The sequence below is a fragment of the Vibrio fluvialis genome, from assembly GCF_900460245.1.
Lineage (GTDB): Bacteria > Pseudomonadota > Gammaproteobacteria > Enterobacterales > Vibrionaceae > Vibrio > Vibrio fluvialis.
In genome coordinates this window covers 1,900,262-2,130,947 of the sequence record NZ_UHIP01000001.1, presented here as the reverse complement: position 1 = coordinate 2,130,947, position 230,686 = coordinate 1,900,262, and the positions used below count along the sequence as shown (strand labels likewise).

At 49.1% G+C, this 230,686-nt stretch carries 201 protein-coding genes, 2 tRNA genes, 5 pseudogenes and 1 riboswitch (2 of these 209 cut by a window edge); of the genes and pseudogenes, 117 read left to right on the top strand and 91 right to left on the bottom strand.

Annotated elements, in window-relative coordinates:
* Positions 1 to 794, top strand: partial view of a DUF2057 domain-containing protein gene (locus tag DYA43_RS10020; RefSeq protein WP_061056746.1) — the 3' portion only. It extends 13 nt beyond the left edge of the window; only the last 794 of its 807 coding nucleotides appear in the window; its start codon lies beyond the left edge, outside the window; its stop codon occupies positions 792 to 794.
* 67 nt (positions 795 to 861) lie between these two features.
* Positions 862 to 1,266 (top strand): Cu(I)-responsive transcriptional regulator, encoded by a 405-nt coding sequence (gene cueR, locus DYA43_RS10015; RefSeq protein ID WP_020431870.1) that lies wholly within the window; start codon positions 862 to 864, stop codon positions 1,264 to 1,266.
* 37 nt (positions 1,267 to 1,303) lie between these two features.
* Here cueR and DYA43_RS10010 read toward each other — a convergent pair whose 3' ends face one another.
* The 5 genes from DYA43_RS10010 to DYA43_RS09985 all read right to left on the bottom strand — a co-directional run bounded on the left by DYA43_RS10010 (position 1,304) and on the right by DYA43_RS09985 (position 5,778).
* Complete coding sequence (locus tag DYA43_RS10010; RefSeq protein ID WP_020327982.1) at positions 1,304 to 1,762, bottom strand: NfeD family protein; 459 nt, start codon at positions 1,760 to 1,762, stop codon at positions 1,304 to 1,306.
* Entirely contained in the window at positions 1,759 to 2,688 is a 930-nt protein-coding gene (locus DYA43_RS10005; protein WP_020327981.1) for an SPFH domain-containing protein, read from the bottom strand. Before DYA43_RS10005 ends, DYA43_RS10010 begins: the two co-directional genes overlap by 4 nt.
* Before the next feature lie 148 nt (positions 2,689 to 2,836).
* Positions 2,837 to 3,691, bottom strand: a complete 855-nt coding sequence (locus DYA43_RS10000) for a co-chaperone YbbN (protein WP_020327980.1) — start codon at positions 3,689 to 3,691, stop codon at positions 2,837 to 2,839.
* 321 nt (positions 3,692 to 4,012) lie between these two features.
* Positions 4,013 to 4,840 carry an SDR family oxidoreductase gene (locus DYA43_RS09990; protein WP_061056745.1) on the bottom strand — a complete coding sequence of 276 codons (828 nt, stop codon included), beginning with the start codon at positions 4,838 to 4,840 and terminating at the stop codon, positions 4,013 to 4,015.
* A gap of 23 nt (positions 4,841 to 4,863) precedes the next feature.
* The gene (locus DYA43_RS09985) at positions 4,864 to 5,778 is read right to left on the bottom strand and encodes a TIGR01777 family oxidoreductase (protein WP_055452569.1); all 915 of its coding nucleotides are present in this window, start codon (positions 5,776 to 5,778) and stop codon (positions 4,864 to 4,866) included.
* A 186-nt stretch (positions 5,779 to 5,964) separates the two neighbouring features.
* On the opposite strand from DYA43_RS09985, the gene DYA43_RS09980 reads away from it, so the two are divergent.
* The 5 genes from DYA43_RS09980 to yfcE are packed head-to-tail and all read left to right on the top strand — an operon-like array spanning position 5,965 to position 8,831.
* On the top strand, positions 5,965 to 6,699 hold the full coding sequence (locus DYA43_RS09980; RefSeq protein ID WP_020327977.1) for a DUF1538 domain-containing protein: 735 nt from the start codon (positions 5,965 to 5,967) through the stop codon (positions 6,697 to 6,699).
* Entirely contained in the window at positions 6,696 to 7,490 is a 795-nt protein-coding gene (locus tag DYA43_RS09975) for a DUF1538 domain-containing protein (protein WP_032081787.1), read from the top strand. The genes DYA43_RS09980 and DYA43_RS09975 overlap by 4 nt, the downstream gene beginning before the upstream one ends.
* Positions 7,480 to 7,830 carry a P-II family nitrogen regulator gene (locus DYA43_RS09970; protein WP_020327975.1) on the top strand — a complete coding sequence of 117 codons (351 nt, stop codon included), beginning with the start codon at positions 7,480 to 7,482 and terminating at the stop codon, positions 7,828 to 7,830. The genes DYA43_RS09975 and DYA43_RS09970 overlap by 11 nt, the downstream gene beginning before the upstream one ends.
* Entirely contained in the window at positions 7,827 to 8,234 is a 408-nt protein-coding gene (locus DYA43_RS09965; RefSeq protein ID WP_020327974.1) for a CBS domain-containing protein, read from the top strand. The genes DYA43_RS09970 and DYA43_RS09965 overlap by 4 nt, the downstream gene beginning before the upstream one ends.
* Positions 8,235 to 8,279: 45 nt before the next feature.
* A complete protein-coding gene (gene yfcE, locus DYA43_RS09960) occupies positions 8,280 to 8,831 on the top strand; it encodes a phosphodiesterase (protein ID WP_020327973.1) in 552 nt (183 codons plus the stop codon).
* A 44-nt stretch (positions 8,832 to 8,875) separates the two neighbouring features.
* On the opposite strand, the gene DYA43_RS09955 is transcribed toward yfcE, so the two are convergent.
* The 3 genes from DYA43_RS09955 to DYA43_RS09945 form a co-directional block, all read right to left on the bottom strand.
* On the bottom strand, positions 8,876 to 9,154 hold the full coding sequence (locus DYA43_RS09955; RefSeq protein ID WP_020327972.1) for an Rdx family protein: 279 nt from the start codon (positions 9,152 to 9,154) through the stop codon (positions 8,876 to 8,878).
* A 70-nt stretch (positions 9,155 to 9,224) separates the two neighbouring features.
* Positions 9,225 to 9,746, bottom strand: a complete 522-nt coding sequence (locus DYA43_RS09950) for a regulatory protein ToxS (RefSeq protein ID WP_020327971.1) — start codon at positions 9,744 to 9,746, stop codon at positions 9,225 to 9,227.
* An 11-nt stretch (positions 9,747 to 9,757) separates the two neighbouring features.
* Positions 9,758 to 10,621: a transcriptional regulator gene (locus DYA43_RS09945; RefSeq protein ID WP_061056744.1), complete on the bottom strand. Its 864-nt coding sequence runs from the start codon at positions 10,619 to 10,621 to the stop codon at positions 9,758 to 9,760.
* Positions 10,622 to 10,901: 280 nt separating this feature from the next.
* On the opposite strand from DYA43_RS09945, the gene htpG reads away from it, so the two are divergent.
* The 3 genes from htpG to hemH all read left to right on the top strand — a co-directional run bounded on the left by htpG (position 10,902) and on the right by hemH (position 14,909).
* Positions 10,902 to 12,809, top strand: a complete 1,908-nt coding sequence (gene htpG / locus DYA43_RS09940; protein ID WP_032080347.1) for a molecular chaperone HtpG — start codon at positions 10,902 to 10,904, stop codon at positions 12,807 to 12,809.
* Between the two features lie 309 nt (positions 12,810 to 13,118).
* Positions 13,119 to 13,763, top strand: a complete 645-nt coding sequence (gene adk / locus DYA43_RS09935) for an adenylate kinase (protein ID WP_020327968.1) — start codon at positions 13,119 to 13,121, stop codon at positions 13,761 to 13,763.
* A 183-nt stretch (positions 13,764 to 13,946) separates the two neighbouring features.
* Complete coding sequence (hemH, locus tag DYA43_RS09930; RefSeq protein ID WP_061056743.1) at positions 13,947 to 14,909, top strand: ferrochelatase; 963 nt, start codon at positions 13,947 to 13,949, stop codon at positions 14,907 to 14,909.
* A 102-nt stretch (positions 14,910 to 15,011) separates the two neighbouring features.
* On the opposite strand, the gene dtpA is transcribed toward hemH, so the two are convergent.
* A complete protein-coding gene (gene dtpA, locus DYA43_RS09925; protein WP_020327966.1) occupies positions 15,012 to 16,496 on the bottom strand; it encodes a dipeptide/tripeptide permease DtpA in 1,485 nt (494 codons plus the stop codon).
* Between the two features lie 398 nt (positions 16,497 to 16,894).
* Here dtpA and rfaH point away from each other — a divergent pair, with 398 nt between their 5' ends.
* Positions 16,895 to 17,398 carry a transcription/translation regulatory transformer protein RfaH gene (gene rfaH / locus DYA43_RS09920; RefSeq protein ID WP_020431798.1) on the top strand — a complete coding sequence of 168 codons (504 nt, stop codon included), beginning with the start codon at positions 16,895 to 16,897 and terminating at the stop codon, positions 17,396 to 17,398.
* Between the two features lie 64 nt (positions 17,399 to 17,462).
* On the opposite strand, the gene asnB is transcribed toward rfaH, so the two are convergent.
* From asnB to nagA, 4 genes are all read right to left on the bottom strand, one after another.
* A complete protein-coding gene (gene asnB, locus DYA43_RS09915; RefSeq protein WP_020431796.1) occupies positions 17,463 to 19,127 on the bottom strand; it encodes an asparagine synthase B in 1,665 nt (554 codons plus the stop codon).
* A 218-nt stretch (positions 19,128 to 19,345) separates the two neighbouring features.
* Positions 19,346 to 20,932 carry a cation:proton antiporter domain-containing protein gene (locus tag DYA43_RS09910; RefSeq protein ID WP_032079938.1) on the bottom strand — a complete coding sequence of 529 codons (1,587 nt, stop codon included), beginning with the start codon at positions 20,930 to 20,932 and terminating at the stop codon, positions 19,346 to 19,348.
* 79 nt (positions 20,933 to 21,011) lie between these two features.
* Positions 21,012 to 22,226: a DNA-binding transcriptional regulator NagC gene (gene nagC / locus DYA43_RS09905; protein WP_020431792.1), complete on the bottom strand. Its 1,215-nt coding sequence runs from the start codon at positions 22,224 to 22,226 to the stop codon at positions 21,012 to 21,014.
* 2 nt (positions 22,227 to 22,228) lie between these two features.
* Positions 22,229 to 23,365 (bottom strand): N-acetylglucosamine-6-phosphate deacetylase, encoded by a 1,137-nt coding sequence (nagA, locus tag DYA43_RS09900; protein ID WP_061056742.1) that lies wholly within the window; start codon positions 23,363 to 23,365, stop codon positions 22,229 to 22,231.
* A gap of 481 nt (positions 23,366 to 23,846) precedes the next feature.
* Here nagA and nagE point away from each other — a divergent pair, with 481 nt between their 5' ends.
* The 9 genes from nagE to purF all read left to right on the top strand — a co-directional run bounded on the left by nagE (position 23,847) and on the right by purF (position 37,934).
* A complete protein-coding gene (nagE, locus tag DYA43_RS09895) occupies positions 23,847 to 25,337 on the top strand; it encodes an N-acetylglucosamine-specific PTS transporter subunit IIBC (RefSeq protein ID WP_061056741.1) in 1,491 nt (496 codons plus the stop codon).
* A 244-nt stretch (positions 25,338 to 25,581) separates the two neighbouring features.
* Positions 25,582 to 27,252: a glutamine--tRNA ligase gene (gene glnS / locus DYA43_RS09890; RefSeq protein WP_061056740.1), complete on the top strand. Its 1,671-nt coding sequence runs from the start codon at positions 25,582 to 25,584 to the stop codon at positions 27,250 to 27,252.
* A gap of 237 nt (positions 27,253 to 27,489) precedes the next feature.
* A complete protein-coding gene (locus tag DYA43_RS09885; protein ID WP_061056739.1) occupies positions 27,490 to 31,917 on the top strand; it encodes a FimV/HubP family polar landmark protein in 4,428 nt (1,475 codons plus the stop codon).
* Between the two features lie 127 nt (positions 31,918 to 32,044).
* Positions 32,045 to 32,839 (top strand): tRNA pseudouridine(38-40) synthase TruA, encoded by a 795-nt coding sequence (gene truA / locus DYA43_RS09880; RefSeq protein WP_020431785.1) that lies wholly within the window; start codon positions 32,045 to 32,047, stop codon positions 32,837 to 32,839.
* Positions 32,840 to 33,015: 176 nt separating this feature from the next.
* Positions 33,016 to 33,942 carry an acetyl-CoA carboxylase, carboxyltransferase subunit beta gene (gene accD / locus DYA43_RS09875; protein ID WP_020327956.1) on the top strand — a complete coding sequence of 309 codons (927 nt, stop codon included), beginning with the start codon at positions 33,016 to 33,018 and terminating at the stop codon, positions 33,940 to 33,942.
* A 44-nt stretch (positions 33,943 to 33,986) separates the two neighbouring features.
* The gene (gene folC / locus DYA43_RS09870; protein ID WP_061056738.1) at positions 33,987 to 35,255 is read left to right on the top strand and encodes a bifunctional tetrahydrofolate synthase/dihydrofolate synthase; all 1,269 of its coding nucleotides are present in this window, start codon (positions 33,987 to 33,989) and stop codon (positions 35,253 to 35,255) included.
* A gap of 15 nt (positions 35,256 to 35,270) precedes the next feature.
* On the top strand, positions 35,271 to 35,831 hold the full coding sequence (locus DYA43_RS09865; protein ID WP_020431781.1) for an SPOR domain-containing protein: 561 nt from the start codon (positions 35,271 to 35,273) through the stop codon (positions 35,829 to 35,831).
* A 62-nt stretch (positions 35,832 to 35,893) separates the two neighbouring features.
* Complete coding sequence (locus tag DYA43_RS09860; RefSeq protein ID WP_020327953.1) at positions 35,894 to 36,385, top strand: CvpA family protein; 492 nt, start codon at positions 35,894 to 35,896, stop codon at positions 36,383 to 36,385.
* A 34-nt stretch (positions 36,386 to 36,419) separates the two neighbouring features.
* The gene (purF, locus tag DYA43_RS09855) at positions 36,420 to 37,934 is read left to right on the top strand and encodes an amidophosphoribosyltransferase (protein WP_020327952.1); all 1,515 of its coding nucleotides are present in this window, start codon (positions 36,420 to 36,422) and stop codon (positions 37,932 to 37,934) included.
* A 66-nt stretch (positions 37,935 to 38,000) separates the two neighbouring features.
* Here purF and DYA43_RS09850 read toward each other — a convergent pair whose 3' ends face one another.
* A complete protein-coding gene (locus DYA43_RS09850) occupies positions 38,001 to 39,326 on the bottom strand; it encodes a Na+/H+ antiporter family protein (protein ID WP_061056737.1) in 1,326 nt (441 codons plus the stop codon).
* Between the two features lie 21 nt (positions 39,327 to 39,347).
* Positions 39,348 to 40,007, bottom strand: a complete 660-nt coding sequence (rnt, locus tag DYA43_RS09845) for a ribonuclease T (RefSeq protein ID WP_061056736.1) — start codon at positions 40,005 to 40,007, stop codon at positions 39,348 to 39,350.
* Between the two features lie 355 nt (positions 40,008 to 40,362).
* Here rnt and motY point away from each other — a divergent pair, with 355 nt between their 5' ends.
* Entirely contained in the window at positions 40,363 to 41,247 is an 885-nt protein-coding gene (motY, locus tag DYA43_RS09840; RefSeq protein WP_020327949.1) for a flagellar protein MotY, read from the top strand.
* A 27-nt stretch (positions 41,248 to 41,274) separates the two neighbouring features.
* Here motY and DYA43_RS09835 read toward each other — a convergent pair whose 3' ends face one another.
* The 11 genes and pseudogenes from DYA43_RS09835 to DYA43_RS09785 all read right to left on the bottom strand — a co-directional run.
* Positions 41,275 to 41,712, bottom strand: a complete 438-nt coding sequence (locus DYA43_RS09835; RefSeq protein ID WP_020327948.1) for a DUF2753 domain-containing protein — start codon at positions 41,710 to 41,712, stop codon at positions 41,275 to 41,277.
* Between the two features lie 126 nt (positions 41,713 to 41,838).
* Positions 41,839 to 42,255, bottom strand: a complete 417-nt coding sequence (gene gloA, locus DYA43_RS09830) for a lactoylglutathione lyase (protein ID WP_024373956.1) — start codon at positions 42,253 to 42,255, stop codon at positions 41,839 to 41,841.
* A 9-nt stretch (positions 42,256 to 42,264) separates the two neighbouring features.
* Positions 42,265 to 42,906, bottom strand: a complete 642-nt coding sequence (gene nth, locus DYA43_RS09825; protein ID WP_061056735.1) for an endonuclease III — start codon at positions 42,904 to 42,906, stop codon at positions 42,265 to 42,267.
* A 62-nt stretch (positions 42,907 to 42,968) separates the two neighbouring features.
* Positions 42,969 to 43,661 (bottom strand): electron transport complex subunit E, encoded by a 693-nt coding sequence (locus DYA43_RS09820; RefSeq protein ID WP_020431771.1) that lies wholly within the window; start codon positions 43,659 to 43,661, stop codon positions 42,969 to 42,971.
* On the bottom strand, positions 43,654 to 44,292 hold the full coding sequence (gene rsxG, locus DYA43_RS09815; RefSeq protein ID WP_032079934.1) for an electron transport complex subunit RsxG: 639 nt from the start codon (positions 44,290 to 44,292) through the stop codon (positions 43,654 to 43,656). The genes DYA43_RS09820 and rsxG overlap by 8 nt, the downstream gene beginning before the upstream one ends.
* A gap of 8 nt (positions 44,293 to 44,300) precedes the next feature.
* A complete protein-coding gene (rsxD, locus tag DYA43_RS09810; protein WP_061056734.1) occupies positions 44,301 to 45,347 on the bottom strand; it encodes an electron transport complex subunit RsxD in 1,047 nt (348 codons plus the stop codon).
* On the bottom strand, positions 45,347 to 48,031 hold the full coding sequence (rsxC, locus tag DYA43_RS09805; protein ID WP_061056733.1) for an electron transport complex subunit RsxC: 2,685 nt from the start codon (positions 48,029 to 48,031) through the stop codon (positions 45,347 to 45,349). Before rsxC ends, rsxD begins: the two co-directional genes overlap by 1 nt.
* An 8-nt stretch (positions 48,032 to 48,039) precedes the next feature.
* Entirely contained in the window at positions 48,040 to 48,639 is a 600-nt protein-coding gene (gene rsxB / locus DYA43_RS09800; protein ID WP_020327943.1) for an electron transport complex subunit RsxB, read from the bottom strand.
* Complete coding sequence (rsxA, locus tag DYA43_RS09795) at positions 48,639 to 49,220, bottom strand: electron transport complex subunit RsxA (RefSeq protein WP_004726646.1); 582 nt, start codon at positions 49,218 to 49,220, stop codon at positions 48,639 to 48,641. Before rsxA ends, rsxB begins: the two co-directional genes overlap by 1 nt.
* Before the next feature lie 464 nt (positions 49,221 to 49,684).
* Complete coding sequence (locus DYA43_RS09790) at positions 49,685 to 49,939, bottom strand: hypothetical protein (protein WP_061056732.1); 255 nt, start codon at positions 49,937 to 49,939, stop codon at positions 49,685 to 49,687.
* Positions 49,939 to 50,161: pseudogene (locus DYA43_RS09785) on the bottom strand (transposase); the annotation flags it as partial. The gene DYA43_RS09790 and the pseudogene DYA43_RS09785, both read right to left, overlap by 1 nt.
* A 473-nt stretch (positions 50,162 to 50,634) precedes the next feature.
* On the opposite strand from DYA43_RS09785, the gene DYA43_RS09780 reads away from it, so the two are divergent.
* The gene (locus tag DYA43_RS09780; protein WP_061056731.1) at positions 50,635 to 52,935 is read left to right on the top strand and encodes a starch-binding protein; all 2,301 of its coding nucleotides are present in this window, start codon (positions 50,635 to 50,637) and stop codon (positions 52,933 to 52,935) included.
* Between the two features lie 213 nt (positions 52,936 to 53,148).
* Here DYA43_RS09780 and DYA43_RS09775 read toward each other — a convergent pair.
* Together DYA43_RS09775 and DYA43_RS09770 are read right to left on the bottom strand one after the other, a co-directional pair.
* Positions 53,149 to 53,499 (bottom strand): annotated as a pseudogene (locus tag DYA43_RS09775) (transposase); the annotation flags it as partial.
* 57 nt (positions 53,500 to 53,556) lie between these two features.
* A pseudogene (locus tag DYA43_RS09770) lies at positions 53,557 to 54,680 on the bottom strand (IS3 family transposase).
* 88 nt (positions 54,681 to 54,768) lie between these two features.
* Here DYA43_RS09770 and DYA43_RS23250 point away from each other — a divergent pair.
* Positions 54,769 to 55,068, top strand: a pseudogene (locus tag DYA43_RS23250) (GGDEF domain-containing protein); the annotation flags it as partial.
* A 22-nt stretch (positions 55,069 to 55,090) separates the two neighbouring features.
* On the opposite strand, the gene DYA43_RS09760 reads toward DYA43_RS23250, so the two are convergent.
* Entirely contained in the window at positions 55,091 to 55,771 is a 681-nt protein-coding gene (locus DYA43_RS09760) for a LuxR C-terminal-related transcriptional regulator (protein ID WP_218016636.1), read from the bottom strand.
* A 587-nt stretch (positions 55,772 to 56,358) separates the two neighbouring features.
* Between DYA43_RS09760 and DYA43_RS09750 the strand changes: the two genes are divergently transcribed.
* Positions 56,359 to 56,940, top strand: a complete 582-nt coding sequence (locus DYA43_RS09750; RefSeq protein WP_055466255.1) for a DUF2913 family protein — start codon at positions 56,359 to 56,361, stop codon at positions 56,938 to 56,940.
* A 27-nt stretch (positions 56,941 to 56,967) separates the two neighbouring features.
* Here the strand turns inward: DYA43_RS09750 and DYA43_RS09745 are convergent, their stop codons facing one another.
* Positions 56,968 to 57,231, bottom strand: coding sequence for a hypothetical protein (locus DYA43_RS09745; RefSeq protein ID WP_020328513.1), 264 nt, complete (start codon positions 57,229 to 57,231; stop codon positions 56,968 to 56,970).
* A gap of 766 nt (positions 57,232 to 57,997) precedes the next feature.
* On the opposite strand from DYA43_RS09745, the gene DYA43_RS09740 reads away from it, so the two are divergent.
* From DYA43_RS09740 to DYA43_RS09725, 3 genes are all read left to right on the top strand, one after another.
* Positions 57,998 to 58,210 carry a hypothetical protein gene (locus DYA43_RS09740; protein WP_055453625.1) on the top strand — a complete coding sequence of 71 codons (213 nt, stop codon included), beginning with the start codon at positions 57,998 to 58,000 and terminating at the stop codon, positions 58,208 to 58,210.
* A gap of 22 nt (positions 58,211 to 58,232) precedes the next feature.
* Positions 58,233 to 59,978 carry an EAL domain-containing protein gene (locus tag DYA43_RS09735; RefSeq protein WP_061056727.1) on the top strand — a complete coding sequence of 582 codons (1,746 nt, stop codon included), beginning with the start codon at positions 58,233 to 58,235 and terminating at the stop codon, positions 59,976 to 59,978.
* Positions 59,979 to 60,372: 394 nt separating this feature from the next.
* Positions 60,373 to 60,660, top strand: coding sequence for a hypothetical protein (locus DYA43_RS09725; RefSeq protein ID WP_055466259.1), 288 nt, complete (start codon positions 60,373 to 60,375; stop codon positions 60,658 to 60,660).
* 767 nt (positions 60,661 to 61,427) lie between these two features.
* On the opposite strand, the gene DYA43_RS09715 is transcribed toward DYA43_RS09725, so the two are convergent.
* The 3 genes from DYA43_RS09715 to DYA43_RS09705 all read right to left on the bottom strand — a co-directional run bounded on the left by DYA43_RS09715 (position 61,428) and on the right by DYA43_RS09705 (position 64,672).
* On the bottom strand, positions 61,428 to 62,723 hold the full coding sequence (locus DYA43_RS09715; RefSeq protein ID WP_225869416.1) for a hypothetical protein: 1,296 nt from the start codon (positions 62,721 to 62,723) through the stop codon (positions 61,428 to 61,430).
* Between the two features lie 478 nt (positions 62,724 to 63,201).
* Positions 63,202 to 64,431, bottom strand: coding sequence for an integrase domain-containing protein (locus tag DYA43_RS09710; protein ID WP_061056725.1), 1,230 nt, complete (start codon positions 64,429 to 64,431; stop codon positions 63,202 to 63,204).
* A 165-nt stretch (positions 64,432 to 64,596) separates the two neighbouring features.
* A tRNA-Asn gene (locus tag DYA43_RS09705) sits at positions 64,597 to 64,672 on the bottom strand.
* A 600-nt stretch (positions 64,673 to 65,272) separates the two neighbouring features.
* Here DYA43_RS09705 and uvrB point away from each other — a divergent pair.
* The 3 genes from uvrB to luxU all read left to right on the top strand — a co-directional run bounded on the left by uvrB (position 65,273) and on the right by luxU (position 69,296).
* Complete coding sequence (gene uvrB, locus DYA43_RS09700) at positions 65,273 to 67,303, top strand: excinuclease ABC subunit UvrB (protein ID WP_061056724.1); 2,031 nt, start codon at positions 65,273 to 65,275, stop codon at positions 67,301 to 67,303.
* A 244-nt stretch (positions 67,304 to 67,547) separates the two neighbouring features.
* Positions 67,548 to 68,951 carry a quorum-sensing sigma-54 dependent transcriptional regulator LuxO gene (gene luxO, locus DYA43_RS09695; protein WP_032079932.1) on the top strand — a complete coding sequence of 468 codons (1,404 nt, stop codon included), beginning with the start codon at positions 67,548 to 67,550 and terminating at the stop codon, positions 68,949 to 68,951.
* A 6-nt stretch (positions 68,952 to 68,957) separates the two neighbouring features.
* Complete coding sequence (luxU, locus tag DYA43_RS09690) at positions 68,958 to 69,296, top strand: quorum-sensing phosphorelay protein LuxU (protein ID WP_020327928.1); 339 nt, start codon at positions 68,958 to 68,960, stop codon at positions 69,294 to 69,296.
* Here luxU and DYA43_RS09685 read toward each other — a convergent pair.
* The gene (locus DYA43_RS09685; protein WP_061056722.1) at positions 69,285 to 70,175 is read right to left on the bottom strand and encodes a YvcK family protein; all 891 of its coding nucleotides are present in this window, start codon (positions 70,173 to 70,175) and stop codon (positions 69,285 to 69,287) included. The genes luxU and DYA43_RS09685 overlap by 12 nt on opposite strands.
* 182 nt (positions 70,176 to 70,357) lie before the next feature.
* A riboswitch (molybdenum cofactor riboswitch) is annotated at positions 70,358 to 70,497 on the top strand.
* On the opposite strand from DYA43_RS09685, the gene moaA reads away from it, so the two are divergent.
* The 5 genes from moaA to moaE all read left to right on the top strand — a co-directional run bounded on the left by moaA (position 70,486) and on the right by moaE (position 73,247).
* Positions 70,486 to 71,475, top strand: coding sequence for a GTP 3',8-cyclase MoaA (gene moaA, locus DYA43_RS09680; protein ID WP_038127045.1), 990 nt, complete (start codon positions 70,486 to 70,488; stop codon positions 71,473 to 71,475). It overlaps the preceding riboswitch by 12 nt.
* A 71-nt stretch (positions 71,476 to 71,546) precedes the next feature.
* Positions 71,547 to 72,059, top strand: a complete 513-nt coding sequence (gene moaB / locus DYA43_RS09675; RefSeq protein ID WP_020327925.1) for a molybdenum cofactor biosynthesis protein B — start codon at positions 71,547 to 71,549, stop codon at positions 72,057 to 72,059.
* A gap of 9 nt (positions 72,060 to 72,068) precedes the next feature.
* Positions 72,069 to 72,548 (top strand): cyclic pyranopterin monophosphate synthase MoaC, encoded by a 480-nt coding sequence (gene moaC / locus DYA43_RS09670; protein WP_020327924.1) that lies wholly within the window; start codon positions 72,069 to 72,071, stop codon positions 72,546 to 72,548.
* On the top strand, positions 72,545 to 72,790 hold the full coding sequence (gene moaD / locus DYA43_RS09665; RefSeq protein WP_061056721.1) for a molybdopterin synthase sulfur carrier subunit: 246 nt from the start codon (positions 72,545 to 72,547) through the stop codon (positions 72,788 to 72,790). Before moaC ends, moaD begins: the two co-directional genes overlap by 4 nt.
* A 1-nt stretch (position 72,791) precedes the next feature.
* The gene (gene moaE, locus DYA43_RS09660) at positions 72,792 to 73,247 is read left to right on the top strand and encodes a molybdopterin synthase catalytic subunit MoaE (protein WP_061056720.1); all 456 of its coding nucleotides are present in this window, start codon (positions 72,792 to 72,794) and stop codon (positions 73,245 to 73,247) included.
* Between the two features lie 68 nt (positions 73,248 to 73,315).
* On the opposite strand, the gene DYA43_RS09655 is transcribed toward moaE, so the two are convergent.
* A complete protein-coding gene (locus DYA43_RS09655) occupies positions 73,316 to 74,269 on the bottom strand; it encodes a sensor domain-containing diguanylate cyclase (RefSeq protein ID WP_032079927.1) in 954 nt (317 codons plus the stop codon).
* A 262-nt stretch (positions 74,270 to 74,531) separates the two neighbouring features.
* Here DYA43_RS09655 and DYA43_RS09650 point away from each other — a divergent pair, with 262 nt between their 5' ends.
* The 3 genes from DYA43_RS09650 (at position 74,532) to udp (ending at position 78,390) form a co-directional block, all read left to right on the top strand.
* Entirely contained in the window at positions 74,532 to 74,948 is a 417-nt protein-coding gene (locus DYA43_RS09650) for a CBS domain-containing protein (protein WP_020431733.1), read from the top strand.
* Positions 74,949 to 75,078: 130 nt separating this feature from the next.
* Positions 75,079 to 77,370, top strand: coding sequence for a zinc/cadmium/mercury/lead-transporting ATPase (locus DYA43_RS09645; RefSeq protein ID WP_061056719.1), 2,292 nt, complete (start codon positions 75,079 to 75,081; stop codon positions 77,368 to 77,370).
* Positions 77,371 to 77,628: 258 nt separating this feature from the next.
* Positions 77,629 to 78,390, top strand: a complete 762-nt coding sequence (udp, locus tag DYA43_RS09640) for a uridine phosphorylase (protein ID WP_061056718.1) — start codon at positions 77,629 to 77,631, stop codon at positions 78,388 to 78,390.
* 55 nt (positions 78,391 to 78,445) lie between these two features.
* Here udp and DYA43_RS09635 read toward each other — a convergent pair whose 3' ends face one another.
* Both DYA43_RS09635 and metG read right to left on the bottom strand, forming a co-directional pair.
* On the bottom strand, positions 78,446 to 79,252 hold the full coding sequence (locus DYA43_RS09635) for a hypothetical protein (RefSeq protein ID WP_061056717.1): 807 nt from the start codon (positions 79,250 to 79,252) through the stop codon (positions 78,446 to 78,448).
* 221 nt (positions 79,253 to 79,473) lie between these two features.
* A complete protein-coding gene (gene metG, locus DYA43_RS09630; protein ID WP_061056716.1) occupies positions 79,474 to 81,525 on the bottom strand; it encodes a methionine--tRNA ligase in 2,052 nt (683 codons plus the stop codon).
* Positions 81,526 to 81,683: 158 nt separating this feature from the next.
* Here metG and apbC point away from each other — a divergent pair, with 158 nt between their 5' ends.
* The 3 genes from apbC (at position 81,684) to DYA43_RS09615 (ending at position 85,783) form a co-directional block, all read left to right on the top strand.
* Complete coding sequence (gene apbC, locus DYA43_RS09625) at positions 81,684 to 82,760, top strand: iron-sulfur cluster carrier protein ApbC (RefSeq protein ID WP_020431729.1); 1,077 nt, start codon at positions 81,684 to 81,686, stop codon at positions 82,758 to 82,760.
* Between the two features lie 175 nt (positions 82,761 to 82,935).
* Complete coding sequence (gene udk / locus DYA43_RS09620; RefSeq protein WP_020327915.1) at positions 82,936 to 83,577, top strand: uridine kinase; 642 nt, start codon at positions 82,936 to 82,938, stop codon at positions 83,575 to 83,577.
* Positions 83,578 to 83,674: 97 nt separating this feature from the next.
* Positions 83,675 to 85,783, top strand: a complete 2,109-nt coding sequence (locus DYA43_RS09615) for an AsmA family protein (protein WP_061056715.1) — start codon at positions 83,675 to 83,677, stop codon at positions 85,781 to 85,783.
* A 74-nt stretch (positions 85,784 to 85,857) separates the two neighbouring features.
* Here DYA43_RS09615 and cobO read toward each other — a convergent pair whose 3' ends face one another.
* Positions 85,858 to 86,463: a cob(I)yrinic acid a,c-diamide adenosyltransferase gene (cobO, locus tag DYA43_RS09610; RefSeq protein ID WP_020431725.1), complete on the bottom strand. Its 606-nt coding sequence runs from the start codon at positions 86,461 to 86,463 to the stop codon at positions 85,858 to 85,860.
* A gap of 157 nt (positions 86,464 to 86,620) precedes the next feature.
* Positions 86,621 to 87,919 carry a methyl-accepting chemotaxis protein gene (locus DYA43_RS23320; RefSeq protein WP_032081503.1) on the bottom strand — a complete coding sequence of 433 codons (1,299 nt, stop codon included), beginning with the start codon at positions 87,917 to 87,919 and terminating at the stop codon, positions 86,621 to 86,623.
* Between the two features lie 625 nt (positions 87,920 to 88,544).
* Here DYA43_RS23320 and DYA43_RS09600 point away from each other — a divergent pair.
* Together DYA43_RS09600 and DYA43_RS09595 are read left to right on the top strand one after the other, a co-directional pair.
* Entirely contained in the window at positions 88,545 to 89,036 is a 492-nt protein-coding gene (locus tag DYA43_RS09600) for a hypothetical protein (protein ID WP_104408489.1), read from the top strand.
* A 5-nt stretch (positions 89,037 to 89,041) separates the two neighbouring features.
* Positions 89,042 to 89,515, top strand: coding sequence for a low molecular weight protein-tyrosine-phosphatase (locus DYA43_RS09595; RefSeq protein ID WP_104408512.1), 474 nt, complete (start codon positions 89,042 to 89,044; stop codon positions 89,513 to 89,515).
* 31 nt (positions 89,516 to 89,546) lie between these two features.
* Here the strand turns inward: DYA43_RS09595 and DYA43_RS09590 are convergent, their stop codons facing one another.
* The 4 genes from DYA43_RS09590 to DYA43_RS09575 all read right to left on the bottom strand — a co-directional run bounded on the left by DYA43_RS09590 (position 89,547) and on the right by DYA43_RS09575 (position 93,890).
* Positions 89,547 to 90,836: an outer membrane protein transport protein gene (locus DYA43_RS09590; protein WP_061056713.1), complete on the bottom strand. Its 1,290-nt coding sequence runs from the start codon at positions 90,834 to 90,836 to the stop codon at positions 89,547 to 89,549.
* Positions 90,837 to 91,137: 301 nt separating this feature from the next.
* Entirely contained in the window at positions 91,138 to 92,433 is a 1,296-nt protein-coding gene (locus tag DYA43_RS09585) for an outer membrane protein transport protein (RefSeq protein WP_061056712.1), read from the bottom strand.
* 232 nt (positions 92,434 to 92,665) lie between these two features.
* Positions 92,666 to 93,391, bottom strand: coding sequence for a DUF3379 domain-containing protein (locus tag DYA43_RS09580; RefSeq protein ID WP_061056711.1), 726 nt, complete (start codon positions 93,389 to 93,391; stop codon positions 92,666 to 92,668).
* Positions 93,384 to 93,890, bottom strand: coding sequence for a sigma-70 family RNA polymerase sigma factor (locus tag DYA43_RS09575; RefSeq protein WP_206384205.1), 507 nt, complete (start codon positions 93,888 to 93,890; stop codon positions 93,384 to 93,386). The genes DYA43_RS09580 and DYA43_RS09575 overlap by 8 nt, the downstream gene beginning before the upstream one ends.
* 624 nt (positions 93,891 to 94,514) lie before the next feature.
* Between DYA43_RS09575 and fadI the strand changes: the two genes are divergently transcribed.
* From fadI to DYA43_RS09560, 3 genes are all read left to right on the top strand, one after another.
* Positions 94,515 to 95,822 carry an acetyl-CoA C-acyltransferase FadI gene (fadI, locus tag DYA43_RS09570; protein WP_061056710.1) on the top strand — a complete coding sequence of 436 codons (1,308 nt, stop codon included), beginning with the start codon at positions 94,515 to 94,517 and terminating at the stop codon, positions 95,820 to 95,822.
* Complete coding sequence (gene fadJ, locus DYA43_RS09565) at positions 95,822 to 97,948, top strand: fatty acid oxidation complex subunit alpha FadJ (protein ID WP_061056709.1); 2,127 nt, start codon at positions 95,822 to 95,824, stop codon at positions 97,946 to 97,948. Before fadI ends, fadJ begins: the two co-directional genes overlap by 1 nt.
* Positions 97,949 to 98,085: 137 nt before the next feature.
* On the top strand, positions 98,086 to 98,634 hold the full coding sequence (locus DYA43_RS09560) for an NAD(P)H nitroreductase (RefSeq protein ID WP_061056708.1): 549 nt from the start codon (positions 98,086 to 98,088) through the stop codon (positions 98,632 to 98,634).
* 60 nt (positions 98,635 to 98,694) lie between these two features.
* On the opposite strand, the gene DYA43_RS09555 is transcribed toward DYA43_RS09560, so the two are convergent.
* On the bottom strand, positions 98,695 to 99,570 hold the full coding sequence (locus DYA43_RS09555) for a LysR family transcriptional regulator (protein WP_024373883.1): 876 nt from the start codon (positions 99,568 to 99,570) through the stop codon (positions 98,695 to 98,697).
* A 240-nt stretch (positions 99,571 to 99,810) separates the two neighbouring features.
* Here DYA43_RS09555 and DYA43_RS09550 point away from each other — a divergent pair, with 240 nt between their 5' ends.
* From DYA43_RS09550 to recR, 7 genes are all read left to right on the top strand, one after another.
* Positions 99,811 to 100,914 carry a response regulator gene (locus DYA43_RS09550; protein ID WP_020327899.1) on the top strand — a complete coding sequence of 368 codons (1,104 nt, stop codon included), beginning with the start codon at positions 99,811 to 99,813 and terminating at the stop codon, positions 100,912 to 100,914.
* A gap of 188 nt (positions 100,915 to 101,102) precedes the next feature.
* A complete protein-coding gene (locus tag DYA43_RS23075) occupies positions 101,103 to 101,234 on the top strand; it encodes a hypothetical protein (protein WP_020327898.1) in 132 nt (43 codons plus the stop codon).
* A gap of 91 nt (positions 101,235 to 101,325) precedes the next feature.
* Positions 101,326 to 101,691, top strand: coding sequence for a YbaN family protein (locus tag DYA43_RS09540; protein ID WP_038127197.1), 366 nt, complete (start codon positions 101,326 to 101,328; stop codon positions 101,689 to 101,691).
* Between the two features lie 130 nt (positions 101,692 to 101,821).
* Positions 101,822 to 102,367 carry an adenine phosphoribosyltransferase gene (apt, locus tag DYA43_RS09535; protein WP_020327897.1) on the top strand — a complete coding sequence of 182 codons (546 nt, stop codon included), beginning with the start codon at positions 101,822 to 101,824 and terminating at the stop codon, positions 102,365 to 102,367.
* Between the two features lie 21 nt (positions 102,368 to 102,388).
* Positions 102,389 to 104,458, top strand: a complete 2,070-nt coding sequence (gene dnaX, locus DYA43_RS09530) for a DNA polymerase III subunit gamma/tau (protein ID WP_061056706.1) — start codon at positions 102,389 to 102,391, stop codon at positions 104,456 to 104,458.
* A gap of 78 nt (positions 104,459 to 104,536) precedes the next feature.
* Positions 104,537 to 104,866 carry a YbaB/EbfC family nucleoid-associated protein gene (locus tag DYA43_RS09525; protein WP_004726608.1) on the top strand — a complete coding sequence of 110 codons (330 nt, stop codon included), beginning with the start codon at positions 104,537 to 104,539 and terminating at the stop codon, positions 104,864 to 104,866.
* A gap of 15 nt (positions 104,867 to 104,881) precedes the next feature.
* Positions 104,882 to 105,481 (top strand): recombination mediator RecR, encoded by a 600-nt coding sequence (recR, locus tag DYA43_RS09520; protein ID WP_004726607.1) that lies wholly within the window; start codon positions 104,882 to 104,884, stop codon positions 105,479 to 105,481.
* 53 nt (positions 105,482 to 105,534) lie between these two features.
* Here recR and aqpZ read toward each other — a convergent pair whose 3' ends face one another.
* Positions 105,535 to 106,233 carry an aquaporin Z gene (gene aqpZ, locus DYA43_RS09515; protein WP_061056705.1) on the bottom strand — a complete coding sequence of 233 codons (699 nt, stop codon included), beginning with the start codon at positions 106,231 to 106,233 and terminating at the stop codon, positions 105,535 to 105,537.
* 132 nt (positions 106,234 to 106,365) lie between these two features.
* Positions 106,366 to 106,614, bottom strand: a complete 249-nt coding sequence (locus DYA43_RS09510; protein WP_020327893.1) for a YkgJ family cysteine cluster protein — start codon at positions 106,612 to 106,614, stop codon at positions 106,366 to 106,368.
* A 155-nt stretch (positions 106,615 to 106,769) separates the two neighbouring features.
* Between DYA43_RS09510 and DYA43_RS09505 the strand changes: the two genes are divergently transcribed.
* Positions 106,770 to 107,210 (top strand): YcgN family cysteine cluster protein, encoded by a 441-nt coding sequence (locus DYA43_RS09505; protein WP_061056704.1) that lies wholly within the window; start codon positions 106,770 to 106,772, stop codon positions 107,208 to 107,210.
* A gap of 305 nt (positions 107,211 to 107,515) precedes the next feature.
* Positions 107,516 to 108,280 carry a DUF4344 domain-containing metallopeptidase gene (locus DYA43_RS09500; RefSeq protein ID WP_061057231.1) on the top strand — a complete coding sequence of 255 codons (765 nt, stop codon included), beginning with the start codon at positions 107,516 to 107,518 and terminating at the stop codon, positions 108,278 to 108,280.
* Positions 108,281 to 108,416: 136 nt separating this feature from the next.
* On the opposite strand, the gene DYA43_RS09495 is transcribed toward DYA43_RS09500, so the two are convergent.
* The 5 genes from DYA43_RS09495 to gap form a co-directional block, all read right to left on the bottom strand.
* The gene (locus tag DYA43_RS09495) at positions 108,417 to 108,770 is read right to left on the bottom strand and encodes a hypothetical protein (protein ID WP_020327890.1); all 354 of its coding nucleotides are present in this window, start codon (positions 108,768 to 108,770) and stop codon (positions 108,417 to 108,419) included.
* A gap of 137 nt (positions 108,771 to 108,907) precedes the next feature.
* Complete coding sequence (locus tag DYA43_RS09490; protein WP_061056703.1) at positions 108,908 to 109,840, bottom strand: ChaN family lipoprotein; 933 nt, start codon at positions 109,838 to 109,840, stop codon at positions 108,908 to 108,910.
* Between the two features lie 77 nt (positions 109,841 to 109,917).
* A complete protein-coding gene (gene rlmA / locus DYA43_RS09485) occupies positions 109,918 to 110,748 on the bottom strand; it encodes a 23S rRNA (guanine(745)-N(1))-methyltransferase (RefSeq protein WP_020327888.1) in 831 nt (276 codons plus the stop codon).
* A gap of 82 nt (positions 110,749 to 110,830) precedes the next feature.
* Positions 110,831 to 111,715, bottom strand: a complete 885-nt coding sequence (locus DYA43_RS09480) for a D-hexose-6-phosphate mutarotase (protein ID WP_061056702.1) — start codon at positions 111,713 to 111,715, stop codon at positions 110,831 to 110,833.
* 249 nt (positions 111,716 to 111,964) lie between these two features.
* Positions 111,965 to 112,960: a type I glyceraldehyde-3-phosphate dehydrogenase gene (gap, locus tag DYA43_RS09475; RefSeq protein ID WP_020327886.1), complete on the bottom strand. Its 996-nt coding sequence runs from the start codon at positions 112,958 to 112,960 to the stop codon at positions 111,965 to 111,967.
* A gap of 338 nt (positions 112,961 to 113,298) precedes the next feature.
* Here gap and msrB point away from each other — a divergent pair, with 338 nt between their 5' ends.
* A complete protein-coding gene (msrB, locus tag DYA43_RS09470) occupies positions 113,299 to 113,703 on the top strand; it encodes a peptide-methionine (R)-S-oxide reductase MsrB (RefSeq protein WP_061056701.1) in 405 nt (134 codons plus the stop codon).
* 42 nt (positions 113,704 to 113,745) lie between these two features.
* Here msrB and DYA43_RS09465 read toward each other — a convergent pair whose 3' ends face one another.
* Positions 113,746 to 114,567, bottom strand: coding sequence for a DUF2989 domain-containing protein (locus DYA43_RS09465; protein ID WP_061056700.1), 822 nt, complete (start codon positions 114,565 to 114,567; stop codon positions 113,746 to 113,748).
* A 114-nt stretch (positions 114,568 to 114,681) separates the two neighbouring features.
* Here DYA43_RS09465 and DYA43_RS09460 point away from each other — a divergent pair, with 114 nt between their 5' ends.
* Positions 114,682 to 114,966, top strand: coding sequence for a YeaC family protein (locus tag DYA43_RS09460; RefSeq protein ID WP_020327882.1), 285 nt, complete (start codon positions 114,682 to 114,684; stop codon positions 114,964 to 114,966).
* 80 nt (positions 114,967 to 115,046) lie between these two features.
* Here DYA43_RS09460 and ansA read toward each other — a convergent pair whose 3' ends face one another.
* Positions 115,047 to 116,060 (bottom strand): asparaginase, encoded by a 1,014-nt coding sequence (gene ansA / locus DYA43_RS09455; protein ID WP_020327881.1) that lies wholly within the window; start codon positions 116,058 to 116,060, stop codon positions 115,047 to 115,049.
* Between the two features lie 133 nt (positions 116,061 to 116,193).
* A complete protein-coding gene (sppA, locus tag DYA43_RS09450) occupies positions 116,194 to 118,044 on the bottom strand; it encodes a signal peptide peptidase SppA (RefSeq protein ID WP_047462776.1) in 1,851 nt (616 codons plus the stop codon).
* A gap of 211 nt (positions 118,045 to 118,255) precedes the next feature.
* On the opposite strand from sppA, the gene DYA43_RS09445 reads away from it, so the two are divergent.
* Positions 118,256 to 120,259 carry an NADPH-dependent 2,4-dienoyl-CoA reductase gene (locus DYA43_RS09445; protein ID WP_047462773.1) on the top strand — a complete coding sequence of 668 codons (2,004 nt, stop codon included), beginning with the start codon at positions 118,256 to 118,258 and terminating at the stop codon, positions 120,257 to 120,259.
* Positions 120,260 to 120,328: 69 nt separating this feature from the next.
* Here DYA43_RS09445 and purU read toward each other — a convergent pair whose 3' ends face one another.
* Positions 120,329 to 121,162 (bottom strand): formyltetrahydrofolate deformylase, encoded by an 834-nt coding sequence (purU, locus tag DYA43_RS09440; RefSeq protein ID WP_024373156.1) that lies wholly within the window; start codon positions 121,160 to 121,162, stop codon positions 120,329 to 120,331.
* Positions 121,163 to 121,457: 295 nt separating this feature from the next.
* On the opposite strand from purU, the gene DYA43_RS09435 reads away from it, so the two are divergent.
* From DYA43_RS09435 to DYA43_RS09395, 9 genes are all read left to right on the top strand, one after another.
* Positions 121,458 to 121,658 (top strand): hypothetical protein, encoded by a 201-nt coding sequence (locus tag DYA43_RS09435; RefSeq protein ID WP_020327876.1) that lies wholly within the window; start codon positions 121,458 to 121,460, stop codon positions 121,656 to 121,658.
* Positions 121,659 to 121,775: 117 nt separating this feature from the next.
* Complete coding sequence (yoaA, locus tag DYA43_RS09430; RefSeq protein ID WP_061056699.1) at positions 121,776 to 123,704, top strand: DNA repair helicase YoaA; 1,929 nt, start codon at positions 121,776 to 121,778, stop codon at positions 123,702 to 123,704.
* A gap of 8 nt (positions 123,705 to 123,712) precedes the next feature.
* Positions 123,713 to 124,414, top strand: coding sequence for a tRNA (adenosine(37)-N6)-threonylcarbamoyltransferase complex dimerization subunit type 1 TsaB (gene tsaB / locus DYA43_RS09425; protein WP_032081518.1), 702 nt, complete (start codon positions 123,713 to 123,715; stop codon positions 124,412 to 124,414).
* Between the two features lie 61 nt (positions 124,415 to 124,475).
* On the top strand, positions 124,476 to 124,775 hold the full coding sequence (locus tag DYA43_RS09420) for a hypothetical protein (RefSeq protein WP_024373154.1): 300 nt from the start codon (positions 124,476 to 124,478) through the stop codon (positions 124,773 to 124,775).
* A gap of 18 nt (positions 124,776 to 124,793) precedes the next feature.
* Positions 124,794 to 125,351, top strand: coding sequence for a Slp family lipoprotein (locus DYA43_RS09415; RefSeq protein ID WP_020429932.1), 558 nt, complete (start codon positions 124,794 to 124,796; stop codon positions 125,349 to 125,351).
* Positions 125,351 to 126,208 (top strand): alpha/beta hydrolase, encoded by an 858-nt coding sequence (locus DYA43_RS09410; RefSeq protein WP_047462766.1) that lies wholly within the window; start codon positions 125,351 to 125,353, stop codon positions 126,206 to 126,208. Before DYA43_RS09415 ends, DYA43_RS09410 begins: the two co-directional genes overlap by 1 nt.
* Positions 126,209 to 126,313: 105 nt before the next feature.
* Positions 126,314 to 128,011, top strand: coding sequence for a long-chain-fatty-acid--CoA ligase FadD (gene fadD, locus DYA43_RS09405; RefSeq protein ID WP_020327870.1), 1,698 nt, complete (start codon positions 126,314 to 126,316; stop codon positions 128,009 to 128,011).
* A 104-nt stretch (positions 128,012 to 128,115) separates the two neighbouring features.
* The gene (rnd, locus tag DYA43_RS09400; protein ID WP_061056698.1) at positions 128,116 to 129,231 is read left to right on the top strand and encodes a ribonuclease D; all 1,116 of its coding nucleotides are present in this window, start codon (positions 128,116 to 128,118) and stop codon (positions 129,229 to 129,231) included.
* A gap of 168 nt (positions 129,232 to 129,399) precedes the next feature.
* Complete coding sequence (locus DYA43_RS09395; protein ID WP_061056697.1) at positions 129,400 to 131,247, top strand: M3 family metallopeptidase; 1,848 nt, start codon at positions 129,400 to 129,402, stop codon at positions 131,245 to 131,247.
* Between the two features lie 53 nt (positions 131,248 to 131,300).
* On the opposite strand, the gene minE is transcribed toward DYA43_RS09395, so the two are convergent.
* Genes minE through minC form a run of 3 tightly spaced genes read right to left on the bottom strand, consistent with a single transcriptional unit; the run spans position 131,301 to position 133,067 of the window.
* Entirely contained in the window at positions 131,301 to 131,564 is a 264-nt protein-coding gene (gene minE, locus DYA43_RS09390; protein ID WP_004726580.1) for a cell division topological specificity factor MinE, read from the bottom strand.
* 6 nt (positions 131,565 to 131,570) lie between these two features.
* The gene (minD, locus tag DYA43_RS09385; RefSeq protein ID WP_020327867.1) at positions 131,571 to 132,383 is read right to left on the bottom strand and encodes a septum site-determining protein MinD; all 813 of its coding nucleotides are present in this window, start codon (positions 132,381 to 132,383) and stop codon (positions 131,571 to 131,573) included.
* A 21-nt stretch (positions 132,384 to 132,404) separates the two neighbouring features.
* On the bottom strand, positions 132,405 to 133,067 hold the full coding sequence (gene minC / locus DYA43_RS09380; protein WP_020327865.1) for a septum site-determining protein MinC: 663 nt from the start codon (positions 133,065 to 133,067) through the stop codon (positions 132,405 to 132,407).
* Positions 133,068 to 133,268: 201 nt separating this feature from the next.
* Between minC and DYA43_RS09370 the strand changes: the two genes are divergently transcribed.
* The 4 genes from DYA43_RS09370 to DYA43_RS09355 all read left to right on the top strand — a co-directional run bounded on the left by DYA43_RS09370 (position 133,269) and on the right by DYA43_RS09355 (position 136,996).
* A complete protein-coding gene (locus DYA43_RS09370; RefSeq protein WP_020327863.1) occupies positions 133,269 to 133,547 on the top strand; it encodes a YcgL domain-containing protein in 279 nt (92 codons plus the stop codon).
* A 24-nt stretch (positions 133,548 to 133,571) separates the two neighbouring features.
* Entirely contained in the window at positions 133,572 to 134,543 is a 972-nt protein-coding gene (locus DYA43_RS09365; protein WP_024373147.1) for a lytic murein transglycosylase, read from the top strand.
* Positions 134,544 to 134,633: 90 nt separating this feature from the next.
* Positions 134,634 to 135,581 (top strand): LysR family transcriptional regulator, encoded by a 948-nt coding sequence (locus DYA43_RS09360; protein WP_024373148.1) that lies wholly within the window; start codon positions 134,634 to 134,636, stop codon positions 135,579 to 135,581.
* 209 nt (positions 135,582 to 135,790) lie between these two features.
* Positions 135,791 to 136,996, top strand: a complete 1,206-nt coding sequence (locus DYA43_RS09355; RefSeq protein ID WP_061056696.1) for a NupC/NupG family nucleoside CNT transporter — start codon at positions 135,791 to 135,793, stop codon at positions 136,994 to 136,996.
* Positions 136,997 to 137,066: 70 nt separating this feature from the next.
* Here DYA43_RS09355 and folD read toward each other — a convergent pair whose 3' ends face one another.
* On the bottom strand, positions 137,067 to 137,927 hold the full coding sequence (gene folD / locus DYA43_RS09350) for a bifunctional methylenetetrahydrofolate dehydrogenase/methenyltetrahydrofolate cyclohydrolase FolD (RefSeq protein WP_020327859.1): 861 nt from the start codon (positions 137,925 to 137,927) through the stop codon (positions 137,067 to 137,069).
* A 201-nt stretch (positions 137,928 to 138,128) separates the two neighbouring features.
* Here folD and DYA43_RS09345 point away from each other — a divergent pair.
* Positions 138,129 to 138,205 (top strand) — tRNA-Arg (locus tag DYA43_RS09345).
* Between the two features lie 258 nt (positions 138,206 to 138,463).
* Here the strand turns inward: DYA43_RS09345 and fbpC are convergent.
* From fbpC to DYA43_RS09310, 6 genes are all read right to left on the bottom strand, one after another.
* The gene (gene fbpC / locus DYA43_RS09335; protein WP_061056695.1) at positions 138,464 to 139,522 is read right to left on the bottom strand and encodes a ferric ABC transporter ATP-binding protein; all 1,059 of its coding nucleotides are present in this window, start codon (positions 139,520 to 139,522) and stop codon (positions 138,464 to 138,466) included.
* A gap of 11 nt (positions 139,523 to 139,533) precedes the next feature.
* Positions 139,534 to 141,630 (bottom strand): ABC transporter permease, encoded by a 2,097-nt coding sequence (locus DYA43_RS09330; protein WP_061056694.1) that lies wholly within the window; start codon positions 141,628 to 141,630, stop codon positions 139,534 to 139,536.
* Between the two features lie 104 nt (positions 141,631 to 141,734).
* Positions 141,735 to 142,769: an ABC transporter substrate-binding protein gene (locus DYA43_RS09325; RefSeq protein WP_020327856.1), complete on the bottom strand. Its 1,035-nt coding sequence runs from the start codon at positions 142,767 to 142,769 to the stop codon at positions 141,735 to 141,737.
* A gap of 106 nt (positions 142,770 to 142,875) precedes the next feature.
* A complete protein-coding gene (uhpC, locus tag DYA43_RS09320; protein WP_014205433.1) occupies positions 142,876 to 144,195 on the bottom strand; it encodes an MFS transporter family glucose-6-phosphate receptor UhpC in 1,320 nt (439 codons plus the stop codon).
* Between the two features lie 92 nt (positions 144,196 to 144,287).
* Positions 144,288 to 145,853 (bottom strand): signal transduction histidine-protein kinase/phosphatase UhpB, encoded by a 1,566-nt coding sequence (gene uhpB, locus DYA43_RS09315; protein ID WP_061056693.1) that lies wholly within the window; start codon positions 145,851 to 145,853, stop codon positions 144,288 to 144,290.
* A 2-nt stretch (positions 145,854 to 145,855) separates the two neighbouring features.
* Positions 145,856 to 146,482 (bottom strand): response regulator transcription factor, encoded by a 627-nt coding sequence (locus DYA43_RS09310; protein ID WP_061056692.1) that lies wholly within the window; start codon positions 146,480 to 146,482, stop codon positions 145,856 to 145,858.
* 280 nt (positions 146,483 to 146,762) lie between these two features.
* Between DYA43_RS09310 and DYA43_RS09305 the strand changes: the two genes are divergently transcribed.
* Positions 146,763 to 149,027 carry a penicillin acylase family protein gene (locus tag DYA43_RS09305; protein ID WP_061056691.1) on the top strand — a complete coding sequence of 755 codons (2,265 nt, stop codon included), beginning with the start codon at positions 146,763 to 146,765 and terminating at the stop codon, positions 149,025 to 149,027.
* An 81-nt stretch (positions 149,028 to 149,108) separates the two neighbouring features.
* Here the strand turns inward: DYA43_RS09305 and DYA43_RS09300 are convergent, their stop codons facing one another.
* The 3 genes from DYA43_RS09300 to DYA43_RS09285 form a co-directional block, all read right to left on the bottom strand.
* Positions 149,109 to 149,831, bottom strand: a complete 723-nt coding sequence (locus DYA43_RS09300; RefSeq protein WP_061056690.1) for a recombinase family protein — start codon at positions 149,829 to 149,831, stop codon at positions 149,109 to 149,111.
* A 224-nt stretch (positions 149,832 to 150,055) separates the two neighbouring features.
* Positions 150,056 to 150,676, bottom strand: coding sequence for a LysE family translocator (locus DYA43_RS09295; RefSeq protein WP_020327850.1), 621 nt, complete (start codon positions 150,674 to 150,676; stop codon positions 150,056 to 150,058).
* Positions 150,677 to 150,995: 319 nt separating this feature from the next.
* Positions 150,996 to 151,430 carry an acyl-CoA thioesterase gene (locus DYA43_RS09285; protein WP_020327848.1) on the bottom strand — a complete coding sequence of 145 codons (435 nt, stop codon included), beginning with the start codon at positions 151,428 to 151,430 and terminating at the stop codon, positions 150,996 to 150,998.
* Between the two features lie 174 nt (positions 151,431 to 151,604).
* Here DYA43_RS09285 and DYA43_RS09280 point away from each other — a divergent pair, with 174 nt between their 5' ends.
* Positions 151,605 to 152,363 carry a ferredoxin--NADP reductase gene (locus tag DYA43_RS09280; RefSeq protein WP_061056689.1) on the top strand — a complete coding sequence of 253 codons (759 nt, stop codon included), beginning with the start codon at positions 151,605 to 151,607 and terminating at the stop codon, positions 152,361 to 152,363.
* Between the two features lie 26 nt (positions 152,364 to 152,389).
* Here DYA43_RS09280 and DYA43_RS09275 read toward each other — a convergent pair whose 3' ends face one another.
* From DYA43_RS09275 to DYA43_RS09250, 6 genes are all read right to left on the bottom strand, one after another.
* Positions 152,390 to 153,058 (bottom strand): lysophospholipid acyltransferase family protein, encoded by a 669-nt coding sequence (locus tag DYA43_RS09275; protein WP_061056688.1) that lies wholly within the window; start codon positions 153,056 to 153,058, stop codon positions 152,390 to 152,392.
* A gap of 7 nt (positions 153,059 to 153,065) precedes the next feature.
* Positions 153,066 to 153,998, bottom strand: a complete 933-nt coding sequence (locus tag DYA43_RS09270) for a phosphatidate cytidylyltransferase (RefSeq protein WP_020327845.1) — start codon at positions 153,996 to 153,998, stop codon at positions 153,066 to 153,068.
* Positions 153,991 to 154,689: a CDP-alcohol phosphatidyltransferase family protein gene (locus tag DYA43_RS09265; protein WP_061056687.1), complete on the bottom strand. Its 699-nt coding sequence runs from the start codon at positions 154,687 to 154,689 to the stop codon at positions 153,991 to 153,993. The genes DYA43_RS09270 and DYA43_RS09265 overlap by 8 nt, the downstream gene beginning before the upstream one ends.
* Before the next feature lie 155 nt (positions 154,690 to 154,844).
* Positions 154,845 to 156,665 carry a putative bifunctional diguanylate cyclase/phosphodiesterase gene (locus DYA43_RS09260; RefSeq protein ID WP_172465296.1) on the bottom strand — a complete coding sequence of 607 codons (1,821 nt, stop codon included), beginning with the start codon at positions 156,663 to 156,665 and terminating at the stop codon, positions 154,845 to 154,847.
* Positions 156,666 to 156,784: 119 nt separating this feature from the next.
* Entirely contained in the window at positions 156,785 to 157,264 is a 480-nt protein-coding gene (locus tag DYA43_RS09255) for a putative pterin-binding protein (RefSeq protein WP_061056685.1), read from the bottom strand.
* A 330-nt stretch (positions 157,265 to 157,594) separates the two neighbouring features.
* The gene (locus DYA43_RS09250) at positions 157,595 to 159,124 is read right to left on the bottom strand and encodes a bifunctional GNAT family N-acetyltransferase/carbon-nitrogen hydrolase family protein (protein WP_061056684.1); all 1,530 of its coding nucleotides are present in this window, start codon (positions 159,122 to 159,124) and stop codon (positions 157,595 to 157,597) included.
* A 286-nt stretch (positions 159,125 to 159,410) separates the two neighbouring features.
* On the opposite strand from DYA43_RS09250, the gene DYA43_RS09245 reads away from it, so the two are divergent.
* Positions 159,411 to 160,124 carry a hypothetical protein gene (locus DYA43_RS09245; RefSeq protein ID WP_052193091.1) on the top strand — a complete coding sequence of 238 codons (714 nt, stop codon included), beginning with the start codon at positions 159,411 to 159,413 and terminating at the stop codon, positions 160,122 to 160,124.
* A 37-nt stretch (positions 160,125 to 160,161) separates the two neighbouring features.
* Here the strand turns inward: DYA43_RS09245 and DYA43_RS09240 are convergent, their stop codons facing one another.
* Complete coding sequence (locus DYA43_RS09240; protein ID WP_020327839.1) at positions 160,162 to 161,529, bottom strand: L-serine ammonia-lyase; 1,368 nt, start codon at positions 161,527 to 161,529, stop codon at positions 160,162 to 160,164.
* A 408-nt stretch (positions 161,530 to 161,937) separates the two neighbouring features.
* Between DYA43_RS09240 and DYA43_RS09235 the strand changes: the two genes are divergently transcribed.
* The 8 genes from DYA43_RS09235 to DYA43_RS09200 all read left to right on the top strand — a co-directional run bounded on the left by DYA43_RS09235 (position 161,938) and on the right by DYA43_RS09200 (position 171,941).
* Positions 161,938 to 163,407: a protein adenylyltransferase SelO gene (locus DYA43_RS09235; RefSeq protein WP_061056683.1), complete on the top strand. Its 1,470-nt coding sequence runs from the start codon at positions 161,938 to 161,940 to the stop codon at positions 163,405 to 163,407.
* Between the two features lie 115 nt (positions 163,408 to 163,522).
* On the top strand, positions 163,523 to 164,248 hold the full coding sequence (locus tag DYA43_RS09230) for a response regulator (RefSeq protein ID WP_020327837.1): 726 nt from the start codon (positions 163,523 to 163,525) through the stop codon (positions 164,246 to 164,248).
* 1 nt (position 164,249) lies between these two features.
* Positions 164,250 to 165,704: an ATP-binding protein gene (locus tag DYA43_RS09225; RefSeq protein ID WP_020327836.1), complete on the top strand. Its 1,455-nt coding sequence runs from the start codon at positions 164,250 to 164,252 to the stop codon at positions 165,702 to 165,704.
* Positions 165,705 to 165,780: 76 nt separating this feature from the next.
* Positions 165,781 to 167,028, top strand: a complete 1,248-nt coding sequence (locus tag DYA43_RS09220; protein ID WP_061056682.1) for an ABC transporter substrate-binding protein — start codon at positions 165,781 to 165,783, stop codon at positions 167,026 to 167,028.
* A gap of 365 nt (positions 167,029 to 167,393) precedes the next feature.
* Positions 167,394 to 168,584 (top strand): S8 family serine peptidase, encoded by a 1,191-nt coding sequence (locus tag DYA43_RS09215; RefSeq protein WP_061056681.1) that lies wholly within the window; start codon positions 167,394 to 167,396, stop codon positions 168,582 to 168,584.
* Between the two features lie 239 nt (positions 168,585 to 168,823).
* Entirely contained in the window at positions 168,824 to 169,825 is a 1,002-nt protein-coding gene (locus DYA43_RS09210; protein ID WP_032081811.1) for a TRAP transporter substrate-binding protein, read from the top strand.
* A 76-nt stretch (positions 169,826 to 169,901) separates the two neighbouring features.
* The gene (locus tag DYA43_RS09205; protein ID WP_020327832.1) at positions 169,902 to 170,576 is read left to right on the top strand and encodes a TRAP transporter small permease; all 675 of its coding nucleotides are present in this window, start codon (positions 169,902 to 169,904) and stop codon (positions 170,574 to 170,576) included.
* 3 nt (positions 170,577 to 170,579) lie between these two features.
* Positions 170,580 to 171,941 (top strand): TRAP transporter large permease, encoded by a 1,362-nt coding sequence (locus tag DYA43_RS09200; RefSeq protein WP_020429982.1) that lies wholly within the window; start codon positions 170,580 to 170,582, stop codon positions 171,939 to 171,941.
* A gap of 284 nt (positions 171,942 to 172,225) precedes the next feature.
* Here the strand turns inward: DYA43_RS09200 and DYA43_RS09195 are convergent, their stop codons facing one another.
* Positions 172,226 to 173,560 (bottom strand): sigma-54-dependent transcriptional regulator, encoded by a 1,335-nt coding sequence (locus DYA43_RS09195; RefSeq protein WP_061056680.1) that lies wholly within the window; start codon positions 173,558 to 173,560, stop codon positions 172,226 to 172,228.
* 1 nt (position 173,561) lies between these two features.
* Positions 173,562 to 175,370 carry a sensor histidine kinase gene (locus DYA43_RS09190; protein ID WP_061056679.1) on the bottom strand — a complete coding sequence of 603 codons (1,809 nt, stop codon included), beginning with the start codon at positions 175,368 to 175,370 and terminating at the stop codon, positions 173,562 to 173,564.
* Positions 175,371 to 175,449: 79 nt separating this feature from the next.
* On the opposite strand from DYA43_RS09190, the pseudogene DYA43_RS23245 reads away from it, so the two are divergent.
* From DYA43_RS23245 to pyrF, 14 genes and pseudogenes are all read left to right on the top strand, one after another.
* Positions 175,450 to 175,584, top strand: a pseudogene (locus DYA43_RS23245) (TolB protein); the annotation flags it as partial.
* A gap of 308 nt (positions 175,585 to 175,892) precedes the next feature.
* Positions 175,893 to 177,197: a trigger factor gene (gene tig, locus DYA43_RS09180; RefSeq protein ID WP_020429988.1), complete on the top strand. Its 1,305-nt coding sequence runs from the start codon at positions 175,893 to 175,895 to the stop codon at positions 177,195 to 177,197.
* A 107-nt stretch (positions 177,198 to 177,304) separates the two neighbouring features.
* On the top strand, positions 177,305 to 177,931 hold the full coding sequence (gene clpP, locus DYA43_RS09175; protein ID WP_020327827.1) for an ATP-dependent Clp endopeptidase proteolytic subunit ClpP: 627 nt from the start codon (positions 177,305 to 177,307) through the stop codon (positions 177,929 to 177,931).
* An 82-nt stretch (positions 177,932 to 178,013) separates the two neighbouring features.
* The gene (gene clpX / locus DYA43_RS09170) at positions 178,014 to 179,294 is read left to right on the top strand and encodes an ATP-dependent protease ATP-binding subunit ClpX (RefSeq protein WP_020429992.1); all 1,281 of its coding nucleotides are present in this window, start codon (positions 178,014 to 178,016) and stop codon (positions 179,292 to 179,294) included.
* Between the two features lie 120 nt (positions 179,295 to 179,414).
* The gene (lon, locus tag DYA43_RS09165) at positions 179,415 to 181,766 is read left to right on the top strand and encodes an endopeptidase La (protein WP_020327825.1); all 2,352 of its coding nucleotides are present in this window, start codon (positions 179,415 to 179,417) and stop codon (positions 181,764 to 181,766) included.
* Positions 181,767 to 181,960: 194 nt separating this feature from the next.
* Entirely contained in the window at positions 181,961 to 182,233 is a 273-nt protein-coding gene (gene hbs, locus DYA43_RS09160; protein ID WP_004726502.1) for a non-specific DNA-binding protein Hbs, read from the top strand.
* 155 nt (positions 182,234 to 182,388) lie between these two features.
* Positions 182,389 to 184,248, top strand: coding sequence for a peptidylprolyl isomerase (gene ppiD / locus DYA43_RS09155; protein WP_061056678.1), 1,860 nt, complete (start codon positions 182,389 to 182,391; stop codon positions 184,246 to 184,248).
* Positions 184,249 to 184,386: 138 nt separating this feature from the next.
* A complete protein-coding gene (locus DYA43_RS09150) occupies positions 184,387 to 184,683 on the top strand; it encodes a ComEA family DNA-binding protein (protein ID WP_061056677.1) in 297 nt (98 codons plus the stop codon).
* Positions 184,684 to 184,862: 179 nt separating this feature from the next.
* On the top strand, positions 184,863 to 185,543 hold the full coding sequence (gene cmk / locus DYA43_RS09145; protein ID WP_024374736.1) for a (d)CMP kinase: 681 nt from the start codon (positions 184,863 to 184,865) through the stop codon (positions 185,541 to 185,543).
* Positions 185,544 to 185,647: 104 nt separating this feature from the next.
* A complete protein-coding gene (gene rpsA, locus DYA43_RS09140; protein ID WP_020327821.1) occupies positions 185,648 to 187,318 on the top strand; it encodes a 30S ribosomal protein S1 in 1,671 nt (556 codons plus the stop codon).
* A gap of 230 nt (positions 187,319 to 187,548) precedes the next feature.
* Positions 187,549 to 187,833 carry an integration host factor subunit beta gene (ihfB, locus tag DYA43_RS09135; RefSeq protein WP_020430001.1) on the top strand — a complete coding sequence of 95 codons (285 nt, stop codon included), beginning with the start codon at positions 187,549 to 187,551 and terminating at the stop codon, positions 187,831 to 187,833.
* Positions 187,834 to 187,972: 139 nt separating this feature from the next.
* The gene (locus DYA43_RS09130; protein ID WP_020327818.1) at positions 187,973 to 188,257 is read left to right on the top strand and encodes a LapA family protein; all 285 of its coding nucleotides are present in this window, start codon (positions 187,973 to 187,975) and stop codon (positions 188,255 to 188,257) included.
* Between the two features lie 12 nt (positions 188,258 to 188,269).
* Entirely contained in the window at positions 188,270 to 189,439 is a 1,170-nt protein-coding gene (gene lapB / locus DYA43_RS09125) for a lipopolysaccharide assembly protein LapB (RefSeq protein WP_024374735.1), read from the top strand.
* Positions 189,440 to 189,529: 90 nt separating this feature from the next.
* Complete coding sequence (pyrF, locus tag DYA43_RS09120; protein WP_020327816.1) at positions 189,530 to 190,225, top strand: orotidine-5'-phosphate decarboxylase; 696 nt, start codon at positions 189,530 to 189,532, stop codon at positions 190,223 to 190,225.
* A 42-nt stretch (positions 190,226 to 190,267) separates the two neighbouring features.
* On the opposite strand, the gene miaE is transcribed toward pyrF, so the two are convergent.
* Positions 190,268 to 191,047 (bottom strand): tRNA isopentenyl-2-thiomethyl-A-37 hydroxylase MiaE, encoded by a 780-nt coding sequence (miaE, locus tag DYA43_RS09115; protein ID WP_061056676.1) that lies wholly within the window; start codon positions 191,045 to 191,047, stop codon positions 190,268 to 190,270.
* A gap of 71 nt (positions 191,048 to 191,118) precedes the next feature.
* Positions 191,119 to 191,883 (bottom strand): hypothetical protein, encoded by a 765-nt coding sequence (locus DYA43_RS09110; protein WP_020327814.1) that lies wholly within the window; start codon positions 191,881 to 191,883, stop codon positions 191,119 to 191,121.
* 295 nt (positions 191,884 to 192,178) lie between these two features.
* Between DYA43_RS09110 and cysB the strand changes: the two genes are divergently transcribed.
* Positions 192,179 to 193,153: an HTH-type transcriptional regulator CysB gene (cysB, locus tag DYA43_RS09105; protein WP_061056675.1), complete on the top strand. Its 975-nt coding sequence runs from the start codon at positions 192,179 to 192,181 to the stop codon at positions 193,151 to 193,153.
* A gap of 60 nt (positions 193,154 to 193,213) precedes the next feature.
* Entirely contained in the window at positions 193,214 to 194,404 is a 1,191-nt protein-coding gene (locus DYA43_RS09100) for a methyltransferase (protein ID WP_061056674.1), read from the top strand.
* A gap of 38 nt (positions 194,405 to 194,442) precedes the next feature.
* On the opposite strand, the gene ald is transcribed toward DYA43_RS09100, so the two are convergent.
* Positions 194,443 to 195,567 (bottom strand): alanine dehydrogenase, encoded by a 1,125-nt coding sequence (gene ald, locus DYA43_RS09095; protein ID WP_061056673.1) that lies wholly within the window; start codon positions 195,565 to 195,567, stop codon positions 194,443 to 194,445.
* Between the two features lie 155 nt (positions 195,568 to 195,722).
* Here ald and lrp point away from each other — a divergent pair, with 155 nt between their 5' ends.
* Together lrp and DYA43_RS09085 are read left to right on the top strand one after the other, a co-directional pair.
* Positions 195,723 to 196,217 (top strand): leucine-responsive transcriptional regulator Lrp, encoded by a 495-nt coding sequence (gene lrp / locus DYA43_RS09090; protein WP_004726475.1) that lies wholly within the window; start codon positions 195,723 to 195,725, stop codon positions 196,215 to 196,217.
* 183 nt (positions 196,218 to 196,400) lie between these two features.
* Entirely contained in the window at positions 196,401 to 199,295 is a 2,895-nt protein-coding gene (locus DYA43_RS09085; RefSeq protein ID WP_061056672.1) for a DNA translocase FtsK, read from the top strand.
* A 50-nt stretch (positions 199,296 to 199,345) separates the two neighbouring features.
* Here the strand turns inward: DYA43_RS09085 and dsbB are convergent, their stop codons facing one another.
* Both dsbB and nhaB read right to left on the bottom strand, forming a co-directional pair.
* Entirely contained in the window at positions 199,346 to 199,867 is a 522-nt protein-coding gene (gene dsbB, locus DYA43_RS09080) for a disulfide bond formation protein DsbB (protein WP_024373539.1), read from the bottom strand.
* Between the two features lie 85 nt (positions 199,868 to 199,952).
* Entirely contained in the window at positions 199,953 to 201,545 is a 1,593-nt protein-coding gene (nhaB, locus tag DYA43_RS09075) for a Na(+)/H(+) antiporter NhaB (protein WP_020327807.1), read from the bottom strand.
* A gap of 668 nt (positions 201,546 to 202,213) precedes the next feature.
* On the opposite strand from nhaB, the gene fadR reads away from it, so the two are divergent.
* Complete coding sequence (gene fadR / locus DYA43_RS09070) at positions 202,214 to 203,053, top strand: fatty acid metabolism transcriptional regulator FadR (protein ID WP_020327806.1); 840 nt, start codon at positions 202,214 to 202,216, stop codon at positions 203,051 to 203,053.
* Between the two features lie 54 nt (positions 203,054 to 203,107).
* Here fadR and DYA43_RS09065 read toward each other — a convergent pair whose 3' ends face one another.
* Together DYA43_RS09065 and DYA43_RS09060 are read right to left on the bottom strand one after the other, a co-directional pair.
* Positions 203,108 to 204,268 (bottom strand): DUF1887 family protein, encoded by a 1,161-nt coding sequence (locus tag DYA43_RS09065; RefSeq protein ID WP_024373538.1) that lies wholly within the window; start codon positions 204,266 to 204,268, stop codon positions 203,108 to 203,110.
* A gap of 176 nt (positions 204,269 to 204,444) precedes the next feature.
* Positions 204,445 to 206,436, bottom strand: coding sequence for a methyl-accepting chemotaxis protein (locus DYA43_RS09060; RefSeq protein WP_024373537.1), 1,992 nt, complete (start codon positions 206,434 to 206,436; stop codon positions 204,445 to 204,447).
* A gap of 255 nt (positions 206,437 to 206,691) precedes the next feature.
* On the opposite strand from DYA43_RS09060, the gene hinT reads away from it, so the two are divergent.
* The 7 genes from hinT (at position 206,692) to DYA43_RS09025 (ending at position 212,661) form a co-directional block, all read left to right on the top strand.
* Positions 206,692 to 207,042, top strand: a complete 351-nt coding sequence (hinT, locus tag DYA43_RS09055; protein WP_020327803.1) for a purine nucleoside phosphoramidase — start codon at positions 206,692 to 206,694, stop codon at positions 207,040 to 207,042.
* Between the two features lie 64 nt (positions 207,043 to 207,106).
* On the top strand, positions 207,107 to 208,498 hold the full coding sequence (locus DYA43_RS09050; protein ID WP_061057230.1) for a COG3014 family protein: 1,392 nt from the start codon (positions 207,107 to 207,109) through the stop codon (positions 208,496 to 208,498).
* A complete protein-coding gene (locus tag DYA43_RS09045; RefSeq protein WP_020327801.1) occupies positions 208,498 to 208,887 on the top strand; it encodes a YcfL family putative periplasmic lipoprotein in 390 nt (129 codons plus the stop codon). Before DYA43_RS09050 ends, DYA43_RS09045 begins: the two co-directional genes overlap by 1 nt.
* Before the next feature lie 29 nt (positions 208,888 to 208,916).
* Complete coding sequence (gene lpoB / locus DYA43_RS09040; protein WP_020327800.1) at positions 208,917 to 209,507, top strand: penicillin-binding protein activator LpoB; 591 nt, start codon at positions 208,917 to 208,919, stop codon at positions 209,505 to 209,507.
* A gap of 23 nt (positions 209,508 to 209,530) precedes the next feature.
* Positions 209,531 to 210,385, top strand: coding sequence for a phosphotransferase (locus DYA43_RS09035; protein ID WP_020327799.1), 855 nt, complete (start codon positions 209,531 to 209,533; stop codon positions 210,383 to 210,385).
* Positions 210,386 to 210,485: 100 nt separating this feature from the next.
* Positions 210,486 to 211,025 carry an alpha/beta hydrolase YcfP gene (gene ycfP / locus DYA43_RS09030; protein WP_020327798.1) on the top strand — a complete coding sequence of 180 codons (540 nt, stop codon included), beginning with the start codon at positions 210,486 to 210,488 and terminating at the stop codon, positions 211,023 to 211,025.
* 346 nt (positions 211,026 to 211,371) lie between these two features.
* The gene (locus DYA43_RS09025) at positions 211,372 to 212,661 is read left to right on the top strand and encodes an NAD(P)/FAD-dependent oxidoreductase (RefSeq protein ID WP_020327797.1); all 1,290 of its coding nucleotides are present in this window, start codon (positions 211,372 to 211,374) and stop codon (positions 212,659 to 212,661) included.
* 39 nt (positions 212,662 to 212,700) lie between these two features.
* On the opposite strand, the gene DYA43_RS09020 is transcribed toward DYA43_RS09025, so the two are convergent.
* The 4 genes from DYA43_RS09020 to DYA43_RS09005 form a co-directional block, all read right to left on the bottom strand.
* Positions 212,701 to 213,240 carry a GNAT family N-acetyltransferase gene (locus DYA43_RS09020; protein WP_024373533.1) on the bottom strand — a complete coding sequence of 180 codons (540 nt, stop codon included), beginning with the start codon at positions 213,238 to 213,240 and terminating at the stop codon, positions 212,701 to 212,703.
* A gap of 67 nt (positions 213,241 to 213,307) precedes the next feature.
* On the bottom strand, positions 213,308 to 214,084 hold the full coding sequence (locus tag DYA43_RS09015; RefSeq protein ID WP_061056671.1) for a peptidoglycan binding protein CsiV: 777 nt from the start codon (positions 214,082 to 214,084) through the stop codon (positions 213,308 to 213,310).
* A gap of 103 nt (positions 214,085 to 214,187) precedes the next feature.
* Positions 214,188 to 217,649, bottom strand: coding sequence for a transcription-repair coupling factor (gene mfd, locus DYA43_RS09010; RefSeq protein ID WP_061056670.1), 3,462 nt, complete (start codon positions 217,647 to 217,649; stop codon positions 214,188 to 214,190).
* A gap of 8 nt (positions 217,650 to 217,657) precedes the next feature.
* Positions 217,658 to 218,227 (bottom strand): hypothetical protein, encoded by a 570-nt coding sequence (locus DYA43_RS09005; RefSeq protein ID WP_024373531.1) that lies wholly within the window; start codon positions 218,225 to 218,227, stop codon positions 217,658 to 217,660.
* 175 nt (positions 218,228 to 218,402) lie between these two features.
* On the opposite strand from DYA43_RS09005, the gene lolC reads away from it, so the two are divergent.
* The 3 genes from lolC to lolE are packed head-to-tail and all read left to right on the top strand — an operon-like array spanning position 218,403 to position 221,535.
* Positions 218,403 to 219,611: a lipoprotein-releasing ABC transporter permease subunit LolC gene (lolC, locus tag DYA43_RS09000; protein WP_055453396.1), complete on the top strand. Its 1,209-nt coding sequence runs from the start codon at positions 218,403 to 218,405 to the stop codon at positions 219,609 to 219,611.
* A complete protein-coding gene (lolD, locus tag DYA43_RS08995; protein WP_061056669.1) occupies positions 219,604 to 220,290 on the top strand; it encodes a lipoprotein-releasing ABC transporter ATP-binding protein LolD in 687 nt (228 codons plus the stop codon). The genes lolC and lolD overlap by 8 nt, the downstream gene beginning before the upstream one ends.
* Positions 220,291 to 221,535: a lipoprotein-releasing ABC transporter permease subunit LolE gene (gene lolE / locus DYA43_RS08990; RefSeq protein WP_020327789.1), complete on the top strand. Its 1,245-nt coding sequence runs from the start codon at positions 220,291 to 220,293 to the stop codon at positions 221,533 to 221,535. It begins immediately after the preceding gene.
* A 132-nt stretch (positions 221,536 to 221,667) separates the two neighbouring features.
* Here the strand turns inward: lolE and DYA43_RS08985 are convergent, their stop codons facing one another.
* Positions 221,668 to 222,198 (bottom strand): DUF2062 domain-containing protein, encoded by a 531-nt coding sequence (locus DYA43_RS08985; RefSeq protein ID WP_020327788.1) that lies wholly within the window; start codon positions 222,196 to 222,198, stop codon positions 221,668 to 221,670.
* 8 nt (positions 222,199 to 222,206) lie between these two features.
* Between DYA43_RS08985 and DYA43_RS08980 the strand changes: the two genes are divergently transcribed.
* The 5 genes from DYA43_RS08980 to kdsB are packed head-to-tail and all read left to right on the top strand — an operon-like array spanning position 222,207 to position 228,139.
* Entirely contained in the window at positions 222,207 to 224,444 is a 2,238-nt protein-coding gene (locus tag DYA43_RS08980; RefSeq protein WP_081094775.1) for a DNA internalization-related competence protein ComEC/Rec2, read from the top strand.
* Between the two features lie 32 nt (positions 224,445 to 224,476).
* Positions 224,477 to 226,225, top strand: a complete 1,749-nt coding sequence (msbA, locus tag DYA43_RS08975) for a lipid A ABC transporter ATP-binding protein/permease MsbA (protein ID WP_020327786.1) — start codon at positions 224,477 to 224,479, stop codon at positions 226,223 to 226,225.
* Between the two features lie 3 nt (positions 226,226 to 226,228).
* Complete coding sequence (gene lpxK / locus DYA43_RS08970; protein WP_061056668.1) at positions 226,229 to 227,236, top strand: tetraacyldisaccharide 4'-kinase; 1,008 nt, start codon at positions 226,229 to 226,231, stop codon at positions 227,234 to 227,236.
* Positions 227,217 to 227,396 (top strand): Trm112 family protein, encoded by a 180-nt coding sequence (locus DYA43_RS08965; protein ID WP_020327784.1) that lies wholly within the window; start codon positions 227,217 to 227,219, stop codon positions 227,394 to 227,396. Before lpxK ends, DYA43_RS08965 begins: the two co-directional genes overlap by 20 nt.
* On the top strand, positions 227,396 to 228,139 hold the full coding sequence (gene kdsB, locus DYA43_RS08960; RefSeq protein WP_020327783.1) for a 3-deoxy-manno-octulosonate cytidylyltransferase: 744 nt from the start codon (positions 227,396 to 227,398) through the stop codon (positions 228,137 to 228,139). The genes DYA43_RS08965 and kdsB overlap by 1 nt, the downstream gene beginning before the upstream one ends.
* Before the next feature lie 84 nt (positions 228,140 to 228,223).
* Here the strand turns inward: kdsB and DYA43_RS08955 are convergent, their stop codons facing one another.
* Both DYA43_RS08955 and DYA43_RS08950 read right to left on the bottom strand, forming a co-directional pair.
* Positions 228,224 to 229,771, bottom strand: a complete 1,548-nt coding sequence (locus DYA43_RS08955) for a SpoVR family protein (RefSeq protein ID WP_047456905.1) — start codon at positions 229,769 to 229,771, stop codon at positions 228,224 to 228,226.
* Positions 229,772 to 229,782: 11 nt separating this feature from the next.
* Positions 229,783 to 230,686, bottom strand: the 3' portion of a protein-coding gene (locus DYA43_RS08950; protein WP_020327781.1) for a YeaH/YhbH family protein. The gene runs 365 nt beyond the window's last position; 904 of the gene's 1,269 nt are visible here — the last part of the coding sequence; its start codon lies off the right edge, out of view — the gene reads right to left on this strand; the stop codon is at positions 229,783 to 229,785.

The following is a 230,686-nucleotide window of genomic DNA, read 5'->3' as shown; positions in this document are numbered from 1 at the left end:
GAACTACCTTGGTATTTTCCACAGTCATGCTGATGGTTGGATGCAGTAGTCTTGACAGTTCTAGTTCATTTGATGATGTGGCAAAGTCGGTGAAGGAAAGACATAACTATGTACAAGTTATTACTAAAGACATCACGCCTGATGCCAAAGCGATAACGGGTGCTGATATTGTAAAATCTAATTTGTACTATGTGGGTAATTTTCCGAAAACAGCTGAGACTAAAGTTAGCGAATCCTACATTGATATGAATGTTACCTATTTTAAAAACTATGATCAGTTTGATAGTGTCACCCTAGGCGGCAAGAAGTATACACTGAATAACTACCGACCATTAGCAGAAACCTGCACTGAACACTGCACTGTTACACAGTGGTTCCAGTTCCCGTTAAATTCTGTTTATTTGTCTCAGTTAGACAGTGACAACGTAGAATTTTCGTTGTCCTCTAAAACCAACAAAAACCAAATTCAATTCTGGGTACCGAAAGCCTATTTTGACGCTGCCGAGCAGGAAGCACAGTTTGTACTCAATAATAAGCAGCCAGTTATCGCGGCTCCTCAGATCCTCAATGAGGCACCAGCCAGTAAGTCTGAGGAAATGGTGCAATATTGGTTTAACGAAGGCACCGCCGCGGATCAGAAGCAGTTTGCTGATTGGGCATTCAGTAACCGCTCTGAAGTTAAACAGGCGATGACAACCGACAGTAAACCTTTGGAAATGATGGCTTACTGGTATGAGAAAGCTGATAAGACGCAAAAGGCGGCCATTTTATCTTGGTTGATCAGCCAAGAATAATTGCCAACTAAGATAAGAAGAGGCATGGTGTTGACCATGCCTTTTTTGTTGTTGAGAGAATGCAATGATGAACATTAGTGAAGTGGCGAAGAAAACAGGATTGACAGCAAAATCAGTCCGTCTGTATGAGGAAAAAGGTCTCATTCAGCCACCACTGCGCTCAGAGAATGGGTACCGAAACTACGGGCAGCGCCATGTGGATGATCTGTTATTGATTGCACGCTGTAAACGTGTTGGTTTTACCCTCGATGAGTGCAAAGCGATGCTGGCACTGGCGAATGACCCAGAACGGACAAGCTCAGCGGTCAAAGAACGGGCTCAAGTTAAACTCAAACAAGTCACACAAAAGCTTCAGGAGTTAACCTTAATTAAAGATCAGCTGGAAGAGTGGATTCGTGAATGTCCTGGCGATGAAAACAGCGACTGTCCCATCATTGATGACCTTAAAGGACACTGTTGTCAGCATAAATAAAAAAGGCCTTAAGGCCTTTTTTATTCTCAAGCAGCAATCAGCTGATTTTCTTGGGCTCGACTTTCAGTATCGTTCCGTCGACATCAACGACAGTCACTCGCTGACCTGCATGCAACGGTTCTTGGCACTCTGCGAGCCAAGTGGTATCGCCCAGCGCTAGACGAAATTGGCCCGCATCGACATCGTCTCTGACAACGGCGGTTTGTCCGATTAGCTGTTTTTGCTTCTGGTTAAGTGTTCGTCCTGCGTCGCTGCGTTTGTCATTGCTCAGTTGGCGGCGCCACCATAACCAGGTGGTAATCAGAGAGAAGGCCGCAAACGAGGACCATTGTAACTGCCAGCTGACAGGAACAACCAGCAGGATGGCGCTGACGAGCAGAGCCGACACGCCCAGCCATAAGCAGTACCCGGCTGTTCCTAGCAGTTCGGCTGCCAGCAATGCAAGCCCTAATGCCAGCCAGTGCCAGTGGTTGAGTTCGAGTAGCCAGTCAATCAAAGGTCCACCTTCTTCGTACCAGATTGTTTAAACATTTCAGCGATTCCCGCAACAGAGCCCATTAAGCCAGTGGCTTCGAGTGGCAACATGATGATCTTTCCGTTTTCTGCCTGGCCGATCGATTTTAACGCTTCAGTATAGCCTTGAGCGATAAAGTAGTTGACGGCCTGCATATCGCCTTTTGCGATCGCGTTGGACACCATTTCGGTTGCTTTTGCTTCGGCCTCAGCTGCACGTTCACGCGCTTCGGCTTGCAGAATTGCAGCTTGCTTTTCACCTTCGGCACGCAGGATCTCAGACTGTTTCTGACCTTCAGCTCGCAGAATTTCTGCCTGACGAACCCCTTCTGCAGCCAGAATGGATGCCCGCTTTTCACGTTCTGCTTTCATCTGCGCATTCATTGCAGAGGTCAAATCAGCTGGTGGCTGTACATCTTTGATTTCTATACGGGTGACTTTCACGCCCCAAGGATTGGTCGCTTGGTCGACAATCGATAACAGTTTAGTGTTGATCATGTCACGCTGACTGAGCATCTCGTCGAGTTCCATCGAACCCAACACCGTACGCATATTGGTCAACGTCAGGTTACGGATCGCATTCTCCAGATCATTGACTTCATAAGCGGCTTTCGCGGCGTCGATGACTTGAACAAAACACACGGCATCAATCACTACATTCGCGTTGTCTTTACTGATCACTTCCTGCGCGGGTATATCGAGAACTCGCTCCATCATGTTGATCTTGCGTCCGATACTGTCGATAAACGGAATGATGATGTTTAGGCCAGGTTTCAGAGAGTGGGTATAGCGCCCAAAGCGTTCAACGGTCCAGTTATTACCTTGGGGTACGGTTTTCACTGCCGATGCGATAAATGAAATCACAACGAAGACGAATACACCAATTGCGACTAATGAATCTATTGCCATGACGTTTCCTTAGATGGTTTTTATTAATGGCTAAAGTGTGAATGATAACCGCTGGAGTCACAACGTAATGTGACCGAATCTTCGTGTTGATCCAAAAAATAAGGCAGGAATAACCTGCCTTAACTGTATGATGTAACGAATAATTTTATTAATAAAGCAACGAATAAAGCTGTCTGCGATAGCGGCTGGCTGTGCTATTACTCTGGCCAAGCGCGTTAAGGATGTCCATAAAGATCTTCTTCATATCGCCATCAAGTGTATTCAGATCGCGCTTGAGGAACGACCACAGTAGCTCAAGAGCTTCCTCGTCACGTTGCACCTGATGATATTGAGTGGCTAATTCAATCGCTACTTTTGCGTTGGAATTGTCTTGTGCAAATGTACTTTCCAGCGCCTGAATTTCCGGGCTGTCAGCCGCTTGCTCATGCAGTTCCAGGCGGGCCACCAAACTCTTGTAGTAGCCGTCCTGGTATTCCAGTGGTATGGCGGCGAGCTCAGCTTTAGCCGCTTCGAATTGCTGGGTTGCAAGGAAGCAGTCGGCTAATGCCAGCTTCGCATCACCTTTACGTTTCCATTCATCACTCAAGGACAGAAGCAGTGGCAGCGCCTGAGCCTGCTGCTGGTTTTGAACCAGAGTCAGCGCCTGTTGCAAGGTTCGTTCGTCTTGGCTTGGTAAATGGCGGTCAAGCATCTCTTGAATGGCGGCAATCGGCTGCGGGCCACCCAAACCATCGACCGGCTGGCCGTTAATGAACAGCGCGATCGTAGGCAACGCCTGAATGCCAAATTGTGCTGCGATGGCTTGCTCTTCCTGACAGTTCAATTGTGCCAGTTGGAAAGCACCGTCATATTGCTGAGTAAGCTGTTGTAGCGCTGGAATAAGTTGAGCGCTTTCGTCACTCATCGGTGCCCAGAAATAGAACAGGATGGGCGTGGAGGCCGAACGTTCTATCACTTCGCGAAAGTTGTGTTGGGTTACGTCAGTAATATGAGGTGATTGCATGATGATTCCTTGTACGCTTGCGCTTTTCTAGATAAATGGGGGCGTGATTTGAAAACACAAGGTTTGGCGGAATAAGCTGCAAACACAAAAGCCGCACGACGGCGGCTTTTGTATGCTCCGTAGAGCCAGCAAGCAAAGATGTTCTATAAAATCATGAAGAGTGTCAGTGCCACACCAACACTGAGCCAATTCCATTGGTTTAATGTCATAAATCTCTTATCCAATGCAACGCTAAAGAATCAGTTAAGGTGAAGTGAAATTGTTCACTTCGAGCTTCATCATGGCATCGAAATGTTACGCATTAATGACAAAATTATAATTTTACGCTGCTTTGTTCAGCAGTTTGTCCAAAGTTCGTCCGGGAAGAAGACGTTTTAACACCGCAAAGATTTTTGTTGGTGTTGTCACGCGGTAACGCAGGCGCGGACGCGGGGATTCCAGAGCATGCAGGAGTGGCGCTAGGCAAGCTTCAGCGGGAAGAACAAACGCATTGTTGGATTTGTCATTGCCTAATCTGGCCAGCTGGGCGTGATATTGCTGAGCGTGTACAGAGTTGTCGACGGGTATCCAACGCTTGAACGCCACCAGAGCATTGGCGCGAAATTGGGTTTCAATCGGGCCGGGTTCGATTGAGCTGATGTGAATGCCGCTCTCTCGCAATTCCAGCCGAAGGGTATCTGTCCAGCCTTCAAGGGCAAACTTGGATGCGTTGTACGCGCCGCGGTATTTCATCGCGGCAAAGCCCAGAATTGAGCTGTTCTGCACTATCCGTCCGTGACCTTGCTGACGAAAGTGGGGGAGCAAAGCCGTGGTCAGGGTATGCCAGCCAAAGAAGTTGGTTTCAAACTGAGCGCGCAGAGCTTCCGTTGGTAAATCTTCTAATGCTCCCGGTTGGCCGTAAGCACCATTGTTAAACACCGCATCCAGTTTATTCGCCGAGAATGTGAGAGCTTGTTCTACGCCTGCGCGAATACTTTCCTCATCACTGAGGTCGAGTTGAATGCAGGTGAGGCCTTCAGCCTTGAGACGTTCGACGTCCTTAAGATGGCGGCAGGAAGCAATCACCTGATAGCCGCGTTGGTGGAGTTGTGTGGCGGCCATGTAGCCAATGCCGGAAGAACAGCCGGTGATTAATATTGAACGAGTCATGAAATATCCAAGTCAGAATGCGATCAAGCCTGATGCTGAAGTAAATGCTTCAGGGCGGGGTCGATTCGAGAGTAAGTGAACTGAAACCCCAGTTCCGTTAGTTTTTTGGGTTTGGCGCGAATGCTGTCAAAAAGCAATTCACTGGCTTCTCCCATCAACAGGCGAATGGCCCATTGAGGGGTAGTGAGCACGTGTGGCTTTTTGAGCGTGGCAGCTAAGCTGCGGCTGAAGATCAAATTGCTGACCGGATGTGGCGCGCACAGATTAAAGGCGCCCTGAGCATGTTCCGTTTCCAGCAGAAACACGATACCCCGCACCATGTCGCACATGTGTATCCAAGGCATATACTGTTGGCCATTGCCAATTGGGCCACCAAGACCTAATCGATAGGGCGGTAACATTTTTTTCAACGCGCCACCTTCGGGGGCCAGTACAACTCCGGTGCGAAGCAGGCATACGCGGGTGCGGTCCGACTGCGCATGGAGGGCAATCTCTTCCCAGGTTTCACACACATGATGGGAAAAGCGGCTCGATTTGACCTGCAGACTTTCGTCAAACGGATGATCTTGCTGATCGCCGTAATAGCCGACGGCCGAACCGCTGATTAATACTTGAGGTGGCTTTGCACTGGCATGAATCAATTCCACCAGTTTTTCGGTCAGCTTCCATCGGCTGTCACAAATTCGCTGTTTTTGCGCACTGGTCCAACGTTTATCGGCAATGGGTTCACCGGCGAGATTGATGACCGCATCGAACGTATTGAGATCGTGCAGCTCTTCTAAGCTTTCCAGAAAATCGAGCCTCTCATTCTGGATATGGGCCAACTTTGCTTTGGCCTGAGCGGCATTGCGGGTTAAGACGACCAAATCATGGGTCATGAGTAGTTTTATCAGCTCTCGGCCGATAAAGCCTGTACCACCAGTGATCAATATTTTCATGTCGCCTCCTTGCTTCGCTTAAGTATAGCTGCCGCTGCCTGAGGATCAGCTTAAGGGAATCTTTGCTAAGTGCCAACATTCTGTTTTTTAACCTTTGATGACTTTTTACCCACCCCGTAAAGCGTGTCACATCACGTGGATTTATCCTTTGCCATTATAAGTGTAAGGAATTGTATCGGAGCGACTATGGCTGGGGCGTTAGCATTACTCAAAGCGATGTTGGGCAGTTTGCGCGACTTGATGCCGATTGTGCTGGTGATTGCTTTTTTCCAGCTGTTTGTGTTGCAGGAGCCGCTACCGCATTTGCTGAGCGTGCTGAGTGGATTGGTGCTGGTGGTGCTCGGGCTCACTTTTTTCATCTTTGGCCTGGAAATGGGGCTGTTTCCGATCGGAGAGTCCATGGCTCAGGCTTTTGCCCGCAAAGGTAGCTTATTCTGGTTGTTAGTCTTTGCTTTCTGTCTCGGATTCGGAACCACCATTGCGGAACCCGCGCTGACCGCGGTGGCAGAAGAAGCGGCAAAGGTTGCCTCACAAGGCGGAATGATTGCAGACACCCCTCTGGCTCGGCACGATTATGCACAAGGGTTGAGGGTGACTGTGGCGGTATCGGTGGGCCTTGCGATTGTGATTGGCGTACTGAGGATCCTGAGAGGATGGCCGATTCACTACATGATTGCGTTTGGCTATGTCGGCGTGGTGATCCTGACTGCGTTTGCGCCCGAATCGATCATCGGTATTGCCTACGATTCGGGTGGTGTCACGACATCAACCATTACCGTGCCGCTGGTGACGGCATTGGGTGTCGGGTTAGCGTCATCGATTAAAGAGCGGAATCCTATGTTGGATGGCTTTGGCTTGATCGCGTTTGCATCGCTGCTGCCGATGATGTTCGTCATGGTATTTGGCATGGTGGTGACATGATCGACGGACAAGATTTTTTCGACACGTTACTTTCCACCATTCTGGATATTGTCCCCATCGCGGTGATTATTTTCGGCTTTCAGTTTGCGGTGCTGAGAAAACCGCTGACTAATCCCGTAAAAGTGTTGATTGGTTTTGGTTACGTGATTCTTGGCTTGTCGCTGTTTTTACTTGGTCTGGAACTGGCGCTGTTTCCGCTGGGTAAAACGATGGCGCGCCAGCTGACTGACCCTGAGTTTCTTGAAGAGTTCCGACTCAGTGTCGGACAGACGTTGCAGTGGGGGGATTATTACTGGGTTTATCTGTTCGCCTTTCTGATTGGTTTCAGTACCACGATAGCCGAACCCTCTTTGATAGCGGTTGCTATCAAAGCCAATCAGGTATCCGGTGGTGCGATTCAAGTGAATGGTTTACGGATAGCGGTTGCACTGGGAGTCGCGTGTGGTATTGCTCTCGGCAGTTATCGGATTGTGGTCGGTGACCCCATTCAGTACTACATCATCGCGGGCTATATCGTGGTGGTCATTCAAACGTTTTACTCGCCGAAGCTGATTGTACCGCTGGCGTACGATTCTGGTGGCGTCACCACATCGACGGTCACCGTACCGATAGTGGCAGCGTTGGGGCTGGGACTGGCGTCGACGGTTCCGGGACGTAATCCGATGATTGATGGCTTTGGCCTCATCGCCTTTGCCAGTCTATTCCCGATGATGTCGGTGATGGGATATGCACAAATCACTCAATGGCTTAATCAAAAAGCGAATCTAAAGGAGCAAGATGATGAGGTTTAAACTGATACTCGCCTTTGTTGAAGACAGCAAAACTGATGTCGTGCTCGACGCCGCGCGTAATGCCGGGGCGACTGGTGCAACTGTTATCAATAACGCTCGCGGAGAGGGACTGAATAAAAAACGCACCTTCTTTGGTTTGACGTTGGAGGTGCAGAAAGACGTGGTGCTGCTGATGGTGGAAGAGCATTTGTCGCGTCACATTCTGGAGACAATTTGTGAAGTGGGCGAGTTTGATCAGGAATCCGGGCAGGGCATCGCTATTCAAATCGACATTGAGGATGCCGTGGGAGTGGCGCATCAGGTGGCAACATTAACCAAAGTAGTCGAGGACAACCTATGAATCGTGAAGACAAAATCCATGTGCGCGACGTGATGGCAAATACCTACGTGATGGTGGACGGTTTAACCACGGTTCATGAAGGGATCTGTCTGGCGAAAAAGTACGAGGTAAAAGCCTTGATCGTCAACAAACGTCACGAAGATGACGAATTTGGCATTGTGTTGATGAACGATATCGCCAAGAAAGTGTTGGCCAAAAACCGCTCACCAAAGCGTACCAACATTTACGAAATCATGACCAAGCCAGCGCTGACGGTTTCGCCGGATATGAACGTCAAATATTGCGCGCGGCTGTTTGAACGATTTGGGATCAGCCGGGCGCCAGTCATTGAACATGGTAAAGTGATTGGCATGGTCAGTTACAACAATATCGTGATCAACGGCATGGCGAGAGATGACGAATAACACCATAAACCGTACAATCTCAGGGTTTAATTCGAGAGGTGTGCAATGGAATTATTTTTTGCTTCAGATCTACACGGTTCACTGCCAGCCACCGAACGCGTCTTGCTAGCGTATCAGCAATCGGGTGCCGATACGCTGGTTTTACTGGGTGATATTCTTAATCATGGGCCGAGAAACCCCATTCCAGAAGGTTACAATCCGCCAGCTGTCGCTGAGCGGCTCAATGCATTTGCTGATCGCATTATTGCGGTGCGGGGAAATTGTGACAGTGAAGTCGACCAGATGTTACTGACGTTTCCGATGATGGCGGACTACGCCTGGGTCATTCTGGAGTCTGGGCAGCGTTTGTTTCTCACTCACGGACATCTGTACAACCAGAATAAGCTACCACCCCTTAAAGAGGGGGATGTACTGGTGCACGGACACACCCATGTGCCGGTAGCGGAAAAACAACCACATAACTACCTGTTTAATCCGGGATCCGTGACTTTTCCCCGTAATGGTTTTGCCGCCAGTTTTGGCCGTTTTCGTCACGGTATCATTGAGGTGTGCAGCTTTGATGGCGATGTCATTGCTCAAACCGATACTCGCGCGTAAAGACAATTAAGGGCACCGATGGGTGCCCTTAAAATATTCATTGCTTACTTTCGGTCTGAGTGACCAAGGTCGCGTTCGGGATCAATCAAATCGCGCACGCGTTGTTTGAGCTCTTTAGCCTCTGGAAAGCCACCGTCCTGTTTTCGTTCCCAGATTTGCACGCCGTTGCAGAAGATTTCGAATCGACCGCCAGTATCGGGATGCAAACTCACGGTTTCAATTTCTTCACTGAAAGTGTGCAGCAATTCCTGCGTGAGCCAGGTTGAACGCAACATCCAGTTGCATTGGCGGCAGTAGTAGATATCAATCTTAGCTTTATCCATGATGTCCTTCTCGTCAGTTTGCGAGCGAAAAATTCAAGTTGCATTGCTCGCAAACATCATTTCTTTGCGGTTAACCGTTACTAAACAGCACCGTCGAACCGTGATTCAGGCTGGTGAGTAGCAGCGTTTTCTCGTTCACAATGTCAATGCGACGGCTCTGTTCTGAATCCATCTTAAACAGTTGGGTGATCAGGTCGAGTTGTTGTGGCGTAAAGTCTTTGCTCTGTGTTGATGAAACGTCTTTAAATTCAGTGGGTGATACCAGCAGATAATTGTCACTGACGTCCCAGTCGCCCGATTCGGAAATATTGATCACGTCCTCCGGCACCGTTTTATCAACCGCATACAGCTTGACGATCGATACTCGCACGTAAGTGCCGTTCGGCAAGTATTTGACGTTGGAAGTCATGTCCACGCGGCGTAGAGGGCCGACCGAATCGTTCTGCTGCTTATTGCCAATCAGGGTGACCATTTTGGATTGCCACTCTCGGGAGGTCAGAACCTGTTCGATTTTAAGATCGCTGCCCCAGTAGAACCAAGCACTGAACGCAGCAGAGATAAACAGCAGGAAAGAGGCGAATTTACGGTTCATGGTATGACTCTTCATTGGCAAATCTTACTCACATCTTCTTGGTTAGCGAAGATTCTCAAGGTGATGTTTTCGCCTGAGAACTGAGGCGTGTGAATGTAATTCAACACCAGTTGGTTACTGTGTCCGCCCGTTGCAATGACTTCTTTGGGGGCCAGTTCGCCGGTGTGCATTTCACCATATTTTCTTACGCAGCTTTCAATCAGCGGCAGCCACGACGTGAGATCCGGGTGATTGATTGGCGTGCTGACAATCACATCGTTGAACACTGCCAAGCGTCGAAATTTAGACTGCGAAGGCGTCGTAAACAAAATGACACAAATAGGCAGTATGACGGCAACCAACAGAATCAATTTAGTGAACAGATCCATTCGTGGTTTTGGTGCCGCAGGTGTCGAGTCTACAGAAGGCGACGTCTGAGTAATAACTGCTTCAGAAACAGCAGCTTGACTGACAAGTTCTGAAGAGGATACGGCACTTGAGTAAGACTCATCTGACTGCTCGATGGCATCAGGATCTTTACTTGCATCGAGCTGAACGCTTTCGACGGTCGCGATCAACTGATAACCACGTTTTGGAACCGTTTTCACAAACTGAGGCGACTTGGTCGAGTCTTTCAGCATTTTACGTAGGGTTGAGATGGCTTGAGTCAGGCTGGAGTCGTCGACTTCAAAACCTTGTTCACGCCACACGAAATCGTGAAGTTCGTTGCGGGTGATCACTTCATTAGGGCGTTGAGAAAGCATTAACAGAATACGGCTTTCATTACTTCCAAGACGAACATTCTCGTTATCAGCGTCTTTGTCTACTAGCGAATTGCTCGTTGGGTCGAAAGTAAATCTATCAGCAAGAATGAACTTTGTGCCTGTGTTACTCATCGATATCTTCTTTTTAATTAGTATTAGAGCTTGGACTATCAACTACCCAGATTGTCTTCCTTGTTAACAAATTAAAATACGACTTTTGAACTGACGGGCTTTTATCTTCCTTGATAAAAATACGGATAGAGGATAATCAAAAAAAACACAAAAAACAGTGTTTTTATGGTTTTTGACCTTGAATTTACATTCGTAATCCACATGTTAATACCAAATCGATGTTCCTCATACCCCTTTTGTTCTCTGACATGGGGAACCGAAATGATGCTATGGAGTTAATATGAGCGAAACTGCAATGACAAACAAAGAAACTCGTGGTTTTCAATCTGAAGTTAAGCAACTACTTCATCTGATGATTCACTCTTTGTATTCCAACAAAGAGATCTTCCTGCGAGAGCTGATTTCCAACGCTTCCGACGCGGCAGATAAGTTACGTTTTCAAGCCCTGTCAAAACCGGAACTGTATGACGGCGACGCAGACTTGGGTGTAAAGCTGTCGTTTGATACGGACGCCAATACCATCACTATCTCTGATAACGGTATTGGTATGAGTCGTGAAGACGTCATTGAACATTTGGGCACCATTGCCAAGTCAGGTACGGCTGAATTTTTCTCAAAATTATCTGAAGAACAGTCAAAAGATTCGCAGCTGATTGGTCAGTTTGGTGTAGGTTTCTACTCCGCATTCATCGTGGCCGACGCGGTCACTGTCCGCACACGTGCCGCTGGTTTAACGGCTGATGAAGGCGTGCAATGGTACTCCAAAGGTGAAGGTGAGTACACCGTTGAGACGATTACCAAGGCCAATCGTGGTACCGATATCATTCTTCATCTGCGTGATGAAGGAAAAGAGTTTCTGTCCGAATGGCGTCTGCGCGATGTGATTTCTAAGTACTCTGACCACATTGGGATTCCGGTTTATATTCAGTCAAACGTACTGGATGAAGACGGCAAAGAGAGTGGCGAGACCAAGTGGGAACAGATCAACAAAGCGCAAGCGCTGTGGACTCGTTCCAAATCAGAAATCAGTGACGAAGAGTACCAAGAGTTCTACAAACACGTCTCTCACGACTTTGCTGAACCGCTGGCTTGGAGCCACAACAAGGTTGAAGGTAAAAACGATTACACCAGCTTGCTGTACATTCCGGCGAAAGCGCCGTGGGATATGTACAACCGTGATCATAAACATGGCTTGAAACTTTACGTGCAGCGCGTATTCATCATGGATGACGCTGAGCAGTTCATGCCTTCTTACCTGCGTTTCGTACGTGGCCTGATTGACTCGAACGATTTACCGCTCAACGTGTCGCGTGAGATCCTGCAAGACAACAAAATCACGCAATCGCTGCGCAACGCTTGTACCAAACGTGTTCTGACCATGCTGGAGCGTATGGCCTCGAACGATGAAGAGAAATACCTCAGCTTCTGGAAAGAGTTCGGTCTGGTACTGAAAGAGGGCCCGGCGGAAGACTTCGCCAACCGCGAGAAAGTGGCTGGCCTGTTGCGCTTTGCATCGACACACAGCGATGCGGCTGAACAAAATGTCGGCCTGAATGCCTATGTCGAGCGCATGAAAGAAGGCCAGGACAAGATTTACTATCTGACTGCCGACAGTTATGCCGCCGCGAAAAACAGCCCTCACTTAGAGCAGTTTAAAGCCAAAGGCATTGAAGTGATCCTGATGTACGATCGCATCGATGAGTGGCTGATGAACTACTTGACCGAGTTTGATGGCAAACAGTTCCAGTCCATTACCAAAGCGGGCTTGGATCTGAGCAAGTTTGAAGACGAAGCGGAAAAAGAGAAACACAAAGAAACCGAACAGGAATTTAAATCCGTTGTTGAACGCGTGAAAGAGTATCTCGGCGAGCGGGTTAAAGACGTGCGTACCACGTTCAAGTTGGCATCGACACCTGCGGTTGTGGTCACTGATGACTTTGAGATGGGGACTCAGATGGCCAAACTGTTGGCAGCAGCTGGTCAGGCGGTTCCGGAAGTGAAATACATTCTGGAGATCAACCCAGAACATGCGATGGTGAAACGCATGGCTGATGAACCAGACCAGCAAGCCTTTGGCCGTTGGGTTGAGGTCCTACTGGGGCAAGCAATGCTGGCTGAACGAGGCTCAATGGAAGACCCGTCGCAGTTTGTTACCGCGATCAACCAGCTTTTGACTAAGGTGGAATAATTCCATGAAAAAGCTCGCCTTGTGCGAGCTTTTTTCTTGAAGCATGAACGGCGTGGTGTGAAGTTGCGCGCCCTTTCATGCAAACGCAGAGAAATTTCACTCAGGTTGGCATTCTTTAGTCTTAGACTCGTCAGACAATCGTTTTTCTGTGATAGAATCGCAAACTTGAATGTCACTACCAACACGTGTATTTTGCACGCCAGTTTGCTTGAGCAGACTGTATTGGTCTCCTTATACCGAAACTTACCGTCTCGAAACAGAGGGAACTGTGAGCTTCGGTATAAATATCATTTCTTAAGAGGATTAAACATGCGCATCATTCTTCTAGGTGCTCCAGGTGCAGGTAAAGGCACACAAGCTCAATTCATCATGGAGAAATACGGTATTCCACAAATCTCTACTGGTGACATGCTGCGTGCGGCGATCAAAGCGGGTACAGAGCTTGGCAAACAAGCAAAAGCTGTTATCGACGCAGGTCAGCTAGTTTCTGATGAAATCATTCTGGGCCTGATCAAAGAGCGTATTGCTGAAGAAGATTGCAAACAGGGTTTCCTACTGGATGGCTTCCCACGCACGATCCCACAAGCAGACGGCCTGAAAGAGATGGGCGTAAACGTGGATTACGTGATTGAATTCGACGTTGCTGATGATGTGATCGTTGAGCGTATGGCGGGTCGTCGTGCTCACCTGGCTTCTGGTCGTACTTACCACGTTGTTTACAACCCACCAAAAGTGGAAGGTAAAGACGACGTAACGGGTGAAGATCTGGTTGTTCGTGATGACGACAAAGAAGAAACCGTTCGTGCACGTCTGGACGTATACCACACTCAAACAGCGCCACTGATCGAATACTACGGTAAAGAAGCGGCGGCGGGTAACACGACTTACCTGAAGTTTGACGGCACCAAGCAGGTTGCTGAAGTGAGTGCTGATATCGAGAAGGCATTAGCATAATAGATAATACCTATTATCAAATTTTTTAAGAATTTTGTTATAGTTAAGCGACCGTAAGGTCGCTTTTTTTATGAACTTTTTCCGCGGATTTCGCGTACAACGACCGTGTTTTGCCTTGGTGGCAGACAATGTCTTACGCTCTGCGAGCTCAAGCCGCAGCTAAAAACAACTCGACAGGAAGCTATGCAAAAAAACAAAAAATACGGTGTCTTGTTAGCTAATCTTGGCACCCCGGAAGCGCCGACTGCGCCTGCTGTTAAACGGTTTCTCGGTGAATTTCTCCATGATCATCGCGTGGTAGATATGAGTCGTTGGCTGTGGTGCCCGATTTTGCACGGTATCATTCTGCCTATTCGCTCGCCTAAAGTTGCCAAGCTTTATCAAAGCATCTGGATGGAGGAGGGATCGCCGCTGATGGTCTACTCCAAGCGCCAGCAAGCGGGTCTGAAACAACTGCTAAACGTGCCCGTCGAACTGGGTATGACTTACGGTGCACCAAGCTTGCAAAGTGGGGTAGAACGTCTGCAACAACAAGGGGTGGAATCCATCATTGTGTTGCCGCTCTATCCACAATATTCCGGTACCACCACAGCTGCCGTGTTTGATGGTCTGGCGAAGGCAATGAAGAAGGTCTCGTTGGTACCAGAGCTGCATTTTGTGCGTGACTATCATGATCATCCGCTATACATCCGGGCATTGGCAGAAAAGGTGCGCCAGTCGTGGGAGGAAAATGGTCAGGGCGACCTGTTGGTTTGTTCTTATCACGGTATTCCGAAACGTTATGCGGACAATGGTGACATTTATCCGCTGCACTGTGCTGCAACCACCCGATTGTTGGCAACAGAGTTAGGGCTGGCGGATGATAAAGTTATGATGACTTACCAGTCTCAGTTCGGGAAAGAAGAGTGGTTACAACCTTACACGGATAAAACGATGGAAGACTTACCCGCCAAGGGGATCAAAAAACTGGATATTCTCTGCCCAGCATTTTCGGTGGATTGTCTGGAAACTCTCGAAGAAATCTCTGAACAAAATCAGGAGATTTTCCTGCATGCGGGTGGGGAAGCCTTCCACTACATCGAGTGTCTTAACGCTTCAGCCAGCCATATTCAGATGATGGCTAAGCTGGTGGAAGAAATGCTCTAGAGCGCTAACTTCAAGTAAAACCCGTCGTGAAAATCGATACGAATAAAAAAGCCTCAGCAGTTGCTGAGGCTTTTTAGCAAGATAAGAGGCTTATCAGCGAGATTACGCTTGCGCTGTTTCCAGAGCAGTTTCGTTTTCACCGCGGCAGATTTTCGCCAGCTTTGGTGCAATCAGGAAAGTAATCACAGTGATTGCAGCCGTTGCGTAACCAATCTTACCGAACACGTCGCCATAAATAGCCAAAGACTCAGTTGATGACGCAATGTGCGAAGGTACTGATGTCAGACTTGCTACCCAACCCGCGATCACAGCAGCGGTTGCTGAGGTCAGGAACCACATGCCCATCGCAAACCCCATCATACGTTGTGGGACCAATTGAGCGACCATCGCCAGACCTAAACCGGAAACCAGTAGTTCGCCAATAGATTGGAATGCGTAGCACAGGATCAACCAGTTCGAACTGATGATGCCATCTGTATTGGCAAAGTTAGCTCCCCAAGACAGGATTAGGAATGACAGCGCACACAAGCCCATACCGATAGCGAATTTGAATGGCATTGCCAGACGGTCACCCAGTTTGCCGTATATCATCGCCAGTACCGGGCTGGCCAGCATGATCCAGAATGGGTTCAGTGCCTGGAATTGCTCTGGTTCAACGTTAAAGCCGAGAATATCGTGGCTTACGTTGTGAATCGCAAAGAAGTTCAGTGATGTTGGCATCTGGAAGTAGAGTACGAAAAACACAATACCTTGCAGCATCAATACAAATGCAACCAGCATTTTCTGGCGTTCTAGACCTGTGATAGAGAACGCTTCCTTAAAGTAGAAGCTAACGATGGTCAGGCCAGCAATAACCAGGATGCCGTGTGCCAGCGATAGGTTTTGTAGGAGGTAACTACATACAAAGCTTGCGATGATTGAGCCGATGATTACTGCCAGCAAGTAGCTTTTGTTCACTGGTTTCAGGTCAGCCGGAGAGCCGACACTTTTCAGCATACCTTGGCAAATGATGAAGTTGACGGCTGTGATTGCCAGACCAATGGCACTCACACCAAATGCCAGGCCGTAACCTGCACGTTCTGCCACGATTGGAGTGATGATCATCGAGAAGAATGAACCCAAGTTGATCGCCATGTAATACATGGTGAAGGCGCCATCGAGACGAGGGTCGTTTTCAGGATAAACTTTGGCCAGCAGACTTGAAGGGTTCGCTTTGAACAGGCCGTTACCAACAGTGATAAAGCCCATTGCGATGTAAATCAGAGTTTCGCCGCCGAAGTGGTCTTTGGTGGTCGACATACCCAGTAAGACGTAACCGATCATCAGGATAATGGCACCCAGCGTGATTGCTCGTTTGGTACCAATCACTTTGTCGCCGATCCAGCCACCCGCCGCGACGAAACCATAAACTAAAGCGGAAAATGCACCGAACAGGACAAATGATGATGACTCATTCATACCCAGAATTTTTACTAGGTAAACGGTCAGGATGGCTTGCATCCCGTAAAAACCGAAACGTTCCCAGAATTCGATAGAAAAAATCAGATAGAATGATTTAGGTTGCTTGAATATATTCAAGTCAGACATAAAGAGCTTCCTGTAATCAACCTTATCTTGGCGACTCCCCGCGTCTTCAGTTCGAGATAAACAAGGAGTGCCTATTAAGATAGAGGTGTATGTTATAAATTCTCGTTAAGAGTATTATTTTGGTTAATGTAATGCATTGAAGTTTTTTATTTGGCAGGTACGTATACATCCAAGATGATAAGGCTGCAATAGCGTTATTTGGTTGTTTTATGAACTGTTTTGTCTAACTAATTGAAATGCAAAGTGTTACGCGTAGATGATGAAGTTAACTTTTTGTGAAAACTAAAATTTCATATTTGGTTACACTTTGCCTTTACGATGTTACAAATTCATATATTGGTATTAAGTAGTGATTTTCGGCTAAAAATCGCGACCAATTGGAAAAGAGTTGATAAGAAATGAAACGTTGGTATTTGCTGTACTGTAAACGAGGTGAACAATTAAGAGCAAAAATGCACCTTGAAAATCAGGGAGTAGAGTGTTTTTACCCAGAGATCGAAGTAGAGAAGATTCGTCGTGGCAAGCGTCAGACGGTTAAAGAGCCGCTGTTTCCATCTTATATGTTTGTGCGGTTTGACTTTAATGTCGGACCGAGTTTTACAACTGTCCGCTCAACTCGCGGTGTCTCCGACTTCATTCGTTTCGGCTCTGAACCCAAAGAGCTGCAAGGCGATCTGATTTATGACCTTAAGCAGTTAGAGTCTTCGGCGAAGAGTGAAACACCGAGTGTTGAGCTGCCAAAGCCAGGTCAAGAAATCGAAGTGAAAGGTGGGCAATTCTGTGGCTTGAAGGCAATTTATCAGGAACCGGATGGTGAAACCCGTTCTATCATGCTGGTCAAAATGATCAGCCAGCCTGTCGCTTTGAGTATCGATAACAAACATCTCGATTTTAAAAAGTAGCGGACAGTCTTGGTATTTGATAAATGATTGAACGAAAAAAGGCGCTCAAGGCGCCTTTTTTTTCTTAGTATGCTTCGTTGTGAACGGCTTTCACTGCTCGACCTGATGGGTCGATACAGTTTTTGAATGATTCATCCCACTCGATTGCTTTTGCCGATGAACACGCGACTGAAGGGCCTCCTGGTACACAGCGCGCCGCTGATTCCAGTGGGAACAATTCTTCAAAAATTTCGCGGTACACGTAACCTTCTTTGGTGGTTGGCGTGTTGTAAGGGAAGCGGAATTTCGCCGTTTCCATCTGTTGATCGGTCACTTTCGCTTCTGCCGTGGCTTTCAGAGTATCAATCCAGTTGTAGCCTACGCCATCAGAGAACTGCTCTTTCTGACGCCACGCGATTGAATCTGGTAGATAGTGTTGGAAGCATTCACGCAGAATGTGTTTCTCCATTTTGCCGTTGCCACACATTTTGTCTGCTGGGTTTAGGCGCATTGCAACGTCGATGAACTCTTTGTCCAGGAATGGTACACGACCTTCCACCCCCCAGGCAGCCAGAGATTTGTTTGCACGGGCGCAGTCAAACATATTCAGAGCCAGCAGTTTACGCACCGTCTCTTCGTGGAACTCTTTCGCGTTTGGTGCTTTGTGGAAGTATAGGTAACCACCGAAGATTTCGTCTGCACCTTCACCGGAGAGTACCATTTTGATACCCATAGCTTTGATCTTACGGCCCATCAGGAACATTGGCGTAGACGCACGGATTGTCGTTACATCATAGGTTTCGATGTGGTAGATCACGTCACGAATCGCATCCAGACCTTCCTGAACGGTGTACGTCATTTCATGGTGAACCGTGCCTAGTTTGTCTGCGACTTCACGCGCGGCCTTCAGGTCAGGCGCGCCTTCAAGACCGATAGCAAACGAGTGCAATTGTGGCCACCATGCTGCGGATTTCTCATCATCTTCGATACGCATTGCCGCAAAACGTTTTGCGATTGCTGATGTGATCGATGAATCTAGGCCACCAGATAACAATACGCCGTAAGGTACGTCGGTCATCAGCTGACGTTTAACCGCATCTTCCAACGCCTTGGTCAGATCTTCTTTACTGCTGACGTTGTCTTTGACTGCGTCAAATTCGTTCCAATCACGGGTGTAGTAACGTTTTGGTTCCGCATCTTTTGAGCTGTATGAACAGCCTGGAGGAAATTCGCTGATGGTTTTACATACTGGAACCAGAGCCTTCATTTCTGAAGCCACATAGTAGTTGCCGTGTTCATCGTGACCTTGGTACAGCGGAATGATACCGATGTGGTCGCGACCGACCAGATACTCGTCTTTTTCTTCGTCGTACAGAACGAAAGCAAAGATACCGTTTAGCTCTTCCAGCAAATCTGCGCCTTTATCCTGATACAGGGCCAGAATCACTTCACAGTCAGAATCGGTTTGAAATTCATACTTACCTGCGTAGCGTGCACGGATTTCTTTGTGGTTATAGATCTCGCCGTTTACCGCAAGGATAAGTTTTCTATCTGGGCTATAAAGAGGTTGCGCGCCACTATTCAGACCTACGATGGCCAGACGTTCGTGAGCAAGAATTGCGCGGTCTGATGCGTAGATACCTGACCAGTCCGGGCCACGGTGACGAAGTTTTTTAGACATTTCCAAAGCCACAGGGCGAAGTGTGGCGGCGTCACTTTTAATGTCTAAAATACCGAAGATAGAACACATACAACTTTCCTTAATTAGACGACTTTTAATCAGATGACTTCAATTTGCCACTTTGATTAAAAAAGGCAACCCATAAGTATTAAAAAGTTTAAAGAAAAGTCATTGTGGTGAATTTTATTTAATTTATAAACTAAATTGGTGAATGACGTTTAGTTTTTGGTGAAAAAGACAGCAAAACAGATGAAAAAAAGGAGCTTAAGCTCCTTTTTTCTTAATTATCAATAGCGGATGAATGTGGGTTTTAACTGTTCGCATACGTGGCGAGCAAAGCCGGTACCTGCCTCACTGTAGATGTTGAACGCTGCATGCGCTCCCTCTTCGATCAGATTTTCCATTTGGTCAGGATACTCGGCAATCGCTGCTATCTGACCTTTAAAATGGCGTTTTTTAAGCAGTGAAAGTGCAATCTGGTTTGCCTGATGGTGGGGCATTGCCAATAGCACCATTTTCACCTGACCTGTATCCAGAATTCGTTCCCAAAAATCAGGGTCAGTCGCATCGCCGCTGATGACGTTGCGCCCCTCTTCACGATGTCCCTGAGCCGCGTCTTCACGCAGTTCCACACCGAGAGATATCGGTCCATATCGGTGATGTAGTTCTTCATAAGCACCAGTACCGATACGCCCCATACCGAGAATCAATACCTGTGCGTTGCCTGGATTGATAAGCTTGTCGCGTTGATGGAGCTCATCTGGGAGATACTCATGAAACCAATGCGAAGAACGTTGATAAATTGCGTGGCCTTTGCGTCCGAGTGGGGCTGCCAGAATAAACGAAAGCGAGACAGAGATCGCCAGTGCGACCAAAATGTCGCCGGGTAACCACCCCATCTTAAACGCCAGTCCGCCGACAATCAGACCAAACTCACTGAAGTTAAACAATGACAGGGAGGCCAAGAGCGAGGTTCGCACTCTGAAATGGAACTTGTTGATCACCCAGAAGTACAACGCCCCTTTGATCGGTAGCAGAATGAGGAGCAATAACGCCAGCACGAAACCAGTCGGTGTTGGCTCTTCAGACAAACCGATATTAAGGAAGAAGCAAACCAGAAACAGCTCTTTGAGATTGAACAAGGCTTTGGACAATTCGGACGCTTTGCGATGTTTGGCAAGCATTAGGCCGAGAATCAACGCCCCTAAGTCAGGTTTCATACCTACCAGTTCGAATGATCCCGCACCCACCACGAGGGCAAGGAAAATACCGAGCAGGATCAGCATTTCGCCGTGGCCTACCCAGTCAAGAAGCTCGAATAACAATGGACGAAGGAATGGCAGAATGAACAATCCAATCGCGTACCATTCAGGCAATTTTCCCGTCGAAGCGGTGAGGAATATGACGGCAAAGATATCCTGCATGACCAGAATACCTATCGCTAGCGTGCCATAGGTTGAATTCATTTCTCCCTTTTCTTGCAACGACTTTACTGCAAATACAGTGCTGGAGAAGGAAAGTGCAAAACCGAGCAATAGTAAACTGCTGAAAGGAACAGAACTCAGGCTATCGAGGCCAAGGAACTTAAAGGCAACTAAAGCGAGTGTAAAGACCGCTGTTGAAACGATATTGTGAATCGTTGCTCCCGCCCATATCTCTTTTTCGAGCAGCGTTTTGATGTCCAGTTTTAAGCCGATAGTGAACAGCATCAGCGTCACACCGAGATCGGCGAGCATCGAGATCGTTTCGTTAGACTCGAAGCCGTAAAGTTTCAGTCCGAAACCAGCAATCAGGAATCCGACCAGCGGAGGTAAATGAAGTTTGAGCGCAACGAAACCAACGATGAACGCAGCAGATATAAAAATCAGATCCATAACGTTTCTTATATTTTTGTAATAAAAAGGGCCGTATCTTCATAGAGATACGGCCCAATATTATAGAACAATCACCTGATTAATCTTCAAGCAATTTTTGTAACAGAACTCCATTCAGCATGGCGCGTTTTATCATTGCAAACGCGCTGATGGTTGGCTGCTTGTCGATTTGCGATGTTACGATCGGCAAATGGCGATGGAATGTTTTCAGCGACTGATTTTCCACATTGCGCAAAATGGCCGGAAAGATGATGTCCGGAGAATCGGTAATCTGGCCAGCAATGACAATTTTCTGAGGGTTGAACAGGTTAATTGTAATCGCAATCGCTTTACCCAGTTGGTTGCCGACACGAACTAAAGCTTGCTTGGCCAACTCGTCGCCAGCATTAGCATGCTGACAAATATCTTCGATAGCGATGGTTTTCAGTTCGGATAAGCTCGATTCGTAACCTTGAGCGATGAGTTTCTTCACGCGTGAAACGATAGCTGGGTTGGTTGCCACGGTCTCAAGGCAACCAAAATTACCACACTGACACTGTTCACCAAGTGGATCGATCTGAATGTGGCCAATCTCCCCAACGTTGCGATTGGAACCTAGAAATACCTGGCCGTTAACAATAATCCCTGCGCCAGTACCGCGATGCACGCTGACCAGAATCGAGTCCTGACAGTCTTGGCTGGCGCCAAAATAATGCTCGGCTAACGCCATTCCACGTACGTCGTTGCCGACAAAACATTCCACATGGAATTGTTCACGAATAATGTCGCCTAATGCCAGTGCATCCACATCGACGTTTGGAATGTATTCCACAACACCAGTTTCAGGGTTGACCAGACCAGGTAATGCGATACCAATGGCAATCAACTGGTCGATAAGTTGGCTTTGCTGGGCAATGAAATCTTTGAGGTGACTCACTAGGCCTTCGATAAGCTGAGGCTGGTTAGTGTAGTGAAACTCATAGGAAGCAAACGCCAGCTCTTTTCCACCAAGATTGAAAAGGCTGAGTTGAATGTAATCGCGGCCAAGACGTACTGCGACCGAATGAAAAGGTTCAACTTCCGTGGTCAGAGAGATGGCCCTGCGGCCGCCTGTGGAAGCTTGTTGGGCGACCTCTTTGATGAGGCCGCGTTCAAGAAGTTGGCGGGTAATTTTAGTCACACTGGCCGGAGCGAGCTGACTTACATCGGCAACCTGGATTCGAGAAATTGGACCCTGTTGGTCAATTAATCGATAAACCGCAGCGCTATTTAGCTGCTTAACTAGATCTACGTTACCTATTTGTCCGCCATTCATTATTACTTTTGCTCGTATTGTCCGTTAACCACAGTCGCTTTCACGTTGAAGTCACGGTCAAAAACAGTGAGGTTGGCGATCATGCCTTTTTTGACACGACCCAGTTTATGAGCAACCCCAATTGCTTTTGCTGGATACAAAGTAGCCATCCGTAGAGCTTCATCTAAAGCGATGCCGACATGCTCAACCGTGTTTTGAACTGCTTCAATCATGGTAAGGGCTGAGCCGCCAAGCGTGCCATTTTCATCAACACACTTGCCTTCTCGGTAATATACTTTCTTACCGACAAAAATAAAGTAATCCATTTCAGCGCCTGCAGGAGCTGTGGCATCGGTCACTAATACGAGCTTTTCGCCCTTAATTTTGTGCGCGATTCGAATGTTGGCGTAATCAACATGGAAACCGTCTGCGATGACGCCAGTGTAGACATCCGGAGTATCGTAAATGGCACCGACAACTCCCGGTTCACGACCGGCCATCGGGGTCATTGCATTGAACAGGTGAGTGGCAAACGTAATACCAGCTTCGAAGCCTTGACGGGCTTCTGCGTAAGTGGCGTTGGTGTGACCGATGGAAACGACAATGCCAGCTTTAGCGAGCTTCTCAATGTGCTCCGCTTTATTGTTTTCTGGTGCTAACGTGACTTTAGTTACTACGTCGCTGTTGTCACAGATGAAGTCGATCATGGCATCATCAGAGGTGCGGATAAAGTCGACGCAGTGAATGCCTTTCTTCATGACATTCAGATAAGGGCCTTCCAAGTGCAAACCCAGAGAATGATTCTGGTACTTTTGCTGATATTCACGCTGAGCAGCAACAGCTTGTCGCATGTTTTCATCAGACGAAGTAATCAACGTAGGCAAAAAGCTAGTACAACCAGACTTTAAGTTGGCCTCGTGCATGATGTGGATGGTTTCAGCTGTTATTTCATCGTTGAACATAACGCCGCCACAGCCATTCAACTGGACGTCGATAAAGCCTGGGCTCACGTTTGCGTCATTCAGATCAACGGTTTTAAGATTTTCAGGCAGTTGCTCGATGGGACATACGGCTTGAATTAAGTCGCCATCCACAATGACAGCATGTTCGGTCAACACGTCGTTACCTGTGTAGATTTTGCAGTTAGTTAGCGCGTACATATCAGCTAATCCTTATCTATCGAGATTTTATCAATTTATTTGGCGACATCAGGCCAGCGAAGGCGTGCAGGGCAGAACTTTCTTTGCTGACTTCAATTAGGTCGCGAATTATCTTTCGGGCAAACGGCCACAAATATCGTGGCTAAAAATAAGTACTAAACAGCGTTACTACTCAAGGACTTTGTAAGTCGTGGTCACACTCAGTGTTGCCGCTAAGTATAGACTAATTTCCTCGTCGTTAGAGTAACAAACCACGAGATAGTATCGTTATTTCCATGTTTTTTTATATTGTAAAATAAGTTTTATGATCTCGCTAGCAAAATAGTCGAATTTTGACCGTTTCTGGTGATTATGATCACAATTGATAAGGTTTTAATTTGCGGAGCAAAATTAATGTCATACACTGACTATGACTAAATTGAGCGACTAAAATAAGTCGCCCGGTCCAAATATACCAAAATCCTATAGGGGGAACTATAAGGTGAATATTCTTGGATATTTTCAAAAAGTAGGTAAGGCCCTGATGGTGCCTGTTGCTACTTTACCAGCCGCGGCCATTCTTATGGGTGTCGGCTACTGGATTGACCCGAACGGTTGGGGTGCAAACTCCGCACTAGCAGGGTTCCTAATCAAAGCTGGTGCTGCAATCATCGACAACATGTCATGGCTGTTTGCGGTAGGTGTTGCGTACGGTATGTCGAAAGACAAAGACGGTGCAGCAGCTCTGGCTGGTCTGGTTTGTATGTACGTTGTAACCACTCTGCTTTCGCCAGGTGCAGTTGCTCAAATTCAGGGCATTGACCCTGCGACAGTGCCAGCAGCGTTTAGCAAAATTCAAAACCAGTTTGTGGGTATCCTAGTGGGTATCATCTCAGCTGAAATCTACAACCGTTACTCTTCAGTAGAACTGCACAAAGCTCTGGCGTTCTTCTCTGGTAAACGTTTGGTCCCAATTTTGACCTCTTTTGTTGGTATCGTCCTGTCTTTTGTTCTGATGTATATCTGGCCAGCAATTTACGGCGGTCTGGTGCATTTCGGTGAATCAATCCAAGGCATGGGTGCGACGGGCGCAGGTATTTACGCTTTCTTCAACCGCTTACTTATCCCTGTAGGTCTACACCACGCTTTGAACTCAGTATTCTGGTTTGACGTTGCTGGTATTAATGATATCCCTAACTTCCTAGGCGGCGCGAAATCTATTGCTGAAGGCACGGCTGTCCCTGGTGTAACGGGTATGTACCAAGCTGGTTTCTTCCCTATCATGATGTTTGGTCTGCCTGGCGCTGCGCTGGCGATTTACCACACCTCTACAGCGAAGAACAAAGAGAAAGTCGCAGGTATCATGATCGCCGCAGCATTTGCATCATTCTTCACTGGTGTAACTGAGCCCCTAGAATTCTCGTTCATGTTCCTGGCTCCACTGCTGTACGTACTGCACGCACTGCTAACTGGTATCTCAGTGTTTATCGCGGCATCAATGCACTGGATTGCAGGCTTCGGCTTCTCTGCGGGTCTGGTGGATATGGTTCTGTCTTCTCGTAACCCACTGGCTGTGAACTGGTACATGCTGATTGTTCAAGGCTTGGTATTCTTCACCCTTTACTACGTGGTATTCCGCGCCGTTATCGTGAAATTCGGTCTGAAAACTCCAGGTCGTGAAGATGAAGATGAAACTGTTGCAGTTTCTAAAGGTTCAACAGAGACTTCAGAACTGGCGAAACAGTACCTGAAAGTTCTGGGTGGTCACGAAAACCTGTCTAACATTGATGCGTGTATCACTCGTCTGCGTCTGACCGTCAAAGATATGTCTATCATCGACGAGAAAGAGCTGAAGGCTCTGGGCGCAATGGGCGTGGTGAAACTGGGTTCTAACAACCTCCAAGTTATTCTTGGTCCACTGGCGGAAATCGTTGCTGGTCAGATGAAAGCGATTCAACCAGAAGAGCACTTAACTGACGCAAAACAGGCATAAACCTTTTTAGACTCTAGCCATAATTGAAGCCTTCGCCTCGTGCGAAGGCTTTTTCGTTTGATTTGATTGGCGATATAACCGCCGGACTCCAGAAATAATCATAAGAAAACGGCAGTTTTTATTGTGAATTCGTTCAGAATTGTGGATCATTAGCGGCAATAATTTCTGCTCTGCCGGGCTTTTGAAGCTTTTAAATGCAGAAAAATTTTTCTGACAATACTAAATAAACTTTGAGGTGCTATAGATGAGTGAAGCTGAGGCTCGTCCATCGAACTTCATTCGCCAAATCATTGATAAAGATTTAGCGGATGGTAAACACACTAGCGTGCATACTCGTTTCCCGCCAGAACCAAACGGTTATCTGCATATCGGACACGCGAAGTCGATCTGTTTGAACTTTGGTATTGCTCAGGACTATCAGGGTCAGTGTAATTTACGTTTTGACGACACAAACCCAGAAAAAGAAGATCTCGAATACGTTGAGTCGATTAAGAAAGATGTGAACTGGTTAGGCTTTGAATGGTCTGGCGATGTTTGTTATTCATCGGATTACTTCGACAAGCTTTATGAATATGCGGTGGAACTGATCCAAAAAGGTTTAGCGTACGTTGAAGAGCTAAGTCCTGAGCAGATCCGCGAATACCGTGGCACATTAACAGAGCCAGGTAAACACAGCCCATACCGTGATCGTAGTGTGGAAGAAAACCTCGCGCTGTTTGAAAAAATGCGTGATGGTGGTTTCGCTGAAGGCCAAGCGTGTCTGCGTGCGAAAATTGATATGGCGTCCTCATTCATCGTGCTGCGTGATCCTGTGTTGTATCGTGTTCGCTTTGCGGAACACCACCAGACAGGTGACAAGTGGTGCATCTACCCGATGTATGACTTTACTCACTGTATCTCTGATGCATTGGAAGGCATTACACATTCACTGTGTACACTTGAGTTCCAAGACAACCGCCGTCTGTACGATTGGGTTCTGGATAACATTACGATTGATTGCCACCCACGTCAGTACGAATTCAGCCGACTGAATCTCGAATATACGGTTATGTCTAAGCGTAAGCTGAACCAACTGGTGACGGAGAAACTGGTCGAGGGGTGGGATGACCCACGTATGCCGACCATTTCTGGTCTACGTCGTCGCGGTTTCACTCCGGCCTCTATCCGTGAGTTTTGCAAACGTATCGGCGTGACCAAGCAGGACAACCTGATTGAATTTGGTGTGCTGGAATCGTGCATTCGCGACGATCTGAACGAAAACGCTCCGCGCGCGATGGCGGTTCTGGATCCAGTTAAGATTGTGATTGAGAACTTTGCTGCAGACTCTGTTGAAATGCTTCACATTGCAAACCACCCGAACAAACCAGAAATGGGTGAGCGCGAAGTACCGTTTACTCGTGAAGTATGGATTGAACGTGAAGACTTCCGTGAAGAAGGCAACAAGAAATACAAACGTCTGGTTCTGGGTAAAGAAGTTCGCCTGCGTGGTGCATACGTGATCAAAGCTGAGCGTGTTGAGAAAGACGAGCAAGGTAACATCACGACCATCTACTGTACCTACGATGCAGATACGCTGGGTAAAAACCCAGCAGATGGCCGTAAGGTAAAAGGCGTTATTCACTGGGTTTCTGCGGATAAAGGTGTACCTGCGGAATTCCGCCTGTATGACCGCCTGTTCACTGTGCCAAACCCGGGCGCAGCTGATAACTTTGCCGCGACAATCAACCCAGAATCACTGGTGAAACTGAACGGCTTCATTGAACCAAGTCTTGTTTCTGCTGAAGCTGAGTTCGGTTATCAATTTGAACGTATGGGTTACTTCTGTGCCGATGCCAAAGATTCTAAAGCAGATGCGTTGGTATTTAACCGCACCGTTGGCTTGCGCGATACTTGGGCTAGAATCGACACTGAGTAAGCGTTTTGCACTGTGATCATTGAAATAAAGCCAGCACAACGCTGGCTTTATTTTTATCAATAATCACCTCACACGTGAGCGGAGGCCTGCCCCGAGCACAAAATTTGTGTGAGATTCCTGCGATTATTGTGGTCGAGACACATTTTTTGCCTTACAGCCTATAGTTTTGCCTAGCTGATCCGATATATTTAACAGATCATTGTATTCCTTTAGTTAAAGCATTCAGCTGAGCCTTTTATGCGTCAATTTTTCCAGCGATTGCTGTTGCCTTTGGCAGTGGCTGCCGTCACTCAGACTTCTATCGTAAGTGCAGAAGGCATTCGCCTTATCGGCCCGAGCGGTGAGGTACAATCTTCTCCGCAATTCAGCAGTGAGATTGTGCGTAACGCTGCATCTTCTGCAAATAGCGAGCCTTCAACATTTTTTGGTCCGACAACCGAGCAAGATACCTTATGGTCGATTGCCACTCGTCTAAAGCCTTCTGCGGCGGTAACGGTTCAGCAAACATTGCTGGCTATCTATCGCCTCAACCCTCAAGCGTTTGAAAATCAAAATATTCATAGCCTGATCCCGGGCAGCACACTCCGAGTGCCTTCTTTGGCTCAAGTGAGTAGTGCGACGACGCAAGAGGCGATCAACATTATGGCTGCGCATCAAGCGCGCCTGAATCAGGGAGAAGTTAAGCCCGCGATTCAACCTGCTCCGATCGCAAAGCCTCAACCTGTAGTGGAAGCGAAAACTCAGCAGGTTACAGCCAAGGTTGCTGAAACCGTCACTGCGCCTGCAATGGTTGATACGGTGAAGCCTGAAGTCGAGAAGGTAGAAAAACAGATTGCAGCTTCAGATACCGAGTTGGTTGCTCTGGAAGAGAAAAATCACAAACTGCGCCTGATGGTGGCGCAGATGCAATCTGAAGTCGACAACCTGAAACAGGAACTCGGCGATGAGAACCGCATCCGTTCTGAAGTCGAGAAATTGCTGCAGGAAGAGCGCGTCAAGCGCGATGAAGCGCAAAAACTCGCGCCATCTGCGCTCGATCAACTGTTGTCCAATGGTTGGATGGTTGGCTTGTTAGCGCTGATCCCGGGTTTGTTAATTGGTTTACTGGTGCTGATGCTGCTGAGTCGTCGCTCGAAGTCTTCATCAACGGAGCCTACGCTGCAACCCGCTCAAACTGCAACTCCGGAAGCTGCTGTTGCACCTGTCACTGTCGGTGAACCCGAAATTGATGGTCTGGATGATGAACTACTGCTTGACGATGATCTGTTTGGTGATACTGACGACAGTGAAAAACTGTTCAGTGACGAAGTCGACAGTAAAGATGAAGACGATATCTTCGCTGACCTGGATGAGAGTGATCTTGATTTCAATCTCGAAGGCGAGGATGGACAAGACCCATTCGCTGGTATTGACGATGATGGCGATCTGGATACTGAGTTTGGCAGCAACAGCGGTATCAGCGTCAACAGTGAAGAGAAAGCGCTCGGTCTGGAAGAGATGGAGCGTGCGCTGGATGAAGCGACTCACAATGCGAATGATGACGATGATGAAGCGGCCTTTGATCTGTCTGATGACGGTGACATGTCGCAGGCTGAAATCGAATCTCTTCTCGCAAATGATGGTGAAGTGGAAGATCTGGAGTCAGATGCGATTGATCAATCGATGTTGGATGAGCTGCTGAGTGGATTCGGTCAAGAAGATGACACTGCCGATGACCTCGATTTTGATACGTTGCTAGATGACAACCTTGACGAGCTGATGTCGGATCCGATTGAGCGTGAGCTCACTCAGACCGATGTGAAAATGACCTCGGATGAGGATCTGGAGAGCCTGTTTAACAGCATCGAATCGCAAGCAGACTTGGAAACGCTGGAAGCAGAAGCCGATAACTTTGAAGAGACGGCGTTGCTGGACGAGCTTATTGATGAAGATGTTACTCTCGATAGTGACAGCACGGATCTGCTTGATGAACTCATCGCTGACGAAGACGGCTTGGAAACCCTCGAACTGGATGATGACTTTGATGTTGCCAGCGACAAGTTATTGAACGAATTGCTGGATGAGTCTGCGCCGGAACCAAGCGAGGAGTTTGACCACAACAGCCCAACCCTGCTCGATGAATGGGTGGAGAAAGAAGAGCAACCAGTTAAAACTGAAAATGTGGCTTCTGAATCGGTAGAAGAGCCTGTTTTAGATGACGGTACGGAGTTTTTTGAAGAGTTGCTCGAAATTGAACAGCTGGCTCAGGAACCAACCGCAGAGTTTAACAGTGACAACTTCAAAGATGATTTGCTGAGTTCTGTTCCAGAACATGATCCGTTGCTCGAAGAGTTCAATCTCGATGATGATGAGGAATCAGCGTTTGAAGATGAGGCCTTCGATTTCAATCCTGAAATTGAAGGTACTGATTCTGGGGCAGAGATGCAGCCAGAAAAAACGCCAACAGCAGTGACTGTGCCCGAACCTATCGCGAACGAGTTTGGTGTCCCACAAGATGATGACTGGCTGTTGGATGAAGAGTCAGAATCAACCAGTGAAATAGTGGAGGATAGCCAACCGCTATCTTCGGCCGACTTCATGGCAGAACTAGATGGAGCAGAAAACACCGAGATCGTTGAGAGTGTTCGCGACAATGTCTCAGAGACCACTTCGGCATCAGATGACAACGATGTTGAGTGCGATTTTTTCGCGGCAGAATTGGATGATGAATCGTTTGATTTCGATGAATTAGCGCTAGCGGAAGACAGCGAAGAAGATGCGCTGGCGGAAGCGATGGCGCAGCCGGAGTTGTCGGGTGAGCCCGAAGCAGAGGTTAAAGAAGAAAATCTCGCCGCAGAATTGGCCGATGTTCAGGCAGAAGATGAGTTTGAATTCGACGACTTGGAGCTACCGGAATACAGCGAAGAAGATGCGCTGGCCGACGCGATTACGCAGCCGGAGTTGTCGGGTGAGCCCGAAGCAGAGGTTAAAGAAGAAAATCTCGCGGCCGAATTTGCCGATGTTCAGGCAGAAGATGAGTATGAATTCGACGACTTGGAGCTACCGGAATACAGCGAAGAAGATGCGCTGGCCGACGCGATTACGCAGCCGGAGTTATCGGGTGAGCCTGAAGTTAAAGAAGAAGGCCTTGCCGCAGACTTTGCTGACGCTCAGGCAGAAGATGAGTTTGACTTCGGCGACCTAGAGCTACCGGAATACAGCGAAGAAGATGCGCTGGCAGATGCGATAGCACAGCCGGAGTTGTCGGGTGAGCCCGAAGCAGAGGTTAAAGAAGAAAATCTCGCGGCCGAATTTGCCGGTGCTCAGGCAGAAGATGAGTTTGAATTCGACGACTTGGATCTACCGGAATACAGCGAAGAAGATGCGCTGGCGGATGCGATAGCGCAGCCGGAGTTGTCGGGCGAGCCTAAAGTTAAAGAACAAGATCTCGCCGCAGAATTGGCCGATGTTCAGGCAGAAGATGAGTTTGAATTCGACGACCTAGAGCTGCCGGAATACAGCGAAGAAGATGCGCTGGCAGATGCGGTTACGCAGCCGGAGTTGTCGGGGGAGCCTGAAGTTAAAGAAGAAGGCCTTACTGCTGACTTTGCTGACGCTCAGGCAGACGATGAGCTTGAATTCGACGACTTGGAGCTACCGGAATACAGCGAAGAAGATGCGCTGGCGGATGCGATAGCGCAGCGGGAGTTATCGGGTGAGCCTGAAGTTAAAGAAGAAGGCCTTACTGCTGACTTTGCTGACGCTCAGGCAGGCGATGAGCTTGAATTCGACGACCTAGAGTTACCGGAATACAGCGAAGAAGATGCGCTGGCAGATGCGATGGCGCAGCCGGAGTTATCGGGTGAGCCTGAAGTTAAAGAACAAGATCTCGCCGCAGAATTGGCTGATGCTCAGGCAGAAGATGAGTTTGAATTCGATGACTTAGAGTTACCGGAATACAGCGAAGAAGATGCACTGGCAGATTCAATCGCTTCTTCTGATATTGATCCTGAGCGTTCGCCTGAAGCAGAGGCTGGAATTGACTTTGAGGCGATGGCGCATCAGGAGTTTGATGAGCGTTCACTCAATTCACTGCTTGATGAAAATGAAGAGAATGAAGGCTTCTCATTCGATCAGCCAATTGATGCACAAACTATCGACAGTGCTGGCATGGACATTGATGCGATGTTGCAAATGGGCGGCGAAGACTGGAATGGATTTAGTCTGACCCCCGATCAGCAAGCCACCATTCCGGATGAAGTACCAGAAGAAGAACGTGCTGTCTGGCAATCAGATATTCAAAACCAGCAGCCGGAAGTGGCAACAGAAAACTGGGCAACGCAGGAAGATCTCGCCGACTTCGACCCGCAAGAGAAGCATTTCATGACTATTGATGAACTGATGGCTCAGGTTGAACGCGAAGATACTGCTTTTAATCCAGATGATGAGGAACTCAAGCTGGACGTTGGTTTGAATGAGTTCCCGGATGTGATTGGTGAAATTTCGGATGTTGATGTGGATAGCAATTCAGAGGCTGCAGGCAAGCTGGATCTGGCCAAAATCTACATGGAAATGAACGATGAAAAAGGTGCCGTTAAACTGCTGGAAGAGGCCATCGTGGACGGCAGTGACGATATTCGTCAGCAAGCTAAACGTTTGATTGATGTCATTAACGGTCGAGCATAGGCTATCAACATTAAATGAAAAGAGGTAACTGGGTTACCTCTTTTTTTGCCTATTAGAAATTCTACGCGATAGGGTTTATACTGCCCGCCCCATTTTCAACGCCCTAGTTTGCTTGAGAGAAGAGAACATGAGAATCGCTTTGGGTATCGAGTACGATGGAACTCAATACTATGGCTGGCAGCGCCAACGCGAAGTAAAAAGCGTCCAGGAAGAGCTGGAAAAGGCACTGACGGTCATCGCTAATCATCCTGTCGAAGTACAGTGTGCAGGCAGAACTGACGCCGGAGTACATGGTACGGGTCAGGTGGTTCATTTTGATACGACTGCGACGCGTAAAATGGTGGCCTGGTCGATGGGGGCCAACGCTAATTTGCCGAAAAACATTGCAGTGCGTTGGGCCAAAGAAGTCCCGGACGAATTTCATGCCCGATTCAGCGCGACGGCGCGTCGTTATCGCTATGTGATCTACAATCATATGTTCCGACCAGGCATTATGTCTTCCGGTGTTAGCCATTATCACGGTGAATTGGATGTTGAACGCATGCATCGTGCAGGACAATTCTTGCTGGGTGAGAATGACTTCACGTCATTTAGAGCCGTGCATTGTCAGTCACGCAGTCCTTGGCGTAACATAATGCACTTAAATGTAACTCGCCACGAACGCTACATAGTGATTGATATTAAAGCGAATGCGTTTGTCCACCATATGGTGCGTAATATTACCGGCAGTTTGATTGCCGTTGGTCGTGGTGAGCAGGAGCCCGAGTGGATTCAGTGGCTGCTGGAAGCCAAAGACCGCAGGCTCGCGGGGGCGACAGCCAAGGCAGAAGGCTTATATCTGGTCGATGTGGACTATCCTGAGGTGTTTGATTTACCCAAAGCGCCGCTTGGTCCGCTATTCTTACCTGAGAATTTGAACTAATTGGCAGTAATTGGTTCAAATATGAACAATATTGTGCGTGGGATGCCCGTACAAGAAATAGGTACAACCAGTTTTTTGTCCACAGTTGGCATTTTCTATGCTTTAATCCACACGCGTTAATGTCGAATTAGAATCTGTCGCAATACAGCGGCAGATGAGAGAGTAAAAGGTCTTGCATGAGCTGGCTTGAAAAGATTTTAGAAAAAAGCAACATCGGAAGTTCACGTAAAGCGTCTATCCCAGAAGGGGTTTGGACCAAATGTACATCTTGTGAACAGGTGCTTTATTACGCTGAACTAGAGCGCAATCTTGAAGTTTGTCCTAAATGTAATCATCACATGCGTATGAAGGCGCGTCGTCGTCTTGAAACGTTTCTGGACGAAGCAAACCGTTACGAAATCGCGGACGAGCTGGAGCCGCAAGATAAACTGAAATTCAAAGACTCCAAACGTTACAAAGAGCGTATTGCCGCAGCTCAGAAGAGCAGTGGCGAAAAAGACGCGCTAATTGTAATGAAAGGCGAGTTGATGAGCATTCCTGTGGTTGCGTGTGCATTTGAATTCTCTTTTATGGGTGGTTCAATGGGGTCAGTGGTCGGCGCGCGTTTCGTGCGTGCGGTTGACGCTGCAATCGAAGCGAACTGCGGTCTGGTTTGTTTCTCTGCCAGCGGCGGCGCACGTATGCAAGAAGCATTGATGTCGCTGATGCAAATGGCGAAAACCAGTGCTGCGCTTGAGCGTTTGTCCGCAAAAGGCCTGCCGTTTGTTTCCGTGATGACAGACCCAACCATGGGCGGTGTATCAGCCAGTCTGGCGATGCTGGGTGACATCAATATCGGCGAACCGAAAGCTCTGATCGGCTTCGCAGGTCGCCGTGTTATCGAACAAACGGTACGTGAAGAATTACCACAAGGTTTCCAACGCAGTGAGTTTTTGCTGGAGCACGGCGCGATTGACATGATCGTAGACCGTCGTGAAATGCGTCAACGCGTTGCTGGCCTGCTGGCGAAAATGACTCGTCAGGAGTCTCCGCTGGTAGTTTCTGTGAACGATGCGCCAAATGAAGCCGCATATTCTGTACCAGAAGCGAACAAAAAAGGGTAAAGTAGGCTCTAACTAAACCAAGCAAAACAATGGTTCTACGTTAGATGAGTCAAAACCCAATTCCTCAAGCCACATCGCCTCTTTCGGTGTGGCTTGATTATTTAACCCATATTCATACCTCAGCCATCGACCTCGGTCTGGATCGTGTTCAGGCGGTCGCTCAAAAAGCCAATCTTACCAAACCAGCTCCTACCGTCATTACGGTTGCCGGCACTAACGGCAAAGGCTCAACTTGCGCCTTGATGGAAGCCATTTTGCTGGAAGCGGGCTATTCGGTTGGCGTGTACAGTTCCCCCCATCTTATTCGCTATAACGAGCGTGTGCGTATCAACGGCCAAGACATGTGTGATGAAAAGCACACTCAGGCATTCGCGTTTGTTGAGCAGCAACGTGGAGAGATTACCCTCAGCTTGTTTGAATTCGGTACTTTGGCCGCGCTGCGCTTGTTCCAAACAGAGAACGTTGATGTGGTGCTGCTGGAAGTTGGCCTCGGCGGTCGTTTAGATGCCACCAACGTGGTTGACCATGATGTGTCAGTGATTACCAGTTTGGCGATCGACCATGTGGATTGGCTGGGGGATGACATCAACGTCATCGGTTATGAGAAAGCTGGGATTTACCGTGCAGGTAAACCCGCCATCTGTGGTCAGCCTAAACCGCCAGCAACCGTGGCGGCGCATGCGGATGACATTGGCGCCGAATTCCATCAGGTCGGTATCCAATTTACGTATGACAAAGTGAGCGAGACGCGCTGGGAATGGCGTAGCGGCTCATTTGAACTGACGGATCTGCCATTGCCAACCTTGCCGCTGCCAAACGCAGCGACCGCATTGATGGCTCTCGGATGTTCAGGACTTGAAATCAGTGATGTCAACATTGTCGAAGGACTGAAGAAGGCGACTTTGGCCGGTCGCATGCAAAAAATCAGCGATGCACCAACCATTTTACTGGATGTGGCGCACAACCCGCATTCAGCTGAATATCTGGTATCTCAACTTGAGCAGCGTTTCCCCGGCCAAAGCGTGCATCTGGTTGTCGGCATGCTGCATGACAAAGACGTGAAGTCGACGCTTGCGATTTTAAAACCTGTGGTTAAGCAATGGTATCCTGCATCGTTGAGCGGTCCGCGCGCGGCCAGTGCCGATGAGCTGTGTCAGTATCTGGCTGAATCGCAAACGCGTTACGCCAATCCGGTCGTGGCATTTGAAGCGGCGTTGACACAAGCGCAGTCAGACGATGTCATAGTCGTGGCCGGCTCTTTCCACACTGTGGGTGAAGTGTTGGAGCATTGGCAAAACAACAACCCGTCTTAATCCAAGGGAGTATCAATGGCGAGTAAATTTCAAAGCCGTTTGGTTGGTACCATCATTCTTGTCGCTATCGGTGTCATTGTGTTACCGGATGTGCTGGATGGTAAAAAACTGCACTACAAAGAAGAAATGGCCAGCATTCCGATCAAGCCTGAGCTTGAGAGTGAAGTGGAAAAATTTGAAGTGTTGGACCCGGTGGAAGATCAAGTCGCCTTGCCTGAATCACCGGTCACGGCGGTAGACACGGCGCCAGTCAGTAATACAGTGTCTACGCCTGCTACTCAGCCAAGCAAACCTTTAGCGACAGCGGTACGTAATGTGCCTGAGAAAAATGATTATCAGGACAGTGCGTGGATTATTCAGCTTATGGCGCTGAAGAATGCCGAGAATGCGAAAAACGTTGTCGATGATTTGCAAAAGCGCGGCTATCAGGCTCATACCAAACAAGAAAATGGTTTTACCCGAGTGATCATTGGTCCGGATGTCTCCAAAAGTAAGCTGGAAAAACAGTTGCTGGAATTAGAGAAAATTACCGGCGCGAAAGGTCAATTGCTCAAATTTAAACCACTAAACCCTTAAGAAAACGTTTGCGTCGCGTATTTTTCTGTTAAAATGCGCGCCAACTTAGAATGTAAGAACTCATGAATTGGTTAGATATTGTCATTTTAAGTGTGATTGGTTTGTCTGCACTGATCAGTCTGGTTCGTGGCTTTGCGAAAGAAGCCCTGTCCTTAGTGATTTGGTTTGGAGCGTTTTATATCGCTTCGGAATACTACGCCAAGCTGGCGGTATACTTTACTAACATTAAGGATGAAATGTTTCGCAACGGATCGGCTATTGCCGCTCTGTTTGTCGCAACATTGGTTGTGGGTGCGATCGTTAACTACGTGATTTCGCAGTTAGTACAAAAGACCGGACTTTCAGGAACAGACAGAATTCTGGGTGTCGTTTTTGGCGCACTACGCGGAGTTCTGATTGTTGCAGCGGCCTTATTTTTTATGGATGCGTTCACCGCATTCCCAAGCTCAGAGTGGTGGAAGGGCTCGCAGCTGGTGCCGGAATTTAGCCGCATTATTGCTCCGTTCTTTGAACACTTACAAGCAACATCAAGTTTTCTGTCTGGCGCTGTATAAGCGCCAGCAATTGTCGCAAATCGAGGATTAGGACATGTGTGGTATTGTTGGAATCGTGGGTACAACGCCTGTAAACCAGTCAATTTATGACGCGTTAACGGTATTGCAGCATCGTGGCCAAGATGCCGCTGGTATTTGTACCATAGAAAGCAATCGTTTTCGTCTGCGTAAAGCGAACGGTTTAGTGAAGGATGTCTTTGAAGCGAAACACATGCAGCGCCTTCAGGGCTCCGTCGGTATCGGACACGTTCGTTACCCAACCGCAGGCAGTTCAAGTGCCTCTGAAGCTCAACCTTTCTACGTCAACTCGCCATTTGGTATCACCCTCGCTCACAATGGCAACCTCACTAATGCCAACGAAGTTCGCCAGAAACTGTTTGAAAAAGACCGTCGCCACGTCAACACCACTTCGGATTCAGAGGTGCTGCTGAACGTATTGGCACACGAAATCGACACCGTGAAAGGCAACGTTACAGCAGAAGACGTCTTCCGCGCAGTTGCTAATGTGCACCGTGCGATTCGCGGTGCCTACGCGGTGACTGCGATGATCATTGGCCACGGTATGATTGCTTTCCGTGACCCGCACGGTATCCGTCCTCTGTGTCTGGGTAAACGTGAAGTGAATGGTCGCACGGAATATATGGTCGCGTCTGAATCGGTAGCGCTCGATGCCGTCGGTTTTGATTTCATGCGTGATGTCGCACCGGGTGAAGCGGTGTACGCGACGTTTGAAGGTGAACTGTTCACTAAGCAGTGTGCTGACAATCCGGTTCTCAACCCATGTATTTTTGAATTTGTATACTTTGCTCGTCCGGATTCGTTCATCGATAAGATTTCGGTTTACAGCGCGCGCGTTGAAATGGGCAAAAAACTGGGCGACCGTATCAAAGCCAACTTCCCAGAGCTCGACATCGACGTGGTGATTCCGATTCCGGAAACTTCATGTGATATCGCGCTACAAATCGCTCAGGCGCTGGATAAACCATACCGTCAGGGCTACGTGAAAAACCGTTATGTGGGCCGTACGTTTATCATGCCGGGCCAGCAACAGCGTAAGAAATCTGTACGTCGTAAGCTCAACACCATTCGTTCTGAGTTTAAAGACAAGAACGTACTACTGGTGGATGACTCTATCGTACGCGGCACTACTTCTGAGCAAATCATTGAGATGGCGCGTGACGCCGGTGCGAAGAAAGTCTACATGGTGTCTGCAGCGCCAGAGATTCGCTTCCCGAACGTTTACGGTATCGACATGCCGAGTGCTAATGAGCTGATTGCTCACGGTCGTGACAACGAAGCGATTTGTAAGCAGATCGGTGCTGATGCGCTGATTTTCCAGACCCTGGATGATTTGGTTGACGCGGTACGTGCTGGTAATCAGGACATCGCTAAGTTTGAAACTTCGGTCTTTAACGGCGAGTACGTGACAGGGGATATTGACCAGCAATACCTGGACTTTCTTGAGTCAATGCGCAGTGATGACGCGAAGACGCAACGTGAAATCCAACAGGAACTGGCAAACCTTGAGTTGCACAACGAAGGCGCGTAATACACTTTGCCAATAAAAAGGCTTCCCGCGGGAAGCCTTTTTTGTACCTGTGATTCAGCTCAGAGCTTACAACACCATGGCAGCCAACCAGCCAAACGCAATCAGCGGCAGGTTGTAGTGAACAAAGGTCGGAACCACAGTTTCCCAAATATGCTCGTGTTGGCCATCCGCATTCAGACCGGACGTTGGACCAAGTGTTGAGTCTGAGGCCGGAGAACCCGCATCGCCCAGGGCCGCTGCCGTACCCACCAGAGCGATGGTCGCCATTGGCGAGAAACCAAATGCCAGACACAGTGGCACGTATATGGTCGCAATAATTGGAATGGTCGAGAATGATGAACCGATACCCATGGTCACCAACAGGCCAACAACCAGCATCAGCAGCGCCGCCAGCGGTTTGTTATCACCGATACTGGTCGCCAAAGAGGACACCAACGTTTCCACGCCGCCAGTCTCTTTCATTACAGCTGCAAAACCCGCTGCCGAGATCATGATGAAACCGATCATTGCCATCATGTGGACACCTTTGGTAAACACGTCGTGGGTTTCTTTCCACGCAATTACGCCACCAAAAGTAAATACCATGAAGCCAGCCAGTGCGCCGATGATCATCGAACCTGTGGTCAGTTGCACTGCGAGAGCCGCCAGGATACCGACGCCAGCCACTAGAATATGCTTCTTATTGATAGCCGTTGTTTCTTGATGCACAACCGTCAGTTCAGTCTCTTTGTAAACGCGTGGTTTACGGTAAGAGAAGAATATTGCAACCAGAAGACCGAATACCATGCCCAGACCCGGCAGCAGCATTGCCATCGGTACTTGGCTGGCAGTAACGTTTTCCAGGCCGTTGTCATGCAGGTTTTTCAGCAAAATGTTGTTAAGAAAAATGCCGCCGAAACCTACCGGTAGAACCATATATGGTGTGATCAAACCAAACGTCAGTACACAAGCAATCAGACGACGGTCAATGCCCAGACGCGCAAACACGCCCAGCAATGGCGGGATCAGAATTGGAATGAACGCGATGTGCACCGGAATAATGTTTTGAGAAGACATCGCCATCAGCAGCAGTGCTACGATCACGACGTATTTCATGCCAGTCGATGCTGCCATGCTATGTCGGCCATGAATGCGCTTAATGACGCTTTGAGCCAGCAGATCGGTGATGCCCGATTTCGAGATGGCCACGGCAAAAGTCCCCAGCATTGCGTAGCTCAAAGCGATGGTCGCGCCACCACCCAAACCACTTTCAAATGCGGCAACGGTGTCGTTTAAACTCATACCAGCTACCAGGCCGCCAACGATGGCGCTAAACGTCAGTGCAACGACGACGTTTACTCGCATCAGGGCCAGAACCAGCATGACACAGACAGAAATGACTACAGGGTTCATATACTTCTCGGTCAGTTGTGCTTACTTATTATTAAGGTCATTGTCGTCAGCCAACGGCCAGCCGCCAAGTGCTTTCCATTGGTTGACGATGCCGCAGAACAGCTCTGCGGTTTGCTGAGTATCGTAAAGTGCAGAATGGGCTTCACGATTGTCAAACTCCATCCCGGCCGCTTTGCAGGCTTTGGCGAGAACAGTCTGACCATAAACCAGGCCGCTGAGCGTTGCCGTATCAAAAGTAGCAAAAGGATGGAAAGGGACTCGTTTGAGTTTACAACGTTCGCTGGCAGCCATGACAAAACCATGGTCAAACGCCGCGTTGTGAGCAACGATGATGGCGCGGCTGCAATCGGCAGCTTTCTGCTCTTTGCGTACCTGTTTATAAATCTCTTTCAGTGCGTGGTCTTCGGTAACCGCACCGCGTAACGGACTAAAGGGATCATAAATGCCGTTAAATTCCAGCGCCGCTTTTTCAATATTGGCGCCTTCGAAAGGTTCGACATGAAAGTGAATCGTCGAAGCAGGGTGTAAGTTGCCGTTTTCATCCATCGCTAATGTCACTGCGCAAATTTCCAGCAGTGCATCAGTTTGTGGGTTGAATCCTGCAGTTTCTACATCGATTACGACTGGGAAATAGCCGCGAAAGCGCTTTTTCAGAGTCAGAGCTTCATTTGTGTCTGTCATGTGATCCCTAGCTTATGTGATAGGGGCAGCATTATTGCAGATTCTCCCCGTGAGAAAAACCAAATAGGTAGATTAAAGCGCAATTAAATTCGCCATTTGTTGCGCTATATTCCAGCGGATTCATTCATTTTTGTCGCGCTCGCAGCCACATAGAATTGAAAGGAGAAAAGTGGCTTTAAAATTGCGGTTTCAAACCAACAAAAGGCCGTTGAACAGGGCAGCGTTGCTGAAGTTTTGTGCAATGAGATATAGACAGGGTAAGGGTTGGCGAGGTTTTTGCATTATTCGATAAGAAATGAATGCGGCGGCAAGATTTCGTCATTGCCGCTGGCCGCGTAAAGAGAAGTAAGTCCTTATGAATAAATGGGTTGTAACAAGTATCGTTGCTTTTGGCGCTTGTTCTGCATTTGCCGCTGCGGCAATGGAGAAGCGCTATGTGGCAACGCCGCAACAGTCAAGTTGGCAGATGGCGATCAATACGCCGCTCGAGTGCCAGCTGGTGCACCCCATTCCGAATTACGGCGATGCGGTATTTACCTCGCACGCCAGTAAGAAAATTAATCTCGATTTTGAACTCAAGATGCGCCGGCCAATGGGCGATACCCGCAATGTCAGCTTAGTGTCTATGCCACCGGCTTGGCGGCCAGGCGAAAGCGCGGATCGCATTACCAATATTCAGTTTTTCAAACAATTTGACGGTTACATTGGCGGCCAGACTGCTTGGGCGTTGTTAAGTGAACTGGAAAAAGGGCGCTACCCGACATTCAGCTATCAAGACTGGCAGAGCCGTGATCAACGCATTGAAGTAGCGCTGTCGTCGGTACTGTTTCAGCCGCAGTACAACGCATTCAGCGACTGTGTGTCCAACCTGCTGCCATACAGTTTTGAAGACATCTCATTTACTATCTTGCATTACGACCGTGGTGACAGCGTTGAGCTGAACAAAGCATCACAAAAACGTCTGGCTCAAATTGCGGAATACATTCGCTATAACTCGGATATCGATTTGGTCTTGGTGGCCACCTATACCGACGCAACGGATGGCAAAAATGAGAGCCAAAGCTTGTCGGAAAAACGGGCGGAATCACTGCAGAAATATTTTGAGTCACTCGGACTGCCCGCGGATCGCATTCAGGTACAGGGCTATGGCAAACGTCGTCCGATTGCCGACAATGCATCGCCGATCGGCAAAGATAAGAACCGCCGAGTGGTGATCTCGCTTGGCCGCACGCAGGTGTGATCGCGAATTGGGGCTGTAGAGCCAGCCCTAATTCAAACGAAACTTGGCAATCAAATTGCAGCTTGATGCGGAGTCGATGTCCTTGACCAACTTAGCCAACTGGGGGTTGGGGTGGCGTTTCATAAATTCAATCAAGGCTTTCTTACAGCAACCCAGAGAATCCACAAACGCCTCGCAACTCGGATTACCACACTGAGGAATCAAGGTCAGGATCCGCTCTGATGCGAGTTCCAGATATTTGAGTTCGTACTGGTTATCGCCAATCGTTCGCCAGAACCCGGCCATGTTGTGACACGAAATCACCGAGATCATCAGTCGATCTTCCAGCTCAATGTCTTCAGCTTCACCGAGTCTGTCACTCAATGTCAGCGCCTGCTGGTAATGGAGAATGCTGCGCAGATGATCTGCCTGCTGCATGGCGATATCTGCCAGTAAGGTATGTTTTTCCCACTCTTTGATGGTCATCGGTCAATCCTTCATGAGCCTGAATGAGTTTAATTTAAATGATAATTATTATCATGTAAACCATGAGGATTGAGGGGAATAAAACAAAACCGCCACTTGGGCGGTTTTTTCAAGTACGAGAGGGGATTAACCTTCCAGACCTGCGGTGGCCTGTTTGTTCTGAATCAGTTCAACCATGTAGCCATCTGGGTCTTTCACGAAAGCAATATGCGTGGTGCCGCCTTTCACTGGGCCTGGTTCACGGGTGACATTACCGCCCGCCGCTTTGATGGCATCGCACGTGGCATAAATGTCGTCTGCACCAATGGCAATGTGGCCGTAGGCATTACCCATGTCGTAGCTCTCAACGCCCCAGTTGTAAGTCAGTTCAATCACTGCACCTTCTGATTCATCGCCATAGCCCAAAAATGCCAGCGTATATTTGTATTCGGCATTTTCGTTTTTGCGTAGTAGTTTCATACCCATCACCTGAGTGTAAAACTCAATTGAACGGTCAAGATCGCCAACGCGCAGCATGGTATGAAGAATACGATTGTTTGACATAATGGACTCCTAGCTTTCCGGGTAAACTTTATCTTTAAATTCGCACAGGTCTTCGATAATGCAGCTGCCGCAGCGAGGCTTGCGTGCCACGCAAGTGTAGCGGCCATGCAGAATCAACCAGTGATGGACATCGAGTTTGAACTCTTTCGGTACAACTTTCAGCAGTTTTGCTTCCACGTCATCCACGTTCTTGCCGACGGCAAACTTAGTGCGGTTCGATACGCGGAAAATATGGGTATCGACCGCAATGGCCGGCCAGCCAAAGGCGGTATTGAGTACAACGTTGGCCGTCTTGCGCCCGACGCCAGGCAGCGCTTCTAACGCTTCGCGATTTTCCGGCACTTCGCCCTGATGTTGGTCGAGCAGAATGCGGCAGGTTTTAATCACGTTTTCGGCTTTTGAGTTAAACAGACCGATGGTTTTAATGTATTCCTTGACGCCATCAACACCTAAATCCCACATCGCTTGAGGCGTGTTGGCAACGGCATACAGTTTGTCGGTGGCTTTGTTGACGCTGACGTCTGTTGCCTGCGCCGAAAGCAGTACCGCAATCAGCAGTTCAAACGGCGTGTTCCAGTTGAGCTCGGTCTGCGGATTCGGATTGTTGTCCCTTAATCGCTGCAGAATTTCGACACGTTTGCTGTTATTCATTGTGATTCATTGCTTCCTTGAAACAGCAGCCGCAGTTTGTATGCTGCGGCTGGTGATGATTTTTATACGTTGGTCACACGAACCCGTTCAATCGCGGGTTTTTCTTGTTTTGGCTGACGGGCTGCCAACTGTTTGTCGATCACGTTCTTTGCGGCGATCAGAAAACCGACCCCAATAAAGGCCCCCGGCGGCAGCAGAGCCAGTAAGAAACTGTTGTCGAAGTGGAACACTTCGATTCTTAGCACTTTTGCCCAGTCACCGAGGAGCAGATCTGCGCCATCAAACAAGGTACCGTTACCAATCACTTCGCGCAGAGAACCGAGCACGACCAGAACGGATGTCATGCCAAGGCCCATCCAGAAACCATCTTGCGCAGAGGGCAGGACGTCATTCTTTGATGCGTAAGCTTCCGCGCGACCGATAATGATGCAGTTAGTGACGATCAGCGGAATAAAGATACCCAGTGACAGGTACAGTCCATACGCGTATGCATTCATCAGCAGCTGAACGCAGGTCACCAGCGCCGCAATAATCATCACAAACACCGGAATGCGCACTTCTTTTGGCACGTAGTCGCGTACCAGTGAAACCGTGACGTTGGAGCTCACTAACACCAGCAGCGTGGCAATACCCAGGCCCAGAGCGTTAGTCACGGTCGAGGAAACCGCCAGTAGTGGACATAAGCCGAGCAGTTGAACCAGTGCCGGGTTGTTGTTCCACATCCCATTTTTTATCAGCGTTTTGTGATCACTCATTGTGTTCACCTCCGCAGTTCAAAGGTTGCGTAAAGATAGCTTCACGGTGTTGATTGACGTACAGCGCTGTCTGTTTCACGGCTTTTACTACCGCTCGCGGTGTAATGGTTGCACCTGTGAACTGGTCAAACTGACCGCCGTCTTTGCGTACTCGCCACTGATCTTCGTTATCCGCCGTGACTTGTTTACCCGTAAAGCTGAGAATCCAGTTAGTGATGCGCAGGTCGATTTTATCACCGAGTCCCGGCGTCTCCTGATGTGCCAGCACGCGAGTACCGGTAATGGTGCCATCGTTGCGGATACCGACAATAATCTTGATCGCACCGTTGTAGCCGTCTGGCGCAATGGATTCAATCGCCAAGGCACTCGGTTCACCATCGAGAGTGCCAAGATAAACTGGCATCGGTTTGTTGCTACCGAGCATCGGGTCACTGATCAGTGTACACGACTGCGACAGTTCATTGTCATGCAATGCCGGGGGCACTACCTGATTGAGAACCGACAGCAATTGCTTATTTTCCTGCACTTTAATCTGACTTTCGGTCATGTAGTGAGTTAATGCAACCACACCTGTCGAAGCACAAGCAAAGACAGCAAGGACAAGACCGTTTTTACGAATGGCGGCTAACATAATGCTCCTTAATGCCCGTAGGTACGTGGTTTGGTGTAGTAATCGATCATTGGTACACACATATTGGCCAGCAACACGGCAAACGCTACACCGTCAGGGAAACCACCCCAGCTGCGAATGATGAACACCAAGGCACCAATGAACACGCCATAAATCAGGCGACCTTTGATGGTAGTCGAAGCGGTTACTGGATCGGTCGCGATAAAGAACGCACCCAGCATGGTGGCGCCAGACAGCAAATGCATCAGCGGTGAAGCAGTGGTGCCAGGAACAAACAAAGTCATTAACAAACTGGTGACCAGCAGGCCAGCCAAAAACGCGACTGGAATGTGCCAGTTGATCACGCGTAATTTAATCAGAATCAGGCCACCCGCCAGATAGGCGAGGTTCACCCATTCCCAACCTACGCCAGCCAGGCCATTGAACTGTGGCTGAGCCATCGCTTCAGACAGGGTATGTCCGGCACGCAATGAAGTTTTGATCGAGTCCAGCGGCGTCGCCATGGTAATACCATCGATGCCGGTACGAATCTGTTGCAGCGACAGGCCGTCGAGATTAAAGCCGGTGAAAATGAGCGAGAATGAATCCACCAATGAGATGGGCTCTGGCGCCAGCTCTGAAGGTGCAATCCAACTGGTCATTTGTACCGGGAATGAAATCAGCAGCACCACATAAGCGATCATGGCTGGGTTAAATGGATTTTGTCCCAGACCGCCATAAAGATGTTTAGCAATCAGAATGGCAAACACCAGACCGATCACCACAATCCACCACGGCGAGAGTGGCGGAATGGAAATGGCGAGCAGCCACGCGGTCACAATAGCGCTGTAGTCACGCAGTGCAAAACGCACCGGGCGTTTACGCAGTAGCATGACGCCCGCTTCAAACAGCATTGCGACAGCAATCGCCAGTACCAGTTGAATCAAGGTACCGAAACCAAAGAAATAACTTTGGGCTAGTAACCCAGGCAGGGCGCAGATCGCGACCCATTTCATCATGTCGGCGGTACTGCGTTTAGTCCGCGCGTGTGGGGAGCTGGCAATGAAAAACGCCACTAGTCGTTCTCCTCAACGTTATTCTTGTTTTGATTCTCCGCTTGCTGCGCGGCTTTGCGCGCTTTAGCACGGGCAATGGCAGCGGCAACAGCGGCTTTCTTTGGATCTTCCGCAGGTTCGTCAATCGATGGTGCTGGAGCCTCAGGTGCATCACTGGACTCTTGCTGCGCGGCTTTGCGTGCTTTGGCGCGAGCAATGGCAGCGGCAACAGCGGCTTTCTTGGGATCGTCTGCTGATTCGTCAACCGATGGCGCTGGGGCCTCAGGTTCATCGTCGGACTCTTGCTGCGCGGCTTTGCGTGCTTTGGCGCGAGCAATCGCAGCGGCAACAGCGGCTTTCTTTGGATCGTCTGCTGATTCGTCAACCGATGGCGCTGGAGCCTCTGGCTCATCGCCGGACTCTTGCTGCGCGGCTTTGCGTGCTTTGGCGCGAGCAATCGCAGCGGCAACAGCGGCTTTCTTTGGATCTTCAGCTGATTCGTCAACCGATGGCGCTGGGGCCTCTGCCTCATCGCCGGACTCTTGCTGCGCGGCTTTGCGTGCTTTGGCGCGAGCAATCGCAGCGGCAACAGCGGCTTTCTTTGGATCGTCTGCTGATTCGTCAATCGATGGTGCTTGAGCCTCTGGCTCATCGCCGGACTCTTGCTGAGCGGCTTCGCGTGCTTTGGCTCGAGCAATCGCAGCGGCAACAGCGGCTTTCTTTGGATCGTCTGCTGATTCGTCAACCGATGTCACTTGAGCCTCTGGCTCATCGCCGGGCTCCGGCTGCGCGGCTTTGCGCGCTTTGGCGCGAGCGATTGCAGCGGCGACAGCAGTTTTCTTTGGATCGTCAGCAGGTTCGTCAGCCGATGGTGCTGGAGCCTCTGGCTCATCGCCGGACTCTGGCTGCGCGGCTTTGCGTGCTTTGGCGCGAGCAATGGCAGCAGCGACGGCATCTTTTTTGTCATCACCAGTTGCAGTCAGTTCGCTGACTTCTGTTTTTTCCGCCTTACGTTCTCTAGCCTGGCGTTTGCGCTCTTCGCGCAGTTTGGCCATGTCTGAGTTATCGGGCTCTGTCGCGCCCGCTTTCGCAGCTTCCGCCTGTTTTGCTTTGGCTTTAGCAATCGCCGCCGCTACCGCAGGTTTGACTGGCGCATCGTTGGTTTCACTTTGTGCTTTCTGCGCTTTGACGCGTGCAATGGCAGCGGCAATAGCGTCTTCGCCACCACTTTGTTGCATCTCTTTACGGCGATCGTCAGCGGCTTTCTTAAAGCGGTTTTCGCGTTCGGCTTTTTCACGCTCCATACGCGCTTTTTTCTCTTCAAAACGCAGCTTGGCGCGCTCAGCGGCCTCAGCTTCCCACTTACGGTTTTTGATTTCCGCCTTCGACTGGCGATAGTACTGCACCAGAGGGATTTCGCTTGGACACACGTAGGCGCAGGCACCGCACTCAATACAATCTTTAAGATTGAGCTCTTCGCATTTCTCGTACTCTTCCGCTTTTGAGTGCCAGTACAACTGCTGAGGTAACAGCGACGCCGGACACGCGTCGGCGCATTGCCCGCAGCGGATACAAGCCATCTCGTAATCGTGTTGCGGAATTTCGTTGCGGCTTGGTGCCAGAATGCAGTTGGCAATCTTGACGATCGGCACGTTGGCGTGGGGCAGAGTAAAGCCCATCATCGAACCGCCGAGGATCAGACGCGGCAGTTTCTTATCGGCTTTATAACCGAATTCGTCTAGCAGTGACTGCACTGGTGTTCCCAAGCGCACCCAAACGTTACGCGGCTGAACGAAGGTGTTACCCGTCAGGGTCACGACGCGCCGGATGAGCGGTTCGCCGTCTATCACGGCGCGTTTGATCGCCTGAACTGAGCCAACGTTTTGCACAATGACGCCGATGTCCGCCGAGTGTTTGCCCGCTGGAACTTCCAGATCGGTTAGCAGTTTAATCAGCTGCTTGGCGCCACCTGACGGATATTTGGTTGGAATGGCACGGATAACAATATCTTTGCCTTCAGCGGCTTGTTGCAGCGCTTGAATCGCTTCCGGTTTGTTATCTTCGACGCCAATGACGGTCAGTTTAGGTTGCAGAATGTGTTCGACAATTCCGATGCCGTCGATAATTTCTTGTGCGTGTTCACGCATCAACGCATCGTCAGCGGTAATGTAAGGTTCACACTCCGCCGCATTGACGATGAAGATTTCTACGCGAGACAGGCCGGATTGAATTTTCTTTGCGGTCGGGAAACCTGCACCGCCGAGTCCGGCAATACCTGCATTGCGAATGATGTCGATCAGCTCTTCCGGCGCCACTTGCGTGTAGTCGGAAATCGGTTGACGCTCAAACCACTGGTCCTGACCATCTGGTGTGATCACCACACACAGTTCACTGAGTCCGGATGGATGTGCCACCGTACGCGGCTCAATGGCACTGATTACACCCGACGTTGGGGCGTGAACCGGCAACATGAACGTGGTCGAGAATGAGGTCAGAGGTTGGCCTTTAAGTACTCTATCGCCGACCTGCACCAGCAGATCACCCGATTTACCAATGTGTTGTTTGAGTGGTAATACGAATTCATTTGCTAGGCTGGCTTCTACCAACGGCGTCTGAGTAGACTGAACTTTATTTTCCGGCGGATGAATGCCTCCCGGGAAATCCCAGAGATAGCCGGTTCGAATTTTATCGATTAATGACAACATACCAGTCCTTAACTCGCACTCTTCTGAGAATCATCAGATTCACCCGACGAAGAATGGGTAACATCAACCACTGGAATCGCGTTCATTTGCCACTTCCAGGTATCCGTCGTAGTTTTTACGGGGATCATTTCAATACAGTCGGTCGGGCAGGGGGCCACGCACAAATCGCAACCGGTACATTCATCCTTAATGACGGTATGCAGAGCTTTGTTGCCGCCGACAATCGCGTCGACCGGGCAGGCCTGAATACATTTGGTGCAGCCGATACACATATCTTCATGAATAAAGGCGACAGTTTTGACGTTGTCGTCCAGATCGTGTGCCGACTCCTGAACTTCGACGCCCATCAAATCCGCCAGTTTCTCAATGGTCGCCTGACCACCCGGAGGACATTTGTTGATGGCGTCACCATTGGCGATCGCTTCTGCGTAAGGGCGACAACCTGGGTAACCACACTGGCCGCACTGAGTCTGCGGCAGTATGGAATCAATTTGATCGACAATCGGATCCGCCTCGACTTTAAAACGAATCGAAGCAAAACCAAGAATGGCGCCAAAGACGGCGGCCAGCGCAGCCAGCACCAAAACAGCGATTAAGATGGTACTCATTACAATTTCACCAGACCAGTAAAGCCCATAAAGGCCAGTGACATCAGGCCAGCGGTGATCATGGCAATCGAAGCGCCTTTGAACGGAGCTGGAACGTCAGCGACGTGAATACGTTCGCGCATTGACGCAAATAGGATCAGAACCAGCGAGAAACCGACTGCCGCGCCAAAACCGTAGATGATTGACTGAATAAAGTTGTGGTTCTCGTTGATGTTGAGCAGCGCCACGCCCAGTACCGCACAGTTGGTGGTGATGAGCGGTAGGAAGATACCCAGCAGGCGGTAAAGCGTCGGGCTGGTTTTATGCACCACCATTTCGGTGAACTGAACCACGACGGCAATCACCAGGATGAAGCTCATGGTGCGCAGATATTCAATACCAAGTGGGCGAAGGATGTAGCTCTCCACCAGATACGCGCACACGGAAGCGAGAGTCAGAACGAAAGTCGTTGCTAACCCCATGCCAATGGCGGTTTCCAGCTTCTTTGAGACGCCCATGAAAGGACACAAGCCCAGGAACTTTACCAGTACAAAGTTGTTTACCAGCACGGTGCCGACCAACAACAAAAGATATTCGGTCATAGTTATATAAGTTTGAAATTCCGATCCCGACATTATCCAGCTTTGCGTAGCCAATAACAACCAAGGAAAGTTAAGGTTTTAGTTTGCTGAACAAAAATTATACGCAATTCGGCGTGGTTGTGATGATTCCTGACGGAGATTTTATCGGTTTGTGGTGAGTTGTTCGGGTAGCAGAAACGAAAAAGCCCAGCTAGATAGCTGGGCTTTCGAATTTGGCTCCCCCTGCAGGGGCAAAACCCAAACAGATAGATACTATGTCCTGCTTGGCCTAAGACTATATTGGGATAGCTTAGGTTTGAGGCAAATGTACCTATCTGTGTACCTAAAGTCAATTGCTAGCTTTTTACCTTACTCTTTGCTTCATTTTCGACTTTCCACTCTTTATGACGTGTCCTGATCATTTTGTTGAGTTCTTGCTTAATTTTCGATGGATAAGTCGTCTTACAAATATCAATTAGCATGCTTCACTGCTTTTGGGTCAGTGCTACTGTGAAGTCTTCACATTCACTTTTATCTAAGGAAAATTTATCTCTTATAAGCTTAAATCGCTCTTGAAATTCGTCTTCTTCGGTTGTGACGCAGAGAATATCAAGAAAACTGACGATACAAAGCTGCCTTATTGCTGGATTTTCAAGCGGCGGGAAGAATATAGTGAGATCAAACTGTTTAATCAATCTTTCATAAGTTCTGTCAATTAGTTCACTACTATCGTTTTTCACAGCTCTCGTATCTCAATTTGCTCTGGTGTCATTGGTGAGGCTTGAGGTGCTACTCCCATTCTTTCTTTCTTGCTTGAGCTGCCTTACCCACTTATCCATTGTCGATTTACCCACACCCATGGCTTTTGCGGCTTCAACAACGGTGTAGTTTTGGTCGAGAACAAGTTGCGCTGCTTCGAGTTTGAATTCCGCACTGAAAGTGCGTCTGGTACGCTTGGTCATAGTTTCACCTGTCATGCTATGAGGTGTATCTTAGCGCCTCTAATCAGGTGACCAAATTCACCGTACCACTACACTTCTTCCCTGGAACTTCTCACATTGAAACTAAAACGCCCCGTGGGATCATGGGGCGGATACGGAAAAATCATAAATTAACCAATCTCCTCTAATTTCACGATTTTGCCAAATGCATCACATTATGCATCAATAAAAAGCCATCAAATTCAATAAAAATCAGATGGTTAAATGATAACTTAATCTCTATTCCAATTTTTATTTTTTATTTCATGCTTGATGTGTACATTTAGTGACTGTATTTAAATCTATCAAAACAAACACCGTACAAATAATGACCATTCTCCCAATCACCTTTCTTTAAAGATGTATTCCTTTTTATCTGTCCTAAAGTTCTGCTGTCTTTTTAGACACAATACATTTTTTCTTACATTTTAAGATTCCAAACTTAAGGAAAGAATATGAAATTCAACAAGAGTTTGTCTGCCGGGCTCATGTTATTCGGGAGTTTAATCGGGGGGGCACCAAGTTATGCCCAAGACGTTCCCAAAACCGCCTTCGTCCATTTATTTGAATGGGGTTGGCAAGATATTGCTCAAGAATGTGAAGAATTCCTGGGCCCAAAAGGATTTGCTGCCGTACAAATTTCACCCCCTCAAAAAAGTGTTGATAACCCCGCTTGGTGGGCTCGCTATCAACCTGTCAGCTATTCTTTTGAAGGGCGCAGCGGTAACCGAGCGCAATTTGCAGATATGGTTCAACGCTGTAAAACAGCGGGCGTGGATATTTATCTCGATGCTGTCATCAACCATATGGCAGCATGGAATCGGAATTTCCCAGAAGTTCCTTATGGAACGAATGACTTTAATAGCTGCACCAGTGATATTAATTATTCCAATCGTTGGTCCGTACAAAACTGTGATTTAGTCGGGCTTAACGATCTGAAAACCAGCTCCGAATATGTGCGGCAAAAAATTGCGGACTACATGAATGAGGCCATCAGCATGGGCGTTGCCGGATTCCGTATTGATGCAGCCAAACATATCCCTGCTGAAGATATTGCCGCGATAAAAAGTAAGTTACACGGCACCCCTTATATTTTCCAAGAAGTGATCGGAGCGGAAAATGAGCCAGTAAAACCGGGGGAATACACTTATATTGGTGATGTGACTGAATTCTTCTTTGCTCGAACCCTTGGCCCTAAATTTAAACACGGAGGAATCAAAGATTTACAAGGGATTGGTTCATGGAGTGGCTGGTTAGGCAGCAGTGATGCGGTGACTTTTGTAACGAACCATGATGAAGAACGTCACAACCCAGAACAAGTACTCAGCCACCAAGATTTTGGTAACCTCTACTTCCTCGGTAATGTCTTTACGTTGGCCTATCCCTATGGATACCCCAAAGTCATGTCAGGCTACTACTTCAATGATTTTGATGCAGGCCCCCCCGCAACTGGCATACATACGGGTAACGCCTGTGGTTTTGATGGAGGAGACTGGGTTTGTGAACATCGCTGGCGCGGCGTAGCCAATATGGTGGCTTTTCGTAATCACACTGCAGCAGAATGGCGCGTGACCAACTGGTGGGATGATGGCTATAACCAAGTGGCCTTTGGCCGTGGTGGGCTAGGTTTTGTTGTCATTAACCGAGACGACAACAAAGGCATCAACCAAGGTTTTGCTACCGGAATGCCAGCGGGTGAATATTGCGACATCATCAGTGGTGACTTTAACTCACAAACGGGAACATGCAGTGGCACCACCATCAGTGTAGACAGTTCAGGTTATGCCCAGTTCACCGTGGCTTCTCATAATGCGGCGGCCATTCATGTCGGAGCAAAAGTAGGACAAACCTGCACCGATTGTGATAGTGATAGCGATAAAAAACCAGCAACTCCCGTCACAGCAACCAACCTCTGCTACGACAATGCCGCTAATCACACTTCACCAACACTCTACTACTGGGGAGCACAACCAGCAGGCTCACTCACAAACGCCACTTGGCCTGGCGTTACCATGACGGCAAATGGTGATTTCTATTGCCATGATGTTGAAACTGAGCTTTCAAGTGTGAATGTGATTTTTTCAAATCAAGGTGCCAATAAGAGTAACGATCTCACCACCACTACTGGAACGTGTTATAGCGATGGTAGCTGGAAATCTTTAGCCGACTGTGGGTTTACCCTAATCACAGAAGAGGATAATGATAACGATAATGCCACCCAAATCTGTTATGACAATCAGCAAGGTTTCTCTCAACCTTACCTCTACTTCTGGAATGTGGATGCAGCAACGCCTATTGCTAACGCAACTTGGCCAGGGCAAGCAATGACTCAACAAAATGGTCAATATTGCTATGACTTTGGTACTAACCTCACTAGCTTGAAAGTCATTTTCAGTGATCAAGGCAGCCGCCAAACACTCGATATGAATGTTTCAGCACCAAACCTTTGTTATGCCAATGGTGAATGGAAAGATCTCTCCCAGTGCACCAGCAACACAAATGGTGGAAATGAAACTTGGTACTTCCGAGGAACAGCAAACGGATGGGGATTAGCCGCATTGGATTACAATGAGCAAACCGGCCTTTACACAACAACCCAAACCTTCAATGGTGAAGAGTCACCCGCAAGGTTTAAAATTGATGATGGTTCGTGGACAGAATCCTACCCAAGTACGGATTATCAAGTCGGCGACTACGCCACCTATCAGATTCATTTCAATAGCAGTACAAAAGCCATCAGTGTGATACAACACTAATAACCTTATCGGTACAGTCTGAAGACTGTACCGATTTTCACCTCTTACAACCAATCCTTCGGATAAGCATTGAATTTATTTGCGGGGCTGCTACATTCATAAGGTTCAATAACAAGCAATGCGCAATTTCGGTCAATAACTCTAACTCAATTTATGTATGAATAACCAAGAATATCATCAGCTCGGTAACGCCATTGCAGCACTTATACCCGTTCAACTTGAAGATACAGGTTTCAATATCTGAAAATTATCCGTAATTCTGGATACGAGTGTACCTGCAACTTCTGGTAACGTTACATCGAAAAACTCTTTGATGGCTGAAGTAAATTCTGGCTTGAAGGAGAAGTAAATATTGTTCCTCACATGTTCATTCATCACTTTCCAAAGCCGCTCTATTGGATTTAAATTTGGACTGTAAGGCGGTAAGTAATGAAGCTCGATATTGAGCACTTTTGCCGCATTTTTCACCAACTCTGACTGATGATAGGCGGCACCATCAAGCACTAGGTGAACTTTTTGCTCCAACGGATAATGCTCCTTTTTGAGCTTCCAGAAGAAGCGAACAGAAGTGGACCCCAATGGTTGGACACATAAGCTAACTTCTTAAGTGGTTGATCCAGCTCATGCAGCGTATCTCTGCCTACTAAAGTAGGCTTCATCAGGGGTGAGGTCATTGAGTCCCTGATGGTTCCGCTCCTCATTATAAAACACCATGTAGTCGCCGATTTCAAGCTCTGCTTCTCGGGGCGTGGTGTAAGCTTTTAAGTAAACCTCCTCATATTTCAGGCTTCTCCATAATCGCTCGATGAAAACATTGTCGACCCAGCGTCCTTTCCCATCCATACTTATCCTGACTCCATGCTCGATTAGCTTCTGTGTGAATTCGGTGCTGGTAAACTGACTTCCTTGATCTGAGTTGAAGATATCTGGCGGCCCATAATGTTTAAGCGCGTCTTCAAGGGCTTCGATACAAAAGCTCGTGTCCATCGTGTTGGATAGCCGCCAAGACAGCACCTTTCGGCTATACCAGTCGATAATAGCGACTAGATACAGGAATCCCTTAGCCATCGGGATATACGTGATGTCAATCGCCCAAGCTTGGTTCGGGTAAGTGACTTCGATATCACGCAAAAGGTAGGGATAAACCTTGTGTGCTTTGTTCGCCAGGGTCGTTCTAGGCTTGGGGTAAATAGTCCCAACACCCATGTCTCGCATGAGCCGAACGACACGTTTACGATTAACGTTATGGCCTTTTTTAGCCAACTCATTTCGAATGCGTCTGCTCCCCATGAACGGATACTGAAGGTGAATTTCGTCAATCATGCGGCGTAGTTCAATCTCTTCAGCAGAGAGCCCTATGGGTTGATAGTAAGCAGTAGAGCGAGCAATACAGAGAAGCTCACACTGGCGCTTTATTGACAATAGGGTGGATTTAACCAGCGAGCTCTTTCGCTGGGCTCGGTCTAACGACCGAGCACTTTGGCCAAAAAATCATTTTCCATGGTCAATTGACCAATCTTGGCGTGCAGTTTGTCCACTTCTTCAGAGCTGTCCTTGCCTGACTGGTTTTCAGAGGCAAAAATCATGGCTGCATTTTCGAGCAGTTCTTTTTTTCATGTAGAGATTTGGTTCGCGTGCAGGTTGTATTTCTGAGCTAACTCAGCGACAGTTTTATCACCTCTAGCAGCATCAAGCGCCACCTTAGCTTTAAATTCGGGTGAGTGGTTTCTACGTTTTCTAGTCATAATCTGTTCCAGTATTTTTAGGTACTATACAAACAGATCAATCACTTAAAGTCATGTCCGAAAATTAGGGGCCACTTCTGTTTTAGAGCGTATTTCAGATATCATTCTTTCTACACTGAGATCAAACGACAAAGCGTATCGTTATGGCGGTGAAGAAATATTAGTCTCTTTGGCTCATTGTTCTCTAACGGATGCGGCGATGGAAAGGGTAAGGGCAAACATTGGTGAACACGTGTTTGAGTCTGAAGATGCCCAACTTTCTGTCACGGTTTCTATCGGTATAGCGGCCATTGAGAAAAACGATATATCTTATCGAGACGTTATCGATAGAGCCGACCAGCTTCTATATGAAGCTAAGCAATCGGGTAAAAACGTAGTGTTGTATTAAATCTTTACGGCTCGTTGAATACTTATTCGGCTTTTATATCGTTTGGTTTTGTGTCTAAACCCAGACTATCTTTAGCCCAAATGACGGCCTGAACCCGGTTCTTCGCGTTGATTTTTTTGAAGAGATTATGCAGATGGGATTTTACGGTATTCAGACTTACGCCAAAATGCTCAGCGATTTCAGGGTTCGTTTTTCCTTTCACTAATAGTTTAACGAACTCATGCTCACGCTTGGTCAGCACGGCACCTAGCATTCGGCTGGAGAGCACAGGAATGTTGCTGCGAAAATGTAGGATATAGTCCTGAGAGAGTTGCCTGGACAGCCACATCTCACCTTGCATGATTTTATGGGTGCCTTGCAAAATCTTGTCAATATAGTCATCGACATAAAACACCCCATACAAATTGGGCCACTTAAATAAGTACGCCACGCTGATGTCTCTCGGGCAGTTAATCAGTATTTCTTTGGCGTGTAAACCTATCTGATATTTGATGTTGTAGTAGTTGTTCTCGAACTCATCTGTAATGTGGGCAAAATCAATAAAAATGTATTTTGCGCAGGTACTTTTCTCGATGCTCAACTGACTGAAACGTTGTAATTCAACCGACAGAGGAAGGTTTCGCCCCAGAGTTTCTTTTAGCATGGTCGACGTAAGGCTTTCTTCTGAAAAAAGCAGGGCGTTTTGGATGCCTGGATAGTTCATGGGTACCTTTCGATATAGGCAATACGTTGTCTATTACTCTACCGCGATGATTTTGTGTCTCAAGAGGGATGTGGCGAATTGTGATAACCGTCAACGTAGCAATAAAACACTCACCCATGGAAAGAGGGGGCGTCCGTGTTGTCATCGCCTGGTTATGGCATTCACGGCTTTAATCGCACGTTAAGCTCTCCTGACACTCCCTTTGAATTAGGACAGTACTGCGTTAACGATATCTCCATGGCTTTAAGAAGAGCAATGTAGATGTCTTCCGCTTGCTCGTAACTGATAGCGTTGCTGTCGATGGAGAGTATGGTTTCACCCCTCAGAGAGAAATGGTACTGAAGACCATCGAGGCTGAAGGTCGGGGCCAACTGATTATTTGTTTTCATCGCGAATCTTCACATAGTTGCTGTATACCTTAACTTTAGTATTAGAAATGACAATACGCCACATTATGCTTATCAGCTTCAGACCAAAGAGTGAGAGCAGCCGTCACGTCACGCGGTCTGAAAGCCAGCGGCATGGTGCATTGTTATTGCGAGTAAAAGGGGGTTAAATGAGGGCTTCTTTGGCTCTTACGAACACGTATGAAACACGATAGCGATTACTACTCACAACTGGCAGCGTTAGTGTGCCATGCATTGCTTCATCTTTTTATGGAAGTCTCCGCGACACCTCGGTTTGTGCCTGTCTCAAAGCGAAACGACATATTGGTTCGCTATCTCAAGCACAAGTTGAACGCGCGCCACGGTCATCAGTTCAAAAAGGACATCAAAGCCATGATTCAGTTAGGGCGCAGCCTTAACGGCAATTTAGAAGCCAAGCTTTTAAGCCTACATGACAGCATGACCATGGCGAATACGACCGATATGGCTAAGTTGCATGCTTTATTGCTGTATCTGAATGAGAGGCTGGGAGTAGAGTCCGAAGTCTTTCTTGAAGGACAAGAGCCGAGTCCGGACATCCTCTATATGCTGGAAGAGCAAATCCAACACGGCTTCAACGACCACAAGCAGCAAGTGGCACCGCTGTCGATGTTGCTTCAATCGGACCAAGCGCACCGACTTGAGTCTGTGGTGAATGAGCATGGTGGCTTTATTGCAGAAACCAAGGAATGGAACGCGGACACTCAGCAGCTCCACCTGCTGCTGCATCCTTTGAGAGGTTGATGCTAAAGGCGCAAAAACGTCTTCAGGCTAAATCGCATAGTCTGGTGAAATGTCTTCAATTTTCACCAAATGAACATCGACTTCCGAGAGTCGAGCAAAAGTGGGCTCGTCTGAGGGTTGCTCGACAATATGGACGATATTGGCCACCCGATAACACCCAGCGCTGGGTGCCTTGAAGAACACTGTTTCATCCAGTTTCGGCAATAGCGGAGTGGTATTGTCGACAGACGTAATTCGATTTCGGATAGATAGCGAGCCATCGGGCGCCACTTCATAAAAGTTAACAATCATGCGCTTCTCTGGGGTTGTTCAGTGAATGTCCTGTACTAAAACAAAGTGGCAGAATAATCAATGCCATGATTGTAAAACTGACAAGTAGGTCCTCTCGAACTACCCTTAAGTGGGTATGCTGCCTCTATTGCCCACCTCAGTATTACGGCCAACGTTGCGGCGGTTTTTTTAAAAGTGCTCATGCAATGTGAGAGATTTGAGATGAAAGAAAGAGTCTACCATGAGGCGCTGCTGGTTATTCAGGCACTGGTTGTGCCTGACACTCGGTATCCCGCGGCTTTTTGCACGAGAGACTTTATCCAGCAATGCCAGCTTTGTAGGATGTCTGGGAGCGTTAGCCTGTCCGACGCGAATAGGTTGTTGCGCGAACTGGCTCAAAGGAACGATGCGGTGTGGCAAGGCTGCCAATTTGACCCTGACTGCAACTTAAGTTGGTACTATCGCCGCTGAACCAATTGACGAACCCATGTTCCGCGCGGTTTGTTTCACCAGAGTCATTAGGACATGAGTCACATTTCCGCATCTCCGTTCATCGTGTCATGCACGTTTGCCTATACTGAGGGAATAGAGGCCCTACCCAACCTCTATAATGTAAGTATCACGATTGATAAACCCTCAAAGCAGCCGCCGTTTGGCGGCTCTTTTTTCAATGACTAAGCGCACAGTTCTCTCGCCATTCTTCCAAAATTGATTTACGAACAGAACGTCGTTCGTTTACAGTTAAGCATAACCACATCACGACCGACATGGATGTAAGAGGTGAACCATGATGCACAGCCATGCTGACAGTTGGGACCGATACCATGCTGCCTGCGAACGCCTGGCACTGCTCGAAGCCAGCTATAACCATACGCAGCACCGTTATCTTCAAGGTCAGGTTTCTCAGGAAGTGTACGAACTGGCGTGGAGTCTGAAACTCTCGGCAGAGCGACAAGTCCGAATTTTACGTCACCAGCTCGCGATGGAAGTTTGCGGCTGAGAGCAGAACGAAGGAGTCACTGATGGCCCCCGTATCAACGTCAACTCAATCCGAATCGTCACGCACCATGGACCAGGCTGCTTTTATCTCGGCGGCGGAGTCCAAAATGCACACCGCACGGTATCAGAACATCTCGCTGGTGCTTGCCATTAAGCCCGCCAGTCTGGATCCCAGAGCGTTTGACGTTTTCCACAAAGTCATGCAAACCGTGAAAAGTGCTCAGGTGGCCGGGAATCTGAATCAGAATTTCCTGTTGGTCTACGTGTGCGAACCGATATGCATTAGCCAAAACCAGGCCCGCGCGATTCATTTCAGCATTCGTCATTTCTTTTCTGAAGTGAAGCAGGCCGATGAGCGCATGTATCGGTTTTTAATTTCCGGGAAAGTTGGTGTATCGGTGTTGGGGAAGGACACCCACTCCATGAAAAGGGCCGTCGTGCATGCTTCTCAGGCGACATTGGCTCAGCAAGCCGGGCACAAAAGCCGTATACAGTTCTACGATACCGATTTGCAACTGACGATTAAGCGCTACGTGCTGTTAGAGGACCTTGTACGAGATGCCATCGAGAAAGGCGCGATAGGCGTTCAGTACCAACCTATTATACATTGTCAGGACTGGGCGGTGGCAGGCTATGAGGCGCTGTGCCGTTTTAACCTGGACGCAGCGCTTAACGCAACAACCACGGAGCTGATTGGGCTGGCTGAGGATTTAAATCTCATCTCAGAGTTGGATTTACTGACGTACCAGAATGCGTTTTCCCAGTGTGCACCGTGGCTGAAAAAGTCCGGCCGTTTCCTGAATCTCAATCTTTCGCCGAATACCCAACAGAGTTTGTCCGAAGTCCTGGAATGCATGGTGCTGCTTGCGAAGCAGGAGCAGGTCGAGCCACGGCACATTGTCATCGACATGAATGAAGTCAAAAGCCCTGCGGCAACGCTCGATGTCTCAACGCTACTCCCGGAGTTTCGTCAGCGGGGCGTACAGTTTGCGCTGGACGACTTGTCCGAGGGATTCCGACTGGCTGACTTATTGAGCCAAGGGCAATTTCAGTACCTCAGAGTCAGCCGCGAGCTGATTGAACGCAGCCATGAGCGCGGGGAATACTACCAGGTCATTAAGCTGTTGGTCAGACTATGCCACCGCCTGGACGTTGAGGTGATTGCTGAAGGTATCGAAACGCCGGACGAAGCCCGTTTGCTGTCTTACCTGGGGGTGGATTATATGCAAGGGTACCTGTTTGCTAAGCCGGTTGATTATGGCGACCTGCAGGAGGCAGAGAAACAGCTTGAGACGATACTTCGACAGCTGCATGCCGATGGCCTGACGGATAGCTCGGATGCGGATGAAGAAGCCATCACCTTACTCAATATTGCCAGCAAAAGCCTGCCTCGTTTAGACCCCGGTGAGCCGCTCATCCTGGCTAACGAATACTTAAAACCCGACGCCATTAATGTGATCCCCGTTATCAACAAAGGGGAATGTGTCGGATTGGTGGACAAAGCTCAGCTCAATCTTCATCTGACTCCGGCCATGGGAACTGAACATGAAACCATGAAAGAAGCGGGCATCTGGAATAAGCCTGTTGCCAGTATGATGAATACGCAGCTGACCATCATGGACGCACAGGCGCTGCTCACGGATGTGCTCCCGTTACTCAAAGAGAGCGCGCTTTCTCTGCCCATCGTCTTGGTCACCGATAATCGCTATAAAGGCTTGGTGACGGAAACGGACATTACACACTATCTCTTAAAGCGGCTAAAATTGTAGCGTTGTCTTTCGTTTGCGTTGTGCTGGAAGTCAGGGATGAATCGATATTACGTAAATAAATGTGTGAATTCACAAGGGCACCATGAGGTTCACCGATTGGGCTGTGCTCTGCAGGCTGAAATAGAAAGCCGAATCTATTTGGGCGTATTCCCATCAGGGACGATGGCCTTGGTGTTTGCGCGTCGATTGTATGGTGATTCGCAGTACTGCGTACTTTGCAGAAACGCCGATAGCAGTGAACCTGCCACATAGCCGCTCTCCTAAATGAGAACTCCACCTGAGGAGGGTTGAAAATAACGTTGAGCAAATAGACCCTGACAGGCCATAAGCAATTCTTCGGTTCGTTGACTACTCTTTTTCTAGCACTCACGGTTTAGAATGGAGAAAGAGTGTGATGCTCATTTGTGACGATACCAGACAGTTTATCATCGCGACGATTGACGATATGCAGACTCGTCTCAGTGACGATAAGCCGGTCTGCGCTCGCTTACAGTTGACGAATGACTGGCTCAAGCTTTGGATTGACTATCAATACTGGGATATGGTTTTTCATCTCGAGCGACCGGTTGAAGGGATGCTAGCAACATCAGAGCTGAATATCTTCGCGTTTACGGCTGAGCATATTGCTGATGCATTAATCAGAGACCTGGAAGAGAAAGTCGATGTGACTGAAGATGAATGATGTCACCATCACCGTGGTACTGCTATGGTTAGCGTGTTTCCGTTAACGTACTTCTCTGGCCCGAGTTAACATAAATGCCGAGTGCCACAGAGGTCATATTACTGCTCTGTAGGGGGAGGAGTCGCGTAATGAGTCGTCCCCGTTGCTGCGAACGCGTATCGTCAACCGGGAAAGCCCGTATTCTTTGCTGTGTGCAACCAGCGCAGAAACTAAAATATACAGCACAGCACAGCACAGCACAGCACAGCACGTGAGTGTCACCATCTTGAACGCAGACTCTGGGCTTTACTGCGATGGACGATGACACTCACGCTGTTGTCATTGTAGCGCATCATTCTATGAAATTTTCAAGGAAGAGTTAGGTATGGACAGGAAACAGCGACAAGAGTGGTTGTTACAAAGACGCAACGGTTTTCTTCACTATGTTTACACTAAGGGGCTGGCTTGCGCATTTGCATTCGTGTTTGGGTTGGAGTTTCTAAACAATGACTTTTATCTGGATGTCATCTCACCAGGCTCAGTGCATTTATACATGACCACGCTCTTGGTTGCCTTTATTTGCTCTGCGATAAATTGGACGTGCAATGAATGCAGTTTAAAGCGCTCAAAAGTAAATCCTCCAACCTAAAATCGATAAAATAATGGAGGACAATGGTTATTCTCAACAATACGCCTACATGCATTTCCTGCCGCAACTCATGAAGCATAGTAAAACTACCTCAGAAATCGAAATTAGTAACAAGGCGCCCAATCGAGCGCCCTTGAGTTCAGTGAGTTGTTCTGCATCTGCCTTGGTAAGGTAGATTGCATCGATACTGATGCAAATTCTTAGTGATGACCGAAGGTACCTGGTAGAGATTAGCGACGTCTTCATCGTAGTTTTCCAAACCAAGGTCACAGGCGTGAACCACACCATCTTTAAAATCCCACTTTCTCAGTGCATTTGGGTAATCACAACCGACTAACTCCATAGCTTTCGGGAGAGTGGTCGCAACTAATGTTTTTTGGATGGGGCCGTGGCAGAACCAAATGTCCTTTTGGCCACTCTTCGGCTCTTTGAGCGTCCAGCAGTAGGCAATCGCCTCTTTGAAGTCTTTAGTTCGTGCTGTACTTATAGGTTTAGCATTCGCACCGGTTTGTTGAGTTGGGTTAGCCTGAACGGTTGTCCCGTTGGTTAACGATTGACTTGAAGCAGCAGACGCGACAGATGGTGCCGTCGTTGTTTTATTTCCGGCTTGGGTAGCATTTTTCATCGTAGCCAGAGCCTGCTCTCTCTTTTCCATGCGATCCATGTAAGTCGGTTGGATTTGCGCGTACTGCTTACTCAGGTTCGGTCGGGGAACATAGTTGTTAGTATTCGATTGGCTGTATGTAGGCAGCGTTTTAACGCTAGTATCGAAGTTTGCCAACCCTTGGCGGATACCTGCGCTGACCGCTTCACTATCTCGTTTCTTCTGTTCTGCAACCATCTGGTTGTAGGTTTTAGATGCTTCGGAACTCTTATCTCCTTTGGCTGCCAGATAAGCGAGTGAGGTATTAACGCGCTTAATAGACGCGGCTGTTCGGGATAAATCCGCTTCCTGAAACTGTTCTGGTGTTTTGTGCAGTGAGTCCATAAAGCCCTCACACTTTCTCATCGAAAGGTAGGATGATGACTTAAGGCATGAGTGACTCGATTCAAACCCGATGACAAAGGTAATCTGCTCTTCAACGATTGCGGTTTCAACTTCGTTGGGAAGATTTTTCCACGTTCTGTCGATCGTCAATATCGTTGAGCCATCACCAAGGACATATCGCCAAGAGCGAGTTTGAGTGCTGTCCCAACCTCTTCTAAAGTAGTAACTCACGACGTGCCCACCCGCGACGATAGGGTAGTGCTCCTTCAGAACGTGATCGAACGTACCGATACCGCGTGTCATTGCTTCAAACCAATCTCCTGAACGTCCCCAGAAATCCCATTGTGTGTTGAACGTAAAGCGGCATGAATTACCTTTCCACGCTTTGGTGGAATCTAGGCAGTACTGTTCCATACGGTTGATAACGTATTGAGAGGATTTGGTCATCTCTTCAGGCGTCTCCGTGGGTTCATCACTGTGCCCCCAAATTGCCTGGTGCATCCCATAAGTGCAGCCCGTTAACATTGCGGTGAGCAATAGTAACGCTGGAAATAGAACCTTATTGGTCATCTTGTGAGCTCATCATGTCATTGTTGTTATTGATAGAAAGTATAAATCAGGCAAATCAATAAACAATTATGCATTGGTTTGAATCGGATATGATTTCTGTAGGCTGTTGTCACTTCGTTCGTTAAAATTGCACTGCATCATCAATGCAGGACAAATCTTAATGCCCCGTAACAATATCTAGATAATTTTTAGCTTTATTGTTTGTAACATCAGTAGTGAATTTGCTGCACGCCTCGTTTCATTGCGCATTGTTTAATAGATTTCGGCTCAAAGGTTGTGGTGTATGAAGTTATTTATGCATGTATAAAGCTGCTGAACAAGTAGTCAGCAGCATTCATTTACTTTGTAAGATATATTATTTCTGTGTTGCACAGATTGATAGATTTCCTTTAGAAGCCTCTTCGATATAGTTACTCCACCAGCGTAGCATTTCCCGACGTTGGTTAAGATACAAAGCTCGGTTATAAATACCTCGAATCTGGTTCTTGTCTACGTGAGCTAGAGCAAGCTCAATCACGTCATGGTGGAAAAGCTTGGTTTCATTTAGCGTGGTACTAGCTAGAGCTCTTAGACCATGGGAGACCAAACGGTCCTTAAAGCCCATACGTTTAAGGGCAATGTTAGCTGTTTGGCTGTTACTCGGCCTCATCGGGTCTTTATAGGAAGCGAATATGTATTCGCTTCCACCATTTATTTTTTTCATCTCATTCAACAGATTTATAGTCTGCGGCGTTAGAGGCACTAGGTGATCCCTTCGTTTTTTCATTCTATCTGCTGGAATAACCCATAGATTTTCATCCCAATCAATTTCATCCCAACGAGCTTGCGCTGTCTCAATAGGTCGGGTCATGGTATGCAGTTGCCATTCAATCATACATCGAGTGGTATACATGATACTGGCCCGTCCTAGGGTTCTCATTAACTCAGGAAGTTCGTCGGCACTTATTGATTTCATATTGGTGACGGTAGGTTTCAAGAACGCAGAACTGATTTTGGCTAAAGGGTTGTACTCAATAAGTCCCTTATTCTGAGCAAAACTCATAATTTCGTTCACACGCTGGCAGCTCCTTTTCAGTGTTTCTAGGTGTCCTTTAGCCTGAAGTGGCTGAAGGGTATTTATCACTAGAGGTGCAGTAAGCTCAGTGATAGGAGTATTGCCAAGCTTCGGTAGCAGATGAAGATTTAAAGCTCGCTGAAGGTTCACCTTTGTTTTTTCACTGATGGTTGCGCTCTTTACTGTTAACCAACTGTTTGTGACTTCAGCTAATGTGGATAGTAAGCGCTGTTGCTCTATCGTTTGTTGGTTCTTGAGTTTGACTTGAGGATCAATACCAGCTTGTAGCGTTTCTATCGTGCCTAGAGCCTTCTTTCGTGCATTTGTTAGGGAAAGGCTAGGGTAACTGCCAAACGTCATGTTAGCGCGTTTACCGTTGTGTGGACGTGTATAGTTGAATAGCCATGTCTTTGTACCGTTTGGTTTTACACGTAGACGAAGGCCGTTACCATCAAAGAGCGTATACTCTTTATCTTGTGGTTTAGCGTTAGAGATTTGTTTATCTGTTAAAGATTTAGTTGTTCTTGCCATGATTGGTACACCGTAAATTGGAACATACGGACAATGTACCTATTTGTGTACCTAAACTTCTAAGCTAGTACGAGCCAGGAAAAGACGTTAAGAGAATACAATCCCTTGAAATAGCTAGGTTTAGATACAAAAAAAGACGTCCTAGGACGTCTTTCTTCTTGAATTTGGCTCCCCCTGCAAGACTTGAACTTGCGACATACGGATTAACAGTCCGCCGTTCTACCGACTGAACTAAGGGGGAATTGATTAATGCGGGTCGGATGGTAACGAGCTGGGATTCGAGTGTCAACCTTCGAAACTTAAAAAAGGGCTAAAAAAAGCAGCGATAAAGGCTTTACTTTTCTGCATCCCTTATCCGGTATGAGCTAGGTTCACTTATCCACCAAAATTGTGGATAAGTATGTTAATGAAACCTGAGCAATTACGTTTTGTGTCATCTCTCAAGTCAAAAATACAAATGTAATCGATTGCTTTATTGGTTTAATTTATTGTGTTTATTGAGTTTTTTTGAGTTATGTACAAATGAATCAACTGGAGTGTTCGTAGTGAAGAAATGTTAGTTAAAGGTTAAATTTAGAAAAATTGGGGAAAACCCGTGGATTGTTTTTTGAGGAATTAGGTTGCCGGACGGCTTATGGGGCTGAAGATAATAACAAAGTCATTTAACTGAAGCCAATACTATTTTAATTTTTTCCGCGATCGAAGACGCAAGTTCTGCGTATCTACTCAAACTGGTCTTTGAAACGCTGGTCGCTGGTTATCGAGCGAATATTCACTTGCCTTTTTCCGCACCCAGCAGCGACAATGTCCTGTATAGATAGACAGCATTAATGAGGATGACATGAGCAAAGCATTTGAATTGGTCTCCGAGTATCAACCATCCGGCGATCAGCCAGAGGCGATTCGCCAACTTCTGGAGGGAATTGATGCCGGGTTGGCCCATCAGACATTACTTGGCGTGACAGGCTCGGGGAAGACTTTCACTTTAGCTAATGTGATCGCACAGGCTCAGCGTCCGACGATTCTGCTGGCTCCCAATAAAACGTTGGCTGCACAATTGTACGGCGAGATGAAAGGCTTCTTTCCTAACAACGCGGTAGAATACTTCGTCTCTTACTACGATTATTACCAGCCAGAGGCGTATGTACCGACGACCGATACCTTTATTGAGAAGGATGCCGCGGTCAACTCACACATTGAACAGATGCGTCTGTCGGCAACCAAAGCGCTTCTTGAGCGTAAAGATGCCATCATTGTGGCTTCGGTGTCTGCGATTTATGGTCTGGGCGATCCGGACTCCTACCTGAAAATGATGCTGCATCTGCGCCGCGGAGATGTGATTAATCAACGGGACATGCTACGTCGCCTGGCTGAGCTGCAATACTCGCGCAATGATGTGGCGTTTGAGCGCGGTCAGTTCCGAGTGCGCGGCGAGGTGATTGATATCTTCCCGGCTGAATCGGATCAGGATGCCGTGCGCGTAGAAATGTTTGACGATGAAGTGGAGTGTATCAGCATTTTTGACCCATTAACCGGGGTGATTAAGCAGCGTGATCTGCCACGTTTTACCGTTTATCCGAAGACACACTACGTTACGCCACGAGAGCGTATTCTCGATGCCATCGAAAACATCAAAACTGAACTGGCATCGCGACGTCAGTATCTGCTCGACAACAACAAGTTACTGGAAGAACAGCGTATTTCTCAGCGCACCCAATTTGATATCGAAATGATGAATGAGTTGGGGTTCTGTTCAGGGATAGAAAACTATTCCCGTTACCTCAGCGGACGCGCGGAAGGCGAGCCGCCACCGACCCTGTTTGATTACCTGCCACACGACGGCCTACTTGTGATCGATGAATCGCACGTGACCGTGCCGCAGATTGGCGCAATGTATAAAGGTGACCGCTCACGTAAAGAGACGTTGGTCGAGTATGGTTTTCGTCTGCCTTCGGCATTGGATAACCGACCACTCAAGTTTGAAGAGTTCGAAGCTCTGGCACCGCAAACCATCTTTGTATCCGCGACTCCGGGTAACTACGAACTGGAGAAATCCGATGGTGAAATTGCGGATCAGGTTGTGCGCCCAACTGGTTTGCTCGATCCTGAGCTTGAAGTCCGGCCTGTCGCGACTCAGGTCGATGATCTGCTGTCCGAAATTCGCATTCGCGCGGTGAAAGATGAGCGGGTGCTGGTGACCACGCTGACCAAACGGATGGCCGAAGACTTAACTGAATACCTGCACGAACACGATGTCAAAGTACGTTATCTGCACTCGGATATTGATACCGTGGAACGGGTAGAAATCATTCGTGACTTACGCCTCGGTGTGTTTGACGTGTTAGTGGGTATTAACTTATTGCGCGAAGGTCTCGACATGCCGGAAGTCTCGCTGGTGGCGATTCTGGATGCTGACAAAGAGGGTTTCCTGCGCTCTGAACGTTCATTGATTCAGACCATTGGCCGCGCCGCTCGTAACCTGCAGGGTAAAGCGATCCTGTACGCAGACAACATCACCAAGTCGATGAAAAAAGCGATGGATGAGACCAGTCGTCGCCGCGAGAAACAACAAGCGTACAACGAAAAAATGGGCATTGAGCCACAAGCCTTGAAGCGCAACGTGAAAGATATCATGGAGTTGGGTGACATTACCAAGTCGCGTAAGCAACGTACCAGCAAAGTTGTGCCTTTGGCGAAGGTTGCAGAAGAGTCAGCCAGCTACGATACTATGACACCACAGCAGTTGGAAAAAGAGATCAACAGACTCGAAGCTCAGATGTACAAACATGCACAGGATTTGGAGTTTGAACTGGCTGCAGAAAAACGCGATCAGCTTGAAAAGCTGCGTCAGCAGTTCATTGTTAATAGCTAAAAAAATAGCCAATAGAAAAGAGTTCTATTGGCTGTTATATCGTGAATATCGTATTCACTAACAACGTCAGTTGGCTAGGTGACCCTTGCGGGTCAAATTGAATAAAGCATATTCCGTGCCAGTTTGTATTTCGGTGATTCTTTGGAATTCTGACACTATTTTTGCGGAAATATCGCTTTGAATTTGCAAAATGCAACTCCAAATGCGACTATTAAGCAAAATGCAAAAGATAAATGGCTAGGTTATGCAATTAAATGATATTCATCATAAGGCGAAATATCTGCTGATGGTCGAAGATACGGCGTCAGTGGCGGCGTTATATCGCTCGTACCTGACTCCGCTAGAGATCGATATCAACATCGTCGGAACCGGGCGTGAAGCGATCGAAAGTATCGCGCACCGCGAACCGGATCTCATCCTACTCGATCTGCGCCTGCCGGACATGACCGGTATGGACGTATTACACGCTGTTAAACAGCGCTCGCCGGATGTACCTGTGATTTTTATGACCGCACATGGTTCAATTGATACAGCGGTTGAGGCGATGCGTCATGGCGCACAGGATTTCCTCATCAAACCGTGTGAAGCAGACCGCTTACGTGTCACGGTAAACAATGCGATTCGTAAAGCCAGCAAGCTGAAGAATGAAGCTGACAACCCGGGTAACCAGAATTACCAAGGCTTTATCGGCAGTAGTCAAACCATGCTTGCGGTGTACCGCACCATTGACTCCGCGGCCAGCAGTAAGGCAAGTATCTTCATTACTGGAGAAAGCGGTACGGGTAAAGAGGTGTGCGCGGAAGCGATTCACGCCGCCAGTAGACGCGGCGACAAACCATTCATTGCGATTAACTGTGCCGCGATTCCTAAAGATCTGATTGAAAGTGAACTGTTTGGTCATGTTAAAGGCGCATTTACTGGCGCAGCAACGGATCGCCAGGGCGCTGCAGAATTGGCCGATGGCGGCACTCTGTTCCTTGATGAGCTGTGCGAAATGGATCTCGATCTGCAGACTAAATTGTTGCGCTTTATTCAGACCGGTACCTTCCAGAAAGTCGGCTCGTCAAAAATGAAAAGTGTGGATGTGCGTTTTGTCTGTGCGACCAACCGCGACCCATGGAAAGAAGTACAGGAAGGCCGTTTCCGTGAAGATTTGTACTACCGTTTGTACGTCATTCCACTGCATCTGCCGCCTTTACGTGAGCGTGGCGATGATGTCATTGAAATTGCCTACTCGCTGCTGGGCTATATGTCGAAAGAAGAGGGCAAAGGCTTTGTCCGTCTCGCTCCGGAAGTCGTGGAACGTTTTAAACAATACGAATGGCCGGGTAATGTGCGTCAACTGCAGAACGTACTGCGCAACGTTGTGGTGCTGAATGAAGGGCGTGAAATCAATCTGAATATGCTGCCACCACCGCTCAATCATCCAAGCGAAAACATCATCAGTGTTCCGAAGGTTAACGCCGCGCCCGTATCGGTTCACGAAATCTTCCCGTTGTGGATGACGGAAAAGCAAGCCATTGAGAAAGCGATTGAAGCCTGTGATGGCAATATTCCGCGTGCTGCCGGTTATCTGGACGTCAGCCCATCCACTATTTATCGCAAACTGCAAACCTGGAACGAGAAGGTGCAGGAAAAGGAAAAGTAAGCGCACATGGAACTGATGAATCTCAGCAAGATTGATAATCTGGCACAGGAAATTGGTGAAGAAAATGTCCCCGTTCTGGTGGAAATTTTCTTAGGTGAACTGGATACTTATCGCGCAAATCTGAGCAATGAGGCATACGGTGATAAACTGGAGTATCTCAAAGAGATCAGCCATGCGTTGAAAAGCAGCGCGGCGAGCTTTGGGGCTGATCAGTTGTGTGCCAAAGCGGTTGACATTGATAGTCGGGCCAAACAAGGCACGACCATTGACGAAACGCTGGATACGGCGATTATGATTGACCTTATCCAGCATACTCGTCAAAGCTATTCGCAGTTAATCGCTTAACTGCTCTTCAATCGCTTTACGCAGTTTCACCCGGTCGTGACGCCAGTCGCGGTTGGGTGAAGCCAAATCACGTGTCACGCAGTTCCATTCGCTGTCCAGATCCGGATGTGCATCGGCACCAATCACCACATCAATTTTTCGGCCGTGACAGGCACGTTCACACCATTCCAGTTTCTGACGCAGTGTCATACGACCCGCTGGCCCATATTCTGGCGACAGGTTCTCTACGAAGATAAGCTTGGCGCGGGTGTTGTTTTCAATGGCCTGTCCCATTTCCGGCAGTAAAAGCGGTGGCATGATACTGGTCAGAAAACTGCCCGGGCCGAGTATGATCGCATCGGCGTCGGCGATGGCCAACACGCCTTCGCGAGTGGCTGGCACTTCCGGTTCCAGATCTAGGCGGCGTAAATCTTGTTGCATCTCATCGACACTGGTCTCGCCCGTCACCCATTTACCGTCCACAGACAGCGCTTTCAGATCAGAAGGGTGTTCAGACATCGGTACGATGTTGACGTCAACTTTGAGCATGCCACGAATCAGATTGATGGCTTCCAACGGACGCACAGAAAGGTGGTCTAATGCGGTCAGCATCAGGTTGCCCAGGTTATGGCCATCGAGTTCGCCCGCGCCTTTGAAGCGGTACTCGAACATCATCGAGCTGATGGAAGGTTCTGTGATTAACTGGTTAATGCAGTTGCGGGTGTCACCCCAGGCGATCCCACCCTGACAGTGACGAATGCGCCCGGTTGAGCCCCCGTTGTCGGTGGTGGTGACAATCCCTGTGGCGTTAGAGCCAAAAATTTTTAACGCAGCCAACATGCGTCCTAAACCGTGGCCACCGCCAATCGCGACCACTTTCTTGTTCTGGTACAGAGTCATCTCTCTTCTTCTTATATTTTCACAATCCGCTACAATTTAGAGGAATTGATTTATATCTCATACTTATTTTGGGGTAATTTGAGGTACTAGTGAGTTTTTTTCGTGCTTGCACTGGAATCACGTACTCTTTTTAAGTATTTTACCAATCAGCTGCTATTGAGTAACCCATAAGTTGATCTCATTAGTTGCCATTACTCCGAGCTTATTTCAGCTAAGTCCTGGTGCAGGATACGGTGGATAAGCCAGTGGCCTTGAGCCACAAGGGCATAGTTGGAAATGATTATGCCTCCCGTGTTTGGAAAGGTGTGACGTGGCGCAACAATTCGAAGATAGATTTCAGCGTAAGTTTTACTACTTACGCTTATCCGTTACAGATGTCTGTAACTTCAAATGTACTTATTGTTTACCTGATGGGTATCACCCGTCGGGCAATAAGAATTCCTCTTTTTTGACCCTGCCGGAAATCAAGCGTGTGGTAAATGCGTTTGCCGATTGCGGGACCTCCAAAGTGCGTATTACCGGCGGTGAGCCGAGTCTGCGCAAAGATTTTACCGAGATTATCCATACGGTGGCTTCAACGCCGGGAATCCAGAAAGTCGCGACCACCACCAACGGCTATCGCATGGCGAAAGGTGTTGCGGAGTGGAAAGCGGCAGGCTTAACGCACATCAATGTCAGCGTAGACAGCCTGGATCCGCGCATGTTTCATCAAATTACCGGCGAAAACCGTTTCCATCAGGTGATGCAGGGTATCGATCGCGCATTTGAGGTCGGCTACGAGCAGGTCAAAGTCAACGTCGTGTTGATGAAAGATCTTAACGCTCAGGAGCTGCCTCAGTTTCTCAACTGGATCAAACATCGTCCGATTCAACTGCGTTTTATCGAGCTGATGCAGACTGGTGAGATGGACGACCTGTTCAGCCGCCAGCATGTTTCCGGCACCGCAATTCGCAATCAATTGATTGCCGACGGCTGGATACTGAAAGCCCGCGCGAATAATGATGGACCGGCCCAAGTGTTCGTGCATGCCGATTATCAAGGTGAGATTGGCCTCATCATGCCGTACGAGAAAAATTTCTGTAGCAGTTGCAACCGTCTGCGCGTGTCGGCGTTAGGCAAGCTGCACTTGTGCCTGTTTGGTGACCATGGTGTGGAACTGCGCGATTTGCTGCAAGACGATACGCAAGAAAACGCGTTGATTGCGCGTATCCAAGCTCAGTTGCAAACCAAATCGGTCAGCCATTTCTTGCATGACGGAAATACGGGTATGACGCCACATCTGGCGTCGATCGGCGGTTAATAATTTCTCTTTGGGCCGGGTTTGTTGCCGGGCCGACAACACATTCAACGATTATTGATAAAGGTGAACTCATGGGTCACGCAGAAAGCAAATTTCAGCCTGCTAACATTGCCGTTCTGACGGTATCTGACACGCGTACGGAAGAGAACGATACTTCTGGCCGTTACCTGGCAGAGCAACTTCAGGAAGCGGGTCACAAGCTGATCGACAAGCAAATTGTTATTGATGATATGTACAAGATCCGCGCTGTGGTTTCACAGTGGATCGCTGACGAGAACGTGCAGGCCATTCTGATTACTGGCGGCACGGGCTTTACTTCCCGCGACAGCACGCCGGAAGCGCTCAAGCCACTGTTTGATAAAGAAGTGGAAGGCTTTGGTGAGCTGTTCCGTATGGTGTCTTTTGAAGAGATCGGGACTTCGACCATTCAGTCGCGTGCGGTGGCAGGCTTTGCCAACCATACCGTGATTTTCGCGATGCCGGGTTCAACCGGGGCTTGCCGTACGGGCTGGACGAAGATCATCAGACAACAAATGGATGCCAGTCATCGTCCGTGTAACTTTATGCCGCACCTGTCGGTATAAGGGGGCGACATGAGTCAGTTTACCCATATCAATGCCTCCGGAGAGGCGAACATGGTTGATGTTTCCGCCAAAAGTGACACTGTCCGCGAAGCTCGGGCTGAAGCGTTTATTCGTATGGCACCGGAAACGTTACAACTGATTATTTCAGGTCAGCACCACAAGGGTGATGTGTTTGCGACTGCGCGTATTGCTGGGATTCAGGCTGCGAAGAAAACTTGGGATTTGATTCCACTGTGCCATCCATTGTTGTTGTCCAAAGTCGAAGTGCAGTTGGAAGCGATTGAAGCGGAAAGTCGGGTGCGCATTGAATCGGTGTGCAAACTGGCTGGGAAAACGGGCGTGGAAATGGAAGCGCTGACTGCAGCATCGGTCGCCGCGCTGACCATTTACGATATGTGTAAAGCGGTGCAGAAAGACATGGTGATTGAGCAGGTTAGACTGCTGGAAAAGACCGGCGGTAAATCGGGTCACTTTAAGGTGGACGCATGATCACAGTGTTATTTTTTGCCCAAACTCGTGAACTGGTTGAATGCGACAGACTGACGTTGGAAGCACAATTTTCCACGGTGGAAGCATTGCGTGCTCATCTGGCTGAACAACCAGGGAAATGGTCGCTGGCGCTGGAGCCCGGCAAATTGCTGGCAGCGGTCAATCAGTCGATTGTGCCGATGGATTTCGCGCTCAGTGATGGCGACGAAGTGGCCTTTTTCCCACCAGTAACCGGAGGCTAATATGGATAACAGAGTTTCTGTTCAGGCACAGGATTTTTCTGTGGCTGATGAGTATGCTCAGCTTTCTGCTGGGACACAGGCCGGGGCCGTGGTGACGTTTGTCGGTAAAGTGCGCGACATGAATCTGGGTGACAACGTGACCGGCTTACATCTGGAACACTATCCGGGTATGACCGAAAAAGCCTTGCTTGAAATCTGTGATGAAGCTGAGCGTCGCTGGTCCTTACAGAAAGTTCGTGTCATTCATCGTGTCGGTGACATGGATATCGGCGATCAAATCGTGTTTGTTGGTGTCAGCAGTGCTCATCGCAGTGCGTCGTTCGAAGCGTGTGAATTTGTGATGGATTACCTCAAAACCAAAGCGCCATTCTGGAAAAAAGAACGCACCACAGAATCCACTCGCTGGGTCGATTCACGCGAATCAGATGCAAAAGCCGCAGAGCGCTGGCAGCAATAATCTGAAGACAGCAAGAATAGCGGCAGAGATTTCATCGTCTCTGCCGTTTTTTTGCTGTGGTTTAAGCATCAGTAAATGTGCATTGTGCCGCGTCGCTGGTGTTTGGCGTGAAACAGAGCTTTGTCGGCAATAGCGACCAGCTTTTCTGCGGTCATGTCCGCGGACAAACGCAGGCAATGGTGTATGCCGATGGTTACAGACAGCACATCATTGACGTGAGAATTGTGATGCGGGATAGCGAGCGTCTGAATCTCGCTCAGCAGTTGATGCGCTTTGTGTTCGCATTGCTCGACGCTGATATCAGGAATGAACAGCAAAAATTCATCACCGCCGTAACGAAAACAGAGATCACCTTTGCGTTTCCAATGATTGAGCGCCTGACTGACCTGTTTGAGTGCCTCGTCTCCCTGCAGATGGCCATAAAAATCGTTGTATTCCTTAAAGCAGTCAATATCAATCATAAACAGTGCGCACGAAAGCTGATCCAGTTTCGCCACCTCCAGTGCCTGCGGAAGTAGTGAGTCCATCGCATAGCGGTTGTACACCTGCGTTAAATGATCGATATGTGTCAAGTGTTCCAGTTCCAGTTGATGGCGGGCCAGTTTGTCGACGGTGCGGCGGTATTCGGTAATGTTGCGCACAATCCACAATACGAACTCTGTATTAGGTAACGGGATCACCAGCGCGTTAAAAAACTGCAGATCCCGTGGCCCCTCAACATCCTCAAAACAGGGCATCTGCTTTGGATCAAGGTCATATTCCAATTCCGCCGCCAGACCGGTTTTCAACGCCTCTCCGATAACACGATTGAACCAGATGGCTTTATCTGCGGGCAGGACTTGTTGTTGATTCATGCCGATGATGGTCGCCGGATTATGATGACGCTGCGTGTCGGTCCCACCCCAGGCTTCCACGTAAATGCCTTCACGATTGATCAAAAACGTAGGCTCTGGCAGCGCTTCAAACACGACATGCAACAGGTCGGGGTTAGCGGAAATGACAGAATAGAAGACGGAGTTCACAACGGCGGTCTCTATTGATGGTTGAGTCAATAGTTAACATATAGATGATATCTCAGGAAAAAGCCTGCCGGATGCGCAGTGACTAATAAATAAGACAGGTTTTAGAAAATTGTGCTGAAAGCGTGAGAGAGATGAGGCACGTTGACGCCGAATTCATCGAAAAAATCTATCAACAAAATTGAGGTTTTCCATTTAGTAAAATCAAGAAATTAGTCAACACTTACTAAATAAGCAACGTTAGGTTGCGAGCAAGGAGACCGCTATGGATTCGTTAAAAGTAAGAGACTACATGACCGTCAAAGCGGTCACTTTCAAACCGGATATGTCACTGACCGCTGCTTTGGATCGCGTGATCCACTCAAACCATTTAGGTGGCCCGGTGATTGATGATAATGAACGCGTGATTGGTTTCCTCTCTGAGCAGGACTTGCTGGAGAAGCTGATTAAAGTGAGCTATTACTGCCAGGATACCCACATTGTGAGCGATTGCATGCACCAGGAAGTGCTCTCGGTTTCACCGAATATGTCCATCATTGAGCTGGCAGAAATGATGAAAGTGGGTAAACCGAAAGTGTATCCGGTGGTCGATGAGGGGAAACTGGTCGGCATTATTACCCGCCGGGACGTGCTGCAGGCGATTGGGAAAAATCTGGCGGCGTGCTTCAAACATCCGGTCTAACGCCTTTAACAGGCAAAAAGGCACTTCGGTGCCTTTTGTTTTTTGTCTGAAGCCCTAAAAATTAGTGCTTGACCTTGGAGTAGACTCCAAGGTGTAGCATCGGGTTAAGCCTGATAAAAGGAGAAGCGCTATGTGTACCAAGCATGAAGGTTGCCGCTCAGAAAAGTCTGCAGCACCAACCATTAAATCGGTGTCCTGCTCAGCAAGCCCGAAAATTCAATCCATTCACCCTGCCGGTGCGACCAATTCTGAGGGTGGATGCTGTTCATCCAGCAGTTGCAGTGGGGCGGATGGCCCTGATGAGGACGAACCCACTGGGGGAACCTCAACCTACAAGCAGAGCTGGCGTGTGGTGGGGATGGATTGTCCATCCTGCGCACGCAAAATTGAAACGGCTGTTAACCAACTGACCGATATCGTCGACGCTCGCGTGCTGTTTGCGACGGAAAAACTGGTGGTGCAATTTAACTCAGCCTCAACGGCTGCGGCGATTGAGCAGGCCGTCACCAACACCGGATTTAAGATCTACGACGATCAGCAAAAGAGTTCCGCCCAGCAGGCCAAACCGCGCCATCCGCTGCTTGAAGCGGATACCCTGCGTATTGTTGCACTCGCGGCTATGATGGCTATCGGGACGTTGACGAATCTTTGGGCGGTGGAAGCCGGGCGCTGGATTTTTACTTTCAGCTGCATTGCAGGTCTTGTGCCCATCGCCACTAAGGCGTGGAAGCTCGCCAAATCAGGCACGCCATTTGCCATTGAAACACTCATGACCGTCGCGGCTGTGGGAGCTCTGTATCTCGGAGAAACTGTTGAGGCAGCAATGGTTCTGCTGCTGTTTTTGATTGGTGAACGCCTCGAAGCGTTTGCGGCCTCAAAAGCTCGCAGTGGTGTGCAGGCGCTAATGGAACTGGTGCCAGAGACGGCCATTCGTCTGCAATCTGGCGAGAGGATTGAAGTCCCTGCCAGTGAACTCAGTCCGGGTGATATTGTGGAAGTTGCACCAGGCGGGCGTTTACCTGCCGATGGTCTGCTGTTAGACGCGGTTGCCAGCATGGATGAGAGTGCGTTGACTGGCGAATCTCTGCCCGTTGAGCACGTTCGTGGCGATAAGATAGCCGCAGGTGCGGTGGTGGTTGATCGCGTCATTCAGCTCAAAATCACCTCGCGTCAGGGTGAAAATGCCATCGACCGCATTTTGCATCTGATTGAAGAGGCGGATTCGCGCAAGGCGCCGATGGAGCGTTTTCTTGACCAGTTCAGCCGTTGGTACACACCGCTGATGATGGTCGTCGCGCTGCTGGTGGTCACAGTACCGCCACTGTTGTTTGCTCAACCTTGGGAAACTTGGGTATACCGTGGTTTGGCAATGTTACTGATTGCCTGTCCGTGCGCTTTGGTGATTTCGACACCGGCGGCGATTACGTCGGGTTTGGCAGCGGGTGCACGACGTGGTGCGTTGATTAAAGGGGGAGCAGCGCTTGAACAATTAGGCCGGATCCAAAGTGTCGCGTTTGATAAAACCGGTACGCTGACTCAAGGCAAACCGCAGGTGACCGACATCGTGGCGCTCTCCGGTTGGTCGCCAGAGCAACTGCTCACGGTCACTGCCGCGATTGAACAAGGCTCACGCCACCCACTGGCGATGTCGCTGGTCGCAAAAGCGCAGAATCAAGGGCTGACATTACCGCATGCGCAAGATAAGCAAGCTTTGGTTGGGCGCGGTGTGGCAGGACGAATTGGCGAGCATTTTTACCGAGTGCTGGCGCCGGGCAAGGTTGACGTGCCGTTGGCCGAATCTGTCAGCGAGCAAGTCGCGGCGATGGAAGCGGATGGAAAAACCGTAGTGGTGGCGTTGGAGAATGACGCGCCGATCGGCATCATTGCCTGGCAAGACACGCTGCGTGAAGATGCGCAGCAGGCGATAGCGGCACTGCACCAAATGGGGATTCACACGACCATGCTGACCGGTGATAACCCGCGCAGTGCCCAGGCAATTGCCAGCCAACTCAATATGGATTTTCAGGCCAGCCTGATGCCAGAGGACAAAGTGGAATATGTTCGCCAACTGGCGCAGCAACAGCATGTCGCCATGGTAGGGGATGGCATCAACGATGCGCCAGCAATGAAAGAAGCTAACATCGGTATTGCGATGGGCGGTGGTACGGATGTCGCGCTGGAAACGGCGGATGCGGCCATTACTCACAACCGATTGAATGAGTTACCCGGCATGATTGCGCTATCACGAGCGACTCTGAGCAACATTCGTCAGAACGTGACCATAGCGCTGGGTCTGAAAGGTATCTTTCTGGTCACCAGTCTGATTGGGGTGACCGGGCTGTGGGTAGCGGTATTGGCAGACAGCGGTGCAACGGCGCTGGTGACGCTCAATGCGTTGCGTCTGCTGAAGTTTAAAAAATAGTCATTGCACTGGCTATACTGACACATGGCAAGGTGCCGCCTTGCCATGTCACGTTACTCGCCGTTGATAGTGATATTGCTCATAGTTGCATCACAATGACAATTTTGTGTGATAAAGGTCATCTTTTAATGAAATGTAATTTCTTATTGCGTTAATACTTGTGAGTTTTGTCACTTAATGTTGGGGCCCGCTCGGCTAAAGTAGCACGGTACCCAAACATATTTATGAGCTGAATAAGCCACAATGAAGGAGCTACTTATGTCTCAAGTCGTATTCCACCTTGGTGTTACCGAAGCTGATCTGAATGGTGCAACATTGGCAATCATTCCAGGCGATCCTGCGCGCGTGCAAAAGATTGCGGAGCTGATGGAAAACCCAGTGTTCCTGGCCAGCCATCGTGAATACACGCTGTACCGTGCTGAACTGGATGGCAAACCAGTTGTGGTTTGTTCAACGGGTATCGGCGGTCCTTCTACCTCTATCGCGGTTGAAGAGCTGGCGCAATTGGGCGTTCGCACTTTCCTTCGCGTTGGTACTACGGGTGCTATTCAGCCAAATGTTAACGTGGGCGACATGATTGTCACTACGGGTTCTGTGCGTCTTGACGGTGCCAGCCTGCATTTTGCACCAATGGAGTTCCCTGCGGTTCCTGACTTTGAAGTGGCAACAGCGATGAAGCAGGCGTCAGAAGAGAGCGGTGCAACCGTCCACATGGGCGTGACAGCATCCAGCGATACTTTCTACCCAGGTCAAGAGCGTTACGACACGTTCACTGGTCGTGTTGTCCGTCGTTTCCAAGGCTCTATGAAAGAGTGGCAGGAAATGGGCATACTGAACTTTGAAATGGAATCAGCAACGCTGCTGACCATGTGTGCAAGTTCAGGTCTGAAAGCCGGTTGTGTGGCGGGTGTTATCATCAACCGTACTCAGAAAGAAATTCCAGATCATTCTACGCTGAAAGAGACCGAAGCTCGCTCTATCAAAGTTGTGGTAGAAGCCGCGCGTAAAATGTTGAAATAATTCCAATGAAAAACGCCACCTTCGGGTGGCGTTTTTTTATGTCTGGCGTTTGCCATCAGGCGATCACTAATTTGGGCAATGGCAGGTACAGGCTTTCAGTCAGATCAGCCAGCATCTGGTCATACACATGCGCGATGCTCAGCGACACATCTGACGTCAGTTGATACAGCTGTTCGGCATCCATATCAAAGGCCTGATTGTTATGCAATTCAGACAGCAAATGCATCGCTTTTGAACAGGCCGGTGACGCAATAGACAGCGGGCTGATCAGCGCCAGTTGATTCAGCTTACGGCGCACCAAGTCGCAATAATGTTGCATGCGCGAACGGCCGTCCTGAGTGTGCATGTCTTCAATGCAGATACGCAGCTGCGTCAGAGCATCCATGGTATCGATGATTTGCTGCCAATTCATGTGGTATTCATCGCTCAAATCTTCACGGCTGGATTCCACCAGCCATGCCAACATCACTTCATCCATCAGAAACATACAGTGACGAATCGCTTTACCATGTACCATCTGGTTACGGGAGATACTGCGATCTGACCACTCTTTCATCAGTGCTTTCAACTTCAACTGTAAAATGCGGTACATAGGTTTGTTGTCGAAGTGAGCGGTCGCGATCAAATGGTTAGATTTTTCGTGAATCAGGTCGTGCAGATGGCTCAGCTCAGCTTCACGGTGTTCACCAAACATCAGAGCATGATGAGTTGCGCTGCGGTGCTGGCGGCACAGATAAAGCAGCTGACGCAGGTCAACCAACAGTTCGTATTTGCGTTGAAGGGTCGATTCTCTTTGTTTGGCAAAGAAGAACATCAGGCACAATATGCCTATCGAAATCAGCATCGAAATAAAGACAAACATAACCAACTCCTTGTTAGTGTTTATACTCCTAAAGAGTTAGCAGCCTTGATGCCAAGTTTTTTGTTTTTACAAATCAATAAGTTAACAAGTTTTCAACAATCTTTTTGCACTAAGGTTGTGCAAATTGACCTAAAAGTGTGAGCTGGTTCAATAAAAAAAGCTCCCGAGCCAATCGGCACCGGGAGCCTTAACATTTTGATTTTAAACGCAGGTGAACGCGATTACATCACACGCATACCTGGTTGGGCACCTTCATGAGGTTCCAGAATCCACAGCTCGCTGCCACCAGGGCCGGCGGCCAGGATCATGCCTTCTGACATGCCGAACTTCATCTTACGTGGTTTCAGGTTTGCCACCACAACGGTGTATTTGCCAACCAGATCTTCCGGGTTGTAAGCCGCTTTGATACCCGAGAATACCTGACGCATTTCACCACCGATATCAAGTTGGAACTTCAGCAGTTTGTCAGCTTTAGGCACTGACTCACAAGAGACAATCTTAGCAATACGCAGGTCAACCTTCGCGAAGTCATCAAATTCGATTTCGGCTGCGATAGGGTCTTTGCTCAGCTCAGTTTGCTGCGCTTTAGGTGCGGCAGCTTCCGCAGCGGCTTTCTCAGCAGCAGCTTCTTCTTTCGATGCTTCAATCATCGCTTCGATGTGTTTAGGATCGATACGGTTGAACAGCGCTTTGAACGCGCTGACGGTGTGGCCAGTCAGAGGTTGAGCTACGCCGTCCCAAGTCAGTTCCTGGTTCAGGAAGGCTTCTGAGCGAGCCGCCAGTGCTGGCATCACCGGTTTCAGGTAAGTCAGCAGAACGCGGAATAAGTTGATACCGACAGTACAGATATCCTGCAGTGCTTGATCCTGACCTTCTTGTTTGGCCACAACCCAAGGTGCTTTTTCGTCAACGTACTGGTTGGCTTTATCCGCCAGTGCGGTGATTTCACGAATGGCGCGGCCAAATTCGCGCGCTTCGTAAAGCTCAGCGATACGATCGGCAGCCGCAGCAAATTCGTTGTACAGCTGAGGTTCTGCAAAGCTGTCAGACAGTTTGCCGTCAAAACGCTTAGTGATGAAACCTGCATTACGTGAAGCCAGATTGACAATCTTGTTCACCACGTCAGCGTTCACGCGCTGTGTGAAGTCTTCCAGATTCAGATCGAGATCGTCGATACGGCTGTTCAGTTTCGCGGCGTAGTAGTAACGCAGACACTCAGGATCTAAGTGGCTGAGGTAAGTGCTCGCTTTTACGAACGTCCCTTTAGACTTAGACATCTTCGCGCCGTTTACCGTCACGTAGCCATGTACGAACACGTTGTTTGGTTTGCGGAAACCGCTGCCTTCCAGCATCGCTGGCCAGAACAGGCTGTGGAAGTAAACGATGTCTTTACCGATGAAGTGGTACAGCTCTGTGGTGCTGTCTTTCTTCCAGTATTCATCGAAGTCCAGACCGTCCGTCTTGTTACACAGGTTTTTGAACGACGCCATGTAACCCACAGGTGCATCCAGCCACACGTAGAAGAACTTGTTCTTTTCGCCCGGAATTTCAAAACCGAAGTAAGGCGCATCGCGGGAAATGTCCCACTGTTGCAGGCCAGATTCAAACCACTCTTGCATCTTGTTGGCAGTTTCAGATTGCAGCGAGCCTGAACGCGTCCACTCTTTCAGCATGCTTTCAAACTGAGGCAGATCGAAGAAGAAGTGCTCAGAATCTTTCATGATTGGCGTCGCGCCAGAAACCGCTGATTTCGGGTTGATCAGTTCTGTCGGGCTGTAAGTTTCGCCACAAGCATCACAGTTGTCGCCGTACTGGTCTTCAGATTTACATTTCGGGCAGGTGCCTTTCACGAAACGATCCGGCAGGAACATCTCTTTCTCAGGGTCAAACAGCTGAGAAATGGTGCGGCTGGAAATAAAACCGTTCTTTTTCAGCTCCAGATAGATGTGAGAAGCCAGTTCACGGTTCTCTTCACTGTGTGTGCTGTGGTAGTTGTCAAAGCTGATATCAAAGCCTGCGAAGTCTTTTTGGTGCTCTTCACTGACCGCAGCAATCATCTCTTCCGGAGTCATACCCATCTGTTGCGCTTTAAGCATGATTGGCGTGCCGTGAGCATCGTCAGCACAGATGAAGTTTACAGTGTTGCCGCGTAGGCGCTGGTAACGAACCCAAATATCCGCTTGGATATGCTCAAGCATATGACCTAAGTGGATCGAACCGTTAGCGTACGGAAGGGCACAAGTTACCAAAAGTTTTCTTGGTTCAGTTGCCATACTTAATTATTCGCTTTGTTTGATAGGTATTTAATGTGATGGATAATACTACCTGATGACGCTGTTAACTCCAAGGCGTGAGTAGGGCCAAAGCCTTAACTTTTTCGGGGTTCTGTCTGATGCATGAGAGTGATAGCATGAGCCAAAAAGGAGGACCTATGCTCACGTTTACGTCCAAACAGGACTTTTGTTCCTGGTTAAGTCAGTTTTCTCACCCTTATCTACTCTCCGACTGGGCGTCCGCGTCTGGTTTTGTCACGGTTTCACCCACAGGTTCGTTTGTGATTGAGTTGCCGTTTGCCAGCCGCAGCATTGCTGTTGAATTGCAGGCTTGGATTGCGCAGCAGCAATCGGCTCAGACGGTCGCCGCCTTTGACTACACAATCAAAGTACAACCGAAAGCGCTCGAAACTCAGGTTGCGAATCCGGTGAAAGGGGTGAAAAACATCATTGCAGTGACCTCTGCCAAAGGGGGCGTCGGTAAATCAACCACGGCTGCCAATCTGGCACTGGCGATTGCTGCGTGTGGTGCAAAGGTGGGCATTCTCGATGCGGATATCTATGGCCCGTCCGTGCCGATGATGTTTGGTCAGCCGGATGCCAAACCGAGCGTGCGCGACAATAAATGGATGCAGCCAGTGATGGCGCACGGTATCGCGACACAGTCCATTGGTTACTTGGTGGATAAGTCGGATGCCACTATCTGGCGTGGTCCGATGGCGTCCAAAGCATTGGCGCAACTCCTCAATGAAACCGAATGGCCGGATTTGGATTATCTGGTGCTTGATATGCCGCCGGGTACGGGCGACATTCAACTGACGCTGGCCCAGCAGATTCCGGTTACCGGCGCTGTGATTGTGACCACACCGCAAGACTTAGCATTGGCCGACGCACGTAAAGGTACTGCGATGTTCGACAAAGTGGCCGTGCCTGTCGTCGGTCTGGTGGAGAACATGAGTTATCACATCTGCAGCCACTGTGGAGAAAAAGAACACATCTTCGGTGTGGGCGGCGCGCAGACACTGGCGGGCGAGTATGGTTTGTCGCTGTTGGCACAAATACCACTGCACATTCAAATGCGTGAAGATATCGATGCTGGTAAGCCGACCGTTATCGCGCATCCGGACTGCGAGCATACTGCCCTGTATCTCGACTTGGCGGAACGAATTTGCGCGCATTTATACTGGCAAGGAAAAGCCAAACCGGACCCAATCAGCTTCACTTTAGTGGAGTAACACAGATCACAAAATTTTGCAGAGCGAATGTAATCGTTTGCTCTGCTTTAATGTTGTTCGATTCCGGAAATTACTGACATTTAGCTCTACTGCAAACTGGTATCTGCCCCATGAACTCCCTATAATCAGGCGGTTTATCTTCGTTTCCTCATCTACACGTATCGGGTGCATATACATGTCTGATAATAATCAATGCGTCATCGTCGGTATTGCTGGCGCTTCTGCTTCTGGGAAAAGCCTCATCGCAAGTACCATTTATAATGAACTGCGTGCGAAAGTAGGCGACCATCAAATTGGTGTGATCACGGAAGATTGCTATTACAAAGACCAAAGTCATCTGAGCATGGAAGATCGCGTCAAAACCAACTATGACCACCCGAATGCGCTTGACCACGATCTGCTTTGTGAACACCTTCAGAAGCTGACCCGCGGTGAAGCGGTGGAAGTGCCTGAATACAGCTACACAGAACATACTCGCACCTCGAACACAACCACAATGACACCAAAGAAAGTGATCATTCTGGAAGGCATTCTGCTTCTGACCGATCCTCGCCTGCGTGACCTGATGCACGCGACCATCTTTATGGACACTCCACTGGATATCTGTCTGCTGCGCCGCGTAAAACGCGATGTGGAAGAGCGTGGTCGTACGATGGAATCGGTATTGTCTCAGTACCAGAAAACGGTTCGCCCAATGTTCATGCAATTTATTGAACCGTCAAAACAATACGCTGACATTATCGTTCCTCGTGGTGGCAAGAACCGCATCGCGATTGACGTATTGAAAGCGCACATTGCTAAGTTGCTAAAATCGTAATTTTAACCAATGCTTAGCAATAGCTGACTTTATTTTTCTTAGTATAAGTGGCACTTTAGGTGCCACTTTCTTTATCCGTCACGCAAGGAAAAAGCAGATGAAAAAACTGTTCCTGTTCGTTGCTGCATTGTTGGTCGTCGTGCTAGGCGCGATCGCAGCCTTAGTGATTCTGGTTAATCCGAACCAGTTTAAACCACTGCTGGTTGAACAGACCAAAAAGCAAACCGGCCTCGATCTGGTGATCGACGGCGACATCGGTTGGCAATTCTTCCCGTCTATCGGCTTTGAGTTGGGTAAAACCGAGCTCAAAAACCCGCAAGGATTCACCAGTCCGAACCTATTTAAAGTCGACAATGTTGGTATTGATGTATCCGTGATGCCACTGTTCGACAAACAACTACAGATCGGCAACATCCGTCTGGACGGGGCTGAAGTCCATCTGGAAACGCTCAAAGATGGCCGTTCCAATTTAGATAGCCTGACCAAAGCGCAGCAGACTTCCGCATCCGGCGAAACATCGGATGCAGCGCCAGCGCAAACATCGGGCTCAGAATCTACGGCTGCTCAGGATTGGAGCATCAATCTGGCGGGTATCGCCATCAACAACGCGCTGTTAGAAATTCAGGACCACAAAGCAGGCACGCAAACCAAACTGTACGATGTGCAGTTGCAAGTTTCTGAGTTTGCGGCTGATACCTGGACCAAAGTGGATTTTGCAGCGAAAGGCAGCAATAACCAGCAACAGTTTGGTGCGAGCGGTAACGCGGAAATCAAGCTGTCGAAAGACTTCAAACAGTACGCGCTGCGAAACATTGTGCTGGATGCAAATTTCAGTGACCCCGCGACGCGCATTGATTCTGCGAAATTGAATTTGGCGACGTTTGAATTTGATCAGGCCAACGCTCTGACCTTCTCGGTGAAAGGTACTGCTTCGGACATGAAGCTCGATGCCAGCGGCAGCGCATCGGTGAAGGTTGATAAGGCCATCAGTCAGGTGGGTGTCGACAAACTGGATCTGACGGCGAATCTTGAAGGTGCGGCATTGCCTCAGTCTCCGATGAAAGTAACGATGCAATCTTCGGTTGCATTTGATATGACCAAGAACATGCTCAATGTTGTGCTGGATAAACTTAGCGCAAATGCGCTGCAGTTTGATGGCAAAGCCAGCGTCGCACTGGGTGATATTCCCAAAGTTCGCTTTAATCTGCACAGCCCGGATATTGATTTGGATGAATTCCTAGGGCTGAATAAACAGCCAGCAGCAACGGCAGAAAGCCAGCCAGCCGCTGGTGGTTCGGCTGGAACCAGTCCTTCAGACAAAGCAGAAGCCGAACCGGATTTGTCTGCGTTGAAGACGCTGGATGTGACGGGTGATGTGACCATCGATAAGTTCAAAGCCAGCAACGCCAAAATGCAGAATGTGAAGACCAATTTTACGGTCAACCGTGGTGTGATCGATATGAAATCGTTCACGGCCAATCTGTATCAGGGCAGTGTGAAAGCTACCGCACAGATCGACGCTCGTAAAACTCCGGCCACTTACACAATCAAAAAGACCGTCACTGGCGTTAAGATCCAGCCGCTAATGAAAGATGTGCTGGATAACGACAAATTGGAAGGTACCGGAAATATCGATGTCAACGTACAAGGTAAAAGCCTGACGCCAACGGGCATCAAGCAAAACCTGGCGGGTACCGTGGCCATCAACTTTGCAGATGGCGCAGTCAATGGTATTAACGTGGCACAGCTTATTCGCACCAATTACGCCAAAATCAAAGGTCAGTCGGTGAGTGAGGATAACTCGGTACAGAAAACCGATTTCAGTGCAATGACCGCGACCCTGAAGCTGAACAAAGGCGAAATGACGACCGATAACTTAAGTATGCAGTCACCACTGCTGCGCATTCATGGTGAAGGCAAAGCGAACTACATTCAGGAGACGGTCGATTTTCTGGTGCGTACCTCTATTGTTGGTTCCTTGGAAGGGCAAGGTGGTAAGAACATTGACGAGCTGCGCGACGTGACCATTCCGATTAATGTCTCCGGCAAATGGGCTGATCCGAAATTCAAATTGGTGTTTGATGATGTGCTGAAACAGAAAGCGCAAAAAGAGATTGATCGTGGGCTTGAGAAAATCAACGACAAGATCAAAGACGAGAACACCAAAAAAGCCGTAGACGGCTTGCTGAAAGGCCTGTTCAATTAAACATTGTGCACACGCGATAAAACAAAAGGGCTGGATTTTCCAGCCCTTTTTCGATTGCAACGTTTAACGCTACGTTACCAGTCAACACCTTGCAGCGCTTTAACACCCGACTCAAAAGCGTGCTTAACGTTCTTCACTTCCGACACCGTATCGGCCATTTCAATCAGAGTACGGTGTGCGCCGCGTCCCGTAATGATCACGGACTGCATAGGTGGACGGTTGTTCAGCGCTTCAACCACTTCATCGAGGTCGATGTAACCGTAACTCACCATGTAAGTCAGTTCGTCAAACAAAACCACGTCCAGTGTCTCGTCCTGCAGCATGCGTTTGCACTCCTGCCACACCAATTGGGCTGCGGCCGTATCGCTCTCTTTATTCTGCGTTTCCCAGGTGAAGCCGGTCGCCATTACCTGAAATTCGACGCCTAGTTTTTCCAGCAGATTACGTTCGCCGTTGTCCCAGGTGCCTTTGATGAACTGGGCAACCGCACATTGCTTGCCGTGACCAACGGCGCGGGCAATCGTACCAAAGCCAGAAGTGGATTTACCTTTACCGTTACCGGTGATGATCAGCAGCAGGCCTTTCACTTCCTGTGCCGCGGCCACACGGGCATCCACTTGTTCTTTGACTTTCTGTTGCCTTGCCTGGTGGCGTTGTTGTTTGGTCTCTTCGCTGGACATGAGTCATCCTTTCTATCATTAAGTTGTCGCTATGATAGCCCAACAATCGCACGGCAAAAACCAACGAAAAGCATGGAGATAATCAGCCACAGAACAGCGCAGTGAACAACGGGGAAAAGAGAGCTGCCAACCCGCGTGCTGGCAGCATGAATCGACGCTAGATAGAGAGCTTTTGTACAGTCTCTGATACCAGATCCGCATCGTAGATAATTTCCTCAATCACGCCTGAGACCGTGTTGGCCTGATTTTCACCGTGTGAGGCTTTATCGAAGACGACTTTGATTTTGTTGTCGATATTGCCGATGATTTGCGAGTTTTTGTCGATCACCGCAGCGATCTCGGAGGTTGAGGTTGAGGTGCGCGAAGCCAGTTTACGCACTTCATCGGCGACTACCGCAAACCCTCGCCCTTGATCACCGGCTCGTGCTGCTTCAATGGCAGCATTCAGTGCGAGTAAGTTGGTTTGCTCGGCGATTTCACTGATGGTAGAGACGATGGCTTCGACGCTTTTCGACTGGCGGTTGAGTTCTTCAATCAGGCCGCTAACGGCATCGACGGCTGCGTTTATCTCTTTGGAGTTTGATAGCATCGAAGCGATAGAATCTTGCCCCTGACGTGCGATGGTGACGGTATCTTCTGCAATTTGGCACGACTTCTTCGCGGCATCGCGTACTACCATGGCTTGCTCCACTCGTTCAGTAATATCGCTTGCCAGTTTAATGATTTTCACCACTTTGTTTTCGTGATTGAAAATCGGGTTATAGGTGGCTTCCAGCCATATGACACGGCCATGTTTGTCTCGACGTTTAAATAGCCCAGATTGAATTTTGCCTGTCGCAAGATCCGACCAGAAATTCGGGTTGCTTTGGTAAAAGTCGTCTTCGCAAAACATACGGTGATGCTGGCCAGTGATTTCGTCGAGTCGATAATCGAGGCAGGAAAGGAAGTTCTTGTTGGCGTTGAGGACAGTGCCGTCGGGAGTAAAATCGATCACCGCCAGTGATTTGTCCATTGCCTTGAGTAGTGCTTGGTTTCGCTCCAGTTCGACCTGCTCCTGCGTGACGTTGGACGCCACTTTCGCGACGTACGCTACTTTGCCATTTTGCACCACAGGAAAATAGGTCGCTGCGACCCAAACTGCTTTGTCTTGACTGTCTTTGCGAATAAAGCGCCCACGGACGGGCTTACCGTTCTTTAGATCGCCCCAGAGCTGTTTATATTCGGCTGTCACCGTATCTTCGGGGAAACAGAGTACGCTGTGATGTTTACCTGCGATTTGTTCCAGTGTGTAGCCCACGGCGCCCAAAAATAGAGAGTTGGCAAAACGTATGTGCCCATCTGGTGTGAATTCAATATACGGAACCTGTTCCTTTATAGCGTTTTGAAAGCACTCAAACTGAAATTTCTCATTTTCCAACGCTTGCAGTGCATGCTGCTTTTTCTTCGACCCAAACATGTTATTCCCTCAACAAATGAAACAAGGTCTTGCACCAAACATTTACGCATATGTATTGATAAATTCAAGATTATGTTTTTGCTCTTTAGTCGAACATTTCAACTCGATTCAATAAATTTGCGATGCAACAACTATTGGTGCAACAAGTATGTACCAGCTTGTTTCACACCAGCGGTTGTTGATGCCTATGCAATGAGTTTAGTTGAAGTTTACTCTTTCGCCTTCCTGCGACATTGCTTAGGAAAACGGAGTCAGCATTCAGGTTGTAATCCTGATAAATCTGTCAGTTACATTGCGTTGTTTGAAGTCGGTTGCAGTTAGCAATATGGAACGCGTTGTTGCACTGCCAAACTGGCTCAAGCATCTATAGTAATGAGTGAAATCAACAAGAATATTTCTACGATACACTTCGCTTGCTGAAGGGCCGGGCAATTGCTCAGCCCTTCTTTTTTTTGACCTCAAGGTATACCTGCAATTTACCAATACTGTTTTTATATACAGTATTGTTTTATACTGTGTGTTCATCAACTGTGTTGGGGGAAACGCGATGGGATGTGTAGCTCACGTCAAACCATGGGTATCAACGGAAAATCATGAATCGGTTTCGCATGAGTGCCAAGAGAGGATGCGCCGGACCAAGGCCGTGCTTGATGAAGTTGCACGTGAATCTGAGCGGCTAGCCGATTGGCTCTACTTCGTTTACGTTCCGGCTTTGGCAGAAGGTGGACCAACGCATCAACGACTGTTCGATGCTATTGAAACTCAGTGGCAGCAAGCAAACCATGTCAGTGATAGGTTGCCGATCGCGCCTCTTAGATCTCTTATTCCACTCATTGTCGGCGGTTTTGCTTTGAAAATGGGAGGAAGTCACGAGCTGATTTCGCGTAATTTTCTGTCTAATGAACCACCCACATTCACCCGCAGCTATCTGATTAATGCATTGGTTGAACACGACTGTTATGTTGCGGGTGACAACAGTGAGGCGTACAAGCAAAAACAACGTGAGAGTTACCGAATCCAATGGTTTAGTTGGCAGCATCACATTCAATTGCTTGTGCAATTTCTGCTGCAATGGGACCAAGCGGCACGTACACTGTTTAAAAACAAGTTGGGATGAATGAGATGAAAAGGAAACCGGCGGTTCTTGTGGTGTGTATGGGTAACATTTGTCGTTCGCCAACCGGAGAGGCGGTGCTGAAAGCCAAAGCGCAGGGACTGGGGTTAGACATAGAGATTGATTCAGCGGGAACGATTGGCTATCACCAGGGTAATCCGCCTGACCCAAGAGCCCGATCTGCGGGTGAAAAGCGCGGTTATTCGTTCGCAGGAATGCAGGCGCGCAAAGTGCGGGACAGCGATTTTGAGCAGTTTGATCTGATTCTTGCTGCAGACCGAGATAACTTATTGGAATTACAACAACGTTGCCCCAAGCAATATCAACACAAACTTGCGTTGTTTCTCAGTTATGGCCATTCCGACTGCGATGAGATCCCAGATCCTTACTATGGCGGGGAGAACGGATTTGAGTTGGTGTTAGATCTTATTGAAGATGCTTCTGAGCAGTTGCTGTTGCAACTGAAACAAAAAGGCCGGTGATGAGCACCGGCCTTTTTAATCCTGATAGAGATTAGAAGCGGTAGCTTGCTTGCACACCTACAATCCAGACGTTACCTGTCATCTGGCCATCAAACTGGCCGCCAACTTTTTCTGCGGAGTTATCAGAGTCATAGCCACGAGACTCCAGAATGTCTGCGTCTTTGGCAAAAATGTAAGTAAAGGCCGCGTCCAGCGTTAGTTGCTCGGTAACGTCGTAGCCCGCACCCACGCTCAGCCAGATACGGTCGGTTTCCGGAATAGTAATGGTGCGGTTTTTGGTGCTTACTGCTGCAGTGTCATAAGCCACACCACTGCGTAGCGCCAGTTTAGGATCAACCTGGTATGTCGCACCCACAGCGAAACGGTAGTTATCTTTCCAGTTCTCTTCCTTCACCATGACTGTGCCCATGGTATCAAGTTCAGCCTGAAGTTTTTCGAAGCTGCTCCAGTCCGTCCAGTTGATGCTGGTGTGCAGAGCAAACTGATCGGTTAGTTGGTGGTAGGTAGAGAGTTCTGCCGTTGCAGGCAGAGTCAGCATCATGTAACCAGTATCCGACAAAACTTTGCCGTATGACTGAACATACATGTTCGCTGAACCAGACAGCTTCAGATCTACTTCTGATTTATAAGCGAAGCCAACGCGGTTGTTTGGAGTCATTTGCCAAGCCGCACCCGCTTGCCAGCCCCAACTGGTGTCATCACCTTCCATGTACTTCAGCGTTGTGCCTTTCGTCAGGCCCAGAGCTTCAGTTTGTGATGGCGATTTCGCACCAAAATGGCCTTCACCCATGACATAGCGGATGCCACCACCAATGCTAACGGTTTCTGTCAGTTGATAGGCGATGTTCGCATTCGCTTCCATGGTTGTAACCATAGCTTCGTCACCGAAGTGGCTGGCTGCAAATCCAGAGTCCAGCTCGGTTTCCATACCGTAGTTGGTACCAAATGCGAGACCTAGAGCCCATTTTTCGTTCACTTGGTGAGAAATGTAGAAGTTCGGAATTACGGCGTCGTTGGCGTAATCAGATGAGCTGGTGCTTGAAGTGTTTCCGTAGAAACTAACGTCACCCTCAACGTCAACATTCGGGTTAACGTAGAGTGCGCCAGCAGAAATTTGCGTCCCTTTCAGATAAGTCAACATTGCTGGGTTGCGCCATTGTGAACCGGCATTGTCTGCGATTGCGGCTTCACCAGCGTACGCGCGGCCAAGACCCGTTGCAGAGTACTCCGCCAGCTGAAAGCCTGCTGCCTGAGTTAAGTTAGATACACTTGCTAAACCACATGCTACTGCAATAGAAAGAAATTTTTTATTAGTTTTCATCTTATTGTTCGCTGAAATTATCTGAATTGGTAACCGCGAAGTCTAAAACTAGAGCTTTTGCTTTAACAATAAAAAACACTGTATTAAGCCTGTTTGGATATAAAATCCGCAAATTGCTTAATAATTAGTGGAAATATCTGATTTAAACTGTGTGGTTATTGTTCTTTCAGCGTACAACTGTAGGGTAGATTGAGCATAATAGAACACAAGTGTGCGCTGAGATACGTGAATCAGGAAGGATTAAAAAATAAAAGGGCTGGAAAACCAGCCCTTTATCAATCAAAAAATATCGTGAGAATGCTTAGAAAGAGCGGCTGTATTGTAAGCCGACTAGGATAGCATCCGCGCGAGTTGTACCATTTACAGAAGTGTAAGCGTAACCAGTTGGGCTTGAAGACGAAGGCAGAACCAGAGATTCTGAAACGTCAGTATCTTTACCCATCAGGTACGTAAAGCCAAAGTCAAAGTTAGACTGTTCGTCGATTTGGTAGGTGAAACCAGTCGAGAACCATTGACGATCTGAGTCAGGTACTGAAATTGATGTTACTGAATCCTGTGCGCTGGTGTCGTACATGTAACCAGCGCGTAGCGTCCAGTCTTTGTTCAGGTAGTAAGTACCACCGATAGAGTAGTGCCAGCCATCTTTCCATTGGTACTGTTTAGCATAGCTAGTGCTAGATGCTGCAAGAGCGGATTGGCTTGCACTCAGGTTATCGAAATCGATTTGATCGAATGATGACCAACCAATCCATTGCACACTGTAGTGAACCGCAAAATCGGTATTTTCAATTTTGTGGTAGCCAGAGAATTCAGCGATATCAGGTAGGGGAAGGGTGATTTCCTGTCCATCACTATCTTTTGCTTTGAACTCTGGGCTGTAACGATATGCCAGACCAAAACGGTTGTTCTTGTCTAGTTCATATACCGTGCCCACGTTGAAGCCTACAGCCCAGCCGTCAGCGCCATCAACGTTCAGCAGGTAAGTACTGCTTGAGCCTGGTACGGCACGTTTCATCGTACCCTTACCATAGATAACATCCAGACCTGCACCGAAGCTCAGTTGCTCGTTCAGGCGGTATGAGCCAGCCAGACCAAGGTTGAAACTTTTCACGTCGGTCAGGCCGCCGTACTCAGTAGCAGCGTAGTCGCTATCGAAATCAGTTTTTGTACCGAAGTTTGAATACGCGCTGACACCCCATGCAAATTGGTCGTTTACCGGAACGATAACGTGGAGGTTTGGAGCGACAGAAGTGCTGCCTGCATCATCATAGTCTGCGCTTGAAGAGCTTGCGCCAGCAACAGTACCAGTCGCTGGTACGTATGCACCTGAGGTGTACGTAGCATCTTTTACTTTGATCTTTGTGGTAATGGTTTCAAAACCCAAAGACATAGATGTTTTGTCAAACAGAGCCATAGCAGCGGCATTACGAGACATAACAGCAGCGTTATCTGCGATAACGGCATCGCCTGCGAATGCACGACCAAGGCCAGTTGCAGATTGAGCGTTGAGCTGGAAGCCAGCAGCCATTGCTTGCTGCGTAGCTAGGGAGATTGTCACTGCTAATAGTGACTGTTTAAACAGACGCGTCTTGTTCATTTAGACTTTTCCTTATTATTCGCCTCTTTGGGCGTTTGTTTTGAGCAATTGCTCAGTTGGTGGCTGATACTAGACGCAAGTATAGAGTATAGAAATCCGACCATTGTCTAATTGGATGATAAAGTTATAGAAATGATGACCATTTGGCACGAAAATGCTCTGATATGTGATTTTTTAGAGTTTTAACTCTATTTTAACAATTAAAAAACCCGCTCTGGGAGCGGGTTTGGTTTTATTTCGCAGGTTTTATCATCGGCATCAGATGTTCGGCAATCTTAGCGACATTTTCCCCCTCATCGCCAACCAGTATCAGGCTCATGTTGCCTATAGGCTCAATGACACCGGACATTCCGTCTTTGTCGAACTGAACGTTCTGTTTACTCGGCATCGAGGTCAAAAAGAGTGTTACCTTGCCTTTTTCACCCTGAAACACCATGTGAACGGCGTTGGCGTGACCAAATCCGCAGTGGTTCAGGTAATAGACGTGATACGGAAACGTACCGTTCAGGTTGTAGGCGAAAGGTTGCATTTTCGCATTGATTTGGCGCGAACTAACCGCTTCATCTAATGCAGAAACAAACACTTCTTCATCCAAAACGTGTTTAACGGCGATATCTGCAAGACTGGCTTGCGCGGGTGTTACCAACAGGTTGCCCCAATTGACCTGGCCAACGGCTAAACCGATAACAAAAGCAACGGAGGCAGCCATCGCCATCGCACGGCGTACAAAGCGTGGGCGCACGACATTATCGGCAGCCGAACTGTGGCTGAACAAGATTCGATCCGCCAAGCCATCGGGCACATCAACGCGCATTGCTTCAGCAATTCTGGCGTCCAGGTTCAACACATCGTCGGCAAATTTGCTGTTCGCTTCGCTGGAGGCGATAGCTTCGTGCATCGCTTTGTCGCGATGTTTCGGATCCGACAACATGCGGCGGCGAAATTCTAAATCATCCATTTTGCTGCCCCCTGTAATTTTCTGAAGAATCTAACATCTCTTTTAACTGATTGCGTGCCCGAAACAGTCGGGTCATCACGGTGTTTTTGTTGAGTTCCAGTATCTCGGCTATCTCTTCGCCGCTGAAACCTCCAATAACCTGTAGAAACAGCGGCTCGCGATATTCCACATCCAGCTTCATGATTTGCGCGTGCAACCACTCCTGCTGATGGTGGGCATCATCCGAGACTTTGGCTTCGCCGCTATGATCGTCAAGATCGACCAACTCAAACTGCTTGCGTTCGAAACGACGTGCGTTTTCGCGCCGCAATATGGTAATGAGCCACGATTTTGCTGCTTTCTCGTCTTGTAAGCTGTCGAGCGATTTCCACGCCCTTAAGCAGGTTTCCTGCACCAGATCCTGCGCGATGCTCTGGTCTTTACACAACCAATAAGCATAACGGTAGAGATCACGATGGTAAGCACGAACCAGTGCTTCGTATTTTCTTTGTCTGTCCATACCGCTATTGACCGGACGGTTGGAAGTTTTCTTTCCAAATATTTTTAGTAGCGACACAAAAGTCTCCGTTTGTTTACGCCACGTCGGTTAGAGGCCGACGCCTTTTGGGTGTTCATTCTGGTTGTGAGGGTGCTATGCACAATTACTAATCAGTTTGGAAATGTGCTCAGAGATTGTTTTGAATCAAGTTTAGGCCGCGTTGGCCCCATAAAACCAAGATAAAATTGATCTAATTCAAAATCTCATCGTCCGAAGTGGCTATAGTAACTCCTGTCATCTAGTTAGTCATTGCGACTAGCGTGTTGAGCAAGATGACACTTCCTTTTGAAGGCTGACTTTACTTTCTCCTAATCAGGAAACTGATTATTTTCAATTGGCGTAAGTTAATTGCTTTAAAAAACATTCCGACCACACAGTTATGTGTGGTTTTTTTTTTGCCCGCATTTCCCCCACCATTCTATTGCTTACCCTCCGTGACAAAGACTGGACGAGTAAACTTCTTGATTCAACTACACTTAATCCGTGTTTCGATGCAAATATCACGTTATTCCAAACAGTTGTTTGATTGTCTTAACAATCTCGTTACAATGCATCAGGTCAGACCTCTTATTCTAAGGAGAAACAATGGGCAAACAGGAAGTGAGAACACGTTCGGGTGAACGTGTAGCTGTCGTAGCGGGTCTACGTACTCCCTTTGCGCGCCAAAGTACAGAATTTGGCCAAGTGCCAGCTGTTGATTTGGGCAAAATGGTTGTCAGCGAGATGCTGGCAAGAACGGATATCGATCCTGCGCTGATCGAGCAGGTGGTATTTGGTCAGGTAGTGCAGATGCCGGAAGCACCCAACATTGCACGTGAAATCGTACTGGGCACTGGCATGAACATTCATACCGATGCTTACAGTGTGACCCGAGCTTGTGCGACCAGCTTCCAGTCCGCCGTCAACGTGGCCGAAAGCATTATGGCTGGCACGATTGATATCGGTATCGCTGGTGGTGCGGATTCGTCGTCTGTTTTGCCGATTGGCGTTTCCAAGAAGCTGGCTTCCAGTCTGCTTGCGCTAAGCAAAACCAAAACGCTAGGTCAGAAGCTGAACGTCTTGAAATCATTGTCTCTGAAAGATTTGATGCCAGTGCCGCCGGCAGTGGCGGAATACTCAACCGGTTTATCTATGGGACAGACGGCTGAGCAGATGGCGAAGTCACATGGCATTTCGCGTCAGGATCAGGATGCGCTTGCGCACCGTTCTCACACACTGGCAGCGCAGGCATGGAAAGACGGTAAGATTTGTGGCGAAGTGATGACGGCTTTCCCTGAACCGTACAAAAAGTGGATCGATACTGATAACAACATTCGTCTGGATTCGACTCTTGAAGGCTATGCCAAACTTCGCCCGGCGTTTGATCGCCAATACGGCAGTGTGACCGCTGCGAACAGTACGCCACTGACCGATGGCGCGGCGGCCATCATGCTGATGCGTGAAGGCCGCGCGAAAGAGTTAGGGCTTGAGATCCTCGGCTACATTCGCTCTTACGCATTTTCCGCGATCGGTGTTGAAAAAGACATGCTGATGGGCCCGTCTTACGCGACACCGATGGCACTCGATCGAGCGGGTATTACGCTCGGCGATCTCACCCTGATCGATATGCACGAAGCGTTCGCCGCACAAACACTGGCTAACCTGAAAATGTTTGCCAGCGATAAGTTTGCCCAAGAATGTTTAGGCCGCAGTCAGGCGATTGGTGAAGTCGATATGGACAAGTTTAACGTACTGGGCGGTTCACTGGCTTATGGACACCCATTTGCGGCGACAGGTGCACGTATGATCACGCAAACACTGCGCGAATTGAAACGTCGCGGCGGCGGTTTGGCATTGAATACCGCATGTGCCGCGGGTGGTCTGGGCGCAGCAATGATTCTGGAGGTGGAGTAATGAGCCAATCTAAAGCATTTCATCTGAGTGTTGATGAGCAGAACATTGCGTGGCTGGCGATTGATGTGCCGGGAGAAAAAATGAACACCTTGCAGGCGGCATTTGCCGAAGACATGCAAGCGGTGTTCAAACAACTGGAATCACAAAAAAGTCAGCTCAAAGGCCTGATTGTACATTCACTCAAGCCCGACAATTTCATCGCGGGGGCGGACGTACGCATGCTGGAGGCCTGTACTTCGGCGCCGGAAGCACAAGCGCTGGCTACTCAAGGTCAGGAAATGTTCCAGCAGTTGTCCGATCTGCCATTCCCTGTGGTCGCTGCGATTCATGGTCCATGTTTGGGCGGTGGCCTGGAGCTGGCTCTTGCGTGTGATTACCGAGTGTGCAGTGATGATGACAAAACCCGTCTTGGTCTGCCGGAAGTGATGCTCGGCCTGCTGCCTGGTTCAGGTGGTACGCAGCGTCTGCCTCGTTTGATTGGCTTGCTGCCTTCGCTGGACTTAATTCTTACGGGTAAGCAGCTCCGCGCCAAAAAAGCGAAAAAGCTGGGTGTGGTTGACGCTTGTGTGCCACAAGCTGTCCTGCTGGATGTCGCCAAGCGCTTTATTGACGAAAAAGGTAAGAAAAAAGGCAAAGTTCCATTGTCGACCAAAGAAAAGCTGATGTCGCAGACGGGCTTTGGTCGCAAAGTGATCTTTGATCAGGCGAGTAAGAAAACGGAACAAAAGACGCGCGGTAACTACCCGGCAGCCAAGGCGATTCTGGAAGTGATTCAGCATGGTCTAGAAAAGGGCATGAAAGCGGGACTTGAGCTGGAAGCCAAGCGTTTTGGTGAACTGGTGATGACACCGGAATCGAAAGCGTTGCGTTCGATCTTCTTTGCTACAACAGAGATGAAAAAAGAGAACGGTTCTGACGCTAAACCGCTGAAAGTGAATCGCGTTGGCGTGTTGGGTGGCGGTTTGATGGGCGCGGGCATCAGCCATGTCAGCGTGGCCAAAGCGAAGGTGCCTGTCCGTATTAAAGATGTGTCTAACGACGGCATCCTGAACGCGCTCAACTACAACTACAAGTTGTTCGACAAGCAGCGCAAGCGCAGAATTCTGAGCAAAGCACAGCTGCAAGCCGAGATGAGCAAGCTCACTGGCGGAACCGATTTCACCAGCTTTAATCATACCGATGTGGTCATTGAGGCGGTGTTTGAAGATTTGTCGCTGAAACAGCAGATGGTGGCGGATATTGAAGCCAATGCTAAGTTGAGCACCATCTTCGCCACCAATACTTCATCGCTGCCGATTCATCAAATCGCCGCCAAAGCGTCACGTCCGGAAAACATCGTCGGCCTGCATTACTTCAGTCCGGTTGAGAAAATGCCGCTGGTGGAAGTGATTCCGCATGAAACGACCTCGGATGAAACCATTTCTACGGTGGTTGCTCTTGCGCGTAAACAGGGCAAAACGCCAATTGTGGTTAAAGACTGCGCTGGGTTTTACGTGAACCGCATTTTGGCGCCGTACATGAATGAAGCCGCCCAAATCCTGATGGCTGGTGAGCCGATTGAAAACCTTGACCGAGCCCTACTTGATTTCGGTTTCCCGGTCGGGCCAATTACTTTGCTGGATGAAGTTGGCGTTGATATCGGTGCGAAGATCATGCCGATTCTGGTCAAAGAGTTGGGGCCGCGTTTCCAAGGGCCGGACGTGTTCGATACGTTGCTGAATGATGGTCGTAAAGGCCGTAAATCGGGTAAAGGTTTCTACAGCTATAAAGGCAGCAAGAAGAAGGAAGTCGACAAGTCAGTATACAAATTGCTGAAGCTGACTCCGGAATCTAAGTTCAATGATAAAGATATCGCATTGCGCTGTATTCTGCCGATGCTGAATGAAGCGGTGCGTTGTCTGGATGAGGGTATTATCCGCAGCCCGCGTGACGGCGATATCGGTGCCATTTTCGGTATCGGTTTCCCGCCTTTCCTGGGTGGTCCGTTCCGCTACATGGATCATATTGGCATCAAAAAGTTGGTCGAACTCATGAATCAGCATGCTGAGAAATACGGTGACCGCTTTGCGCCGTGTGACGGTCTGCTGACGCGAGCTGGTCTGGACGAGCATTTTTATCCGGCGTAATGAACGATATTTTTGTCGTAGACATGAACGGGGCATTGGCCCCGTTTTTTTCTCTCAATCCCGACATCAGCCACAAGTGTCAGCCAAAATTCTGTGCTAGCATAATTCGAAATATCAAGAAGTAAGAAGGATTCAACATGGATGCACTTGAACTGCTGTTAAACCGCCGTTCGGTTGCCAAACTGGATGCTCCCGCACCAGAAGGCAAGGCACTGGAAAATATTATTCGTGCCGGATTGCGCGCACCGGATCATGCCAACCTGATGCCGTGGCGTTTTGTCATTGCTCAGGGCAGCGGATTGCAGAAGCTATCCAACATTCTGGTTAAAGCGGCAATTGCCGATAACAGTGAAGAAGCAGTAGTAACGAAAGTGAAAAATGCGCCATTTCGTGCCCCAATGGTGATCACTGTGATCGCGAAAGTCACGCCTCATGAAAAAGTCCCCGCGTTTGAACAGCATTTGTCAGCCGGATGCGCAGTACAAGCGATGCAGATGGCCGCTATTGCTCAGGGCTATCAGGGTATTTGGCGTTCAGGTAATTGGATGTTCCATCCTGAGGTACATCAAGCCTTTGGTTTGGGAGGCGATGATCAGATAGTGGGTTTCCTTTACTTGGGAACTCCGGGAACCACGCCAATGAAAGTGCCAGAACGCGAGCTGAGCCAGTTTGTGGAATTTCTCTAATCAGCGTGCGTCTGAATTCTCTACGTAAAAGAGGGCCTGTGGCCCTCTTTTTTGTGTCGATCAATGAATGTGGTAAGCAATCACAAAATCAATAAACAGACGGACTTTTTCCGGCAAATGATCTTTGTGGTTGTAGAGCATGTAAATGTCGCGAGGGTTGGCGCTCCAATCACTGAGAACGCGTACCAAGCTGCCATCTGCGATGTATTCACGCAGCATCACATCCGGCATCAGAGTAATGCCTAAGCCTTCTGAACAGGCGCTTCTTACCACGTTCAGTGCGTTGGCCTGAAAACGTCCTTTGTCACCGTTGATGACGGTCTCGCCTTTTGTATTCGTCAGTTGCCATTTAATGAGCGGATAACCTTTCAGCAGCGAGTGATGATTCAGGTCTTCGGCATGAGTTGGCGCGGGATTCTTAGCCAGATAATCCGGGCTGGCGACCAGAATATCTTTCACTTCACTGATTTTTCTCGCAATCAGGCTCGAGTCACGTTGTGGGCCGACGCGGAAAATGACGTCCCACTCGGTTGGATCAAGTTGATCTGCGTGGTTACTGGTGGTCAGTTCAATGTTGATTTCCGGGTACTTTTTCATGAACTCATTGAACATCGGCATCATCATGCGCTTCGTCAAATTATAGGGTGACGAAATTTTGATCTTGCCAGAAGCACCGCGACATTCGTCGGTAATTTCTTCTGCCATTGACGCCAAACGTTGCAATAACGGTGAACAGTCACTAAAAAAACGTTCACCTGCTTCAGTTAAAGAGAGTTTGCGAGCATGGCGATTCAAAAGTCTTAGATTCAGAGAATCTTCAAGCGCTTGAATGCGTCGGGTGATGGTCGCTACAGGAATCATCGTCTTGCGGGAAGTAGCGGTGTAGCTCCCATTTTCGACAACCAGTCGAAAGAGGTTTAGGTCATCTAATTTCATTGTTCCTGACACATTATTTTACGAATTTGAGTAATTTATACGGATATCAGTTGTCAAAGATTGCGTCACGTCAACTTGTCGTGCGATTCGTGATATTCCATACATATAGTATGCAACTGCCGTGCAAAGTGGAATATTTGTATAAATCTTATTTCATGACTACTTTTTAAGTAACGTATGAAACCATCTTATAACAATAAAGCAGATTGTGAACAGGAAGAGCATAGTGAGGTAGAAGCTATGTATAAAACTCACATCAGGGCTAATGAATTCTCGGCTCCCAAACCGCTGTCTGAAAAGCTGATTATGTTAGTTGATGATGATCCGATTTTCAGACGGATCACCAGTGGCTATCTGTCCGCTCAGGGATATAAGGTGATGGAGGCAGAAGACGGCCTGGATGGGCTGAGAAAGCTCAGAAAAGTAGCACCGGATCTGGTGCTGTGTGATTTATCAATGCCAGTGCTCGATGGCATTGAATTCGTTGAAGAAGTAAGTTTGGAATATCCATCTTTACCGATGATAGTCGTGTCTGGCACGGATGAAATGTCTGACGTGGCCAAGGCTTTGCGCTACGGGATCAAGGATTTTCTCGCCAAGCCGATCGGAAATCATGAACATTTAGGTTGCGCTATTGAAAGTACGTTGGAAGATGCCTCGCATCACATGGCTGATCTGCGCGATTTTTCCAGCCAATGGTTCCGAGTCGATGGAGGAGGAGACATTCCCGAAGAACAGGAACTCCACTGGCATCTGGAGTACTTGCACGATAATCCGAGTGCGGCTAAAGACTTGTTACACGCTCTTCTGCCTGATAAAGACACGGCGCAAGGGGTATGGAAATGCAGTTACCGTTTACTGCAGTCCACCGACGTTATGCCGCTGGTTTTTGATTATGCATGGCTGATGAATGGGCAGTTTGCGTTTTATATTGTCGACTCATCCAGCGATGGGGACAAAGGCGTTGCGAGTACCTTATTGGTGCGGGCACTGTTTCACGATTACCTGCGCAACTTACGCAGTTTTAACGCCGATCTCAAAGATTTGGCGGAGATTGTCGAACGTGGCATTGAGTGTTCCGATTGTGCAGAACCGGTCGCGGCTGTTTTCGGTCTCGCCAACCTGAGCGATGGAACCTTGTCTATTCTGCCTGCGGGATTGGATAGTCAGTGGTCGAACGGTTACATGACGCAGCATATTGCGGCGGGTGTAAAGTTGGGCGAAAACTGTATGAAGAATTTCATTACCAAAGACTTATTGATTCATAACGCCTGCCAACTGTCACTCAGTTGCCTTGGCGCCAGCAGTTTTATTCTCGATATCTACCAAGGTGCTGCTACCTAGCGTCCTTCTGCTCACACTCTGCCTACAGAGTGTGAGCTATTTAACCCACCCAGAATAACCACATGCTTTGTCCGTGTTTGTGACAAATTGTTTAAGGTATAGTCAGCGCCTCAAAACAATTATTAATCCGATGCTCTGTTTTTTGGGGCCGGACTGAAAGTAAGTCACCTACACTAGAGAAGCTAATCATGGCAGACAAAGAGTTTAAAGAACCTTACAATGTGCTGTACTTTTTAGGTTTTATTGCAGCCCTGTTGATCCCAACCCTTCCAGCGACCCTGACGTGGATTCGCGTAGTGAACGGTTACGCAGGTTTCTAATCAAGTTTCAAACCCAAATGTCGGCACGGTTCGAGAGTTGGGTTTGGCTTAAGTGAGGTTCACCATCAATATTCGTCATCTGCTGTTAAATATTGTTGGTGGTCTCAGTGTTGGCCTGGGGATTCTGGGCATCGTACTTCCTCTTCTACCTACCACCCCTTTCTTGTTGTTGGCCAGTGCATGCTTTATGCGCAGCAGCCCTCAATTCCATCGTTGGTTGCATCAACATCGACTGTTCGGGCCGATTTTGACTAATTGGCAACAGAACAAAGCTGTTTCCAAGCGGGTAAAGCAACGCGGTTGCATCTTCATACTCCTCAGTTTCGCATTTTCGATTACCGTTATTCCTCATTTATGGTTGAAAGCTCTGCTGTTTGTTGGGCTTGTGGTATTGATCACCTGCTTTCTGCGACTTCCGACTCACGAGCTGGTTGCTAACCAACAAGAAAATCACTAGCATTATGTGGAAGTGTGCCCGCTCTTCGAGTGGGCGTTTGTTTTTTCTGCACGGTGAAAATTGACCGGCGGAAACCTTATTACCTGATTCGGCTCTGTACCGCGTCAGGCCAATCGAAGTTAAATTAGTTATGACAACCGAAACTCTTTCACTGATCAAATCAAGCATCAAAAGCATTCAAGACTACCCAAAACCAGGCATCCTGTTCCGCGACGTGACCAGCCTGCTTGAAGATGCCAAAGCCTATCAGGCAACCATCCAATTATTTTTGGATCGTTACAAAGAGATGGGTTTCACCAAAGTCGTTGGTACTGAAGCGCGCGGCTTCCTGTTTGGCGCGCCATTAGCACTGGAACTGGGTGTGGGTTTTGTGCCTGTTCGCAAACCAGGCAAGCTGCCACGCGAAACCGTAGCGCAAACCTACGATTTGGAATACGGCACTGACACTCTAGAAATCCACGTAGATGCGATCAAACCAGGCGACAAAGTACTGGTAGTGGATGATTTGCTGGCAACTGGCGGTACGATTGAAGCGACAACAAAACTGATCCGTCAGTTGGGTGGTGAAGTTGAGCATGCAGCGTTTGTTATCAACCTGCCAGAAATTGGTGGTGACAAGCGTCTTGAAGGTTTAGGCTTGAACGTTTACAGCATCTGTGAATTTGAAGGTCACTAAACACTCACATCGGAAGGTTTCATGAGTTATCTTGCCTTAGCGCGAAAATGGCGACCCACCAAATTTAACGAAGTCGTGGGTCAGGCACATGTATTAACGGCTTTAGAAAATGCTCTGGCGCAGAACCGATTGCACCATGCGTACCTGTTTAGCGGCACGCGTGGTGTTGGTAAAACGACCATCGGTCGTCTGTTTGCCAAAGGACTAAACTGTGAAACGGGCATCACCGCCACACCATGTGGTGAATGTGCGACGTGTAAAGAGATCGATCAGGGGCGATTTGTCGACCTGTTGGAGATCGATGCGGCCTCACGAACTAAAGTCGAAGATACCCGTGAACTGCTGGATAATGTTCAGTACAAACCAGCTCGCGGTCGCTTTAAGGTCTACCTGATTGACGAAGTACACATGTTGTCTCGTCACAGCTTTAACGCGCTGCTGAAAACCTTAGAAGAGCCGCCAGAGTATGTGAAATTCTTGCTGGCAACGACGGATCCGCAGAAACTTCCTGTGACGATTTTGTCTCGTTGTCTGCAATTCCACCTCAAACCGATCAATGTTGAAAACATTCAGCATCAGTTGGAACACATCCTAGCTGCCGAACAGGTAAGCAGTGAAAGTAAAGCACTGGCGATGATTGCGCATGCCGCCGATGGCAGTATGCGTGACGCGCTGAGCTTAACCGATCAGGCCATCGCTCTTGGCAACGGCCAGGTGCAGCAGGAAGTGGTGTCTCATATGTTGGGGACACTCGATACCGATCAAGCGTTGCATTTACTGCAAGCGATCAGCAGCACGCAACCACAAACCGTCATGGACAGCATTGAAGCACTGGCTCAAAACGGTGTGGAGTGGGACGGATTGTTGCAGCAACTGGCGGCGCAGCTTCATCGTGTCGCGATGTATCAAGCGCTGCCATCCAGCATTGATAAAGCGCAGCCTGATGCTGAGAAAATTCAGTGGCTGGCCAAAAGCCTATCGCCGCAAGATGTACAGCTCTATTACCAGATTGCAATCAAAGGTCGTGATGATTTGTCGTTGTCACCAACGCCGCGTGTTGGTATCGAAATGATCACTCTGCGTATGATGGCGTTCCGACCGTCGCAGGCTTCGGTTGCACAGGTGATTTCGACTCAGCCAGCAGCAGTTGCGCCAAGTCAGACTCAAGCTGTTCAGCCTTCAGCAGCGCCAGTATCCGCATCTCAAGCGCCACACGCGACACCAAGAGTTCAGCCGCAGCCAGCCGAGTACGAGCGTCCTTCAGCTCCGCCGCCGAGTGTACCTGAGCCGATGAGTGAACCTGTGCCTCAACCTGCGCCGCAAAGTGCTTCACAACCAGAGGCGCCCGTTCAACAACCAACAGTTGAGAGTGAAAGCAAACCATCGCCGATGGTGGGATTGCGTCATCAACTGCGTTCTCAGCGTCAAGGTCTGGCTCAGAAAGGTTCTGATCCAAAAAAGCCTGATGCGGCATCTGCTAAACCGGTCTCGGTTCTTGAGCGTGTAGCCCAGCGTGGCCAGCATGCTGCGCAGATGTCGCCTTATTCTGCGACGTCTGTCGATGACACTCCGGATGATGAAGCGTATCAATGGCGTCCTACGCAAAACCTGCCAGTGGAAACGCAGGCAAAGAGTGAGTTGACGCCAACGCAGATCAAACGTGCCCTAGAACATGAAAAAACGCCGGAAATGACTGAAAAGTTGATTCATGAGGCGATTGAACTCGATCAGTGGGCCAGCCTGATTCAACGTTTACATACGGCGAAATTGGTGGAGCAGCTAGCGCTGAATTCGACCTACAAGAAAAACGGAGCGTCGATTGAGCTGACATTGCGTCCATCGCACGCACACCTCAATACGGACAAAGCGCAGAGTGAACTTCTGCAGGCTCTGAATGACCAATTGAATGAGGATTGTCATCTGTCCGTCACCATCGGTGAAGACGGTGAAACACCTTTAGAGCTTAGAGAGCGCCTTTATCAGGGCAAACTCTCACGTGCCATCGACAATCTGGTGGCCGATCCTAATGTACAATTTATTGAGCGACGTTTTAGCGCTGAACTTGATAAAGACAGTGTTAGACCGATTTAACGGCAACTGCGGGCTTGAGATTTACATCAATCAACCCCACAGTATGTAAAACAATTAAGATAAACCAGAGAGACAAAGATGTTTGGTAAAGGCGGTATGGGCAACCTAATGAAGCAAGCCCAACAAATGCAAGAACGCATGCAAAAGCTTCAAGAAGAAATCGCAAACATGGAAATCACCGGTGAATCTGGTGCTGGTCTGGTCAAAGTGACAATCACTGGTAGCCACAGCGTACGCCGTGTTGACATCGACGAGAGTCTGATGGAAGACGACAAAGAGATGCTGGAAGACCTGATTGCTGCTGCGTTTAACGACGCCGCGCGCCGTGTTGAAGAAGCTCAGAAAGAAAAAATGGCGGGCGTGACTGGCGGTATGCAACTACCACCAGGCATGAAAATGCCGTTCTAACGACGAGTTAATTTAATGCGTACCAGTCATATGCTGGAGCATTTGATGGAGGCCTTACGTTGTCTGCCCGGGGTTGGCCCCAAGTCAGCGCAGCGTATGGCCTTTCATTTGTTGCAAAGAGACCGCAAAGGCGGCTTGCAACTGGCAGATGCTCTGAGTCAGGCAATGGTGGAAATCGGCCATTGCAGCGAATGTCGCACCTTCACAGAAGAAGAAGTGTGTCACATCTGTCAAAACCCTAAACGCCAGGAAAACGGTCAGCTATGCGTGGTGGAAAGCCCTGCTGATATCGCCGCTGTGGAAGCGACCGGTCAGTACTCCGGACGTTATTTCGTGTTGATGGGGCACCTGTCTCCACTTGATGGGATTGGGCCAAGTGATATTGGCTTGGATGTGCTGGATTTTCGTCTTCAACGAGGCGGTATTTCCGAAGTGATCCTAGCCACCAATCCGACGGTGGAAGGCGAAGCGACCGCACATTACATTGCGGAATTGTGCCGCGAACATGATGTCTCCGCCAGCCGAATCGCTCATGGTGTGCCTGTCGGCGGTGAGTTGGAATTGGTCGACGGCACCACGCTGTCTCACTCATTACTCGGCCGACAAAAGTTGTAAAAAAACCGCGCTTTCAAGCGCGGTTTTTTATGAGCAGAGCGTCATTGAATGATTTAAGCAGAGACTTGTTCTGCGAGCAAAGAACGGTAAATTAACGCACCCAGAGCACCACCGACAATCGGTGCTAACCAGAATAGCCACAATTGAGAAATTGCCCAATCACCTACGAACAATGCGACCGCAGTACTGCGTGCTGGGTTGACGGATGTGTTGGTGACAGGAATGCTGATTAAGTGAATCAAAGTCAGGCACAAGCCGATTGCGATAGGCGCAAAACCCTGCGGCGCGCGATTATCGGTAGCACCCATGATCACCAAAAGAAACATAGCGGCCATGACCACTTCTGACACCAATGCGGCGGTCAGAGAATATCCACCCGGTGAATGATCACCAAAACCGTTGGCCGCAAAACCTGAAGCGGCAACATCAAAACCTGTCTGGCCAGACGCGATCACATACAAGATAGCGGCAGCAATCACACCACCAATCACTTGAAATACGATGTAAGGAATCACGTCTTTGGCTGAGAAGCGACCGCCTACCCAAAGACCAACGGTGACTGCCGGGTTAAGGTGACAACCGGAAATATGACCAATGGCGAATGCCATTGTTAAAACAGTGAGGCCAAACGCCAATGCGACGCCGAGCAAGCCAACCCCCACATCGGGAAAGCCTGCGGCCAATACAGCACTGCCACAACCACCGAGAACCAGCCAAAAGGTGCCGAACATTTCAGCGATATACTTATTCATAAATTAAACCTTGCAAAGTGTGTGGAAAATTCCAAAAACGCAAGGAAAATACTGCTAAACGAAAGGGGTAAAGTCAGGGAATTGCAAACACTTGAGGACAGTAGCGTAAACAAAGATTGTGAAACTGATCTCTTATGTGAGTTGCTCTAATTCGGTGAGATTCGCCATTGCTTCCTGGTTTGTCTGACCACAAACTACGGGACATGGTTTAAAGTGATGGCAGACGGCTGGGCGTTCTGGCTTGCCGAACAGTTTGCACAGATTGTTTTCGTTGAGCTGAATACAACGAACCCCGGCAGGTTTGCCATTTGGCATACCCGGAATAGGGGAAGAGATGCTTGGCGCAATGCAGCAGGCGCCGCAGCCTAATCGACAGTCCATCATGACCTCGCTTTTGTGTATCCGCTCAATAAGGGCGCCGATCCTAACAGAAATCAGGCTTCATCACAGCGAAATTGCAGAATATTTATCCTTGAACTTTGTGGGGGAGGAGGGTATAAATCGTCCCCCTGAAACAAGACTGGAAAACAGGTGTTATGAGTACTCCATTTTGGCAAAGTAAAACTCTGGATCAAATGACAGAAGCAGAGTGGGAATCTCTGTGCGACGGCTGTGGCAAATGCTGCCTGCACAAGCTAATGGATGAAGACTCCGATGAGGTGTATTACACCAACGTCGCCTGCAGTTGGCTGAACAGCGAAACTTGCTCTTGTAAAGATTACCCTAACCGTTTCAATTCAGGCGAAGAGTGCCTGAAGCTGACTCGTGATAAAATCGACGAGTTTAACTGGTTACCGGATACCTGTGCTTATCGCTTGCTGGCGAGAGGCGATACGTTGCCAGAGTGGCACCCATTGATCACCGGCTCAAAAGAAGCGATGCATGCGGCCAACGAAAGCGTGCGCAATAAAGTCGTTTACGAAATTGATGTGATCGACTGGGAAGACCACATTTTGAACCATCCTTCGAGACAGTAAGTAAACAAGGCGCGATAAGGCTTTATTCAATGCCTTATCGCCATAAATCCCATCAAAAAGCACATATTACGAATCTCTGTCGCCACTTCGTCGTCATCTTTTCAGGTTATTTATCTTCAAGTCGAGTTCTAACAAGGTCACTTTAACGTCTGAGAATTATTGACGCCTTTAAGTTTAAGCTAAAGCTAGATAATGACTAGTTGCCCATGTCGAGTTGCAATTCAGCCAAAGCACCGTTTGTCTTTGCTTTTAGACATTGAAGTTCTGCTAAGATGCTTTTCTCGCATTTAGATAAGAAGACCGACATGAAAATCTTAGTAGCGCTACTGGTAACCTGTTTCTCTGTGACTTCCGCATTAGCTAAGAGCAATATCAGTATTGAGTTTTCTCCCCCTCAATCTAAAGAGGAACAGCAGACGGTTCAGGACATCAATGATAGTGGTGTTAACAAGATAGTTGTCGCATTATCAGATTCTTTGTTTCCATTTGATGACTTGTTAAAAATTCATTACGGTGAAAATGAGGGACCGTTATATGACCCAGAAAATCATGTGATATCTATCCCTTATACTTTCTATACTGAAGCGCTGAATTATTTTCAAAAAAATGGCTATGCGGAGAAATATGGACGCTCTGTGAAAGAGGGTGCATCGGATACCTTGTTACACACACTGTTGTATGAAATTGGCCACGCATATATTGCAGATAAGGGTATTCCAATCCTTGGTAAAGAAGAAGATGTGGTCGATAACTTCGCCACAATCATTTTGCTAGATTATGTCGATGATGGCAGCGAGATAGCCATCAGTGCTGCTGATATGTTTGCATTTGAGTCTGAAGAACGGCCAGAGTATTACCAATCCGATGAATACATAGATGAGCATAGTTTTGACTTGCAAAGATATTTTTCAACAGTTTGTTTGGTATATGGTAGCAACCCTAAAGAATACGCGTATCTGCTAGATGAAGTGGGTAAAGATTACCTCAAAGATAGAAAGGAATTCTGCATCGACAATTATCAGCAGGTAAACAATAACTGGCATACATACTTGCCAGTAAGAACATTATGACCAACAACCGACGGTTGTTTAACGCTTTGTGTTTATGAAAACGACTAACGCAACACACAGGTCAAACATTGGAGTTTGATCTGTGTGTCAATGAGCGGGAAAGCCTTAGTAGTGCTTTCGAAATGAGAGTGTGTCTCTAAATCAAAAGCAAAATACTGCCGATCGTTGCCGCAGCGGAAAGATATTGCCCCGCGGAATAAGAGGAGTCATCTTCTTTCTTCACGTCATTTGGGTGACCCATGCCGAGAGCGCCATAGGTAAAGGATTCCACTTTATCACCCAGGCTTTTATCCTTGATGTCTGGTGTCTTTCCATCTTCAATTTCTTTCAGAGCGGCAAGCAAGGCTTTGCCTTCTTCCGACAGCGTCACTTTATTCTGCTCAACCTTGAGTGGTGCAGGCTCAGATTTCTGTTCGCTCGTCGCCGACACCTGAGATTTCACCGTTTGGGGGGAATACAGCTGCGCTGATCCTACGCCTACTGGGTTCATACATCTCTCCTAATTTGCCTCTCAGTCACTATATCGACAGGGGTGTGAAAAACTTGTGCGATTTTTACACATTTTGTGTGCTAATTCGTCAAGCAAACATTATGCCTGTTTTGATAATCATCAGGATTAAAAGCAAACTATTCGTTGTTCAATGGCTTACAGGTTAAATCGGCATTGCGATGTGTCAGCTGTTTAAACGCTTCCATCTGATGTTCAGGTTTAACGTAGCGCACTGGCGGCGCAAGCACCCGCAGCTGATAGTCTTGTCCTTCTGTTTGCCAGTCTGAAACAGGAGTGACAACAACGATGTTCAGCGATGGATTACGACGCAGAATGGATGCGGCGGTTCCTAGGCCATTCTGAGAATGGAATAAGCCAGCAATATGCATCACGCGTGCGCCCGGATGCTTAGTCAGGTAATTCACAATACTTTCCGCCATTGTTTCATCCCAGGTGATCTGTGCGGCAAATTGGTTCTCGGTTTGTTGGGGTGTGCCATGATGCATGGAAGCCATAAACTGTTGTTTGTAGACTGAATCTTGCGTATTGATTTGCGCTGCAACCTGAAGGCGTTCATCGGGTGCCAGCTGCTCGAGATAAGCCGCGCCATAGCGGCCGATGCAGCGCACGATAGATTTAGGGGCATTGGCGGCAATGACGGCAATTTTCTGCTGCTTGGCAAGTTCTACCAAAGGCCGGTAATCACTTTCATAGTTTGGCCAGGCACTGGTTTGTTGAATCAGATATTGTTCGCCGATTTCACCCCGCAGGTATGCATCCACGAGGGCTTGATCCGGGCGAGAAAACTGTTCCATCGATAGCGCAACCGGGCGTTTTGATTTGCTCAATTCTTGCAGCAACTCAGTTTGAAAACGGTGAATGCCGGCATGGGTGTGCCATTCGCCGATTAAGATGACATCAGCGTTTCGGATGTCCTGAGCAAACTGCGATAGCGTGAGTGAGTTACCCTTAGGGGAGGCGAGTTGATAGTCGTAATAAGTGGTAACTTGGGGTGTTGCTGCGCAACCCATGAGGGATGCTGAAAGCAGTAGGGGTAGGGCAAATCGCATAAAAGGCCTCCATTGAAAATCGGCTAATGGTAATGGAGAGCCTTTTGGGTTGCAAATAAAATGAGAATTATTATCGTTTATTCGCTTGGGGATTGTTTACGGTAAACTCGCAACATAAAGTCCGCTTCACACTCAAATTGCTCAGAGGCACGAACCTCAGATTTGAACTCTTCGCTGGCACGCCATGCGAACGGTGTCATCTGTAGCAGGTCAAACGCCTCTTCTCCGGATAATGTCATCATATAGTTCAGCTTTTGCTGAGTTTCCAGCTCAAAACCATCGATGATCTCAGGTTGCTCTTCATGGAGGCGAACATCTTGATAAATGCCTTGTTTGAACTGATAAAGATGACGTGCAGCGGGCGTTACCGTGATCACAGCACCATTGTTTCGCACACAGCGCTGCAACTCTTCAGCTTTGCACGGCGCATAAATGCGCAGAATGCCATCCAGTGATGCATCTGCAAACGGCAGACGATGGCTGGATGCAACGGTGAACTCACAGTTGGTGTAACGTTTGGCTGCGTATCGAACCGCAATTTTGGAGATATCTAGTCCGTAAGTTTGTGCTTGTGGGTTTTGAGCTTGAAGCGCGTTGGCGACGTAAGTGGTGTAGTAGCCTTCGCCACAACCAATGTCCAGCAGTTGATGTTGGCTGCCTTGCAGCGCCTGAGCACACAGTACCGCGATTTGGTCACGCATAGGGTCATAATGGCCCGCTTCCAGAAAACGGCGTCTGGCCTGCATCATCTCTTTATTATCACCGGGATCTTTGGAGCGCTTGTGATGGGCTGGCATCAGGTTGACGTAACCTTCTTTGGCGACATCAAACTGGTGACGGTTTTCACAGGCGTAAGTCCGTTCGGTTAAAGATAAAGGTTGCTGACATAGGGGACACTGGTAAGCCATGGTGATCTCACGTTAAAAATTGAGGCGTAAGTTTAGCGGCAAGCACACAAAATAAAAAGGACAGCCGAAGCTGCCCTTAGCATTATTTCACGGACAATGTGGTTGTCAGTAAATACTGCTCACCCGGTTGAAGGGTTTTGCCTGCCGATAGGCAAGGCGCATGTAGAGTCGACTCTACACACAGCATAGTTTTGTAGCCATCGTCAGTCATATCACCAATCGATGCGGCGCCTTGTGACCAAGGGTTCCACAACACTGCCGAGTTGTGGCCGCTATTTTCGACCACCAACGTGCGTTTTAATACCGGGTCCTGCACTTCGATTTGTGCTTCCGGTTGAGTGTAGACGCGATCAATCGTGTCAGTCAGAACCAGAGTTTCACCACCTTGACAAACTTTGGCGTCTTGCAGGCTGTCGATGTATTCCGCGCCCATGCCTGTGGTTTGTACCTGAGTGATGTCGCCCACGTTCAGGTACGTATGCAGTGCACCGGAGAAGGTCCAGGCTTTTTCATCTGTATTGTGGATTTCCAGAGAGACTTTTAGCTGCTCGGACACTTCGACATGCAGCAGAACGTCAAACTGATATGGCCAGATTGCCAGAGTGGCGTCGTTTGCGTTCAAGCCAAGGGTCACTATCACGCCTTGTTCGTTTTCGCGATGCTCAACGAGTCGCCATTCGCTGCTGCGGGCAAAACCGTGACCAGGATTCGCTAAACGACCAAACCAGGGCCAGCAAACCGGAATGCCACCGCGCAGAGCGGTTTTGCCATCAAAAATTGCCGCATCACTCATCCAAATGAGATCAGGTTGTCCGGCGGGTTGGAATGAGACCACGTGGCCGCCATGCAGAGCAATACCTGCTGTGGCTTTTTCATGAATCACGCGGACGATTTTAACCTGTTGGTACTCGACTACAGTCACGCAGTCGGATAAAACGGTGAGGGCAGAAAGAGACTGTAAATCCATAAGTAACGCTCCTGAGTATTGCGCTCCGGGCCTGAATACCTTGCGGCTACTATCTCTTATGTCTTTCGGTGGACCGTCCAGCGATGCAGGACGAGCGACTCAAAATGACCGCCGTGGGTATGCGGGGAACGCCTTGTACATCGGCAACAAACATGCTGCCGACAAAAGTCAGAGACTAAAAAGGCGACCCTAGAGTCGCCTTTCGTTCTACGCTTTATCAATAAGATTAAGCTTCGCTAAACGCTTACATTATTTAGAGATGTGAGCGATCAGGTCTAGAACTTTGTTTGAGTAACCGATTTCGTTGTCGTACCAAGATACAACTTTAACGAATTTGTCAGTCAGTGCGATACCAGCTGCTGCATCGAATACAGAAGTACAAGTTTCGCCGATGAAGTCTTGAGAAACTACTGCGTCTTCAGTGTAGCCTAGAACGCCTTTCAGTTCGCCTTCAGAAGCTTCTTTCATTGCTTTACAGATGTCTGCGTAAGAAGCTGCTTTGTCTAGGTTAACAGTCAGGTCAACTACAGAAACGTTAGCAGTTGGTACGCGGAAAGCCATACCAGTCAGTTTGCCGTTCAGTTCTGGAAGAACAACGCCTACTGCTTTAGCTGCACCAGTTGAAGATGGGATGATGTTCTGAGAAGCACCACGACCACCGCGCCAGTCTTTCGCAGAAGGACCGTCAACAGTTTTTTGAGTTGCAGTAGTAGCGTGAACTGTAGTCATAAGACCAGACACGATACCGAACTTGTCGTTAAGAACTTTAGCGATTGGAGCCAGACAGTTTGTAGTACAAGAAGCGTTAGAAACGATGTCTTGACCTGCGTAAGTGTCGAAGTTTACGCCGTTAACGAACATTGGAGTTGCGTCTTTAGAAGGACCAGTCAGAACAACTTTCTTCGCACCAGCAGTGATGTGCTTACGTGCAGTCTCGTCAGTCAGGAACAGACCAGTTGCTTCAGCTACAACGTCAACACCGATTGCGTCCCATTTCAGGTCTTCTGGGTTACGTTCTGCAGTAACACGTACAGTCTTACCGTTTACGATCAGGTTACCACCTTCAACTTCAACAGTACCGTTGAAACGGCCGTGAGTTGAGTCGTATTTTAGCATGTATGCCATGTAATCTACGTCGATCAGGTCGTTGATACCTACAACTTCGATGTCATTGCGCTCTTGTGCTGCACGGAATACGAAACGACCGATACGGCCAAAACCGTTAATACCTACTTTGATAGTCATTATAGTTGCTCCACAACTTAATTTCTGATTAAAGATAACTGGTAGTAAAATTACAGAATCCAGTAAAAGTCTGCAACAGATAATCGGACTTAACTTGTTTAAAGTCAAAAAAAAGCGACGCTTTTTTTAACAATCGGTTGCAAATGGTTAATTTTTAAACTCGACACTGCTTATTATCTCTACCAATTGACGTAAAATACCCGAGTTATCTTAGGTAATTTAGAAAACGAAAATCCACCGTGTCATGGTGAGAAAGTATGTGCTACAAAGCGCGATGTACGCAAGTTTTTATCCAAAAAATGCACATGAATACGCTATAAGAAAGGAAAGAAAGTAACGTGGTTCTGAAAGACGAAAAAGTAAAAAAACCTGATGAATACTGGCGTGAACGCCTGAGTGAAGAAGAATACTATGTATGCCGTGAGCGAGGGACGGAGGCTCCTTTCACTGGCAAACTTTTGCATAATAAAGAGACAGGGATTTACCACTGTACATGCTGTGAAGCGCCACTTTTCCGCTCTGAAAACAAGTATGATTCTGGGTGCGGTTGGCCGAGTTTTGATGCACCAGTTAACGATGAAGCTATTCGTTATTTAGATGATCGTAGTCACGGAATGGTGCGTACTGAAATCCGTTGTGCAGCCTGTGACAGCCATTTAGGGCACGTTTTTCCCGATGGCCCGGTGACGACTGGCGAACGATTTTGTGTAAATTCTGTGTCGTTAATTTTCAACAAAATTTAAAAAAGCGGTGAAACTTTCACCGCTAATTGTTGAAACTTTACATCATTCCAAGATGTTAGGAATCATGTGGCTGGAGAATTGGCCTGTGTTAATCGCTTTGATGACTTCGTCTGCCAAACCTTCCAGCCGCTTAAATTTGTCCGGACTGAATCCGTAGAGCAATTCCAGTTCGGCTGGGGTTGCCAGCGGTACACCAAATGATTTGCCTACCATGGCCCATACATAGGCGTGTTCTTTGTCATTCAGCGCTTGGTAAGTGCTCGCGAGTGATTTAAAAATCTCTGTGTTGACGGTTTGACCATTACTGAGTTCCAACGCATGGTTCAGCAGGCGGATGGTCTTTTCACGATCCCGCGACGTGTAGAATGTCGCCAAAGCGTATTGCAGTTCGGCGGTTTCCAGCTCGGGCTTGCCTTCCATTTGCAGGAATTCACGGCGCGCCTGATTATCACCAGTCTGGCTCCACAAGAAATAGAGCGAATGCGGCGTACGCATTTGACGCAGCTCGCTAACCAGGCGTTCTTGCTCTTTGCCGGTATGAATTAGCGCATCAAAACGCCTTTCCTTCAGCGCCGATTGATCAATCGGCTGGATCTGCGATGCTAGCTCCAAGCACTTGCGGTAGGCACTAACGAAGGAATATTCCTGAATTTTGTTGTCCACACTCGGATTTTTGAGCACCTCATAGCGGTGCCAGATTAGATCGGTACGCGGAATACGGCACTGGCCGTCGTCCATGTTGAGGTGTTCGCAACGCAGGTTAGGGTTATCAGCGCAGAGCTTTTCTGTGTTCTTACGATTCTCAAAACATCCGCTGAGTAACAACGGTAGAGACAAAATAACTAAGGTTTTTACGCTGTTCATAATGTTGGCTTGTGATCCGATACACTTATTTATTTAGCTGGTCTTGACTCGATATGCCAGCCAGTTAAGGTGACGCGAACTGTTTTTATCAGCTGTGTTAAATAGGAAACAATCATGGATGCAAATCAATTAATCGATGCAATCACACCCGAAGCGTATGAGCGTTTAGTGTTCGCTGTGGAAACGGGTAAGTGGCCTGAGGGTACAACACTTTCTCAGGAGCAGCGAGATTACTGTATGCAAGCTGTGATGTTGTATCAGTCAAAACACAATCTGAATGCCGACCACATGAGTGTCGGTGTGGGGGGCGATGTGGTGTTTAAATCAAAAGCGGAGCTGAAAAAGCGTTTTCAGCAGGGCCAGGAAGACATCGTTCGCATCAATCCAAACCAAGAGTAAGTCGTCGGCTCTGTGCATGAGTGCAGAAAGTCATATAAAAAACCCCGCTTTGGCGGGGTTTTGTCTCTCTATTCGTCGCGTTACAGGCTCATTTCGCCACGCAGAACTTGTTGCATGCGCACTTTCACTTCTTCGTACGATAAGTTCTGGCTCAATAGGTAATGCAGTTTTGCCAATGCTGCTTCCGGAGTCATATCAAAACCGCTGATCACGCCGGCATCTGCCAGCGCACAGCCTGTCGCATAACCGCCCATGTTGACTTTACCCGCCAGACATTGGGTCAGGTTCACTACGATCACGCCGCGTTCAGAGGCATCTTTCAACTGCGCCAGTAGCTCTGGTTTTTGTGGTGCGTTACCGACACCGAACGTCAACAGAATCATCGCGTTCACAGGTTGCAACAGCGTGTTGCGAATCACTTCGTGTGAGATACCCGGATACATAGTGATCACGCCGATTGGCTGTGGAGTGATGTTCTGTACACGGAATTCGCCTTCCGGTTGCACGCCCAGTTTCACGTTGTTGCTCACCTGAATGTTAATACCCGCTTCCAGCAGGGGTGGCAGGTTAGGTGAGGTGAAAGCGTTAAAACCATCCGCATGGGATTTGGTACTGCGGTTTCCGCGCATCAGCTGATTGTTGAAGAACAGCGTCACTTCGTTGATCGGGTAATTCGCCGCAATGTGTAACGCGTTAAGCAGGTTTGCTTGGCCGTCAGAACGCAGCTCTGCCAGCGGGATCTGTGAGCCGGTTACGATGACTGGCTTACCCAGGTTTTCCAGCATGAACGACAGTGCAGAGGCGGTATAAGCCATGGTATCAGTGCCATGCAGAATCACAAAACCATCGTATTTGTCGTAGTTGTCGCGAATGTCGTCCGCAATTTTCTGCCAGTCCTCTGGCGTCATATCGGAAGAGTCGATCAGCGGTTCGTATTCATGAATGGTGAACTGTGGCATTTCCGGACGGTGGAATTCCGGCATACTCGCCAGTTGCTTCTCCATAAAGCCTTCAACCGGCACGTAACCATGATCGGATTTTTTCATACCGATGGTGCCGCCAGTGTAGGCGATATAGATATGTTTTCTTGTCATGGGGGACATCACTTTTTGTAGGGGAACAGAACGCGGATTATAGCGAAAACCACTGCAATAAAAAGAGGCGCTTATAACAAAGCGCCTCTTGATATCATGCTGGTAAGAGCAGTAGTTATAAGGCTTAATGCCGTTATTCAACCTGACAGGTCAAACAGAACGCGTAATAGCCTTTCGGATCATTGAAGCTGCTTAGCAGACTGGCGTCGGACACGAGCTGTTTGGTGGCAGGTTTTAATGCTTCTGGCATCAGGCTGGAAACATCAAGCCCCAAACCAGCACGTACCTGACCGAACAGATCCTGCAGGAACTGCTGCGCCGGGCTCAGTGGTTCTTCCACCCAGTACAGGTTGTATGTCTCCAGTTTGGCCAAACTGGCAGCCAACGCCACTGCGTCATCGAAGTCACCCAGTTTGTCTACTAACCCGAGTTTCTGCGCATCTTGCGCAGTCCAGACGCGGCCCTGAGCCACCTTGTCGACGTCCTGTTCAGACATGTGGCGGTTTTCGGCAACCAAAGAAATGAAACGGTGGTAACCATGCTCGATACCCATTTGCAGTGCATCTTTCACGCCGTCCGTCAGCCCCGTCGTCACGCCAACGCCAGAGAAAGGTGAAGTACCAACGCCATCGGTGTACACGCCGAGCTTATTCAATCCTTTTTCAAAGGTGGTAATGACGCTGAAAATACCAATAGAGCCCGTTAATGTGGTTGGTTGCGCTACGATTTGGTCACCGCTCATGGAGATCCAATAACCGCCAGACGCAGCCAGGCTCGACATTGAGATCACTACCGGTTTGCCAGCCGCTTTGATCGCTTCAATTTCGTTGCGAATCACTTCCGACGCAAATGCGCTGCCTCCCGGACTGTCGACACGCAGCACCACGGCTTTCACTTTGTCGTCGTTACGAGCCTGACGAAGTAGTGAGGCTAAGGTGTCACCGCCCACGGTACCGCGTGGTTGTGAACCATCCATGATCGCACCGCTTGCGACCACGACCGCGATATCGTCGTTCGCCATGTCAAACTTTGGCGTGACCGTTGGTCGGTAATCGTAGTAGCTCACAGCGTTGTAGCTGTCATCGCCATCACTGCCAAAGATATCGGCCAACTCTTTGCGGATTTGCTGGCGTGTTGCCAATTCATCGACCAAGCCGACTTTAAGGGACAGGTCTGCCAGATTACCGGATGACTGTTTCAGCAGAGCCAGGAACTCATCCATGCTTGGAGTCAGCGTCTTTGCATCGATCTGGCGATTCGTCGCCACATCATCCACATACGCCCCCCACAGCTGTGTTAACCAGCGAGATGCCGATTCACGCGCGGCATCCGACATGTCATCACGAATGAAAGGTTCGATCGCTGACTTATATGTGCCGACGCGGAAGACGTGCGTGTTTACATCAAGTTTTTCCAGCAGGGTTTTGTAATACAGATTGTAGGCACTGTAGCCACGCAGCATCACCGCACCATCCGGTGACAGGAAAATCTTGTTGGCGTAGCTGGCCAGGTAGTACTGACTCTGATTGTAGAAATCACCAACGGCGTAGACTGGTTTACCGGACGCCTTGAACTCATTGATCGCTTTGGCGATGTAACGCAGTTTCGTCAGGTTGGTTTCCGGCATGTCGCGAAGCGCCAGAACCAGGCCACTGACTTTCTCATCATCCTTGGCATGACGCAGTGTATCGACGATGTCGAACAGCACGTTTTCTTTCGGTAAATCCTGCCCCAATACTGAACCGGCAAAGGAGTCCATCGGGTTGACGTAGGTGCTTTGTTCCACGATCGGGCCAGACAAGTTGAGCACTAACGCAGACGCTTTGTCGACAGTTGGCGTTGGAGATTCAGCGTGGATATAGACGAAGTAAATAATCGCCAGGCTGAGAAGGAAAATCAGGTTGGTGAGGGCCAGACGAATAAAGGTGATAACTTTCCAAATACCTTTAAAAATCAGTCCGATAAATCGAAATAATTGTTTCATTGTGTCTCCAGCGCAACAAGTGAGTGGCTTGTCGAGGATAGCTCGGTCAAGTTCCCGAGAGATATTAATGAGTTACATCCTACGTTATTCATTATACCCAAACAACTGCAAGGTTGATCGGTGTTACAAATATGTAAACACGTGTTTGATTTTTAGTAATGACATACATATTCTGGTCGGACCAAAGGATAAAAATAAAAGTGATGTCACCATGTACCCACATCTGCTACAGCCTTTAGACCTTGGATTTACTCAGTTACGTAACCGCGTACTGATGGGATCGATGCATACCGGTCTTGAAGAACAAAAGGAAGGACTCCACAAACTTGCTGCCTTTTACGAAGAGCGCGCCAAAGGTGGCGTTGGTCTTATCGTTACCGGCGGTTTTTCACCGAATCTGCGCGGGCGCCTGCACCCATTCAGCGCAGAATTCAGCAAAACCAAACACGCTAAAGCGCACCAGGTAGTGACCGAAGCGGTACATCGTCACGGAGGCAAGATAGCGTTGCAACTGCTTCACGCAGGCCGCTACGCCATGCACCCATTTGCCCAGAGCGCCTCTTCAATTAAAGCACCGATCGCTAAATTTGCACCCAGCGAAATGAGCCCGCGTCAAATCCGGAAAACCATTGCGGCGTTTGCCAATAGCGCGGAACTGGCGCAGCTGGCTGGCTACGATGGTGTAGAAGTGATGGGCTCCGAGGGCTATTTGCTCAACCAATTTATTTGTAAACGCACCAACATGCGTTATGACGACTGGGGGGGCAGCTACGAAAACCGTATCCGTTTTCCGCTTGAAGTGGTGCGTGCCATTCGCGAAGCAGTCGGTAAAGAATTTATCATCATCTTCCGTCTGTCGATGCTCGATCTGGTCGAAGAAGGCAGCACTTTTGAAGAAGTTCTGATGCTGGCCAAAGCGTTAGAAGATGCGGGTGTGACGATCATCAATACGGGGATCGGCTGGCATGAAGCCCGTATTCCGACGATTGCGACTCAGGTGCCGCGAGCAGCGTTTGCCTGGGTAACCGAAAAAATCAAACCGCACCTTAAGGTGCCCGTGGTCACCTGCAACCGTATTAACACGCCGGAGCAGGCAGAAAAAATTATTGCCAGCGGTCAGGCAGATATGGTGTCGATGGCGCGTCCGTTCCTGGCTGACGCAGAGTTTGTCGCTAAAGCAGAGCAGGGCAAAGCCGCTTTTATCAACACCTGCATCGGCTGTAACCAAGCCTGCCTCGACAACGTGTTCCGTGGCAAACGGGCAAGCTGCATGGTCAACCCGCGTGCCTGTTATGAAACAGAAATCGTGGTGCAACCCGCAAGTGTGAAGAAAAAGGTGGCGGTGATTGGTGCCGGCCCCGCAGGTCTTGCCAGTGCGACGACGCTTGCAGAGCGTGGTCACGAGGTCGATCTGTTTGAACGTAATGACCGTATTGGTGGCCAGTTCCGCCTCGCGATGCAGATCCCGGGCAAGGAAGAGTTCCGTGAAACCATTCGCTATTTTGCCAACCGTTTGGAAGAAACGGGCGTGCGTTTGCACCTTGATACTGAAGTGACTTACGACATGCTCTCTGGTTACGACGAAGTGGTCATGGCGTCAGGCGTTGAGCCACGCAGAGTAAAAATTGAAGGCGTGGATAACCCTGAGAAAGTCGTCGATTACCAAACGCTGATCCGCGAAAAGACACCAGTCGGTGACAAGGTGGCGATCGTCGGTGCCGGCGGCATCGGTGTGGATGTGGCGACTATGATCACCGAACCGCAAGGTCACAATCTCCAAGACTGGTTGCATGAGTGGGGCATCGACACCGATATCGCGCATCCTGGTGGTTTGTACCCGCATCCGGATTCGGTCAGCGACAAAGAAGTGTGGCTGTTGCAGCGTCGTAAAGGGCGTGTCGGCCGTGGTCCGGGTAAAACCACTGGCTGGATCCATAAACGCACACTGGAAAAACGCGGCGTTCACTTACTCGGTGGTGTGAGTTACGACAGGATTGACCCTCATGGCTTGCACATCTCGATTGATGAACAGCATAAGTTGTTGGAAGTCGACAAAGTGGTGATTTGTGCGGGGCAGGAGTCAGTGCGTCCGTTTGAAGACAAATGGGAGCAATTGGGCGACAAGCTGCACGTCATTGGCGGTGCCGATCATGCTGGCGAACTGGATGCGGTGCGCGCAATTCGCCAGGGTGTCACGCTGGCCGTTAAGCTGTAAATTATCCGCTCATGCGAACAATAAAAAAGGCGCGATTAAGCGCCTTTTTCGTCTCCGCAACCGAATGGATTACAGAATCACCGTCTTGTTGCCGTAGACAAACACATGATCGTTGAGCACTTTGGCTAATGCTTTGCTCAGTACGTTCTTTTCAACGTCACGGCCAGCCTGCGCCATATCCTGCGCGCTGAACGTGTGATCGACCGGAATCACGTCCTGCTTGATGATTGGTCCTTCGTCGAGATCGTTGGTCACGAAGTGCGCAGTCGCACCGATGATTTTCACGCCGCGCTCATACGCTTGCTGGTAAGGTTTCGCACCAATGAACGCTGGCAGGAAGCTGTGGTGAATGTTGATGATTTTGTGATGGTACTTTTCAACAAAACCCGGCGTCAGAACACGCATGTATTTTGCCAGCACGACGTAATCCGGCTGGTACTTGTCAATCACTTCCAGAATCTTCTGCTCGTGTTCCTGACGGTTCAGACCTTCGTGAGACACGCAGTGATACGGGATTTCAAACTTCTCGGTCAGGCCTTGCAGCGTATCGTAGTTACCCACGACGGCGGCGATATCGACGTCCAGACTGCCATCAAAGTTTTTCATCAGAATGTCGCCTAGACAGTGGGCTTCTTTGGTCACCAGAATCACAACCCGCTTACGGCTTGAGCTGATGAGCTTACGCTTGGCACCCTGTGGCAGGGCGTGGTCTAAATCCGCCAGCAGGGTTTCATCGTTGAAGTACCCTTCCAGCTCGGTGCGCATGAAAAAATGGCCGCTGGTGTTGTCCACGTATTCATTGTTGTGAATGATGTTGAGTTGGTGCTTGTAACAAATATTGGTGATTTTAGAGATCAAACCCGGGGCATCTGTACAATGCGTGAGGAGCGTTTTCTTTTCCATTAATACAACTTCCGTGCATTTCTTTTATTTTGGAATCCCGTGTTTAGTTGAAGCGGTGTAACCCATCAACTTGAGGTGGCAGCCAGATTGGCGGCAAGAACAAGAAGGTGGGATAACGGAGTCCAATGACCTGGGATGTATAACAAGATGGACGTGCCGGAACGGTCGGGCAGTCCAAAATATAGCGTCTATAATTAATCTATTCTCACATCGGTTTCAACAACTATCACGGTCTGCTACGGGTTTATTCTTCAGTAAATTCGGGCATTTTAGTGTGCATTCAAGGTGGTGTTTTATGGATAAAGAACTTCTTGCGCGTAAGTTGTATGTCGAACGTGTTTCCGCTCTGATGGGGGATCAACCCATCAATCAGGCTCTGCTTGATACTCTTTGGGAAAACAAAGCCTCGCCAGCTGAAGCGGCAAGAGTGATGTGTGAAATCGGGACGGGTTATGATGCACCGCCCTGGATGGCCCGGTATCTGAACCGGCGTTAACTCTACTTGGTTAGCTTTACCTCTTTTTCCTGCACGTTGGCGCGAGCGTAATCCGATTCGCGCCTTGTACGGAAACCTGCCATAATCGCGACATTCTATTTTCCGTCAGCTCTCAGGATGATCGCAAAAACCTTCTCTCAGCAAGGCGCACTCGGCAAAGCCATTCCGGGTTTTCAGGCTCGTCAGGCGCAAATTGATATGGCCGAGGCGGTCGCTAATGCCATTAAACATAGCTCGCAGCTGGTGGTCGAGGCCGGAACGGGTACGGGCAAAACCTTCGCCTATCTGGTCCCCGCACTGCTGAGCGGTAAAAAGGTGATCATCAGTACCGGCTCCAAGAACCTACAGGAGCAGCTGTTCCATCGCGATCTGCCGTTGATGGTTGGCGCGCTCGGTTTTCATGGCAATGTGGCACTGCTCAAAGGGCGGGCGAACTACTTATGTCTCGATCGCCTCAGCCGCCAGATGGTGGAGAGCCATACCAACGAAGCGGATCCAACGTTACTGACTCAGTTGGTCAAAGTACGCAGCTGGGCATCGGAAACCAAAACCGGCGATTTGGGTGAGTGCGACGATTTGCCTGAAGACAGCCTGGTGATCCCAACGATCACCTCGACCAACGATAACTGCCTTGGCAAAGAGTGCCCGAGTTATCAGGACTGTTTCGTTTCGAAAGCGCGCCGCAAAGCGATGGAGGCCGATGTGGTCGTGGTCAACCATCACCTGTTTTTGGCTGATTTAGCCATCAAAGAGACCGGCTTTGGCGAATTGATCCCAGAGGCGGACGTGTTTATTTTCGATGAAGCGCATCAACTGCCGGATATTGCCAGCCAGTATTTTGGTCAGTCGGTTTCAAGCCGCCAGATTCAAGAGCTGGCGAAAGACATCGAGATTGGTTATCGCACCGAAGCCAAAGACATGCGTCAACTGCAAAAAGTGGGCGACAAGTTAGTGCAATCGGCGATGGATTTGCGCATTGTGTTGGGTGAACCGGGTTATCGCGGTAACTGGCGCGAAGCGATGCAGTCGCCGTCTATTTCGCGCGAGATTGAACGGGTGCTTGATAGCCTCAACTTCGCCATTGATGTCCTTAAACTGGCGTTGGGTCGCAGCCAACTGCTCGATACCGCGTTTGAGCGTGCGAATGTCATCAAAGGACGCATCGAGCGAGTATGCGATGTGTCAATCACCGGTTATTCCTACTGGTATGACACCACGCCGCGCCATTTCAGCCTGCATATCACACCGCTGACGGTGGCTGATAAATTCCATGAACAAATGGAAATGAAGCAAGGGGCGTGGATTTTTACCTCAGCAACGCTGGCGGTGAACGACGACTTCGGCCATTTTACCCATCGCTTGGGCTTGACCCCGACCGCGCAGTTTTCTCTGCCCAGCCCGTTCGATTATGAGCAGCAGGCCAAACTGTGCGTGCCGCGTTATCTGCCTGAACCTAACAGTCCCGGACTTGCCGATAAACTGGTGCGCATGCTGGCTCCGGTGATAGAGCAAAACCAGGGGCGTTGCTTTTTTCTATGTACTTCGCACAGCATGATGCGCGAACTGGGAGAGCGGTTTCGTGAGCAACTGACGCTGCCAGTGTTGATGCAGGGGGAAACCAGCAAGCAGAAAACTCTGGCTGAGTTTATGGAACTCGGCAACGCGCTGTTGGTGGCTACAGGGGCCTTCTGGGAAGGTATAGATGTTAGAGGCGACACACTAAGCTGTGTTATCATCGACAAACTTCCGTTTACCGCACCTGATGACCCGCTGCTCAAAGCGCGTATTGAAGACTGTAAGCTACGTGGTGGCGATCCGTTTGCGCAGGTACAACTGCCTGAAGCGGTGATTACCTTAAAGCAGGGTGTGGGACGACTTATTCGAGACCAGAAAGACAAAGGAGCGCTGATCATCTGCGATAACCGCTTGGTGACCCGCGACTATGGAGGCATTTTCCTTGCCAGCCTACCGCCGATTCCGCGTACGCGGGATCTCGATGTGGTGAAAGACTTTCTGCAACATTTATCAGAAACAGCAATAAATTAGAGATATACATGAGCGCAAAAATTCTTGCCTTAGATACCGCAACAGAAGCCTGTTCGGTTGCTTTGATGGTAGGCGACAAACTGTACAGCCGTAGTGAAGTGGCGCCGCGCGATCACACCAAAAAGATCCTGCCAATGGTGGACGAGGTGTTGAAAGAAGCCGGAGTCACGTTGCAAGAGTTGGATGCGCTGGCGTTTGGCCGTGGCCCGGGCAGCTTTACTGGTGTGCGTATTGGCATCGGAATTGCACAAGGTTTAGCGTTCGGCGCTGACTTACCAATGATTGGCATTTCGACGCTGGCTGCGTTGGCACAAGGTGCATACCGTGAACACGGTATGACTCGTGTGGCCAGTGCGATTGACGCGCGTATGAGCGAAGTGTACTGGGGCCGTTATGAGCGTCAGGAAGATGGCACTTGGCTAACGACAGATGAAGAGTGTGTTATTCCGCCACAAGCGCTGAGTGAGAAAATCAGCGCAAGCAGCGAAATCTGGGGCACTGCCGGTACGGGTTGGGATGCCTACAGTGAAGCGCTGGCGAGTCTGCCAATCGAGCGTCAGGACAGCGGTGTACTGTATCCACAGGCGCAGGATATGGTGGTGCTGGCTAAGCATGAGCTGGAAAAAGGCAACACCGTTGCGGTGGAAAATGCCAGCCCGGTTTATCTGCGTGACACGGTAGCGTGGAAAAAGCTGCCGGGCCGTGAATAATCCCGGACGATCATAGGCAAAGGCTGGGCGTGTTCGTCCGCCTTGAATGAGCAGGAACAGCATGGTTTCAATTAATGGATTGCCTCCCGCGCGGATACCCGGTGCTAACCGGGCATCTAAAGCGAAAAAGAAGAATGAGGTAAGTAAGGGATCGTCGGAGGTGGCACAAACCACCAAAGTCGCGACCGCTGTTTCTAATTCCATTCGTCAAATGGATCCGTCCGATATCCATCGTGCGCAGGTGCAGTATGATCTGCCGGAAGGCCGATCGCGTAAAGCGTTAGAAGAGTATATGGACGTGATGAACCAGGCGAGAAAAGAGGAACTTGCTCAAATGCTTGGGGTCGATATTTATATCTGATTGAATGGGACGTAAACGATGAAAATCTATCATTTTAAATTAGCATTGACCGGACTGGCGGCATTATTGCTGTCGGCGTGTGCGTCCCTCCCTGAACAGTTAACATCGCAAAGTGAATCGGTAGTGACCGATTACACGATCTGGACTCAGGCAGATCCCGCTCAGAAAGGCGAGGTTCGCCTCGGTGGTGTGATCGCCAGTACCAAGAATTTAACCGACAAAACCCGCTTAGAAATCGTCAATTTACCAATTGATGACGCGGGACGGCCAAGCTTAACCAGCGAACCGCAGGGGCGCTTTGTCGCTTACGTGAAAGGTTTCCTGGATCCGGTCACATTCGGAGAAGGCCGCCTGATCACGCTGGTCGGTACAACGGCTGAGCCCGAAAGCGGCAAAGTCGGCGACTTTGAGCATCAGTTCCCGGTGATGAATGCCAACGGTTACTATCTGTGGCGTGTCACGGAACGTGTGGTGATCGACGATACCGGACCTTACATGTTTCCCTGTCGCAACTTCTACTGCCGCCATTTCGATGATTTTCCACGCGATGGCCGGGTGATCCAAGAAGTTAAATAATGCTGCAGTCGCAAAGTTATGTTTTAGCCGAAGGACGCCTGGCGGCGATCGAAGTCGGCAATCCAGAAGCGGCCGAGATATCGGTCGTTTTTTTACATGGCTGGTTGGATAATGCCGCCAGTTTTCAAACGGTTATGCAATCTTTGCATCATCTCAATCCCGATTGGCACCTCTGCGCAATCGATTTACCAGGACATGGGCTATCAGACCATAAATCTGGCCACAGTTTCTATCCATTTCACGACTATATTGACGATATTTACCAACTTTTGGCTAACTTTTCATCAAACAGACTGGTGTTAGTCGGCCACTCTCTTGGTGCTTTGATTTCAAGTTGCTATAGTGCCGCCTTTCCTGACCAAGTCGCAGGATTAGTTCAGATCGAAGGCTTCGGCCCACTCGCGGAATCTCCAGCCCTCAGTGTTGAGCGATTACGTCACGGTGTGATGAGTCGTCAACGCATCCGACGCAAACCAGAACGCGGTTATACCAGCTTTGAACAAGCACTTGAGCGCCGTGTCGCGGCCAATCAAGTTGCGGCTGAGTTACTCGCACCGATTGTTGAGCGGGGTATTGAGTGCGTGGACGACCAATGGCGTTGGCGGCACGACAGCAAGCTTAAGAGTGAATCGTTGTACCGAATGTCGTGGGAACACGCACAGGCAGTGTTGGAGCATATTCGCTGCCCGCAACGGATTATATTGGGCGATCAGGGTTTTCACCATTTGAAGCAAGATCGCCACATTTCGCCTAACGATCGTTTAGAGATGTTTACCATTTCTGGTGGTCATCATTGCCATCTTGAGCAGCCTTCACTCGTCGCAGAACTAATTTTTGGCTTAGTTAACAAAATTTAAACAAGTGTTTGGGTCTTTCGTGCTCAAGCACGTCGGCTGTGCTGTAATAGCGTTCATTCTAATAATGACAACAAGATACGCCAGTCAATTACGAGGAGTATTACTGTGGATAAACCTTGGCTCTCACGTTATCCAAGCGATGTACCGGAAACCATTAATCCCGACCAATATCTGTCATTGGTTGAAATGTTCGAACAGTCAGTGCACAAATACGCCGACCAGCCAGCCTTCATCAATATGGGCTCGGTGATGACGTTTCGCAAACTGGAGGAACGTAGCCGAGCGTTTGCGGCTTACCTGCAGAATGAACTGAAACTGAAAAAAGGCGACCGCGTGGCATTGATGATGCCGAACCTACTGCAATATCCGGTGGCGCTCTTTGGTATTCTGCGCGCGGGTATGATCGCCGTGAACGTTAACCCGCTATACACTCCTCGCGAACTGGAACATCAGCTCAACGATGCTGATGCTCGCGCCATCGTGATCGTCTCTAACTTCGCCAATACTCTGGAGCAGATCGTTGCCAACACGCAGGTTAAGCACGTCGTTCTGACCAGTCTGGGCCAGATGCTGCCGCGTGCCAAAGGTACGCTGGTGGACTTTGTGGTGAAATACGTCAAAGGCATGGTACCAAAGTATGACCTGCCGGGCGCAATCTCGATGCGTAAAGCGCTGCACAAAGGTCGTCGCCTGCAATACGTGAAGCCGTTTATGTCAGGCGAGGACATTGCGTTTCTGCAGTACACTGGTGGCACAACGGGTGTGGCGAAAGGAGCGATTCTGACTCACCGCAACATGGTTGCCAACGTGCTGCAAGCCAAAGGTGCTTACGGTCCTGTGCTACGCGAAGGCCGTGAACTGGTGGTGACAGCGCTGCCGCTGTATCACGTATTTGCGCTGACCGTGAACTGTCTGCTGTTTATCGAAATGGGTGGCAGCAACCTCTTGATTACCAACCCGCGCGATATTCCAGGCTTTGTCAAAGAGTTGCAGAAACATCCGTTTACAGCCATCACTGGCGTAAACACGCTGTTTAACGCTCTGGTGAACAACGAAGATTTCCATGAGCTGAATTTCGCCAACATGAAACTCTCTGTGGGCGGCGGTATGGCCGTACAACGCGCGGTGGCAGAAAAATGGAAAAAGATCACTGGTGTCCATTTGCTCGAAGGCTATGGCCTGACCGAATGTTCACCACTCGTCACGGGTAACCCGTACGATCTGGCTGATTACTCCGGTGCGATTGGTTTACCGGTGCCTTCAACCGAAGTGCGTATCGTCGATGACGAAGGCAATGTGTTGAACTACGACCAAACTGGCGAACTGCAAGTACGTGGCCCGCAAGTGATGCAGGGTTACTGGCAGCGTCCGGAAGCGACCAAAGAAGTCATCAATGAAGAGGGTTGGTTGTCGACGGGCGATATCGTGCGCTTTGACGAAAACGGCATGATTTACATCGTCGATCGTAAGAAAGACATGATTCTGGTGTCGGGCTTCAACGTGTATCCGAACGAAATTGAAGATGTGGTGGCACTGCACGGCAAAGTATTGGAAGTGGCCGCGATTGGCCAGCCACACGAAGTGTCGGGCGAAGTGGTGAAAATCTACGTGGTCAAGCGCGATCCGAGCTTGACCAAAGATGAACTGATCACGCACTGCCGTAAACACCTGACCGGTTACAAAGTACCAAAACTGATTGAGTTCCGCGAAGAACTGCCAAAAACCAACGTGGGTAAAATTCTGCGTCGCGTACTGCGCGAAGAGAACGATGCTCAGCTGGCTGAGCAGAAGAAAAGCGCATAACGCACATCAAATCAAAATGATGCTACAATGCCGGCCTAACCGTCGGCATTTTTTATTCCCAAGGGTCACCGATACCCGTAAGGGAGACACAAAGTGAGCCTTTTGTGAATTATCAGATAATTGATCAACTCAACGATTTAGAACGTGTGTGTGCTCTGGCGCGAGACGCAGACGTTGTCATGCTGGACACCGAGTTTGTCCGCACCCGTACCTTCTATCCGCAACTGGGCCTGATTCAGCTGTTTGACGGTGAAAACCTGTCGCTGATCGACCCGTTGGCGCTCGATGAGATGTCACCGTTTGTCGAGCTGATGCAAGACACTTCGGTACTCAAAGTGCTGCACGCGTGCGGCGAAGATATCGAAGTATTTAAGACCAGCTTTGGTTGTGTGCCGTTCCCAATGGTGGATACGCAAATTATGGCAGCGTTTCTTGGTTACGGCCTGTCTACAGGCTTTGCTTCGCTGGCCAATGATCTGCTGAATGTGGAATTGGATAAAAGCGAGTCGCGCACCGACTGGTTGGCGCGCCCCCTGTCGCAGAAGCAGCTTGAATACGCCGCAGCGGATGTGTTTTATCTGATGCCAATGTACGAACAGTTGCTGGAGAAAGTGATTCAGGCAGGCTGGTGGGAAGCGGCGCAGCAAGAATCTGAACTGCAAGTGGAAAAGCGTACCCGCACTTCCAACCCAGAGCTGGCGTACCTTGATATCAAAGGAGCGTGGCAGCTGAAACCGAAGGAACTGGCGATACTTAAACCTCTCGCAACCTGGCGTTATCAGGAAGCGGTGAACCGCGATCTGGCACTTAATTTCGTCATTCGTGAAAACGATCTGCTGACCATCGCTCGTCTGGCTCTGCGTAGTCCGAAACGCATGGAAGAAGAAGGCATCGATCCGCATGCGATTCGTCGTCACAGCACCAAGATGATCAACATCGTTAAAGCCGCGCAGCAGACCCCGCCAGAGCAGTACCCGGAGAAAATCGTGCCGCTGATGGACTATCCGGGTTACAAACAGCTGTTTAAAAAGCTGAAAGATGAAGTGAAAAATGTCTCGCAATCATCCGGATTGGCGACGGAGTTTCTGGCTTCCAAGAAGCAGCTCAACCAATTGTTGAACTGGGTATGGAACAAAGATAAAGATCCGGAAAAATTGCCGGATGTGATGCAAGGCTGGCGCCTGCCTCTACTGGGCGAAAAGCTGGAAAAACTTGTTTAATCTGCAAAACCGGTCATCAGGCCGGTTTTTTGTTGTCAGCTTGTAGGAAAAATCAGTAAATGTGAGTTTACATCCGTTTTTGGTATGAATCTGGTTGATTATTATTTGTCTCTGGGGAGGCATGCCATAATGGGGGCTGGTAACGGACAACGTCATAAAAGGAATCCAATGACAGCGACGCAATATCTCAACGATTTAAACCATCGTTATCTTCATCTTCATCGCGTTAAAGAAGACTTTTTCTGGGATACGTACATGGGCATCAGCGATGACCATGACGGTTCGACTCAGGCGCAAACCGAGTGGACGCAATTTCTCAGCGCCGGTGAACAAATTCAGGCCATTCGCGACCAAATTACCGTTGCGCAGGCGATTACCGACGAGCAGGAAAAGCGCAGCACTCTGGCCGGGTTGGAAGGCTGGCTGGCGATGTTTGAATCGCACGCGCTGGAATCGGCAGCCGCGCAGCAACTAAAAGCCAAGCTGATTCAGTTTGAAGCGGATCTGTTTGAGACAAAACAGAAGCACCCACTGTATTACACCAATGAGCAAGGTGAACAGATCGAAGCCTCTCTGGTGACGCTGGCGGCGACCATCCGCACCAGTGATGTGGAAGCGGTGCGTCAAAGCGCACATCAGGCGCTACTGGATTTAGAGCAGTGGTTGCTGCAAAACGGCTTTATCGAACTGGTGAAGATGCGCAACGAATTTGCCCGTACGCTCGGTTATCGCACTTTCTTTGACTACTCAGTAGCGAAGAAAGAGAAGATGACCAGCGATGAGCTGTTTGCCATTCTGGATGATTTTGAAGTGCGCACACGTGACAGCCATCAACGCAGTCTAAGTGCGCTCGCGGCAGAGAAAGGGGAGCAAGCGCTCACGGGCTATAACTTCATCTTCTCGTTTGCCGGCGATGTAATGCGCGACTTAGATCCGTATGTGCCGTTTTCTCGTTCGCTGCGCCGTTGGGTAGAGTCGTTTGGCCGCCTGAATATCGATTATTCTGGTGCAGAGCTGACACTGGATCTGCTTGATCGTAAAGGCAAATACCCGAACGGGTTCTGTCATGGCCCGATCCCGTCGTTTTACGATCAAGGTCAGTGGGTGGCGGCTAAGGTGAATTTCACCAGTAACGCGAAACCGGATCAGATCGGCAGTGGCTACGATGGTATCAATACACTCTTCCATGAAGGCGGCCACGCGGCGCACTTTGCCAACGTGAAACTGAATGCACCGTGCTTCTCTCAGGAGTTTGCCCCAACTTCGATGGCGTACGCCGAAACGCAATCCATGTTCTGCGACAGCCTGTTGACCGATGCCGACTGGCTGAAAACGTATGCCTTCAATGCTCAAGGTGATGTGGTGCCGGATGACGTCATCAAAGCCATGGTCTACAGCCGTCAGCCATTCAAAGCTTACGAAGAGCGCAGTATTTTACTGGTGCCTTACTTTGAACGTGCTTTGTATGATTTGAGCGACGATGAACTTACGCCTGAGCGCATTACTGCGTTGATGCGTGCCACTGAGCAGCGCATTATCGGCCTTGAGTGCAGCCCGCGCCCGCTGCTGGCGATCCCACACTTGTTGTCAGATGAAGCCGCGTGTGCCTATCACGGTTATTTGTTGGCACACATGGCGGTTTACCAGACACGTGCGTACTTCCTCGATAAGTTTGGTTATCTGACCGATAACCCGCACATAGGTCCGCTGCTGGCGAAGCATTACTGGCATGATGGCAACCAGGTGTCGCACAATGAAACCATTGTTCGCCTGACGGGTGAAGGGTTTAACGCCAAGTATTTAGCCGACATGTGTAACCAGTCTGCAGAGCAGGCGTGGCAAAGTCAGCTGAAGAAAATTGAAGGATTGTCTGCGCGTCAGCAGGCACCCGTCGCGTCACTCAATGCGACCATTCGCGTCGTGGATGGTGCGAAGGAGCTGGCGAGCAACCAAGAGTCTGACGAGCAGATGTGTGAGCAGTTTGAGGCGTTCATCGCTGAGCACTACGGCTGTTAACGAAATCACGCACTCTCACAACGAAAAAGAGCCGACTGAGTCGGCTCTTTTTTTTACTTTTCGTCGTCCGGTAGCTTGACGTTCAGCTCCAGCACGGAGATGTCATCATCTTTATGCTCGAATGACAACTCAACCATGCTCGGGTCAATCGCGACATACTTGGCAATCACTTTCAGAATGTCTTCTTTCAACTGAGGCAGGTAAGTCGGTGCCGGATCGTTCTGGCTGCGACGTTCTGCAACGATAATTTGCAAACGCTCTTTGGCGAGGCTGGCTGATGTTTTCTTTTGTGGTCGGAAAAACTCAAGTAATGACATTAATCTCTAGCCCCCAAAAAGTCGTTTAAAGATGCCTTTCTTCGGCTCGGTCAGGAAGCGGAACTCCACGGTTTGGCCCAATAGGCGTTCAACGGTGTCGTCGTAAGCTTGGCCTGCATCGGACTGTTCGTCAAAGATGACCGGCACGCCTTTGTTGGATGCGTTCAGTACGGCCTGGCTTTCCGGAATGACACCCAGCAGCGGCACATGCAGAATTTCTTCAACATCTTGTACGCTCAGCATGTCACCCTGAGTAACGCGAGCCGGGCTGTAGCGGGTCAGCAGCAGGTGCTGTTTCACAGGTTCCATGCCTTGCTCAGCGCGCAGCGATTTCGAATCCAGAATGCCAAGGATACGGTCAGAGTCGCGCACGGAAGAGACTTCAGGGTTGGTTGTCACAATCGCTTCATCGGCGTAGTACAGTGCCATCAGCGCGCCTTGCTCGATACCTGCTGGTGAGTCACAGATGATGAAATCGAAGTTCATCTCTTTTAGTTCATTCAGCACGCGCTGCACACCATCTTTGGTCAGTGCATCTTTATCGCGGGTCTGCGAAGCCGGAAGAATGAACAGGTTTTCGTTGCGTTTGTCTTTGATCAACGCCTGGTTCAGTGTTGCTTCACCATTGATGACGTTTACGAAGTCGTACACGACGCGGCGTTCACAGCCCATGATGAGATCAAGGTTACGCAGACCGATATCGAAATCGATCACCGCAGTTTTCTTACCTTTCAGCGCTAAGCCTGACGCGATTGCGGCGCTGGAGGTCGTTTTACCTACACCGCCTTTTCCTGACGTAACGACAATGATGCGTGCCATTTAATAATTTCCTTTCGAATTTTAAATTGTGAGTATTTCAAAATGGAGTGACTCTTCAGTCATGCTGAGCATCACTTTCTTCTGCCAGAACTCACTTTCAATCTGATCGCTCAGCCAGTAGTTTCCAGCGATGGATACCAGCTCAGCTTGTAAATCATGACAGATAATTCTTGCTTCTTTTTGACCACTGGCACCGGCAATCGCCCGGCCGCGCAGTGTGCCGTGAATATGAATGGAACCATCGGCAATCACTTCCGCACCCGGGCTGACGTGATTGAGGATCACCAAATCGCCATCTTTGGCGTACACCTGCTGCCCGGAGCGGATCGGTGTACGAACGATTTTGGTTGGCGCCATTTTCGCAGGCGCTTTGGTCGGGCTGTTGCTAGCGGTCATGACGGCAAAACCCGCTTCTGATGCCAGCGACTGACAGCGTTTATCTTTGCAACCCGTGACACCGACCGGGATCAATCCCGCGTCGCTGATGCCATTTTTCAGGGCCAGAAAGTCGATGTCGCCATCCACTTTCGAAATATTGATCACCACCGGAGCGTTGGCGAAGAACGCCGGAGCCTGCGAGACTTTCTGTTTCAGAAACTCGACAGTACTGGCGATTTGATTGTCAGAAAGGTGTAAAACTGACAAAGTAAAACTACTACCTTTCAGGTCAGGTGTATTAGACATCGTAACGTTGACCTCAATAAACTCTTGGCTGCATAAGAAAGAGCGTTGCCCGAGACTAGGGAAGTCATGTTATATTCAGCGCCTAGGCGCAGCAAGTTATCTTGCGGTCAAATGAGTGATTTAGGCTCAATTTTAGTAAAAGTTGACCATTTATAGACAAATTCAGCCGGAAGGCGGATTAAAGACAACAAAAGGCTTCTCATGCTTTGTTCTATCTACAAAAGTTCTAAGAAAGACGGTACCTATCTCTACATCCCGAAACGCGATGATTTTTCACAGGTCCCTGACACTCTGATGCAGATGTTCGGTAAACCTGTGTTCGTTATGCTGGTGAATCTGGAAAAGCGTCAGTTAGCGCAGGTTAATGTGGATAACGTCAAAGCGTCGCTGGAAGAACAGGGTTTCTTCTTGCAATTGCCGCCGCCGCCAGAGAATCTGTTAGAGAAATACAAAGAAGAAAAAGCTCAGCGCAAATCCTGAGCGGGATGACTCGGGGAGGGCATCTTGAAAAAATTATTGTCAGTTATTCTGGGATTAACCCTTTCAACGCCGGTTCTGGCGAATGAAATCAGCTTTGAACAGTACGTGGAAGGCCTCAAACAACAAGCGCGTCAGGAAGGGATTTCTGAACAAGTGCTGACCGATGCCTTTTCCGATGTGGAGTACAAACCTCGTGCCGTGGTGGCGGATCGCAATCAGCCAGAGAAAAAGCTCACTCTGGATGAATACATTCCGCGTGCTGTGCCTGAGTGGAAAGTGAACCAGGCGCAGGCACTGTACGAAAAGCATTACGATGAACTGCAACGCATTGGCAAAGAGTACGGCGTGCAGCCGCGCTTTATTGTGGCGTTATGGGGCGTGGAAAGTAACTTTGGTGCGCACATGGGTCGTTACAGCGTGATTGATGCGTTGTCGACTATGGCCTACGAAGGTCGCCGTGAAGAATTTTTCCGTAAGGAAACGATGGCCGCACTACAAATTCTGCAGCAGGGCCACATCAAAGCCGATGAAATGAAAGGTTCATGGGCTGGTGCGATGGGTCAGTGCCAGTTTATGCCAAGTTCCTTTTTGGCGTTCGCCGCCGATGGTAATGGCGATGGCAAGAAAGACATTTGGGGTAGCAAAGAAGATGTGTTTGCTTCCACGGCCAACTATCTGAGCCAGTCCGGGTGGGATGACAAGTACACCTGGGGACGCCAGGTGAAAATCCCGAAAGGGTTTGATCACGCGCTGGAAGGTCGCCAGGCCGAGAAAGGCAAGTTCCTGCAAGAGTGGAGCAAACTCGGTGTTACCCGCTACGACGGTAAACCGCTGCCCAAGCTGGATGACGACATCAAAGCCTGGTTGATCATGCCGGACGACGAAAGTGGCCGTATTTATCTGGTGTACAACAACTACAATGTACTGATGAAGTGGAACCGCTCGTATTACTTTGCGCTCGCGGTCAGTCACTTAGCCGACCGAATCAAATTTTAACCACTAAGGGCTCTGCAGAGCCCTTAATTATATCCCCCCACACTGCAAGAGGATTAATTTGCGGTGTACTAAGCCAAATCAGGAGTTGATGTGTTAGCAGACCGGGCCAGTCAGATGGTGATGTTCGCTGCGCTGATCAAACATCAGAGCTTTACCGCCGCTGCGCGCAATTTAGGCGTGTCGGTGTCGCACGTCAGTAAACAGCTGGCGCAACTCGAAGCCTCGGTGGGCATCAAGCTGGTTCAGCGCACCACGCGCAGTTTTACGGTGACGGAAGCCGGTGAGTCGTTCTATCGCCATTGTGAGCAGTTGGTTGATTTGGTCAGCGATGCCGATAATGAGCTGATTAACCAGCGTGAGGAAGTCTCTGGCCTGCTGCGTCTGGGGTTGTCGCAATCCTTTGGCTCGCTGCATGTATTGCCCGCGCTTGAAGAGCTGCGTCAGCAGTATCCGAACTTGCAGGTCGAAGTACATCTGTTCGACTACAAAATCGATATGCTGAGCGAAGGGCTCGATTTGTGGATCACCAGTAACGAACATCTGCCGGAAGGCTATATTGCCCAGCGCCTCGCGGATTGCAAGTTTGTGGTGGCCGCCTCCCCGGATTATCTGTTGCATCACTCCACACCGCAGACACCGAACGATCTGTTGGATCACAACTGCCTCATCTATCGCAGCTGGGATCGAGACTACACGCGCTGGGCGTTCCGTAACCGTGAGCAGCAACTGAGCATCAAAGTCTCCGGCAACTATTCGGTCGACTTGGCTGAAGCGGTGCGTGATGCCGCAGTGTCAGGGTGGGGGATTGCGTATCTGGCCACCTATCTGATCCGCGATGAATTTCGCAGTGGCAAACTTATTCAACTGCTGCCGGACTGGCAGGCCAGCCAGAATATGCCCTTCTATGCCGTTTATCCCAGTCGCCAACATCTGCCTAAAAAAACCTCGGCCGTGATCGAATTTCTCAAACAGAAAATTGGTGAACCGTGTTACTGGGATACCCAACTGGAACCCTATGTTCGCCTGCCATCGTTGTGATGGATTGTTTCTTGTTTTCAAAACATTTTTTCCATTTGGAAAAACAACTCAATAGCAAACGTTTAGTCAGCGTTAAATCAATGGGTTATGAGTAACGTGGAATGGATTGCGTTTCTGAACACAGCTGATTAACAAACCCGAGTTGCGCACACGTTTTCCTGCTATACAATCCGACGCCTTTCCTGTTCCCCTTTTATTTGGATGGCGTTATGTCTTCTCTTATTGGTGTTGTGGCAATTCTGGTCATTGCCTGGTTACTTTCTACAGATAGAAAAAATATTCAGCTGCACACAGTGGCGCTGGCGTTTGCTCTGCAAGTGATTTTTGCGTTGTTGGTGTTGTACGTACCCGCGGGTAAAGAAGTGCTGCATGCGGTAACCGAAAGTGTGTCGAAGCTGATCAACTATGGCCAGGAAGGCATTGCGTTTATCTTTGGCGGCATTGCAACTGGCAGTGTTGGTTTTGTGTTTGCCGTAAACGTGCTGGGCATCATCATCTTCTTCTCAGCGCTGATCTCCGGTTTGTACCACATCGGCCTGATGCCGAAAGTGATCAACCTGATTGGCGGCGGCATTCAGAAACTACTGGGTACTGGCCGTGCTGAGTCACTGTCAGCGACTGCGAACATTTTCGTCGGCATGGTCGAAGCGCCTCTGGTGGTAAAACCTTACCTGAAGCAAATGAGCGATTCGCAATTCTTCGCAGTGATGACCTGTGGTTTGGCATCGGTTGCGGGTGGCACGCTGGTGGGCTATGCATCGCTGGGTGTGGATTTGAGCTATCTGATTGCGGCCGCGTTTATGTCTGCACCAGCGGGTTTGCTGATGGCCAAACTGCTGGTACCAGAGCAGGACACGGTCGACGTTCAGGTTGAATCGCACGAACTGGATCTGCCGCAAGCGACTAACGTGGTGGAAGCCGTAGCTGACGGTGCGATGTCCGGTGTGCGTATTGCCGTAGCGGTGGGCGGGACTTTGCTGGCGTTTGTCAGTGTGATTGCGCTGCTGAACGGCATGTTGGGCTGGGTTGGCGGACTGTTTGGTATCGAACTGAGTTTCCAACTGATTCTGGGCTATCTGTTCGCACCACTGGCTTGGCTGATTGGTATTCCATGGAACGAAGCCATCACGGCAGGTTCGCTGATCGGTAACAAGATCGTGGTGAACGAGTTTGTCGCCTTTATCCAATTGATGGATGTGAAATCGCAGCTGAGCGCACATTCGCAGGCTATCGTAACCTTCGCGCTGTGTGGCTTTGCCAATATCTCCAGCATGGCAATTTTGATTGGTGGTTTGGGTAGCCTGGTCCCTGAGCGTCGTAGCTTCATCTCCAAATACGGTTTTCGCGCGATCGCCGCTGGCGTTCTGGCGAACCTGATGAGCGCTTCGATTGCCGGCGTGATTCTGTCACTGTAAGTGCTTTCTTAAGCTAAAAAGAACCCCAGCCTAGGCTGGGGTTTTTGCTTTTGGAACTTGCTAAACAGCATCACTTATTGGTGTGGTACTGCTCGCAGGCCAGCATGGTGTTTTCAATCAGGCTGGCAACGGTCATTGGGCCAACACCACCCGGAACCGGCGTAATGAAGCTGGCGCGAGTACGAGCTACATCGTATTCCACATCGCCAACCAGTTTACCAGTGTCGAGACGGTTGATACCGACATCGACCACGATCGCGCCTTCTTTGATCCACGCGCCCGGAATGAAATTCGGCTTACCGACCGCAACCACCAGTACGTCAGCCTGACGGACGTGATGTTCCAGATCTTTGGTAAAGCGGTGACAAGTTGTCGTCGTACAGCCAGCCAGCAGCAGTTCCAGTGTCATTGGGCGACCGACAATGTTCGAAGCGCCCACGATGACCGCGTGTTTGCCGCGCAGCGGAATGTTGTAGCGATCCAACAGCGTAATGATGCCTTTTGGCGTGCAAGAGCGCAGCTTAGGAATGCGCTGAGCCAAACGACCGACGTTGTAAGGATGGAAACCATCGACGTCTTTTTCCGGAACGATGCGCTCCAGCACCTGAGTGGAGTCAATGCCGGCAGGCAGAGGCAGCTGAACCAGAATGCCGTCGATTTCCGGATCGTTATTCAGTTGATCAACCAGAGCCAACAGTTCGTTTTCGGTGGCGGTTGCCGGTAAGTCAAACGACTTAGAAACAAATCCCACTTCTTCACAAGCGCGGCGTTTACTGCCCACGTAGACCTGAGAAGCCGGGTCTTCACCCACTAAAACCACAGCCAGACCCGGTGCGCGCAGCCCTGCTTGAGTGCGAGCCTTAACACGGGCCGCAACCTCGGAACGTACTGTCTGAGAAATGAGTGTTCCATCAATATTTTGAGCAGTCATGACTTTCCTTACACATTCGTAGTGAAAATTTTTGCGCGCATTGTCGCAGATATTTTGAAGAACATCTATAAGCAAACGTTTGCTTTGTTCTGTTTTTCAGCACTTATTGTCTGAGTGACAAAATTTTGGTCATTTGAAACATAATGTTAGACAAAGCCGTTGATTTACCCTCTCTAACTCGTATAATCCTCTCCCTGTAGCGCGCCCTTAGCTCAGCTGGATAGAGCACGTCCCTTCTAAGGATGTGGTCGTAGGTTCGAATCCTACAGGGCGTGCCATTTATTCCAAGCCTCAGCAGTTTCTGCTGGGGCTTTTTCGTTTCTGGCGCTCCATTGGTGAGCATATTGTATACCTGCTTCAACGAGAAATGTGTCGCTACTATCACTTCGTTTTGAGAGTAAGGTGCGAGTCGCTTTGGATTCGAGGGACAGTTTGAGTATTACTACTCACTGGTGGCTTTAAATCAGAATGTTTTCTCCACTGAGTGATAGAAATAAGAAACCCCACCGAAGTGGGGTTGATTTGCCGAAAATGAACTAGGCCTCGTCGGCAGGGAGCAAGAACAGCCCTCTCGGGTTGAACTCGAGATAAGCGTGCTTGGTCAGCTCCTGGCGAAATTGGGCTGAGTTGAGTTGCAGCAGCAGCTCCTGATCGTGCCATTTGACTGTGACTTCATACATTGAACCCATATACGCGTATTTGAGTACCTCACATGCCTGGCTGTTTTCGCCCTGCGTACTCAGGGTAATGGCTTCCGGGCGAACACCAATCTGATATTCTCCCTTCGCTTTGCCTTGCGTTGCCTCTGGGTCGGCATCGATCGCGTAACCATGAATGTGAATACGTTCACCGTCGAAATGGCCCTGAAACAGATTCGCTTCACCCATAAAGTTCGCCATAAACATCGATTTCGGCGACTTGTAGAGCTCTTGCGGCGAGCCAATCTGCATAATCTCTCCGCTTTTCATCACGATCACCGTATCCGATACCGCAAAGGCTTCAGCCTGATCGTGCGTGACATACAACGAGGTAATGTCGAAACGTTGTTGCAACTCGCGAATGGTTTCACGCATGCTGCGGCGCAGGTTGGCGTCCAGGTTACTTAAGGGTTCGTCGAATAACAGCACTTTGGGTTTGAGTACCAGAGCCCGGGCGAGGGCAACGCGTTGCTGCTGGCCACCGGAGATCTGATCGACAAAGCGCTCACCCATGCCTTCCAAGTCGACGATTTTCAACGCTTCATCGACCCGCTGGCGAATTTCTTCGGCCGGGAGTTTGAGCATTTTTAGCCCATATGCCACGTTCTCATACAAAGACATATGCGGGAAAAGGGCGTACGACTGGAACACCATACAGATATCGCGCTGCTGAATGGAACGTTCCGTCACATCTTCACCGTCGATAAAGATTTGGCCGCTGGTGGGTTTTTCCAGTCCGGCCACCAAACGCAGCACAGTCGTTTTACCGCAGCCCGACGGACCGAGCAGGGTCACCAGGCTGCCTTTCTTAATTTCCAAATCCAGATTACCGATCACGGTATTGTTACCGAATCGCTTGCAGATGTTTTTCAGTACAACGAAGTTTTGTTTTTCCATGGTGACATCTCCTAGGAATCTTGGTTGGTGGCTTTGGAGCGGGAAATACGAGCTTCACCGACCAATAAATCAAACAACAGAATGATGGCTAACATCACCACAATCAGGACAGAGCCATACGCAATGGCAATCCCGTATTCACCGTCTTCGACGCGGTTCAGAATGTACGACGTGGCAACACGGGTTTCCGGGGTAACCAGAAAGATAATCGCGCTCACCGTCGTCATCGCACGCACAAAGCTGTAGACCAGTGTCGACAGAATCGCCGGGCGCAGCAGTGGCAGGATGATGTGACGAATGGTTTGCAGGGAACTGGCGCGCAGGCTCAATGACGCTTCATCAAGTGATTTATCGAGCTGACCAAGTCCGGCGATACCGGAGCGAATGCCCACCGGCACGTTACGCATCACCATCGAGATCACCACAATTGCCGCGGTGCCTGTCAGGTAAATAGGCGCATCGTTAAACGCCAGAATATACGACACCCCCGCCACGGTGCCCGGAACGGCAAAGCAGAGCATGGTCGAGAATTCGATGACCTTTTTACCGTAGAACTGCTGACGAACCACTACATACGCAATCAGCAATCCGAACAGGGCGGTGATTGGCGCAGCGACACCTGCGTAAATCATGGTCGTGATGAGTGACGGCCAGGCACCATCAGACATGCCGTTGCCAAACAGGTTGAGGTAGTTTTGCAGTGTGAGCGTGTAATCCACCCCCCAGTTCACGGTGAAACTACCAAAGAAGATGCTGCCGTACAGAAGCACGTTAAACACCATCCAGACATACAACGTCAAGGTGACGCCCAGTTTGAGTGACGCTGGCATATCCTGCACGTCACCACGATAGGCCTTGCCGGAAATCGTGACGTAGGAACGTTGCCCAATCCACAGATACTGGACGACAAAGATGGCCAGAGAGAACAGAAGCAGCACAGAACCCAGCGTACTGGCGGAGGCATAATCGAGCTGTGCGCCGGCGATGTAGAAGTAGATTTGGGTCGCCAGAACGTCAAAGCTTCCCCCCAGCACCAACGGGTTACTGAAATCAGCCAGCGACTGCACGAAAATAATCAGGAACGAGTTAGCGAGCGCCGGTTTCAAGAGCGGAATAATGATGCCAAAGAATGTCTGATAGCGGTTGGCTTTCAGCGTGTAAGACGCCTCTTCCAGTGACGGATGGAGGGATTTGAGGGCGCCATCCAGAATCATGAACGACATTGGCGCAAAGGCGAGAACCTGAGCCAGCCAAATGCCGGTAAAACCATATAACCAGTTGGTTTTTTGCAGCCCGAACCAGTCCACCATCAATTCAGTGATGTAACCAGAGCGTCCCAGCATTAAGGTCACGCCGAGTCCGACGATGAACGGCGGGGTCACGATGGGCAGAATGGAAAACACGCGGGCAATAAACGCCGACCGTTTGGCGATGCGCGTGGTATAAATGGCGAAGATCAAACCAAAGAACGTGGCACCCACCCCCACCGCAATGCCCAGAACGATGGAGTTGCGGATCACCGACAGGGTATGAGATTGCGAGAGAATCTCCATAAATTGCCACGCGGTCCATTGGCCCATCTCATCTTTGAACATCGGCAGAAAAATCGCGATGCTTGGAAAAATAATGAAAATGGCAATCAGCAAAATAATGCTGATGAGCGACCCAATCACAAAATGGTCGCCGCCCAAATATTCAAGGCGGGCGAAAGCCGTGGTCATGACAGCGCCAAGCGCAATAAACAGCAAGATGGTGGAATAACCCAAACCCTGATGCGCCAGCCAGGAGCTGATTAGTATCACCAGCATGCACAGCGCGGAATAGCCGATATCCAGATAATGGCGGACTTTGTGCTGGCGTCCAGCGGGTTGCAGTGGGCGAACAATCAGAAAAAGAGGCAGGCTGAACCAGAGCCAGGAAATATTGACAGAGCTCCAGCCCATCGCGTCGTAAAACTCGTCTGCGGTCGATTCAAACAGACCATAGTCCAAAGCAAAGGATGGCAGAAGGATAAAGCTAAACACCATCACGCCAAGCCAGTAAAAAACGGCGTCGATGCGCCGTGGCTGGCTGGTCGTGAGGTTCAAAGCCTGAATTTGCTCGTTCATGTTGGAACCTTTTTTTGAGCTGCACTCAGCCTGCCCGCCAGAACCAGCAGACTGAGTGTCAGGTGATGAAAGCCGTCAGAGGACGGTCAGAAAGAACCGATGGATTAGTTGCCCATCTTGACGTCGTTCACCCATTTGGTGATCAAACGCTTACGCTCATCGGAAGAACCGTAGGTTTCCATGTCGTAATTAATCAATTTGAGGTCTTTCGGATTGAGGGCATTCGGCGATTGCTCTGCCAAGGTGTTGGTCAGGATTTGGAACGATTCGCCTTGTTGCCATGCCAGTTCCTGACCTTCTTTCGATAGCACCCAGTCAACGAACAGTTTGGCATTGTCCAGGTTACGGGCACCTTTGATAATGCTCACACCGCCAATTTCGTAGCCAGTGCCTTCACAAGGAGAAATCAGCTCCAGTGGCGCACCTTTGGCTTGTTCAAGTGAATAGTCATGAAGGAAACCAATGCCGATGGCGATTTCGCCGCGCGCAGAGTTACGTGACGGAGTCACGCCTGATTTGGTGTATTGAGAGACGTTTTTGTCGAGTTGTTTGAAGTATTCAAAGGCCGTTGGCTCATCCCAAAGCTGAATGAAGGTGGCCAGCGCGGTGTAGGCTGTGCCTGAACTTTGTGGATCAGCAATCTGAATTTCGCCCTGATACTCCGGTTTGGTCAGATCGCTCCAGCAGCGAGGAACTGGAATGCCTTTCTGAGCCAGACGCTCGGTGTTGACACCAAAGCCAAGAATGCCCATGTAGACGGCGGACGAGTAGTTCCCTTTGCGTTTGGCTGGATCGCGGAAGTTGGTCATGATGTTATCAAGCTGAGGAGACTGATAGGCTTGTAGCAAGTCCATTTCACCCGCTTGAGATTGAGGGTCGAGCGTGCCGCCGTACCAGACATCGGCACGCGGGTTATTTTTCTCAGCATCGATTTTAGCCAGCGTGCTGCCTGAGCCGTTGCGAACAAAGGATGTTTTCACATCATATTTGTCGGCAAACGCTTTGGTTTCCGCTTCACACATGGCGTTGGTGGCGCTGCAGTAGACAACCAGACGACCGGCCGCCTGAGCAGCGGGCGCGGCCATCACCGAACCGAGGATACTTAGTGCGAGCAGCGTACGTTTTGCGTTAACAATCATTGGGTTTTCCCTCTTGTTTATGCCTGCCAGAATCCCCGGTCAGGCAAAAACGCCAATCAGGTCACCAAGCGAAGCATTGTCACGTTGTTGGATGGTAGAGTTTTCATCATATTGGTAGCTCATCGTCCGAATTCGGTTGCTGAGCTTTTATAAACGGCAGCAGTTGCAAACTGATCACGGCTGCTGCCGCGGTAATCAAACAGAAAAAGCCTTCCCAGCCCCAATGCTCGATAGCCAGAGACATCGGGTAACTCGCCAGTGCGGCGCCCAGATAACTGAACAAGCCGATAAATCCGGTGGCGGTGCCTGCCAGGTCTTTTCTGGCACATTCGGCAGCAGCCATGCCGATCATCATTTGTGGGCCGAAGACGAAAAAGCCGATACAGAAAAAACATCCGGCCAGAAAGCCAATGTGGTCGACGGGGGTCAGCCACAGCGCCGCGACCGAAGCAAAAATGCCTAATGCAAAAATCAGATTCATTGGCGCACGGTTACCATGAAAATATCGGTCCGAACCCCAGCCGCCAAACAGTGAGCCCAGAAATCCGCCCACTTCAAACATCGAAACGGCGCTGTTGGCGCTCAGCACATCAAAGGAATGACGCTCAACCAGATACAGAGCGCCCCAATCGTTAATCGCGATGCGCACGACATATACCAGCAAATAAGATCCACACAGCAGCCAGATGTAGCGATTGGTCAGTACATAGCGATAGACCGCAGCATTAAAGGGCAGGCCTTGCCCTTCCTTTTCATGTTCGAGTTCCAGTGCGTCGTTGCGCCATTGTCCGACTGAGGGCAACCCCATTTCAGTCGGCTTTTCCTGAATGCGATAGCAGAGCCAGATGCCAACCAGTACCGCCACACAGCCGGGCACGATAAACCCGTAACGCCAGCCAAAATTCAGGCTGATAAAGCCAATCGCAACCGGGATCAGCGCGCCACTCAAGTTGTGGCAGGTATTCCAGATGGACCACCAGAAGCCCCGCTCACTGCGCGAGTACCAACTGGTCAGGATCTTGGCACAGGCTGGCCAGCCCCAACCCTGAAAGAACGCGTTGACTGTCCACAGCAACGTAAACGCCAGCAAGGATGAACTGAAGCCAAAGGCGATATTGACGATGCCGGTAGCCAGCAAACCCAGCCCCATAAAGTAGCGTGAGCGCGAATGGTCTATCATCAGCCCGGACACAAACTTGGAGACGCCGTACGTGAGGTAAAACAGGGTGCCTAACAGACCAAGATCGGAATAGTCGAGGCCTAAATCTGTCAGCATGCCCGGCAGCGCGAAGTTGAAGCTTTTACGGGTCAGGTAAAAGACGGCGTATCCGACATACATGGAAACCATCAATTGAATGCGCCAGTAGCGGTAAGCCTGATTGGTGTCCATGTTTGTGCTGTTGTTGAGTGTCGGCACAATCTTCATGCTTGTTTGTCCTTGTTGAATCTGATCCTAGAGAGAAGGAGCAGGAAAAACATGAGAAGGAGTTGTATTCATCTAGGAAATATTCCTAGTTTTTAGTCAGTAGGTGATGATTTTGTGGGCAGGTTAACAATTATGCGCGTACCGCCCTTAGGCGAAGATGGCGTGGTGACGTTGAGGCTGCCACCCAGCGCGGACACCCGCTCAGCCAATCCTTTCAGACCCTGACCACGAATGCGCCAGTCCGACGGCAGGCCAACGCCGTCGTCTTTCACTTCCAATACCATATCGCTGCCGGGGAACAGGCTGATATTAACAGTGCGTGCTTTGGCGTGTTTGGAGACGTTGTTGAGCAGCTCCTGCACGATGCGAAACAGCGTCACGCTGGTGGTATCGTCAAGTTTTTGCGGATCCACACCCATATTGAGGCCAACCTGAATGCCTTGTTCGCTGAAACGCATCTCTTGGATCAACTGACGAATGGCATGTTCCAGCCCAAGCTCATCAAGGATATGGGGTCGCAACTGCTTTAACAGTTGGCGGGTGGAATGGTGGATTCGCATCGCCAGAGACTGAATACTTGCGGCGGCGTTCCGGGCCTGCTCATCTTCGGCCAGCCGCTGCGCCAGCATGGATTGGATCTGTATCGCTGTGATGTTCTGACCGATTTCATCGTGCAGTTCTCTGGCTACCGATTTGCGAATTTGTTCCTCGACGGAAACCAGTTGGCGCGCCAGATTCTGCTTTTCTTCGAGCTCCCGTGCCAGCCGGAGGTTGACCTTCTGCACCAGTAGCGCCAACTGATGCTGACGACTGATTGCGATCCCCAGTCCCAGACCAACCAACGCCTGGCTGGACATGAAAATCAGCAGCTCCTGATCGGAGTCAAATGAGCCGCTGATCTGACGTGCAGTGGCGAGCAGGATGCAGTTCAAGCTGCTCGCCAGTACCCCTCCTTGCCAGCCATAGCGGTAGGCCATGAATATGGTTGGCAACATGATGATCAGCAGCGCAAATGGCTTCATTTGGTCCAGCAGAGTCAGTTCAGCCAGCAACCCTAAGGCGAAGAAAAACAGGCTCCAGACCAGCATTTTCGGCTTCAGTTTTACATCCTGATGGATGAGTTGCGGTGTCAGGGGCGACCAGGTCTGATGGCGCAGGTAGTCAGCGACCAGATAGAGAAACGGCGTCAACACGATTCCGCCAGTCAGCGATGCGACCGTGACGGCGGTGATGGTGTCGGCGTTGATGCGAAGTGGCTTGCCGAGCAGCACGAACGTCAGTCCGGTGGCTGCGCTGTGCACGATGACCAGCGCGACAATCAACAGCAGTTTTTGCCAATAGAGAGTGAGGTGTTGCCAGCGCTTGCGGGCAAAAGAGGTCGCAAACCAGGCGACAAACGGCATCAGCAACAACACCGAATCCGCCTCGGTGGGCAGATACACCAGAATCGCACCCGCCAGTAGCAGATCGCTGAGGATCAGTACCCAGAGGTAAGCGGGCTTCACCAGCAGATAAACCGCCAATCTCAGGCCCGTGGGAAATAAGAGATACGCGTGCAGTGGGGCCTGACTCAGATATTGGCTGATGTTCCACAAACTGAACTGACTGATGCTGTAGAGCAGAAAGCTGAAGGTCAGCGTAAACATGAGTCCCGGCATACTTAGCCTTCCGCTAACAGATGGTGCTGTATGGCAAAACGAATCAGGTCGACATTATTAGTCAGGTTGAGTTTGCTGAGGATGTTTGCGCGGTGCACATGCACCGTCTTGTGGCTGAGAAACAGCGCCTGCGCAATTTCTTTAACTTCTTTACCTTGTATCAACTGGTCAAACACTTCCAGCTCGCGTTTGGTCAGATCGACCAGCACATTGTTGATGTCCGGGTTGCTGAGATTGACCAGTGCATCGGCACACAAATAGCGCTTGCCTGCCGCCACGGTGCGAATGGCGCTCGCCAGTTCACTCGGGCCACACCGTTTAGACAGATAGCCTTGAGCGCCGGCATCGAGCGCCTTCTTAACAAAAGAGGCGGAATCGTAGATGCTGAGAATGATGGCTTTGAACGCCGGATCGCGTTGGCGAAGCCTTTCTAACAGGCTCAAGCCATTTTCGTCCGGCATCGAGATGTCGATGACCGCCACATCCACAGGCGTTTGGGTTAATCCGCGAAAGGCGTCACTAGCGCTGTCAAATTCGCCGGCAACAGCAATGTCTTGCTCCAGATTCAGTAACTGAGCGAATCCGGAACGTACGATGGTATGGTCGTCAATCAGAGCTATTTTTATCATTGTTGTTTATTTATGAAGCTTTTGTGAACACTCTCAATAATGATTGGCAGTCTATCGGGTATTGCGTTGCGTTATCGAGAGGTACTGCACAGCACGATTATTTGACCATTCGGGTTGTGTAAGTCACTGACTGTCCCTCTCGCACCGTTTCTCACTGAAAAGCGTACTCAACAAAGCACCTAAAGTTGATCTGCATAGGGGATTTTATGCAAATGATATGTGTTATCATTATCGTTAAATTTTCTAAGACAATGCGATACGACAGGCAGGCTTTAACGGTATGAATCAACACGAATGGGATCAGGTTAATATTCGTTGGACGGATCATGATGTTCCGCACATCGAAGCGCAGAATTACGTAAGTTTGGGTTTTGGTTACGGTTACGTGCATGCGCGCGACCGCTTGTGTGAGCTATCCGGTCAGGTGATCACCTTGCGGGGTGAGCGCTCAAAACATTATGGTGCGGAGCGCTTTTCCACCATTGGTTTTCTCAAAACCACCAACCTGAATTCCGATCTGATGTTTCGTTTACGTCTGCCGCCTGAGTGGGTTGAAAATGAACTGGCAAAGCTCAGCACGCAAACGCGTGAGTACGTGCAAGGCTACGTGCGCGGATTGAATCACTATGTGGATCAGATGCCAGCAGAGGAGAAGCAGCGTTGGCGCGCCGATGAACCGCTAGTGACCTTTACCGAGCAAGACGTGGTAAGGGCCGCGATGCGCTTTGGCATCATGAAAGAGCTGGTGGAAATTGGCCCGCACCTTGTTTCGTCGGCGCAGCAATGGCACTCGGAATCCGCACCTGGCACGGTCGATTCACCGCATGCGACACCGGTTGAAGTGGAGGGTGGCTTTGGCAGTAACGCCTGGGCATTTGGTGGCGATGTTGTCGCAGGAGAGCGTGCGATCTTGCTTGGCAACCCCCATTCGGCCTGGAAAAGAACGCCGCATCAGCAACGCATTTACATGCATCAGTACCATTTGACCATTCCCGGCGAGCTAGACGTCGCAGGTACCTCATTTCTTGGTTTCCCGCTGCCGATGACTGGCTATAACGCCGACGTGGCGTGGAGCATTTTAGATGCGGCGTCGGTGACGCCGTTTGTGTTGCAGAAAATGGCGATTCACACGTCAGGCAATACACTGAGCTATCGAGTCGATGGCGAAAACCGCCCATTATCGATTCGCGCCGTGGCGGTCGAGGTGTTAGAAGCGTCCGGCGAGATCGCGACACGCCATTATGAGTTTCTTGAATCAGAACTCGGGGTGCTCTATCACCTGCCGCATCGCGTGGGCAAACCGCAAGGTTGGTATGCCATCACCAACCCCGGAGAGCAGAATGCGCGCGGGCTGGATCAGTTCATGGCAGCAGCGAAAACCACGTCGACCCGGGACTTTGTTGCGGCCATCGAATCGCAGCGGGGGATTTTGTGCCAGTTGGTGGTGGCCGACCGCCACGGTGAGGTGGCTTATGTGGTCGCGGGCAACGTGCCGCCGCTGAATGATGACGCCATGGCCCAGCGCCACGTTGGCGATGCGGAATCGGCGTTTAATGTGCTGGATGGCACGCGTTCCGATGCCTTTTTGCGTGGCAGCGATGGTCGACCATTGCTGGCGCCCGCGTCGTTTTACCCGACGGTTATCTCGCGCGGCATCATTCAAAACACCAACAACAGCTATAAATTTTCTGAATACGGGGCAGTTCAACCGGATTTTCCGTCGGTATTTGGCCAGCACAAAGCGGCGTATCAAGTCGGTAAACACATTGCCGCCGGGCTGCGTTATGACCCAAGGTTGATTATGTCAACGCGCCGGCTGGATGAACTCACGGCCGAAGGCCCCATCACGCCAGACAAGGTCTTGCCGATCATCTTTGATAACCGCAACTACGCCGCGGAAACGTTTCTTGATCAGCTCTTAAGCCTTGGGCGCGTTTCTGCTTCCGCCGCGGTGTGCCGAGCGCGCGAAGTGCTGAGTCGATGGGATCGCAAAAACAATGCGACCAGCCAAGGTGCGCTGTTATTCCATCTATTCTGGAACCGTATTGTGCAACTCAATGTGTTGAACGTCCCCAGCAGTGGCGATCCGACACTGGACTCTCAACTGGACACTCATGAGTCGAATGGACCGGTGATCACGCAGGCGTTAGCCGCAGCGGTTGATGAGCTGAACGCGTTGGGGTTTGCGCTTGATGTCGCATGGGGCGAGGCGCTGTTTGAAACGGCGGATAACACCAAAATCGCCTTGCATGGCGGCTCATATCAGGAAGGGCTTCTCAATGGTGAAATGCCTGCACCGCTTGATAAAAACGGTTTCCCGCATATTTTGTTCGGCAGTGCGTATGTGCAGTTGGCGACGTGGGATGAGCAGGGCATTACCGTTCAAGGCATTCTCAGTCACGGCCAGCGTGATGGCGTTGAATCTCTGGGAAGAACAACGCAATTGCAACAGTTTGCCAATAAACAACTGCACGACATTCCCTTTACTGAAGCGCAACTTGACGCGGCAACGTTCACCGAAACCGCGTCGCTGCGGATGAGTTAATGCTCCTTCTTTGAATGGCATGACTTGAATAAAAAACGGCACCATCAGGCGCCGTTTTGTCTCCAGACGTTTGTCGGAATCTTATTCATCGCTGTCCGTTGGGCGGCCTCGGTGTCGACGACCTTCGCCACGCCCTTCGCCACGGTGATCACCGCGATGCATCCCATGACGGTGGTGGCCGTGGCGGCCATGACCACGGCGACGCAGCGCACCTTCGTCATCGTGTTCGCTGACCCGGCTTTTGACGCGTTTAACCGTCGACAGGCTGCAATCGCAGATTTGTGCGACTTCTTCCAGTGTTTTGCCTTCCAGCAGCAGGCCAGCGATTTTCATGTGTTTCTCTTTGTTGGCCGGGCGGCCGCGGAATTTCTCTTTCCACGCGCGGCCATCTTCGCGCAGGGCGCGGCGGCCCATTTCTGCGGCGTGTAAGCGATGGCGCGTGTCCGCTTGTCCATACCCTTCCAGCACCAGTGCAATCGCGGCGGCTGTTTCGCTGCCCGGAGCCACTGTCATGGCGGGTTTGGTGGTTTTGAGCGTGACGTTTTTCTCCATCAGCAGTTGCAATACGTGTTGGCACTGCTGGAAATCTTTGCTGATGCTGCTCAGCCAGTTGACGGCCAGCGTGTCGCCGCTTTGCAGTGTGTCGACTAAGGCGACAAAGTCTGGGCGTTCCATAGCCGGCATGCGGCCGCGAGCGGAATCTTCAATGTGTGTGGCGTCGGGGAAGGCCGCTTTTAGCGCTTCCATATCTTGCTGGAAATCTGGGTTGCGTGGCGAGAAGCGCGAGTAGGTATAGATAGTCATTTCATCACCTTTTGGTTTATTTGATGTTATGGCTCATAAATATACGCGCTTGAACTCTGTTGTAAACACCAAATGAACCAATGGAGTTTTCGGTTTAGTGCTAATTTTTACATTAATTGTTGAATTTAATGGGGATTGTTAGGAGTGTAAAGCCATGTAAAGAAAGCGGCGCAAGGCCGCTTCGATAGGTCATAAATCAAAAAGAAACGTTTAGCTCACAACGTTTAGCTTACAAACAGCCAAATGCCTACGGCCATCATCAGGGAACCGGAAACGCGATTCATCACGCGAACATTTTGCGATTTGCCCAAGGCGCGTTTTAACCCTTTACCGCCAGTGGCGTAGAGCGTCATACAGACAAATTCGGACACCATGATGATCGACACTAGGAAAATTAATTGTGGTGTCAGGCTGGTCGATTGGTCGATAAATGGCGGTAGCAACGAGATCATAAACGCCCAGCCTTTCGGGTTGGCGATTGCGGTGACAAAGCCCTGAACAATTAAGCCCCAATCGCTGCCCTGATAGTGCGTGTCGGACTCGGAAGTGAGCGCCAACTTGCCTTTTGAGCGCCACATTTGCACGCCAAGGTAGAACAGGTAACAGGCTCCGACGGTTTTAAAGGCGGTAAACAGCCAAGGGTAGTTGAGCATGACAGCTGCAATCCCCACCACGGCGGCGACGGCCACCACGGCAACCCCAATCAGCTCGCCAATCATCATCCACAGTGTGCGTTTGTAACCAATGCTCATACCCAGGGTAAGGGCAAGTGTCATACACATACCTGGCGTAATTGAGACTAAGAAGAAAGTGGGAATAAACATGCCCAAAAGTGCGGTGTTCATGAAAGGTTCCAAATGAAAAGAGGACTGCGGAGCCCCAACAATAAGCGCAGCCGCACGAATGCGCAATACGATTCACACGCTGGTAACATGAGAATTAGTTATAGCCACTATACCCTTCCTACTTGAAGCTGCAGCGGTGTTGGCTGCATTCATTCACCCCAATCACATAGCGTATCTATGCTCATGGGGACTCACTCATTTGCCGCCTACCTGCAACTCCAAGTTGTTTGGGTATATGCCGCCATGGCTCACATCGGCACGAATGCGGTATTTCAGGCTGCCTTGTGGATAGCAGCCTGAAGGTCGGTGTCGAATCGTATCAGGAAGGCAGATCCTGAAGGGTTTGAATGGCGTCGAGAATACGCTCTGACAGTTTGGCTTTGGTGCCGTTTTTAAAATCAAACATCACCACGGTGGCGCTGCCTGTGGTGGTCACTTTGCCGAGTTTTTTGCTCACCACCTGATACTCCATGGTGAAGCGATCTTCTTGCACATCGCTCACGCGCGATCCGATCAGCAACGTATCAGGGAAGGTGACCGGAATTTTGTAGCGACTTTGCGTTTCGCTCAGCACTGGGCCGACCTGAGTGATCGCCAAATCTTCCATCAGTTGAATGTGACGAAAGTAATCGATACGCGCCGTTTCAAAATAGCGGAAATAGACCACGTTGTTGACGTGTTGTAAGGCATCCATTTCGCCCCATGCGACCGGGATTTCAGTCACGACCGGAAAGTCCTGCAGTAAGTTTTCCATCTTCTTTCATTCCTTGGTTGAGCTGTGATTAGACTAATTATTCTAGTCGTTATCGGATAGAGTTGTCGGTGAGTGCGTTAACAAAACATTAACTTAATAAGTAAGGTGAAAACTTTACTTAAGGCTAAAAGGGGCGTAACGTCACTCAAAGATAATCGGTGAGGAGAAAAGATCATGAGTCTATTCGCAGGTTTTAACCCAGTGCAGGTGATTGAACGTATCGACTGGACGCCGGAGCAGTTCTCACTGCGAGTGAGCGGCGCCGAGTTGCCATTTTCGGCCGGGCAGTTTACCAAGTTGGGGCTCGAAGATGATGCAGGCAATCTGGTGAGCCGAGCCTATTCTCTGGTTAATGCGCCAGGGGCTACAGCGGATGAACATGAATTTTTGATTGTGGCTCATCCACAAGGCAAGCTTTCTCCGCGCCTGCAATCACTCTCCGCTGGTGATACCGTGTGGGTGGGTAATTCGGCCTACGGCGATCTGATTCAGCCTTCGATTCCTGATTTCACGCAAGATTTATGGTTATTGGCAACCGGGACGGGAATTGGTCCATTTCTGTCACTGCTCGCCGACCAGCGCCTGACCCAACCGAATATCGTGCTGGTGCACGGCGTGCGCTATGGTCGTGACCGAGTGTATCGCGACGATATTCAGACGCTGGTGGAGCAATATCAGGGGCGCTTACGCTATCACACTGTGGTCAGCCGCGAAGCGCTTAGCGATGCGATGAGTGGACGTATTCCGGCCCTGATTGAGTCAGGTGAGCTGCAAACTGTAAGTGAGTTAGAGTTAGCGCCAGAGCACAGTTTTGTGATGATGTGTGGTAATCCGGACATGATTAAAGACACCGCCAGTACCCTACGCGACAAAGGCTTGCCGCCATTTCGTCAGGCGACGGGTGGCAACTATATTCATGAACGTTACTGGTAAAGAAAACGCGGCAATCGCCGCGTTTTTTACTCTTCAATATCGAGTTGTTCTGCGTTGGCGGTCTGCGTAATGCAGTGCTGCGCAAGTTGCTGATATTGTGTCTGCATGGTGTCGATAAATTGCTGGGCGCTGGTAAATCCCGCTTGCGGCTCTCCGATCACCACATCGCAGTTAAACGGTACCAGCATCGCCGTCCCTTTAGGCAGTGAGCGCCCGAGACCCCGCATGACCACAGGCAGCACGGAGACGCCTGAGTGATCTTTCACCAAATGGTAGATGCCTTTTTTCAGGCCGCTCATGATCTCCGGTTCACCGCGGCTGCCCTCGGGGAAAATAATCAGAATTTCATCGTTACTTAATGCCGCATGACAGGCATCAAAGACGGCGTCACGCTGGGAAGCGGATGGTGCACGGCGAATCGGAATGATGCCAATGATATTGAGGGACAACCACGCCACAAAGCGATTGGCGAGAAAGTAATCGGCCGCTGCAACCGGGCGCACGCGATGCACCATATGAATCGGAAACAGCGCCAGCAACACCAGCGTATCAAGATGACTGTTGTGATTGGCGGCGATGATCATCGGCCCGTGCTCGGGGAGGTTTTGTCGCTGTAAGATATTGAGCCCCAAGCCAATAAACACCAGTGGCTTGACGATCAGCAGCACAAACAGCAGTTTGAGTAATCTTGCCATGGTGGCCTCAGTAATAGAGATAGTAGATGTAATGGAAGAACAGCGGTGCGGTGAACATCAGGCTATCAATTCGATCCAGAATGCCGCCGTGGCCAGGGATAAACTGGCTGGTGTCCTTGATACGCAAATCTCGCTTGACCGATGAAATCACCAAATCGCCGATGAAGCCGCTGAAAGCGATGATCACTCCGGCCACCAAGCCTTGTATCGGGTTGAGTGGCGTCAGGTACGGCGCGGCGAAATAGGACACCACAATCACTGTCGCACTGCCACCGATAAAACCTTGCCAGGTTTTGTTCGGACTGACTTTCGGCACGATTTTGTGCTTGCCAAAACTCTTACCCCATACGTACTGACAAACATCGTTGAATTGGGTCATTACCAGCAAAAACAGCAGCATGCCTAATGAACCTGCATTCGGGTTAAGGCTGGGCAGCACCAATAGATACGCCATGTGGCTGATACAGAACACCGTCAGCATCATTGCCCAGTGAATCACGCCCGCAGAGCGAATAAAGCCTTTGGTATCGCCAATCAACACCATCACCATGGGCAGGTACAAGAAGATGTACACCGGAATAAAGATGATGAACATGCCGTACCAACCGATCGACAGCCAGTAAAACTGAAAAGGAATGGAGAGGTACGCCCAGAAAATGACGCGGCGGTCGGTCATACGGGTCGGAACGATAGACAGAAATTCTTTCAGTGCTAAAAAGCTGAGAAACCCCATGAAAAACAGTGTGTAGTTGAGTGGTAGTGCCAACACGACAAATGCGATGGCCACCATCCACCACCAGGAGCGAATGCGCAGTTTCAGCTCGAGATAGTCACGATCTGTGTGACGGCGTGACAACCACAAATAGCACACAGTGCCGACGACCAGCACAGCGACGATCGCCAGCATGACATGTTGAGAGTGAACGGGAATATTAAACATCTCGCTGAGTTTCCTGTTGCTGGGCGAATTGCGCCTGATGGTAGTGATAGATATGTTCCAGACGTCGCCAGGTGGTGATCACCAAGCCACACAACATCAGCGCGAGGGCGCAATCTAAGGTGTAACCCAAAAAATGCAGCGGCAGTTGTAGCCATTGGTATACGCACAATATCAACAGTGAAGCCGTCAGTAGAGCCATGCGATGCTGCTTCGCCATCGGGCCGCAAAAATCCGCTGGCCCGTTCATGCTCACGCCCAGCACGCGGACGTAGGCCGTCAAGACCGCGAGAATGGCGCAAACCCAGGCCAGATCCATACCCACCAACGATTGCGTGGCAAAGCCAGCTCCGACGATAAACAGCGGATCGGCAATGCGATCCGGTACATCGTTAAACAACTCTCCGGCAGGTGTCTTTTTTCCGCCCTCGACAGCGACCATGCCATCAAATAAGTTACACAGCAGGCGCAACTGAATGCTGGCAGCGGCGAGTAACAGCAACGAAGCGGCAGGGTAAAAGTGATAGAGCAGTAAACTGACAAACCCTGCCAGTGCGAAGAGGATGCTGAGCAAAGAGATTTGATTTGGGGTCACATTCTTCTGGCTAAGCCAGATGGCGATGCGTTTGGTGAGTTTGAGTTCGCGGACGGCCAATGGTCGGCGATTAGCCTCATCCGGGGTTGGGGTATTCATAAAGCCTCTGAGGATAGTGTGTTGTTTTAGTGATAAATCAATTATTAAACAAGTTGTATAAGAGGCGAAGTATTAGCATTTATTGCTGAGTTTTTGAAGCGTTGTCACGTGGGTTCTGGGACAAGTTAACGAGATTTAACCGTGAACACTCGGGATCATTCCACTGCACTGAGCGCTGGCTTTCGGTGGGCAAAGTACTGATGGCTGAAATGGGCAAATTCTTCTTTGGTGATGGGTTTAGAAAAGTAGTAGCCCTGAAATTCATCGACGCCCAGCTCCTGTAGGCGATGGAGCTGAATTTCATTTTCGACCCCTTCAGCAACGACCTTAATGCCAAGCTGATGTGATAAGGTTACGATCGCCGAAATAAAGAACTTCTGTTGGTCCAAACTGTTCAGGTCGCGAACAAACGACTTGTCGATTTTCAGCTTGTTAAAGCGCAGGTGGTTGAGGTTGTAGAGTGACGACCAACCGGTACCGAAACCGTCCAGCGACAGACGAATATTGATGTCTTCGAGCTGGCGAATTATGCTGACGCTGCGCTCGATTTCATCCAGAGTCATGGTTTCGGTGATTTCCAGCACGATGGCGTCAAGGTAGTTGATGTCGGTGGCGAAGATATCCGACACCAACGCGGGTAACTCTTCGTCAAACAGCGAATCTGACAGGTTAATGGCGACTTCAATCCGCGAATGGAAAGCGCTCCAGTCGACAGACAGGGCCTGATAAACCTGTCGCATGATCCAGCGTCCCAGTTCTTTAGCCAGCCCCGATTCTTCCGCAATCGCGATCAGATATTCCGGATTCACGAAACCGTGTTGCGGATGGTTCCAGCGAATCAGTGCTTCGCAACCAAGGCGTTCGCTTTGCGGAGAAATAATCGGCTGAAAGGCCATGTAAAGCTGCTGCTGATCGTCGGTTTTGATCAGACCTTCCAGCTCTTCGGACAGTTTGCGCTTTTTGCGGTGCGCTATCTCAATCTCTTTGCTGTAGTAGACCACAGGATCGGCCGGATTTTTCTTGGCGATGTTAAGCGCCAGGTCGGCGTTATTCAGGATCGCCGACGATTTTTTGAGGTAACGTTTGGTGTGCTCGCTCATCTCGTGACTCATCGCAATCCCGGTTGCGAGCGCCATACGTTTGGAAGGGTCGAGACGATTTAACACAGCACCAAGATCGCTCAATAACGCCTTGACGAAAAATTCGAAATTGAAATCACAGCGGTTAATGAGGATCGCGAACTCGTCGGCACCGACACGCGCGCACAAAAAGTGGAATTGATCGCACTTCGCTTTGAGCCGTTCACTGATTTCGGTCAGGATTTTATCGCCGTACTCGTAGCTGACGATATCATTGATCTCTTTGAAGTGGCTGATATCCAGCAAAATCAACGCGTAGTCGTCTTCACGCTTACTCAGATTTTTAATTTGTTGCAGCAGATAGTTACGGTTTTTCAGCTGAGTGAGCGGATCATGCCAGGCCATAAACTGTTGGTATTTGGCATCTTTGTATACGCGCAGCGAGATGTAGCCAAGCACCAATAAGATCAACAGCATGTCGTACAACACGGTTTGTTTATTGTCCGCGATGATGGCTCTGTTCTTGGCCGACTCTTCCCCTGTGAAATTGACGATCATCAGGTTGCGAATGCCGGGCATCAGGCTTTTCAGCTCACCAGAAAACGCCTTCAGTTCGCTGAGATTGGATTTGAGCACGGCATTTTCGTACTTGCGCAGCACATTAAACGCCTTCGCGATCACTTCACCAGAACCGTACTGCGAACGGATCTCGCGTGTTTCGTCGCTGTTGAGAAACGTATCATAACGGTTCCATAGAATGTCGTATTTGAGATTGAGTTTGCGTGACGAACGGGTGTCGTTGATCAGGTAGGTTTCAAGCTGGGAAGAAAACTCCAGTGTTTCGATCTCCAACTGAGCCAGTGCCCAGGCAGACAACTGAGTGTGCTTGGTCAGCATGTTATAAGTGTCGTTGAACTTGACCAACGTCCAGATGGAGAAGATAAACAGTCCAAACACAAACATGATGAAAATGGCAATATGGCGGCTCATAGATACCTGCACACTCAGCGTTTTGATTACTGCAACGTTTCTACTTGGCTGACCTGCCACACCATACGGCTGTGCAGCACCTCGTTATTTACTTCATTAAATTCGCTGAGCGGATAGATCACCCAGATTGGGCCTTTGTCGCGAATACTCATGACGTCATCGTTCTTTTTCACGGCAAACAGCGGGTTGTACTTTTCAATGTCGTCGTAAGGGATGGTCGACCAATAATTATTCAACGCAGTGACTTTTAAATCGGCTTTTGAAACGCCAATCATGTTCAGCAGTTGTTTGGCTGAGACGCCGACAAACTTGGTGTTGTCGTCGGTCCAAGGGGTGTTAGTGACAATCTCTTTGTCGGCGTGTGTCAGCAATTGTTCAAGGCTGAATTGGGCCTTTCGACCATGGTTGTCGACGGTGAGAATGGTATCGGTGCTGGCAAAACCAGACATCGAGGCAAACCACACCAGTAAAACAGCAGTTTTGCGAGAGATCAGGGCGTTAAACATGGGGCATTCCTCATCAGTAGTCGGGTACGCAAAGTGGGATATTGCTCGCAAAACGTTGCGCGCTACCCATAGATATAAAAAGATTAAGGACGAACTGCAAGAGGGGGCATAAGTGGCTAATACCAAAGGGGTAATGTGTTTAACTGTATGAATTTAATCGAATTAGTGATTTGCAAATTGCGACGCTAGTTGCACTCCGCAGCGTGAAGACGATAACTCCATGATCGACAAGGCGATGAAATTTCCAAATTGAAAAAGAATGCGTTCCACCGAAATGGGGTAACGCATTCTGGTCAGACTAGTTAATGTGATGGATATCAATAACTTTCGTCACTTGGTTTGGGTAAATCCGCCATATAAATCCATGCGCCTGTGGCGCAGATTGGTCACCGAACCCTCAGTATTCAATTGCTTTAGTTTATCAAGATCCACATCGGCAAAAATGATCATCTCGGTGTTGGGACTGGCTTCCGCAATCGTCGCGTCGTGAGGAAAAAACACATCGGATGGCGAGAATACAGCAGATTGGGCGTATTGAATGTCGACGTTATCCACTCGAGGCAGATTACCGACGCTGCCGCCAATCGCGACGTAACATTCGTTCTCGATGGCACGTGCTTGTGAGCAGAGTCGAACGCGTTGGTAGCCATTTTTGGTGTCCGTCCAGAATGGTACAAAGATAATTTGCACCCCTTGTTCGGCCAACATGCGGCCCAGTTCGGGGAATTCACTGTCGTAACAGATCAAAATACCCACTCGGCCGGCATCGGTTTCGAACACCTGCACCTGATTACCCCCGTCGATGACCCAATCGCGTTTTTCGTGCGGCGTGATGTGAATTTTGTACTGCTCATCAATGGTGCCGTCGCGATGCAACAGGTAAGCGACGTTATACAACTGACCATCTTCGAGCACAGGCATGCTACCCGCGATAATGTTGATGTTGTAGGTGACCGCCAGTTTGGAAAAACGCAGTTTGATTTCTTCGCTGAACGAGGCCAGAAAGCGAATCGCTTCCACGGTATTCTGATCGTTTCTCAGTCCCATCAATGGTGCGTTGAAGAACTCCGGAAACAGAGCGAAATCGGCATGATAATTGGACAGGGAATCGACAAAGAATTCCGCTTGTTCAATCAAGTCCTCCACACTGAGCATGGCACGCATCTGCCATTGCACAATGCCAATGCGAACCAGCGTTTTTTCGATGTCGTGAATGGAGTTGATGTCTTCCTCGTAAAAGAAGTTATCCCATTCAAGTAGAGTCGCATAGCCGCGGGAACTGTCGTCTTCCGGCAGATAGTGGCGCATGATACGTTTGACGTCGAAATCGTTGGAGAGCTGAAAAGAGAGGATCGGATCGTACAGCTCACGGCGCTTAATTTTCTCAATGTATTCCGGCACCTCCATCGTATCGGCATAACGGCCATAGCCGGGAATACGGCCTCCCGCGAGAATCGCTTTCAGGTTAGCGCTACGGCATAAGTCTTTGCGGGCGGCGTACAAACGGCGACCCAGACGCAGACCGCGATAATCCGGATGGACGAATACATCGAGCCCATACAGGGCATCACCGTTGGCTTTATGCTGAATGACGTTATTTTCGTTGATGATGTCGGTGTAGACATGGGGGAGGGAGAAGCGGTTGTAATCGACTTTGATGGTCAGTGCGGCACCGACGATTTTTCCGTTGTCTTCAATACAAATCTGGCCATCGGGAAACTGATGAATTAAATCCATGATGGTCATGCGCGGCCAGGCACCACCAACATCGTGAAAAACCAGATCCATCAGTTCTGCAAGTTCGGGATAATCACTTTTTTCTATCACGCGCAGTGTCAAACGCGGTGTATCACTACTCATACACTTCGTGTCCTCAGTGGCTTCCTTCTTTTATCCATACTGGACAACTTAATCCGTCAATTCAAGGCTTAGCCCGATTTTTGACCAGAGGTTTGCATACATTGGTTTGATGAATTAATAAGCAATGTATTACTAACTCGTCATCTTCCCATGATTTATGTCACGCAGTTATCGCTGCGAATGTACGCAATTTGAGTCATATTGTAAGGGAGCAATGCGTTGAGCTAGGACAATGAAAAAATACCCCTTACCCATTTTGTACACTTTAGTCAGTTCGGCACGGTTAATGAGAGATAAATGGCGAGCCTTTTTGGCGCTCTCCTGGCCTTATCTGGCTGTCACCGTCGCGACTCAAGTGTTGCAATCCCATTCTGATGAAACGGATTCAGTACCCCTGTTGTTTTTATACTGCCTGATGGTGATGGTCGCCATGGCGTGGGCGACGGTACGTTTGCATCGGGAAATTCTGTTGAATCGGCAAAGTTCTCCGGCTGATTCGCCGCCTTCTGGTTTACGTGAAATGCGTATTCTTGGTTATTGGCTGATGATGTTTATTGCCATCATGGTGGTGGTGTTTGGGTGGGTCGTGCTAAGCAGCGCAATTGGCCTGATACATGAGAGAAGTGGCTTGTGGATTCAGATTTTGGTCGGTGCGGTGGGCACATTGCCGATGATTTGGCTGGTCTCTCGCTGGGGGTTGGTGATTCCGGCCACCGCGATTGATGATGAACCGCGAGGTCTGCGTTTCGCCTGGCGTTTGTCTCAGGAACACAAAGGCGCGCTCTTTATTCTGACAGGCATTATCCCGATGAGCTCAGGTCTACTGATCAGCAGCCTGCCAGCTGATGGCAATTGGGCGATTGCGTTGGGGTTCGGCCTCTTTTCCTACCTGGCCTGGGCGTACGAAATTTGTATTTTATCGCTGAGTTATCAGTGGATTGTTCAACGGCAGACAATCGATAAGATGCTGCAACAGTCTCATCTTAAATTGGCGGCCTGACGGCTTGCACCGTCAGGCTCATGAGAAGAATTGAGCGTTATTCGCACGGTGGAGCCAGATGAATCAGCGCAAGACCACCTAATGAAGTTTCGCGATACTTCTTGTTCATGTCTTTACCTGTCTGATACATAGTATCAATCACTTTATCCAATGAGATCAGACACTTGCTGGTGCGTTTTAATGCCATGCGCGATGCGTTAATCGCTTTCATTGCGCCCATCGCATTGCGTTCTATGCAAGGCACCTGCACTAAACCGCCAATCGGGTCACAGGTCATGCCTAGCGAGTGTTCCATGGCAATTTCAGCTGCAATACACATTTGCTCATTGCTGCCACCACGCAGCGATGTCAGCCCTGCGGCGGCCATCGATGATGACACCCCGATTTCACCCTGACATCCCACCTCGGCTCCGGATATGGACGCATTGGTTTTGTACAGAATGCCAATCGCGCCAGCGACAGCGAGAAAATCTTTGAGCTGTTTGGTGTCGAGTGGACGAATGAAGCGATGATAGTACATCAACACTGCGGGAATGACGCCTGCAGCGCCATTTGTCGGCGATGTGACGACTTGGCCTCCCGCCGCATTTTCTTCACTGACTGCGAAGGCGAACAGGTTAATCCAGTCCATGATCTCCATCGGATCATTTTCTATCGCCGCGTTGGCTTCGAGTTTTTTGAGCAGCGCTGGCGCGCGGCGGGTTACGTTGAGGCCGCCTTCCAAAATCCCTTCAGTATCAAACCCGCGTTGCATGCACAGCGACATCACTTTCCAGATCTGCTCGGTTTTTTGATCGATGGTGTCGATGTCGCGAAATGCCAGTTCGTTGCGCAGGACTAAACCGCCGAGGCTTAAGCCATTACGTTCGGCCTTTTTCAGCAGTTCTTCGGCGGAGTTGAACGGGAATTCGACTTTAATGGACGATTCCGCGGTGCCATGCTCGAGCTCTTTTGCGGTGGCGATAAATCCGCCGCCAATCGAGTAATACGTTTCAAAAGCGACGATTAAGCCTTTAGCATCGAAAGCAGAAAGGGTCATGCCGTTCTCGTGCAGTGGCAGATTTTCACTGTGGAATAACAGGTCGCTGGAGTAATGAAACGGGATTTCGTTGCGGCCACCTAACAGCAGCACCCCCTCGTCAATCGCGCGCTGCATCGCCTGTGTCGCGCTGGTCATTTTGATGGTGTCGGGCTGATTTCCCAGCAAACCGAGCACTACCGCGCGGTCGGTGTGGTGTCCTTTTCCCGTCAGCGATAACGATCCGAACAGATCGATTTGGATACGCGCCACTTGATTGATATCCGGGATAACGGAGAGGAATTGAAAGCCCGCAATCATTGGTCCGTTGGTATGGGAACTTGACGGGCCAACGCCAATTTTAAAAATATCGAAAATCGACAACATAGGGTCACCTGCATTTGGATTCAGTCACAAAACAGCTTAGTGCTTTCTTAAAGCGTAGACGCTAACCATCGGCTGTGATGCCTTTTGTCATGCGGAATGTAACAAAAAATTAATATTTTTGGCTATTGAGAGTTTCCTTAAATTTCATCATATTGTCATTACGTTGTCATATTCAGAGGGGAGAGCCAAATGCACGTAGAAATGATTCAACCGAGTTTGTTGGGAGTGATAGGCAGAACGCTTGTGTTCTCCCTGGTTGCTTTAGTCGGCGTATTCTGCCTAGTGTAATGGAGAAAGCCCCAGCTTGAAGCTGGGGTTTTTCTTATCGTTGTCGTTCAGGCTAAAACCTAGTATTTGACTCAGGTATTTGCTAACTTGCAGGCAAATAGTCGAATGAGAGATGGTTTTATGTCGGTTTGGGACAGCGTCACTTTATCCACCCGCTTCAGCGCATTGCCCGCGGCCTTTTATACCCCGGTGCAACCGCAACCGCTGAGCAACGTTCGCTGGGTGGCGTGGAATCGCGATCTGGCTGAGCAGTTTGGCTTGCCGCAAACGCCGAATGAAGAGCTGCTGTTAAGCTTGTCCGGTCAGCATCCTCTGGCTGCCTTTTCGCCGTTAGCCATGAAGTACGCCGGACACCAATTTGGTGTCTACAATCCGGATCTCGGTGATGGCCGTGGTTTACTGCTGGCCGAAATGGTGACGCAGCAAGGTGAAGTTTTTGACATTCATCTTAAAGGCGCAGGCCTGACACCTTATTCTCGTATGGGCGATGGCCGGGCTGTACTGCGCTCGTCGATCCGCGAATATTTGTGCAGCGAAGCGATGGCGGGTTTAGGTATCGCGACGACCCGGGCACTGGCTCTGATGAGCAGTGACACACCTGTGTACCGAGAAAAGCAGGAACGTGGCGCGTTGTTGGTGCGTGTTGCGCAGAGCCATGTCCGTTTTGGTCACTTCGAACATTTCTTTTATACCGAACAGCATGAAGAACTCAAACTGTTGGCAGATAAAGTCATCGAGTGGTATTTCCCGCATTGCGTGAATGAAGATCAACCCTATGCCGCTATGTTCGGTCATATCGTCGATCGCACCGCTCAGATGATTGCCCACTGGCAGTCGGTTGGTTTCGCCCATGGCGTAATGAATACCGATAACATGTCGATCCTCGGTCAGACTTTCGATTATGGTCCATACGGCTTTTTAGATGACTATGAGCCGGGATACATCTGCAATCATTCCGATTACCAAGGACGCTATGCGTTTGACCAACAGCCACGTATTGCGCTGTGGAACCTATCGGCGCTGGCACATGCGTTGTCGCCGCTTATCGCCAGAGAGCAACTTGAAGCATCTCTCAATGCGTATGAAACCCAACTCAACGGCTATTTCAGCACATTCATGCGTGACAAACTTGGTCTTGTCAGCCGTCAGAAGGAAGATGGTGAGCTGTTCAATGATCTGTTCGAATTGCTCGAAGCGAATCGTGTGGATTACACCCGTTTTATGCGTCAGATGTCTCATCTCGATACGCAATCCGCGCAAAGTGTGGCGGATCTGTTTCTTGACCGCGACGCCGCGCTGGCCTGGCTTGACCGCTACTTGCTGCGTTGTGATCAGGAGTTGGATGAGCAAGGGCTGACGCTGAGTGCTGAAGCACGCTGCGCTAAAATGCGTCAGATCAATCCCAAGTACATTTTACGTAATTACCTGGCCCAAATTGCGATTGATAAGGCCGAAGAGGGTGATTACAGCGAAGTGTTGCGTCTGGCAGAGTTGCTCAAACATCCGTTCGATGAACAACCGGATTCAGAAGATTACGCCAAACTGCCGCCAGAATGGGGTAAAAAGCTCGAAATCAGCTGTTCGTCGTGAGGCGAAGGAAATGTGATCCCGGTCTAGGATGAGGTCAAACTTTACATAAATATCAATAATCAAGTGAGAGCTTGATGGATACACTATCCAAAATCGTGGTTTCAATAGGTGGGGAATGGGAAACACGCACATTTTAGTCGTTGATGATGACAAGGAAATCTGTGAGTTGTTGGATGAGTATCTGACTAAATCCGGATTCAGTGTATCAACGGTTTCCGATGGACGGGCTCTGGCGCAATACCTTGATCAGCAAGGTTATCCGGATCTTGTGCTGTTGGATGTGATGTTACCGGGCGATGATGGCTTCACGCTGTGCCAGAAGATTCGGCGTGATTCCAATGTACCGATCATCATGCTGACCGCTGTGTCGGATGAAACGGATCAAATCATTGGTTTGGAAATTGGTGCTGATGATTACATCGCTAAACCGTTTAGCCCACGCCAGTTGATGGCGCGCATTAAAGCACTGCTGCGCCGAGTACAGGTGAGCGAAGAGAAGCCTGAAGAACAAACGCCGACACACATTGTCTTTGGTGATTGGCGTCTGAATACGTTGACTCACCGCATCGCGCATTTGGAACGGGAAGAGGAGCATGAGTTGTCGGGCAGTGACTATGTGCTGCTGATGTTGTTTCTCAATCGCCCTAATGATGTGCTGGATCGTGACACCATTTCCTTTGCAACGCGCGGGCGTGAAGCCTTACCGTTTGAACGTGGTATTGATGTGCAGCTGAGCCGCCTGCGCCAACGACTTGGCGAAAGTGCGCAGTACCCGAACTACATCAAAACCATGCGCGGCAACGGCTATATTTTATCGGTTCCGGTTCAGTTCGAGTATTAACATGCCCATTCAGCGCGTATGGAAACGCATTAAGCCCACTTCGCTGGTGGCCCGAACTTTGTTGTTGACGCTGCTGGCGGTGATGTTGGCTCAGGGCGTTGCAACCTCGATTTGGTACAGCCAGTCCAAAGCCAATGAACTTGAAGGGATCCGCTCCGCCTCCGCCAGTATGGCGGGGATGTTTGCCTCAACGGTAACCTTTTTTCAGTCTCTGCCCGTTAAGTATCGTCATATCGTGCTCGACCAGATCCGTAATATGGGCGGCACGCGCTTTTTTGTTTCGTTTAACAAAGAGCAGCTCATTGTCGAACCGATTGAAGAGACCAGTCTGAAAGTCGCTTCGGTTGATGCGGTGCAGGAAGTGCTGCATCAAAAACTGACTAATGTCGGCAATATTCTGGTGGATTTCACCCGCCCGGAGAAGTTGCGCTTGCTGAAAAACGATATTTTTCTCAGCGATCTGCCGAAATCCTGGGCCTACCATACCCTGACGCTGGAACCACTTAATCCACCAGTGCTGGTGGTGCAAATAGAACTCGGTGAGCATGAGTGGATTTACGTCGCCGCGCTGCTACCCGCGCCCTATGTCAAACTTGATGACAATATTCTTGGTCGTGAGCAGATTTTGTTCCTGTTCTTCTCAACGACTATTTTGTTGCTGCTGACTTATCTGCTGATGCGACGTCAGGTTCGACCGTTGAAGAATCTGGCCCGCGCGGCGAATGACCTCAGCATGGATATTGCCCAGCGCCCGCTGCGCGAAGAAGGCGCGAGCGAACTGGTGACTGCAACCCGTGCTTTTAACCGTATGCAGCAGCGCATTCGCCGCTACGTGTCGGATCGCGAGCATCTCTTCGCTGCTATTTCGCACGATCTGAAAACGCCGATCACGCGTCTGCGATTGCGGGCTGAGCTGTTGGAAAGTGACGTCAAACGCGAGAAATTTAACCGCGATCTCGACGAGCTGGAAATGATGGTCAAAGGCGCGCTGCAATGTGTACGTGACACTGAGCTGCATGAAAATAACGACTATATCGATCTCAATGAGCTGATTCAGAATATCGCGGAAGGGTATAACTTCGAACGTGAAACTGTGCATTTTACCCCGGTGAACATTGAACCTTTGGTGGCGAAGCCGCTGGCGATGAAACGGGTACTGACCAATCTGATTGGTAATGGCGTCAAATATGGTGATGAAGTTACCGTCAGCATCAATGAGACCGCCGAGTGGGTGGTGATCACCATTCATGATCAGGGCCCCGGCATTCCGGAGAACAAACTGGAAGCGGTGTTTGAACCGTATTTCCGCTTGTCGGATGACGGCGAAGGGCATGGCCTTGGACTGGGTATCTGCCGCAATATTCTTCACGGCCACGGTGGCGATCTGATCATCAGCAATTCACTGCAAGGTGGTTTGATTGTCCAAGTCTTTATTCCACCGACCATCGAAGTGTGACGAATCACTTCGAAATGGGCTGTATCAAGCGTTCCTAACGTCAGCCTTGAATCATAAAACCGAGTTGGACCTAACCATGAAGCTATCAAAAACCTTACTCGCGGCCAGTTTACTGTTTTCTGCCTCGCTGGCTTATGGCGGCGAAGTGGAAGTTCTGCACTGGTGGACTTCCGGTGGCGAGGCGAAGTCCAACGCAGTACTCAAAGAGATGCTGGAAAAGCAAGGCCATACCTGGAAGGATTTTGCTGTCGCAGGGGGCGGGGGAGAAAGCGCAATGACGGTGCTCAAAACCCGGGCTGTTTCCGGCAATCCTCCGTCCGCTGCCCAGATAAAAGGGCATGATATTCAGGAGTGGGCGAGCTTGGGCTTTCTGACCAACCTGAATGATGTAGCTGAAGCCGGAGACTGGGATAACATCATCCCGCCGATGATCACCAATGTGATGAAATACAACCATGAATATGTGGCTGTGCCGGTGAACGTCCACCGGGTGAACTGGATTTGGGCAAACCCTGATGTGTTCAAAAAGTCTGGTGCGGATATCCCGAAAAATCTCGTCGAGTTCTTTGCTGCGGCAGAGAAAATTCAAGCCGCTGGGTTTATTCCGCTCGCCTATGGTGGTCAGCCTTGGCAGGACGTCACGGTATTTGAAACCTTGGCGCTGGATATTCTGGGTGCGCAGGATTACGTCAAAGCATTTGTTGATCTGGATATGGCGACATTGTCGGGTGACAAGATGGTTCAAGTGTTCACCCGATTTAAACAACTGCACCGCTATATCGATGCGGCGGCGCCGGGGCGGGATTGGAACGTCGCTACTTCAATGGTGATTAATGGCCAAGCGGCGATGCAGATTATGGGTGACTGGGCAAAAGGTGAGTTCTCTGCGGCGGGAAAACAACCTGGCAAGGATTATCTCTGCCTGCCAGCACTCGGTACTGCCGGAGAGTTTATTTATAACGTCGACAGCTTTGTGTTTTTCGAACTGAGCGACAAAGAGAACATTGAAGCGCAGAAAGCGCTGGCAAAAACCATTCTGGATCCGGATTTTCAGGAGGTGTTTAACCTGAACAAAGGTTCGATTCCGGTTCGAACCGACATGGATATGTCAAAGTTTGACCAATGTGCGATAGATTCAATGCGCGAGTTTAAGTCTTCGGCGAGGACGGGGGCATTGGTGCCGAGCATGGCACACGGTATGGCAACCACAAGTTATGCTCAGGCAGCGATGTTTGACGTAGTCAGTAACTTCTTTAACGATAGCGATGCCGATCCGCATGAAGCAGCGCAGAAATTGGCAAAGGCAGTCAAAGCCGCCATGTAGTCTTGGTAAAAGTTGATGTATAAACGCGTGTCCTGCACAAAGAGGTTTCCATCTTAGCGAGAGGACAATTGTGGCTACTGGCACGTGATTTTTGGGCTAAAATTGTTGGTTGTTAACACATCATGGTGAACCCTTGATCTTTTTTGTCGATAGGGTTTACCACGATGGTTCCGGATTAAGTGCACTCTCCGCCAATACTCAGGTACTCGGGGGAGGCTTGGGTGAATAGCACGGGGGTGCGACTGAGTCAGCGATTGGCTCAGAAGGAGGGTGCACTTACCTTTTTCAAAGTCCGTCACTAAATAACCAATCTATCAATAGCATCTATAATTAAGCCACCTAACCAATAAAAAGTGAACTTAGTTATGCGCTCAACCACACTTTCTCTCACTCTTGTCGCAACTCTCGTCTCACCACTGACCTGGTCTGTGATCAATCAGGGGATTGATTTGTCCGACCGTTACATCGTGGTTCTGAAGAATGATGTCTCACCCTCAAAAGCTGAAGAAGTTTTAGCCGCGATTGAGAACCAGAGAGGCGCAGTGCTGTTTCGCTACCAGAATGCGATTCAGGGTTTTGCGGTGCATATGCCGCTGACCGCATTACAGGGACTGCAACATCGCTTTCCGGATATTGATTACATTGAACCGGATATGCTGGTTCAGGCGATGCCCAGAGGTGGAAAACCAAGCAACGGCGGCGATACCGGATCGTCAACTGAGCCTCCTCAGGTAACCCCTTGGGGTGTAACTTTCGTGGGAGGGCCAAGAACGCCTAACTCAGGCACCAAAGCATGGATTATCGACACGGGTATTGATGCCAGCCATCCCGACTTAAATGTGGATGCCAGTCTGGGCATAAACTACGCGCGCGGCAAACCCAACCAAACATCCGATGGGAACGGACATGGCACCCATGTGGCGGGAACGATCGGTGCGATCAACAACCAAATTGATGTGGTCGGCATCGCCGCTGGCGTGACAGTCGTGCCAGTGCGAGTGCTGGATAACAGCGGCAGTGGCAGCATGTCGGGGGTGATTGCTGGTGTGGATTTTGTCGGCCAGCAGTGGACGGACGATAATGCGCATGCTGGAGACTGTGTCAACATGAGCTTGGGTGGTTCAGGCACTTCTCAAGCGCTGGACAGCGCGATAAATGATGTAGCTAGTAAAGGCATTATTTTCTCGATTGCGGCGGGGAACAGTGGGACGGATATCTCCAACTACACGCCCGCGCAGGTGCAAAGAACTAATGTTTATACCATCGCAGCCATTGATAGCAGTTCCATTCCGCCATACTGGTCAAACTACAACACATCGGTAAGTTCATACACGGTCGGTGGCGTAACGATTCCGACTTACGTTGAATACGCCATGCCAGGGGTTAATATTGTGTCCACTCAGCTTGGGGGCGGAGTCACCAGCAAAAGCGGGACGTCGATGGCGGCTCCCCATTTCTGTGGCATGGTGTTGGCAGGGTTTGCACCAGATGAAGCCAACCAACTGATTGCGATTGGTGATAAAGAGTACGGCATATCAGGCGAGCAACAACAATAACTCAACTGATTCGAAAACGGGTGGAAACTGACCCAAACGCCATTTTCTCATGGGTCAATTTCCACCCATTTTTAAGGGTATGAATTGAAAGTCTTGTACTCATTTGCATGCTCAATAGCTGTAACTCTTTGTAAAATATAAACTGTTAACAGTTTGTAGCAAGTTGGCTTACTAATTGCTCCTACAGTTCATCCAGTACCCAGCGACGGGACTGATGAATCCAACCAAGGAGAATTATAATGTTAAAGCCTCTTACCCTGTTAACTGCCTCTATTCTTGCTGTCACTAGCTTCAATGCTGCTGCGAACAGTTGTGATCCGGGTGAAATCGTGATCAAGTTCAGCCACGTGACCAACACAGACAAACACCCGAAAGGGATTGCTGCCTCACTGCTGGAAAAGCGCGTTAACGAAGAGATGAACGGCAAAGCCTGTATGCAGGTGTTCCCTAACTCAACGCTGTACGATGATGACAAAGTACTGGAAGCATTGCTGAATGGCGACGTTCAACTGGCTGCTCCGTCTCTGTCTAAGTTTGAAAAATTCACCAAAAAGTTCCGCCTTTTCGACCTTCCGTTCCTTTTTGATGATGTTGATGCTGTAGACCGTTTCCAGAACTCTGATGCGGGTGAGAAGCTGAAAAATGCGATGAACCGTCGTGGCGTGAAAGGTCTGGAATTCTGGCACAACGGTATGAAGCAGATTTCGGCCAACAAGCCAATTCTGGTGCCTGCAGACGCGAAAGGTCTGAAGTTCCGTGTTCAGGCGTCGGATGTGCTGGTTGCTCAGTTCGAACAGTTGGGTGCCAACCCACAGAAAATGTCGTTTGCCGAAGTGTATGGCGGCCTGCAGACCAAAGTTATCGATGGACAGGAAAACACTTGGTCGAACATCTACGGTCAGAAGTTCTTTGAAGTACAGGACGGCATTACTGAAACCAACCACGGTATCCTGGATTACCTGGTGGTTACATCAACCAAGTGGTGGGACGGCCTGCCAGCAGACGTGCGTGACCAGCTGGCGACGATTCTGAAGGAAGTCACCGAAACTCGTAACGCGGAATCCAACAAAGTGGAAGAGCAGAACAAGCAATACGTCATCGAAGCGGGTGGTGTGGTGCGTGAACTGACTCCTGAGCAGCGCCAGCTTTGGGTTGATGCTCTGAAACCAGTGTGGAAGAAATTCGAGAAAGACATCGGTTCAGACTTGATCGAAGCCGCTCTAGCTTCGAACAACAAGTAATAGAAGTGGGCCTCATTGTATCGGGCAATGAGGCCATTTCTCACCATAATTAAAGCCTTATAGAGCGATGTATCACATGGAACAGTCATTCTTTTCTAAAGTCGGCAACTGGACCGATAAGGTCGAAGAGACGTTAATCGCCTTCTTCCTCGGTGCTATGACGTTGTTAACTTTCGTCAACGTTATTATGCGTTATCTATTCAACGACAATATTCTTTGGGCCCTTGAGCTTACCGTTTTCATGTTCGCATGGATGGTGCTGGTGGGCGCGTCCTACGGCGTGAAAAAGCACTTCCACATCGGTGTCGATGTGATGATTAACCTCGCGCCAGAGGGCGGACGCAAGTTGCTGGCACTGTTTGCGGTGGGGTGTTGTCTTGCTTTCTCTATTCTGCTGCTGATTGGCTCCTGGAATTACTGGTATCCGTTTGTTAGCGAGCGTGCCTGGTACGAAACGGACGATATTCCGATGCCGGACATGCTGCAGTTTTTAGCCGATTGGTTTAACGAGGGTGAAGCTTACGAAAAAATGCCGCGCTTCATTCCTTATATGGCGCTGCCGTTGGGTATGGCGCTGCTGACTTTCCGTTTTCTGCAAGTGGGTTATCAGGTGCTGACGGGCGAACTGGACCGCATCATTGCGGGTCACGAAGCAGAAGAAGATCTTGAAGCGCTGAAAGAAGAGCTGAAAGGTGCGGGTGAAGCCATGATGGCAACGCCTGAATCGCGAGACAACGGTAAGGAGAAGTAAACCATGGCGATTTTGCTGTTATTTTTGATGGTGGTTGGCTTCATGCTTGCGGGCGTGCCGATCGCGGTTTCACTGGGTCTGTCCAGTATTCTGTTTCTGATGTGGCACTCTGAAGCTTCACTGGCTTCGGTGGCACAAACCCTGTTTAACGCCTTTGAAGGGCACTACACACTGCTGGCCATCCCTTTCTTCATTCTTGCATCCAGCTTTATGTCTACCGGTGGTGTGGCAAAACGTATTATCCGCTTTGCGATTGCTATGGTGGGTTGGTTCCGTGGTGGTTTGGCGGTCGCTTCAGTCGTCGCATGTATGATGTTCGCGGCACTGTCGGGTTCTTCACCGGCCACTGTGGTGGCGATCGGTAGTATTGTTATCGCGGGTATGGTGAAAAATGGCTACACCAAAGAATTCGCCGCAGGCGTGATTTGTAACGCGGGTACGCTGGGTATTCTGATTCCGCCCTCGATCGTGATGGTGGTGTACTCGGCGGCAACCAACGTGTCGGTTGGCCGTATGTTCCTCGGCGGCGTGATTCCGGGCCTGCTGGCTGGTCTGATGCTGATCATCGCGATTTACATTACTGCCCGTGTGAAAAATCTGCCTAAGCAGCCGTTTGTTGGCTGGAAAGAAGCGATGGCGGCCGCGAAAGATGCGAGCTGGGGTTTGCTGCTGGTGGTCATCATTCTGGGGGGGATTTACGGTGGTATCTTTACGCCAACCGAAGCGGCGGCGGTCGCGGCGGTGTACTCATTCCTGATCGCCAACTTTATCTACCGCGACATGGGACCATTTGCCGACAAGACCAACACCAAACCAGCGATCGTTAAAGTGTTTGAGTCGCTCATTCACAAAGATACCAAAGCCACGTTGTTTGATGCCGGTAAGCTGACCATCATGCTGCTGTTCATCATCGCCAACGCGCTGATTCTGAAACACGTACTGACTGAAGAACGCGTACCGCAGATGATCACGGAGTCGATGCTGTCGGCAGGCTTAGGCCCGATTACCTTCCTGATCGTGGTGAACGTGTTGCTGCTGATTGGTGGCCAGTTTATGGAGCCATCAGGTCTGCTGATCATCGTGGCGCCGTTGGTCTTCCCAATCGCAATCGCTCTGGGCATCGACCCGATTCACCTTGGCATCATGATGGTGGTGAACATGGAGATCGGCATGATAACTCCGCCGGTCGGGCTCAACTTGTTTGTGACCGCCGGGGTGGCGAAGATGTCGATGATGAACGTGGTCAAGGCGGCTCTGCCATGGGTTGGCGTTATGTTCCTGTTCCTCATCATCGTGACGTACGTGCCATGGGTATCAACCTGGTTACCGACTATGCTGATGGGGCCGGAAATCATTACCAAATAACAGCATGTTGCTGTGATTTAAGAAAAGTCAGACTACCTCTCTCACAGGCTTGCTCGGGTTTCTACGTGAATCCGCCAAGCCTGTTCTTCGTTCATAGAAGCGCCATTTGATTTGTTTTACCCGCCGATCGACGCTGACGCGTTGTTCTTCACAATACACGCCGTCGATCAGTATTGTTTCTGTTACACAGGGTAAGCGAAGTTTCCTGCTCATTTCCTACATCCTTGTTGCACAGAGACCCATCAAGTTTATACGAGCAAGCAAGGGAAAAAGGGCAGGTATGCTCAGGCTTTGTACATCTCTTTATCAATGCGGTATTTCTGCATTTTGTCGTACAGCGTTTTGCGCGGGATCGCCAACACTTCCATGGTGTGTTTGATACTGCCATTGCACTCGACCAAGGCTTTTTCGATGGCGACTTTTTCAAATTCAGCCACCTGATCTGCCAGGCTGAGCGAAGCGGCGGCAGGGGCGTCATCCAGCTGAGCGAGTTTGCCCAGCAGCACAAAACGCTCTGCGACATTGCGCAGTTCTCGCACATTTCCCGGCCAGTCATGATTCATCAGCGTCTGTAAATCCTGGCTGGCGAGCGATGTGGCGGCTTTGCCATAGCGTGCCGCGGCCACAAGGAGAAAATGATGGAATAGAGTTGGAATGTCCTCTTTACGTTCACGCAGTGGTGGTAAATCGAGCGTGACGATGTTGAGACGATAGTAGAGATCCTGACGAAAAGTGCCTTCCATCGCCGCTTGTCTCAGATCGACTTTGGTGGCGGCAATCACACGAATATTGAGAGGAATCAGTTCGTTCGAACCGACCCGTTCAATGACGCGCTCTTGCAGCACACGCAGTAAACGGATTTGTGCTTGCATTGGCATCGATTCGATTTCATCAAGGAACAGTGTGCCGCCCTGTGCATGTTCAAACTTACCGATGCGTTTGGCATCGGCACCGGTAAATGCACCTTTCTCATGACCATAAAGTTCACTTTCAATCAGGTTTTCCGGTACCGCGCCGCAGTTCACGGCGACAAAATTCTGCTCACGGCGCGAGCTCTGTTCATGCAGAGAGCGGGCGATCAATTCCTTACCCGTGCCTGTTTCGCCAAACAGCAGAATGTCAGCATCGGTATCGGCGATATGGGCGATGGTGTCACGCAACTCCTGAATGCTGGCGGTTTCACCAATGATGCGGGGGCCGAGTGTCTGACTGGCTTTCAGACTGCGTTTGAGCTGCTGGTTTTCCAGCATCAACTTGCGTTTTTCCATCGCTCGGCTGACGGTTTCCATCAAACGCTCCGGGGCAAAGGGCTTTTCGATGAAGTCATACGCACCATCGTGCATCGCCTGTACGGCCATCGAAATATCGCCGTGCCCCGTAATGAGGATGACAGGCACATCCGTATCCTGATGACGAATGGTGGACAGCAGATTCTGGCCGCTCAACCCGGGCAGACAGATGTCAGTCACCACGACCAAAGGCAAACCATCCTGCTTTATCGCTAATAAGGCGTCTTCTGCGCTGGCAAAAAAGCGTGCGCTGATCTCAGCCAGTTCGAAGCTTTGTTCAATGGCGATGCGAATATCGGACTCATCATCGATAAAAAAAACGTCGCACATACTACTTTCCTTGCATTATTTCTGTTGCCGGCGCGGTCAATGGAGGCAAATGAATGGTAAAGCGCGCGCCGCCGAGTGGCGAAACCGACGCAGTCAGGTCGCCATTCATACTTTGTATAATTTGTTGGGAAATGGACAAGCCCAATCCCAGACCATTTTGTTTGGTGGTGAAAAACGGTTCGAACAGATGCGCCATTTTATCCTGACCAATGCCCGGGCCATTATCGTCGACATGAATCAATGTGCCATCGCTATCACTGAGTAATGTCATGGCCACTTTGCGCGACTCTTGGCCATCAAGCGCCTGCATCGCGTTGGTCAGCAGGTTGATCAGTACCTGTTCCAACTGAATCGGGTTGACGCTGGCCCACACAGGTTCCTGCGGCGTCTGAATGTTGAGCTCGATATAGTGCGACTTAAACTGTGGTTGCATCAGTTCTTTGGCATACACCACAATCGGATAGATCTGAACGTCCGCTTTCTCATCGCTGCTACTTTTGCGCGCAAAAGACTTAAGCTGCTCACTGATTTTGGCCATACGTTCAGTCAGGGCTGAGATGCGGGCAAGGTTCTCGTCTGTACGTTCTGATTTGCCATTGGCAAGAAAACGTCGGCCGTTATCAGCAAAACTGCGAATTGCGGCCAACGGGTTATTCAGTTCATGGCTGATACTGGCGGACATCTGACCAAGTACCGCCAGTTTGGCCGCCTGAATCAACTCATTTTGTGTTTGGCGCAATGCCTGTTCAGTGCGAATTCGCTCGTCAATTTCGGCGTGCAGTTTGGCGGTGCGTTCCATCACCAGAAATTCCAGCTTTTGTTTGGCTTCCACTTGCAACTGTTCGATCTGGCGCTGACGAACCTGGCGATGATGGGCGAGCAGTATCGCCAGATAAACGATGGCAAATACCATGGTGAGGATCATGACAAAGCCGAATACATCCCAAAATACGTTCATCTTCGGAGAGAGTACCCGAATAGTCAGATCGGGCATACTGAGTTGGCGACTGGACACAATAAAGTCGCCCTTAATCCAGCCCATTCGATGATTGAACCACTCGGTTTCCTGCGCGGAAAAATCGCCAGTGAGTCCGAGCGAGGCGATAGGTTTGTCGAGGTATTGCAAACTGCTGCGAATTTGATCCCGGGTGGTATCACTCAGATTACCGACGCTTTTAAATAGCCATGAGGGTTGGCTGGACATAAACACCACCTGATTGGTGTCGGTGGCGACAAAATAACTGCTCTGGCTTTGCCAGTTCTCCTCGATAGCGGACAGATCCATTTTGACGACCACGACCCCGAGAATTTCTGCCGCGTAAACTACTGGGTAGGCGTAATAATAGCCGCGCTGACCGGAAGTCGAACCGAGGGCAAAGTACTGGCTGTCAGCCCCCGCGATTGACTGATAGAAGTAGGGGCGCCAAGCAAAGTTACGACCGATAAAGGAGCGGTCTAAGTTCCAGTTACTGGCGGCGAGCGTATTACCGTATTGATCGAGCAGATAGGTGTCCGCGGCCTGAATCACATCGTTCACTTGTTCCAGATAGCGGTTCGTTACTTCGATTTGCGCCGTGTTGGCCGGATGCAGCAGAGCGTCAACCAATTCCTTATCTTTAGAAAGCAGGCGCGGGATGTGGGCGTATTTGTCCAGCTTCGCGGTAATCAGGCTGGAGAACTTATCCAACTGAGATTGATGATCGAGCAACAAACTCTGATATTGATAACGCCAAACCAGATGCGCCGACATGGCCGTGACGACGACAAAGACAATAAAAAACAGTACGCTAAGCCTGCGAATCGACCACATCCTGATCTCTCAACTCATCCAAATCCCTGACACCGCTTCATGATACTGGGAGTTCCGCTTGCCGTGCTTAAAAAGATGACAAAATGAGAGTGCAAAACAAGAGCAAGATCTCTTTTTGAGCTTTTGAGGAAAAAAAAGCCTCGATTCCCTTGAAAAAGCCTATATTGTCCCCATTTCAGAGCCATCGACACTTTGTGTTTGGTGGATTTTTTAGCACTTGGTTGAGTTTTTAGGACATTGACCTTTCCTTGGCGGGGGATTAGCTCGACAGCGAATCCTCAGGTCGGTAGAATGTTGCGTCTAAATTTTTGTCCTGAGACTAATCAGAGATACCTTTCTTCGGCCAAAATCGTCAAAGATATCACTCATTAGTCCGATATTCAGGCCGACTGAGCTTTTGAATATCGATGCTCAATATTTACAGTTAAGTGCTCTTTTGAGTGCAACACAAGGATGCAGCCGAAACCAGGTTTTGGCTCATGACGCTCAGGAACTCTGAGCCAGTTTTGAGGTTTATAAACAATGCAAGTTACTGTTGAAACGCTAGAAGGCCTAGAGCGCCGTCTGAATATTACTGTTCCAGCTGCAAACATCGAAGATGCAGTGTCAGCTGAACTACGCAACATCGCGAAAAACCGTCGTTTCGATGGTTTCCGCAAAGGCAAAGTGCCAATGAAGATGGTTGCTAAGATGTACGGCAAAGCAGTACGTCAAGATGTTCTTGGTGAAGTTATGCAACGTCACTTCATCGAAGCTATCGTAAAAGAAAAGATCAACCCAGCTGGCGCACCAACGTTCGCACCAGTAGAAGTGAAAGAAGGCGCAGATCTAGTCTTTACAGCAACTTTCGAAGTTTACCCAGAAGTTGAACTGAAAGGTCTGGAAAACATCACCGTTGAAAAGCCAGCTGCAGAAATCACTGAAGCAGACGTAGCTGAGATGCTGGAAACTCTGCGTAAGCAACAAGCAACTTGGAAAGAAGTTGATGAAGCTGCAGAAGAAGGCAAACGCGTATCTATCGACTTCGTTGGTTCTATCGACGGTGTTGAGTTCGAAGGCGGTAAAGCTGAGAACTTCCCTCTGGAAATGGGCGCAGGCCGCATGATCCCAGGTTTTGAAGACGGTATCGTGGGTAAAACCAAAGGTATGGAATTCGAAATCGAAGTGACTTTCCCAGAAGATTACCACGCTGAAAACCTGAAAGGTAAAGCGGCGAAATTCGCAATCAAAGTAAACAAAGTAGAAGCTCGTGAACTGCCAGAACTGAACGACGAATTCGTTGCTAAATTCGGTGTTGCTGAAGGCGGCGTAGACGCACTGAAAGCAGAAGTTCGTAAGAACATGGATCGCGAACTAAAGCAAGCAATCAAAGCGCGTATCAAAGAGCAAGCGATTGAAGGTCTGGTAAAAGAGAACGACATTGACGTTCCTTCTGCACTGATCGACCAAGAGATCAACGTTCTGCGTCAGCAAGCGGCACAACGTTTCGGCGGTAACATGGAAGCGGCTAGCCAGCTGCCACGTGAACTGTTCGAAGAGCAAGCAAAACGCCGTGTAGTTGTTGGCCTTCTGCTGGGTGAAGTGATCAAAGCTGAAGAACTGAAAGCGGATGAAGAGAAAGTTAAAGCGCTGATCGAAGAGATGGCGACTGCTTACGAAGATCCAACTGAAGTGATTGCTTACTACGAGCAAAACGAGCAAATGATGAACAATATGCGTAACGTTGCTCTTGAAGAGCAAGCGATCGACGCGATCATTGCTAAAGCGCAAGTAACTGAGAAAGCCATTAGCTTCAACGAGCTAATGAACCCACAAGTTGCTGCTTAATAAGCAAGTTGTAACGTAGAAAGGTTGACGACACGTCGCCTATTCTGCTAACAATGGTCCGTGTGATTACCCATCATCCGGGCCATTTATTTTAGGGACATAAGACTATGAGCTACCAAGAAAAAAATGCAATGTCGCCAATCATTGACGCGCTAGTACCCATGGTGGTGGAACAAACTTCTCGTGGTGAGCGTTCTTACGACATCTATTCTCGCTTGTTAAAAGACCGCGTGATTTTTTTAACGGGGCAAGTAGAAGATCACATGGCAAACCTTGTCGTGGCTCAGCTGCTTTTCTTAGAATCTGAAAACCCTGATAAAGATATTTTCCTGTACATCAACTCTCCGGGTGGCAGTGTGACTGCGGGTATGTCGATTTACGATACCATGCAGTTCATCAAACCAAACGTGAGCACACTGTGTATCGGACAAGCTTGTTCAATGGGCGCATTTCTGCTGGCTGGTGGTGCACCAGGTAAGCGTTATGTTCTGCCTAACTCACGTGTCATGATTCACCAGCCTCTGGGCGGTTTCCAAGGCCAGGCATCAGACATTCAGATCCATGCTCAGGAAATCCTGACCATCAAAAACAAGCTGAATCGCTTGTTGGCAGACCACACAGGTCAGCCTCTTGATGTGATCGAACGTGATACCGACCGAGACAATTTTATGTCGGCACAACAAGCAGTAGACTATGGTCTGGTGGACGGACTTTTGACCCATCGCGGCGAGTAATCGAGCGGGAATTGTTTAACGCAATTTGGTTCAAATTGTTATACACTCAAACCATAACGAGTAAAGGCTAAGAGGTTAGCGAATGACAGACAAAAGCAAAGAGGGTGGTAGTAGTAAACTGCTGTACTGCTCTTTCTGTGGCAAAAGCCAGCACGAAGTTCGCAAGCTAATCGCAGGTCCATCTGTTTACATTTGCGACGAATGCGTCGACTTATGTAACGACATTATCCGTGAAGAAATCAAAGATGTTTTACCGAAGAAAGAGTCTTCGGCACTGCCGACGCCACGTCAGATTCGTGAGCATCTTGATGACTATGTGATTGGCCAAGAACACGCGAAAAAAGTGCTCGCGGTTGCAGTATATAACCACTACAAGCGTTTACGTAACGGTGATACAACGAGTGAAGGTGTGGAACTGGGTAAGAGTAATATTCTTCTTATCGGTCCGACGGGTAGTGGTAAAACACTGCTGGCGGAAACACTGGCTCGTTTCCTTGACGTACCGTTCACAATGGCGGACGCGACTACACTAACTGAAGCTGGTTATGTGGGTGAAGATGTAGAAAACATCATCCAGAAACTGCTACAGAAGTGTGACTATGACGTCGCAAAAGCTGAACGTGGTATTGTCTACATCGATGAAATCGATAAGATTTCCCGTAAAGCTGAAAACCCGTCGATCACGCGTGACGTGTCAGGCGAAGGGGTTCAGCAAGCGCTTTTGAAACTGGTTGAAGGCACAGTGGCTTCTGTACCACCGCAAGGTGGCCGTAAGCACCCTCAACAAGAGTTTCTACAGGTAGATACTTCTAAGATCCTCTTTATCTGTGGCGGTGCATTCGCTGGCTTGGATAAAGTGATTGAACAACGTGTCGCAACTGGTACTGGTATCGGTTTCGGCGCAGAAGTCCGTTCAAAAGACGAAAGCAAATCACTGAGTGAACTGTTTACTCAAGTAGAACCAGAAGATTTGGTGAAATACGGTTTGATCCCGGAATTCATCGGTCGTCTGCCTGTGACAGCAACACTGACAGAACTCGACGAAGAAGCTCTGATTCAGATTCTGTGCGAACCTAAGAATGCATTGACCAAGCAGTATGCGGCTCTGTTTGAGCTGGAAAATGTAGATCTCGAGTTCCGTGAAGATGCACTTCGCGCTATCGCTGCACGTGCTATGAAGCGCAAAACAGGGGCTCGTGGCCTACGTTCGATTCTTGAGAACGTATTGCTTGAGACCATGTACGAACTGCCTTCAATGACTGAAGTAGAGAAAGTTGTGATTGACGAATCCGTGATTAACGGTGAGTCAGAACCACTGCTGATTTACACCGGAAGTGAAAGTCAGGCCGCTGGCGCTGAGTAAAACAGAATGTTAAAACATATAAGGAGGTATTTAATACCTCCTTTTTTTTATTCTGTCATTGAATCCAGTTAGTTAGCCCCCATATACTGCGATATATAGAAAAGCGGAAGAGAGATAAATATGAACTTGGAACGTTCCGAGCGTATCGAGATCCCTGTACTACCTCTGCGCGATGTGGTGGTGTATCCACATATGGTAATTCCTCTGTTTGTTGGTCGTGAAAAGTCGATTCAATGCCTAGAAGCAGCGATGGACAACAACAAACAGGTTCTTCTGGTCGCGCAAAAACAGCCGGAAACCGACGAACCGAAAATCACCGATCTATTTGATGTCGGTACAGTTGCAACCATCCTCCAGCTACTGAAACTGCCAGATGGCACTGTGAAAGTGCTTGTCGAAGGTCAGCAGCGCGCAAAAATCAACCAATTCCATGAAGGCGAGTTTTTCTCAGCAGAAGCTGAGTACCTGCTTACGCCTGAACTTGATGAAAAAGAGCAAGAAGTGATTGTTCGCAGCGCGATCAATCAGTTCGAAGGCTTCATCAAACTGAACAAGAAAATTCCACCGGAAGTGCTGACGTCTCTGAACGGCATCGATGAGGCGGCGCGCCTTGCCGATACCATCGCAGCACACATGCCTTTGAAACTCATCGACAAGCAAAAAGTGCTGGAAATTTTGGACGTCTCTGAGCGTTTGGAATTCTTGATGGGCCAGATGGAATCTGAAATCGATCTGTTGCAAGTTGAGAAGCGCATTCGCAACCGTGTGAAAAAGCAGATGGAGAAATCTCAGCGCGAGTACTATCTGAATGAGCAAATGAAGGCGATTCAGAAAGAGCTGGGTGAGATGGATGATGCGCCGGATGAGTTCGAAGCGCTGAAACAGAAAATCGAAGAATCGAAGATGCCGAAAGAGGCTCGCGAGAAAACTGAGCAGGAACTGCAAAAGCTGAAGATGATGTCTCCGATGTCAGCAGAAGCAACGGTTGTGCGCAGCTATATCGATTGGATGGTCAGCGTGCCTTGGAACAAACGTTCCAAAGTGAAAAAAGATCTCTCGAAAGCAGAAGAGATCCTCAATGCCGATCATTACGGCCTAGAGCGCGTGAAAGAACGTATTCTTGAATATCTCGCAGTACAAAGTCGCATCAATAAGCTGAAAGGCCCGATCCTGTGCTTGGTTGGCCCTCCAGGTGTAGGTAAAACCTCGCTGGGCCGCTCAATTGCGGCGGCAACGGGTCGTAAATACGTACGTATGGCGCTGGGCGGTGTACGTGATGAAGCGGAAATCCGCGGTCACCGTCGTACGTACATTGGCTCGCTGCCAGGTAAACTGATTCAGAAAATGGCGAAAGTTGGAGTGAAAAACCCACTGTTCCTGTTGGATGAAATCGACAAGATGTCGTCTGATATGCGTGGCGATCCAGCTTCTGCACTGCTGGAAGTGCTTGACCCAGAGCAGAACAACTCGTTTAACGACCACTACCTGGAAGTGGACTACGATTTGTCGGATGTCATGTTTGTTGCTACCTCAAACTCAATGAACATTCCAGGCCCATTGCTAGACCGTATGGAAGTGATTCGTTTGTCGGGTTACACCGAAGATGAGAAACTGAACATCGCGAAACGTCACTTGGTGAATAAACAGATCGAACGCAATGGCCTGAAACCAAGCGAGATCGTGATCGAGGATTCAGCCATCATTGGCATTATTCGTTACTACACGCGCGAAGCGGGTGTGCGTAGCCTGGAGCGTGAAATCTCTAAGATCTGCCGCAAAGCCGTGAAGAAAATTCTGCTGAACGGTGGCACGAAAACGGTCACTGTGAATCAGGAAAACTTGAAAGAGTTTCTGGGCGTGCAACGTTTTGATTTTGGTAAGGCGGATGAATTCAACCGAATCGGTCAAGTTACTGGTCTTGCTTGGACCGAAGTGGGCGGTGATTTGCTGACCATCGAAACACAGTCTATGCCAGGTAAAGGTAAGCTGACTCAAACAGGTTCACTGGGCGATGTCATGCAGGAATCGATTCAGGCGGCCATGACTGTGGTACGCTCTCGGGCCGAGAAACTGGGAATTAACCCGGATTTCTACGAGAAACGTGATATCCACGTGCACGTACCTGAAGGGGCTACACCAAAAGATGGGCCAAGTGCGGGTACGGCAATGTGTACAGCGTTGGTTTCTTGTCTGACGGGTAACCCGGTTAAAGCAGAAGTGGCGATGACGGGCGAAATCACACTACGTGGTGAAGTTCTGCCTATCGGTGGCCTGAAAGAGAAATTGCTGGCTGCACATCGTGGTGGTATCAAAACCGTACTGATTCCAAAGGACAACGAACGTGATCTGGAAGAGATTCCACAGAATGTGATTGCAGATCTGAAAGTTATTCCAGTTCGCTGGATTGACGAAGTACTGAAGGTTGCACTTGAAAATGACCCGACTGGTGTCGAGTTTGACGCTAAAAAATAGTGATGTGCAGCAAAAATAAGTAAAAGTTTACGCTGATAGGTCGAAAAAGGCTTGTCAGCGTTTTTTTTGGGCGCTAACGTTACTCACTAGGCCTTCAGCCCAGTTGTAACAAGGCTTTAGACCAGTTTTTAACATTAATGGAACGAAATAGGCACCGAACAAAATAATAATTGGTGACCGAAGGGGAATTCACAGTGAATAAGACACAATTAGTAGAACAAATCGCAGCTAACGCTGATATCTCTAAAGCTTCAGCTGGTCGTGCACTAGATGCATTCATTGAAGCAGTGAGCGACACGCTTCAATCTGGTGATCAGGTGGCTCTAGTTGGCTTTGGTACATTTGCAGTACGTACTCGCGCAGCTCGCACAGGCCGTAACCCTAAGACTGGTGAAGAAATCCAAATCGCAGAAGCAAAAGTTCCTGCGTTCAAAGCAGGCAAAGCTCTTAAAGACGCTTGTAACTAATCAGAATTATCCTTTTGCCCCTTTCAGGCAAAATTAATTCGAACCTTTTGAAATTATGCGCATCATACTGATGCGCATTTCTTTTTCTGATACTATTGCGCTATTCAAAATTTTGGCTGAAGTGTGTCACTTCAAACCCGGAGAGCAGTAAAATTATGATGGATCGATTACGCGAGGGCGTGAACAGCATCGCGGTAAAAATTATCCTAGGACTAATCATCCTTTCTTTTATCTTCGCAGGGGTAGGTAACTACCTGATCAGCGGCAGTAATAATGCAGCAGCCAAAGTCGGCGGAACTGAAATCGGCCGTGGTGAATTTGAACAAGCGTACCAGAACGAACGTAACCGCATGCAAGCGCAGCTAGGCGATTACTTTGCTAACTTGCTTGCAGATCCTGAGTACGTGGCGTCTTTCCGTAAATCGGTGCTGGATCGTATGATCAACGACCTGTTACTGGAACAGCACGCACAATCACTGGGCCTGCGTGTGAGTGATGATCAGATTCGTCAAATGATTCTGGACATGCCTCAGTTCCAAAGCGAAGGCAAGTTTGATCAGGAAATTTACCAGTCTGCACTGCGTCGAGCTGGTTTCTCACCAGACTCGTTTGCAGAGTATATGCGCCGTGATTTGGTGCGTAACCAATTGATGAGCGCGCTACAAGGCAGCGAATTCACTCTGAAAGGCGAAGTTGAAGCTCAGGGCGAACTGATTTCTCAAACTCGTGATATTCGTACCATCACGCTGTCACCAGCAGAATTTGCTAAGAATGTTGAGCTGAGCGATGACGAAATCGAGCAGTACTACAAACAAAACCCAGAGCGTTATACCCGTCCAGAGCAGGTAAAACTTTCGTACATCGAATTGTCGGCAGAGCAGCTGAAAAGCGCGGTCACTATCAGTGATGATCAGGCACAGCAATACTACCAAGATCATCTGGACAAGTACTCTTCTGCTGAACAGCGCAAAGTCAGCCATATTCTGATTCAGGGTGATGATGAAAAAGCGGCGCAGGAAATTCTTGATGAACTAAAAGCGGGCGCGGATTTCGCAACGCTGGCAAAAGAAAAATCGCAGGATATCGGTAGTGCTGAAGAAGGCGGTTCGCTGGGCTGGATCGAACATGACACCATGGATCCCGCGTTCGAAAGTGCTGCATTTGCCTTGAAACAAGCAGGTGATATTAGTGGTCTGGTGAAGTCAGATTTTGGCTACCACATCATCAAATTGGACGAAGTGAAAGCGCCAATCGCGAAGCCATATGCTGATGTCGCGGCAGATATCAAAGCAGAGCTGAAAGATCAGCAAGCCGTAGATAAATTCTACGAGTTGCAAACAGAACTAGAAAAAGTAGCGTTTGAATCTCCAGATTCTCTGGACGAGGCTGCGAAAGCGATTTCAGCAACAGTACAGAAAACGGATTTTGTCTCTGAGCAGCAACTTCCGGCAACGCTGAACAATGCAGATGTTCTCAAAGCGATCCAGACTCCAGAAGTGAAAGACGATGGTTTGAACTCTGAAGCCATTGAAGTTGCCCCAGAGCATGTGGTGGTGGTACGAGTGGAGGAGTCTCGTCCGGAAATGGTTCTGCCACTGACAGAAGTAAAAGATCAAGTGGTTGCTCAACTGTCGAAAGTGAAAGGCGAACAGCAAGCTCTGGAGCTGGCAAGCAAACTTGTCGATGGTTTGAAACAAGGTGATAAATCTCTGTTGCAACAACATAATCTGGCGTTTGGCGATTTGAACATGATTGATCGCAGTTCTCCTCTAGCAGGAACCGTGTACGCGATGCCTAAACCCGCTGAAGGTGCAGTAACTTACGCACAAGCGAAAGACTTCGATGGCAACATCATTGTCGTGGAGCTGGATAAGGTGGAAGCAAAAGTGAATACTGAATACCACGACCAAATTGGTGCGCAATTAGCACGTATTGGTGTTCAGCAAGATCTTGCCGGAGTTTTGAGCGTGCTGCGTCAGAACACCGACATTAAGTACTATGCTGTGAGCCAGTAGTTGAGTTTCTTGTAACTGATATGTTTAACAAAATGGGCTGCGTTTGCAGCCCATTTTATTTCTGGTTTCTCTTGGTATGCCGTAAAGCCACACCGGCCTATGATCGGCGGCGTTTTTACTTTACAAGGAACATACAGTATGAAAATTCACAAATTTTGGTTGGCGATTCTCCTGGCTGTCACTTGGCCGGTATCTCACAGTTGGGCGGAAGGAAATGTTTCTGCTACAGAAGGGGTCGAGATAACTGTCAATATCAATACGGCACCAGCGGAAGAGTTGGCGACTTTACTCAAAGGTATCGGCCTGAAAAAAGCCCAAGCAATAGTTGACTATCGTGAGGCCAATGGTGCGTTCAAATCTAAAGAAGATCTGACGCAAGTGAAAGGCATTGGGCCAGATATCGTTGCTCAGAATGACAAACGTATCTTGTTATAACTGAGGTTTTTGACATCAAAAACTCAGGTCTCAGATCTGAGTTTTTCTCCTGAAATTTTGACTTTAAATCGCCGCTTTCTTGAATCCTTCCTAGCACCTGACTCCGAATCAATTTATAATTTGCCGCCGGTAAATCGCTGACAAAGTCAGTCACGAACAAAAATAAAGTGGAGTAAAACATGTCCTCTCATACACCGGTGATTACCGTTGATGGACCAAGCGGAGCGGGAAAAGGCACGCTTTGCATGCTGTTGGCTAACAAACTCGGTTTTCATCTATTAGACTCTGGTGCGATCTATCGCGTGCTAGCTCTTGCTGCGATTCACCACGGTGTTGACATCGAATCTGAAGACGCACTCGTACCGCTGGCCACCCATTTGGATGTGCAGTTCATCGCAGAAGGAGACTTGGTAAAAGTTATCCTCGAAGGTGAAGACGTTTCCAAAGAACTGCGTAAAGAAGAAACGGGTATGGCAGCGTCAAAAGTGGCGGCTTTACCACGCGTTCGTGAAGCATTGCTGCGCAGACAGCGTGCTTTTGCGGAAGGCCAAGGGTTAGTTGCTGATGGCCGTGATATGGGAACTGTGGTGTTTCCACAGGCAGAAGCCAAAATTTTCCTTGATGCGAGTGCTGAGGAACGTGCACGTAGACGTTTCAAGCAGTTGCAACTAAAGGGGCTTGATGTTAAATTTGACGCCCTTTTGAGCGAAATCCAAGAGCGTGACGACCGAGATCGTAACCGCCCAGTGGCGCCATTGCGCCCTGCAGAGGATGCGCTATTGCTAGATTCCACCGAAATGTCTATCGACGAAGTGGTGGTTAAGGCACTACAATATATCGAATCGAAGCTGGCGGAATAAACCACGTCAGTTAAGAGCGTTGGTCGCATGGATGATGACTGGCGAATTTAATAACCCCATGTGGTAGGACACCCGTGGACGTTTACTTATTGAAGATTAATTAAATGACTGAATCTTTTGCTCAACTCTTTGAAGAGTTTCTAAACGAGACTGAATTCCAACAAGGTACCATCGTTAAAGGTACTGTAGTAGCGATCGAGAACGGTTACGTTCTTGTTGATGCTGGTCTTAAGTCTGAGTCTGCAATCCCTGCTGAACAGTTCAAGAACGCTGCTGGCGAACTTGAAGTTGAAGTTGGTTCTGAAGTAGACGTAGCTCTAGACGCTGTAGAAGACGGTTTCGGTGAAACTCAACTTTCTCGTGAGAAAGCGAAACGTCACGAAGCTTGGATCGTTCTTGAGAAAGCTTACGAAGAAGCTGAAACTGTTGTTGGTATCATCAACGGTAAAGTTAAAGGCGGTTTCACTGTTGAACTGAACGGTATCCGTGCATTCCTACCAGGTTCACTGGTTGATGTACGTCCTATCCGTGACACAGCTCACCTAGAAAACAAAGAGCTAGAGTTCAAAGTAATCAAGCTAGACCAGAAACGTAACAACGTTGTTGTTTCTCGTCGTGCTGTTATCGAATCAGAAAGCAGCGTTGAGCGTGACGAACTTCTTGAGACTCTACAAGAAGGTACTGAAGTTAAAGGTATCGTTAAGAACCTTACTGACTACGGTGCATTCGTTGATCTTGGCGGTGTTGACGGTCTTCTGCACATCACTGATATGGCGTGGAAACGTGTTAAACACCCATCTGAGATCGTTAACGTTGGTGACGAGATCCTAGTTAAAGTTCTTAAGTTCGACCGTGACCGCACTCGCGTATCACTAGGTCTGAAACAGCTTGGCGAAGATCCATGGGTAGCAATCGCTAAACGTTACCCAGAAGGTCACAAACTGACTGGTCGTGTAACTAACCTGACTGATTACGGCTGCTTCGTTGAAATCGAAGAAGGCGTTGAAGGTCTGGTACACGTTTCAGAAATGGATTGGACTAACAAGAACATCCACCCATCTAAAGTTGTTAATGTTGGCGACGAAGTTGAGGTTATGGTTCTTGATATCGACGAAGAACGTCGTCGTATCTCTCTAGGCCTGAAACAGTGTAAAGCTAACCCATGGCAGTCATTCGCTGAAGCACAAGCTAAAGGCGACAAAGTTACTGGTAAGATCAAGTCAATCACTGACTTCGGTATCTTCATCGGTCTAGAAGGCGGCATCGACGGTCTTGTTCACCTGTCTGACATCTCTTGGAACGTTCCAGGCGAAGAAGCTGTACGTGAGTACAAAAAAGGCGACGAGATCTCTGCAGTTGTTCTAGCTGTAGATGCAGAGCGTGAGCGTATTTCTCTAGGCGTTAAGCAAATGGAAAATGACCCATTCAATGCTTACGTTGCAGACAACAAGAAAGGCGTTCTGGTTAACGGTACTGTAACTGCAGTTGACGCTAAAGGCGCAACTATCGAGCTAGAAGACGGCGTTGAAGGTTACATCCGCGCTTCTGAAGTTTCTCGTGACCGCGTAGAAGACGCGACTCTGATCCTGAGCGTTGGCGACAAAGTTGAAGCGAAATTTACTGGCGTTGACCGTAAGAACCGCGTAATCAACCTGTCTATCAAAGCGAAAGACGAAGCTGAAGAGCAAGAAGCAATGGCATCTATCAACAAGCAAGATGACGCTGCATTCGGTAACGCAATGGCAGACGCTTTCAAAGCTGCTAAAGGCGAATAATTCCGTATCGCTAAATAAAAAGGAGCCGTAAGGCTCCTTTTTTTATCTTTCGTTAAACACTTCTCTTATCCTTCCTCTGGCTTGTGATTTCGAACTGCCAAATAAAATAAATCTTTTGAGTGCAAAAAAGATTTAGCGAAGCTGTAGATTTTTTCTACAATATTAAGCAAGTGTTTGTTGGAATTGATATTACTGACTATAATCAGGATAAAAACTCGATGAGGGAAACTATGACTAAGTCTGAATTGATTGAAAGACTCTGTGCTGAGCAAACACACCTGTCTGCAAAAGAGATCGAAGACGCAGTAAAAGATATTCTTGAGCACATGGCGAATACTTTAGAGGCAGGAGAGCGTATCGAAATTCGTGGTTTCGGCAGTTTCTCCCTACACTATCGCGAGCCTAGAGTAGGGCGTAACCCTAAAACTGGTGAAAAAGTGGAGTTGGAAGGTAAATACGTTCCACACTTCAAACCAGGTAAAGAACTTCGTGAACGTGTAAACGAAAACATTTGATTTACGTAAAGATTCTTGTATAAAGCGGCATACTGTTTCAGTGTGCCGCTTTTTTGCGGGCGCAAACTCGAATAGCCATGGTTTGTCGCGCTGTTTTCCTGCATAATCAGGAAGCCAATTCGTGAATAGGTAATGGATTATGAAAATAATAAAAATCGTTGTGTTACTTGCTCTCTTCCTGATCGCATTGGCGTTAGGGTCTCAAAATCAGGAGATCGTAACGTTCAACTATCTGCTGGCTCAGGGCGAATTCCATCTATCGACGCTACTCGGGTCGGTTTTTGTGGTAGGTTTTCTCATCGCCTGGATCATTTTTGGAAGCATGCATCTAAAATCGCAACTTGAAATCCGTAAGTTGAACAGAAAGCTGAAAAAACAAACCTCATCCCATTCTGTTTCAGAACAAAAAGCGAATATCGGATAAGGCTGTTTTTAGATGTTAGAAATTCTCTTCTTGTTATTGCCAATCGCCGCCGCATACGGGTGGTATATGGGTAATCGTAGTGCCCAGCAAGACAAGCAGAAGCATTCCCATCAAATCTCCCGTCAGTACGTAACGGGGCTGAACTTGCTATTGTCTGATCAATCGGACAAAGCGGTTGATCACTTTATCGAACTATTACAAGTGGATAACGAGACCATCGATACCCACTTGGCGCTGGGTAATCTTTTCCGTTCCCGAGGCGAAGTTGACCGCGCTATTCGTATTCACCAGAACCTTATCTCTCGTTCAGGCCTGACCATTGACCAGAAGAACCTTGCGCTGCAACAGCTGGCGAAAGACTATATGGTTTCGGGTTTTCTCGACCGCGCCGAACGCATATTTGAGCAGCTTGTCGACGAACCAGAACATCGTGAGTCAGCTCTGCAGCAATTGACTGCTATCTACCAACAAACACGTGAATGGCACAAGGCGATCGATTGTGCACAGGCATTAGTTAAGATGGGCCGCAAACGCGTGAAAACGAGTATTGCCCATTTCTGGTGTGAACTAGCGATGCAAGAGAAAGCCGACGGTCATGATAGCAAAGCGATTCAACTATTTAAGAAAGCGCTTCAAGAAGACCCCAAATGTGTTCGTGCCAGCATCTCGCTCGGCAAGTTGTATCTGGAAAATGAAGATTATCGCAAGACCATCCAATATATGGAGATGGTCTTAGAACAGGATATTGATTTTATTGGTGAGGTATTGCCAACACTGGCAGAGTGTTACCACCATTTGGGTCAAGAGCAAGAACTTGTGCAGTTCCTGCGTCAGTGTATCTCTAACAAGGCCGGGGTATCGGCTGAATTGATGCTGGCTCAGATGGTTGCTCAACATGATGGTGTTGCCTCGGCTCAAGAACTGCTGACCCGTCAGCTGGTCAAAAATCCAACCATGAAAGGCTTCTATCGTCTGATTGATTACCATATTGCTGAAGCGGAAGAGGGCCGAGCGAAAGAGAGCTTGTCAACACTTCAGAAACTGGTTGGTGAGCAAATGAAAGTCAAACCACATTATCGCTGCCGCCGATGTGGTTTTTCGACCCATTCCCTTTACTGGCACTGTCCATCGTGTAAAGGGTGGGGCTCGATCAAGCCGATTCGCGGCTTAGATGGCGAATAATAGTAGAAATTGGCTAGACGCCGATTAAATAAGACATGCAGCTGGATAGGCTGCATTTTTTTAGGCTCAACGCGTATCTTAGGAGTAGAAATGAACGACCAAAAAGTGATCGTTGCACTGGATTATGACAATCAGGCGGATGCGCTGGCATTTGTCGATAGAATCGACCCAGCGAGTTGTCGATTGAAAGTCGGTAAAGAGATGTTTACGTTGTTTGGTCCTGAATTTGTACGTGAGCTGCACAAACGCGGTTTCTCAGTCTTCTTAGACCTCAAGTTTCATGATATTCCCAATACCTGCTCAAAAGCAGTGAGAGCCGCGGCTGAACTTGGTGTGTGGATGGTTAACGTCCATGCCAGCGGCGGCGAACGCATGATGACGGCGTCACGCGAGATCCTTGAACCATATGGTAAAGACCGTCCATGGTTGATCGGCGTGACCGTATTGACCAGCATGGAGCAAAGTGACCTGGCAGGCATCGGTTTGGATGTGGAACCGCAACAGCAAGTCATGCGTTTAGCAACACTGACTAAAAACTCCGGTTTGGATGGTGTTGTCTGCTCGGCACAAGAAGCGAGCATGCTGAAATCGAGCCTTGGTCAGGAGTTTAAGCTGGTAACACCGGGCATTCGCCCGGCTGGCTCGGAAGTGGGCGATCAACGCCGTATTATGACGCCATACGAAGCGGTTCAGGCAGGTTCAGATTACCTCGTGATTGGTCGTCCGATTACGCAAGCTGCTGAGCCTGCAAAAGTGCTTGCTGCGATCAATGCGTCTCTGGTTTGAGGTCATAATTGAATGGAAAAGGTCAGCTTAAGCTGACCTTTTTTATAGGTGATTTGCTGGAACACCGCTGTGAAATTTGAAGCCGTCATCGGGGGACGATATCAATTCAGCTTCCACGTGGCCAAAGTAGGCAATACGCTCGCTGATGTCCTGTCCGGCAATTTGCTCGGCCAGTGTCAGATAGTCTTGATAATGGCGTGCTTCAGAACGTAGCAGTGAGACATAAAATTTAGCGATGTCTTCATCAAGATGCGGTGCAAGGCGAGCAAATCGCTCACAGGAGCGCGCTTCAATGTAAGCGCCGATGATCAGCTTATCGATGAGTGTTTGTGGTTCATGAGTTTTCATGTGAGCCAACAGACCTTTCGCATAGCGGCTGGCCGGAGTCGACTCGTAAGCAATGCCGCGGCTTTCCATCACTTCCAGAACTTGATAGAAATGGTGTAGCTCTTCTTTGATCAGTAATACCATCTTATCAATCAAATCCTGACTGTAAGGTGAGGTTGATTTGGCCATGATTGCTTTGGAAATCTGACTTTTGCCTTTTAACGTTTCCATCGAACCGATGTTGCGATACGCAAAATCTTCGTATGGTTTAAACCAGTCCAACAGAGAGTGTTGACTCTCATGGTCAACAGCATACTTGCGAATGAGATACATCGCTGACTGGCCGGCTTTGAGCTCACACATCAAGTGGTCGAGCAAAATTGTTGGCAGATTCTCTGGCTTGCGGGCTTCTTCAATCCAGGCATTAGGAGTTTGGCAATGGAGGAACTGATTAATTGGTTCCAGAAGTTGTTGAATTGCAGGTGTATTGGTCATGTCGTTAACAATAAAAAAGGTCGCTCAAGCGACCTTTGTTTAATTCAATCGGTACTCGTTGGGCGAGTATATTACCATTTTTTCTTTTCACCAAAGAGAGCTTCCATATCACTATTACGCTCGTTCTCTTCGATTTGTTGTAACTCAGCGGCACTTTTAGACTGGCGGCGCTGTTGCAGTTCATCAAACATAGACTGAAGCTTCTCGCGTGCCTGGTTTGAATAGCTGTCATTTTTCGTGCTCAGCACTTCCAGGCCTTTGCGCAGCAGTTGTACCGCAGTGCCAGGTTGACCACGCACAATCGCATCATTAGAACGTTTAATCACGTTTTCGATGTTGATACGAATCTGAATCGTCTCTAAGCGTGCATTCTCTGTAACATACGCTTGTGTATCAAAACGACCTTTATTGTGCTCGCTACGAATAGTATCACGCAGGCGTTTAACCAGTTTTAGCATCATGATCGCTTGTTTATCGCTACTTGGTACTTTGAAACTGGTGCTCTCATTACCCGGATGGTTATCTTGCAGGTTTTTGATTTGCGCGTTCATGTTTTCAATGCGCTGCTGTAGCTGTTTATTCTTTGGATCCAGCTCATACATGTTCTGCAAAGCGTCCAGAATGCGATTATTGAGGCAGACCAACAGATCTTTGCTAAATGGCATGTGATGAGCATTGCCAATCAGATCTTCTGTTGCGTCGATAATCGCTAGGTAACGCGAGGATTCCTGTTTCTTCGCGGTTTCTACTTTGACTTTGTACTGAAGCATGATGTTATAGCCCAGAACTAAAACCAGCAAAATGGCAATCAGAGCAATAATTAAACCGATATTCATATAATCCGTGTCTTCATTTTCAAAGGCCTAATGATAAAGGATACACTATCCTAACTTTCCACTACACCTACAATTTTATTAATTTGATTATTCCCGTTTTGCCAATAAAAAACTGCAATAGAATGTTGAGATTGGGTCGTCTGTGGCAAAAATTTGTTCAATTACGCAAAACGATGGGTCATTTCAAAAACAATTTATTGGTTGTGCTTTGAATTATGTTCTCAAAGCGTTATAACTAATAATTATAAAATATAAACTCGTGATGTAGCACTCCGCAAGGAAATACAGGTCAATTATGAAGTTGCAGCAGCTTAGATACATCGTTGAAGTGGTGAACCACAACTTAAATGTTTCTGCTACCGCCGAAAGTCTTTACACCTCCCAACCTGGTATTAGTAAGCAGGTTCGTTTACTGGAAGATGAGCTGGGAATTCAGATATTTGAGCGCAGTGGTAAACATCTCACTCAGGTCACTCAAGCTGGTGAAGACATAGTACGGATTGCGACGGAAATTTTGTCACGGGTTGAGAGTATCAAATCTGTGGCGGGGGAACACACGCATCCTGAGATGGGGACGCTGAACATCTCCACCACCCACACTCAGGCTCGATATGCATTGCCTGAGGTCATTAAGGGTTTTACGGCCCGTTATCCGAAAGTGTCACTACACATGCACCAAGGAACTCCGGCGCAAATGTCGGAAGCGATCGCCAAAGGTTCGGCCAGTTTTGCTATTGCGACAGAAGCTCTGCATTTGTACCAAGACGCGATTATGTTGCCTTGTTATCACTGGAACCGTTCAATTGTGGTACCTAAGGATCACCCGTTGGCCAAGAAAGAACACTTAAGTGTGGAAGATCTGGCGCCGTACCCGTTGGTCACGTACGTATTTGGTTTTACCGGGCGTTCTGAGTTAGATAGCGCCTTTAATCGCGTAGGGCTCTCGCCTCGAGTCGTGTTTACCGCAACTGACGCGGATGTGATTAAAACTTATGTACGCATGGGAATTGGTGTCGGTGTGATTGCGAGTATGGCGATGGATGTTAATCAGGACAAAGATTTAGTAGCGATTAATGCCAGCCACATCTTTGGTGCCAGTACGACCAGTATTGGTTTTCGTCGTGGGACTTTCCTTCGTTCGTATATGTATGATTTTATGGAACGTTTTGCTCCGCACTTGACGCGCCCTGTAGTTGAACAAGCGATATCGCTAAAATCCAATCATGAAATTGAAGAAATGTTCCGCGACATTGAGCTACCTGTGCGCTGAGACAAATCATTGACCTTCAATGCCTTCCTCCTACAATAGCGCTTCAAACAGGGGACAGGCATGCGTGAACTTTTTCTACATCTCGATCAATTTTTGACTCAAACTCAGCCTCTTTGGCGGTTTGAGTCTTTTCATCTTAGTGCTCAACCCCATGCCCCCTGGACTGATAGCCATCCGGATCTGCAACGTTGGCTGATGTCGCTTTCTGAACACCAAATTGAGCAGTTTAAGGCATCACCTGCCACTCTTCTTCCCCAGATCGGTAAATTTATTGAAGGGTTGGAGAATATTCACCGTTCGTTGCAACTACCATCAGCGTCTTGTCAAGCAATAGATACAGCAGCAATAGAAACGGGTATACCAGGTCGAAAGCTGGAGCAGATCCGTCTAATTGGTGGAGCAGCGATAACTTGCCACCAAGCCCAAGAATGGCTGGAATGGTGCTCTGGGAAAGGTTATCTGGGGCGTGTTTTGGCCAGTGCGACTGGGCAAAAGGTTACCAGTTTTGAGTTCCAACATGCGCTGTGTGAATCTGGTCAGTCGGATGCGGATGCTCTGGGCTTATCGATGCAGTTTGTTCAGGGCGATGCATTTGATGAACGGAGTCGATGCTGCTTTTCGTCGGTTCAACATGCGATTGCGTTACATGCATGCGGTGATCTGCATGTCCGTTTGATGCAATACGCGACGGATGCGTCGTTACAGGCCATAAGCTTTTCGCCATGCTGTTATCATCTGGTGCAATCTGATCGCTATCAGTGCTTGTCGCAGCCTGCTCTGGCGTCTGCTTTGAGTTTGACTCGTCAGGAACTGCGCATTCCCCTACAGGAAACGGTAACGGGGGGAGAACGTGTACGGCGTCATCGCTTTGCAGAGATGAGTTATCGATTAGGTTTTGATGAATTGTTGAGGGCGGAATTGGGACTGATGGAATATCTGCCCGTACCCAGTATTAAAAAGTCCCAATTGAGCGAGGAGTTCGTTGCATTTTGCCAATGGGCGGCTCAGCAGAAAGGGATTGAGTTGCCGGGTGTGGACTATGCGCACTTTCAGCATTGCGGTGAGCTGCGATTCTGGACCATGGAGAGATTGAGTCTGGTGCAGTCAGGCTTTCGCCGATTACTAGAGCTGTGGTTGGTGTTGGATAAGGCGATGTATTTGGAAGAGCGTGGCTACCAGGTGACGTTGTCAGAGTTTTGCAAGCGGGATGTGACGCCCAGAAACATTCTGGTTCACGCCTGCAAACAATGATAACCGGGCATTAGCCCGGCTATTGCAAGCGGTCTGGGTTAATTGAACATGGCGATGGCTTCGCCCGGTGCAACGTATGCCAAATCGAAGTTGTCAGCGACCTCTTTACAGGTCACATGGCCATGAATGACATTCAGTCCTTTCATAAAGCCAGGATCTGATGCTAGTGCAGCTTGATAGCCTTTATTCGCCAATTTAACAATGTAAGGCAGGGTTGCATTGTTGAGCGCAAAGGTTGAAGTACGAGCCACAGCGCCAGGCATGTTCGCCACGCAGTAGTGCACGACGTCATCCACAATATAAGTCGGGTTGGCATGTGTGGTGGCGTGCGAGGTTTCAAAGCAACCTCCTTGGTCAATCGCCACATCCACAACGGCAGAACCTGGTTTCATGCGACGAATATGGTCTTTGGTCACCAGTTTCGGCGCGGCAGCACCCGGAATAAGAACGGCGCCAATCACCAAATCTGCATCCAGTACATATTTTTCAATCGCATCTTCTGTGGAGTAAACGACTTTTGCACGGCCTTGAAACTCCTCATCGAGTTTACGTAGCGTATCGACATTACGGTCAAGAATGGTGACATCAGCACGTAAGCCAATCGCCATGCGTGCGGCATTTGCGCCGACGACGCCGCCGCCAATAACGACGACTTTGGCTGGTGCTACTCCCGGTACTCCACCCAGCAACAGCCCGCTGCCACCGTGTGATTTTTCCAGCGTAAGTGCACCTGCTTGAATAGACATACGACCAGCAACTTCAGACATTGGTGCTAATAGTGGCAAGCGACCCATATTATCTGTTACAGTCTCATAGGCTATGCAGACAGCTTTGCTCTTGATTAGCTCTTCAGTTTGTGGAAAATCTGGAGCGAGGTGCAAATACGTAAATAAAATTTGTCCCTCTCGGAGCATAGCTCGTTCGACAGCTTGAGGTTCCTTAACCTTTACAATCATGTCTGCTTTCGCAAATACGTCTGCAGCAGTAGGAAGAATGGATGCGCCTACAGCGATGTAATCATCGTCTGAAAAGCCGATACCGGCACCGGCATTTGTTTCAACAAAGACTTGGTGGCCATGTGAGGCAAGCTCTCTCACGCTTGCTGGAATCATACCCACACGGTATTCGTGGTTTTTGATTTCCTTTGGTACGCCAATGATCATCCTGACTCCTTATATTTATGTGGTTGTATTGACTATTGTAGGGTTTTTGTATCGAATTTATGGCTAGTATAGTTAGTACAATATGATATTTGATACTGAATATTAAAAAGTTGTAGTATATATTTTTGCAAGGAAGTAATAAGGTGGAATAAAAAATGGCAGACAACTATAAAAGGCCGTCCAAGGATTTAGACCGTATCGACCGCAACATTTTGAATGAGTTGCAGAAAGACGGTCGTATTTCGAATGTTGAATTGTCTAAGCGTGTGGGTCTTTCTCCAACTCCATGTTTGGAACGTGTTCGTCGATTAGAGCGTCAGGGCTACATTACGGGTTACACCGCGTTGTTGAATCCGCAGTATCTTGACGCTTCGCTTTTGGTGTTTGTAGAGATCACGCTAAACCGTGGTGCTCCGGATGTATTTGAACAGTTTAATACAGCGGTTCAAAAGCTGGATGATATTCAGGAATGTCATCTGGTATCTGGTGACTTCGACTATCTGCTCAAAACACGTGTATCTGATATGGGTGCATACCGTAAGCTGCTAGGGGATACTTTGTTGCGCTTACCGGGTGTAAACGACACTCGTACTTACGTGGTGATGGAAGAAGTGAAGCAGACTAACCAATTGGTCATCAAGACTCGTTAATTAGAATTCGTCGGAATAGTGGTACTTCTTTCCACATTCTGACTTTCGCTAATTGGGTTTTTGACCTTGATATGGTTAAATCTTCGAACAAACCGAGCGGCTTTTGCCGCTCGGACTGTTTTCACCCTACCAATGTGCGTATAGTGATACCCCCATTGGCCATAATCATATTCAAGTTGGTTTATGTTCAAAGAGAACAACAATAAAGTCGAAACCATTATCAAAACGAGTGAAGAGCCTCAGTCTTCTCGTTTAAGTGGTGTACAACGTCTTCGCGAGTGCGGGCTGATTCTGGCTGTACTGGCATCCATTCTTTTAGCGGTCGCTCTGCTGACTTTCAATCCTGCTGATCCATCCTGGTCGCAAACGGCTTGGGGATCTGATATTCAGAATGCAGGTGGCATTGTTGGTGCCTGGGTCGCCGATACTCTGTTTTTTGTCTTTGGCTCGCTTGCCTATCCGCTGCCTGTCATTCTGACGGTAATCTCCTGGATTTTGCTGCGCAATCGTGACGAAGATGAATCCATTGATCTTATGCTCTGGGGAACACGCCTTCTGGGCTTAGTGGTGTTATTGCTGACCAGCTGTGGCTTAGCAGACATCAACTTTGATGATATCTGGTATTTCTCTTCCGGTGGTGTTGTCGGTGATGTGCTCACCAGCCTCGCCTTACCAACCCTAAACGTGTTGGGAACCACTCTGGCACTGCTGTTTCTTTGGGGAGCCGGATTTACCCTGCTGACGGGGATCTCTTGGCTGAATATCGTAGAGAGATTGGGTGAATCCAGTATTCGTGGTTTCCACTGGCTGATTAATCGACTGCGCGGTGAGAAAGAAGAGATTGTTGCACCGCAACTGGTGACTCCTATGGTTACTGAGCTTGTGACCAACTCATTAGCGCAACAAACTGCATGTGCAGAAGCGCCAACAATGTCGTTTGAAGAGCCTGTCCGTGAAGCGGACACGCTACCCGCATCAGAAGAACGACGCTTTAACATTCACATGCCTGAACGCAAGGAGACGGTGGCTCAACCTCAGGCAAATAAAGCACCCGAGGTAACACCGACATCCTCTCCGTTGTACAGCTTTGAAGAAGACGAAGAAACCTTAGAAAGTTCACGCAGTCGCCAATTGGGCGCCACGATTGAAGAGCTGGAAATGGTAGCCCGCGAAGAAGATGATTTCGCCGATGATACGCTACCATGGGATGAAGCAGCGCCGCAGATTGAGAATGCGTCTATCAGTGATCCCACTTTTGCCGTTTCAGAACCCGTTCAACCGCAGGTGGATCCGATTGCCTTTAGTCATACGATTGATGATGTTGAAGAGGATCACGTTCATATTGAGCCGACTATTTCCAACTTTGACATCCTGGATGACGACGACAGCGACGAACCGAGCGTCTCGAATAACGTGATAACAGACGAAGTGGATGATGAGCTTCAATACATTGATGACGAATTCGACGAGGACGACGATCAGGATGTCAAAGCATTCCAGAGCTTAGTCTCTGAGGCTCAGGCAAATATGGCGGCCAAACAGAATCCGTTCTTGATTCAAAAAGATGCGAATCTGCCTAAACCGACGGAGCCGATGCCGACGTTGGAGCTGTTGTATCATCCAGAGAAACGTGAAAACTTTATCGATCGTGAAGCGCTGGAAGAGATTGCACGTTTGGTTGAATCGAAACTGGCCGATTACAAAATTCAGGCGCAGGTCGTGGATATATTCCCAGGACCAGTGATTACCCGTTTTGAGCTGGATTTGGCTCCTGGCGTGAAAGTTAGCCGTATTTCGAGCTTGTCGATGGATCTTGCCCGTTCACTGTCAGCGATGGCGGTACGTGTGGTTGAGGTGATCCCGGGTAAGCCTTATGTGGGGCTGGAACTGCCAAATATGAGCCGTCAGACGGTTTATCTGTCGGATGTCATCAGCAGTCCGCAGTTCAAAGAGTCTAAATCACCGACAACCATCGTATTGGGCCAGGATATCGCAGGTGATGCCGTGGTCGCCGATCTGTCGAAAATGCCGCACGTGCTGGTGGCTGGTACCACGGGTTCCGGTAAGTCCGTGGGTGTGAACGTCATGATTCTGAGTATGCTGTACAAGTCGACTCCGGAGGATGTTCGTTTCATCATGATTGACCCGAAAATGCTGGAACTGTCCGTTTATGAAGGGATCCCTCATCTGCTGTCTGAAGTGGTAACCGACATGAAAGATGCCTCCAATGCTCTTCGTTGGTGTGTGGGAGAAATGGAACGTCGCTACAAACTGATGTCAGTGTTGGGCGTGCGGAACATTAAAGGCTTCAACGATAAGTTGAAAATGGCAGCGGAAGCTGGTCACCCGATTCACGATCCGTTATGGCAGGAAGGGGACAGTATGGATCCTGAACCACCGCTGTTGGAAAAACTGCCTTACATCGTAGTCGTGGTGGATGAATTTGCTGACCTGATGATGGTGGTTGGTAAGAAAGTGGAAGAGCTGATTGCGCGTCTGGCCCAAAAGGCGCGCGCCGCGGGGATTCACCTGATTCTGGCGACTCAGCGTCCGTCAGTCGATGTAATCACCGGCTTAATCAAAGCCAACATCCCAACTCGCGTGGCGTTTACGGTTTCAACCAAAACGGACTCACGAACCATTCTCGACCAAGGTGGCGCAGAATCATTGTTGGGTATGGGTGACATGCTTTATCTACCGCCAGGTTCAAGCCATACGATTCGCGTGCATGGTGCGTTTGCTTCCGATGATGACGTGCATGCTGTTGTGAACAACTGGAAAGCGCGTGGTAAGCCAAACTACATCAGCGAGATCACTAACGGTGATCAAGGGCCTGATGCTCTACTGCCGGGTGAGAAGATGGAAAGCGATGAAGAAATGGATCCGCTGTTTGATCAAGTAGTCGAACACGTCGTAGAAACCCGCCGAGGCTCAGTGTCCGGTGTTCAGCGCCGTTTTAAGATTGGTTACAACCGAGCAGCACGAATTGTCGAACAGCTTGAAGCACAGGGTATAGTCAGTGCTCCAGGGCACAACGGGAACCGAGAAGTATTGGCCCCCGCTCCCGTGCGAGACTAAACGACAAATGAAAAAGGCGCCAAAAGGGCGCCTTTTTTATAGCCAAAATATCAACGTTTTGACTTAGCAAACTGAGCTAAAATGATCACTGCCAGAGCAACGAGATTAGCAGCAAAGATAATGACCAGCCATTGGGGCATGGAGAGAGACAGGAATTGCCAAACGACTTTACTGCAGTCGCCGTAAGCTTCGAACATCCATGGAAACCATTGATTCAACGGTGCCCAACTTGGCAACATAACAAACAGGTCACAAGTCGCAAACGGTGAAGGGTTAAATTGGTAATCCACATGCTGCATGGCCAGAGTCAACCCCTTGTAAGCACTGCCGCCCCAAGCGATAAGACCAATCCAGCGAAATAGAGGGTTTTGGGGAGCGATAAGACCGATCACTGCGGCACCGCCAATTCCCAGCATCGCGATACGTTCATAAATACACATCACGCATGGAGCAAGTATCATGACGTGCTGAAAAAATAATGCGCAGGCTTCAAAGAAAATGATGAAGGCGAATAGTAGTCCCCAGGATAGACGAGACTGTGAAAAAGATTTCAAGCCGGATAAAAAGTTCACGTAACAGTCCTTACTTGTTCAAATAAAAAAAGCTCTGATAACTCAGAGCTTTTTATCTCGGAATAGTTTCCTATTCAATACATTTTTAGTGACCGCTCGACACAACGCTCTCCATTGTTGGAACGCTGTGATGACTAATCCAGCCCATGTCGTAGAAATAGCTGGTCATAGGATCGACGAAGAAAATGATGCCGACTAAACCAACCAGCGTCAGCACTACAGTGTACGGTAGAGCCATCACTACCATGCGTCCATAGGAGAGACGAATCAATGGAGCCAGAGCCGATGTCAGCAGGAATAGGAAAGCAGCTTGGCCGTTCGGTGTCGCGACTGAAGGCAGGTTTGTCCCGGTGTTAATGGCCACAGCAAGCAAGTCAAATTGGTCACGAGTGATGATACCTTCCATCATGGCGGTTTTCACTTCGTTGATATACACCGTGCCTACGAATACGTTGTCTGACACCATAGACAGCAGGCCATTCGCGACATAGAAAAGAGCCAACTGAGTTTCGTTGTCTTCGATGTGCAGAACGGCATCGATGATAGGTTTGAACAACTCCTGATCAATAATGACTGCAACGATGGAGAAGAACACAGCCAAAAGAGCGGTAAACGGCAGCGCCTCTTCAAACGCTTTCCCTAGTGAATGCTCTTCAATCACACCCGTAAAGGCCGTCGCGAGAATGATAACCGAGAGACCAATCAGACCCACTGCCGCCAAGTGCAATGCTAATCCAGCAATCAGCCAGATTGCGATAGCGCCCTGAATCCAGAGTTTTGCTACATCTTGGTTGGTACGGGTCTTACGTTCTTCAGTATCAAAATCGATAAGAATCTGGCGCACATTCGGTGGCAGCTCTGAGCCGTATCCGAATACTTTCAGTTTCTCAACCAGAACACAGGTCAGAATACCGCAAAGGAAGACGGGTAGTGTTACTGGTGACATGCGCACCAAGAATTCCCCAAAGAACCAGCCCGCCTGATCGGCAATGATCAGGTTTTGTGGTTCGCCTACCATAGTGGTCACGCCGCCCAAAGCTGTGCCGACACCAGCATGCATCAGCAGCGACCGCAGGAAAGAACGGTAGTTTTCTAAGTCATCGCGTGTCAGCTCTGGAATGTGTTCATCTTGTGTGTGGTCATGGGCTGAATGGAATGACTGCCCTGAAGCCACTTTGTGGTAGATCGAATAGAAACCGACAGCGACACTGATGATGACCGCAATCACGGTTAACGCATCCAGGAACGCAGACAAAAATGCCGCCGCGACGCAGAATGCGACAGAAAGCAGAGGCTTCGAGCGAATGCCAAGTAAAATTTTGGTAAAAATGTACAGCAGCAAATGCTTCATGAAGTAAATGCCAGCCACCATAAATACCAAAAGTAATAATACTTCGATATTTGCGACTAATTCATGTTTTACCTGTGCTGGGCTGGTCATGCCAATTGCGATAGCTTCAATAGCTAATAATCCACCAGGTTGTAACGGATAGCATTTCAATGCCATAGCCAGAGTGAAAATAAATTCAATGACTAATAGCCAGCCCGCAACAAACGGATTAATTAAAAAGAAAACAATTGGGTTGATAATAAGGAAGGCAATAATGGCAACTTTGTACCAATCTGGCGCTTTACCTAAGAAGTTTTTGATAAATGCGCTTCCAAGCGACATCGGCATGGTGATCACTCTCACTTTAGTGATGAATAGACTTAAGTTATGTGCCTGTTTTTGAATCAATTCAATATAATCAGACGTAAGTCTATGCAAATTTCTTTTTTAACAATGGCTTAGTAAATCAATAAGTGGAAGCTATCCGACCGACTTACTAAGTCACTCCCTGAGGAAAATAAGCACTCTGTACTTTGAACGCCACAATACAGTGAGACGTAATTTAGTCAATATCAAACCATCTGTTGATAAATGGCTCACTGCACTTTCGTAGAGAAACGCGATCAAAGTGGCGCTAGCATAGCACAAAAGTTATAAAAATTTCATTCACAAGGGGAGGATGTCAGCAGATTGGAGTAAATATAAGTTTAGTGTTGAAAAATACCTCTTATTGGTAAGTTAATTTTGAAGAATATAAAAATAATAATGTGAGCAATATCTCTTTAAATGGAAATTAATGGTCTAAGAAAGGTTAATTAAGAAATATTTTGAAACACATTGAAACGTTTATTTCACAATAAAATTTCTGAATAACAAAAAGATAGAACAAAAATAGAGCTATAACTCTAACTGAGTGGTTGTTACCAGTTTCCCAATGGTTTGTTTCCGCTGGATGAAAACTAGTGGTATGATGAGTGCCATTCGACCCAAAAAATAGAAAACTGGAAAAGTACTTAATGGTCATCAAGGCAAAAAGCCCAGCAGGTTTTGCAGAGAAATACATTATTGAAAGCATTTGGAATGGTCGATTCCCTCCGGGTTCCATTCTGCCTGCCGAGCGAGAGCTCTCCGAACTGATTGGTGTAACACGTACAACGCTTCGCGAAGTTTTACAGCGTTTAGCTCGTGATGGATGGTTAACCATTCAACATGGTAAGCCAACCAAAGTGAACCAGTTTATGGAAACCTCCGGTTTACATATTTTGGATACTCTAATGACGCTGGATGCAGAAAACGCAACCAGTATCGTCGAGGATCTTCTGGCCGCGCGTACCAACATCAGTCCTATCTTTATGCGTTATGCGTTTAAGGTAAACAAAGAAAGCAGTGAGCGCACCATATCCAATGTGATTGATTCGTGTGAGTCGTTGTTGAACGCTGAGTCGTGGGACGCATTTATCGCCTCTTCCCCTTATGCAGAGAAAATTCTGCAGCAGGTGAAAGACGATGGTGAGAAAGATGAAGCGAAACGTCAGGAGCTGTTACTGGCGAAAACGTTTAATTTCTACGATTACATGTTGTTCCAACGTCTTGCGTTCCATTCGGGCAACCAGATTTACGGTCTAATCTTTAATGGTCTGAGAAAGCTGTATGATCGCGTTGGTAGCTACTACTTCTCGAACCCGGAAGCACGCCAATTGGCGATGAAATTCTATCGTGAATTGTTGGATGTATGTTCAACTGGCGATCGTGAACAGTTGCCGGGTATTATTCGTCAGTACGGTATTGCGAGTGCGCATATCTGGAACCAGATGAAGACCACGCTGCCATCGAACTTTACAGAAGATGACTGCTAAGCGAGCCATCACTGATTAAATAAAAAAGCCCGCTCAACGGGCTTTTTTAATGGATTAGATTTCTTCGCTACCCCCGGCAGCGGCAAACCAGTTTTTAAGATGAGTTTTCAAGTCTTTGAGCTCATCCGGACCGATGAGCGCTAAACCGAGATCTTCGGCGCGAGTAATGTCGTTGTGACGCAACGGACGGAAGCTCACCAGCATGGCACGGGCTTGTAACCCACCCAATAAGTCACGCAATGACTCCAGTTTATACAGCGTATCATCGCCGTCGTCGCGCATGCCTTTAGTTTTACATTCAATGATGTGAAGCTTATTGTTCACCACCGAAGCAACATCCAACTCGTTGCGCACTTCACGATCGCCCAGTTGGCGATAAACCTGCACGTTAAGCGAGCGGTCTTGAATGGTTGGCATATCGTCCTGGATCTGACGAACGGTGCTGTGAACCAAGGTTTCTAACCATTCACCGTTTGAGAAGCGTCGCGCGTCTTCATTAGCAAACGTGAGAATCCCTTTGTCGTAAGTGGCGATGTCAGCTTCCACTAAATCACTCAGGAGTAGATTGAGTTCGCGGTAGCCTTGCTGTTTGTCGGACAACTCAACATCCAGGCGCTGTTCTTTACGACAAGTGGTTGCCAGATAGTTCAGTGTCGCCAGACCAGGGCCCAACTCCAGAGCGTTGCTTGCCCAGCGTTCGCCCAATTCGTAAAGCTTTTGATCCAGTTGCGGTGGCAGATTTTGCTCACTGAACTCGCCACGTGCGCCGAAAATGGTCAGATAATCGGAAATGGTGATGCGGTCCTGAACCTGAGTATCTTTATTGCCATCCGGATACAACCAGCACAGGCGATCACTGTTCGGCTCAACGACAAAAATCGGCCAGTGATATGTGCGGAATACTTCATAGACCGACAGCAAACGGTGGCGCAGACCGCAGCTGGCGTTTAGTTTGACGTCGAGATTGCGTTGTTTGAGGTCTTCAGCCAGTTCGCGAATCGAGGTTTTGATGTCGGCGATGTTTGAACCCGCAGGAATCTCGAAAAACTCAGAAGTGATATCACGCTGATTGAGAACCGTATGCAAACGAACATACATTGATTCTTGTGAACGGTCACCGATAAACACAATGTGTCGACTGACGGTTCGATTATCCAGTAGCGGAGTGATCAGACGAACCGGATCCTGATCTATGATGCCAACATGAACGGCCATACGTTATCCTCATGTTTGGCTTGCGAAAAATTGGGATATTTGAGAAGAGCGTTGCAAGCCATAGTATCCATATAACGACGCAGCGCACAAAAAACAAGGGTGACCGCTTAGAAAAGTCACCCTGAGTCAAGATTTTACGCCGCCCTAACAAAGCAAGCGGCTGTTTGGTTGCGGTTTTACAATTTGAAGCGATGCACCAGGTGGCTCTGCTGACTGGCTAACTGAGTCAGATTGGCACTGGTTTGGGCAATTTCGCTCATCGCCTGATAGCTTTCATCGGCAATATGGTTGATGTCTTCAATGCTGCGAGCAATCGCTGTTGTGGTTTCACTTTGCTCCGCTGCCGCCTGAGAAATGTGAGTACTCATTTGGCTGATCTCGATGATCAATGCCTGAATCTCTTCCATCGCACTGTTGGCGTGAGAAGCTTGCTCCACCGACTGCTCCATATCTTGCATACAACTTTCAATCACTTTACTGGCTGACGTTGAACTGGTCTGCAGATTGCTGATCATGGTTTCAATCTCGGACGTTGATTCGGTGGTACGCTGAGCCAGCACGCGCACTTCATCAGCAACCACGGCAAAGCCTCGGCCCTGCTCGCCAGCACGTGCCGCCTCAATCGCTGCGTTGAGTGCCAGCAGATTGGTTTGTTCTGCGATGTTGCGAATAACATCCAGAATCGAACCGATTTGACTGCTCATTTTACGCAGTTGCCCCACAGCTTCTACAGAATCATTCAGGCGAGTTTCCAGTTGGTTGATGGTGGTAATGTTGTTACTCATGATATGGCGGCCAGACTCCGAAGCCGTTTCCACCTGTTGTACCATTTCCAACGAGTTTTGCGCACTGTGCGCCACTTCCTGAACAGAATGGGCCATTTCAGTCATGGCGGTCGCCACGTTAGCGGTTTGTTCGCGTTGGCTGTTCAATTGCGATTGCGCGCCTTGTGAGGTCGATTGGTTCTGATTGGCTGTTGAGGTCAGATCATCTGAGGCTTGATTGAGTTTGAGCAAAATATCGTGCAGGTTATCCGCCAGTGAGTTGATGTGACCGCTGAGGCGAGAAAACTCATTGTTATGAGTGATTTCAATTCGCTGGGTCATATCGCCCTGCGTCAGGCTTTCCAGTGTAGTAAGAATACGTTTCAATGGTGAACGGACGCTGTGCGCGATGTGATAGCCAATACCCGCGGCCAGCAGCACGACCACCAGTCCGATTCCGATCGCCTTGTACACGCCTTGTTGATAAACGTTGCCAGCTTCAGCAAGTGAGTTATCCAGATCTTGCGTCGCTGTTTGGTTGAACGAATCGAGGATCTTCATCGCATTGTCAACTTCGGTCGCTAAGTTCGCGATGTTGTCATACAACGCGGCACGCGCTTTGAGGTATTCGTTGTGTTGATCCAGTACGCCGCCTTTCTGGCCGATATCTTGAGTGAACTTCTGTACGGGTTCATCGAAGGTTTCTTTTAACTCAGGGAGTTGCGTGGCAAGACCGCGATAGGCGTAATTGAGATGAGTAACCGCTTTCTTGTTCTTAGCCACGGCCTTTTCAACAAAATCCACGTCTGAGCTAGCCAGGGCATCCGAGGTAATCACTTCGGCGTCCTTCAGCTTGATGAAATAGCTTTTGGCCATGACTTTGACGGAGATGCTACTTTGGTCATCAACAAAACTCTTCATACCCACATTGAGTTCAAAATGCAGACGTTGAAATTCGCGCGTGGATTTTTGTACTTTTGCCTGAGCGTCGAACATCGCCTGATAGTTGTTCATCGCTTCATTGGCTTCGTTAAAATAGCGACTTTCCAACTGCTTAAGAGCGTCAATACGCTCTTGCAAATCAGGATGTGAGACGCTCGCCGCTGCCAGTTGACTCAATACGGCGCTGAAATCATCTTTCGCCTGAGCGAATTCACCGCGCATTACGTTCATACGGTCGACATTCTGCGTGGTCAAAAAGTCTTTGAAAGATTTGTCTGCAGAGAGCAGTTGAACACTGGTTTTATTAGACAGTGAAACTAGTGGTAAAGCGGTTTTGGATACCCCTTCAAAATTGGAATGAATTTGGCTCATACCTCCCATCATGATGGCCACCGTCACGGCGAACATGATGATTATCAGCGCAAAGCCGGCGTACATACGCCTGATCACTGAACCTTGCATAAATCTCTCCCTTGATACACTCAAAATTCTTATAAAAATAGTAATGACAAATTTGTCTTAAAAAATTAACAAAATAATCATTATTGTATTGAGCGTGAGAAGCGCATTTTATGACGGACACTGCAAAAACATTTTTTATCTGCCGCCAAACTTTGTTTCTGTTAAGTGAACGGTGTTTTTTATTGAGCTTTAATACGCCTTGTCGCATACTCACTCAAACAATGACATTTCAAAATACCTCTGATGGAGAGCTTCATGTCTGAAGAAACCATTTTTAGTAAAATCATTCGCAAAGAAATTCCCGCTGACATTCTGTATCAAGATGACCTGGTAACGGCATTTCGTGATATTAACCCACGTGCGCCAAGCCATGTCCTGATCATTCCGAACAAACTGATTCCGACCGTAAATGACGTGCAAGAAGCAGACGAACTTGCTTTAGGCCGCATGTTTACCGTGGCGAAGAAAATCGCTGAGCAGGAAGGTATTGCTGAAGATGGCTACCGTTTGTTAGTGAACTGCAATTCACACGGCGGCCAAGAGGTTTACCATATCCACATGCATCTGGTGGGCGGCCGTCCGCTAGGCCCTCTGTTGATGAGTTAACCGTTTGTCTGGCCCGGCGTTGCCCGGGTCAGACGCTTCTATTGATGCTCAAGCGGAGTTTGTAGTGAAGTTTAACTTACGACACCTGACCATTTCGCTTACCTGTGTGTGGCTTAGCGCCTGTGCAAACTTCACGGCTGGTAATCTTTTTAGCCATTACAGTGCTCAGAATTCTGACTTATACCAATCGGTTAAAGCGGGCGATTATCAACAAGCCACCGAAGAGTTTTCTGATTACGTTGCCGGAGACATTCTGGACAATCTGGAAAAAGGCCGCGTCTATTTTCTAAATCGCCAATACGCTGAAAGCCAATCCGCACTTGAGTTGTCGGATACGGCGATTCGTCGCCAGCAGGATCAAGCGGTTATTTCTCTCAGCTCGACGGCAACCAGCGTGGGTTCATTGGCAGTAAACGATAACCTCAATGACTATCAGCCAGCAGACTATGAACTTGGTTTTTTGCATCTTTATCTTGGTTTGAACTATCTTCAAAACAATAGTTTAGAAGGGGCGTTGGTGGAAATGCGCCGGGCAAATCAGGTGCAAGAGCAGGCAAGAAAGTCTCGTGAAGCGGAACTTGAGCAAGCGCAGCGGGAAATGCAGTCAAAAGGCGTCACTCCGAATCTGGGCAGTGTTCTGGCCAGATATCCGGATGCCGGGCAGACACTGCAAGCGGTGCAAAACGGTTACCTGCTTTATCTTTCAGCACTGCTTTACGAAGCCTCGAATGACTTGAACAGCGCGTATGTTGATTATCGACGCGCGTTGGCGGTGGCTCCGGAAAACCGTGCTGTGATCGATGGTACGATTCGCGTCGCACAGCGTCTTGGCATGAACGAAGACCTGACGCAGCTCACCACGCGTTACGGTCAGAATGAGTCCCTAAACGATCAGCAGGGGCGGGTTATCGTGATTGACGAACAAGGTATTGTGCAGGCTTTGGAGAGTTGGCGGTTATCTTTACCGCTTTTTGACAGCAGAGGGAATACCGCGTTGTATTCTTTGGCGTTGCCTTACTATCCCAAGCAAACAACGCCGCGGTTTGCACCTCTGCGTCTCAATGATACGGAGTTGCACAGTGATCGCCTGACGGATGTGGATTTGATGGCGCAACGCGATCTGCGAGAACGAATGCCGGCAATGGTTATACGTCAGGCGTTACGAGTGGTGGCAAAAGATCAGTTGCGCAAAGAAGCGACCAAAGGTGACGATGTTGGCAACTTGATTTTTAACGTGTTGAATACGTTAACGGAGCAACCCGATACGCGCAGTTGGTTGACGTTACCTGAAGCTGTGAATGCCTCTAGTTCCGTGGTCGATGCTGGTCAACAAAACTTACAGGTGGATGGTCAAAATTACACCTTTACTGTACCGCAACGCGGGACAACATTGGTGTGGCTGTCGCGTCAGGGAAATCATGCCACCGTATGGCATAAACAACTGGGAAGATTGTAATGAAAAAATGGTTAATCTGTTTATTGTCTGCGTTAGCGCTGATGGGATGTGCTGACAACAGCGCTGGCTTGCGAGTTGATGGCAGCACACAGCGAGTGCTGATAGGCGATAACGTTTTGGCGGGCCGTCTGAGCGTTGAAGATATCGCCACTAGTGCGTTCGATGGCCACACCCGCGGTGTCGTTCGTCTGTTGAGTCAATACAGCGGTGACCAACATTTGCAGTACCGTTTTTATTGGTACGACAATGAAGGACTGGAAGTGAACACGCAACCGGGACCTTGGAAACAAATTATTATACGTGGGGAAGAGACAGTATCGCTGTCGGAAGTGTCGGTAAACCCGAATGGCACTCAATTCCGCGTACAAATCCGTGCATCAAATGATTAATCTCATCGAGTTAGTTTAGAGGATTCAGAATGAAAAAAAGTATCATCGCGTTGCTTGGCCTGGCAGTAATTCTGGGCGGCTGTTCAAACAAAGTCAGTTATGGTGATGCACAAGCTGTAGAAACGGTCACTGTCGACTTCGGTTCTACGGATCTGCAAAAGATAGCTGCAGATATGATTGATAGCATGATGATGTCTGGTTCAGTGTCGGCAATCACCCGTGACTCACGTCCAATCGTATTTGTTGAGCGCATCAAAAACAAAACCAGCGAACACATCGATACCGAGTCCATCACCGATACCATCAGTACTAAAATGCTGAATTCGGGTAAATTCCGCTTTGTGGATATGGATCGTGTCGAGGCTGTGCGTGAACAGCTGAAATTCCAGAACAACGATGAACTGGTGAACCAAAGCACAGCGATTCAGTTTGGTAAAATGGTGGGCGCCGAGTACATGCTGTATGGCAACCTATCCAGCATCGTGAAGAATGCAGGTAGCGACACGGACGTTTACTACAAAATGACCATGCGCCTGATGGACCTGAAAACAGGCCTGATCGAATGGGCAGATGAAACCGAAATTCGTAAGCAGCAGTCTAAAAGCTTGTTTGGTTTGTAAGCTTTGAAATGAAGAGGTGAGTGATGGCGAGAATGTCCTGGCGTGAAGCGTGTCAGTTAGACCCCACGTTGCAATCCCTTACTCACTTTTTCTCGTTTCCTCCCGAATACGCGCAAACGCTGACGGGAGGGTTGACCAACCGTTGTTGGAAAGTGGTCTGCTCGCAAGGCAAAGCCTATGTATGGCGTCCGACAACTCCGATCACCAAAGCGTTTTCTATCTCTCGTTTCCAGGAATATCAGATTCTTAAGTCGATTGAATCCAGTCATATCGGTCCGGCAGCCGTATCCGTTAATGATCAGGGCCTGCTGGTGGAGTGGATAGAAGGCGAATCGCTGACCAATAATTTGCCGTTCGATTCGCTGCTTCGCACACAAATCCGCATTCATGAACTGAATGTTTCCCGCATTCCGGTGGCCCCGTTCAGCTTTACGGCAAGGGTCGATCACTATTGGATGCAGCTCAAATCTGAGTTCAAAACCGTTGAGATTCAGTCGCTGTATCAGGCCTGGAGAACGACTCCGAATACGGTGGATGTCCTGCCTGCGCTGTGTCATTTTGATCTGGCGGGCTACAATATGGTGAAAACCGCACAGGGCAATAAAGTTATCGACTGGGAATATGCCGCAATCGCAGACCCGAGGATGGACTTAGCGCTGAGCATCAATGTGGCCGGAGAGAAGATTCTCGATTCCGTATTTCGTTATTGCCAGTTACGTGACATTGATGATGTTGATGTGTGGGTGGATGGTGTGCAAGCTTGGTTGCCGCGAACGACCATGATGGCCATGCTGTGGTATCTGCTGGCGTTCCAGTTGTGGGGGGACGACAGTTACTATCAGCAGGCATTACACATCAAAGAAACATTCTGTAGTTAGGATCACTGTTTATCCACCTTGTTGCGGTAAATTGTTTTCTATATCTTTAAAACCATACAGTTCGTGGTAGATTAAAACCTCAAGGGAATCGGGGGACATTATGATTATTTATTTGCACGGGTTCGACTCAACTAGCCCAGGGAACCACGAGAAAGTCCTGCAGCTTCAGTTCATCGACGACGACGTTCGTTTCATCAACTACAGTACTTTGCATCCTAAGCATGATATGCAGCATCTGCTCAAAGAAGTTCATAAAGTGATTGAGCAATCCAACGACCCACACCCTATCATTTGTGGGGTAGGTTTAGGCGGCTATTGGTCAGAGCGGGTGGGTTTCTTGTGCGGTATCAAGCAGGTGATTATGAATCCTAATCTGCATCCTGAACGCAACATGGTCGGGCGAATTGATCGTCCTGAAGAATACGAAGACATCGCCACCAAATGCGTCGAGCAGTACCGAGTGAAGAATAAAGGCCGTTGCCTAGTTATTTTGTCACGTAACGACGAGATTCTGGATAATCGGGAAACTGCTAAAGAACTACAGGATTACTATGACATTGTTTGGGATGAAGCGCAGTCTCACAAATTCAAAAAGATTTCGCAGCATTTACAGACGATCAAATCCTTCAAAAATGCATAACCAGCACAAATGAAATGAGTTTCAGCGGCCCACGATACGGGCCGTTTTTTTGTCGCAAAAAAGCAGCGAATTCGGCGAATTCTTAGGTTGCGTGGGGAATTTACCTCTATATAATGGCTTGCGCATAAAAAATTTGATAGATATCAAAAAAACAGAAAGAGCAAGAACGAAAACTTGCCCGATATTTTTGCGTTAACCACGCTTTTAGCCCAATGAACGTGTCGATAGAGTATTAATAGCCGAAAACAAACATCGATACCCAAACGACAGTTTTGCAAAGAATTCTCTCGGTATGAGTCATCGTGCCGAACCATAGTTATTGATATTTGTTTTGAGGATTGTTGTTGTGACACGCATTATCGTAGTAGGCGGTGGCGCTGGTGGTCTTGAGCTTGCAACCAAGCTGGGCCGTACACTGGGCCGTAAACATCGCGCAGAAATCACACTGGTAGACCGTAACTCTAGCCACCTTTGGAAACCTTTGTTGCACGAAGTTGCAACCGGGTCTCTGGATGAAGGGGTGGACGCTCTGAGTTACCGTGCTCATGCCAAAAACCACAGCTTTGACTTTCAACTAGGCAGCCTTGAGTCCATCGACCGCGACAGCAAAACCATCATGCTGAGCGAACTGAAAGATGAACATGGTGAGCTTCTGATGCCAAAACGTGAATTGTCTTATGACATTCTGGTGCTGGCGATTGGTTCCACATCGAACGATTTCAACACTCCTGGTGTTCGTGAACACTGTATCTTCCTGGATAGCCCTGAACAGGCAAACCGCTTCCGTACAGAGATGAACAACGAGTTCCTGAAACTGCACGCGAAAAATGGTAACGGTACGGTAGATATCGCTATTGTCGGCGCGGGCGCGACAGGCGTGGAGTTGTCAGCGGAACTGCACAACGCGGTGAAAGAACTGCATACCTATGGCTTCGGTGATTTGGATTCCAGCAAGCTGAACGTGAACCTGATTGAAGCGGGTGAACGTATTTTGCCAGCATTGCCACCACGTATTTCAGCTGCTGCACACAGTGAGCTGACTAAACTGGGTGTGAATGTGCGTACCGCGACGATGGTCACAAAGGCGGAAGCGGATGGCCTGACAACGAAAGACGGCGAAAAAATCTCTGCGCAAATCATGGTTTGGGCGGCGGGTATTAAAGCACCGGATTTCATGAAAGAGATTGCTGGCCTGGAAACCAACCGCATTAACCAACTGGTGGTGAAAGACACACTACAAACCACACGTGACGACGATATTTTTGTTATCGGCGATTTGGCGCAATGCACTCAGGCTGACGGTTCATTCGTTCCACCACGTGCTCAAGCTGCGCACCAGATGGCGAGTCTGGCGTTTAAAAACATTGTGGCAAAACTGATTGGTCGCGAGATGAAACCTTACGTCTACAAAGACCATGGTTCTCTGGTGTCTCTGAGCCGATTCTCTACCGTTGGTAGCCTGATGGGCAACCTGACTAAAGGCTCTATGATGGTTGAAGGCCGTATCGCACGGGTGGTGTATATTTCACTATACCGCATGCATCAGATGGCGTTGCACGGCATGTTCAAAACTGGCCTGATGATGCTGGTGGGACGAATCAACCGCGTATTGCGTCCAAACCTCAAGCTTCACTAAGCAAGATGATTTAAAAAAGCCCCATCAGGGGCTTTTTTATTATTCTGGAATCAATGAATAGACAATGCCATCTTTAGGTTTACCGTCGAACAGAAAGCGGTTTCTGGCAATGGTTTCTTGCATCGCACCGCAGGCGATAGCGAGACGTTGACTGGCTGCGTTGTCCGGATCGCAAACGATCTCAAGCCGGGTGAGTTCCAGCCTGCTAAAACAGAACTCAATTAGCGCGCTAAGCGCTTCTTTTCCCATGCCCTGATGCTGATGGGTGTCGGCAACCCAGTAACCGAGGCTGGCCATATTGAAGGTATGGTAAAACTCATTAATCGCCACCATCCCCACAAGTTGCTGTTGCTTCTTGTCGAATACACCAAATCCGTAAGAGTCGGCCTTTACCCAGTTCAGACGAGTCGCCAGGATGAAACGTTCAGCCTCCTGCGTCGAGAACTGCGCATAACACCAATCCACCCACTGATGCAGAGAAGGAGAGTGGCGAACGCAGTCAGCAAACTCCGCGGCTTCCTCGAGAGTAATCAGGCGTAATTGCAGACGTTGGGTAATTATCTGAAAATCAGGGCTCATAAGTGATGCACCTATGCACGGTTTATCAGGTTTGAGTATAAAAGAAACGCCCACAAGGGGCGTTTCTTTAATTCTGGTCGACTCGGCGAACCTGGATGATCATCCCCATCAGAGGGTGATCCAAATAGTGGGTTTCGCCACTGCGCATTCGGCGCTTCTGATCCATGCGGTAGCTCTTCAGGAATGATTCCACATCCACGGTTGGCGATACGGATTCCAGGTTACCCGCCTGAACGGTGGCATTCTGCTCATCGGGTGCCACCGTCAGATCCAGTGGAGTATCCTTCATCACCACTTCGCGCACGCTTGGCTCTTTTAAATCCATCATTGCCTCAGCATACAGATAGTGCTGAACGTAGATTTGCAGTGTGCCATCGAGCTCATACAGCGGTTTGGCAATACTCTGCTCTACAACACCATTAATCGGCGTGTCGGTGGTGGCTGCTTTGGTCATCTCGCTGCCATCCGGCTTAAACTGGGCAGAATAATCTTTTCCCGCCTGAATGTGAAAAATCGGCGCGGCAGCGCGGCCTTCATCACCCTGACGCCAAGCCGTGTGCAGCAGTACCTGGAAACCAGCGTGGTTCTTTAGTTTCTGGGCCTGATCGTTTAGTTGGTACTGAGAATAAGGCAGCATCTGCACGCCTTTAGACTGGCGATAATTCGCATCGCCGAAGTTGCCAGCGCGCGATACGTTGATTTCCGGCAGGCTGTTTGGCCATGATTCACTCACTTTTTCAGCATCAACCGCTCGTTTGAAGAGAATCACTTCAATGTCGAACTGTCGCTGTGCCAGGCTTGGCATAGATACCAGCAAAAGTAGTAGTGGGATCAGCTTTTTCATTATGACTCCGTTATTCAGTGCGACGGCACTTTATTCTTGTCCCCATACACCAATGAAACAATCACATCATGCTGTATGGGTAGATCAAAAGAGAACGTATCTCTCAGGCTGCTGGAAGTAGATTTTGCTGGAATTCACTCAACATGTCTGCAACAAATTGAATTCTTTCTCTGCGATCGACCAGAGGTAAGGCAAATTTAAACTTGGTCGGCCCTTCCATAGCGAATTTCTTCGGTTGCGATTGCAGTAGTTTAACCAAAAACATAGGGTTAATGTCAGCATTCGGATAGAACTCAATGTAACCACCTTTCTCATGTGCCTCAATTTTGCGGATTTTGAGTCGTGCGGCGTTGAGCTTGAGATCGGCAATCGCCAGCAGGTTGAGCGCAGCGTCCGGCAATTTGCCAAAGCGGTCAATCAGCTCGACTTTCAGTTCCGTCAGTTCATCGCTGTCAGCTACGCTGGCGATCTGCTTGTACATCGACAAGCGGGTGTTAATGTCCGGAATGTAGTCATCGGGCAGCAACGCAGGAATTCGCATTTCAATTTCGGTTTGCTCACGCAAGAGATCGCCCAAGGACGGCTCTTTGCCTGACTTCAAGGCTTCGACGGCTTGCTCCAGCATTTCCATGTACAGCGTAAAACCAATCGACTGAATCTGACCGCTCTGCTCATCGCCAAGCAATTCACCCGCGCCGCGAATTTCCAGATCGTGAGTCGCCAGAGTAAAGCCCGCGCCAAGATCTTCCAACGAGGCAATGGCTTCAAGCCGTTTTATCGCGTCTTTGGTCATTGCTTTCGGATGCGGCGTCAGCAGGTAGGCGTAAGCCTGATGGTGAGAACGACCGACGCGTCCACGTAACTGGTGTAACTGCGCCAGACCTAATGAATCGGCGCGATCCATGATGATGGTGTTGGCGGTCGGCACGTCGATGCCCGTTTCAATGATGGTGGTACACACCAGCAGGTTGAAGCGCTGATGGTAAAAATCGTTCATCACGCGTTCCAATTCGCGCTCGCGCATCTGGCCATGCGCGACGGTAATGCGTGCTTCCGGAATCAGTTTTTCCAGATCGGCGGCCACTTTATCGATGCTTTCCACCTGATTATGCAGGAAGTAAACTTGACCACCACGCATGATTTCACGCAGTACGGCTTCGCGGATCACGCTGTCTTCACTCTGACGAACAAAGGTTTTGATCGCCATACGACGAGCCGGTGGGGTTGCGATGATCGACAGATCACGCATGCCACTCATCGCCATATTGAGGGTTCGCGGAATCGGTGTTGCGGTCAAAGTCAGAATATCGACGTCGGCGCGCATTCCTTTGACCTTCTCTTTCTGGCGCACGCCGAAACGGTGTTCTTCGTCGACAACAAGCAGGCCCAAATCGGCAAACTTGATGTCGCTCGAAAGCAGCTTATGAGTGCCGACAACGATGTCCACTTTGCCGTCCGCCACGTCTTGCAAAATGGCTTTCTGTTCTTTGGCCGATTTAAAGCGCGATAGCACTTCTACCCGAATCGGCAGGTTAGCAAAACGGTCGCGGAAGTTTTCAAAATGTTGTTGAGCGAGCAGGGTGGTCGGTACTAACACAGCCACTTGTTTTCCGTTGTCGGTGGCGACAAAGGCGGCGCGCATGGCGACTTCGGTTTTGCCAAAGCCCACGTCACCACACACCAGACGGTCCATGGCTTTCGGCTGACACATATCCGACATCACCGCATTAATGGCCATTGCCTGATCGTCGGTTTCTTCGAATGGGAAGCCCGATTTGAAGGTCGCGTACTGATCGCGATCGAGTTGGAATTTATAGCCAGGTTTCAGTTCACGTTTGGCGTATACATCCAGCAGCTCCGCCGCAACGTCACGCACTTTCTCCGCTGCCTTGCGGCGCGCTTTTACCCATGCTTCTCCACCGAGTTTATGCAGTGGCGCACTCTCTTCGGCACCGCCGGAATAGCGGCTGATGAGATTCAACGACGAAACCGGCACGTAAAGCTTGGCGTCGTTCTGATACTCCAACGTCACATATTCGGTGGTCATACCGCCAGCTTCCAGGGTTTGCAGGCCGACATAACGACCGATACCGTGATCAATATGCACCACGGGCTGCCCTGGCTTGAGTTCAGCCAGATTGCGGATGATGGCATCACTGTTGGTCGCTTTGCGCTCTTTCTTGCGGCGTTGAATAACGCGATCACCCAGTAAATCGCTTTCGCAAATCAACGCAAGCTGATGATCGCCAAAGATAAAGCCGCGCTCTGCCGAGCCCAACACCAACGCAAACTTATCGTCATTCTGATAAGCCTGCATAAAGTCGGCTTTGCTCTGCGGACGAAGTTTGATGCGTTGTAGCAGTTCCAGTAGTGCTTCGCGGCGACCTTCAGACTCTACCGAGAAAATCACTTTTCCGGCAAAACTTTCGCAGAACTGGCGCAGAGCGGCCAGTGGTTCTTTGTTCTGATGTTGAACTGCCAGGTCTGGCAGTGGTTGTAGACGTGGATTGACTCGACCAGCTTTTTCTTCCACCGGTTCAACACTCAACTGCACCTGGGGCAAAGCTTTAAAACGCGCAAACAGCTCGTCTTTTTTCAGCCACAGCTCCTCCGGTGGCAGCAGTGGGCGCAGCGGGTCGATTTTGCGTTGGTCGTAACGGTAATCCACATCTTTAAGAAAATGATCGATGGCGTTTTCGAGTTGGCCGACACTCAACAACTGGCTGCCTGAAGGCAGATAGTCAAAAAGCGTTTCGGTGTGGTCAAAAAACAGCGGCTGCCAGTATTCGATCCCCGCCGGCCACGTACCTTTGGAAACCTGCATATAGACAGATTCGGGCTCGCGACGCGCTTCAAAGCGGCCGCGCCATCGCGTACGGAACTCTTCAATTGCCTGCTCGGTGGTCGGAAACTCATGTGCTGGTAACAGACAGATTTCACCGATTTCTTCAATCGAACGCTGGTTTTCCGGATCGAAAGTACGAATGGTGTCGATTTCATCATCGAAGAAGTCAATCCGGTACGGATCGGCGCTCCCCATTGGGAACAGATCGAGAATCGAGCCACGGCTGGCGTATTCGCCCGGACCAAATACTTGATCGACATGGCGGTAACCGGAAATCTCCAACTGCACTCGCAGCTTATCTAACGAGAACAGGTCTCCGCGTTTGACCATCAACGTGTGTTGTAACAGAAAATCGCGCGGTGTTTGACGTTGCAACAGTGTGCTCACCGGCACGATAGTAATGCCGCGCGTTAACGAAGGCAGTTGATAGAGCCGGGAAATTCGGTCGGAAATGATTTCTTGGTGCGGCGAAAAGTTATCGTACGGCAGGGTTTCCCAATCCGGAAACAGAGCCACCGCTGCCTGACTGAACTGCTCAATCTCCTGCAGCAGCTTAAGCGCCGTTTGTGGATCAGGCACTGCGAGCAGAGTATGGCCGTTGTGCTGGTTGGCCAATTCGGCAATGGCCAGCGCCAGACTGGCACCATGAAGATTACCAACGTGTTTTTTGTCTCCCGCTCCAGTAGCGGCAGGCAGAGAGAGTAAAGTTTGTTTAGTCATGGTAACGCTTATGATTTTTCTCGGTCTAAAGAGCGTTGACGCAGCAGCTTCTGCTGTTGATAAAGGGCGGCTTTAATTAGCAGATCCTGATCGGTATCGCGCAGCAGTTCGTAACGTACCGTCACGATGAAATGGCCTTCTTCTGCTTCACAGGCAACAACCAGGCCGTAACAGTAGATAGCGGCCGCGGGATGTTCCAGAAAGAGCTTGGCTCGCACTTGCTGACCCGATTGCAAAGCACTTTTCGCTTTGTAGGTGAACTGGCTGGCGCCAAAGCTGACGGTGAAGGTTCGCAAGGTCGGATCGTCTTGTTGTGACAGCATGAAACTCAGTAGCAGATTCAGTTTCGAGTTCTGTGTTTCCAACAACTGAATCACGTGTTTAAAGTCGCTGTTTTTCAGTTCGAGCCTGGCTGCATCGTTGAGTTGATCCATCTGGCTGAATTCACTGGCGACAACAAACGGCGCCGGGATTTCAGCTTCAAAATCCAGTGGAGAAGGCAGCAGAAAGTCGGCCGGCATCGGCTCAACGTTGATGTTCAGTGCGTGATGCACCGTGAAATATTCTTGATCTGTCATAGTGTGTTCCTTCTCACCTCTGTGTTGATTATCGCTATACAGACCAAGTAATCAAGGTATGTCATTGTTATTGGTGTGAATTGAAGCGCCTCTAACAGAGAATTAGCAAAGAAAAACTACAACCTTGGCGGGATTCTCGCTACAGTAACGCCATCCTATTTGATTGGTTTTCATTATGTTTCATCCGATTTCTACCTTCATCGGGTTACGCTATCTGCGCGGGCGATCCGGTGACAGGTTCAGTCGTTTCGTTTCTTATATGTCGACGGCGGGCATCACCATCGGTGTGATGGCGCTGGTCACGGTGCTTTCGGTCATGAATGGCTTTGAAGCGCAGCTTAAAAATCGCATTCTTGGCGTGTTGCCACAAGCGGTGGTCTCTCAGGCTCAGGACAAAACGGTGCTGACCGATCAGGCGCCGCAATTTATTCGTGCGCTCTCGACTCAACGCGAACCTGAACCGATTGTTCGCAGCGAAGCGGTGATTCAGAGCGCATCGCAGCTTTCTGCCGGATTAATGGTTGGCATTGAACCTAATCAACACGACCCGATTGGCGACTATCTGATTGCAGGGCGCTTGTCTTCGCTCACCGAAGGTGAATACCGCGTCTTTCTCGGCCACACGTTGGCGCGTAATCTGAATGTGTCTGTCGGCGATAAGGTCCGTCTGATGGTGACCAGTGCCAGTCAGTTTACCCCGCTTGGCCGTATTCCGAGCCAACGTAATTTCACGGTTGCTGGTATTTTCAATACTGGTTCGGATGTGGATGGTCAGTTAATGATCACGCACATTCACGACGCAGGCAAATTACTGCGTTTTGACGACCAAACCGTTTCCGGCTGGCGTTTGTTCTTCAGCGATCCGTTTGTGGTTGGTGAACTATCGAAGTCGCCACTGCCGGATGGCTGGCAATGGAGCGACTGGCGCGATCAACGCGGTGAGCTTTTCCAAGCCGTGCGGATGGAAAAGAACATGATGGGTCTGATGCTGGGACTGATTGTTGGTGTTGCGGCGTTCAACATCATTTCTGCACTGATCATGGTCGTGATGGAGAAACAGGCGGAAGTGGCGATTTTGAAAACCCAGGGCATGACGGATCGCCAAGTGCTGGCTATTTTCATGGTTCAGGGGGCCAGCAGCGGCGTGATTGGCGCCATCGTCGGGGGCGCGCTCGGCGTGCTGCTGGCGGATAATCTCAATACCATTATGGATGCCCTTGGCGTGGCCTTGTTCCCGATGGGCGGTGAACTGCCTGTGCTGATTAATCCGCTGCAAATCTGTGTTGTCGTAGTTCTGGCTATTGCGCTAAGCCTGCTGGCGACTCTGTTCCCGTCTTACCGCGCATCTTCTGTTAAACCCGCTGAGGCTCTACGTTATGAATAACCTTTTACGTTGTCATCAAGTTTGCAAAACTTATCAGGAAGGCGATCTTCAGACGCAAGTGCTTAAAGGTGTGAGCTTTGAACTGCAGAAAGGGGAACTGGCATCGATCATTGGTTCATCAGGCTCAGGTAAAAGCACCTTGCTGCACATTCTGGGTGCGCTGGATGATGCGACTCAGGGCCATGTCGAGTTTTTGGGTCAACAGTTGAGCGCACTGAGTTCAAATAAACAAGCTAAGATCCGCAACAAACATTTGGGCTTTGTTTACCAGTTCCATCACTTGCTTGCCGATTTCAGTGCGTTAGAGAACGTTGCGATGCCGTTGCTGATTGGTGGTAAAAAAGTGGCGCAGGCGAAACAGGACGCGGCGGCGTTGCTGGAGCGGGTTGGACTCTCGCATCGTCTGGAACATCGACCTTCTGAGCTTTCCGGTGGTGAACGTCAGCGTGTGGCGATTGCCCGTGCGCTGGTGAATAAACCCGATTTAGTTCTGGCAGATGAGCCGACAGGTAACCTTGACCACAAAACTGCGCTGTCAATTTACGATTTGATGCGTGAATTGAACCGTGAGTCGGGCACCGCCTTTTTAGTAGTGACGCACGACGGTGAATTGGCCGCCAAGATGGATCGCCGACTGCACATGCAGGATGGTCTGCTGCTGAATGTGGGGGAAGCATAGGTGCTGGCTTCATTGTCTCTTTTCATCGGCGGCCGTTTTAGTCGTGCTAAGCAGCGCAACAAAATGGTGTCGTTTATTTCGCTCTCATCCACCATCGGTATTGCAGTTGGTGTCGCGGTGATCATCATTGGTCTGTCGGCGATGAACGGATTTGAACGCGAGTTACAAAACCGTGTTCTGTCGGTTATCCCACATGGCGAGTTTGAAGGTGTGCGCGGTCCTATTCAGAACTGGCAGTCGATGGTGAAACAAGCAACCAAAAATCCGCAGGTATTGGCTGCTGCGCCGTATGTCAAATTCACTGCGCTGGCTGAAAAAGGTACGCAGCTAAAAGCCATTGAAGTGCGCGGTGTGGATCCCGATATGGAACAGGCGGTATCGCGTTTGTCGCAGTTCGTGACCAATAACGCGTGGTCAACGTTTGTGCCCGGTGAACAGCAGGTGATTCTGGGCAAAGGTGTGGCGGATCAGCTTGGGGCCAAGGTCGGTGACTATGTCACGTTGATGATCCCAACCGCCGACGGTTCATCACGCGTACAGGCTCCTCGTCGAATTCGGGTGCAGATTTCTGGTCTGTTGGCCCTGAACGGTCAGATTGACCACAGCATGGCACTGCTGCCGTTAGCCGATGCGCAGCAATATGCTCGTTTGGAGCAGGGCGTGAGCGGCGTATCTATCAAGGTGGCTGATGTGCTGAGTGCGAATCAAATCGTGCGCTCAGTGGGTAACACGCTGAATGAATATGTTTACCTGCGCAGCTGGCAGCAGAAGTTTGGCTTTCTGTATCGCGACATTCAAATGGTGCGCACCATTATGTATCTGGTGATGGTGCTGGTGATAGGGGTGGCGAGTTTTAACATTGTGTCCACGCTGATGATGGCGGTTAAGGACCGCGCTGGCGAGATCGCGATTCTGCGCACTATGGGCGCGACGGATGGTCTGGTGAAGCGAATTTTCGTCTGGCAGGGCGTGTTTTCTGGTGTGCTGGGCAGTATCGTCGGCAGTGTGTTTGGTGTCGTGATTGCGTTTAACCTCACTCCTTTGGTGAAAGGGCTGGAAACGCTGATTGGCCATCACTTTTTATCCGGTGATATCTATTTTGTAGATTTCCTGCCTTCACAGGTGGAAAGTGGTGATGTGCTGTTAGTGTCTGGCACGGCAATCGTGCTGAGCCTGCTCGCAACCTGGTATCCCGCAGCGCGCGCCAGCAAACTCAATCCGGCGAGCGTACTGAGTAGCAAGTAACTATTAAGCCGAATCAGGTACAACAAAAAAGGACCCGATGGGTCCTTTTTTCATACTCGGTTTGCAAGTGTTGCAAACCAGAATTCGTTATCGCTCTCAGCGCTAATTAAATGCTGCACAGCGCTAACGCCTTCAGATTATCTTGGAGGGCATTTTCGTCACGCGGCGTTTTTGCCAGCTGCGAACCACGGAATAGCGCCACAGGCCGCGAATACCAAAATAGCCAAGAAACGCAGCTACAACACCACATACGCCACAACCTAGCAGGAACGGAGGCCCGATGGTACTCATTTGTTGCATGATGAAATCCCAGGTCAGCTCAAAATGAAACGGCTGCGGCGGTACATTCATCAGCCATGCGCCGAGTTTGTAACAGAAGTAAAAAATGACTGGCATCGTGATGGGGTTAGTAATCCAGACCAGAGCCACAGAAAGAGGTAAGTTCACACCACATAAAATGGCAAGCCCGGCTGACATGATCATCTGACTTGGCAGTGGAACAAACGCCATAAACAGACCAACGGCGAAAGCGCCCGCAGCAGAGCGTCGATTGAGACACCACAAGTTCGGGTTATACAGCACATTGCCAAAAACTTTTAATGCCTTTTGACGCTTAATCACATCATGGTCAGGCATGAACCGCTTAATGAATTTTCTTGGCATAGGGGAACATGACTCTCTATTCGAATTACTGGATGCTCGCTTCGTTCTCGCTCACCGTATTGTCTGCGCCCCTTTGGCCGTGGATGCCAGAGTGGGATTTTGCATTCATTTGCCTTGCTGCTCTGATGACCACGCTCGTGGTGAGCCGATTCAGAGTTTTTGGCGGGATCGCGCTTGCCTTGTTAGTGATAGTAACACACGGCAACGTTGTGAGATCTCAATCCAACACTATTTTTCAAGCAGGGCAGGATATTACCATAAAAGGTGAAGTTGACAGCTTTTTTAAGCAAATTAGTTATGGTTATGAAGGGACTGTAGTAGTCAGATCAATCAATGGACAACAATTGCACACTTTTTGGCAGCCGAAGGTGCGGTTAATTGCTCCGGTCGATCTGCAAATTGGCGATCAGTTTGAGTTTTCTGTAATGGTTAAACCCGTTTATGGCCGCCGTAATGAGGCCGGTTTTGACTTAGAAGCTTACTACTTCAGTCAGGGTTGGGTTGCGAGAGTGAACGTTAAACCTCAGTCAAAATTTGAGGTCGTTTCAACGCCGAATTTTCGCAGTATGTTGTACCGCCAAATCAAAACATGGACGCAAAACAGCCCTTCTCAAGGCATGATCTTGGCGCTGACATTTGGTGACCGCAACGGCATTCATGAAGCTGAATGGCGCTCACTGAGAAATAGCGGACTCATCCATCTGGTGGCGATATCCGGTTTGCATATTGGCATGGCGTTCGCGATTGGTTATCTGATTGGAACTGCGATGATGCGGCTGCATGTCAGTTTGCTGTGGATGCCTTTCGTTTCCGGGATGTGTATTGCCGCGATTTATGCATGGCTGGCAGGATTTACCTTGCCGACCCAGCGCGCTTTGTTGATGTGCGGTCTCAACGTCGCTCTCACGATGAGTGGCGTGCGTGTGACGGCGGTGCAGCGAATCCTTATCACCCTTGCTGCGGTATTAATCGTGACGCCGTTTGCGCCGCTCTCCAACAGTTTCTGGCTCTCATTCTTGGCGGTCGCGTTGGTTTTGTATCAATTGGCAGACCGAACAACACGTCATGGCTGGCGAAAATGGCTGACGGTGCAATGCTCGTTAGTCACTATGATGATTCCAGTTTCCGCGTATTTTTTCTCCGGGTTCAGTGTTTCGTCGGCACTCTATAACCTGATTTTTATTCCTTACTTCAGCTTTGTCATCGTCCCGCTGCTGTTTCTCGCACTGTTTCTCACTACCTTTGTCGGAGATATCACCTGGCTGTGGCGTGGGATTGACCTGAGCTTCTGGCCACTGCAGCGGGCACTGGAATGGGCGGGATCGAGCTGGATTGCTGTAAGTCAGACGGCGACGGTCGTATTTAGTGTTGGCCTTCTCCTTTGGGTTTGCCGCCCGGTATTAAGCTGGCGAGCTCAACTCTATGCGGGAATTGCATTACTTGGCTTTGGCTTTTTTACCCCACACGATGAGCGTTGGCGAGTTGATATCCTTGATGTCGGGCACGGTCTGGCAGTGTTGATTGAACGGAATCACAACGCCCTGTTGTACGACACCGGCAGTGGCTGGCCTGAAGGCAGTTACGTTCGCTCTTTGATTGTTCCAATACTCAATCAGCGCGGTATGGACTCTCTGGATGGTTTAATTCTCAGCCATACAGACAATGACCACGCTGGTGGTTTAAAAGATGCCGAAACCTTATTGTCCCCGAAATGGGTTGTGGCGAGTCAGTCTGGTCCAAATTGGCAGGCTTGCCACACGGGAGAACAGTGGGAATGGCAAGGACTGACGATGACGGCACTGTGGCCGCCGCAAACCGTCAATCGTGCTTATAATCTGCAGTCGTGCGTGATTCGATTAAGCGATCCTGAATACGGTCATTCACTACTTCTGGCTGGCGATGTTACGGCAGTCGGTGAGTGGTTACTCAGTCGGCAACCCATGGATATTCAGAGCGATGTCATCATTGTGCCTCATCACGGCAGTAAAACGTCCTCAACGCGTCAGTTTATCGAGCGGGTTTCCCCGCAAGTGGCCATTGCGTCTCTGGCGAAAGGGAATCAATGGCAGTTGCCGCATCGCAGTGTGGTGGCGCGTTATGTGGATGCGGGGTCCGACTGGCTTGATACTGGCGAGGCGGGGCAAATCACTCTGACTTATCAAGCTCAATCCCGGCAGCTATCGACTCTGCGCCAAATAGGAAATCCTTCATGGTATAGGCAGATGCTACGTAAAGGGGTAGAATGAGCGCAATATTGTCATAAAAATAAAGCATATCTATGTCACTGAATTCTGACGAAACCACCTGGAAAACGTTTAAGCGTTTATGGACTTATATCCGCCTTTACAAATCTGGGTTAGTGGTCGCCGTTATCGCTCTGGTTATCAACGCCGTTTCTGATACCTATATGATCTCGCTACTTAAACCTTTATTGGATGAAGGGTTTGGTCAAGCGGAATCTAATTTCCTTAAAACGCTGCCGTTTATCATTCTTGGCCTGATGTTTCTTCGGGGCCTCAGCGGATTCGTCTCTTCTTACTGCTTAAGCTGGGTTTCCGGGAACGTGGTGATGCTGATGCGCCGCCGTATTTTCAACCAGTTCATGCATATGCCCGTCAGTTTCTTTGACCGTGAATCGACAGGTGGTTTGCTCTCACGTATTACTTACGATACCGAGCAGGTTGCCGGTGCTACCAGCAAAGCATTGGTCAGTATTGTCCGTGAAGGGGCAAGCATCGTCGGTTTGCTGGTGCTGATGTTCTGGAACAGCTGGCAGTTATCGCTGGTCCTGCTGGTTGTCGCGCCGATTGTTGCTTTGGGCATTCGCGTCGTCTCAAAGCGTTTTCGCAAGATCTCAAAAAACATGCAAACCACTATGGGGCATGTGACTGCGTCGGCGGAACAGATGCTGAAAGGCCATAAAGTGGTACTGAGCTACGGTGGTCAGGATGTAGAAACCAAGCGTTTTGAAACCGTCAGCAACAAAATGCGCCAACAAACGATGAAACTGGTGTCCGCTCAGTCTATTGCGAACCCTGTGATTCAGATGATTGCCTCAATGGCCTTGGTTGCCGTTTTGTATCTGGCAAGCTTTGATTCTGTACGCGATCAACTGACCCCAGGTACGTTCACGGTAATTTTCTCTGCGATGTTTGGCCTGATGCGTCCTTTGAAGGCGCTGACCAACGTGACATCAGACTTCCAGCGCGGCATGGCAGCGAGTCAGACTCTGTTCCAACTGATGGCGCTGGAAACCGAAACCGACAACGGCAAGTTTGAAACGGACAAAGTACGCGGTGAGATCGCTGTTAAGGATGTAACGTTCACCTACCAAGGCAAAGAAAAACCTGCCCTGTCGCATGTGAGTTTTACCATCCCGCAAGGGAAAACGGTGGCTTTGGTTGGCCGCTCTGGGTCCGGTAAATCGACCATCGCGAATCTGTTTACGCGTTTTTATGACGTTGATTCGGGGTCTATCACACTGGATGATCACGATATCCGCGATTACAAACTGACGAACCTGCGTCAGCACTTCGCTCTGGTGTCGCAAAACGTGCATCTGTTCAATGACACCATCGCCAACAACATTGCTTATGCGGCAGAAGGCGACTTTACCCGTGAGCAGATTGAAGAAGCGGCGCGTCTCGCGCATGCGATGGATTTCATCCAGAACATGGAAGATGGTCTGGATACCATGATTGGCGAAAACGGCGCCAGCTTGTCCGGTGGTCAACGCCAACGTATCGCGATTGCGCGTGCGTTATTGCGTGATGCCCCTGTACTGATCTTGGATGAAGCGACCTCGGCGCTGGATACGGAATCTGAACGCGCAATTCAGGCTGCGCTGGATGAGCTGCAAAAGAACAAAACGGTTCTGGTTATTGCGCACCGTTTGTCGACGATCGAACAGGCTGATGAGATTCTGGTGGTCGATGAAGGTGAAATTATTGAGCGCGGTAAACATGCTGAGCTGCTGGCTAAAGATGGCGCATACGCTCAGCTACACCGTATTCAGTTCGGTGAATAACACGTGATTGAGAAAATCTGGTTTCACCGCCATCCCATGTTTTACCTGCTGTGGCCGATTTTGTGGCCACTGAGCTTGATCTTCTCGGCTGTGAGTCGCTCGCGCCGAGAAAGCTACCAAAACGGAAAAAAACACAGCTACAAGGCTCCGGTACCAGTCATTGTGGTTGGCAATATCACCGCGGGTGGAAATGGTAAAACACCTGTGGTGGTGTGGCTGGTGGAAACGCTGCAATCACTAGGTTACAAGCCTGGCGTTGTTTCTCGTGGTTATGGTGCCAAAGCGCCGCGCTACCCACTGTTAGTCGATGGACAAACTCCAGCTGCTCATTGTGGCGACGAACCGAAACTTATCCATCAACGCACGGGTGTGCCGGTCGCGGTGGATCCGGTTCGTGCTAATGCAGTCAAGGCTTTGCTAAATCAACAAATTGATATCGTTGTCACCGATGATGGGTTGCAACATTACGCTCTGGAACGAGATATTGAGTTCGTAGTGATCGATGGCACCCGCCGTTTTGGTAACGAACAGATGATTCCATTAGGCCCGCTGCGTGAACCGATTGCCAGGCTCAAAGAGGTCGACTTCATCATTACCAATGGTGGAGTGGCTCAGGATGGCGAAATCGCAATGAGCCTAAAGCCCGGTTTGGCGATCAATTTGCAGACAGGTGAAAAAATATCGGTCAGCGAACTGACCAATCTGGTCGCTTGGGCTGGCATTGGTCATCCACCTCGTTTTTTTAATACGCTCAACGAGTTAGGTGCAAAATCTGTAGTTACTCACGGTTTTGCCGATCATAAAGAATTTGATGTCTCTGAGCTGCGCGCGTTAGCCAGCCAAGGGGACCATGTCATCATGACAGAAAAAGATGCCGTCAAATGCACCGGCTTTGCCGAGAAAAACTGGTGGTATTTACCTGTTTCAGCGGAGATTGCCGCCGAAGATAAACAGTGCATTCTGGAAACAATTAAAGAGGTAATGGAACAGTATGGATCACCGTCTGCTTGAGATCGTGGCTTGCCCGGTATGTAAAGGCAAACTAACTTACGATAAAGATAACCAAGAGCTGATTTGTAAGTTGGATCGCCTTGCTTATCCGATCAAAGAGGGCATTCCAGTGCTGCTGGAAAGCGAAGCTCGCACTATGTCGATGGATGAGGGACGCTAATGTCATTTACGGTCGTCATTCCTGCGCGCTATCAGTCAACTCGCTTGCCGGGTAAGCCGCTGGCGGATATCGCAGGCAAACCTATGGTGCAATGGGTGTATGAACAAGCCATGCAAGCGGGTGCTGAGCGTGTCATTATCGCGACGGATGATGCGCGAGTTGAGCAAGCGGTGCTGGCGTTTGGTGGCACAGTCTGTATGACGTCACCGGATCATCAATCAGGCACTGAACGTCTAGCTGAAGTGGTTAAATTGATGGGTATCGAAGATGACCACATCATCGTCAATGTTCAGGGAGACGAGCCGTTAATCCCGCCGAGTATCATTCGTCAGGTGGCCGATAATCTGGCTGCCAGCCAAGCACCAATGGCGACACTGGCGGTTGAAATCAGCCATGAAGACGAAGTGTTTAACCCGAATGCGGTGAAAGTGGTCACTGACAAAGATGGCTACGCGCTCTATTTCAGCCGTGCAACGATTCCTTGGGATCGTGACAACTTTGCCAAAGACAAAACCGTCGTTCAGCCTCTGATGCGTCATATTGGTATCTACGCGTATCGCGCAGGATTCATCAATACTTATATTCAATGGCCTGCTAGTCAGTTGGAAAAAATTGAGTGCCTCGAGCAGCTTCGTGTGCTTTGGTATGGTGAGAAAATCCATGTTGCGGTTGCATTGGAAGCGCCACCTGCTGGTGTAGATACGCCAGAAGATCTGGACGCTGTGCGCCGCATTGTCGGTTAATGGTGACCAACAGATAAAGAAAAGCCCCGTTAATCCCGGGGCTTTTTATTACAAATAGAATGTTAGATGTTGTGTTTTGCCCGTTTAATTATGACTCTCGAAGTCATTCCTCTTCGGGCAGGTTGCGAGGATCTCTCTTCTTCCTGTTTCCTTGACCTCCTCTAGTTTGACTTCAAAACCCCACAGGCGGTGCATGTGTTTCAGCACCTCCTCATAGCTTGGATCTAAAGGAATACGATCGTGTGGGACGTACTGTAGCGTAATGGAACGATCACCACGCACGTCAACGCTGTAGACCTGAATGTTTGGTTCTAAGTTGCTGAGGTTGTACTGAGCGGCCAGTTTCTCCCGTATCTGGCGATAGCCCAGGTCGTCGTGGATCGCACTGACTTCGATGAAGTTTTTGTGGTCATCATCGGAGATGGCGAACAGTTTAAAGTCACGAATGATTTTCGGTGACAGGTATTGGCTGATGAAGCTTTCGTCTTTGAAGTTATGCATGGCAAAATGTACCGCTTCCAACCAGTCGGATCCCGCCAGTTCCGGGAACCATTCCCGGTCTTCATCAGTCGGTTCTTCACAAATTCGTTTGATGTCGCGGAACATCGCAAAACCCAGCGCATAAGGGTTAATGCCGTTGTAATACTGGCTGTTATAGGGGGGCTGAGCCACAACGCTGGTATGACTATGCAGGAATTCCAGAATGAATTTGTCTGACACCAGCCCTTCATCGTAAAGATGGTTGAGAATAGTGTAGTGCCAGAAGGTGGCCCAGCCTTCATTCATGACCTGCGTCTGTTTCTGCGGGTAGAAATACTGGCTGACCTTACGCACGATACGCACGATTTCTCGCTGCCAAGGTTCCAGCAGTGGGGCATGTTTTTCAATAAAGTAGAGAATGTTTTCCTGAGGCTCACTCGGGAAACGACGTTGCCCCTCCGTCTCGGTGGCTTTCTTCGGTACGGTGCGCCACAGTTCGTTAACCTGCGATTGCAGGTAGGCTTCACGTTCTTCCTGACGGGCCTTTTCTTCTGCGATCGAGATTTTCTCCGGCCGTTTGTAGCGGTCAACCCCATAATTCATCAGGGCATGGCACGAGTCCAGTAGCTGTTCTACTTCAGCGACGCCATACTTCTCTTCACACTGGGTGATGTAGTTTTTGGCAAACAGCAAGTAGTCGATAATAGAACTGGCATCTGTCCAGGTTTGGAACAAGTAGTTGCCCTTAAAAAACGAGTTATGTCCGTAACACGCATGGGCCATCACCAATGCCTGCATGGTGACGGTGTTCTCCTCCATCAGATAGGCAATACACGGGTCGGAGTTGATCACGATTTCGTACGCGAGCCCCATCTGGCCGTGCTTGTAATTCTGCTCAGTCTGAATGAATTTTTTACCAAACGACCAGTGATTGTAATTAATCGGCATACCGATACTGGAATAGGCATCCATCATCTGTTCAGAGGTGATCACTTCAATCTGATTCTGGTACGTATCCAATTTGTAATGTTCGGCAACCCGTTTGATTTCAACGTGGTAACGCTCAAGCAAATCAAAAGTCCAGTCTGGCCCGTCGGGTAGCATCTTGTTCTTCGCTTTGCGCTTTGGTGTTGCTTTGGTTTTCGTAGTCATGTGCGCTCCCCCTATGCCGTTTCCTTATGGAACAGCTCCCTGAACACAGGGAAAATGTCTTCCACATTACGAATGTTCTTCATTGCAAAATTATCGAATGAAGGCTGCAGTTTTTCGTATTCATGCCACAGAGTCTGATGCGAGCGTCGAGTAATTTCGATGTACGCATAGTACTGGCAGTAGGGCAGGAGTTTGTTCGTCAGTAGCTCTTTACAACGAGGTGAGTCGTCGGCCCAGTTGTCGCCGTCGGAAGCTTGCGCGCCGTAGATATTCCATTCTCCGAGCGGATAACGCGCCTCGATGATTTCATGCATCAGCTTGAGCGCACTGGAGACAATGGTGCCCCCGGTTTCCTGAGAATAGAAAAACTCGTGTTCATCCACTTCTTTGGCTTGTGTGTGGTGACGAATGAAAACCACTTCAACGTTTTCATAGGTTCGGGTCAGGAACAGATACAGCAAGACATAAAAACGTTTGGCGATGTCTTTGGTGGCCTGATCCATAGAGCCGGAAACGTCCATCAGACAAAACATGACGGCCTGACTGGAAGGCACCGGTCTTTTTTCATAGTTTTTGAAGCGTAAATCGAATGTGTCTATGAAAGGTACGCTTTCAATTTTTTTGCGCAGCTCTTCAATTTCTTGTTTGATACGACGTTCTTCCAGCATTTGAGCAGGCTCCGAATTCTGGATACGTTCGAGTTCTGCTTCGAGCTCATGCATGAGACGTCGTTTACCTGCCGTCATGGCCGTGCGGCGAGCGAGCGATTGCTGTAGCGAGCGCACCACGGAAATGTTGGCTGGAATCCCCGCGGTCTGGAAACCGGAGCGATGCGTTTTCCATTCACGGATTTTATTGACCTGATTTTTCTTCAGGTTGGGTAGTTCAAGGTCTTCAAACAGAATGTCCAGATAT

Coding starts and splice junctions, on each gene's coding strand:
- cueR (WP_020431870.1), top strand. CDS start 862: ATGAACATTAGTGAAGTGGCGAAGAAAACAGGATTGACAGCAAAATCA.
- DYA43_RS10005 (WP_020327981.1), bottom strand. CDS start 2,688: ATGGCAATAGATTCATTAGTCGCAATTGGTGTATTCGTCTTCGTTGTG.
- DYA43_RS10000 (WP_020327980.1), bottom strand. CDS start 3,691: ATGCAATCACCTCATATTACTGACGTAACCCAACACAACTTTCGCGAA.
- DYA43_RS09990 (WP_061056745.1), bottom strand. CDS start 4,840: ATGACTCGTTCAATATTAATCACCGGCTGTTCTTCCGGCATTGGCTAC.
- DYA43_RS09985 (WP_055452569.1), bottom strand. CDS start 5,778: ATGAAAATATTGATCACTGGTGGTACAGGCTTTATCGGCCGAGAGCTG.
- DYA43_RS09980 (WP_020327977.1), top strand. CDS start 5,965: ATGGCTGGGGCGTTAGCATTACTCAAAGCGATGTTGGGCAGTTTGCGC.
- DYA43_RS09975 (WP_032081787.1), top strand. CDS start 6,696: ATGATCGACGGACAAGATTTTTTCGACACGTTACTTTCCACCATTCTG.
- DYA43_RS09970 (WP_020327975.1), top strand. CDS start 7,480: ATGAGGTTTAAACTGATACTCGCCTTTGTTGAAGACAGCAAAACTGAT.
- DYA43_RS09965 (WP_020327974.1), top strand. CDS start 7,827: ATGAATCGTGAAGACAAAATCCATGTGCGCGACGTGATGGCAAATACC.
- yfcE (WP_020327973.1), top strand. CDS start 8,280: ATGGAATTATTTTTTGCTTCAGATCTACACGGTTCACTGCCAGCCACC.
- DYA43_RS09955 (WP_020327972.1), bottom strand. CDS start 9,154: ATGGATAAAGCTAAGATTGATATCTACTACTGCCGCCAATGCAACTGG.
- DYA43_RS09950 (WP_020327971.1), bottom strand. CDS start 9,746: ATGAACCGTAAATTCGCCTCTTTCCTGCTGTTTATCTCTGCTGCGTTC.
- DYA43_RS09945 (WP_061056744.1), bottom strand. CDS start 10,621: ATGAGTAACACAGGCACAAAGTTCATTCTTGCTGATAGATTTACTTTC.
- htpG (WP_032080347.1), top strand. CDS start 10,902: ATGAGCGAAACTGCAATGACAAACAAAGAAACTCGTGGTTTTCAATCT.
- adk (WP_020327968.1), top strand. CDS start 13,119: ATGCGCATCATTCTTCTAGGTGCTCCAGGTGCAGGTAAAGGCACACAA.
- hemH (WP_061056743.1), top strand. CDS start 13,947: ATGCAAAAAAACAAAAAATACGGTGTCTTGTTAGCTAATCTTGGCACC.
- dtpA (WP_020327966.1), bottom strand. CDS start 16,496: ATGTCTGACTTGAATATATTCAAGCAACCTAAATCATTCTATCTGATT.
- rfaH (WP_020431798.1), top strand. CDS start 16,895: ATGAAACGTTGGTATTTGCTGTACTGTAAACGAGGTGAACAATTAAGA.
- asnB (WP_020431796.1), bottom strand. CDS start 19,127: ATGTGTTCTATCTTCGGTATTTTAGACATTAAAAGTGACGCCGCCACA.
- DYA43_RS09910 (WP_032079938.1), bottom strand. CDS start 20,932: ATGGATCTGATTTTTATATCTGCTGCGTTCATCGTTGGTTTCGTTGCG.
- nagC (WP_020431792.1), bottom strand. CDS start 22,226: ATGAATGGCGGACAAATAGGTAACGTAGATCTAGTTAAGCAGCTAAAT.
- nagA (WP_061056742.1), bottom strand. CDS start 23,365: ATGTACGCGCTAACTAACTGCAAAATCTACACAGGTAACGACGTGTTG.
- glnS (WP_061056740.1), top strand. CDS start 25,582: ATGAGTGAAGCTGAGGCTCGTCCATCGAACTTCATTCGCCAAATCATT.
- DYA43_RS09885 (WP_061056739.1), top strand. CDS start 27,490: ATGCGTCAATTTTTCCAGCGATTGCTGTTGCCTTTGGCAGTGGCTGCC.
- truA (WP_020431785.1), top strand. CDS start 32,045: ATGAGAATCGCTTTGGGTATCGAGTACGATGGAACTCAATACTATGGC.
- accD (WP_020327956.1), top strand. CDS start 33,016: ATGAGCTGGCTTGAAAAGATTTTAGAAAAAAGCAACATCGGAAGTTCA.
- folC (WP_061056738.1), top strand. CDS start 33,987: ATGAGTCAAAACCCAATTCCTCAAGCCACATCGCCTCTTTCGGTGTGG.
- DYA43_RS09865 (WP_020431781.1), top strand. CDS start 35,271: ATGGCGAGTAAATTTCAAAGCCGTTTGGTTGGTACCATCATTCTTGTC.
- DYA43_RS09860 (WP_020327953.1), top strand. CDS start 35,894: ATGAATTGGTTAGATATTGTCATTTTAAGTGTGATTGGTTTGTCTGCA.
- purF (WP_020327952.1), top strand. CDS start 36,420: ATGTGTGGTATTGTTGGAATCGTGGGTACAACGCCTGTAAACCAGTCA.
- DYA43_RS09850 (WP_061056737.1), bottom strand. CDS start 39,326: ATGAACCCTGTAGTCATTTCTGTCTGTGTCATGCTGGTTCTGGCCCTG.
- rnt (WP_061056736.1), bottom strand. CDS start 40,007: ATGACAGACACAAATGAAGCTCTGACTCTGAAAAAGCGCTTTCGCGGC.
- motY (WP_020327949.1), top strand. CDS start 40,363: ATGAATAAATGGGTTGTAACAAGTATCGTTGCTTTTGGCGCTTGTTCT.
- DYA43_RS09835 (WP_020327948.1), bottom strand. CDS start 41,712: ATGACCATCAAAGAGTGGGAAAAACATACCTTACTGGCAGATATCGCC.
- gloA (WP_024373956.1), bottom strand. CDS start 42,255: ATGTCAAACAATCGTATTCTTCATACCATGCTGCGCGTTGGCGATCTT.
- nth (WP_061056735.1), bottom strand. CDS start 42,906: ATGAATAACAGCAAACGTGTCGAAATTCTGCAGCGATTAAGGGACAAC.
- DYA43_RS09820 (WP_020431771.1), bottom strand. CDS start 43,661: ATGAGTGATCACAAAACGCTGATAAAAAATGGGATGTGGAACAACAAC.
- rsxG (WP_032079934.1), bottom strand. CDS start 44,292: ATGTTAGCCGCCATTCGTAAAAACGGTCTTGTCCTTGCTGTCTTTGCT.
- rsxC (WP_061056733.1), bottom strand. CDS start 48,031: ATGTTGTCATTAATCGATAAAATTCGAACCGGCTATCTCTGGGATTTC.
- rsxB (WP_020327943.1), bottom strand. CDS start 48,639: ATGAGTACCATCTTAATCGCTGTTTTGGTGCTGGCTGCGCTGGCCGCC.
- rsxA (WP_004726646.1), bottom strand. CDS start 49,220: ATGACCGAATATCTTTTGTTGTTGGTCGGCACCGTGCTGGTAAACAAC.
- DYA43_RS09780 (WP_061056731.1), top strand. CDS start 50,635: ATGAAATTCAACAAGAGTTTGTCTGCCGGGCTCATGTTATTCGGGAGT.
- DYA43_RS09760 (WP_218016636.1), bottom strand. CDS start 55,771: ATGAACTATCCAGGCATCCAAAACGCCCTGCTTTTTTCAGAAGAAAGC.
- DYA43_RS09750 (WP_055466255.1), top strand. CDS start 56,359: ATGAAACACGATAGCGATTACTACTCACAACTGGCAGCGTTAGTGTGC.
- DYA43_RS09745 (WP_020328513.1), bottom strand. CDS start 57,231: ATGATTGTTAACTTTTATGAAGTGGCGCCCGATGGCTCGCTATCTATC.
- DYA43_RS09740 (WP_055453625.1), top strand. CDS start 57,998: ATGATGCACAGCCATGCTGACAGTTGGGACCGATACCATGCTGCCTGC.
- DYA43_RS09735 (WP_061056727.1), top strand. CDS start 58,233: ATGGCCCCCGTATCAACGTCAACTCAATCCGAATCGTCACGCACCATG.
- DYA43_RS09725 (WP_055466259.1), top strand. CDS start 60,373: ATGCTCATTTGTGACGATACCAGACAGTTTATCATCGCGACGATTGAC.
- DYA43_RS09715 (WP_225869416.1), bottom strand. CDS start 62,723: ATGACCAAATCCTCTCAATACGTTATCAACCGTATGGAACAGTACTGC.
- DYA43_RS09710 (WP_061056725.1), bottom strand. CDS start 64,431: ATGGCAAGAACAACTAAATCTTTAACAGATAAACAAATCTCTAACGCT.
- uvrB (WP_061056724.1), top strand. CDS start 65,273: ATGAGCAAAGCATTTGAATTGGTCTCCGAGTATCAACCATCCGGCGAT.
- luxO (WP_032079932.1), top strand. CDS start 67,548: ATGCAATTAAATGATATTCATCATAAGGCGAAATATCTGCTGATGGTC.
- luxU (WP_020327928.1), top strand. CDS start 68,958: ATGGAACTGATGAATCTCAGCAAGATTGATAATCTGGCACAGGAAATT.
- DYA43_RS09685 (WP_061056722.1), bottom strand. CDS start 70,175: ATGACTCTGTACCAGAACAAGAAAGTGGTCGCGATTGGCGGTGGCCAC.
- moaB (WP_020327925.1), top strand. CDS start 71,547: ATGGGTCACGCAGAAAGCAAATTTCAGCCTGCTAACATTGCCGTTCTG.
- moaC (WP_020327924.1), top strand. CDS start 72,069: ATGAGTCAGTTTACCCATATCAATGCCTCCGGAGAGGCGAACATGGTT.
- moaD (WP_061056721.1), top strand. CDS start 72,545: ATGATCACAGTGTTATTTTTTGCCCAAACTCGTGAACTGGTTGAATGC.
- moaE (WP_061056720.1), top strand. CDS start 72,792: ATGGATAACAGAGTTTCTGTTCAGGCACAGGATTTTTCTGTGGCTGAT.
- DYA43_RS09650 (WP_020431733.1), top strand. CDS start 74,532: ATGGATTCGTTAAAAGTAAGAGACTACATGACCGTCAAAGCGGTCACT.
- DYA43_RS09645 (WP_061056719.1), top strand. CDS start 75,079: ATGTGTACCAAGCATGAAGGTTGCCGCTCAGAAAAGTCTGCAGCACCA.
- udp (WP_061056718.1), top strand. CDS start 77,629: ATGTCTCAAGTCGTATTCCACCTTGGTGTTACCGAAGCTGATCTGAAT.
- DYA43_RS09635 (WP_061056717.1), bottom strand. CDS start 79,252: ATGTTTGTCTTTATTTCGATGCTGATTTCGATAGGCATATTGTGCCTG.
- metG (WP_061056716.1), bottom strand. CDS start 81,525: ATGGCAACTGAACCAAGAAAACTTTTGGTAACTTGTGCCCTTCCGTAC.
- apbC (WP_020431729.1), top strand. CDS start 81,684: ATGCTCACGTTTACGTCCAAACAGGACTTTTGTTCCTGGTTAAGTCAG.
- udk (WP_020327915.1), top strand. CDS start 82,936: ATGTCTGATAATAATCAATGCGTCATCGTCGGTATTGCTGGCGCTTCT.
- DYA43_RS09615 (WP_061056715.1), top strand. CDS start 83,675: ATGAAAAAACTGTTCCTGTTCGTTGCTGCATTGTTGGTCGTCGTGCTA.
- cobO (WP_020431725.1), bottom strand. CDS start 86,463: ATGTCCAGCGAAGAGACCAAACAACAACGCCACCAGGCAAGGCAACAG.
- DYA43_RS23320 (WP_032081503.1), bottom strand. CDS start 87,919: ATGTTTGGGTCGAAGAAAAAGCAGCATGCACTGCAAGCGTTGGAAAAT.
- DYA43_RS09600 (WP_104408489.1), top strand. CDS start 88,545: ATGCGCCGGACCAAGGCCGTGCTTGATGAAGTTGCACGTGAATCTGAG.
- DYA43_RS09595 (WP_104408512.1), top strand. CDS start 89,042: ATGAAAAGGAAACCGGCGGTTCTTGTGGTGTGTATGGGTAACATTTGT.
- DYA43_RS09590 (WP_061056713.1), bottom strand. CDS start 90,836: ATGAAAACTAATAAAAAATTTCTTTCTATTGCAGTAGCATGTGGTTTA.
- DYA43_RS09585 (WP_061056712.1), bottom strand. CDS start 92,433: ATGAACAAGACGCGTCTGTTTAAACAGTCACTATTAGCAGTGACAATC.
- DYA43_RS09580 (WP_061056711.1), bottom strand. CDS start 93,391: ATGGATGATTTAGAATTTCGCCGCCGCATGTTGTCGGATCCGAAACAT.
- DYA43_RS09575 (WP_206384205.1), bottom strand. CDS start 93,890: ATGGACAGACAAAGAAAATACGAAGCACTGGTTCGTGCTTACCATCGT.
- fadI (WP_061056710.1), top strand. CDS start 94,515: ATGGGCAAACAGGAAGTGAGAACACGTTCGGGTGAACGTGTAGCTGTC.
- fadJ (WP_061056709.1), top strand. CDS start 95,822: ATGAGCCAATCTAAAGCATTTCATCTGAGTGTTGATGAGCAGAACATT.
- DYA43_RS09560 (WP_061056708.1), top strand. CDS start 98,086: ATGGATGCACTTGAACTGCTGTTAAACCGCCGTTCGGTTGCCAAACTG.
- DYA43_RS09555 (WP_024373883.1), bottom strand. CDS start 99,570: ATGAAATTAGATGACCTAAACCTCTTTCGACTGGTTGTCGAAAATGGG.
- DYA43_RS09550 (WP_020327899.1), top strand. CDS start 99,811: ATGTATAAAACTCACATCAGGGCTAATGAATTCTCGGCTCCCAAACCG.
- DYA43_RS23075 (WP_020327898.1), top strand. CDS start 101,103: ATGGCAGACAAAGAGTTTAAAGAACCTTACAATGTGCTGTACTTTTTA.
- apt (WP_020327897.1), top strand. CDS start 101,822: ATGACAACCGAAACTCTTTCACTGATCAAATCAAGCATCAAAAGCATT.
- dnaX (WP_061056706.1), top strand. CDS start 102,389: ATGAGTTATCTTGCCTTAGCGCGAAAATGGCGACCCACCAAATTTAAC.
- DYA43_RS09525 (WP_004726608.1), top strand. CDS start 104,537: ATGTTTGGTAAAGGCGGTATGGGCAACCTAATGAAGCAAGCCCAACAA.
- recR (WP_004726607.1), top strand. CDS start 104,882: ATGCGTACCAGTCATATGCTGGAGCATTTGATGGAGGCCTTACGTTGT.
- aqpZ (WP_061056705.1), bottom strand. CDS start 106,233: ATGAATAAGTATATCGCTGAAATGTTCGGCACCTTTTGGCTGGTTCTC.
- DYA43_RS09510 (WP_020327893.1), bottom strand. CDS start 106,614: ATGGACTGTCGATTAGGCTGCGGCGCCTGCTGCATTGCGCCAAGCATC.
- DYA43_RS09505 (WP_061056704.1), top strand. CDS start 106,770: ATGAGTACTCCATTTTGGCAAAGTAAAACTCTGGATCAAATGACAGAA.
- DYA43_RS09500 (WP_061057231.1), top strand. CDS start 107,516: ATGAAAATCTTAGTAGCGCTACTGGTAACCTGTTTCTCTGTGACTTCC.
- DYA43_RS09495 (WP_020327890.1), bottom strand. CDS start 108,770: ATGAACCCAGTAGGCGTAGGATCAGCGCAGCTGTATTCCCCCCAAACG.
- DYA43_RS09490 (WP_061056703.1), bottom strand. CDS start 109,840: ATGCGATTTGCCCTACCCCTACTGCTTTCAGCATCCCTCATGGGTTGC.
- rlmA (WP_020327888.1), bottom strand. CDS start 110,748: ATGGCTTACCAGTGTCCCCTATGTCAGCAACCTTTATCTTTAACCGAA.
- DYA43_RS09480 (WP_061056702.1), bottom strand. CDS start 111,715: ATGGATTTACAGTCTCTTTCTGCCCTCACCGTTTTATCCGACTGCGTG.
- gap (WP_020327886.1), bottom strand. CDS start 112,960: ATGACTATCAAAGTAGGTATTAACGGTTTTGGCCGTATCGGTCGTTTC.
- DYA43_RS09465 (WP_061056700.1), bottom strand. CDS start 114,567: ATGAACAGCGTAAAAACCTTAGTTATTTTGTCTCTACCGTTGTTACTC.
- DYA43_RS09460 (WP_020327882.1), top strand. CDS start 114,682: ATGGATGCAAATCAATTAATCGATGCAATCACACCCGAAGCGTATGAG.
- ansA (WP_020327881.1), bottom strand. CDS start 116,060: ATGACAAGAAAACATATCTATATCGCCTACACTGGCGGCACCATCGGT.
- sppA (WP_047462776.1), bottom strand. CDS start 118,044: ATGAAACAATTATTTCGATTTATCGGACTGATTTTTAAAGGTATTTGG.
- DYA43_RS09445 (WP_047462773.1), top strand. CDS start 118,256: ATGTACCCACATCTGCTACAGCCTTTAGACCTTGGATTTACTCAGTTA.
- purU (WP_024373156.1), bottom strand. CDS start 121,162: ATGGAAAAGAAAACGCTCCTCACGCATTGTACAGATGCCCCGGGTTTG.
- DYA43_RS09435 (WP_020327876.1), top strand. CDS start 121,458: ATGGATAAAGAACTTCTTGCGCGTAAGTTGTATGTCGAACGTGTTTCC.
- yoaA (WP_061056699.1), top strand. CDS start 121,776: ATGATCGCAAAAACCTTCTCTCAGCAAGGCGCACTCGGCAAAGCCATT.
- tsaB (WP_032081518.1), top strand. CDS start 123,713: ATGAGCGCAAAAATTCTTGCCTTAGATACCGCAACAGAAGCCTGTTCG.
- DYA43_RS09420 (WP_024373154.1), top strand. CDS start 124,476: ATGGTTTCAATTAATGGATTGCCTCCCGCGCGGATACCCGGTGCTAAC.
- DYA43_RS09415 (WP_020429932.1), top strand. CDS start 124,794: ATGAAAATCTATCATTTTAAATTAGCATTGACCGGACTGGCGGCATTA.
- DYA43_RS09410 (WP_047462766.1), top strand. CDS start 125,351: ATGCTGCAGTCGCAAAGTTATGTTTTAGCCGAAGGACGCCTGGCGGCG.
- DYA43_RS09395 (WP_061056697.1), top strand. CDS start 129,400: ATGACAGCGACGCAATATCTCAACGATTTAAACCATCGTTATCTTCAT.
- minE (WP_004726580.1), bottom strand. CDS start 131,564: ATGTCATTACTTGAGTTTTTCCGACCACAAAAGAAAACATCAGCCAGC.
- minD (WP_020327867.1), bottom strand. CDS start 132,383: ATGGCACGCATCATTGTCGTTACGTCAGGAAAAGGCGGTGTAGGTAAA.
- minC (WP_020327865.1), bottom strand. CDS start 133,067: ATGTCTAATACACCTGACCTGAAAGGTAGTAGTTTTACTTTGTCAGTT.
- DYA43_RS09370 (WP_020327863.1), top strand. CDS start 133,269: ATGCTTTGTTCTATCTACAAAAGTTCTAAGAAAGACGGTACCTATCTC.
- DYA43_RS09355 (WP_061056696.1), top strand. CDS start 135,791: ATGTCTTCTCTTATTGGTGTTGTGGCAATTCTGGTCATTGCCTGGTTA.
- folD (WP_020327859.1), bottom strand. CDS start 137,927: ATGACTGCTCAAAATATTGATGGAACACTCATTTCTCAGACAGTACGT.
- fbpC (WP_061056695.1), bottom strand. CDS start 139,522: ATGGAAAAACAAAACTTCGTTGTACTGAAAAACATCTGCAAGCGATTC.
- DYA43_RS09330 (WP_061056694.1), bottom strand. CDS start 141,630: ATGAACGAGCAAATTCAGGCTTTGAACCTCACGACCAGCCAGCCACGG.
- DYA43_RS09325 (WP_020327856.1), bottom strand. CDS start 142,769: ATGATTGTTAACGCAAAACGTACGCTGCTCGCACTAAGTATCCTCGGT.
- uhpC (WP_014205433.1), bottom strand. CDS start 144,195: ATGAAGATTGTGCCGACACTCAACAACAGCACAAACATGGACACCAAT.
- uhpB (WP_061056693.1), bottom strand. CDS start 145,853: ATGCCGGGACTCATGTTTACGCTGACCTTCAGCTTTCTGCTCTACAGC.
- DYA43_RS09310 (WP_061056692.1), bottom strand. CDS start 146,482: ATGATAAAAATAGCTCTGATTGACGACCATACCATCGTACGTTCCGGA.
- DYA43_RS09305 (WP_061056691.1), top strand. CDS start 146,763: ATGAATCAACACGAATGGGATCAGGTTAATATTCGTTGGACGGATCAT.
- DYA43_RS09300 (WP_061056690.1), bottom strand. CDS start 149,831: ATGACTATCTATACCTACTCGCGCTTCTCGCCACGCAACCCAGATTTC.
- DYA43_RS09295 (WP_020327850.1), bottom strand. CDS start 150,676: ATGAACACCGCACTTTTGGGCATGTTTATTCCCACTTTCTTCTTAGTC.
- DYA43_RS09285 (WP_020327848.1), bottom strand. CDS start 151,430: ATGGAAAACTTACTGCAGGACTTTCCGGTCGTGACTGAAATCCCGGTC.
- DYA43_RS09280 (WP_061056689.1), top strand. CDS start 151,605: ATGAGTCTATTCGCAGGTTTTAACCCAGTGCAGGTGATTGAACGTATC.
- DYA43_RS09275 (WP_061056688.1), bottom strand. CDS start 153,058: ATGGCAAGATTACTCAAACTGCTGTTTGTGCTGCTGATCGTCAAGCCA.
- DYA43_RS09270 (WP_020327845.1), bottom strand. CDS start 153,998: ATGTTTAATATTCCCGTTCACTCTCAACATGTCATGCTGGCGATCGTC.
- DYA43_RS09265 (WP_061056687.1), bottom strand. CDS start 154,689: ATGAATACCCCAACCCCGGATGAGGCTAATCGCCGACCATTGGCCGTC.
- DYA43_RS09260 (WP_172465296.1), bottom strand. CDS start 156,665: ATGCTGACCAAGCACACTCAGTTGTCTGCCTGGGCACTGGCTCAGTTG.
- DYA43_RS09255 (WP_061056685.1), bottom strand. CDS start 157,264: ATGTTTAACGCCCTGATCTCTCGCAAAACTGCTGTTTTACTGGTGTGG.
- DYA43_RS09250 (WP_061056684.1), bottom strand. CDS start 159,124: ATGAGTAGTGATACACCGCGTTTGACACTGCGCGTGATAGAAAAAAGT.
- DYA43_RS09245 (WP_052193091.1), top strand. CDS start 159,411: ATGAGAGATAAATGGCGAGCCTTTTTGGCGCTCTCCTGGCCTTATCTG.
- DYA43_RS09240 (WP_020327839.1), bottom strand. CDS start 161,529: ATGTTGTCGATTTTCGATATTTTTAAAATTGGCGTTGGCCCGTCAAGT.
- DYA43_RS09235 (WP_061056683.1), top strand. CDS start 161,938: ATGTCGGTTTGGGACAGCGTCACTTTATCCACCCGCTTCAGCGCATTG.
- DYA43_RS09230 (WP_020327837.1), top strand. CDS start 163,523: ATGGGAAACACGCACATTTTAGTCGTTGATGATGACAAGGAAATCTGT.
- DYA43_RS09225 (WP_020327836.1), top strand. CDS start 164,250: ATGCCCATTCAGCGCGTATGGAAACGCATTAAGCCCACTTCGCTGGTG.
- DYA43_RS09220 (WP_061056682.1), top strand. CDS start 165,781: ATGAAGCTATCAAAAACCTTACTCGCGGCCAGTTTACTGTTTTCTGCC.
- DYA43_RS09215 (WP_061056681.1), top strand. CDS start 167,394: ATGCGCTCAACCACACTTTCTCTCACTCTTGTCGCAACTCTCGTCTCA.
- DYA43_RS09210 (WP_032081811.1), top strand. CDS start 168,824: ATGTTAAAGCCTCTTACCCTGTTAACTGCCTCTATTCTTGCTGTCACT.
- DYA43_RS09205 (WP_020327832.1), top strand. CDS start 169,902: ATGGAACAGTCATTCTTTTCTAAAGTCGGCAACTGGACCGATAAGGTC.
- DYA43_RS09200 (WP_020429982.1), top strand. CDS start 170,580: ATGGCGATTTTGCTGTTATTTTTGATGGTGGTTGGCTTCATGCTTGCG.
- DYA43_RS09195 (WP_061056680.1), bottom strand. CDS start 173,560: ATGTGCGACGTTTTTTTTATCGATGATGAGTCCGATATTCGCATCGCC.
- DYA43_RS09190 (WP_061056679.1), bottom strand. CDS start 175,370: ATGTGGTCGATTCGCAGGCTTAGCGTACTGTTTTTTATTGTCTTTGTC.
- tig (WP_020429988.1), top strand. CDS start 175,893: ATGCAAGTTACTGTTGAAACGCTAGAAGGCCTAGAGCGCCGTCTGAAT.
- clpP (WP_020327827.1), top strand. CDS start 177,305: ATGAGCTACCAAGAAAAAAATGCAATGTCGCCAATCATTGACGCGCTA.
- clpX (WP_020429992.1), top strand. CDS start 178,014: ATGACAGACAAAAGCAAAGAGGGTGGTAGTAGTAAACTGCTGTACTGC.
- lon (WP_020327825.1), top strand. CDS start 179,415: ATGAACTTGGAACGTTCCGAGCGTATCGAGATCCCTGTACTACCTCTG.
- ppiD (WP_061056678.1), top strand. CDS start 182,389: ATGATGGATCGATTACGCGAGGGCGTGAACAGCATCGCGGTAAAAATT.
- DYA43_RS09150 (WP_061056677.1), top strand. CDS start 184,387: ATGAAAATTCACAAATTTTGGTTGGCGATTCTCCTGGCTGTCACTTGG.
- cmk (WP_024374736.1), top strand. CDS start 184,863: ATGTCCTCTCATACACCGGTGATTACCGTTGATGGACCAAGCGGAGCG.
- rpsA (WP_020327821.1), top strand. CDS start 185,648: ATGACTGAATCTTTTGCTCAACTCTTTGAAGAGTTTCTAAACGAGACT.
- ihfB (WP_020430001.1), top strand. CDS start 187,549: ATGACTAAGTCTGAATTGATTGAAAGACTCTGTGCTGAGCAAACACAC.
- DYA43_RS09130 (WP_020327818.1), top strand. CDS start 187,973: ATGAAAATAATAAAAATCGTTGTGTTACTTGCTCTCTTCCTGATCGCA.
- lapB (WP_024374735.1), top strand. CDS start 188,270: ATGTTAGAAATTCTCTTCTTGTTATTGCCAATCGCCGCCGCATACGGG.
- pyrF (WP_020327816.1), top strand. CDS start 189,530: ATGAACGACCAAAAAGTGATCGTTGCACTGGATTATGACAATCAGGCG.
- miaE (WP_061056676.1), bottom strand. CDS start 191,047: ATGACCAATACACCTGCAATTCAACAACTTCTGGAACCAATTAATCAG.
- DYA43_RS09110 (WP_020327814.1), bottom strand. CDS start 191,883: ATGAATATCGGTTTAATTATTGCTCTGATTGCCATTTTGCTGGTTTTA.
- cysB (WP_061056675.1), top strand. CDS start 192,179: ATGAAGTTGCAGCAGCTTAGATACATCGTTGAAGTGGTGAACCACAAC.
- DYA43_RS09100 (WP_061056674.1), top strand. CDS start 193,214: ATGCGTGAACTTTTTCTACATCTCGATCAATTTTTGACTCAAACTCAG.
- ald (WP_061056673.1), bottom strand. CDS start 195,567: ATGATCATTGGCGTACCAAAGGAAATCAAAAACCACGAATACCGTGTG.
- lrp (WP_004726475.1), top strand. CDS start 195,723: ATGGCAGACAACTATAAAAGGCCGTCCAAGGATTTAGACCGTATCGAC.
- DYA43_RS09085 (WP_061056672.1), top strand. CDS start 196,401: ATGTTCAAAGAGAACAACAATAAAGTCGAAACCATTATCAAAACGAGT.
- nhaB (WP_020327807.1), bottom strand. CDS start 201,545: ATGCCGATGTCGCTTGGAAGCGCATTTATCAAAAACTTCTTAGGTAAA.
- fadR (WP_020327806.1), top strand. CDS start 202,214: ATGGTCATCAAGGCAAAAAGCCCAGCAGGTTTTGCAGAGAAATACATT.
- DYA43_RS09065 (WP_024373538.1), bottom strand. CDS start 204,268: ATGGCCGTTCATGTTGGCATCATAGATCAGGATCCGGTTCGTCTGATC.
- DYA43_RS09060 (WP_024373537.1), bottom strand. CDS start 206,436: ATGCAAGGTTCAGTGATCAGGCGTATGTACGCCGGCTTTGCGCTGATA.
- hinT (WP_020327803.1), top strand. CDS start 206,692: ATGTCTGAAGAAACCATTTTTAGTAAAATCATTCGCAAAGAAATTCCC.
- DYA43_RS09045 (WP_020327801.1), top strand. CDS start 208,498: ATGAAAAAATGGTTAATCTGTTTATTGTCTGCGTTAGCGCTGATGGGA.
- lpoB (WP_020327800.1), top strand. CDS start 208,917: ATGAAAAAAAGTATCATCGCGTTGCTTGGCCTGGCAGTAATTCTGGGC.
- DYA43_RS09035 (WP_020327799.1), top strand. CDS start 209,531: ATGGCGAGAATGTCCTGGCGTGAAGCGTGTCAGTTAGACCCCACGTTG.
- ycfP (WP_020327798.1), top strand. CDS start 210,486: ATGATTATTTATTTGCACGGGTTCGACTCAACTAGCCCAGGGAACCAC.
- DYA43_RS09020 (WP_024373533.1), bottom strand. CDS start 213,240: ATGAGCCCTGATTTTCAGATAATTACCCAACGTCTGCAATTACGCCTG.
- DYA43_RS09015 (WP_061056671.1), bottom strand. CDS start 214,084: ATGAAAAAGCTGATCCCACTACTACTTTTGCTGGTATCTATGCCAAGC.
- mfd (WP_061056670.1), bottom strand. CDS start 217,649: ATGACTAAACAAACTTTACTCTCTCTGCCTGCCGCTACTGGAGCGGGA.
- DYA43_RS09005 (WP_024373531.1), bottom strand. CDS start 218,227: ATGACAGATCAAGAATATTTCACGGTGCATCACGCACTGAACATCAAC.
- lolC (WP_055453396.1), top strand. CDS start 218,403: ATGTTTCATCCGATTTCTACCTTCATCGGGTTACGCTATCTGCGCGGG.
- lolD (WP_061056669.1), top strand. CDS start 219,604: ATGAATAACCTTTTACGTTGTCATCAAGTTTGCAAAACTTATCAGGAA.
- DYA43_RS08985 (WP_020327788.1), bottom strand. CDS start 222,198: ATGCCAAGAAAATTCATTAAGCGGTTCATGCCTGACCATGATGTGATT.
- DYA43_RS08980 (WP_081094775.1), top strand. CDS start 222,207: ATGACTCTCTATTCGAATTACTGGATGCTCGCTTCGTTCTCGCTCACC.
- msbA (WP_020327786.1), top strand. CDS start 224,477: ATGTCACTGAATTCTGACGAAACCACCTGGAAAACGTTTAAGCGTTTA.
- DYA43_RS08965 (WP_020327784.1), top strand. CDS start 227,217: ATGGATCACCGTCTGCTTGAGATCGTGGCTTGCCCGGTATGTAAAGGC.
- kdsB (WP_020327783.1), top strand. CDS start 227,396: ATGTCATTTACGGTCGTCATTCCTGCGCGCTATCAGTCAACTCGCTTG.
- DYA43_RS08955 (WP_047456905.1), bottom strand. CDS start 229,771: ATGACTACGAAAACCAAAGCAACACCAAAGCGCAAAGCGAAGAACAAG.